Origin of the sequence: Mycolicibacter nonchromogenicus (assembly GCF_002101775.1) — a bacterium.
GTDB lineage: Bacteria > Actinomycetota > Actinomycetes > Mycobacteriales > Mycobacteriaceae > Mycobacterium > Mycobacterium nonchromogenicum.
The window spans coordinates 1-184,905 of record NZ_LQPI01000072.1 but is presented as its reverse complement, the minus strand read 5'-3'; the positions used below and the strand labels follow the sequence as shown (position 1 = coordinate 184,905).

General features: G+C 68.0%; 156 protein-coding genes, 3 tRNA genes and 1 pseudogene. 46 read left to right on the top strand and 114 right to left on the bottom strand.

Annotated features, from left to right (window positions below; genetic code table 11):
* The coding region (locus AWC18_RS18560) for a hypothetical protein (protein ID WP_208858397.1) at window positions 1–727 on the top strand (727 nt) is incomplete at its 5' end.
* Window positions 728–747: 20 nt separating this feature from the next.
* Here the strand turns inward: AWC18_RS18560 and AWC18_RS18555 are convergent.
* Complete coding sequence (locus tag AWC18_RS18555; protein ID WP_064997488.1) at window positions 748–2,130, bottom strand: glycine--tRNA ligase; 1,383 nt, start codon at window positions 2,128–2,130, stop codon at window positions 748–750.
* A gap of 132 nt (window positions 2,131–2,262) precedes the next feature.
* On the opposite strand from AWC18_RS18555, the gene AWC18_RS18550 reads away from it, so the two are divergent.
* Window positions 2,263–2,646, top strand: coding sequence for an ArsR/SmtB family transcription factor (locus AWC18_RS18550; RefSeq protein WP_234784423.1), 384 nt, complete (start codon window positions 2,263–2,265; stop codon window positions 2,644–2,646).
* Entirely contained in the window at window positions 2,643–3,035 is a 393-nt protein-coding gene (locus tag AWC18_RS18545; RefSeq protein WP_064997486.1) for a Fur family transcriptional regulator, read from the top strand. Before AWC18_RS18550 ends, AWC18_RS18545 begins: the two co-directional genes overlap by 4 nt.
* A 13-nt stretch (window positions 3,036–3,048) precedes the next feature.
* Here the strand turns inward: AWC18_RS18545 and AWC18_RS18540 are convergent, their stop codons facing one another.
* The 5 genes from AWC18_RS18540 to recO form a co-directional block, all read right to left on the bottom strand.
* On the bottom strand, window positions 3,049–3,438 hold the full coding sequence (locus tag AWC18_RS18540; RefSeq protein WP_076047510.1) for a hypothetical protein: 390 nt from the start codon (window positions 3,436–3,438) through the stop codon (window positions 3,049–3,051).
* Entirely contained in the window at window positions 3,438–4,325 is an 888-nt protein-coding gene (locus AWC18_RS18535) for a decaprenyl diphosphate synthase (RefSeq protein WP_076047509.1), read from the bottom strand. Before AWC18_RS18535 ends, AWC18_RS18540 begins: the two co-directional genes overlap by 1 nt.
* Before the next feature lie 82 nt (window positions 4,326–4,407).
* Window positions 4,408–5,628, bottom strand: a complete 1,221-nt coding sequence (locus tag AWC18_RS18530; protein WP_064997483.1) for a class I SAM-dependent methyltransferase — start codon at window positions 5,626–5,628, stop codon at window positions 4,408–4,410.
* 138 nt (window positions 5,629–5,766) lie between these two features.
* Complete coding sequence (locus AWC18_RS18525; protein ID WP_208858396.1) at window positions 5,767–6,126, bottom strand: hypothetical protein; 360 nt, start codon at window positions 6,124–6,126, stop codon at window positions 5,767–5,769.
* Between the two features lie 283 nt (window positions 6,127–6,409).
* Window positions 6,410–7,213 carry a DNA repair protein RecO gene (gene recO, locus AWC18_RS18520; protein WP_064997503.1) on the bottom strand — a complete coding sequence of 268 codons (804 nt, stop codon included), beginning with the start codon at window positions 7,211–7,213 and terminating at the stop codon, window positions 6,410–6,412.
* A 73-nt stretch (window positions 7,214–7,286) separates the two neighbouring features.
* Here recO and AWC18_RS18515 point away from each other — a divergent pair, with 73 nt between their 5' ends.
* The 3 genes from AWC18_RS18515 to AWC18_RS18505 all read left to right on the top strand — a co-directional run bounded on the left by AWC18_RS18515 (window position 7,287) and on the right by AWC18_RS18505 (window position 10,076).
* On the top strand, window positions 7,287–8,735 hold the full coding sequence (locus AWC18_RS18515) for an amidase (protein WP_109560136.1): 1,449 nt from the start codon (window positions 7,287–7,289) through the stop codon (window positions 8,733–8,735).
* A 122-nt stretch (window positions 8,736–8,857) separates the two neighbouring features.
* Window positions 8,858–9,196, top strand: coding sequence for a hemophore-related protein (locus tag AWC18_RS18510; protein ID WP_064997482.1), 339 nt, complete (start codon window positions 8,858–8,860; stop codon window positions 9,194–9,196).
* Window positions 9,197–9,209: 13 nt separating this feature from the next.
* Complete coding sequence (locus tag AWC18_RS18505; protein WP_085139669.1) at window positions 9,210–10,076, top strand: sulfurtransferase; 867 nt, start codon at window positions 9,210–9,212, stop codon at window positions 10,074–10,076.
* Window positions 10,077–10,103: 27 nt separating this feature from the next.
* Here AWC18_RS18505 and AWC18_RS18500 read toward each other — a convergent pair whose 3' ends face one another.
* From AWC18_RS18500 to AWC18_RS18475, 6 genes are all read right to left on the bottom strand, one after another.
* Window positions 10,104–11,561: a flavin-containing monooxygenase gene (locus AWC18_RS18500; RefSeq protein ID WP_085139668.1), complete on the bottom strand. Its 1,458-nt coding sequence runs from the start codon at window positions 11,559–11,561 to the stop codon at window positions 10,104–10,106.
* A 69-nt stretch (window positions 11,562–11,630) separates the two neighbouring features.
* Window positions 11,631–12,305 carry a DUF5642 family protein gene (locus AWC18_RS18495; RefSeq protein WP_064997479.1) on the bottom strand — a complete coding sequence of 225 codons (675 nt, stop codon included), beginning with the start codon at window positions 12,303–12,305 and terminating at the stop codon, window positions 11,631–11,633.
* 86 nt (window positions 12,306–12,391) lie between these two features.
* Window positions 12,392–13,288 (bottom strand): GTPase Era, encoded by an 897-nt coding sequence (era, locus tag AWC18_RS18490; protein WP_064997478.1) that lies wholly within the window; start codon window positions 13,286–13,288, stop codon window positions 12,392–12,394.
* A 90-nt stretch (window positions 13,289–13,378) separates the two neighbouring features.
* Entirely contained in the window at window positions 13,379–14,677 is a 1,299-nt protein-coding gene (locus tag AWC18_RS18485) for a hemolysin family protein (protein WP_085139667.1), read from the bottom strand.
* On the bottom strand, window positions 14,674–15,210 hold the full coding sequence (gene ybeY, locus AWC18_RS18480) for an rRNA maturation RNase YbeY (RefSeq protein ID WP_064997476.1): 537 nt from the start codon (window positions 15,208–15,210) through the stop codon (window positions 14,674–14,676). Before ybeY ends, AWC18_RS18485 begins: the two co-directional genes overlap by 4 nt.
* Complete coding sequence (locus tag AWC18_RS18475) at window positions 15,207–16,259, bottom strand: PhoH family protein (RefSeq protein WP_085139666.1); 1,053 nt, start codon at window positions 16,257–16,259, stop codon at window positions 15,207–15,209. Before AWC18_RS18475 ends, ybeY begins: the two co-directional genes overlap by 4 nt.
* A gap of 138 nt (window positions 16,260–16,397) precedes the next feature.
* Between AWC18_RS18475 and AWC18_RS18470 the strand changes: the two genes are divergently transcribed.
* A complete protein-coding gene (locus AWC18_RS18470; RefSeq protein WP_085139681.1) occupies window positions 16,398–17,072 on the top strand; it encodes a class I SAM-dependent methyltransferase in 675 nt (224 codons plus the stop codon).
* Here the strand turns inward: AWC18_RS18470 and AWC18_RS18465 are convergent.
* Genes AWC18_RS18465 through hrcA form a run of 4 tightly spaced genes read right to left on the bottom strand, consistent with a single transcriptional unit; the run spans window position 17,051 to window position 20,732 of the window.
* The gene (locus AWC18_RS18465) at window positions 17,051–17,752 is read right to left on the bottom strand and encodes a helix-turn-helix domain-containing protein (RefSeq protein WP_085139665.1); all 702 of its coding nucleotides are present in this window, start codon (window positions 17,750–17,752) and stop codon (window positions 17,051–17,053) included. The genes AWC18_RS18470 and AWC18_RS18465 overlap by 22 nt on opposite strands.
* Window positions 17,745–18,494 (bottom strand): 16S rRNA (uracil(1498)-N(3))-methyltransferase, encoded by a 750-nt coding sequence (locus AWC18_RS18460; protein WP_085139664.1) that lies wholly within the window; start codon window positions 18,492–18,494, stop codon window positions 17,745–17,747. The genes AWC18_RS18465 and AWC18_RS18460 overlap by 8 nt, the downstream gene beginning before the upstream one ends.
* Before the next feature lie 7 nt (window positions 18,495–18,501).
* Entirely contained in the window at window positions 18,502–19,656 is a 1,155-nt protein-coding gene (gene dnaJ, locus AWC18_RS18455; protein WP_085139663.1) for a molecular chaperone DnaJ, read from the bottom strand.
* Between the two features lie 32 nt (window positions 19,657–19,688).
* Window positions 19,689–20,732, bottom strand: a complete 1,044-nt coding sequence (gene hrcA / locus AWC18_RS18450; protein ID WP_085139680.1) for a heat-inducible transcriptional repressor HrcA — start codon at window positions 20,730–20,732, stop codon at window positions 19,689–19,691.
* A gap of 357 nt (window positions 20,733–21,089) precedes the next feature.
* Between hrcA and AWC18_RS18445 the strand changes: the two genes are divergently transcribed.
* Window positions 21,090–22,484 (top strand): pyridoxal phosphate-dependent decarboxylase family protein, encoded by a 1,395-nt coding sequence (locus AWC18_RS18445; RefSeq protein ID WP_085139662.1) that lies wholly within the window; start codon window positions 21,090–21,092, stop codon window positions 22,482–22,484.
* The gene (locus AWC18_RS18440) at window positions 22,481–24,025 is read left to right on the top strand and encodes a xylulokinase (protein WP_085139661.1); all 1,545 of its coding nucleotides are present in this window, start codon (window positions 22,481–22,483) and stop codon (window positions 24,023–24,025) included. The genes AWC18_RS18445 and AWC18_RS18440 overlap by 4 nt, the downstream gene beginning before the upstream one ends.
* Window positions 24,026–24,056: 31 nt before the next feature.
* Here AWC18_RS18440 and AWC18_RS18435 read toward each other — a convergent pair whose 3' ends face one another.
* The 10 genes from AWC18_RS18435 to AWC18_RS18390 all read right to left on the bottom strand — a co-directional run bounded on the left by AWC18_RS18435 (window position 24,057) and on the right by AWC18_RS18390 (window position 48,463).
* Window positions 24,057–24,287 (bottom strand): MbtH family protein, encoded by a 231-nt coding sequence (locus tag AWC18_RS18435; protein ID WP_064997470.1) that lies wholly within the window; start codon window positions 24,285–24,287, stop codon window positions 24,057–24,059.
* Window positions 24,268–25,548, bottom strand: a complete 1,281-nt coding sequence (gene mbtG, locus AWC18_RS18430) for an NADPH-dependent L-lysine N(6)-monooxygenase MbtG (RefSeq protein ID WP_085139660.1) — start codon at window positions 25,546–25,548, stop codon at window positions 24,268–24,270. The genes AWC18_RS18435 and mbtG overlap by 20 nt, the downstream gene beginning before the upstream one ends.
* Entirely contained in the window at window positions 25,545–29,993 is a 4,449-nt protein-coding gene (locus AWC18_RS18425; RefSeq protein ID WP_085139659.1) for a non-ribosomal peptide synthetase, read from the bottom strand. Before AWC18_RS18425 ends, mbtG begins: the two co-directional genes overlap by 4 nt.
* On the bottom strand, window positions 29,975–36,592 hold the full coding sequence (locus AWC18_RS18420; RefSeq protein WP_085139658.1) for a non-ribosomal peptide synthetase: 6,618 nt from the start codon (window positions 36,590–36,592) through the stop codon (window positions 29,975–29,977). The genes AWC18_RS18425 and AWC18_RS18420 overlap by 19 nt, the downstream gene beginning before the upstream one ends.
* Window positions 36,585–39,524 carry an SDR family NAD(P)-dependent oxidoreductase gene (locus AWC18_RS18415; RefSeq protein WP_085139657.1) on the bottom strand — a complete coding sequence of 980 codons (2,940 nt, stop codon included), beginning with the start codon at window positions 39,522–39,524 and terminating at the stop codon, window positions 36,585–36,587. The genes AWC18_RS18420 and AWC18_RS18415 overlap by 8 nt, the downstream gene beginning before the upstream one ends.
* Complete coding sequence (locus tag AWC18_RS18410) at window positions 39,518–40,843, bottom strand: beta-ketoacyl [acyl carrier protein] synthase domain-containing protein (protein WP_064998422.1); 1,326 nt, start codon at window positions 40,841–40,843, stop codon at window positions 39,518–39,520. The genes AWC18_RS18415 and AWC18_RS18410 overlap by 7 nt, the downstream gene beginning before the upstream one ends.
* On the bottom strand, window positions 40,836–41,582 hold the full coding sequence (locus AWC18_RS18405; protein ID WP_085139656.1) for a thioesterase II family protein: 747 nt from the start codon (window positions 41,580–41,582) through the stop codon (window positions 40,836–40,838). The genes AWC18_RS18410 and AWC18_RS18405 overlap by 8 nt, the downstream gene beginning before the upstream one ends.
* Window positions 41,583–41,779: 197 nt before the next feature.
* Window positions 41,780–42,469: a cutinase family protein gene (locus AWC18_RS18400; RefSeq protein WP_085139655.1), complete on the bottom strand. Its 690-nt coding sequence runs from the start codon at window positions 42,467–42,469 to the stop codon at window positions 41,780–41,782.
* Between the two features lie 80 nt (window positions 42,470–42,549).
* Entirely contained in the window at window positions 42,550–44,760 is a 2,211-nt protein-coding gene (locus AWC18_RS18395) for a copper-transporting P-type ATPase (protein ID WP_085139654.1), read from the bottom strand.
* Window positions 44,761–45,031: 271 nt separating this feature from the next.
* Window positions 45,032–48,463, bottom strand: coding sequence for a non-ribosomal peptide synthetase (locus tag AWC18_RS18390; RefSeq protein WP_085139653.1), 3,432 nt, complete (start codon window positions 48,461–48,463; stop codon window positions 45,032–45,034).
* Between the two features lie 86 nt (window positions 48,464–48,549).
* Here AWC18_RS18390 and AWC18_RS18385 point away from each other — a divergent pair, with 86 nt between their 5' ends.
* On the top strand, window positions 48,550–50,088 hold the full coding sequence (locus tag AWC18_RS18385; RefSeq protein WP_085129725.1) for a (2,3-dihydroxybenzoyl)adenylate synthase: 1,539 nt from the start codon (window positions 48,550–48,552) through the stop codon (window positions 50,086–50,088).
* A gap of 11 nt (window positions 50,089–50,099) precedes the next feature.
* On the opposite strand, the gene AWC18_RS18380 is transcribed toward AWC18_RS18385, so the two are convergent.
* From AWC18_RS18380 to AWC18_RS18370, 3 genes are read right to left on the bottom strand one after another with little or no spacing between them, the layout of a single operon-like run.
* Window positions 50,100–50,714 carry a DUF3060 domain-containing protein gene (locus AWC18_RS18380; RefSeq protein ID WP_064998417.1) on the bottom strand — a complete coding sequence of 205 codons (615 nt, stop codon included), beginning with the start codon at window positions 50,712–50,714 and terminating at the stop codon, window positions 50,100–50,102.
* A 59-nt stretch (window positions 50,715–50,773) separates the two neighbouring features.
* On the bottom strand, window positions 50,774–52,513 hold the full coding sequence (locus AWC18_RS18375; protein ID WP_085139652.1) for an ABC transporter ATP-binding protein: 1,740 nt from the start codon (window positions 52,511–52,513) through the stop codon (window positions 50,774–50,776).
* Window positions 52,510–55,107 (bottom strand): ABC transporter ATP-binding protein/permease, encoded by a 2,598-nt coding sequence (locus tag AWC18_RS18370; RefSeq protein WP_085139651.1) that lies wholly within the window; start codon window positions 55,105–55,107, stop codon window positions 52,510–52,512. The genes AWC18_RS18375 and AWC18_RS18370 overlap by 4 nt, the downstream gene beginning before the upstream one ends.
* Window positions 55,108–55,234: 127 nt before the next feature.
* Here AWC18_RS18370 and AWC18_RS18365 point away from each other — a divergent pair, with 127 nt between their 5' ends.
* Entirely contained in the window at window positions 55,235–55,864 is a 630-nt protein-coding gene (locus AWC18_RS18365; RefSeq protein WP_076047486.1) for a GNAT family N-acetyltransferase, read from the top strand.
* On the opposite strand, the gene mbtN is transcribed toward AWC18_RS18365, so the two are convergent.
* From mbtN to AWC18_RS18350, 3 genes and pseudogenes are all read right to left on the bottom strand, one after another.
* Window positions 55,825–57,000, bottom strand: a complete 1,176-nt coding sequence (gene mbtN / locus AWC18_RS18360) for a mycobactin biosynthesis acyl-ACP dehydrogenase MbtN (protein ID WP_076047485.1) — start codon at window positions 56,998–57,000, stop codon at window positions 55,825–55,827. The genes AWC18_RS18365 and mbtN overlap by 40 nt on opposite strands.
* The gene (gene mbtM, locus AWC18_RS18355; protein ID WP_085139650.1) at window positions 56,997–58,583 is read right to left on the bottom strand and encodes a long-chain-fatty acid--ACP ligase MbtM; all 1,587 of its coding nucleotides are present in this window, start codon (window positions 58,581–58,583) and stop codon (window positions 56,997–56,999) included. The genes mbtN and mbtM overlap by 4 nt, the downstream gene beginning before the upstream one ends.
* Window positions 58,580–58,843 (bottom strand): annotated as a pseudogene (locus AWC18_RS18350) (acyl carrier protein); the annotation flags it as partial. The pseudogene AWC18_RS18350 and the gene mbtM, both read right to left, overlap by 4 nt.
* 168 nt (window positions 58,844–59,011) lie before the next feature.
* On the opposite strand from AWC18_RS18350, the gene AWC18_RS18345 reads away from it, so the two are divergent.
* The 5 genes from AWC18_RS18345 (at window position 59,012) to AWC18_RS18325 (ending at window position 64,185) form a co-directional block, all read left to right on the top strand.
* Entirely contained in the window at window positions 59,012–59,926 is a 915-nt protein-coding gene (locus AWC18_RS18345; RefSeq protein WP_076047482.1) for a hypothetical protein, read from the top strand.
* Window positions 59,927–60,034: 108 nt separating this feature from the next.
* Entirely contained in the window at window positions 60,035–60,889 is an 855-nt protein-coding gene (locus tag AWC18_RS18340; protein ID WP_076050434.1) for an SDR family NAD(P)-dependent oxidoreductase, read from the top strand.
* An 11-nt stretch (window positions 60,890–60,900) separates the two neighbouring features.
* On the top strand, window positions 60,901–61,821 hold the full coding sequence (locus AWC18_RS18335; protein ID WP_076050433.1) for a reductase: 921 nt from the start codon (window positions 60,901–60,903) through the stop codon (window positions 61,819–61,821).
* A gap of 1 nt (window position 61,822) precedes the next feature.
* Window positions 61,823–63,292, top strand: coding sequence for a flavin-containing monooxygenase (locus AWC18_RS18330; RefSeq protein ID WP_085139649.1), 1,470 nt, complete (start codon window positions 61,823–61,825; stop codon window positions 63,290–63,292).
* Window positions 63,289–64,185, top strand: a complete 897-nt coding sequence (locus AWC18_RS18325) for a MerR family transcriptional regulator (protein ID WP_064998407.1) — start codon at window positions 63,289–63,291, stop codon at window positions 64,183–64,185. Before AWC18_RS18330 ends, AWC18_RS18325 begins: the two co-directional genes overlap by 4 nt.
* A gap of 24 nt (window positions 64,186–64,209) precedes the next feature.
* On the opposite strand, the gene AWC18_RS18320 is transcribed toward AWC18_RS18325, so the two are convergent.
* The 5 genes from AWC18_RS18320 to AWC18_RS18300 form a co-directional block, all read right to left on the bottom strand.
* Complete coding sequence (locus AWC18_RS18320; RefSeq protein ID WP_076050431.1) at window positions 64,210–64,479, bottom strand: metal-sensitive transcriptional regulator; 270 nt, start codon at window positions 64,477–64,479, stop codon at window positions 64,210–64,212.
* 69 nt (window positions 64,480–64,548) lie between these two features.
* Entirely contained in the window at window positions 64,549–65,895 is a 1,347-nt protein-coding gene (locus tag AWC18_RS18315) for a salicylate synthase (protein WP_076050430.1), read from the bottom strand.
* A gap of 93 nt (window positions 65,896–65,988) precedes the next feature.
* Window positions 65,989–67,170: a radical SAM family heme chaperone HemW gene (gene hemW, locus AWC18_RS18310; RefSeq protein WP_085139648.1), complete on the bottom strand. Its 1,182-nt coding sequence runs from the start codon at window positions 67,168–67,170 to the stop codon at window positions 65,989–65,991.
* Window positions 67,171–67,211: 41 nt separating this feature from the next.
* Window positions 67,212–67,601, bottom strand: coding sequence for a transglycosylase family protein (locus AWC18_RS18305; RefSeq protein ID WP_085129721.1), 390 nt, complete (start codon window positions 67,599–67,601; stop codon window positions 67,212–67,214).
* Complete coding sequence (locus tag AWC18_RS18300) at window positions 67,598–68,137, bottom strand: Rv1363c family protein (protein WP_234806581.1); 540 nt, start codon at window positions 68,135–68,137, stop codon at window positions 67,598–67,600. The genes AWC18_RS18305 and AWC18_RS18300 overlap by 4 nt, the downstream gene beginning before the upstream one ends.
* A gap of 402 nt (window positions 68,138–68,539) precedes the next feature.
* Between AWC18_RS18300 and AWC18_RS18295 the strand changes: the two genes are divergently transcribed.
* Genes AWC18_RS18295 through AWC18_RS18285 form a run of 3 tightly spaced genes read left to right on the top strand, consistent with a single transcriptional unit; the run spans window position 68,540 to window position 71,681 of the window.
* Window positions 68,540–70,219 carry a nitrite/sulfite reductase gene (locus tag AWC18_RS18295; RefSeq protein WP_085139647.1) on the top strand — a complete coding sequence of 560 codons (1,680 nt, stop codon included), beginning with the start codon at window positions 68,540–68,542 and terminating at the stop codon, window positions 70,217–70,219.
* A complete protein-coding gene (locus AWC18_RS18290) occupies window positions 70,216–70,959 on the top strand; it encodes a phosphoadenylyl-sulfate reductase (RefSeq protein WP_085139646.1) in 744 nt (247 codons plus the stop codon). The genes AWC18_RS18295 and AWC18_RS18290 overlap by 4 nt, the downstream gene beginning before the upstream one ends.
* Window positions 70,938–71,681: a sirohydrochlorin chelatase gene (locus AWC18_RS18285; RefSeq protein WP_085139645.1), complete on the top strand. Its 744-nt coding sequence runs from the start codon at window positions 70,938–70,940 to the stop codon at window positions 71,679–71,681. The genes AWC18_RS18290 and AWC18_RS18285 overlap by 22 nt, the downstream gene beginning before the upstream one ends.
* Window positions 71,682–71,722: 41 nt before the next feature.
* Here the strand turns inward: AWC18_RS18285 and AWC18_RS18280 are convergent, their stop codons facing one another.
* The 5 genes from AWC18_RS18280 to AWC18_RS18260 form a co-directional block, all read right to left on the bottom strand.
* A complete protein-coding gene (locus tag AWC18_RS18280; RefSeq protein WP_085139644.1) occupies window positions 71,723–72,763 on the bottom strand; it encodes a sulfate/molybdate ABC transporter ATP-binding protein in 1,041 nt (346 codons plus the stop codon).
* On the bottom strand, window positions 72,760–73,572 hold the full coding sequence (cysW, locus tag AWC18_RS18275; RefSeq protein WP_085139643.1) for a sulfate ABC transporter permease subunit CysW: 813 nt from the start codon (window positions 73,570–73,572) through the stop codon (window positions 72,760–72,762). The genes AWC18_RS18280 and cysW overlap by 4 nt, the downstream gene beginning before the upstream one ends.
* Before the next feature lies 1 nt (window position 73,573).
* Window positions 73,574–74,425 carry a sulfate ABC transporter permease subunit CysT gene (gene cysT / locus AWC18_RS18270; protein WP_085139642.1) on the bottom strand — a complete coding sequence of 284 codons (852 nt, stop codon included), beginning with the start codon at window positions 74,423–74,425 and terminating at the stop codon, window positions 73,574–73,576.
* The gene (locus AWC18_RS18265; RefSeq protein WP_085139641.1) at window positions 74,422–75,453 is read right to left on the bottom strand and encodes an extracellular solute-binding protein; all 1,032 of its coding nucleotides are present in this window, start codon (window positions 75,451–75,453) and stop codon (window positions 74,422–74,424) included. The genes cysT and AWC18_RS18265 overlap by 4 nt, the downstream gene beginning before the upstream one ends.
* Before the next feature lie 380 nt (window positions 75,454–75,833).
* Window positions 75,834–76,031: a hypothetical protein gene (locus AWC18_RS18260; protein WP_064998395.1), complete on the bottom strand. Its 198-nt coding sequence runs from the start codon at window positions 76,029–76,031 to the stop codon at window positions 75,834–75,836.
* 144 nt (window positions 76,032–76,175) lie between these two features.
* On the opposite strand from AWC18_RS18260, the gene AWC18_RS18255 reads away from it, so the two are divergent.
* A complete protein-coding gene (locus AWC18_RS18255) occupies window positions 76,176–78,227 on the top strand; it encodes a glycoside hydrolase family 15 protein (RefSeq protein ID WP_085139640.1) in 2,052 nt (683 codons plus the stop codon).
* Between the two features lie 83 nt (window positions 78,228–78,310).
* Here AWC18_RS18255 and AWC18_RS18250 read toward each other — a convergent pair whose 3' ends face one another.
* From AWC18_RS18250 to AWC18_RS18240, 3 genes are all read right to left on the bottom strand, one after another.
* Window positions 78,311–79,075 (bottom strand): sensor domain-containing protein, encoded by a 765-nt coding sequence (locus AWC18_RS18250; RefSeq protein ID WP_085139639.1) that lies wholly within the window; start codon window positions 79,073–79,075, stop codon window positions 78,311–78,313.
* Window positions 79,075–80,967, bottom strand: coding sequence for a translation elongation factor 4 (lepA, locus tag AWC18_RS18245; protein WP_085139638.1), 1,893 nt, complete (start codon window positions 80,965–80,967; stop codon window positions 79,075–79,077). Before lepA ends, AWC18_RS18250 begins: the two co-directional genes overlap by 1 nt.
* 115 nt (window positions 80,968–81,082) lie before the next feature.
* Window positions 81,083–81,631, bottom strand: a complete 549-nt coding sequence (locus tag AWC18_RS18240) for a hypothetical protein (protein WP_234806580.1) — start codon at window positions 81,629–81,631, stop codon at window positions 81,083–81,085.
* A 651-nt stretch (window positions 81,632–82,282) separates the two neighbouring features.
* Between AWC18_RS18240 and AWC18_RS18235 the strand changes: the two genes are divergently transcribed.
* A complete protein-coding gene (locus AWC18_RS18235; protein WP_085139637.1) occupies window positions 82,283–82,894 on the top strand; it encodes a type II toxin-antitoxin system PemK/MazF family toxin in 612 nt (203 codons plus the stop codon).
* Between the two features lie 30 nt (window positions 82,895–82,924).
* Here AWC18_RS18235 and AWC18_RS18230 read toward each other — a convergent pair whose 3' ends face one another.
* Complete coding sequence (locus AWC18_RS18230) at window positions 82,925–83,353, bottom strand: CBS domain-containing protein (protein ID WP_064998388.1); 429 nt, start codon at window positions 83,351–83,353, stop codon at window positions 82,925–82,927.
* A 126-nt stretch (window positions 83,354–83,479) separates the two neighbouring features.
* Between AWC18_RS18230 and AWC18_RS18225 the strand changes: the two genes are divergently transcribed.
* Window positions 83,480–84,337 carry a ribonuclease Z gene (locus AWC18_RS18225; RefSeq protein ID WP_064998387.1) on the top strand — a complete coding sequence of 286 codons (858 nt, stop codon included), beginning with the start codon at window positions 83,480–83,482 and terminating at the stop codon, window positions 84,335–84,337.
* A 100-nt stretch (window positions 84,338–84,437) separates the two neighbouring features.
* Window positions 84,438–84,698 carry a 30S ribosomal protein S20 gene (gene rpsT / locus AWC18_RS18220; protein WP_064998386.1) on the top strand — a complete coding sequence of 87 codons (261 nt, stop codon included), beginning with the start codon at window positions 84,438–84,440 and terminating at the stop codon, window positions 84,696–84,698.
* A 68-nt stretch (window positions 84,699–84,766) separates the two neighbouring features.
* On the opposite strand, the gene holA is transcribed toward rpsT, so the two are convergent.
* The 4 genes from holA to AWC18_RS18200 all read right to left on the bottom strand — a co-directional run bounded on the left by holA (window position 84,767) and on the right by AWC18_RS18200 (window position 88,796).
* On the bottom strand, window positions 84,767–85,729 hold the full coding sequence (gene holA / locus AWC18_RS18215) for a DNA polymerase III subunit delta (protein ID WP_064998385.1): 963 nt from the start codon (window positions 85,727–85,729) through the stop codon (window positions 84,767–84,769).
* Between the two features lie 12 nt (window positions 85,730–85,741).
* Window positions 85,742–87,259 (bottom strand): ComEC/Rec2 family competence protein, encoded by a 1,518-nt coding sequence (locus AWC18_RS18210; RefSeq protein WP_085139678.1) that lies wholly within the window; start codon window positions 87,257–87,259, stop codon window positions 85,742–85,744.
* Window positions 87,260–87,306: 47 nt separating this feature from the next.
* Window positions 87,307–88,146: a ComEA family DNA-binding protein gene (locus AWC18_RS18205; RefSeq protein ID WP_085139677.1), complete on the bottom strand. Its 840-nt coding sequence runs from the start codon at window positions 88,144–88,146 to the stop codon at window positions 87,307–87,309.
* Between the two features lie 113 nt (window positions 88,147–88,259).
* Window positions 88,260–88,796: a DUF4352 domain-containing protein gene (locus AWC18_RS18200; protein ID WP_064998383.1), complete on the bottom strand. Its 537-nt coding sequence runs from the start codon at window positions 88,794–88,796 to the stop codon at window positions 88,260–88,262.
* Between the two features lie 108 nt (window positions 88,797–88,904).
* On the opposite strand from AWC18_RS18200, the gene AWC18_RS18195 reads away from it, so the two are divergent.
* Window positions 88,905–90,065: an acyl-CoA dehydrogenase family protein gene (locus AWC18_RS18195; RefSeq protein ID WP_085139636.1), complete on the top strand. Its 1,161-nt coding sequence runs from the start codon at window positions 88,905–88,907 to the stop codon at window positions 90,063–90,065.
* A gap of 14 nt (window positions 90,066–90,079) precedes the next feature.
* The gene (locus AWC18_RS18190; protein ID WP_085139635.1) at window positions 90,080–91,189 is read left to right on the top strand and encodes an acyl-CoA dehydrogenase family protein; all 1,110 of its coding nucleotides are present in this window, start codon (window positions 90,080–90,082) and stop codon (window positions 91,187–91,189) included.
* Between the two features lie 2 nt (window positions 91,190–91,191).
* Here the strand turns inward: AWC18_RS18190 and AWC18_RS18185 are convergent, their stop codons facing one another.
* On the bottom strand, window positions 91,192–92,409 hold the full coding sequence (locus tag AWC18_RS18185; protein ID WP_109560135.1) for an enhanced intracellular survival protein Eis: 1,218 nt from the start codon (window positions 92,407–92,409) through the stop codon (window positions 91,192–91,194).
* A gap of 75 nt (window positions 92,410–92,484) precedes the next feature.
* Here AWC18_RS18185 and AWC18_RS18180 point away from each other — a divergent pair, with 75 nt between their 5' ends.
* A complete protein-coding gene (locus AWC18_RS18180; RefSeq protein ID WP_207504808.1) occupies window positions 92,485–93,537 on the top strand; it encodes an NAD(P)H-dependent amine dehydrogenase family protein in 1,053 nt (350 codons plus the stop codon).
* A gap of 9 nt (window positions 93,538–93,546) precedes the next feature.
* On the opposite strand, the gene AWC18_RS18175 is transcribed toward AWC18_RS18180, so the two are convergent.
* Window positions 93,547–94,134 carry a PepSY domain-containing protein gene (locus tag AWC18_RS18175; protein WP_165607230.1) on the bottom strand — a complete coding sequence of 196 codons (588 nt, stop codon included), beginning with the start codon at window positions 94,132–94,134 and terminating at the stop codon, window positions 93,547–93,549.
* Window positions 94,135–94,358: 224 nt separating this feature from the next.
* Here AWC18_RS18175 and AWC18_RS18170 point away from each other — a divergent pair, with 224 nt between their 5' ends.
* Entirely contained in the window at window positions 94,359–94,802 is a 444-nt protein-coding gene (locus AWC18_RS18170) for an MmpS family transport accessory protein (RefSeq protein WP_085139634.1), read from the top strand.
* The gene (locus AWC18_RS18165) at window positions 94,799–97,717 is read left to right on the top strand and encodes an MMPL/RND family transporter (RefSeq protein WP_085139633.1); all 2,919 of its coding nucleotides are present in this window, start codon (window positions 94,799–94,801) and stop codon (window positions 97,715–97,717) included. Before AWC18_RS18170 ends, AWC18_RS18165 begins: the two co-directional genes overlap by 4 nt.
* 18 nt (window positions 97,718–97,735) lie before the next feature.
* On the opposite strand, the gene AWC18_RS18160 is transcribed toward AWC18_RS18165, so the two are convergent.
* Genes AWC18_RS18160 through nadD form a run of 5 tightly spaced genes read right to left on the bottom strand, consistent with a single transcriptional unit; the run spans window position 97,736 to window position 100,993 of the window.
* On the bottom strand, window positions 97,736–98,578 hold the full coding sequence (locus AWC18_RS18160; RefSeq protein ID WP_064998376.1) for a DegV family protein: 843 nt from the start codon (window positions 98,576–98,578) through the stop codon (window positions 97,736–97,738).
* Between the two features lie 7 nt (window positions 98,579–98,585).
* Window positions 98,586–99,335: a diglucosylglycerate octanoyltransferase gene (gene octT, locus AWC18_RS18155; RefSeq protein WP_085139632.1), complete on the bottom strand. Its 750-nt coding sequence runs from the start codon at window positions 99,333–99,335 to the stop codon at window positions 98,586–98,588.
* Window positions 99,325–100,005: a glucosyl-3-phosphoglycerate phosphatase gene (gene gpgP, locus AWC18_RS18150; RefSeq protein WP_064998374.1), complete on the bottom strand. Its 681-nt coding sequence runs from the start codon at window positions 100,003–100,005 to the stop codon at window positions 99,325–99,327. Before gpgP ends, octT begins: the two co-directional genes overlap by 11 nt.
* Window positions 100,002–100,397, bottom strand: a complete 396-nt coding sequence (gene rsfS, locus AWC18_RS18145; protein ID WP_085139631.1) for a ribosome silencing factor — start codon at window positions 100,395–100,397, stop codon at window positions 100,002–100,004. Before rsfS ends, gpgP begins: the two co-directional genes overlap by 4 nt.
* A complete protein-coding gene (gene nadD, locus AWC18_RS18140) occupies window positions 100,394–100,993 on the bottom strand; it encodes a nicotinate-nucleotide adenylyltransferase (protein ID WP_064998372.1) in 600 nt (199 codons plus the stop codon). Before nadD ends, rsfS begins: the two co-directional genes overlap by 4 nt.
* Window positions 100,994–101,185: 192 nt before the next feature.
* Here nadD and AWC18_RS18135 point away from each other — a divergent pair, with 192 nt between their 5' ends.
* Window positions 101,186–102,238, top strand: a complete 1,053-nt coding sequence (locus AWC18_RS18135) for a class I SAM-dependent methyltransferase (protein ID WP_420093359.1) — start codon at window positions 101,186–101,188, stop codon at window positions 102,236–102,238.
* Between the two features lie 15 nt (window positions 102,239–102,253).
* On the opposite strand, the gene AWC18_RS18130 is transcribed toward AWC18_RS18135, so the two are convergent.
* From AWC18_RS18130 to AWC18_RS22360, 5 genes are all read right to left on the bottom strand, one after another.
* Window positions 102,254–103,306 carry an NAD-dependent epimerase/dehydratase family protein gene (locus tag AWC18_RS18130; protein ID WP_085139630.1) on the bottom strand — a complete coding sequence of 351 codons (1,053 nt, stop codon included), beginning with the start codon at window positions 103,304–103,306 and terminating at the stop codon, window positions 102,254–102,256.
* 59 nt (window positions 103,307–103,365) lie between these two features.
* Window positions 103,366–104,808, bottom strand: coding sequence for a vWA domain-containing protein (locus tag AWC18_RS18125; protein WP_420093363.1), 1,443 nt, complete (start codon window positions 104,806–104,808; stop codon window positions 103,366–103,368).
* 7 nt (window positions 104,809–104,815) lie between these two features.
* Window positions 104,816–105,724 (bottom strand): AAA family ATPase, encoded by a 909-nt coding sequence (locus AWC18_RS18120; protein ID WP_064998369.1) that lies wholly within the window; start codon window positions 105,722–105,724, stop codon window positions 104,816–104,818.
* A 15-nt stretch (window positions 105,725–105,739) separates the two neighbouring features.
* Window positions 105,740–106,993 carry a glutamate-5-semialdehyde dehydrogenase gene (locus AWC18_RS18115; RefSeq protein ID WP_064998368.1) on the bottom strand — a complete coding sequence of 418 codons (1,254 nt, stop codon included), beginning with the start codon at window positions 106,991–106,993 and terminating at the stop codon, window positions 105,740–105,742.
* 102 nt (window positions 106,994–107,095) lie between these two features.
* A complete protein-coding gene (locus tag AWC18_RS22360; RefSeq protein ID WP_420093358.1) occupies window positions 107,096–107,428 on the bottom strand; it encodes a cyclic nucleotide-binding domain-containing protein in 333 nt (110 codons plus the stop codon).
* A gap of 87 nt (window positions 107,429–107,515) precedes the next feature.
* Between AWC18_RS22360 and AWC18_RS18105 the strand changes: the two genes are divergently transcribed.
* Window positions 107,516–108,367 carry a ribokinase gene (locus AWC18_RS18105; RefSeq protein WP_085139629.1) on the top strand — a complete coding sequence of 284 codons (852 nt, stop codon included), beginning with the start codon at window positions 107,516–107,518 and terminating at the stop codon, window positions 108,365–108,367.
* On the opposite strand, the gene AWC18_RS18100 is transcribed toward AWC18_RS18105, so the two are convergent.
* Both AWC18_RS18100 and AWC18_RS18095 read right to left on the bottom strand, forming a co-directional pair.
* Window positions 108,351–108,746 (bottom strand): tautomerase family protein, encoded by a 396-nt coding sequence (locus AWC18_RS18100; protein WP_085139628.1) that lies wholly within the window; start codon window positions 108,744–108,746, stop codon window positions 108,351–108,353. The two genes, AWC18_RS18105 and AWC18_RS18100, sit on opposite strands and share 17 nt — an antisense overlap.
* A gap of 46 nt (window positions 108,747–108,792) precedes the next feature.
* The gene (locus AWC18_RS18095; protein ID WP_085139627.1) at window positions 108,793–110,847 is read right to left on the bottom strand and encodes an NAD(+) synthase; all 2,055 of its coding nucleotides are present in this window, start codon (window positions 110,845–110,847) and stop codon (window positions 108,793–108,795) included.
* Window positions 110,848–110,904: 57 nt separating this feature from the next.
* Between AWC18_RS18095 and AWC18_RS18090 the strand changes: the two genes are divergently transcribed.
* From AWC18_RS18090 to AWC18_RS18080, 3 genes are read left to right on the top strand one after another with little or no spacing between them, the layout of a single operon-like run.
* Complete coding sequence (locus AWC18_RS18090; protein WP_085139626.1) at window positions 110,905–111,444, top strand: cysteine hydrolase family protein; 540 nt, start codon at window positions 110,905–110,907, stop codon at window positions 111,442–111,444.
* A gap of 4 nt (window positions 111,445–111,448) precedes the next feature.
* Window positions 111,449–112,300, top strand: coding sequence for an NAD-dependent protein deacetylase (locus tag AWC18_RS18085; RefSeq protein ID WP_085139625.1), 852 nt, complete (start codon window positions 111,449–111,451; stop codon window positions 112,298–112,300).
* Between the two features lie 49 nt (window positions 112,301–112,349).
* Window positions 112,350–113,636: an MFS transporter gene (locus AWC18_RS18080; protein ID WP_109470395.1), complete on the top strand. Its 1,287-nt coding sequence runs from the start codon at window positions 112,350–112,352 to the stop codon at window positions 113,634–113,636.
* Between the two features lie 24 nt (window positions 113,637–113,660).
* Here the strand turns inward: AWC18_RS18080 and AWC18_RS18075 are convergent, their stop codons facing one another.
* From AWC18_RS18075 to clpX, 17 genes are all read right to left on the bottom strand, one after another.
* The gene (locus AWC18_RS18075; RefSeq protein ID WP_085139624.1) at window positions 113,661–114,419 is read right to left on the bottom strand and encodes a PE-PPE domain-containing protein; all 759 of its coding nucleotides are present in this window, start codon (window positions 114,417–114,419) and stop codon (window positions 113,661–113,663) included.
* A gap of 103 nt (window positions 114,420–114,522) precedes the next feature.
* Window positions 114,523–115,632: a glutamate 5-kinase gene (gene proB, locus AWC18_RS18070; protein WP_085139623.1), complete on the bottom strand. Its 1,110-nt coding sequence runs from the start codon at window positions 115,630–115,632 to the stop codon at window positions 114,523–114,525.
* Window positions 115,629–117,074, bottom strand: coding sequence for a GTPase ObgE (gene obgE / locus AWC18_RS18065; RefSeq protein WP_085139622.1), 1,446 nt, complete (start codon window positions 117,072–117,074; stop codon window positions 115,629–115,631). Before obgE ends, proB begins: the two co-directional genes overlap by 4 nt.
* Before the next feature lie 48 nt (window positions 117,075–117,122).
* The gene (rpmA, locus tag AWC18_RS18060) at window positions 117,123–117,383 is read right to left on the bottom strand and encodes a 50S ribosomal protein L27 (RefSeq protein WP_064998357.1); all 261 of its coding nucleotides are present in this window, start codon (window positions 117,381–117,383) and stop codon (window positions 117,123–117,125) included.
* A gap of 15 nt (window positions 117,384–117,398) precedes the next feature.
* On the bottom strand, window positions 117,399–117,710 hold the full coding sequence (rplU, locus tag AWC18_RS18055) for a 50S ribosomal protein L21 (protein ID WP_064998356.1): 312 nt from the start codon (window positions 117,708–117,710) through the stop codon (window positions 117,399–117,401).
* 151 nt (window positions 117,711–117,861) lie between these two features.
* Window positions 117,862–120,810 (bottom strand): ribonuclease E, encoded by a 2,949-nt coding sequence (gene rne / locus AWC18_RS18050; RefSeq protein ID WP_085139621.1) that lies wholly within the window; start codon window positions 120,808–120,810, stop codon window positions 117,862–117,864.
* 295 nt (window positions 120,811–121,105) lie between these two features.
* Entirely contained in the window at window positions 121,106–121,552 is a 447-nt protein-coding gene (ndk, locus tag AWC18_RS18045; RefSeq protein WP_064998354.1) for a nucleoside-diphosphate kinase, read from the bottom strand.
* 84 nt (window positions 121,553–121,636) lie between these two features.
* A complete protein-coding gene (locus AWC18_RS18040; RefSeq protein WP_064998353.1) occupies window positions 121,637–121,987 on the bottom strand; it encodes a DUF4233 domain-containing protein in 351 nt (116 codons plus the stop codon).
* Window positions 121,984–123,399, bottom strand: a complete 1,416-nt coding sequence (gene folC, locus AWC18_RS18035) for a bifunctional tetrahydrofolate synthase/dihydrofolate synthase (RefSeq protein ID WP_085139620.1) — start codon at window positions 123,397–123,399, stop codon at window positions 121,984–121,986. Before folC ends, AWC18_RS18040 begins: the two co-directional genes overlap by 4 nt.
* Window positions 123,396–126,047, bottom strand: coding sequence for a valine--tRNA ligase (locus AWC18_RS18030; RefSeq protein ID WP_064998351.1), 2,652 nt, complete (start codon window positions 126,045–126,047; stop codon window positions 123,396–123,398). The genes folC and AWC18_RS18030 overlap by 4 nt, the downstream gene beginning before the upstream one ends.
* A gap of 111 nt (window positions 126,048–126,158) precedes the next feature.
* Window positions 126,159–126,749 carry a DUF937 domain-containing protein gene (locus tag AWC18_RS18025; protein ID WP_085139619.1) on the bottom strand — a complete coding sequence of 197 codons (591 nt, stop codon included), beginning with the start codon at window positions 126,747–126,749 and terminating at the stop codon, window positions 126,159–126,161.
* Window positions 126,750–126,847: 98 nt separating this feature from the next.
* On the bottom strand, window positions 126,848–128,104 hold the full coding sequence (locus AWC18_RS18020; protein WP_085139618.1) for a saccharopine dehydrogenase family protein: 1,257 nt from the start codon (window positions 128,102–128,104) through the stop codon (window positions 126,848–126,850).
* 91 nt (window positions 128,105–128,195) lie between these two features.
* Entirely contained in the window at window positions 128,196–128,519 is a 324-nt protein-coding gene (locus AWC18_RS18015) for a transglycosylase family protein (RefSeq protein WP_207504810.1), read from the bottom strand.
* Between the two features lie 833 nt (window positions 128,520–129,352).
* Window positions 129,353–129,925 (bottom strand): molybdenum cofactor guanylyltransferase, encoded by a 573-nt coding sequence (gene mobA, locus AWC18_RS18005; protein ID WP_085139616.1) that lies wholly within the window; start codon window positions 129,923–129,925, stop codon window positions 129,353–129,355.
* Window positions 129,926–129,929: 4 nt separating this feature from the next.
* Window positions 129,930–131,015: a 2-oxoacid:ferredoxin oxidoreductase subunit beta gene (locus AWC18_RS18000; RefSeq protein WP_064998345.1), complete on the bottom strand. Its 1,086-nt coding sequence runs from the start codon at window positions 131,013–131,015 to the stop codon at window positions 129,930–129,932.
* On the bottom strand, window positions 131,012–132,967 hold the full coding sequence (locus AWC18_RS17995; RefSeq protein ID WP_234806578.1) for a 2-oxoacid:acceptor oxidoreductase subunit alpha: 1,956 nt from the start codon (window positions 132,965–132,967) through the stop codon (window positions 131,012–131,014). The genes AWC18_RS18000 and AWC18_RS17995 overlap by 4 nt, the downstream gene beginning before the upstream one ends.
* A gap of 271 nt (window positions 132,968–133,238) precedes the next feature.
* Window positions 133,239–134,522: an ATP-dependent Clp protease ATP-binding subunit ClpX gene (gene clpX, locus AWC18_RS17990; protein ID WP_064998344.1), complete on the bottom strand. Its 1,284-nt coding sequence runs from the start codon at window positions 134,520–134,522 to the stop codon at window positions 133,239–133,241.
* A 264-nt stretch (window positions 134,523–134,786) separates the two neighbouring features.
* On the opposite strand from clpX, the gene mmuM reads away from it, so the two are divergent.
* Entirely contained in the window at window positions 134,787–135,671 is an 885-nt protein-coding gene (mmuM, locus tag AWC18_RS17985; RefSeq protein WP_085139615.1) for a homocysteine S-methyltransferase, read from the top strand.
* Between the two features lie 77 nt (window positions 135,672–135,748).
* On the opposite strand, the gene clpP2 is transcribed toward mmuM, so the two are convergent.
* The 4 genes from clpP2 to AWC18_RS17965 all read right to left on the bottom strand — a co-directional run bounded on the left by clpP2 (window position 135,749) and on the right by AWC18_RS17965 (window position 138,628).
* Complete coding sequence (gene clpP2 / locus AWC18_RS17980) at window positions 135,749–136,396, bottom strand: ATP-dependent CLP protease proteolytic subunit ClpP2 (RefSeq protein ID WP_064998342.1); 648 nt, start codon at window positions 136,394–136,396, stop codon at window positions 135,749–135,751.
* A complete protein-coding gene (locus tag AWC18_RS17975) occupies window positions 136,393–136,971 on the bottom strand; it encodes an ATP-dependent Clp protease proteolytic subunit (protein WP_064998341.1) in 579 nt (192 codons plus the stop codon). The genes clpP2 and AWC18_RS17975 overlap by 4 nt, the downstream gene beginning before the upstream one ends.
* A gap of 106 nt (window positions 136,972–137,077) precedes the next feature.
* Window positions 137,078–138,499, bottom strand: coding sequence for a trigger factor (gene tig / locus AWC18_RS17970; RefSeq protein ID WP_064998340.1), 1,422 nt, complete (start codon window positions 138,497–138,499; stop codon window positions 137,078–137,080).
* 52 nt (window positions 138,500–138,551) lie between these two features.
* Window positions 138,552–138,628: transfer RNA gene (locus AWC18_RS17965), tRNA-Pro, on the bottom strand.
* A gap of 138 nt (window positions 138,629–138,766) precedes the next feature.
* On the opposite strand from AWC18_RS17965, the gene AWC18_RS17960 reads away from it, so the two are divergent.
* A tRNA-Gly gene (locus AWC18_RS17960) sits at window positions 138,767–138,840 on the top strand.
* 215 nt (window positions 138,841–139,055) lie between these two features.
* Window positions 139,056–140,279, top strand: coding sequence for a serine hydrolase domain-containing protein (locus AWC18_RS17955; protein ID WP_085139614.1), 1,224 nt, complete (start codon window positions 139,056–139,058; stop codon window positions 140,277–140,279).
* Window positions 140,280–140,282: 3 nt separating this feature from the next.
* On the opposite strand, the gene AWC18_RS17950 is transcribed toward AWC18_RS17955, so the two are convergent.
* The 4 genes from AWC18_RS17950 to AWC18_RS17935 all read right to left on the bottom strand — a co-directional run bounded on the left by AWC18_RS17950 (window position 140,283) and on the right by AWC18_RS17935 (window position 142,702).
* Entirely contained in the window at window positions 140,283–141,086 is an 804-nt protein-coding gene (locus AWC18_RS17950; RefSeq protein ID WP_085139613.1) for an Fpg/Nei family DNA glycosylase, read from the bottom strand.
* 21 nt (window positions 141,087–141,107) lie between these two features.
* Window positions 141,108–141,587 carry a ribose-5-phosphate isomerase gene (locus tag AWC18_RS17945; RefSeq protein WP_064998227.1) on the bottom strand — a complete coding sequence of 160 codons (480 nt, stop codon included), beginning with the start codon at window positions 141,585–141,587 and terminating at the stop codon, window positions 141,108–141,110.
* Window positions 141,588–141,629: 42 nt separating this feature from the next.
* The gene (locus AWC18_RS17940; RefSeq protein ID WP_064998226.1) at window positions 141,630–142,238 is read right to left on the bottom strand and encodes a DsbA family oxidoreductase; all 609 of its coding nucleotides are present in this window, start codon (window positions 142,236–142,238) and stop codon (window positions 141,630–141,632) included.
* 83 nt (window positions 142,239–142,321) lie between these two features.
* Window positions 142,322–142,702, bottom strand: a complete 381-nt coding sequence (locus AWC18_RS17935; RefSeq protein ID WP_064998225.1) for a DUF1304 domain-containing protein — start codon at window positions 142,700–142,702, stop codon at window positions 142,322–142,324.
* A gap of 60 nt (window positions 142,703–142,762) precedes the next feature.
* On the opposite strand from AWC18_RS17935, the gene pepN reads away from it, so the two are divergent.
* A complete protein-coding gene (pepN, locus tag AWC18_RS17930) occupies window positions 142,763–145,327 on the top strand; it encodes an aminopeptidase N (protein WP_085139612.1) in 2,565 nt (854 codons plus the stop codon).
* On the opposite strand, the gene AWC18_RS17925 is transcribed toward pepN, so the two are convergent.
* From AWC18_RS17925 to ctaJ, 3 genes are read right to left on the bottom strand one after another with little or no spacing between them, the layout of a single operon-like run.
* Window positions 145,328–146,101 carry a hypothetical protein gene (locus tag AWC18_RS17925; RefSeq protein WP_234806577.1) on the bottom strand — a complete coding sequence of 258 codons (774 nt, stop codon included), beginning with the start codon at window positions 146,099–146,101 and terminating at the stop codon, window positions 145,328–145,330.
* A gap of 59 nt (window positions 146,102–146,160) precedes the next feature.
* Entirely contained in the window at window positions 146,161–146,628 is a 468-nt protein-coding gene (locus AWC18_RS17920) for a DUF5130 domain-containing protein (protein WP_085139611.1), read from the bottom strand.
* Window positions 146,615–146,836 (bottom strand): aa3-type cytochrome oxidase subunit CtaJ, encoded by a 222-nt coding sequence (ctaJ, locus tag AWC18_RS17915; protein WP_420093362.1) that lies wholly within the window; start codon window positions 146,834–146,836, stop codon window positions 146,615–146,617. Before ctaJ ends, AWC18_RS17920 begins: the two co-directional genes overlap by 14 nt.
* A 244-nt stretch (window positions 146,837–147,080) precedes the next feature.
* Between ctaJ and AWC18_RS17910 the strand changes: the two genes are divergently transcribed.
* Window positions 147,081–147,521, top strand: coding sequence for a hypothetical protein (locus tag AWC18_RS17910; RefSeq protein WP_064998221.1), 441 nt, complete (start codon window positions 147,081–147,083; stop codon window positions 147,519–147,521).
* A 9-nt stretch (window positions 147,522–147,530) separates the two neighbouring features.
* On the opposite strand, the gene AWC18_RS17905 is transcribed toward AWC18_RS17910, so the two are convergent.
* On the bottom strand, window positions 147,531–148,166 hold the full coding sequence (locus tag AWC18_RS17905) for an HNH endonuclease (protein WP_064998220.1): 636 nt from the start codon (window positions 148,164–148,166) through the stop codon (window positions 147,531–147,533).
* 135 nt (window positions 148,167–148,301) lie between these two features.
* Here AWC18_RS17905 and AWC18_RS17900 point away from each other — a divergent pair, with 135 nt between their 5' ends.
* Window positions 148,302–148,700: a globin gene (locus AWC18_RS17900; protein WP_064998219.1), complete on the top strand. Its 399-nt coding sequence runs from the start codon at window positions 148,302–148,304 to the stop codon at window positions 148,698–148,700.
* A complete protein-coding gene (locus tag AWC18_RS17895) occupies window positions 148,700–150,277 on the top strand; it encodes a glycoside hydrolase family 13 protein (RefSeq protein ID WP_064998218.1) in 1,578 nt (525 codons plus the stop codon). The genes AWC18_RS17900 and AWC18_RS17895 overlap by 1 nt, the downstream gene beginning before the upstream one ends.
* Window positions 150,278–150,289: 12 nt before the next feature.
* Here AWC18_RS17895 and AWC18_RS17890 read toward each other — a convergent pair whose 3' ends face one another.
* Window positions 150,290–151,147, bottom strand: a complete 858-nt coding sequence (locus AWC18_RS17890; RefSeq protein WP_064998217.1) for an alpha/beta fold hydrolase — start codon at window positions 151,145–151,147, stop codon at window positions 150,290–150,292.
* 112 nt (window positions 151,148–151,259) lie between these two features.
* Between AWC18_RS17890 and AWC18_RS17885 the strand changes: the two genes are divergently transcribed.
* Window positions 151,260–151,811: a TetR/AcrR family transcriptional regulator gene (locus AWC18_RS17885; protein ID WP_064998216.1), complete on the top strand. Its 552-nt coding sequence runs from the start codon at window positions 151,260–151,262 to the stop codon at window positions 151,809–151,811.
* A 17-nt stretch (window positions 151,812–151,828) separates the two neighbouring features.
* Here AWC18_RS17885 and AWC18_RS17880 read toward each other — a convergent pair whose 3' ends face one another.
* The 4 genes from AWC18_RS17880 to AWC18_RS17865 all read right to left on the bottom strand — a co-directional run bounded on the left by AWC18_RS17880 (window position 151,829) and on the right by AWC18_RS17865 (window position 159,406).
* On the bottom strand, window positions 151,829–152,239 hold the full coding sequence (locus tag AWC18_RS17880; RefSeq protein ID WP_272937700.1) for an acyl-CoA thioesterase: 411 nt from the start codon (window positions 152,237–152,239) through the stop codon (window positions 151,829–151,831).
* Window positions 152,240–152,268: 29 nt separating this feature from the next.
* Window positions 152,269–157,125 carry an NAD-glutamate dehydrogenase gene (locus AWC18_RS17875; RefSeq protein ID WP_085139610.1) on the bottom strand — a complete coding sequence of 1,619 codons (4,857 nt, stop codon included), beginning with the start codon at window positions 157,123–157,125 and terminating at the stop codon, window positions 152,269–152,271.
* A gap of 53 nt (window positions 157,126–157,178) precedes the next feature.
* Window positions 157,179–158,852, bottom strand: coding sequence for an energy-dependent translational throttle protein EttA (gene ettA / locus AWC18_RS17870; RefSeq protein ID WP_064998214.1), 1,674 nt, complete (start codon window positions 158,850–158,852; stop codon window positions 157,179–157,181).
* 80 nt (window positions 158,853–158,932) lie between these two features.
* Window positions 158,933–159,406, bottom strand: coding sequence for a single-stranded DNA-binding protein (locus AWC18_RS17865; RefSeq protein WP_064998213.1), 474 nt, complete (start codon window positions 159,404–159,406; stop codon window positions 158,933–158,935).
* 310 nt (window positions 159,407–159,716) lie between these two features.
* On the opposite strand from AWC18_RS17865, the gene AWC18_RS17860 reads away from it, so the two are divergent.
* Window positions 159,717–161,060, top strand: a complete 1,344-nt coding sequence (locus AWC18_RS17860; protein ID WP_064998230.1) for an MFS transporter — start codon at window positions 159,717–159,719, stop codon at window positions 161,058–161,060.
* 132 nt (window positions 161,061–161,192) lie between these two features.
* Window positions 161,193–161,924: a nitroreductase family protein gene (locus tag AWC18_RS17855; RefSeq protein ID WP_064998212.1), complete on the top strand. Its 732-nt coding sequence runs from the start codon at window positions 161,193–161,195 to the stop codon at window positions 161,922–161,924.
* Here AWC18_RS17855 and AWC18_RS17850 read toward each other — a convergent pair.
* Window positions 161,886–162,716: an SDR family NAD(P)-dependent oxidoreductase gene (locus AWC18_RS17850; protein WP_064998211.1), complete on the bottom strand. Its 831-nt coding sequence runs from the start codon at window positions 162,714–162,716 to the stop codon at window positions 161,886–161,888. The two genes, AWC18_RS17855 and AWC18_RS17850, sit on opposite strands and share 39 nt — an antisense overlap.
* A 115-nt stretch (window positions 162,717–162,831) precedes the next feature.
* On the opposite strand from AWC18_RS17850, the gene AWC18_RS17845 reads away from it, so the two are divergent.
* Window positions 162,832–163,410 carry a TetR/AcrR family transcriptional regulator gene (locus AWC18_RS17845; protein WP_064998210.1) on the top strand — a complete coding sequence of 193 codons (579 nt, stop codon included), beginning with the start codon at window positions 162,832–162,834 and terminating at the stop codon, window positions 163,408–163,410.
* Here the strand turns inward: AWC18_RS17845 and AWC18_RS17840 are convergent.
* From AWC18_RS17840 to AWC18_RS17825, 4 genes are all read right to left on the bottom strand, one after another.
* Window positions 163,407–165,404, bottom strand: coding sequence for a bifunctional copper resistance protein CopD/cytochrome c oxidase assembly protein (locus AWC18_RS17840; protein ID WP_064998209.1), 1,998 nt, complete (start codon window positions 165,402–165,404; stop codon window positions 163,407–163,409). The two genes, AWC18_RS17845 and AWC18_RS17840, sit on opposite strands and share 4 nt — an antisense overlap.
* 67 nt (window positions 165,405–165,471) lie before the next feature.
* Window positions 165,472–167,826 (bottom strand): glycerol-3-phosphate 1-O-acyltransferase, encoded by a 2,355-nt coding sequence (locus AWC18_RS17835; RefSeq protein WP_064998208.1) that lies wholly within the window; start codon window positions 167,824–167,826, stop codon window positions 165,472–165,474.
* The gene (locus AWC18_RS17830) at window positions 167,823–169,499 is read right to left on the bottom strand and encodes an HAD-IB family hydrolase/lysophospholipid acyltransferase family protein (protein WP_085139609.1); all 1,677 of its coding nucleotides are present in this window, start codon (window positions 169,497–169,499) and stop codon (window positions 167,823–167,825) included. The genes AWC18_RS17835 and AWC18_RS17830 overlap by 4 nt, the downstream gene beginning before the upstream one ends.
* Window positions 169,496–170,917 (bottom strand): wax ester/triacylglycerol synthase family O-acyltransferase, encoded by a 1,422-nt coding sequence (locus tag AWC18_RS17825; RefSeq protein ID WP_085139671.1) that lies wholly within the window; start codon window positions 170,915–170,917, stop codon window positions 169,496–169,498. Before AWC18_RS17825 ends, AWC18_RS17830 begins: the two co-directional genes overlap by 4 nt.
* A gap of 408 nt (window positions 170,918–171,325) precedes the next feature.
* Between AWC18_RS17825 and AWC18_RS17820 the strand changes: the two genes are divergently transcribed.
* Window positions 171,326–171,399: transfer RNA gene (locus AWC18_RS17820), tRNA-Arg, on the top strand.
* Between the two features lie 211 nt (window positions 171,400–171,610).
* Window positions 171,611–172,369 carry an enoyl-CoA hydratase gene (locus AWC18_RS17815; protein WP_064996108.1) on the top strand — a complete coding sequence of 253 codons (759 nt, stop codon included), beginning with the start codon at window positions 171,611–171,613 and terminating at the stop codon, window positions 172,367–172,369.
* A 10-nt stretch (window positions 172,370–172,379) separates the two neighbouring features.
* Here the strand turns inward: AWC18_RS17815 and AWC18_RS17810 are convergent, their stop codons facing one another.
* From AWC18_RS17810 to AWC18_RS17760, 11 genes are all read right to left on the bottom strand, one after another.
* On the bottom strand, window positions 172,380–173,567 hold the full coding sequence (locus tag AWC18_RS17810) for a dihydrolipoamide acetyltransferase family protein (protein ID WP_085139608.1): 1,188 nt from the start codon (window positions 173,565–173,567) through the stop codon (window positions 172,380–172,382).
* A 10-nt stretch (window positions 173,568–173,577) separates the two neighbouring features.
* On the bottom strand, window positions 173,578–174,627 hold the full coding sequence (locus tag AWC18_RS17805; RefSeq protein ID WP_085139607.1) for an alpha-ketoacid dehydrogenase subunit beta: 1,050 nt from the start codon (window positions 174,625–174,627) through the stop codon (window positions 173,578–173,580).
* Window positions 174,627–175,721, bottom strand: a complete 1,095-nt coding sequence (pdhA, locus tag AWC18_RS17800; protein ID WP_085139606.1) for a pyruvate dehydrogenase (acetyl-transferring) E1 component subunit alpha — start codon at window positions 175,719–175,721, stop codon at window positions 174,627–174,629. Before pdhA ends, AWC18_RS17805 begins: the two co-directional genes overlap by 1 nt.
* A gap of 89 nt (window positions 175,722–175,810) precedes the next feature.
* Window positions 175,811–178,381, bottom strand: coding sequence for a multicopper oxidase domain-containing protein (locus AWC18_RS17795; protein WP_085139605.1), 2,571 nt, complete (start codon window positions 178,379–178,381; stop codon window positions 175,811–175,813).
* Window positions 178,382–178,424: 43 nt separating this feature from the next.
* Window positions 178,425–179,675, bottom strand: a complete 1,251-nt coding sequence (locus AWC18_RS17790; protein WP_085139604.1) for a sulfotransferase family protein — start codon at window positions 179,673–179,675, stop codon at window positions 178,425–178,427.
* Window positions 179,672–180,736 carry a DUF1214 domain-containing protein gene (locus AWC18_RS17785; RefSeq protein ID WP_064998493.1) on the bottom strand — a complete coding sequence of 355 codons (1,065 nt, stop codon included), beginning with the start codon at window positions 180,734–180,736 and terminating at the stop codon, window positions 179,672–179,674. The genes AWC18_RS17790 and AWC18_RS17785 overlap by 4 nt, the downstream gene beginning before the upstream one ends.
* The gene (locus AWC18_RS17780; protein ID WP_234806576.1) at window positions 180,729–181,334 is read right to left on the bottom strand and encodes a TetR/AcrR family transcriptional regulator; all 606 of its coding nucleotides are present in this window, start codon (window positions 181,332–181,334) and stop codon (window positions 180,729–180,731) included. The genes AWC18_RS17785 and AWC18_RS17780 overlap by 8 nt, the downstream gene beginning before the upstream one ends.
* Before the next feature lie 84 nt (window positions 181,335–181,418).
* Window positions 181,419–182,342 (bottom strand): ketopantoate reductase family protein, encoded by a 924-nt coding sequence (locus AWC18_RS17775; protein WP_085139602.1) that lies wholly within the window; start codon window positions 182,340–182,342, stop codon window positions 181,419–181,421.
* A 4-nt stretch (window positions 182,343–182,346) separates the two neighbouring features.
* Entirely contained in the window at window positions 182,347–183,522 is a 1,176-nt protein-coding gene (locus AWC18_RS17770; protein WP_085139601.1) for an enolase C-terminal domain-like protein, read from the bottom strand.
* A gap of 23 nt (window positions 183,523–183,545) precedes the next feature.
* The gene (locus tag AWC18_RS17765; protein ID WP_085139600.1) at window positions 183,546–184,346 is read right to left on the bottom strand and encodes an HpcH/HpaI aldolase/citrate lyase family protein; all 801 of its coding nucleotides are present in this window, start codon (window positions 184,344–184,346) and stop codon (window positions 183,546–183,548) included.
* On the bottom strand, window positions 184,343–184,831 hold the full coding sequence (locus tag AWC18_RS17760; RefSeq protein WP_064998488.1) for a MaoC family dehydratase: 489 nt from the start codon (window positions 184,829–184,831) through the stop codon (window positions 184,343–184,345). Before AWC18_RS17760 ends, AWC18_RS17765 begins: the two co-directional genes overlap by 4 nt.
* Window positions 184,832–184,905: the final 74 nt, after the last annotated feature.

Here is a 184,905-nt window from a genome sequence, read left to right as displayed (position 1 = left end):
CGAAGCCGCCTTGGCCGCGGTGCTGGTGACTTGTGTGTATGCGTTATGGATCCGCCGCCATGCCTGGGGTTCGCGCTGGGATACCAATCCCTCGCGGGTCCTGGTACTTCTCGGGTGCTCGGGCCTGCTAATGTCCCCCGCGGGGCCGGTGCTGCTCGACCCGCCAGTGCACCGCTTGGTGGGGTTGTGGAATGTCGCCGGGCTGCTCTCGGTGCTGTGCATCTTCGGCGCAGTGGTGGCGATGTCTGAGCACCTGTTGACGCGGCTGGCTGACCAAGACCATGCACGGCTGCTCTGGCGGCGTCACATCGTGGCGCCGCTGAATCTCGGCCTGCCACTGGTGGTGATCGTGTTCTGCATCGCCGATCGGGGACAGCCGCAGTATCTGGACCTGTACGCACCACGAGGCCCGTGGTTTGCGGCGTACTGGGCGCTGGTCGGCGCCTCGGCGCTGTATGCGTTCGGATTCACCGGCCGGTTGCTGCTGGCCCTGCGCACCGACCCCCGCTCGAAAGCTTCGACCGAGCGGTACCTGGTATGGGTCGGTTTCAACGTCGCCGCCATCCTCGCGCAACTGACCGCCGTGTTCACCGGAACCCCGGTCACGCTGCCGACCTGGATCTTCGCGGGGGCAAGCGCGATCACCTTCGCCTACGCATCCGTCCTGTCCTGGCGTGACCGGACCACCTGGTTCGACCCGACCGCCCCGAGGACCGCCGCGGACTGAACGCGATCAGCGCGGCGCGGTCAGCAGCCCTTCAGACGGACGGCCAGATAGTCGGCGACCGCGTCGATGGCCACCCGCTCCTGAGCCATCGAGTCGCGCTCGCGCACCGTGACGGCGTGGTCTTCGAGCGAGTCGAAGTCGACCGTGATGCAGAACGGGGTACCGATCTCGTCCTGGCGCCGGTAGCGCCGGCCGACGGCGCCGGCGTCGTCGAACTCCACGTTCCAGGACTGGCGCAGCTCGGCGGCCAGATCCCGGGCCTTGGGCGACAGGTCGGCGTTGCGGCTCAGCGGCAGCACGGCGGCCTTTACCGGCGCCAGTCGCGGGTCCAGTCGCAGCACCGTGCGCTTGTCCACCCCGCCCTTGGCGTTGGGGGCCTCGTCCTCGTGGTAGGAGTCGACCAGGAAGGCCATCAGGGAGCGGGTCAGGCCGGCTGCCGGCTCAATCACGTACGGCACGTAGCGGGTGTCGGAGGCCTGGTCGTAGAACGACAGGTCCACGCCGGAATGCTCGGAGTGGGTGGACAGATCGAAGTTGGTGCGGTTGGCGATGCCCTCCAGTTCCCCCCACGGGTTCCCGGCGAAGCCGAACTTGTACTCGATGTCGGTGGTGCCGTCGGAGTAGTGCGACAGCTTCTCGCGCGGGTGCTCGTAGAGGCGCAGGTTCTCACGCTTGATGCCCAGGTCGACGTACCACTGCAGGCGGGTGTCGATCCAGTACTTGTGCCACTCGGCCGCCGTCGACGGCTCGACGAAGAATTCCATCTCCATCTGCTCGAACTCACGGGTCCGGAAGATGAAGTTGCCGGGGGTGATCTCGTTGCGGAAGCTCTTGCCGATCTGGCCGATTCCGAACGGAGGCTTGCGACGCGCCGTGGTCACCACGTTGGCGAAGTTGACGAAGATGCCCTGCGCCGTTTCGGGCCGCAGGTAGTGCAGGCCCTCTTCGGACTCGATCGGGCCCAGGTAGGTCTTGAGCATCATGTTGAAGTCACGAGGCTCGGTCCACTCGCCCTTGGTGCCGCAGTCCGGGCAGGCGATCTCGCTCATCGGCACGTCGTCGGGGTTGCCCCCCTTCTTCAGTGCCACCGCTTCCTGCATGTGGTCCTGGCGGTGGCGCTTGTGACAGTTGAGGCACTCCACCAGCGGGTCGTTGAACACCGCGACGTGACCGGAGGCCACCCAGACCTGACGCGGCAGGATGATCGCACTGTCCAAGCCGACGACGTCGTCGCGGGACGTCACGACAGAGCGCCACCACTGCCGCTTGATGTTCTCCTTGAGTTCCACCCCGAGTGGCCCGTAGTCCCACGCCGACTTTGTGCCGCCGTAGATTTCGCCCGACTGGAAGACCAGGCCACGTCGCTTGGCCAGATTGGCAACGGTGTCGATGATGGACGCCACGAGGGGGTGTTCTCCTGTCTTGACGGGACCGCGCCGACAACGCCGACACGCAAAACATCAGTCATCGTATCGACTCCGCCCACGTTCTTTGACATGCGTCATCACGCATGGAACAGTGGATGCCAGCTGAAAATGATTTCCAAAGTGTGCGGAGGTGGTGCTGTGCCCTCCTCAGCGTCTGGCCTGGCTGAGGGCCACCAACACACCGGCCCTGCCTTCCCCGCGACACCGCCGCGGGAGATCCTCGACGCCGCTGGGGAATTGCTGCGCGCGCTGGCCGCCCCGGTGCGGATCGCGATCGTCCTGCAACTGCAGGAGTCGCACCGCTGCGTGCACGAACTCGTCGACGCGCTGGGGGTTCCCCAACCACTGGTCAGTCAGCACCTCAAGATCCTCAAGGCAGCCGGAGTGGTGGCCGGCGAACGCTCCGGCCGCGAAGTGCTCTACCGGCTGGCCGATCATCACTTGGCGCACATCGCCATCGACGCCGTCGCACATGCCGGTGAGGACCGTTGACCGCCCCCGGCGTGCGCTCCACGCGACAGCGGGCGGCGATCTCGGCATTGCTGGAGACCGTCGACGACTTCCGGTCGGCCCAGGAGCTGCACGACGTCCTGCGGGAACGCGGTGAGAACATCGGGCTGACCACCGTCTATCGCACGTTGCAGGCGATGGCTACGGCCGGGCAGGTCGACACCCTGCGGTCCGACACCGGCGAAGCGGTGTACCGGCGCTGCTCGGAGCATCATCACCACCACCTGGTGTGTCGTGCCTGCGGGGCCACCGTCGAGGTGGGCGACCGTGAAGTCGAGGAGTGGGCGGCCCGCATCGCCGCCGAGCACGACTTCTCCGACGTCGGCCACACCATCGAGATCTTCGGAACCTGCGCCGACTGCCGAAAATGAACCTCCGCATGCCTCAGGCGTGCAGTACATCCCGGATGTCGACGCCCTTGGTCAGCACCAGCAGGACCAGCGTGCGCAGTGCGTCGTCGGTCAAGCCTGATCCGGGAAAGTTGTAGCGCAGCATCACATCTGCGGACTCGTCATCCTTCTCGACCAGCGTGACGGTCCCGAGCTGACTCCGGGCCGCCTGTTCGGCGGCACTGGTGCGCAGCTGGTTCGTCAGCGGCAAATCCCATCCCAGGATCTGGGTGAGCGACACCAGCTCAAGGTCCGCGGCGATCGGCACCACCCGCAACGAGGCCAAGGTGCCGCCATGGTGGACGGTCAGCGCACCGTCGGGCTCGGCATCAACGGCCAGCACCTCGGCGAGCACCGCGGCGAGGCGGTCCGGCAGGGCGGTCATCACGCCGTTCCGAACCTGCGCTGCCGCGAGGCGTACTGCTCGCAGGCCTCCCACAGATCGCGGCGGTCGTAGTCCGGCCACAGCTTCTCTTGGAAGATGTACTCGGCGTAGGCCGCCTGCCACAGCATGAAGTTCGACGATCGCTGCTCCCCCGACGTGCGGATCAACAGGTCGACATCGGGCATGTCGGGCCGGTGCAGATGCCGCGCGATGGTGGCCTCGTTGATCCGGCTCGGGTTCAGTTTGCCCGCCACCGCCTCTTCGGCGATAGCCCTGGCGGCCTCGGCGATTTCAGTGCGCCCACCGTAGTTGACGCAGTAATTGATGGTGATGACGTCGTTGTCGACCGTCATGGCTTCGGCGATCTCGAATTCTTTGATCACGCTGCGCCACATCTTCGGCCGCGAACCCACCCAACGCATCCGCACGCCCATCGCGTTGAGGTTCTCCCGGCGCCGGCGCACCACCTCACGGTTGAAGCCCATCAGAAAGCGGACTTCTTCTGCCGAGCGCTTCCAGTTCTCGGTGGAGAACGCGTACACGGTCAGCCATTTGATGCCGAGCTCGATGGCGCCGCAGGTGATGTCGATGAGCACCGCCTCGCCCATCTTGTGTCCCTCGGTGCGGCCCAACCCGCGCTGGGTCGCCCAACGGCCGTTGCCGTCCATGACCACCGCGACGTGGTTCGGCAGCGCCTCGGCTGGGATCTGCGGGGCGACTGCCTTGGAGGTGTGTTGCGGCGGCCGGCACGGCCCTCCGCCCGGCGGGGACGGCAACTGCGGGAAGATCACCGGCCAGGTGGACTTGTCCGGGAACACCGGATAGTCGTCGGGCGCCGCGGGCAGTTGTGGGAAGACGGCCTTCCGATTGGCCCGGTTCAACACCATGCGCGCTATCCTGCCCGATCGGGCCGGCGCCGCCCGCGGCGACCATGTGGTCGCCGCGGCGGCCTACCAGCCATACCGACGATCAGGAACGGGCACTCAGATCGAACGCGACGAAGTCCAGACGCCACAGCGACTGGAACAGCTTGCGCCCGAACTTCTCCAGGTCCGCTGCGCTGCCACGTGACGGGCCGGCGGCCTGCGCAAGATCTGCGGCGATCTGACGAATGGTGCGACGACCGTCGATGCTCTGAACGAACGGCAGCTGCGCCGGGTTCAACGGCATACGCCAGCCCGAACGGAAGATCTCGTCGTTGTTCAGGCCACACTTCCAGCGGAACAGCGGCACGTAGTCGAGGCTCTCCGGGGTGGAGAAGTCGATCTTGTAGCTGCTCTTGGGTCGGTCGGGCCGAGTGGCGATGAAGAAGTGCCGCGCGTTGAGGGTGTGGATGCGCTCCATCACCGACCAGATCTTCTCCTCCGGCAGGGCATTGATCTTGTCGTAGAAGCCGGCCGACGGCACCACAATGTCGTGCGCGTAGTACGGCGCCTTGAGCAGCCAGTCCTGGAAGTCCAGGCCGGCCGCCTTGACCAGATCGAGGCAGCCGTCGACGTCGTAGCTCTTCGCCCGACCGTGCAAGAACGTGTCAACCAGGCCCGAATCCGCGAACAGGTCGCCGGCGATCTTGATGTACGGCTGGACCGGGTGGTCCGGCGACAGCACGCGGATGGCCTGGCGGACGGTCTGAATCGACTCGTCGTTCTGCTCCAACCCGAGGTCGCGGAAGACCGACTCCAGGATTTCGATGCCGATCCGGCCGTAGCGGGCGTAGAGCATGATGGCGGCGACACCGTCGGGCCGCAGCTGGTCGGCGATCGCCTTCATGCCCACGTCGGGGTCGGCCATGTGGTGCAGCACGCCCGTCGAGACCGCAAGGTCGAAGTCCCGGCCGAGCGAGGAGAGCTCCTCGATGGGCAGCTGGTGCAGCTCCAGGTTCCACAGACCGTGCTTGTCCTTGAGGTACTGCTGGTGCGCCAACGACGACGAGCTGATGTCGACCGCCACGACGCTGGCCTGCGGGTTGTTGTAGGCGAATACCGCCGCCTGGTTGGTACCGCAACCCGCGATCAGGATGTCGAGGTCGGGACGGTATTCACGATCCGGCCACAGGACCCGGTGCGCGTGGCTCGGGTCGTACCATTCCCAGTTCGTGGTCGTCCATGCCTGCAGGTCGTGGATGGGCGGCGGGTAGGTCCACCGCTCGTACTGCCGGGAGACGACGTCTGCACGTGGATTCTCGGTCACTTCTTTCCTGGCTCCTTGTCGAATTGCCCCCCGCCGGATCGGATCAGACTTTAGCGGGGTCCTTTTGTGCTGGCGCGCCGGGAGGCGACTCCGTGTGGAGCCGCCCTACGCACCGGAATTACGTCGGTTGCGGCTGACTCAGCCGGCGCGTCCTGGCTGGCCTGGCTCACCGGGCTGGCCGGGGGTTCCGCCCGGTCCGGGCTCTCCGCCCAGACCGCCGGCACCACCCTCGCCGGGCTGGCCACCGGGGCCTGACGCGCCACCGGCACCGCCGGCACCACCGTTGCCACCGTGGCCGCCGTCGCCGCCCCGGCCGCCGGCGCCACCTGCACCGCCTGCGCCGCCCTTACCGCCTTGGCCACCCTTACCGCCTTGGCCACCCTTACCGCCCTGGCCGCCCAGGCCACCGGCGCCGGGAGCACCGTCCGCACCGGGGGCACCATCAGCGCCGGGCGCACCGTCGGCGCCATCGGCACCGTCAGCGCCGGGGCCGTTCACCGGGAGCGGTGCCGTGATTCCGGTAGCCGGGGCGGGTTCCTCTGCCCGCGCGCAGGAAGCCACGGCCGGGACCATTCCCACGACGAGGAGCGCTCCGGCCGCCGCACCGATACCGGCTCCAAAACCCGGTGTCGTCCTCTGCGCCCAGCGCCCCCACCCTGTGTCGTGAAACATTCGGCCTGCCTTCCTGATGAACCTAGGGATCTTGAAGTCGCATCAGCCTACAGCCGACGCCCGATCAGTCCACCGAAACGGACGGAATTCTCAGGTCGGCCCCGGCGGATCAGCCGTCGCCGCCGGCGGCCCGGCGTTGAATCTCAGACTCAGCCTCGGCATCGTGCCCGGCCGGCCGCTGCTGAACCCGCTCCACCAACGGCAATGTCCGCAACCGTCGCTCCAGGTGCCACTGCAGATGCGCGGCCACCAATCCGCTGGCATGACTGCGATGCGCCGGCGTGGAAAGCTCGGCGGCCTCCCAGTCGCCGTCATGCAATGCCGCCATCAGATCCAGCACACCCATCGGCGGGGTGGTCGACCCAGCCGGGCGGCAGTGCCCGCAGACGCTTCCACCGGCCGCGACATGAAATGCCCGATGCGGACCGGGGGTGGCGCAACGGGCGCACTCGGTCAGCGCCGGCGCCCACCCGGCCACCGACATGGCACGCAACAGATAGGCGTCCAGCACCAGCTCACGGGGGCGCCGACCGTCGGCCACCGCGCGCAGCGCACCGACGGTGAGGCGGTGCAACGCCGTCGCCGGAGCCCGCTCGGCACCCGCCAGGCGTTCCGCGGTCTCCAAAATCACGCAGGCGCAGGTGTAGCGGCCATAGTCGCTGACGATGTCGGAGGCGAACGCATCCACAGACACCACCTGAGTGACGATGTCGAGATTGCGGCCGGGGTGCAGCTGAACGTCGATGTGGGCGAACGGCTCCAGCCGGGCACCGAACTTGCTCCGGGTACGACGCACCCCTTTGGCCACCGCGCGGACCAATCCGTGGTCGCGGGTGAGCAAAGTGACGATCCGGTCGGCTTCGCCGAGCTTGTGCTGGCGCAGCACCACCGCCCGGTCCCGGTACAGCCGCATCCGACCAGTTTCGCATCGCGAGGGGGCGTTTCCAGGACACCACCGGTGCGGCACGCCGATACTCTCATCACCGATGACCCACCCGCCCGCAGCTTCCGGCACCCGCTTCCCCACCCTCACCGAGCAGCTCTACCAGCTGGCCAGCGGCGAGGCGACCTCTGTCGACCTGGTGCGTCGGGCACTGCACGCCATCGACGCCAGCCAGTCCACCCTCAACGCCTTCCGGGTGGTGTTCACCGAGTCGGCGCTGGTCAGCGCCGCCGAAGCCGACCGGCGTCGGGCCGCCGGCCACCGGGCCCCGCTGCTGGGCATCCCGATCGCGGTCAAAGACGACACCGATGTCGCCGGGGTGGCCACCTCGTTCGGCACCTCGGGCTACGTCGAGCCCGCCGGCCATGACGCGGAGGTGGTGCGCCGCCTGCGGGCCGCCGGCGCGGTGATCGTCGGCAAGACCAACACCTGCGAGTTGGGTCAGTGGCCGTTCACCAGTGGTCCCGGCTTCGGCCACACCCGCAATCCCTGGTCCCGTCGGCACACCCCCGGCGGATCGTCGGGGGGCAGCGCCGCCGCGGTGGCCGCGGGTCTGGTCGCCGCCGCCATCGGATCCGACGGCGCCGGCAGTGTGCGGATCCCCGCCGCGTGGACGCATCTGGTCGGCATCAAACCGCAGCGCGGCCGCATCTCCACCTGGCCGCTGCCGGAGGCGTTCAACGGGCTGACCGTCAACGGGGTGCTGGCCCGCACCGTGGCGGACGCTGCGCTGGTGTTGGACGCAGTTTCCGGCAATGCCGACGGCGACCTGCATAAACCGCCGCCGATAACGGCCTCCGACTACGTGCGGACCGCACCGGGCCAACTGCGTATCGCGCTGTCGACCCAGTTCCCCTACACCGGCTTCCCGGCCAGGCTGGATCCGGAGATCAACGCCGCGCTGGAACGCACCGCCGAGCAGTTGCGGCTGCTCGGCCACATCGTGGTCCCGGGCAACCCCGACTACGGGCTGCGGCTGTCGTGGCATTTTCTGTCCCGCTCCACCGCGGGCGTGTGGGCTGCCGCCAACGCCCTGGGTGATGGCGTCAACCTCGACCCGCGGACCTTGGCCAATATGCGCACCGGCCGGCTGCTGTCGCAGGCCGTGCTGCGCAAGGCCCGCGCCCACGAGGCCCAGGACCAGCGTCGGGTGGGCTCGATCTTCCGCATCGTCGACGTGGTGCTGGCGCCCACCACCGCGCAGCCGCCGCCCCTGGTGAACACGTTCGACGATCTGGGCAGCTGGGAGACCGACCGCACCATGATCGCGGCCTGCCCGGTCACCTGGCCGTGGAACCTGCTGGGCTGGCCGTCGATCAACGTGCCCGCCGGGTTCACCTCCGAGGGGCTGCCGATCGGAGTTCAGTTGATGGGGCCGGCCAACAGCGACGGCTTGTTGATCTCGCTGGCCGCGGAGTTGGAGGGCATCAACGGCTGGGCGGCCCGCCAACCCACACCGTGGTGGCGCACCGAGCCCGGTCACGCCTCGTAAGCATCCGAGAACGCCGCTAGCTGCGACTTCAGCGGGGTGCGCGATGGTCGGCTAAGCTTGGCCAGTCTTGACTTAGGTCTTCATAACCCCGTAAAGGTGCACTGGTGAAAGGCGTCCGCAATATGGCCTCTCTGTCGTTGACCAGGTTGGCTGTCGCAGCCGGCAGTCTGGCTCTGTCGCTCTCCGCCGGAGCCGGGTTCGCATCCGCGAGCCCTGACCTCGGCCCGATCATCAACACCACCTGCAGCTACTCGCAGGTGCATGCGGCGCTGGTCGCGGAGAACCCCGCCGCCGCCGCCGAGTTCGACGCCAGCCCCAACGGGCCGGGCATGCTGCAGATGTTCCTGAACTCGCCGCCGACCAAGCGCCAGCAGCTGGCCGGCTTCGTCCAGAACTCGCCGGAGGCCCAGCAGTACGTCGGCACCATCGTCCAGGTCGCCAACACCTGCAACAACTACTGAGCTGATCCGTGCGGTGAATCCGCGCAGCAAGATCCTAATCACCGCCGCTGAGCTCGCCGAGCTGCTGCGTGCCGGCGATCCGGTAACCCTCCTCGACGTCCGCTGGAGTCTGGAGGCACCCGACGGGCGCCAGGCATATCTCGACGGTCATCTTCCCGGTGCGGTCTACGTGTCGCTCGAAGACGAGTTGTCCGACCACGCCGCGTCCGGTCTGGGCCGCCATCCCCTGCCGACCGGCCGCAGCCTGGAAGCCGCGGTGCGCCGGTGGGGGGTGCGGCGCAACCGGCCGGTGGTGGTCTATGACGACTGGAATCGGGCCGCGTCTGCGCGGCTGTGGTGGTTGCTGACCACCTCCGGGCTGTCACACGTCCGGATTCTCGACGGTGGACTGTCGGCGTGGACCCGGGCCGGCGGCGAGTTGGAGACCGGAGACGTCTGCCCCGAACCGGGCAACGCCACCCTGCTGCCCGAGGATCTCTACGACGGTCTGCAGCCCACCCTGACCGCCGACGAGGCCGGCGACGGCGCCCGCACCGGCTCGCTGGCGCTGCTCGACGCCCGCGCGCCCGAACGGTTCCGTGCCGAGGTGGAGCCGATCGATGCGGCCGCCGGTCACATCCCAGGCGCGAAGAATCTGCCGTTCACCGCCCTGCTGGCCGCCGATGGAACATTTCTGCCCGACGATGCGATCACCGGACTGCTGCTCGAGCGCGGTATCGGCGCCGACGATCCCGTGGGCGCCTATTGCGGTTCGGGAATCAGCGCCACGGTGATCGTCGCAGCACTGGCCGCGGTCGGCCGCTCCGCGGCCATGTTCCCGGGATCATGGTCGCAGTGGAGTGCCGATCCGTCGCGGCCGGTGGCACGCGGCGAGGAGTGAGGGGCCGCGTCAGCTGAGGTGGCTGGGTCAGCTGAGGTGGAAGGCCGCCGGGTCGGGACTGCCCAGCATCGCCTTCATCGTGGCGCGGTCGAATGGCCACAGATCGACAGTGCCGCTCTCGGTCAGGTACCAGGAATTGCAGCCGGTGTTCCACACCGTCGGGCCCATCGCCGTCACGACGTCGTCGTTGAACCGGCTCGTGGCCTCTTCGGTGACCTCGACGGTGGTCAGCTCGCCGGCGCGGTACTTCGCCAGCCACTGCGCGATATAGCGTGCGGTGAGCTCCGAGGTGTACTGCAGTGAGATCGACGCGGTGGGCGAATTGGGACCCAACACGGTGAACAGGTTCGGGAAACCCGGTATCGCGGTCATCCGGTACGCGCGCGGGCCCTTCGCCCACGCGTCGTCGATGCTGATTCCGTCACGGCCCCGCAACCGCATGGGCCGCATGTAGTTGTGGGCGTGAAAGCCGGTCGCCAGCACGATGATGTCGGTGTCGCGATGGGTGCCGTCAATGGTGCGAATGCCGTTCGGGGTGACTTCGGCGATGCCGTCGGTGACCACGTCGGCGTTGTCGGCGCCGATGGCCCGGTAATAGCTTCCCGACACCACCTGACGTTTGCACAGCGGCTGGTAATCCGGCTGGAGCTTGGCCCGAAGCGTCTTGTCGCGCACCTGGATCCGCAGGCACGCCCGGGCGTAGGCCTGCACTGCCCGGCGCCGCCAGGTGGGACGGGTGGTCACGTCGGTCAGCACACTCGACCCGCCGAATGCCATCAGCCGGTAGAGCGTGCGGTGCAGTTTCGGCAACCGTGCCAGCACCGCGGCAGCACCGGGGACCTGCCGAAGCGACGTGGGCGCCCACAGGATCCACTGCGCCGAACGCACATAGTGGTCGATCGATGCGGCATCGGGCTGTAAGGCGGCGACCACCTGCACACCGGTGGAGCCGGTGCCGATCACCGCGATTCGCTTGTCGCCGGTTTCGAGCTCGTCATCCCAACGCGCGGTGTGCACCACCGGGCCGGCGAAGTCGGCCAGCCCGCGGATCTCGGGGATGAACGGGTGATGCAGCACGCCGGTCGCGCAGATCAAGAAGTCGGCGACAAGCTCTTCCCCTGCGGCGGTGGTGACAATCCAGTGCCGTCGCTCATCCCACTGCGCGCCGGTCACCTCGGTGTCGAGCCGGATCAGCTCCGCCAGCCCGAGCTGATCGACGACGTCACGGTGGTAGCGCTGAATCGCCGCGCCGGTAGCCCAGGCGTGTTGCCAATCGGGCTTCGGTGCGAACCCGAATTGGTAGATCTGCGAGGGCACGTCGCACCGCAGTCCCGGGTAGTGGTTCCAGTACCAGACGCCGCCGACGTCGGAGCCCTTCTCCAATACGGTGATATCGGAAAAGCCCTGCTCACGCAGAATGTAGGCGGTGGTGATACCTGCGACGCCCGCACCGATGATGATGACGCGTGGCTCGCGCCCGGTCACGAGGCCGGTCTCTCGGGGCCGGTGATCAGCACTCGGACGTCTCCGACCGACTGCTTGACCCCCATGGCGCTAGTCGCGCAGTGCCGACACCGCATCGACCAGCAACTCACGCGCCCGGTCGGCGTCGACCATGGCCGGCGGCTGGCCGCGTACCGGCTGCGGGTTCGCGGTGACCTGCACCAGCGCGCTGCCCAGGTAGGCGGTGAAGGTGTAGGACTCGCGAGACTGCTGCTGGCCGTCCTTGCCGACGATCTCGATCTCCGAATGCGTACCGGTCGTCTTCGCGTGGTCGATCTCCGGCGCCTCAACGTCGTCGAGGTAGCCGGTGAGCTTCCCGGCGCTGAACGTGACGTGGCTGCACTTCTCGGCGTCGGTGTCGTCGTAGTGCAGGTCCTGGTCAGTCTGCATGGCGATCGCGACCAACTGGTTGCCGTTGCCCGCGATCGAGACCATCGACATCTTGCCCCGGATGCCCTTCGGCGGGCGGCCGGTGTTCGCCGCGTATTCCTCGCAGTCGGCGGGATCGAACGTCACGCCGGGCGGCATCTTCTGCGGCCCCAGGATCTTCGGGTCGATGTCGTTGGGACCCTTGGTCTGGGTCTTGAAGTCCGAGCCGAAGGTCGACTGGACGTTGAACAGCTTGGTGGTGTCGAGCGGCTTTTGGCCTCCGCCGCAGCCGGCCAGTGCCTGCGCACACACCACGAGGGCAACTGAAGAGACAAGCAACGACTTGCGTACGAGCATCCAAGGAATCTACCAATGCCGATTCCCCGGCGGCGGGCGGTGGGCATCGCCGCTTCGGCGCGATACGCGCCCGGTTCGCACCCGCCCTAGAAGCCCAGCCGCCCGAGCTGCTTGGGGTCGCGCTGCCAGTTCTTCGCCACCTTGACCCGCAGGTCCAGATACACCTTGGTCCCCAGCAATTTCTCGATCTGAGTACGCGCAGCCGTACCCACCTCGCGCAGCCGGGCGCCGCCGCGGCCGATCACGATCCCCTTCTGGCTGTCGCGCTCCACGTACAGCACCGCGTATACCTCGATCAGGTCATCGCGATCTTCGCGCTGGCGCACCTCCTCGATCACCACCGCCAGTGAATGCGGCAGTTCATCACGCACGCCCTCCAGTGCGGCTTCCCGGATGAACTCGGCCATCAGGGTCTCTTCGGGCTCGTCGGTCAGCTCACCGTCCGGATAGAACGCAGGCCCGACGGGCAGCGCGGCGGCCAGCACGTTGATCAACACATCGACCTGCTCGCCGCTGATCGCCGACACCGGCACGATCTCGGCCTCCGGGACCAGCTCGCCGACCGCGACCAGTTGCGCGGCCACCTTGTCGCGGGTGGTCTTGTCGATCTTGGTGACGACGACGACCAGCTTGGTGCGAGGTGCCACGGCGCGGATCTGCTCGATGATCCAGCGGTCCCCCGGCCCGATGGCCTCGTCGGCGGGAATGCACAGGCCGATCACGTCGACCTCGGAATACGTCTCTTTGACCAACTCGTTGAGCCGCTTGCCCAGCAGCGTCCGGGGGCGGTGCAGGCCGGGGGTGTCGACCAGAATGATCTGGAAGTCGTCGCGGTGCACGATCCCGCGGATGGTGTGCCGGGTGGTCTGCGGGCGGTTCGAGGTGATCGCCACCTTGGCACCCACCAGGGCGTTGGTGAGAGTCGATTTGCCGGTGTTAGGCCGGCCGACGAAACATACGAAGCCGGAATGGAACTCGGTCACGAGCTGCCTTTCGCCAAACGGGGTCTCGGAGCGAGATTTCGGGTGAATGATCGCCGGCCCGCCACGAGCCAGACGTGTCCGGCGAGTGCGTCACTGCTCAACTGCGGTCTCCTCACCGGCGGGTTCGACGGGGCTGACCAACACGGTGCTGATCCGCACTCGCCCGCGGCTGTCGCGGCTGCCCTCGGCCCTCAGCCGCAGGCCGTGTGAGATTACCTCGGCGCCGGGCAGCGGAACACGGCCCAGCTCCAGCGCGAGCAGTCCGCCGACCGTGTCGACGTCGAGGTCGGAGTCGAACTCCACCCCGTAGAGTTCCCCGACGTCTTCGATCGGCAGCCGCGCCGAGACCCGAAATCTGTTGCCGTCCAGCTCTTCCACCGGAGCGACTTCGCCCTGGTCGTACTCGTCGGCGATCTCACCGACTATCTCCTCCAGGACGTCCTCGATGGTGACCAGCCCGGCGATCGCGCCGTATTCGTCGACCAGCAGGGCCATGTGATAGCGGCCGCGCTGCATGTCTTGCAGCAGCGCGTTGAGCGCCTTGGAGTCGGGCATGAAGACCGCCGGGCGCATCACCTGCGCCACGGTGGTGTCCCGCCCTCCGTTGGTCGAGTAATAGGTTTGTTGGACAAGGTCTTTGAGGTAGACGACGCCGCGGATGTCGTCGACGTTCTCGCCGATCACCGGGATGCGGGAATGCCCACTGCGCACCGCCAGCGCCGTGGCCTGGCCTGCCGATTTGTCATGCTCGATCCACACCATCTCGGTGCGCGGCACCATCACCTCGCGGGCCGGGGTGTCGGCGAGTTCGAAGACCGACTGGATCATCCGGCGTTCGTCGGCCGCCACCACCCCGCGCTGCTGCGCCATGTCAACGACCTCGCGCAACTCGATCTCGGAGGCAAACGGTCCGTTGCGGAAGCCGCGCCCCGGGGTGAGCGCGTTGCCCAACACCACCAGCACGCGGCTGATCGGGGCCAGCAGCACCGAAAGTACTTGCAGGGGAAGCGCGGCGGCCAGCGCGATCGAATAGGCGTTCTGCCGGCCGAGGGTGCGTGGCCCCACCCCGATCACCACGAAACTGACCACCACCATGGCGGCCGCGGCAGCGACCAACCCCCAGTGCAGGCCGAGCACGACGCTGAGCAGATGCACCAGCAGCGCGGTCGCGGTGACCTCGCAGGTGATGCGCAACAACACCACCAGGTTGATGTAGCGAGGACGTTCGGCCATCAGCTTGGCCAGCCAGACCGCACCGGGCCGCTTCGCCCGCACCAACTCCTCGACCCGCGCCGGCGAGACGGTGCTGACCGCGGCATCGATTGCCGCCAACAACCCGCCCAGACCGATCAGCGCAATCACGCCGAGGAGCAGCGGTGTTCCGGTCACGATTCGTCGAAGTACCTGGACTTGTCCAGCAGCCGGCGATCTTTCTCGCTCTGGGTCTGGGCCCGGTAGGTCTCCACCTGGTCGGCAACCCACTCCTCGAGCAGACGGCGCTGCAGGGCGAACATCTCTTTTTCCTCTTCCGGCTCGGCGTGGTCATAGCCGAGCAGGTGCAGCACGCCGTGCACCGTGAGCAGTGCCAGTTCCTGGCCCAGCGAATGCCCGGCCGCCGCAGCCTGTTCGGCGGCGAACTCCGGGCACAGCGCAATGTCGCCGAGCATCGAGGGACCGGGTTCAGGGGCATCCGGCCGGCCGCCGGGCTCCAATTCGTCCATCGGAAAACTCATGACGTCGGTCGGACCGGGCAGGTCCATCCAGCGCATATGCAGGTCGGCCATCGCGGCGGTGTCCAGCAGCACCATCGACAGCTCGGCACCGGGGTTGACGTCCATCTTGGCCAGCACGAACTTGGCGACGCTGATCAGTTCCACCTCGGAGACGTCGAGGCCGGATTCGTTGGAGACCTCGATGCTCATCGGCGTGACCTGCCCTGCGAGGCGCGCCGCGACGCCCGGTTCACGGCCAGCCCGGGGCGGTCCTGTTCGGCTTCGTGACGTGAGTAGGCGTCGACGATCTCGGACACCAGCCGGTGCCGGACGACGTCGACGCTGGTGAGCTCGGCCACGTAGATGTCGTCGATGTCGTCGAGGATGTCCACGGCGGCCCGCAACCCGGACCTCGCCCCGCCGGGCAGGTCGATCTGGGTGACGTCACCGGTGACCACGATCTTGGCGCCGAAGCCCAGCCGGGTGAGGAACATCTTCATCTGTTCGGCCGTGGTGTTCTGCGCCTCGTCGAGAATGATGAACGCGTCATTGAGTGTCCGCCCGCGCATGTAGGCCAATGGCGCCACCTCGATGACACCGGAACTCATCAGCTTGGGAATCAGCTCCGGGTCCATCATGTCGTGCAACGCGTCATAGAGCGGGCGCAGGTACGGGTCGATCTTCTCGCTCAGGGTGCCGGGCAGAAACCCCAGCCGCTCACCGGCTTCCACCGCCGGGCGGGTGAGGATGATGCGGGTCACCTGCTTGGTCTGCAGCGCTTTGACCGCCTTGGCCATCGCCAGATACGTCTTGCCGGTACCGGCCGGGCCGATACCGAACACGATGGTGTGAGCGTCGATGGCATCGACGTAGCGCTTCTGGTTGAGCGTTTTGGGCCGGATGGTCTTGCCGCGCCGCGACAGGATGTCAAGGCTGAGGACCTCGGCGGGTGACTCGTTGCCGGTGCCCACCAGTATCCCGACGCTGTGCCGCACCGTTTCCGGCGTCAGAGACTGCCCGCCTGCCACGATCGCCACCAGCTCGGAGAGCACCCGCTCGGCAAGCGCGACATCGGCCGGCGCTCCGGAAATGGTGACGGCATTACCGCGTACATGCAGGTCGGCGGTGAGCAGGCGTTCGATGGCGCGCAGGTTCTCATCCGCAGAACCCAGCAGACCCATGACCAGGTCGGGTGGAATATCGACGCTGCTGCGAACCTGCGAGGCCGGCCCTGCAGCGGGGGTATCGCGGGGCGTCACGGGGCTTCCGATGCCTGCTTCCTGGGAGTTTGTGCCGTGGGTACGGCGATGGGTCGGACGCTTGAGTCTACCGCCTGCCGTGACCGATGAGCGGTTCGTTCAAGACGGGAGGGTGGCCCGCGGGTGAAACTGCCGGGTATGAACGAGGAAGCCTTCACCCCGGCCCTGGGCCGCTTTGCCCCGGCCCGGTTCGTCGACGCCCGCCTGTTCGACACCGTGGTGGTGTTAACACGCGAGCGGCTGTGGCGAGGCCTGACCGTCATGCACCTGGCGCCGCGCGCCGACGAGCAGATCCTGGACGTGGGCTGCGGCACCGGATCGTTGGCGCTGCTGGCCGCGCGGGTCCAGCCGCAGGCGAAGATCGTCGGCCTGGACCCCGACCCCAAGATCTTGGCGGTGGCGCAGCGCAAGGCCGCGGCGTCCGGTTCGGCCGGTGGCGTCCGTTGGCTGACGGGGATGGGCGACACCCTGGTGGAGTCGGTGGGCGCGGAGTCGACGGACGCGGTGATGTCCAGCCTGGTGTTGCATCAGTGCCCACTGGCGGTCAAACGCGCCATCCTGGCGTCGATGTTCGCGGTGCTGCGACCGGGCGGTCGACTGGTGATCGCCGACTACGGACTGCAGCGGACCGCGCTGATGCGCCTGGCTTTTCGGTTCGTCCAGTTCGCCGACGGCAAGACCGACACCCAGCCCAACGCCGATGGTGTTCTCCCGGAGCTGATTTCGGCGGCGGGTTTCGTCGATGTGCGCGAGGCGGAAGTGATTCCCACCATCACCGGGTCGATGTCGATCTATGTCGGCCGCAAGCGCTGATCGCCCAGCGCGTAGCGCACCACCGACGGCGTCAGGCCCATCATTTCGCGCATCTGCCGGGTGAAGTGGGCCTGGTCGGCGAAACCGGCGGTGATCGCGGCCTGCGTCAGCGGCGTACCCGACTGCAGGGCTTCGACGGCCCTGCGCAACCGTGACCAGACGCGCCAGCGGGCAAGCGGCATCCCCAGCTCCCGGCGCGCCAGCGCGCGCAGGCGCTGCGGCGAGAGGCCGACCTCGGCGGCCAGGCTCGGCATCGTGATGTTGGTGTCGGCCAGCATGGCCAGCGCCGCCACCAGGCGCGGATCCAGCTCTTCGGACTGTCCGCGGCAGGCCGCTGCGACCTGGGGCTCGCACAGGCCCGCCAGCTCGGGGGCGGCGGCGATGCCTGCGCCATAGCGCTGCCGCAGGTCATCGGCGTACAGGCAGTGCGGCTCGATGAAGTAGGTGACCAGGTCGCGAATGGCCAGGATGCGATGCGGCGCCATCGGTGCCACGACCAGCGCGGTGGCCTGATGGCGGGTGCCGGCGAGGTCCACCATTGCCACTTCGTGGTGCCCGGCGACGACGATCTGGAAGGCGCCGTGGCGGTGAATCGGGCCGCCCCCGCCCACCGGCCCGCGATACACCGCGTAACCGTCGCTGATGCTCAGCGACGGCGCCGAACCCGCCCGGCTATTCACGCTCCCAGCGTGGGGTCAGCACCCCGAGCGCGCCCAGCGCGACGGCCGCCGCGGTCGAGGTGCGCAGCACGGTCGGCCCGAGCCGCGTGGCCACCGCGCCGGCGCCGGTCAACGCCGCCAGCTCAGCCTCGGTGATTCCGCCCTCGGGCCCCACGATCAGGGCCAGGGCCGACGCCGAAGGCCCGACCGCGTCGGCCAACCCAGCTCCCGCCGCGTCGTGCAGGACCAGCACCGTCACCCCGGCGGCCGCCTGTTCGCGGACCCACGAGACCAGCTCAGCGCCGGTGCGCACCCCGGCCACCGGTGGAATGTGGGCCCGGCGCGACTGCCCGGCGGCCGCCCTGGCGACCGCCTGCCAGCGCCGCACGCCCTTGTCTGCGCGCTGGCCTTCCCAGCGGGCCACGCACCGGTCGGCCTGCCAGGGCACGAGGGCGTCGGCGCCGGCCTCGGTGGCCAGCTCGATCGCCAGCTCGGATCGTTCGGATTTGGGCAGCGCCTGCACCACGGTGACCGACGGACTGGGGGGTTCGACGTGAGAACGCTCCAATACCCGGGCTCGCAGCCCGCCGCGGTCGGCGTCCTCGACCTGGCATTGCGCGACCACCCCCGCACCGTCACCGAGGGTCAGCTGCTCTCCGGGCCGGATCCGGCGCACCGTCGCGGCATGAAACCCGGCGTCGCCGTCGAGCATCGCCAGCGCACCCACTTCGGGCAGCATGTCGACGTAGAACAGCCCTGCCACTGCGGGCTCAGCGCCCGCTGAAGGTTTCGCGCAGTCGGCTGAACAGGCCGCCGCCGCTGTGTGGCGTGTTCGCCGAGCGAACCTCGGCGGTCTCGCGGTCACGGTGCTCTTTGAACTTGCGCAGCAGCTCGGTGTCGTGGTTGTCGAGGCGTTCGGGGACCACCACCTCGATATGAGCGTGCAGGTCACCGCGGACACCGGTGCGGACCTGCGGCATACCGTGGCCGCGCAGCACGATGGTCGCACCGGGCTGGGTGCCGGCCGGGATGGTGATGTCGGTGGCGCCGTCGAGGATCGCGTCCACGGTCACGGTGGTGCCCAGTGCTGCGTCGACCATCGGCACCGAGATGTGGCAGTGCAGGTCGTCGCCGTCGCGGGCGAAGATCTCGTGGGGCTGTTCGTGTACCTCGACGTAGAGGTCACCGGCCGGTCCGCCGCCCGGGCCGACCTCGCCCTGCGCGGCCAACCGGACGCGCATACCGTCACCGACTCCGGCCGGGATCTTGACGCTGATCTCACGGCGCGCGCGCACCCGGCCGTCGCCGCCGCACTGGTGACACGGGTCCGGGATCACTTCGCCCACGCCGCGGCAGGTGGGACACGGCCGCGAGGTCATGACCTGGCCCAGCAACGAACGCTGCACGCTCTGCACCTCGCCGCGTCCGTGGCAGGTGTCACAGGTCGCTGGGGCCGAGTCGCCGTGGGTACCGCGGCCCTGGCAACGATCGCAGAGCACTGCGGTGTCGACTGTGACGCGCTTGGTCACACCGGTGGCGCACTCGGTGAGGTCCAAGCGCATGCGCAGCAGGGAGTCCGACCCCGGCCGCACCCGGCCGGTCGGGCCCCGGGAGGCCGCACCGCCGCCGAAGAATGCCTCGAACACATCCCCCAGGCCCCCGAATCCCGAGGCGCCTCCGAATCCGCCGAACCCGTTGCCGCCGCCGCTCTCCAGCGGGTCGCCACCGAGGTCGACGATCCGGCGCTTCTCCGGGTCGGACAGCACCTCGTAGGCGGCGGTGATCTCCTTGAACTTGGCCTGCGCCGCCTCGTCGGGGTTGACGTCGGGGTGGTAGGTGCGCGCCAGCTTGCGATAGGCGCGCTTGAGCTCGGTGTCGGTGGCGCCCTTATCGACGCCCAACAAGCCGTAATAGTCGCGTGCCACGCCTGACCTTCCCAAACTTCTGTCGCCGGGGATCAGCGAGCCCCGAGCACTTCACCGATGTACATAGCAACTGCTGCAACACTGGCGATGGTTCCCGGATAGTCCATCCGGGTGGGACCAAGCACCCCCATACCCCCGTACACGGTGCCCTGTGACCCGTAGGCGGTGGACACCACCGAGGCGCCGGCCATCTCCTCCGCCTCGGTCTCGTGACCGATGCGCACCGTGACTTTACCGGCTTCCTGCTGCACGGCGAGCAGCCGCAGCACCACAACCTGCTCTTCGAGCACTTCCAGGACCGATCGCAGCGAATTGCCGAAGTCGGCGGCATTGCGGGTCAGGTTGGCGGTACCGCCCAGCAGCAGGCGTTCCTCGCGGTGCTCGACCAACGACTCCAGCAGCACCGTGGCCGAGCGCCCCACCGCGTTGGCCAGGCCGGGAGCCAGCCCACTGCGGCCGTCGAGATGCCCGGCGAGTTCGGCGACGGCGGTGGAGGCCGCCGAGATCCGCTTGCCGTCCAGCGCGGCGCCGAGCATCTCCCGCAGCTGGCTGAGCTGGTGGTCGTCGATGGGCTCGCCCAACTCGACGATGCGCTGATCGACCCGACCGGAATCTGTGATGACCACCAGCAGCAGCCGCGCCGGGTTCAGCGCGATCACTTCGAGGCGCCGCACCGTCGACACCGACAGCGTCGGGTACTGCACAACGGCCACCTGGCGGGTCAGTTGCGCCAGGGTGCGCACCGCCCGGCGAAGCACATCGTCGAGGTCGACACCGGAGTCCAGGAACGACAGGATTGCCCGTCGCTCCGCGGCTGACAGCGGCTTGACCTCGTCGATTCGGTCGACGAACTCCCGGTACCCCTTCTCGGTGGGCACCCGGCCGGAACTGGTGTGCGGTTGGGCGATGTACCCCTCGGCCTCCAGTACCGCCATGTCATTGCGCACGGTGGCCGGTGAGACTCCCAGGTTGTGCCGTTCGACGAGGGCCTTGGAGCCGATGGGCTCCTTGGTGGCGACGAAGTCGGCGACGATGGCACGCAATACCTCGAAGCGTCGATCATCTGCCACGCCCATGGAGCTCACCTCCTGATTCGCACAGCTACGGCCGTCCTCGATTTTACGGTGAAGCCGCAAACAGCCGGTGTTCGATGCTGTGCACGATGCCAGGCGCGCGATCTCGCCCCCACCAGGCAACCTCGACGAAACAAGCGGCGGGCGGCGACGGCTCGTCTCGCCTTCGCTGAATTCAGGTATTTCACCTCCGGCCACGGTAGGTCAGCAGGGGTGATACCCACGGTGGGGCGCGATGCGCTGTGACGCCGCGTCGGTCGCTCATGGTTAGCTCAGGTATTGCGCGTGCGAACAACGACATGACGATTCCTCAGGTCTGTGACCATCAGGGATCTTCAAGATGGAGGATCTGCTCTCACCATGTCCGACTTCCCCTACACGGACCGCTTCACCGTCAACCGCACGCTGCCCGAGCAGGGCAGACCGCGTGAGGAAGTGCTGGCGGAGCTGCGTGAGATGGCGCAGGCCGAGGATCCCACCTGGGAGACCGGCAAGGTGTCCGGAACCATGTACTGCGGCGACCACGAGCACTACCGCTTCCTCGATGAGGCGTTCGGACTGTTCGCCCATGTCAACGTGCTGCAGCGCGACATCTGCCCGTCGGCGACCAAGTTCGAGGGCGAAGTCATCGCCATGGCACTGGATCTGATGCACGCCGAGGCCGTCACCGACGGGGAGCCGGTCGGCATGGTCACCACCGGCGGCACCGGCAGCATCATCCACGCGCTGCTGGCCTACCGGGAGCACGCCGCCAAGCACCGGGGCATCACCCGGCCGAACTTCATCAAACCCGAAACCGGTCACCCGGCGTTCGACAAGGGCTGCCACCTGTTCGGCATCGAACTGCGCAAGGCTCCCATCGATCCGAAGACCGCCCAGGCCGATGTCGACTGGGTGGCCGACAACATCGACGAGAACACCATCGCGATCATGGGCTCGGCGTGCAATTACGGCTACGGCACCGTCGACCCGATCCCGGAGTTGGGACAGGTGGCCTCAGAGCGTGGGGTGGGGCTGCACGTCGACGCCTGCCTGGGCGGTTTCGTCCTGCCCTTCGCGAACGAGTTGGGATACGACGTTCCCACTTTCGACTTCCGGGTCCCCGGCGTCACCAGCATCTCCGCCGACAACCACAAGTACGGCTACGCTCTCAAGGGCGCCTCCACGCTGCTGTTCCGCGACAAGGCGTACCGCAACGCCCAGTACTTCTACCTGCCGGACTGGACCGGCGGCAAGTACATGTCCCCCGGCATCGAAGGCTCGCGCTCGGGCGGACTGATCGCTGCCGCGTGGGCGTCGATGGTGCAGTTGGGCCGCGAGGGATACCTGCGCTACGCCAAGGCGATCCTGGAGACCGCCTCGGCGATGCAGGACGCGGTTCGCAGCCACCCCGAGCTGGCGATCATCGGTTCGCCCACATTCTGCTTCAGCTTCCGCTCCGACGAATTCGACATCTACCACGTCGCCGATGCCATGAAGCCCAAAGGCTGGCGGTTCAACGGCCAGCAGTACCCCAACGCCATCCACATGGCAGTGACCCGGCCGCAGACCCAACCCGGTGTGGTCGAAGCCTTCGCCGCCGACCTCGACGAGGCGATCGAGTACGCCAAGAAGAAGACCGCCGCCGGTGAGTCACCGATCAGCGCCGCGGTCTACGGCGGTGTCCCCGGCGGGATGACCGATGAGGCGGCTCAGTTCATCGAACGGTTCATGGAGCAGATCCTCGACACCCAGCAGTCCCTGCCGCCCCTATGAGCGGAGCGGAGCGTGTAGAGCGCGTCGTTCTGGCCGTCGACCTCGGCACTGGGGGGCCCAAGGTCGGTTTCGTGTCGTTGGACGGCACCGTGCTGTGGTCGGACCTCATCTCGGTCTCGACCGAGTATGGGCCGAACGGAGCCGCCGTTCAGGACGCCGGCCTGTGGTGGGAGATCGTCCGCGAAGCCACCAGACGCGGCCTGGCTGAGAGCGGAATACGCGGCGACCAGGTGGTCGGCGTGTCGATCACCGGACAGTGGGCCAGCACCGTTCCCGTCGACGCCGACGGACATCCGGTGGGCCCGTGCGTCATGTGGATGGACACTCGGGGTGCGCCCTACAGCCGCAAGGCATTCGGGGGCCGGCTGGCCGGCTACCGGCCACGGGCCCTGGCCAGCTGGCTTCGTCGCAATGGCGGCGTGCCCTCGCCCTCCGGCGACGATCCGGTCGGGCACATGTTGTACCTGCAGCACGGCGACCCACAGACCTTCGCGGCGACCCGCTGGCTGCTGGAGCCGGTCGACTACCTCAGCATGCGTTTCACCGGACGCGCGGCCGCCTCGCGGGCCTCGATGATGGGCACCTGGCTCACCAACAACCGCAACCTGGACGTACTCGACTACGACGACGTGCTGGTGCGACTGGCCGGTCTGGACCCGACGAAACTTCCCCCGCTGGTGCCGATCGGCTCCATCATCGGTCCGGTGGCCCCGGCAGTCGCCGCCGACCTCGGCATTTCGCCTGCGGCCCAGGTGGTCACCGGTATCCCGGACCTGCACAGCGCGGCGGTGGGTTCTGGTGCGGTGCGCCAAGGTGAGCTGCACATAACCATCTCCACCACATCGTGGATCAGCTGCCCGGTGGCGTTCAAGAAGACCGATGCGTTGCACCAACTGGCCACCGTCGCGGGCCTCGACCCGACCTCCTATCTACTGGTCAACAACCAAGACACCGCCGGCCGGGCGCTGCAGTGGTTGCGCGACACCGTGTTCGACGACCTGGACTACGACACGCTGACCGCGGTGGCGGCGGGCGCACCGGCCGGCTCGAACGGGGTGATCTTCACGCCCTGGCTCAAAGGCGAGCACTCCCCCGTCGATGACCGCCGCGCCCGCGGCGGATTCCATAACCTGTCGCTGGCCACCACCCGGGCCGACCTGGTGCGCGCAGTGCTCGAAGGGGTCGCCTACAACAGCCGCTGGCTGCTCGACTGCGTGAACCGGTTCACCCCCAACGCCGGACCGATCCGGATCGTCGGCGGCGGGGCACGTTCAGATCTGTGGTGCCAGATCATGGCCGACGTCACCGGTCGGACCTGCGAGCGGGTGGCCGATCCGCTGAACGCACAGTTGCGCGGCGCGGCGCTGTTCGCCGGGATCGGGATGGGCGAGTTGGATCGCGACGCGTTGCGCGACCTGATCCCGCTCGACGGCGTATTCGAGCCGGTGGCGGCCAATCAGGCGGTCTACGACCGGCTCTTTGCCGAGTTTCCCAGGCTCTACAAGTCGCAGAAGGGCATGTTCGGCCGGCTCAACCGCTGACCCGCCGACTCCTTCGAACGACGCAGCCCGGCTACCCGCGCTCGGCCGCCATGGCCTCACGAAGACTCTTGGGCCGCAGGTCGTTCCAGTGCTGCTCGACATACTCCAAACAGGCCGCTCGATCGGCGCCGTGTTCAGCTCCGTAGACCACTCGCCACCCGGCGGGAACATCGGCGAACGTCGGCCAGAGACTGTACTGCTCCTCGTCGTTGACCAGCACGTAGAAGCTGCCGTTCTCGTCGTCAAAGGGATTGGTGCTCATCGGATCTCCTCGGTATCGGTGGCGCAGCAGAAAGGTGGGCGCCCAGCACCCGGTCGGACAGCAGGCCCAAGCAGCTCAGGTTGGGAAAACCGGGTCCCTGGGTGAGCCCGGCCAGGTTCGGCAGGAAGAGTTTCGGCGCGACGTCGGCGACGGCCAGGTCATGTCCGATCGCCTCGGCCAGCCGGTCACCGGACAGCGGGCCGCCCAGGCCCAACTCGAGCAGGTCCAGGGTGTCCTGGCCGAACAGCGATACGAACCACAGAGGGTCGGCACCGGAGCCGTCGATGACCAGGTCGAAGCCGTGCACGGTTTCGAAGTTCTCCCCGGCGCGGTTGGTGCTCAATGTCAAGCGGATTCGGCCGTCGCGAGCCACGGCGTGCGCCACCCGGCCCCGCAGGTGGCGGATCCGGTCGTCGGCCAGCAGCGCATCCTGTACCCGGGCCGAGAACACCCCACGATCGGTGCGGGCCAGCGCATCTCGACGCTCAGCCAGGGTCAGAGCAGCCCAGTCCACGGGATCGGAGAACAGCGTGTTCTCGAAGAAGCTCTCCCCCCGGGTGAACAGGGTCACCTGTGGGGAGATCACCGTGATCGTCGAAACGCGGTGCCGAAACAGCTCATTGAGCATCGACGCGGCGGTCTCGCCGCCCCCGATCACGGCGACACGCTCGGCGCTGATCCGGTCGGCTGCGGCCCGGTGCCAGAACTGCGCAATGGAGAGCACCAGCGGGTTGCCCGGCAGAATCGACTTCTCGGCCTGGCCCGGACCGGTGATCATCACCGCGTCCGCGGCGACCGTGGTCTCCCGGGTGTGCAGCACCCAACCGTCGCCGTTCACCCCCAGCCGCTCCACCTCACCGGGGATCACGTTGAGTGCCACCGCGTCGGCCACCCAGCGCAGGTACTGGCTCCACCGCAGGTGCGTGGGCGCCGGCCGGCCGCGGTCGACCCACTCGGCGAACTGACCGGTGGCGATCAGATAGGACTGCCAGCCATACCGAGTCATGCGCTCGTCGAGTTCGGCGTTGCGGCCGGCCACCAGGGCGGAGCGGTACGGGAAGCCGACGTCCTTCTCCGGACTGGTGCCCAGCCGGTGCGCGCCGTCGGTCCAGCCCCCGGAGGCGCGCCAGTTCGCGGCGACCTCGGTGCGTTCGACGGCGACCACGTCCGGTGCGGCAACGCCCATCTCGCGCAGCACGGCGGCCTTCGCGGCCACCGCGACGGCCTTGGCCCCGGCCCCCACCACCGCAAGTGTGCTCATCGCAGTTCCTCCACCAGGTCGCCCAGGCTGTTGGTGAACAGCTCTTGCAACTGCGCGATCTCGGTGTCGCCGAGGATATCGGGCAGCGTGCGCCACTGGGTCATCAGCGCCTGCCCCGCGCCGAGGTCGGCCACGGCGGCGAAAATGCTCAGCTCGTGCCGTACGGCCTGGCCGGGTTCGGGCACCGACGGCAGTCCGGCGATCAGGTCCGGTGCCACGGTCGGCCCGCCGCCGGCCCGATCGACCCGGCCGAGGTAGTTCAGCAGCAGCTGCGGCCCCGGTACAGACCCCAGCCGGTCGGCCGTATCGGTCCGCAGGTAGGCCAGCAGCCCGTAGTCGATTCCGCCACCCGGAATGTCAGCCAGCGCACGCGCCACCCCGCCCGGATCGGCCTGGGCCACCCGAAGCGGATAGATCGCCGACAGCAGGCCGGCGATGTCGGCGGTGTCGACACCGGTCACGAGCTCTTCGGCGCGCCCATGGGTCTCCAACGCCAGCAGCGGTATTGCGCCGGGCTGCCCGCGCAGCGCCCGCCAGGCAGTGAGCATCCGCGCGGTCGCCGCGACAAGCAGGTCATGCATCGGAACCGGTAACCCGGACAGCGCCGCGGTGAGCTCCGGGTCGGCGACGCTCACCGAGACGGTGAGATCACCGGCGCGATCGCGTTCCGGGGCAACCCGCCGCGCACCCAGATCCGGGTCGTCGCCGGCCAGCTGGCCGGCCCAGAAGTCCACCGTGTCGAGGTGGTGCGCACGCTCGTGCAACGCGGTCGCCCAGCGCCGGTAGCCGCTGCGCTCGGGCAGCGGATCCGCCCCGGCCAGCGCGGCGTGCAGCTCGCCGAGGATCACCTGCCATGACACCGGATCCAGGGCCAGCACGTGCCCGCACAACAGCAGCACCCCCGCCCCGTCGGGCACTTTCAGCCACACCGCGCGCAGCATGACGCCGTTGCACGGATCCAGGCTGTCCAGCAGTCGGCTGCCGTGCTCGGTGACCACCGCAAGATCGGCTGCCTCGACCGTGACCTCGGTCAGGACGTCGACCGGCGCAATCGGGTGCAGCGTCAACTCGACCGGGTCGAGTCGGGCATGCAACACCGGGTGAGCGGCGACGATGGCAGCCAAGGCAGCCCGCAGTCGGTCCGGTTCGGTGCCCTGCGGCAGCCGGATCGCTTCGACCTGCCCGAGCCGGCGTGGGTTGCCGTATTGGTAGAGCCAGCGACCGGCCGGTAACAGCGGAATCGGCCCGTCGGCTGCCGGCGATCCGTCGCACCGCTCGGCGGCGGCTTCAGCCACTTCGCGATCCAAGGCTGCCGCCACGTCCCGAATCGTGTTGGCACTCAATATGGTCCGTGGACGCAACGGCAGGCCGCGGCGGCGGGCCGCCCGCACCAGCGACAGCGCGACGATGCTGTCCAAGCCCAGCTCGCGCAGATCGGTCTCGACTCCCGGGGCCGCACCCACCGCCTGCGCGCCGTCCGGCCCGGCGAACACTTCGGCGAGCAACTCCACCAGGACTCGTTCGGTCTCGGTGGCCGGCTCGACTCCGCCGCCGAGCGGCTCGGAGTCCGCCAGTTGCGCCGCCAGCTTCTCGGTGTCCAGCTTTCCGTTGGCGGTCAACGGCATCGATTCCACCGCGGTGATCCGGGCAGGTATCAGGTAGGGCGGCAGCCGGGTGCCGATCTCGGCACGCACTCGGCCGGTGTCTACGTCCGCGCCGGTCACGAAGCCGGCCAGTTGGGTTCCGGCCGGCCCCTGCATGGGGAGCACCGCGGCCGCCGTGACCCCGGTCGCGGCGGCCAGTGCAGCCTCGACCTCAGCGATCTCGACGCGGTAGCCGCGTACTTTGACCTGGTCGTCGGCGCGGCCGAGGTAGACCAGGCGGCCATCGGGCCGGCGCCGGACCAGATCCCCGGTGCGATACATCCGGCCGCCGGCGTGAAACGGGTCCGCGACGTAGCGGGCCGCGGTGGCCGCGGCGCGGCGCACGTAGCCGCGGGTGACCTGTGCTCCGGCCAAGTACAGCTCGCCGGGCACCCCGTCGGGCACTTCACGCAGCGCGGAGTCCAGGACGTGGGCGATCATGCCCCGCACCGCTTCTCCGATCACCGGCACATCGGTGTCGGCGACGTCGGCGACGACGGCCTCCACCGTGGTCTCGGTGGGGCCGTAGCAGTTGTGGACCGCCGTCGAGGGCGCCGCACGCAGTCGCGCCCAGGTGTGCGGGGCGATCGCCTCGCCGCCGAGCGCCAGCACAGTGAGGCGATGGTCGGATCCGGCGTCGAGCAGCCCGGCGTCGAACAGCTGAGTGAACATCGACGGCGAGGTGTCGATCATGTCCAGGCGGTGCCGGCGGATGCCGTCGATGATCGCCTCGGCATCACGCATCTCCTCGGCGGAGAACAGGTGCACACTCTGGCCGGCCAACAGGCCGACCAGCGGCTGCCAACTCGCATCGAAACTCAGCGACCAGGCGTGCGCGACGCGCAGCGCCCGGCCCAGCCGCGCGATTGCAGGTGCGTACATGCGCTGCTGGTGATCGGCGAAGTACGACGCCAGCGCACGGTGCGTGCCGATGACACCCTTGGGTTCGCCGGTGGAACCGGAGGTGAAGATCACGTAGGCAGCCGAGTCCGGGTGGATCGCGTCCGGAGTGGGGAGCTGCGCCGCCTCGCCGGAGCGCAATTCGGCCAGTAGTTCGCCGGTCAGCGTCAGCTTCGGCTCGGCTTGGCGCAGAATCGATTCGATGCGCGCGCTGGGCAGATCGATATCGATGGGCACGTAGGCAGCCCCGGCCTGCAGCACCGCCAAGATCGCGATCACCGAGTCCAGCGAGCGCGGCAGCGCTATCGCGACCCGGTCTTCGGGACCGATCCCCCGCCCGGCGAGCGCCCGCGCCAATCCGGTGGATTCGACCGCCAATTCGGCGTAGGTCAGGCTGCGGTCCTCGCCGGTGAGCGCCGGCGCGTGCGGGTGTGCCGCGGCGGCCGCGGCGAACAGCGCGGGCACCGACAAGGCCGGGTCGTCCCCGCTCTGATTCGCCGAACCTGCCTGGGGCGCCGGATTGTTGCGGGCCCGCTCGCCGGGCAGCAGCACGTCCAGATCGGCGACCCGGGACCGTGCCGGATCGGGAAGCTGGCGCAGCACCTGCAACAGTCGCTGGCCGAGATCGGGAACCGACAATTCTCCCAGCGCATCTGGGATGGCTTCGAGCAGGACGGTGAGCCGGCCGTCGCGGGGCGGGTAGCTGACCAGGGTCAGCGGGTAGTGCGTGAGGCTTTCGACCGTCACCGGGATGAAACGCACCCCGTCATCGGTGGTGACCCCGGCGGTGGCCGAGCCGATGGGCGCATTCTCGAATACCAGCAGGGTGTCGAACACCGCGTTGCCGCTGGCCCGCTGCACCGCCGACAGGCTCAGGTATCCCAGGTCGCGCATCGCAGCGGTATCGCGTTGCAGCGCTTGGCAGGTGGCGACCACCTCGGCGCGCGGCGGTGCCGACGCGGCCACCGGGACGGTGTTGATGAACAGCCCGACCATGGTTTCGACGCCGGTGAGTTGTTGCGGGCGGCCCGACACCACCGCACCGAACACCGTGTCGGTCCGGTCGGTGAGCCGGCCGAGCAGCACCGCCCAGGCGAACTGCAGCACGGTGTTGAGCGTCAGACCGTGCCGGCGGGCCCAGGTGGTCAGACGCGCGGTGGCATCGCCGTCCAGCGCAATCTCGTAGGTCTGCGGGATGGCACTGCCCACGGCGGCTCGGTTGCCGCCGGCCAGCATGGTCGGGGCGCTCACCTGATCCAGGTACTCACGCCACCGCTGTGTGGCTGCGGCGCTGTCTTGTTGGGTCAGCCAGCCGATGTAGTCGCGGTAGGGCCGCGGGGCGGGCAGCGGGTCCACACCGCCGGCGCGGTAGATCGCCACCAATTCGTCGAAGAACACCGCCATCGACCACCCGTCGATCAGCAGGTGGTGCACGGTGAGAATCAGGCGGTACTGCTCGGGGGCCGACTGGACCAGTACGAATCGCAGCAGCGGTCCGCGGCCCAAGTCAAAGTTCGTGGTGCGTTCGAGGCGGGCGATCGCGTCGAATTCACTTGGGGAGGCTTCGATCTCGCGCCAGGGAAGGACCGCCTTCGCCGGTATGATCTGCACCGGGTGCGGCAGGTCGACGTCCCAGAACGACGCTCGCAGGTTCGCATGGCGGGCCAGCATCGCCTCGGCGCTGCGGCGCAACAGCCCGGGATCGACGGCACCGACGATGTCGATGACGAACTGCACGGTGTAGACGTCGACGCCGTCGCGCTCCCCACCGTCATCGGTGACCAGCTTCGCCAGCGAGAACAGCCCCTGCTGCAGCGGGGAGAGTGCCAGCACGTCCTCGATCGCCGCAGCGGGAGCAGCGCTGCGCGCTGGTGCGGTCTCGGTCACGGCGAATCGCCCCATGCCGCGGTCAGATTGGCCAGCGCGTCGTTGCTCAGCCCTGAGACGCTCATCGGCTCGAATGCCGTGTCGGCGGATTCGACGGTGCCGCCGGCCGCGGCCTGATTATCGACGGCGGCGGCCAGTTCGGCGAACGTCGGGTGCTCGAAGATCATCCGCGGGTCGACGTCCAGGCCCGCCGCGCGCGCCCGCGCGGCAAGCTGCACCGACAGGATGCTGTCACCGCCGAGTTCGAAGAAGCCGTCGCTACGCCCGATCGCCGCGACTCCCAGCAGCTCGGCGCAGATTCCGACCAGGGTCTGTTCGGTGGCGGTGACCGGGGGGTCCGATTCCCCGCGGGTGGCCACCGCGGGCTGCGGCAGTGCGGGCCGGTTCAGTTTCCCGGAGTCCGTCAGCGGCATGGCGTCGAGCACCGTCAACGATGAGGGGACCATGTAGCCGGGCAGGGTCGCGGCCACGGCTGCGCGCACCGAGGCGATGAATTCTGCCGCGTCGGAGACGGGGCCGGCAGGCACCAGGTAGCCGGCCAGGGTGGTGACACCGCGCTGTTCCCAGGTGCGGGCGGCGGCCGTCGCCACGCCGGGCGCACCGCGCAGCGCGGCCTCCACCTCGGCCAGCTCCACCCGGAAGCCGCGCACCTTGACCTGGTGGTCGGTGCGACCGACGAATTCCAACACCCCGTCCACCGTCCAACGGGCTCGGTCGCCGCTGCGGTAGAGCCGGTCGCCGGGCGTGTCGGAGAAGGGGTTGGCGACGAACCGGGTCGAGGTCAGGCCCGGCCGCTTCCAGTACCCGCGGACGACCTGTGGGCCCGCGTAGTAGACCTCGCCCACCACCCCGGGCGGAACCGGTTGCAGCGCGTCGTCGAGCAGGTAAGCCTGCGCCCCGGGCGTGGGCCGGCCCAGTTTGGGTGTGGGTGGCTCCAGTTCGCCGCGCACCACCGCACCCGAGGTCTCCGTGGCGCCGAAGTTGTTGAGCAGTTGAGCATTCGGGTCGAGCGCGTCACCGAGGCGGGCCAGCAGGTCCGCCGAGACGGGTTCACCGCTGCACACCAGTCGGCGGAGGCCGCGCAACGTAATGTCGGGTTCATGCGGCGGTCCCAGCTTCGGCTCTCCTCCGTCGAGCCTCGCTGAACCGCCGGACTCTGCCAGCACCGAGATCAGGCTGGCCACCGCGGTCACCTGCGCCACCCGTTCGTCCACGATCAGCCGAGCCAGCGCTTCGGGGTTACGGAACTCGTTGTCGTCGGCCAGAATCAGTGTCGCCCCGGCGGCCAGCCCGGCCAGCATCTCCATGCCGCCTTCCAGGAACGTCATCGACGACTGGGCCAGCCGGATGTCCGCACCGGTGACCGGGTAGTGAGCGATCTGCCAGTTCAGGCGTGCGCTCATCGAGCGGTGGGTGCCCACCACGCCCTTGGGCACACCGGTGGACCCGGAGGTGAACACCAGGAACATCGGGTCATCGGGGTGCGGCACCGGAAGGTTCAGCCCGGCGACGTCGTTGGTCAGCTCAGCCTGGACATCGGCGTCATCCAGGCACAGCAGCGTGACACCGTCCGGTGCCGGAATCGCTTCCCGGGTGGCAGTGCTGACCAGAATCACCCTGGCCGCCCCGGGCGCGAACGCGGTGTCGGACAAGACGTCATCGATCATGAACTCGAGGCGCTGACGCGGATAGCTCGGGTCCAGCGGAAAGTAGCCGGCGCCGGCCTTCATGATGCCGACCAGCGCCACCGGCAGATCCAGGTCGCGGCGCACCGACAGACCCACCAGGGTTCCGGGTTGCACGCCGGCGTCGATCAACAGCTCGGCAAGCCGGTCGGACCGGCTGTGCAGCTGTGGGTAGGTGAGCTCGGCTCCGGCGCATCGCACGGCGACGCCCTCAAAGCTGCGGCTGGGTGCCAGCACGTCGGCGATGCTCTTCGGATCGCCGGCGGGAATCTGGGCACCGCAGCTCCACTGCTGCAGGATGCGCCTCCGTTGGTCATCATCGACCAGGCTGATGTCGCGCAGCGTCTGTCCCGGATCACCCGCCATGGCTGCCAGCACCCGCCCCAGCCAATCGGCCAGCCGCTGCACGGTGGCACGCTCGTAGAGGTCGGTGCGGTAGATCAGGTGTCCGTCATAGCCCGCTCCGTCGGCGTCCGCTGTGGCGAACAGATTCACCGACAGGTCGGCGTGCGCGATGTCGAATGTCGGCATCACGGTGCGGAAGACCAGGTCGCCGTCGGGGCCACTGTCGATCACGTGGGTGACATCGGCCGCCTCGCGTACGTGGACCACCACCTGGAACAACGGGTTGCGCGACAGCGTCCGGACCGGGTTGAGTGCTTCGACCAGCCGGTCGAACGGAAGGTCGGCATGGGCGTAGGCACCCAGCGCGACTTCCCGCGCCCGAGATACCACCTCACGCAGTGTCGGGTTGCCCGCCAAACGGTTTCGCAGAACCACGATGTTGACGAAGAATCCGACCAGGTTGTCCAGTGCGCTGTCGGTGCGTCCGGCGATCGGCACGCCGAGCGGGATGTCGTCGCCGCTGCCGGCCAGATGCAGCAGCACCGCGACCGCGGACTGCACCACCATGAACTCGGTGGCACCGGTCTCGCGGGCCAGTGCCGCCAGTCCTGCCCGCACCTGCGGGGGGACGGTGAATGCGACCGAGTCGCCGGAGCCGTTGGCGGTGGCGGGACGGGGAAAGTCCGGCCGCGGCCCGGTGTCGTCGGCCAGGCCGGTCAGTTGCTCGACCCAGTAGCGGCGCTGCGCCTCGATCAGACCGGACTCATCACGCAGCAGTTCGCCCTGCCAGTGCGCGAAGTCCGCGTACTGCAACGCCGGCGGCTCCCATGCCGGAGCCGAGCCGGTGGCGCGGGACCGGTAGGCGATCAGCAGGTCGGTGAAGAGCACCTCGACCGACCAGTGGTCCGCGGCGATGTGGTGCACCACCAGGGACAGCACCCGTTCGTCGCCGGGCAGGTGCAGCAGCGCCGCCCGGATCGGCCAATCCCGTTCCAGGTCGAATGCGACGCCGCGCTGCTCGCCGAGCCGGGCTTGAGTCCACGCCGCAACGACATCCGGATCGGTTTCGGGGCACTGCAGTTCGGCCACCGGCACCGCCGCGGGTGCGTTGATGACTTGGTGGGGCACGCCGTCGATCTCGCGGAACGTGGTGCGCAGACTGTCGTGGCGGGCCACCACGTCGCCGATCGCGGCGGTCAGGGCGGCCGTGTCGCACGGGCCGGTGAGCCGGGCCGTCAGCGGAATGTTGTCGCCGGTGGCGTTCGGGTCCAGTCGGTAGGCGAACCAGGTTCGCAGCTGCGACGCCGAGACCGGAAGATCACCAGAGCGCGGTACGGCGACCAGCTCCGGTCGCCCGGCCCCGGTCTCGCCGGGCTGCGCCGCCGGCACCCGGTCGATCGCGGCCGCCAGTCGGGAAACCGTGCCGGCTTCGAAGATCTCCCGGATACCGATCTCCACCTCGCAGCGGGCGCGGATCGCCGCGACCAGTTTGGTGGCCAGCAACGAGTGACCGCCGAGGTCGAAGAACGAGTCGTCGGCACCCACTTTGTCGCGGGAGAGCAGTTGGGCGAACAGCTGCGCCACCACGTGTTCGGTGTCGGTCTCGGGCTCCCGGTAGGGCGTGCTCTCGATCGGCTGCGGGTCGGGCAGCGCAGCGCGGTCGATCTTGCCGTGCGCGGTGATCGGGATGTCGTCGACCACCACGTACGCTGCCGGCGCCATGTATTCCGGCAATGCCGCGGCCACCCGGGCCCGGATCCGAGCTACCTCCACCGTGTCTTCAGCTGCGCCGGCGCCGGGGGTCAGGTAGGCGACCAGGCTGCGGCCCAACCCGGGAAGGTCCGACACCACCACCACGCACTGGCCGACGCTGGGGTCCACCGAGATGGCAGAGGCCACCTCCCCGAGTTCGATCCGGAAACCGCGGACCTTGACCTGGTCGTCGGCGCGGCCGATGAACTCCAGATCGCCGGCGGCATTGCGCCGGGCCAGATCACCGGTGCGGTACAGCCGCTGGCCGGGGGTCCACGGGTCGGCGACGAAGCGCTCGGCGGTCAGACCGGGGCGGTCGAAGTAGCCGCGGGCCATGTGTGATCCGCCGATGTAGATCTCGCCGATCACCCCGACCGGCACCGGCTGCAGGGCGTCGTCGAGCAGCCAGATGGTGGTGTTGATGTTCGGGCTGCCGATCGGCACGATCCGGTTGCCCTGCGGGCCTTCCACCTTGTGCCGGGAAGAGTTCACCACGGTCTCGGTGGGGCCGTAGAAATTGTGCAGCATCGCATCGAAAGTGGCGTGGAACTTGTCGGCGAGTTCGCCCGGCAACGGTTCGCCGCCGATCGGAATGCGCCGCAGGGTGCGCCATTGGTTCACGCCGGGCAGCGAGAGGAACAGTCCCAGCAGCGACGGCACGAAGTGCATGGCGGTGACGCCTTCGCGCTGCAGCAGATCGGTCAAATATCCGATGTCGCGCAGTCCGTCCGGGCGCGGGATCACCAGCCGGGCACCGCTTCCCAGGGTTCCGAACAGTTCCCCGATCGACACGTCGAAGCTCGGCGATGCGACCTGCAGCAGCACGTCGGTGTCGTCGACACCGTATTCGGCGCCGAACCAGAGCAGATATTCGGTGATCGGGGCGTGCGATACCTCGACGCCCTTGGGCAACCCGGTCGAACCCGAGGTGTAGATGAGGTAGGCCAGATTCTCCGGGCGCAGGGGGCGCACCCGGTCGGCGTCGGTCGGGTCGGTGTCGGGCCGCCCGGCCAGCTCGTCGGCGGTCAAGGGTTCACGCAGCACGATCGACGGCCGGGCGTCACCGAGGATGAATTCGATACGGTCCGGCGGATATTCGGGGTCGATGGGAACGTAGGCGGCGCCCGCTTTGGCGATGCCCAGGGCGGTGACCACCAATTCCGTGCAGCGGCCGAACAGCACCGCGACCTTGTCCTCGGTGCCGATTCCCGCGGCGATCAGGTGGTGCGCGACTCGGTTGGCGCGCGCGTTGATCTCGGCGTAGCTGTACCTGCCGTGGTCGTCGACGACGGCGATGGCGTTCGGGGTGGCCGCTGCCCGGGCGGCCACCAGCGCACCGAGGGTGGCCGGCGCCTCGGGAGGCGGGATGAAGTCCGGTCCGCGGGATATCGCGTCCAGCCAGGCCCGGTCGTCATCGCCGAGCATGTCCAGCTCGCCGACGGTCGTCTCCGGCTGTGCCACCGCGGCGGACAGCAGCTGAACCAGGTGCCGCAGCAACTGCTCGACCAATGGCCCGTCGAGCACGTCGTGCAGATATTCGGCCTCGATCAGTGCACCGTCGGCGTCGGCCTCCACCATGATTCCCAGCGGAAGCTGGGCCACCTTGCCGCGGTAATCGGCACGGGTGCAGGCGATCCCGTCCGGCTGGAAGCCGCCGCCCTGGGTGGATCGGAAGCCGAAGCTGAGTCGGGTGAGTCGTTCCACTCCCCCGTGCCGACGGTCCGGGTTGAGTTCACGCACCACCCGGTCGAGGTTGATGCCCTGGTGGCCGAATGCCCCCAGTGCGGCGTCGCGGGTACGCGCCAGCAGATCGCTGAACCGGGTGGCAGCGTCAACTTTCGCGCGCAGCACCACGGTGTTGCCGAAGTAGCCGATGGCCCCTTCGGTGCCGGCGGTGCGGTTGAGCACCGGTGAGGCGATGAGGAAGTCATCGGTGGCGGTGTAGCGGTGGATCAGGGCGGACAACGCCGCGGCGATCACCATGTAGGGCGTGGCGCCGTTGCTGCGGGCCAGCTCGGCGATGTCGGACATCAACTCGGCGGGCAGGGCGCGGGTGCACAATCCGGCGCGCAGCGTGCTGGGTATCGCCGAGCCGTGCGGGCCGGGCAGCTCCAACGGGTCCGGCGGGTCGGCCAGCAGGGTCCGCCAGTAGTCCAGCTCCGCTTCGTGGCCCAAACCCGTCGCCGGGACGGGGTGCGGCACCGGCGCACGGGTGGCGAACTGCTCCGGGTCGGCATAGGCGGCGGTGAGGTCTGCGAAGAAGACCGCCCAGGAGTCGTCGTCCCAGGCGATGTGGTGGGCCACCAGCAGCAGAATGTATTCGTCCGGCGCGATCCGGACCAGGGTGAGCCGCAGCGGGGCATCGGATTCCAGCCGGAACGGGGTGGCGAATTCTCGCTGGGCAAGCACTTCCAGGCGCAGCGCCCGGGCCTGCTCGGCGAGGTCGGACAGGTCGTGTGTGGCAAAGCCGGGTGTGACCTCGGCGATCACCGGGTTCGGCTCGCCCGCCTCATCGACGGGATAGACGGTGCGCAGCACCGGATGGCGGGCGGCCACAGCGGCCAGCGCGGCCTGCAGCCGGGTGCCGTCCAGCGGCCCGGTGAGGCGGTAGGAGACCGAGATGTTGGCCAGGGCGCCGTCCGGGTCGAGCGCCTGCACGAACCACATGCGGCGCTGCCCGTCGCTCATGGTCAGCGGCTGCGATTCATGGTCCGGCCCGGACTGCGGCTGCGCCGGTGTCGATGCGGCCAGCCCGCGTTCGGCGAGGCGGCGGCGCAGCAGTTCCAGCCGCAGCTCGTCTGCGTCGGTCGCCTGGTCGACGGCATCAGTCATGGGTGAACACAGTCCTTTCCGTAGCCGCGGCCGGCGCTGCGTCATCGGTCAGCGTCGCCGTCAGCTGGGCTCCGGTCATTCCGGCCAGCAGCGGACCGAGCGCCACGCGCAGGCCGGTGGCCCGCCCCAGGCGCTTGCGCAGGTCCAGTGCGAGAAGTGAATCCAGGCCGAGGTCGACCAGGGCCCGGTGCATGTCGATGTCGTCCGGGCCTTCCAGACCCAACACGGTCACCAGTTCGTCGGCGACCACCTCCCCGATCGGGCGGTCGGCCTGCCCATCAGACCTTGCGGCGGTCAGTGATTCGTCGAACGGCGAGGGCACGCCCTGACTGTCGAAGAACACCGCCAGTCGGTCGAAATCGGCGGCCAGGATCGCCGGGTCGTCCGGGGTGGCACGAAGTCCTGCGGTGATCGCGGCTTCCGGGGCCATCGGCGTGAGGCCGGTCCGCGCGATCCGGTCCTTCTCCTCGCCGCTGACCACCGCCACGCTGCGCCACAGTCCCCAGCGGATGGAGTTGGCGTTGCGCCCCTGTGCCCGCAGCTGACCCACCAGCGTGTCAGCCATCCGGTTGGCCGCCGCGTAGAGTCCGTGCCCCGACCCGCCCCACAGCGCCAGCACCGAGGAGCAGACCAGCACGCGTGCGTCGGCGGTCAGCGGCCACTGGCGTGCCAGGTTGTCCAGTCCGATCACTTTGGCCCCGAACGCGGCCCGGACCGCATCGTCGGTGACCTTGGATGTGGCCACGGCCTCTGCCGACGCCGTGTGGACCAGCAGCCCTGCCGGCGCGGGTCGATACTGCTCGATGACCGCTGCGACTGCGGCCTCATCGGCGATGTCACAGCACACCGCACGGATGCGCGCCCCGGTGCGCGCGCGCAGCGCATCCAACTGCGGCGTCGTCGCATCGCCGGCCCCGCTGCGGCTGAGCAGGACGATGTCGCGCGCACCGTGTTCGGCGCAGAACGCCGCGTAGGCCAACCCGATGGCACCGGTTCCGCCGCTGATCACCACGGTCTGCGGGACCGTAGGCGGCGTTGCCGCGGTGGTGGATTCGACGAATCGTCGCGTTGTCAGGCGCCCCGCCCGCACCGCCACCTCGGTCTCAGCCAGTGACAGTGCGGCGCCGGCGGCGCGCAGATCTGCGGCGGTGGGGTGCACCGGTAGATCCAGATGCGCGAAGGTGTGATCGGGGTAGTCGAACCCGGCGCTGCGATGCAGCGCGGCCAGTGCGGCGCCACCCGGGTTCGGCGGTGGGTCACCGTCGAGCTGCTCGGCACCACGGGTCAGCAGCCATACCCGCCGGCATGCGGGTCCTGGCGCAATGGCGGTCTGGGCGGCCGCGTGCGCGGCGAACTCGGCTGTCGCCGAGGCGATATCGGTCTCGTCGGCGAGCGGGGCCACCAGAACCAGGAATTCGGCGTCGGCCGGGTCCACCGCTTCGACGTCCAGCGCCGCCCGCAGTTGCGCGGTCAGCTCGCCCGATTGCCCGGCATAGTCGACCACAGCCACCGGCGCGGACCGCTGCTCGGGTTCGGTGACCGGCAGCCATTTCTCAGTCATGACGACCGGGATGTGCGGGCGCGGCGGAGATGATTCCGTGCCGGCCCACAGCCGGTTGGTGTGCATCGGTGCGTGCGGAAAGTGCCGCAGCAGCGCGGGAGCGTCCGGCGGGGCGAAATCACGCCAGCGGTAACCGGGATCGGCGATGGCCGCGGCGGCGATGTTGGCTGCCAGTGCCTCACCGGCCGGCTGGTCACGGTCGGTGCTGCCCAGCACCTGGGCCGCACCGACGGAGTCGCCGAGTGCCACCAGCAGGGTCGGGTGCGCCGACATCTCGATGAATGTAGTGACGCCGCGCCCGACCGCGGCAGCCGCGGCCATATCGAATCGGACTTGGCGGCGCAGATTGTCGAACCAGTACTTTCGGAACGTGGTGGCGGGCGGAATCGGGCCACCGTACACCGATCCGATGAATTCCACCGGGGCACTGTGGAATTGCGCTTCGGGAAGTTGCCCGGTCAGCTGGTCTCGCAGCGGCTCCAGGGCGCTGGTGTGCGCCGGGTAGCGCACCGGCAGTTCGCGAGCGAAGACTCCACGCCGGCCGGCGGACTCCAGAATCTGTTGTATTGCCGGCAATTCTCCCGAGACGACCACCGATTCCGGCCCGTTGACCACCGACAGTTCCAGCCAGCCGGGGGTTGCGGCGATCAGCTCGGTGGCGGCGTCGGCGTTCACCGCGATCATGGCCATGCCGAATCGAGTCGGGGCGCCGGCGGCCAGCTGGTCGGTCAGCTGCGCCCGCGCGGCCACCACTGCCACGGCGGCATCCAAGTCCACCACGCCGGCGGTGTAGGCGGCGGCCAGCTCCCCCAGGCTGTGGCCGACGGTGATGTCGGGCAGCACACCGAAATGCCGCCAGGTGGCTGCCAGGGCCGCGGCGTGGGTGAACTGGGCGGCCTGGACCACCATGGGATTGGTGTCTTCAGCACCCCGCAGGTAGCCCAGCGGCGACGGGTGACCGGCGCGCCGGAAGGCGTCATCGCAGCGGTCCGCCTCGGCGCGGTACGCGGCTATGCCGAGCAGCTCGGATCCCATTCCGGGCCATTGATTGCCCTGGCCGGGGAACACGAAGGCGGTGCGAGCGGCCTCAGGTTGATGCGACTGAGCCACCAACGGGTGTTCGACGCCCCGGTAGACGGCGTCGAGGCCCGCGGCGAGCTCGGCGGTGTCGCGGGCCCGGATCACCGCACGGTAGCGGCGCACCGGGCGGGTGGATCGCAGAGTCTGGGCGACCGCCTCGACCGAGACGGGATGGGACTGCAGGTAGCGCGCCAGGCCACCGGCCTCGGCTGCCACCAGGTCGCGGGCGTGCGCCGAGATCAGCACGGGGATCCGGCCGTCGGGCAGGGCAGTCGGGTGGCTGCTCAGCATGGGGCCGCCTCGACAACGTCGTCCACCCCGACGATCAGATGTGCGTTGGTGCCGCTCATTCCGAACGCCGACACCGAGCCGATCCGTCGCCCGTCGCTTGCCGGCCAGGGGGTGATGGTCTCGGCCAGCGTGATTGCGTGACCGTCCCAGTCGATGCCGTCGTGCCAGCCCTCGCGGACATGCAGGGTGGGTGGGATCGCCTGATGCTCGGCGGCCAGCAGCACCTTGGTCAGCCCGAGTGCCCCGGCCGCAGCCTGGCTATGCCCGATATTGGATTTGACCGAGCCCAGCCGCGGGCCGGCGCCCCCGGTGGTGTCGGTGCCGTAGACGCTGATCAGCGAGCGCAACTCCACGGGATCTCCGACCCGGGTCCCGGTTCCGTGGCCCTCGATCATCCCGACCTGGCCGGGATATACGCCGGCGTCGGCCAGGGCGTGCCGGTAAAGCCGCTGCTGGGCCTGCTCGCTGGGGGTGAGCAGGCCGGCGGTGTGACCGTCTTGGTTGAGCCGACTGGCCAGGATCTCGCCGTAGATGTGCCGGCGATCGCGTAGGGCAGCTGATTTTCGTTGCAGCACAAAGATTCCAGCGCCTTCAGCCCACACCGTTCCGGTGGCGGCGGCACTGTAGGGCCGGCAGTGGCCGTCGTCGGAGAGCGCGTGCTGCTTGGAGAACTCAACGAAGAATCCGGGCGACCCCATCACGCACACCCCACCGGCGAGCGCCATGTCGGTGTCGCCGGTCGAAATCGCCTGCACCGCCAGGTGCAATGCGGACAGCGCCGACGAGCACGAGGTGTCGACGGTGATCGCCGGGCCGGCCAGGCCCAGGGTGTAGGCGATCCGGCCGGAGATCACCGACAGTGCGGTGCCGGGCAGCAGGTGGCCGCTGTGTGTGCTGAACTGCGCCATGTCCGGGCCGTAGCCGGTGACCGACGCGCCGAGGTATACGCCGACGTCGTGCCCGTTGAGCTCGTCGGGATTGACGCCGGCGTCTTCCAGTGCGCGCCAGGCCACCCGCAGTGCGACCCGCTGCTGCGGGTCCATCGCGACCGCCTCGCGGGGTGCGATACCGAAGAAGCCTGGGTCGAATTCGGCGGCACCGGAGAGAAATCCGCCCGCGTTGCAGATCGGCTTGAAACCGTCGCGGCGAGAACCCTCGAGGAGTTCGCGCACCGCCCAGTCACGGTCCTCAGGGATGGCGCTCAGCGCCTCGCGACCGTCGGCAAGAAGTGACCAGTACTGCTCGGCGGTGTCGATCCCACCGGGCGCCTCGACGGCGAGGCCGGTGATGACGACCGGGTCCTCGCGCCGATCATTCATCGGCGATGATCCGCTTCGCCAGGGTCTCGATGTGCTCGTAGTGATAGAAGTGCCCGCCGTCATACAGCGACATCGACCAGGCGCCGGTGGTGTGGTCGGCCCAGCGTTCCAGCAGGTCGGTGCCGATCCGGTCGTCGGAGCGGCCACCCAGCACCGTGATGTCGGCACCGATGGTGGCCTCGGGTGCACACGAGTAACGGTTGAACGCCAGGTAATCCGAGCGCACCGGGGTCAGCAGCAGGGTCAGAAACTCCTCGTCGGCCAGAATTCGCGGGTCGGTGCCGCCCAGCTGGGCGAGTTCGGCGCGGAGGTCGGCATCGCCGGTGGGCACCTTGCGCAGCCCGGCCACCAGGCCGGGTGCGGGCGCGGCCGAGGCCCATAGCCGCGGGATCTCGATCCCCCGCTCCTCGGCGAGCCGGGCGAACTCGAACGCGACCAGCGCGCCCATGCTGTGGCCGAACAGGCGCAGCGGCCCGAGCTGGTGCCAGGGCGCTGCATCGAAAAGGCTGCGCGCCAATTCCGGCAGGGTCTCGACGGCCGGCTCGCGGAAACGGTCGGCACGCTGGGGATACTGCATCACGTAGGTGTCGACACCGGCGGCCAGGGCCAGCGCCAGCGGGCGGTAGTTGACCGCGGTCCCGCCGGCGTGTGGGAAGACCAGGACGGGGGCGCCGGGCCCCGGAAAGCGGCCCATCCAGGAGGGGAACTCCGCGACGGCCGAGGTGTCGTCGACGGCCATTCGATCCCCTCGCAAGTATTAGTAAAGGCTGCCCTAATTTCCTCGCGTTAGGTTACCCCTACCGGGGGCGGGCCGGAAACTGGGGCGTCCGTGGGCCCCATCGAGGCCCTCCCCCGCGCCGAGCGTGATTTGAGACCGGGTTTCTGCTCCTCGGTTTATCGCGCTGAATACACGTTCGGCGAAAGGCGGGCGTCGGATCAGAGCAGACCGGCGACGAAGGCCGCGGCCTGAGCGGGCATCGGCGACTGCGCGTAGGACAGGTGGGGCGCGGAGAACATCTCGTCGTGCGAAGGCAGCGCCAGGGCTCCCGGAGTGCAGATCGGATCGCCGTCGGCACACAGATCAATGGCTTTGGCTCCGTACCAGGGGCTGATCTCACTGATCGGTCCGCCCAGGTACCGGTCGGTGGGATTCCCGAAAACCGCCACCGCAGCGACGTGCTCGGCATCCTCGGCAGACAGGGTCGCGGCGTTGAAGCCCGCCACCGATGCCCGCGCGATGGTGACCAGGTCGATGACCATGGCGCCTTGGGAGTAGCCGCCGAGCACCAGCTTGGTATCGGGGCAGGTCGCCGTCATGGACTGCACGTGCGCGCTGGCGTCGCGGGCGCCGTCGGACGCCGAGGGCGGCCAGTCCTCGCCGGCCGGGTAATTGACCGCATACACCCCGACGGTGCGCCCTTTGACCTGCGAATCCAACGCGTCGATGAACTTCTGGCCGACTTCGCCGACACCGGGCGGTTCGGCGGTCCCGCGGGCAAAGGTCACCTCGATGTCGGGACAGTCGGCTGCGGACGCGGCCGGAACCACGACCGGGGCACCGGGCACGGCCACCAGGGCTGATGCCCCCACAGCAGCAAACAGCGCGACCACCCGGGGCGCTTTCATGTCATCGATGCTGGCACACCGAGACAGCCGGACACCAGCCCCTCAACCCGACATTTGTCTGTCGGTCTGAGACCACCGGGTCACGTATCGGACTCGGGCTCGGTGAGCCGCTGGGTGCGCAACCGCAGTGCATTGCCGATCACGCTGATCGAGGACAGTGACATGGCGGCCGCGGCGATCAGCGGAGACAGCAGCAGGCCGAATGCCGGGTAGAGGATCCCGGCGGCAATCGGGATGCCCACCGCGTTGTAGCCGAAGGCAAAGAACAGGTTCTGCCGGATGTTGGCCACGGTCATCTTGGAGAGTTCGCGGGCGCGCAGGATGCCGGTGAGGTCACCGTTGAGCAGGGTGACGCCGGCACTTTCCATCGCCACATCGGTTCCGCCGCCCATGGCCAGGCCGACGTCCGCGGCCGCCAGCGCGGGAGCATCGTTGACGCCGTCACCGGCCATCGCCACCACCCGGCCCTCGTCACGCAGCCTGGTGACCACGTCACTCTTCTGATCGGGGAGCACATCGGCTTCGATGCGGTCGATGCCCAGACGGCGCCCGACCGCCTGCGCGGTCACGCGGTTGTCGCCGGTCAGCATGACGATGTCGATGCCTTCGCGGCGCAATGCGGCCAGTGCTGCCGGCGTGGTCGGCTTGACCGGATCGGCGATGGCGAAGATGCCGGCTGCCCGTCCGTCGACGCCGAGGTAGATGGCGGTGGCTCCATCCGAGCGGAGCCGGTCGGCCTCGGACTCCAGCGCACTGACGTCGATCCGCTGCGAGGTCAGGAATTCCGCGTTGCCGGCAACCACGTGACGTCCATCGACAACTCCGACAACACCCCGGCCGGCGGGCGCCTCGAAGCTGTCGACGTCGGGAATGCCGACGCCGCGTTCGGTCGCCGCCGCCACGATGGCCTGCGCCAGCGGGTGCTCAGAGGCCCGCTCGACACCGGCGGCCCATCGCAGGATCTCGTCGGGGTCGAAGCCCGATGCCGCAAGGGTGTCGGTCACCGCGGGACGGCCCTGGGTCAAGGTGCCGGTCTTGTCGACCACCAGGGTGTCGACCTTCTCCATGAGTTCCAGCGCCTCGGCGTTCTTGATCAAGACACCCAGTCTGGCGCCGCGGCCCACTCCGACCATGATCGACATGGGCGTGGCCAGTCCCAGCGCACAGGGGCAGGCGATGATCAACACGGTGACCGCGACGATCAGGGCGTGCGCGAGTTTGGGGTCGGGGCCCACCAGGGCCCAGACGATGAACGCGATCACCGCGACGGCGATCACCGCGGGGACGAACACCCCGGCGACACGGTCGGCGATCCGCTGGATCGGTGCGCGAGAGCGTTGCGCCTCGGCCACCATGGCGACGATCCGCGCCAGCATCGTGTCGCGGCCGATCTTTTCCGCACGCATGACCAGCCCGCCGGACTGGTTGATGGTGCCGCCGATGACGGTGTCACCGGCGGTCTTGGCGACCGGCATCGACTCTCCGGTCACGACCGACTCGTCGACGGTGGAGCTGCCCTCCTCAACGGCGCCGTCGACCGGCACCCGCTCGCCGGGCCGTACGCGTAGCCGATCCGCGATCTGTACGTCCTCGAGGGTGATCTCCTCGTCGGCGCCGTCGGGACGGATACGCCGGGCAGTCTTGGGAGTCAGATTGAGCAGGGCCTTGATGGCACCCGATGTCTGTTCGCGCGCCCGCAGTTCCAGCACTTGGCCGAGCAACACCAAGACGGTGATGACCGCTGCTGCCTCGAAATAGACGTCGACGACGCCCATCTCGCGAAACGAGTCGGGGAAGACATCGGGCGCGACGGTGGCGACGACACTGTAGCCCCAGGCCACCCCGGTACCCATCGCGATGAGAGTGAACATGTTCAAGTTCCCGGTGCGTACCGAGTCCCAGCCGCGGACGAAGAACGGCCACCCCGCCCACAACACGACCGGCGTGGCCAACACCAGCTGAATCCAGGCCGACACCGGTGCCGAGATGACACCCGGCACCAATCCGATCAGGTGACCGCCCATCGACAGCACGAACACCGGCAGCGCCAGGGCGAGGCCCACCCAGAATCGGCGGGTCATATCGGCCAGCTCGTGGCTGGGGCCGGTGTCGGCGGTGACAAATACCGGTTCCAGCGCCATGCCACAGATCGGACAGGAACCCGGGCCCGGCCGACGAATCTCGGGGTGCATCGGGCAGGTGTATTCCGCGATCTCCGCCGCGCCCGAGTGCTCGACACCCACGCTGGGGCGGCCGTGGTCGTGCCCTTCGTGGCCGATGTGGGCCGTCATGGTCGGCAATCCCCCATTGCCGGGCGCCCCATCCGAGCCGGGGCGGGCGGGCCGTCGATCGTGGTCAGCACGGTGAGCTCACCTCCGCACAAGCGAATGACTGTTCGTCGCAGCCCATCTTGCCCGCCATGCGCTGGTCCCTCGGCGAATTCGGCAAGATCGTGCGACCCGCCTATCGGTGCCACCACATACAAGGGATCGCCGATCATCGGGAGATGTTGGGTGACAAAGAATTAGAGGCACATGGCGATCAGGCACGGTTGCCCGGAACTCATTCCTCTCCGATTGCCGCCAGCACGTCGGCGGCATCGAGCTGCGCCACTTCCAGATACACCTCGGCGACCGCGTCCAACCGTCCCGGTGCGTCCTCCGCAGCAGCCAGCCGGGCGGCCAGCCCTGCGACGGTTCGGGTGGCGAAGATATCGGCCACCACGGCGCCCGGGGCGTCCAGCCAGGTGCGAATACGGGACACAGCGGCCGTGGCCAGTACCGAATCCCCTCCCAGCGCGAAGAAGTCGTCGTCGGCCCCCACCCGGGCGACGCCGAGCACCTCGGCGATGATCGCGGCCAGGGCGCGCTGCAGCGGGCCGGCCGGCTCGCGGTAGCCATCGCCTGCCGCCATGTCCGCGGCCAGCTCCGCCGTCACCGCCCGCCGGTCGATCTTGCCGGAAACCGTGTAGGGAATCGCCGCAACCAGGCGCAGCTGTCGGGGAATCATGTGCTCAGGCAACGACTCGCCCAACCCGGCCTGCAATTCGGCGACGCTCACCGCTGGATCACCGGTGCGCACCGCGGCTGCCAGCACCTCACGCCCGCCGGCGTCGGTCAGCGCCACCACCACCGCCTCGGCAACCCCGGGCAGCCGGCGCAGCGCGGATTCGACCTCGCCGAGCTCGATGCGATAGCCGCTGACCTTGACACGGTGATCGGCCCGGCCGACGAACTCCAAGGTGCCGTCGGGAAGGTAGCGGGCCAGATCGCCGGTGCGATACCAGGTTCGGCCGGCGTGCTCGACGAACTTCTCGGCGGTCAGATCGGGCCGGCCGCGGTAACCCGAGGCGATGCCGCGCCCGGCGACCCACAGCTCGCCGGCCACCCAGTCCGGGCGGTCGGCTCCGTCGGCGCCGACGACCCGGCAGGCGATGTTGGGCAGCGGGGTGCCGTAGGGGACCGCGGCCCAGTGCGCCGGTGGTTCACCCTCGACCTCGCACAGCGTGGCGTGGATAGCGGTTTCGGTGGCCCCGCCGAGTCCGGCGAACCGCACGCCGGGGGCCACCTCGGCGAACCGTCGAGCCAGTTGCGGGCGCACCCAGTCGCCACCGGTCAATACCGCCCGCACCGAAGACAGTTCACCGCCGGTGGCGGCCAACATCTCCAACGCCCCCGGCATCAGATTGAGCACGCTGACCCGGTGCCGCGCCACCAGTTGCGCCCACACGTCGGGGCTGCGCCGGTCAGCCTCGTCGACCATCACGATCGCCGCGCCGGCACGAAGCATCGCGAACACGTCGAGCACCGACATGTCGGCGTCCAGGGTCAGCAGCGCCAGGCTGCGGTCGCTCGGAGCGAATCCGAAGCGAGCGCTGAGGGTTTCGACGGTGTTCATCGCGGCGTCATGGGTGACCTCGACGCCCTTGGGCTCGCCGGTGGAGCCGGAGGTGAACACCACATAGGCCAATTCGGCCGGATCGGTGCGAACCGGTTCCACCGCACCGGAGTGCTGCAGCGCTTCGGAGACCGCCAGCGCCGGAATCTCCAGGGCGGGCACCGCATCCCCGGTCACCAGGGCCAGCGCAGCACCGCCCAGCGCCAGAATTCGTTGTCTGCGCTCGGGCGGCTGATCGGCGGCGATCGGCAGATAGACCGCACCGGCGGCCAGGATTCCCAACAGGGCCGGGATCTGCTCGGCACCCTTGGGGCCCAGCAGAGCCACTGTGTCACCGGGTCGCACGCCCCGCTCTCGCAGCGCGGCGGCCACCGCCAATGCCTGATCGCGCAGCTGTCCGTAGCTCGACTCCCCCGAGGCGTGCAGCAGCGCGACGGCATCGGGATCGCGGTCGGCCTGGCGAAAGAAGCCGTCCTGCAGTGCTTCTCCGCTGGGCTCAGCGGTACCCGAGTTCACCGAGTTGCGCACCTGGGCCTGGTCGGCCGGCAGCGCTGCCGGCGCCGGCTCCGCCCAACCCTCGCCGCCGGCCAGCCGGGTCAGGTCGGCGATGTGGTGAGCGAACATGGCGTCGATCACGCCCGGCGCGAACATGTCTTCGCGCACATCCCAATTGACCAGGACTCCACCGTCGAACTCGGTGACCTGCGCGTCGAGCAGCACTTGCGGGCCCTGGGAGATGATCCAGACCGGGGCGCCGAACGCCCCGGTGACCTCATCTGCGAACAGCTCCCCGAGACCCAGCGCACTGGTGAACACCACCGGCGCCAGCACCTGCGTGCCGCGGTGGCGGCTCAGGTCACGCAGCACCGCCAGGCCGGGGTAGTCGGCGTGGGCGGCGGCGGTGCGCATGGCGTCCTGCAGGGCGTGCGCGCGCTGAGCGCCGGTGCCGGCCTGACTCAGGTCCACATCCAGCAGCAGTGATGAGGTGAAATCCCCGACCAGTCTGTCGACGTCGTCGTGCAGCGGTTCCCGGCCGAACAACGGCACATTGAGCAGGAACCGGGGTGCGTCCGACCAATTGGCCAGGGTGTGGGAGAACGAGGCGGCCAAGGTCATGGCCGGTGTGACGCCGTGGGCGCGGGCCTGACCGTACAGCGCGTCGCGGGTGTCCTGGTCGAGCCAATGCCACCGCCGAGTACTGCGCCGCGGGTCGGCGGGGGCGCCTGCGGGCGGTGGCAGCTTGGGCGGGTCGGGCAGGTCGGGGATGCGCTGCGCCCACCACTGAGCATGGCTCTCGTCGGGCTGGCGTTCGGCGGTGGCCTGGCGGTACTGCCGGTAGGTATAGCCCAGCTCGGGCAACGTCTCCCCCCGGTAGGCCGCGGCCAGATCCGCCATCAGGGTTCGGTAGCTCATGGCGTCGGCGGCCTGCATGTCCAGGTCGACGTGGAGGCGCGTGGTTCCGTCCGGCAGCAACGACACCGTGAGCTCGAAGACCGCGTCGTCGAGCTGCTGGTGCGATTTCGCCACGCGGGTGGCATCCAGCCGCTGGGCCACCGCGGTGGCATCGAGTTCCCGCAGGTCCTGCACGGCGACCGGCAGTTCGGCATCGGGCCGGATGTGCTGGGTGCCATCAGGTGAGAACTGCACCCGCAGCATCGGGTGGCGCGCGGCCAGTGCACTCGCTGCGGCGGCCAGCCGGCCCGGATCGATTCCCGGGTCCCCGGGGCGGGTGTGGAACTCCACATACAGGTGCCCGGCCACCCCGCCGAGCGCGACGTCGTCGTCGCGGCCCACCCACATGGCGTGCTGCATGGGAGCCAGCGGAAAGGGTGCGCAGGCATCAGCGGGATCGACCATCGGGGCGGTCTCCGGCGCCGGTTCGCCCCGGCCCAACAGGTCCTGCCACGCGGTGATGCGGGGATCGGCGGCCAGCGTGGCGAAGTCGACGTCGATGCCCTGCTTGCGCCAGCGACCGGCCAGGCTCATCATCCGGATCGAGTCCAGACCCTGTCCCACCAGATCTGCCTCGGGATCGACGGCGCTGGCGTCCGCGCCGAGCAGGTCAGCGACCTGTGCGCGTATCTCGTCCGGCCCCACGACGCGACTCCACCCTTCGTTAGGCTGCCCTAATTTCTCGAAGCTACTCTATCCAGGTTCGGTCGTCGGCACGCCAGGGAGTACACATGCACGGGTTCGTACCGTTTCCCGACGAGCGGGCCGCCGCCTATCGTGCGGCCGGCTACTGGAACGGGCGGCCCTTGACGTCGCTGCTCGACGACGCCGCGACGCGTTGGCCCGAGCGGCGCGCGGTGATCGATGACGGCACGACGCTGTCGTATGCGCAGTTGGATGCGGCCGCCGATCGTGCGGCGGGCAGTCTGCACCGGCTGGGTGTCGGCGCCGGCGACCGGGTGTTGCTGCAGTTGCCCAACAGTTGCGCGTTCGCGGTCACCCTGTTCGGGCTGCTGCGGCTGGGCGCTGTTCCGGTGCTGTGCCTACCCGGACACCGTGCTGCCGAGATCGGGCATCTGGCCGAGGTCAGCGATGCTGTCGGGATCGTGATCCCCGACGCCACTGCGGGATTCGACTACCCGGCGATGGCCGCCGAGCTGGGGCTCAGACGACTCATCCTCGACCAGGCGGGCGAGAGCGCCCCCGCGCCGCGGGTCGCCCCCGACCCCGCCGCGCCGGCGCTGCTGCTGGTCTCCGGTGGGACCACCGGGATGCCCAAGCTGATCCCCCGCACCCACGACGACTACGTCTACAACGCCACCGCCAGTGCGCAGCTGTGCCAGCTGACCGCCGATGACGTCTACCTCGCGGCACTGCCGGCCGCCCACAATTTTCCGCTGGCCTGCCCGGGGTTGCTGGGAGCCATGTCGGTGGGCGCGGCCACCGTCTTCGGCGCCGACCCCAGCCCGGAGGCGGCATTCGCCACCATCGCCCGGCACCGGGTGACGGTCACCGCGCTGGTGCCGGCGTTGGCCACGCTGTGGGCGCAGGCCTGCGACTGGGAGCCTCAGAGGCCGACGACCCTGCGACTGCTGCAGGTCGGCGGCGCCAAGCTGGCCCCGGGCGACGCCCGCCGGATTCGGGAGGTTCTGACGCCGGGCCTGCAGCAGGTGTTCGGCATGGCCGAGGGGTTGCTCTGCTACACCCGGCCCGGCGACTCAGCGGAGTTGCTCGACACCACGCAGGGCCGGCCACTGTGCCCCGCCGACGAGGTGCGGGTGGTCGACGAGACCGGCGCCGAGGCATCCGAGGGCGAGCTGATGGTGCGCGGGCCCTACACGATCAACGGCTATTTCAACGCGGCCGAGGCGAATGAGCGATCCTTCAGCCCGGACGGCTTCTACCGCAGCGGTGACCGGGTCCGCCGGTTGGCGAATGGCTACCTGGAGGTGACCGGCCGGATCAAGGACGTGATCGTCCGCGGCGGCGAGAACATCGCTGCCGACGAGCTGGAGTCGCACCTGCTGCAGCATCCGGCGGTTCGCTCGGCCGCAGCGGTCGGCTTGCCGGATCAATATCTGGGCGAAAAGATCTGCGCCGCAGTGGTCTTCAACGGCTCACCGCTGACCTTGGCAGAGCTCAACCGCCACCTCGACGAGTCCGGGGTCGCAACCCACATCCGGATCGATCAGCTGGCGGCGCTACCGGCACTGCCCACCACGGCGGTCGGCAAGATCGACAAGAAGGCGTTGATCAACCAGCTCGGGTGACGCGAGGTGACCTAGCCCGCCTCAACCACGTTGTCGAGTCCCGAGGTGCTGACTTCCGGGTTCCCCGAGTGGTAGGTGACCCGGTTGTTGAGACCAGATGCCGTGACCGTGGGCGTCGATTCGACGGTGATGATGTTGCCGATGCCCGACACGGTCAGACCGGCGCACTGACCGGTGAGCTCCACCGTGTTGCTGACCCCGCTGATCGAAACGTAGCGGCCGGCGCAGTCCAGCGTCTTGTTCTCCCCGGCCCCGGTGATGCTCAGCGTGACGTTGCCGTCCGGCGCCGGTTCGGCCGACACCACCGGGTTCGGGATCGGCGGCAGGGTTGGGGCGACGACCGGCGGTACCGCGGACGGTATCGGGATGAAACCGCTGGGCACAGTGGGGTGCCCAGCGGAGGTGGTGAAGCCGCGAGCGGCCACGAAAACAGCGATCGAGCCTGCTATCACCAAGGCCGCTGCGATCACACTGACGACGACGGCGAGAATCCTGCCGTTGCCCGACCCCGGCGGCCTCCCGTCGATGGAGCCCGATGAGACGGTCAGTTCCACCGGACGGGCGGAGACCGACACCGGGCGCTCCAACTCCCGTATGCGGGCCTCCGGGTCATCGTCGGCGTTCACGACTGAATGATCGCACAGCTGACGCGACGACGAGCCCTGTTGCGTCCGGTTGGGTTCGGCTACCCGGCGTGGATCTGCCATCCGGCGGCATCGTGTTGCTGCCGCCAGAACTCGGCGAAACGTCCACCGGCCGCGCGCAATTCATCGATGGTCCCGTCCTCGATGACCCGACCGTCGTCAATGAACAGCACGCGGTCGGCCTGGGAGATGCTGGCCAACCGGTGCGCAACGATCACCCGGGTGCGCGGTCGCGGTTCGGAGCTCAGGGCGGCGACGATCGCTGCCTCGTTCTCGGTGTCCAGGGCGCTGGTCGCCTCATCGACGAGCAGCACCGGGGCGGGTTTGAGCAGCGCCCGAGCAATGCTGACCCGTTGGCGCTCACCGCCGGACAGCGCCGCGCCGGCTTCCCCCACTCTGGTGTCAGGGCCGTCGGGCAACCGGGCGACCAGCTCGTCGACACGGGCCAGTTCGGTGGCCCGCTCGACTGATGCCTGATCGGCGTCGGGGTCTCCGACCAGGATGTTGTCGCGGATCGTGCCGTCGAGCAGGTAGGGATGCTGGAACACCACACTGGTGACGGCCCGCCGCGACGGAGCGTCCAGCTCGGCCGCGTTCCCACCGTCGAGCATCACCCGGCCGCCGGTGGGCTCGTGCAGTCCGGCGATCAGCGACAAGATGGTGCTCTTGCCCGAGCCGGACGGCCCGACGATAGCCGTGGTGGTGCCGGGCTGCAGGGCGAAGCTGACCCGGTCGAGCACCGGGGGGCCGGCCGGGTCGTAGCCGAACGTGACGTCGTCGAACTCGATACGCACCGCGCCGCTGTCCTCCGATGCCCGGCGGGGGCCGACCGTGACCTCCGGTGCGGTGAGCACGGCGCGGATCCGCGCAAGAGAAGCCCGTGTCGACTCCAGGGCCGGCGCCAGCTCGCTGATGGCGGTGAACGGTTCCAGGTAGCGAGCCGCCACCACGATCAAGGCGATGGCCTCGGGCACGCTCAGTGTGCCGGTCACGGTCAACGCGGTGGTGCTGCCGGCGAGCAGGATCAGGGCACCCTGGCTGGCCAGGCTGAACAGCAGTTGCCCGGGAATCTGCATGAGCAGCAGCCGCATCGCCGCGCCGTGCTGGGCGCTCAGCGCCTGCCCGACGGTGCTGCGCTCGGGCTCGACGCGCCGTGCCGCGCGCAGCGCCTGCTGGGTGCGGGCGAACTCGATGATCCGTTCGGTCAGGGCGGTGTTGGCCTCGCCGGCCGCGGCGTCCGCGCGGGCGCTGAGCCGGTTGGACGCCCACAGCGCCCCCAGCAGCAGCGGGACACCGCCCAGCGCCGCCAGACCGAGCTGCCAGGACACCCCGAGCAGGGCCAGTGCGATCGCCGGCGGCAGCAGGATGGCACTGATCAGGGGGGTCAGCAGATTGACCACCAGGCTGACCAGTTCGGGGCCGGTGGCGGCGATCGCCTGTCGCGCGTCGGCGGTGTTGGCGGGCGTGAACCAGCCCAGCCGGACGCCCGGCAGCCGGTCGGCCACGTCATGTTGAGTGCGATCGAGGACGGCGAAACCCAGGTCGAATCCGATTCGGGCGCAAGCGAAGTCGATCAGCCAACCCGCGGCGGTGGCGACGGTCAGCCACCCCAGCCATACCACCGCCGAACTCGGGGTGTCGGAGAAGAGTGCGCTCACCAGCGGGACCAGCAGCACAGTCCCGGCTGCCCGCACCGCCACCGACGCCAACGTCAGTGCGACGTAGCGGGACATCTGGCCGCGGCGCTCGCGCGGGATCAGCTGGATCAGGGTGCGAATCATCGGCCTGCCTCCGCGCCGACGGTGGCTGCGGCACGGCCGGTCTGCCACAACTGCAGGTAGCGACCGCCTGCTGCCAGCAACTGGTCGTGGTTGCCCTGTTCGACGATCCGACCGTCGTCGAGCACGACGATCTGATCGGCTCCGGTGATGGTGTGCAACCGGTGGGCGATCACGAGCACGGTGCGGTCCCGGGTCAATCTGTTCAGCGCTTGCTGCACCAGGTATTCCGATTCCGGATCGGCGAACGCGGTGGCCTCGTCCAGGATGAGCACGGGTGTGTCGGCGAGGATGGCGCGAGCGATGGTGAGCCGCTGACGCTCCCCACCGGAAAGCGCCGCCGCGGCGCCGAGCACGGTGTCGTAGCCGTCGGGCAGCCGCAGAATCCGGTCGTGGATCTGGGCTTCGCGGGCGGCGGCGTGTACCTGCTCGTCGGTGGCGTCGGGGACGGCCAGCGCGATGTTGTCCCGCACGCTGCCGTGCACCAGCTGGGTTTCCTGCAGGACGAATCCCACCCGCTGGTAGAGCTCCTCGGCTGTCAGCGACCGGATGTCTTGTCCATCAACCGATATCGAGCCGGCCTCGACGTCGTGAAACCGGGCCAGCAGCGCGGCCAGGGTCGACTTTCCCGAGCCGGAGGGGCCGACCAGTGCGGTCACCGTGCCCGGCTGCAACGTCAGGGACACATCGCGGATCACCGGGACGCCGGGGCGATAGCCGAAGGAGACCGCTTCAAAGCGCACCGTTCCGACCTCTGCCGTCGGCACCGCAGTGGCGTGCTGCTCGACCGCGAGTTCGGGTTCGTCGAGGGCGATCTGTAGCCGCCGCGCGGCGAGCATGCCGCCGCGGATGCCGCCGACGCCCAGGCCGATACCCAGGAGTCGCGCTCCGAAGGTGGTGCCCAGCAGCAGGAACGGCAACAGGTTCACCGGGTTCATTCGGCCGGCGATGATCAGCGGGGCGCCGGCCAGCATGATCAGCCACAGGAAGGTCGACGGGCGGGTCACCAGGTCCATCAGGGTCTTCTTGCCGACGAAGGGCCGCTGCCAGTCCACGAGAAAGTTGATGTAGCCGTCGAGGCGGCGGAAGGTGGAGGCGGCGGCGCCGCCGAACACCCGGATCACCGGCTGACCCTCGAGGTAGGTGCCGGCCTCGCCGTTCATCCGCTCGGCCCAGCGTTGCGCCTGACTGATCTTGGGGCCGGACTGGGTCATCATCATCGACGTCAGCACCAGGTAGACCAGCACCGGCAGGAAGAGCACCAGGGCCACCCGCCAGTCCACCACGAACAGGTAGACCAGCACCGCGACCGGTGCCACCACGGCGGCGACGGCGTCGGGGATGGCGTGGGTGACCAGATAGTGCAGGGACAAGGTGTCGTCGGCGACCAGTTGCTTGATAGAGCCGGATCCGCGAGCGGTGAACCAGCCCAGCGGCAGCCGCGAGAGCTTGCTCAGCAGTCGTGTCCGCAGCTCGCTGGCGAAGCGGGCGTCGACGACGTGCAGCCACAACGTCAACCCGGCGCCCAGCAGGGTGCCCAGCCCCAGCAGGGAGAGCGCGGCGACTCCGACCGTCCACAGCCGTGACTCGTCGGCGCCGGCGACCAGTAGCCGGGCCAGCTCAACCAGCAGCACAAACGGCGCCAACTGCAGCAGCGTGATCAGGGCCTGCAGGACACCGGAGACGATCAGCGGTACCCGCAGCCGACCGAGCAGCCGACCCGCCGCCTGGGCCCGCCACGCCCCCTTGGCGTTGACTCTGCGTTCACCGGGCGCCTCACTCGCATGTGTGTCAGGTGCCGGCAGAGTCAACGGCGTCTGCGGGGTGGCCTCGGCTTTCTCGGGTCCGCGCTGGGTGCCCATGGCGCGTCCGGCGGTCCAGTAGGCCTGCGCGTGGATCTCGGATTTGGGGAATCCGAACTCGTCGCGCAGCCGCGTCCGCAGCGCCTTGAGCGTCGCGGCCTCCGGGGTGGCCCAGGCATACCAGTCCGACCAGTCCCGGGCCTCGATCGCCGCGGCCAGCGAATTCGCGTCGCGGCGGGGTACCCAGTGCACCCGCAGCCGGGGGTGCTCGCGCAGCGGGATCAACAGATCATCGTCGGTGTGCTGCTCGAGGTAGAGCTCGATCGGTACGTCGGGCGCGATGGTGTCGATGATTCCGTTGATGCCCGGAATCGATGCCGAGTCCCCCATCAGTAGGTAGCCGGCGGGCTGCGCGTCGGCGTCGGGCACCTCGAAGCGCGACGAGCCCATCAGCGACACCGCCGCGATAGTGGCTCCGGGTTCGACGGTGCGGGCCCAGCGGGTGGCCGGCCCGGCGGGTTCGTGCAGCATCATGTCGACCGCGAAGCGCCCGCTCTCGGCGTCGCCCTCGGCGATGGTGTAGGCACGCTGGAATTCGGTGTCCGATCCGTCCGGGTCCGGGAACCAGAATCGCAGCCAGGCACTGGGTTCGACGGCCGCGTCGGTGAACAGGGTGGGTGAATGCATCCAGACCCGGATGCAGTGTGGAGCGATCCAGCTGGTCTCGAGCACCGTGACGATGTGGTCGCGAGCGCCGAACCCCCGCAGAATCGCACCCTGCAAGCCGCGCGCCATCCCGGTCCTTTCGCCAACGGTGGCCCACCCCGCGGAGTCGGGCTCGACGTCCCGCCCCCGAGCCGAACCTAGGTTACCCTACCCTCACTTACTGGGAGCCGGGCTCGCGGTAGGCTGACCGTTCGTTATGACTGACGCCGCCAACATTGTGCACCGTGAGCTGACGGACATACCCGACGATGTTCGCCGCGTTCCCGCACCGCCCATCCCGGTTCTCGCCGATCCCTACTCGATCCGGGTCGCCGACCCCGACGCCGACGCCGAGATGATCTCTGAGTGGATGAACCGGCCACATCTGGCCGCCACCTGGGAGTCCGCCTGGCCGCCTGAGCGCTGGCACGCCTACCTGAGCGCCTTGGTCGCCGGCACCTTCACCCGCCCCTTGATCGTCAGCCGGAACGAGCAGGACGCCGGTTACATCGAATTGTACCGAGCGTCAAAGGATTCCATCGCCAAGTACTACGCCGCCCACCCCTACGATCTGGGTATGCACGGGGCGGTCGCTGATGTTGCGGCGGTCAATCGGGGGTTCGCGGCGATCCTGCTCCCCCGCGTCATGAGAAGCGTCTTCGAACTCGAACCCCAGTGCCGGCGAATGATGTTCGAGCCGGAGTACCGCAACACGGCTATGCGCAGGCTGGCCGAGTATGTGGGCGGCACCTTTCTCGGGGAACACGACATGGGTTATCGCCGCATGGCGCTCTACGGCGTCCTGCGCTATCCCGAGGACGACCCGCTCTCGAACAACTCGGCATAGCCGTCATAGTCCGGTCGCATCCCTGCCGCGACCAACTCCCACAGCACTTCATCGGTGCCGCCACCGATACGAGCCAGCTTCATGTCCCGCCACCAGCGCCCGATCGGTGTCTCATCGACCAGGTAGCCGGAGCCGCCGAAGATGTGCATGCACTCGGAGAACACCTCTTCGCCGAGCCGGGCCGCGGTGACCTTCATGGCCGCGGCCGTTCGCAGGTCGAGTCGTCCGTCGGCGGCAATGCCGTTGAGAGCATGGCGAAGCATGTCGACTCGGGCCTGCAGGTCGGCCATGCGCATCCGCAGTGCCTGATGTTCGAACAGGGTGGCACCGAATTGCCGGCGGCGCATCATCCGGGCATGGGTGAGCCCCAGCACGAGCTGGCAAGATGCCGCGACCTGCCCGGCTATCGACATGCGCTCGTGCGCCAGCCCCCAGGAGATGGCGGCCAGACCGGTGCCCGGGCGAGCGATCAGCGCATCTGCGGGCACCCAGGTGTCGATATCGACCGCAGCGGTGTCCAGAGGTCCGGCCCCCACCTTGCGATAGGGCTCGTTGACGTGCACTTGGGACATCGGGACCGCGATCACCAGGACGTTGCCGTGCCGGCTGTTCTCGTCGTGGTCCACCCCGCGCGCCACCACGATGATGTGGTCAGCGATCGGCGACAGCGACACAAATTTCTTGCGGCCACGCACTTCGAAACCATCTCGCGCAGAACGAACTTCGGTCTCGACGATCTGCAGGTCCGAACCGCCGGACTCTTCCGAGGCGCCGATGCAGAGCACCGCCTGGCCGGCGATGGCCTGCGCGCAGATTGTCTGCAGATGTTCCGATCGCCCGAATCGGCGCAAGATCGCGATGGCGGAGTCGTGCAGACTCACACCGACACCGATGCCGGCCGACCGCAGCCGGCCCAGTTTGAATGCCAGGGCCACCAGCTTGGCAACGTCGGGATGCGGGCCGTTGCTCCACTTTTCCGCGAACACCCCGCTGCTTCCCAGGCGCTCTATCAGCGCGCGCGGAAAACGCTCGGTGGCTTCGGCTTCCGCGGTCCAGTCCACTACCTGCTGGTCGAAGACCTGATCCAGCAATGCGCGGTAGCCGGCGATATCGGACCCGGCGGTCTCCTCGGTCACTTCAGGCCCTCCAGGTTGCGTTTGACGTCCAGCCGCCGCAGCTTCCCCGACGACGTCCGGGGCAGCGATCCGGGCGCCAGGAACACCACATCTGCGGGCACCACGCCGCACTGTGACGCCACCCGGGAGATCAGGTCGGCGCGTGCGCCGGCCTCGTCGCGGCCGCGGAACTCCGCGGCGATCACCAGTCCCGGGCGGAGGCCGTCCGTGCCGACTGCCACCACTGCACCCTCGCGAACCCCACGCACCTCGGCGGCGACGCGTTCGATCTCGGTGGGAAACACATTGCGTCCGGCGATCGAGATGATCTCTTTGGCCCGGCCACAGACCACCAGCCCGGTGTCGGTGAAGTAGCCGAGGTCGCCGGTGGCAAACCAGGCATCCGGGTCCAGCGCCGGCTGGCCGAGGTATCCCGACATCATCGAGGTGCCGCGGATTTCGATCTCGCCGACCTCGCGCCCGGCCAGTTCCTCGTGGTCGTCGGTCACCGGCCGGATCCGGACCTGCATCCCGGGGATCGGTTGACCGAGTACCGCGTGCCTGCGCACGACGGCGGTGTCATCGCTTGGCGCGCCGGCGATTTCGTCAAACTGAAGACCGACGCCAGGCCGCGGCGCGGTCACCGCGCAGGTGGCTTCGGCCAGGCCGTAGGACGGCATCAGGGCACCGGGGTCCAGACCGAATTTGGCGAGCTCGGTGACGAATCGCTCCAGCCCCGCGCAGTCGACGGGTTCGCCGCCGTTGATGGCGACCCGCAGCCGGCCCAGGTCCACGTCGGGGACGCGCCGGGCGTATTTGCCGATCACGGCGTAGGCGAAGTTGGGTGCGGCCGTCATGGTGGCGCGGCTGTCGTGCAGCCAGCTCAGCCATCGAAACGGCGAGGCGGCGAATGCCGCAGTGGGGGCCAACCACTGTTCCGAGCCGGTCAGCGCCGCGCTGAGCAGGAAAGTCAGCCCCATGTCGTGGTAGAGCGGCAGCCAACTGCAACCGACATCGTCGGCGGGGTCGACGCCGACGTGCGTGCTCAAGCCGGAGACGTTGGCCAGTACCGCGGCCGGTGACAGCTGGGCGGTGCGCGGGGTGCCGGTGGACCCGGCCGTGCCCTGCAATACCGCGGGCACCTCGGTGTTGCCGGTGACCGGATCGACCGAGCGACCGGTGCCGGCAGCTGCGGCGACGTCATCCACCGCCAGGCCGCGACCGCTCTCCTCGGCACGTAGCAGGTCCAACACGGGTCCGTGGCTCAACACGGTGCCGACCCCGATGCCCTGGAAGCGATCCAGCGTTGCCTGCGCCCATTGCCGGGGGTCGGCGCCGCGCACCGGTCCGGGCAGGATCGACAGGCTGCGGCCGGCCAACCACGTCCCCTGGATCGCGGCGACCAGATCTGCGTCCGGCTCTCCGACCAGCCCGACCGCCCCAGCGTCATCGCCGTCCAGGATTCGGGCGGCCACGCTTTCGGCCCGGGCGTGCACCTGCTGCCACGGATGCCGGCTCCATTCGCCCGCGTCGGGGTCGAAGACCACCAGGTCGTGTTCGGACCCGGTCATCGCGCGGGTCAGGGCGTTGGCCAGCACGCTCACGCGTCGGCGGGGGCTTTCGCCCGGATGGCGGCCTCCAGGTCCCCGACCGTGTCGCAGGTCAACAGGTCCTCCTCAGACAGCGCGACACCCAGCCGATCCTCAATGGCGACCATGCCGATGGCGAAGGCCACCGAGTCGAGTCCGACGTCGTCCACCAGCCGCGATTCCGGCGTCACGCGGGTGAGGTCGACCTGCAGGTCGTCTCGCAAGATCTCACGCAGCGCAGCGTTGATGGCATCGGGAGATGAGGCGCTCATGGTGAGGGACGCTACACCAAACCGTTAAGTAAGGTTAGGCTTGCCCTACCTGTGAGCCTGGCCACATATTTAGGCTAGGCTTGCCTATGCATTGCCGTCTGGCTAACGTCAAGCCGCGTTCCACCTAACAGGAACCTCATAAACGATGAGATTCATCATTAAGGAGACGCGATGCAGCTCGCCCTGGCCGGAGGATCAACCGATCCCGGCACCGTATCCACCACCCGGGCCACCGGCCTGCTGGCCGCCGGGATCGCCCTGGCCGGCGCCGGCGTGATTGCCGTCAACCCGGTCGCGCCGCTGGTGTCGCTCGACCACCACCAGCCCGCGATCGAGCTCACCGCAACCACCGCGGAGAACCTCGACTACCTCGCGGACCTGCTCTCCGGCCCGAGCCCGATCTTCTCGGCCATCGGTGAGCTGTCCGGCTACTACGGGCAGGTCGCCAGCAACAGCCTGCAGGGGTCGTGGGACGGTATCGAGGGCATGTGGTCGGGCATCGGCCCGATCCGTGGCCTGGAGAACACCCTGCCGGAGATCATCGACTTCCTCAAAGAAGGTGACGTCACCCACGCCTGGAACCTGATCAACTGGGACATGGTGTTCGGCGCGCAGTACATCTTCCAGCCGCTGTTCAACCACGTGGTCGCCGGCGAAGAGGTCACCGGCATCTTGGGCATCGGCACCGACCTGAGCCAGGTCTGGACCAACGTCATGGACATCTTCGACGACTTCGACTTCTGGAAGGGTGCCGCAAAGTCCATCTGGGAGCCGTTCCTTGGCTTCCAGTTCGCGTTGGCGGAGAACTTCACCTTCAACTCCGACCATGAAGCCCAGAACCCGATCGACGCCTTGCTCAACGGCTACATCGTGTGGGACGAGGACGGCGGCGTTCCCCGGGCGCCGTGGACCGGCCTGCTCACCGAGAACGGCACCTTCGCCTTCCTGTTCGACAAGCTGCCCGAACTGATCGGCAACGCGTTGACCTCCACCATCCCGGTGGCTGACGTCGACGTGGACCTCGGTGACGCAGTGTCGGCCGCCAGCCTGCTCGACTTCAGCTGGCTCACCGACCTGTTCGCCTAGCGGATCGCCCGTCTCGCGCGGGCTGGAGTCATTTCAGCCCGCGCGAGACGCCCCGCGCAGAAAAACCTGCCATTGACTAATGGCACCATTGATTGTTGACTCGGTCACATGATCCTTGGCCGATCGCCCAAACGCAGCCATGGGGCCTCCGCCGTCGTCACCGGCGCCGGAAGCGGTATCGGAGCGGCCTTCGCCGTCGAGCTCGCGCGCCGCGGCAGCGCCGTGGTCTGCAGCGACATCGACGACGAGGCCGCTGCACGCACCGTCGAGGCCATCGCCGGCGCAGGCGGTCGCGCCACCGCCGTGCACTGTGACGTCTCGGCCATCGATGAGGTCGCCGCGCTGGCCGAGGCCGCGCAGTCCTGGTTCGGCCACTCGCCCACCCTGGTGATCAACAACGCCGGTGTCGGCGCCGGCGGGCTGCCGATCGGCGAGATGGCGCTGGACGACTGGAACTGGACGCTGGGCATCAACCTCTGGGGCCCGATCCACGGCTGCCATGTCTTCACGCCGCTGCTGCGCGAGGCCGGCTCCGACCGACCCCGCGGCATCATCAACGTCGCCTCCGCCGCATCGTTCGGCGCCGCCCCGGAGATGGCGGCCTATAACGTCAGCAAGGCCGGCGTGCTGTCGCTGTCGGAGACGCTGGCGGCCGAATTGTCCGGTACCGGAATCGGCGTCACCGTGCTGTGCCCGACGTTCGTCAAGACCAACATCGTCGAATCGGGCCGGGTCACCGCCCAGTCCGGCGAGGCCGCCAACCGGCTGATGCGCTTCGGCTTCTCCGCGGAACGCGTTGCCCGCGACTGCCTGGACACCTACGACCGCGGCGGTCTGTACTGCATGCCGCAGCTGGACGCCAAGATCGGTTGGAGTGTCAAGCGTTTCGCGCCGGAGACATTCACCCGAACCATCGGGCTGGCATTCCGGGCCAGTGCGGCATTGCCAGGTCGGTCCGACTGAAGGAGATCACAATGGCTCTCGACATGGACGTCATGCTCACCAAGATCAAGGACCGGCAGTGGGCACTGGCCGATATCGACTGGGACGCACCGGGAGCCGAGCTGATCCGCCCTGAGATGGTGCCCAAGCTCAAGAAGTTCATGGCCGACCTGTGCTGGATCGAGAACATCGGCGCCCGCGGCTTCGCGGCCATGGCACGCAAGGCCCCAACCGCGACGCTGGCCGAGATCTACCGGTACTTCCACGCTGAGGAGCAGCGCCACGCCAACGCCGAGCTGGCGCTGATGAAGCGTTGGGGCATGCTCGAAGACGGCGAGATGCCCGAACCCAATGTGAATATCCGGCTGGCGATGCAATGGCTCGACGACTACTCCGACGACATGCCGCTGTCGGTACTGGGCACCGTGATCCCGATGCTGGAAGTCGCCCTCGACGGGGCGCTGCTGAAGTTCCTGCTCGACGAGGTCGACGACCCGGTCTGCCACCAGGTGTTCGAGAAGATCAACAACGACGAATCTCGGCACATCGCCGTTGATTTCGAGGTCCTGGAGATGATCGGCCACGCCGACGCCCGCAGGCTGGCCATCGAGTTCGTCGGCACCGTCGCCTCCCCGTCGCTGATCGTCGGTGCGCTGATCTCGATCCCGTTGCTCAATCGGATCCGCAACGAGGTGATCGGCATGGGCTTGGATCCCCAGCGCCTCTACGCCGCCCTGTCTCGCTTTACGCAGTTCGGTGAGCGCGGCGAACATACCCGGCGGGTGCCGGCCTACCAGGTGGTCAAGCGCTACTCCGGCTGGATGGCCAACCCGAACAGCCCATATCACCTCGTGGCCAATCCCGCGGTCTGGCTGTCCGGCTTCTACCCCAGACGGCTGCTCAAACCGATCCCGAGCTGGTTCAAAGAGCTCACCCACGAGCCGGCCGCCTGATATGGCACGCGCACACGTCTACCAGACCCTGATCGTGGGCGCCGGCTTCAGCGGGATCGGTGCGGCGATCAAACTGGCGGAGGCCGGCCTGGCAGACACGGGCGAGATCATCATCCTGGAGCGCAGCGATCGGGTCGGGGGAACCTGGCGCGACACCCGCTATCCGGGTGCCACATGCGACATTCCGTCGCTGCTGTATTCGTTCTCGTTCGTCGCCAACCCGGACTGGTCGCGGGCCTATCCGTCGGCCGGCGAGATCTGTGCGCACATCGAGGAAATGGTGGATCGCTTCGACCTGCGCCGCCACATTCGATTCCGCACCGAGGTCACCAGGCTGACGTTCGATGACGACGAAGGCGTGTGGACGGTGTCCGCCGGGCGCACGAAATTTCGGGCCCGCACCGTGGTGCTCGCCTCGGGCCCTTTGCCGGACTCCAGCTTTCCTGCAATCCGCGGCCTGGACTCCTACACCGGACGCAAGATCCACAGCGCCCGGTGGGACCCCGACTACGACTTCACCGGTAAGAAGGTCGCGGTCGTCGGCACCGGAGCCAGCGCGGTACAGATCATCCCGGAGCTGGTCGACCGAGCCGGTTTCGTCAAAGTCTTTCAACGCACTCCGGGCTGGGTGATCCCCCGTCTGGACGTGGCGATGCCCGCCGCAGTGCAGGGCCTGTTCGCCAAAGTGCCGGCGGCCCAACAGCTTGCTCGCCAAGCACTGTTCTGGGGACATGAGGCCAGCGCCACCGCGCTGGTGTGGAACACCCCGCTCAGCGGCCTGGTGGCCCAGCTGGGCAAGGCGCACCTGCGGGCAACGGTCAAAGACCCGTGGCTGCGCCGTCAGCTCACCCCGGACTTCACCCCCGGCTGCAAGCGCATGCTGGTCTCCAGCGACTACTACCCCGCCCTGCAGCGCGACAACTGCAAGCTGATCTCCTGGCCGATCGCCACGCTCAGCCCGTCAGGCATCCGCACCAGCGACGGCGTGGAACACCAGCTGGACGCCATCGTGTTCGCGACCGGCTACGACGTGCACCTGACCGGCCCGCCGTTCCCGGTCACCGGGCTGGGCGGCCGGTCGCTGGCCACGGACTGGAGCGGTGGCGCCCAGGCCTTCAAGAGCATTCAGACCCACGGCTACCCGAACCTGTTCTTCATGACCGGCCCCAACTCCGGTCCCGGCCACAACTCATTGCTGGTGTACGTCGAAGGACAGATCGACTACGTGGTGCGTGCCGTCAACGCGATCCGCACCAGGAGTCTGCGCTACCTCGACGTACGTGCGGACGTGCAGCGTCGTCACAACGAGCAGATCCAACAGCGACTGCGCAAGACAACCTGGATGTCGGGCTGTCGCAGCTGGTATCTGACCGAGGACGGCTTCAACGCGTCTATGTACCCGGGGTTCGCGACCCAGTACCTTCGGCAGATGCGTAGTTTCCGTCTCGCCGACTACCACGCAGTGGCATGACCGCCGCGGATCGCCCCGCCAAGCCGGACTCCATCGCCGGGGTGCTGGCCAACCTTCGGCGGGTTCCCCGCCGGGTGCGGCGCGAGTCCCGCGAGGTGATCGAGGCCGCGGTCACCCAGCTCTTCGAGATCGTGGTCCGTCATCCGGGCGGCAGCACGGCATCTCGGGAGTACCGGATCGACGAGCTGGCCCGATTGGGCGGCACTACCTCCCGCAACGTGCGGGTATACCGGGACCGGGATCTGCTGCCGCCGCCGCGGCGGGTCGGTCGGATCGCGTTGTACAACGACACCCACCTGACCCGGCTCCGGCTGATCACCTCGATGCTCGACCGCGGCTACACCCTCGCGCACGTCAAGGAGATGATCGGCGCCTGGGAGCAGGGCAAGGATCTCGGCGACATCCTGGGATTGGAAAGCGCGCTCGCCGGCAGCTGGACCACCGAACGGCCCGAGACCATGCCACGGGCGGAGGCCGAGCGCCGGATCGGCGACCCGCCGGCGATGCGGCGACTGGTGGCGCTCGGGGTGATCCGACTCAACGAGGCCGGCTCCGTTGCCACCATCACCCGGCCCAAACTCATCGATGCGTTCAATGAGGTCCGCGGCTACGGGATCGCCATCGACAAGCTCATCGACCTCTACGAGCAGTCCCTGCCGCACATCGATGCGATCAGCCAGATGCTGGTGCGCGCCGGAGCCGAGCATGTCCTGACCCGGATCCAGCCCGGCGCGCCCCTGCCGGCCGACACCGAGATCGCTGAGCTGATCGGCATGCTGGTGCGGCTGCGCACCCAGGCCGTGGCATCGGTCACCGCCACCCTGGCCTCATCGATCGAATCGACCATCGAGTCGATGGTCAGCGGCCTGCTCGCCGACTCCCTACTGCACTGACCGCTCGGCGCGCGCCGGCTCGCCCTAGGCCAGGGCGAGGAACAGCTTCTCGAGCTCCTCTTCGGAGATCGGCGGTCTGCCGCTGGCGGATTCACCGGCCAGGCATTCGCGAAGCCCGCTCGCGACGATTTTGAAGCCCGCCCGGTCCAGCGCCCGCGAGACCGCGGCAAGCTGGGTCACCACGTCCTTGCAGTCGCGGCCGGCTTCGATCATCGCGATCACTCCGGCGAGCTGGCCGTGGGCCCGGCGCAGCCGGTTCAACACCGACTTGACGCTGTCTTCGTCATCGAGCACGTGAGGTCCTTCCCCGAGCCGCCTTCTATACCCTCTAGGGTATAGCACTCCGCGTGTGATGCGGCGGTCTCAGCGGTCGGCGATCAGATACGGCGCCAGGGTGGCCAGCTTCTCGCAGGTCTCCTCGAATTCCCGCTCCGGCCGCGACTCGGCAATGACACCCGCTCCGGCCCGCAACCAGCAGCGCGTACCGTCGTCGTAGGCGGCCCGCAGGGTCAGCGCGGCATCGAGGCCGCCGTCGGCCGAGAACGTCACCACCGCACCGGAGTACAGACCGCGTGGGCACTCGTCGAGCCGCAGGATGGCGTCGATTCCCGCCGATTTGGGAATCCCCGACGCGGTCACCGCCGGGAACAGCGCTTCGAGAGCATCCATCCGATCGCGGGCAGGATCCAGGCGACCCCGCACCGTCGACCCCAGATGCTGAACGCTCCCCCGCTCCCGAACGGTCATGAAGTCGGCGACGACGGTTGTGGCGGGCTCGGCGATCTCAGTGACCTCGTCCACCGAGGTGCGGACCGAGATCGCGTGCTCCACGATCTCTTTGGCGTCGGATTCCAGCTCGGCTCGCACCGCTGCGTCGATCGCGGGATTCCCGGTACGTGCCCGTGTCCCGGCCAGGGGCTCGGTGACCACCACACCATCGCCGCGCACCTGAGCCACCAGCTCCGGGCTGTACCCGAGCGCCCGGATCCCGCCCAGCCGCAACAAGAATGAGCGCGCCGGAGTGTTGTGCCGCCGGCCCAATCGGTAGGTCGAGGGGAAGTCGAGTGCGAACGGCACGTCGACGCAGCGGGACAGGATCACCTTGCGGTAGCCGCCGGCGCGAATCTCCTCGACCGCGTTCGCCACCCGGCCGCGGTAGTCGGCACCGTCGGCGTCGACCACTATCGGTGACGGCTCGGCCAGCGCGGGAATCCCGTCGGCCAACAGCCGCTCCACCACCTCGACCGCGTGGTCGGTGGGGCCGAACATCTCGACCTGCTCAGCGGTGATCACGATGCGGGTCTGCGGCCAGAACACTCGCGCCAGCGCGGTCCCCGGCGCCAGCCGATCCTGCAGCCCGAAGCGGTAGGTGCCGAATTCGAAAGCCACCCAGCCGAATACCTCAGCCGCCTCGAGCAGCAACCGGTCCACTGCCTCGCCGAGAACCGCGGCGGGCCGACCCCGCCAGTGTTCGCGACGTACCACCCCGTCGCGCACCGTGCGCAGCTCGTCGCTGTCCAGTTCGACGGCCGCACGCACCCCGGCGGCCAGGGTCCAGCTTCCGGCCCGCTCATAGAGCAGGTAGTCCTGACCGTCGCGTTCCGGCAGTTCCGCGGCCAGCGCGGCCGCCAGCTCGGCCGGCTCGATGCCCGGCGGCAACGGCACCGACGACGCAGCTTTGACGACTGTTTCGACACCGACCTCGGACACGTTAGTAAATGTAGCCTTACCTACCACGAGATGCGCACCCCACCCCACCGATCCGTCGGTGAGCAGGGCTTTCGCCGCTGGTCGAGGCCCCCGCTAGCCCAGCAGGGAACGCACCACCGCATCGGCCAGGAGCCGACCGCGGTCGGTCAGCACCAGCCGCTGACCGTCGTCGTTCAGCAGTCCGTCGCGGACCGCGGTTGCGGCGCGCTCGCGCTCGCTCTCATCCAGAACCGCCAGCGCCAGCCCCTCACGCATCCGCAGTCGCAGCATCACATCCTCGGTGTGCCGGTCGGTGTCGGAGAGCTCCTCGAAGCCGGCCACCGGCAGCGTGTTGCGCTCCAGCAGTTGCGCGTAGGTGTTGGGGTGTTTGACGTTCCACCAGCGCAGCGCGCCGTCGTAACTGTGCGCGCCCGGGCCCGCGCCCCACCATCGGCCGCCGTTCCAGTAACCCAGGTTGTGCCGGCAGGCCGCGCCGGGCCGGCTCCAGTTGGACACCTCGTACCAGTCCATGCCGGCCGCCCGCAGCTGCCGGTCGACCAGCTCGTAGCGGTGCGCCGCCACGTCGCCCTCGGGGGCGGGCAGCTCTCCACTTCGCACCCGACGTGCCAGCGCGGTGCCGTCTTCCACAATCAGGCTGTAGGCCGACACGTGATCAACGCCGGCCTCGAGCGCGGCGTCCACCGAACGCAGCAGGTCGTCATCGGTCTCGCCGGGGGTGCCGTAGATCAGGTCCATGTTGAGGTGCTCGAACCCCGCGGCGCGGGCCTCCCGTGCGGCCGCCACCGGCCGACCCGGCGAATGAATACGGTCCAGGGTGGCCAACACAAACGGCGACACCGATTGCATGCCCAACGACACCCGGGTGTAGCCGGCGGCCAGAATCGTCTCGAAGAACTCCGGCGACGTCGACTCCGGATTCGCCTCGGTGGTGACCTCGGCGCCGTCGGCCAGCCTGAAGTGTGCGCGGACGCGATCGAGCACGCGCGCCAACCGGACCCCGCCCAGCAGCGACGGCGTTCCGCCTCCGACGAACACCGTGTCGACAGCCGGCGTGCCCAGCCGGGCAGCGGCCAGTTCCAGCTCCTTGTCCAACGCCGTCACCCAGGCATCCGGGTTCGCGCCGCCGAGCTCCGCCGGGGTGTAGGTGTTGAAGTCGCAGTAGCCGCACCGCGAGAAACAGAACGGCACGTGCACATACACCCCGAACGGGCCATCGTCGCCGCGTCGGGCCGTCGCCACCTCGGGCAGCTCTACGGCAGTCGGGGTCGGTGTCATGGGGCCCGATCATCCCATGGAGTGCGGGACGGTGCCGTCAGTCAGTCGGTCGGCGCGCCGGTCCCAGGGGTGTCTGCGTAGAGCGTCGTCACATAGTGGGTCAGCGAGCCGACCGGCGCGCCCGCCGCAGTACTTCCGCGCGACACACATCCCGCCCATGCCCCGGGACCCCGGGCGGCCATGATGCGCTTGGCGACGACGATCTGCTGTTGCCGGGTGGCCTGCGAGGGCAGTCCCACACCGTTGGCGTCCCAATCCGCCGCACTGATCTGCAGCCCGCCGTAACCGGCGCCGGTGGCGGCCGACCAGTTCCCGCCGGACTCGCACAGCGCGATGGCCTCCCAGTCAATGGGGTCGGCGCTGGCCGCACCGGACAATTCGGCCGCGCCTGCCACCAGCACACCGGCCGCAAGCGCTGTGAACTTCCTCATACCAACTCCACCCTGCTGGCCAGCCAGCGACCGTCGACCTTGTCCAGGGTCATCCGGATCCGGGTGTGGTCGAGCACGGGTTCGGGGTTGTCGGCGTTGCGCACGGCCTGGTCGACCAACAACACCACGACGGCGTGGGTGCGGTCGGCGGACTTCAGCACTGCCTCGGCGACGTGGCCGCGCGCCGTCGCCTGATTGTCGATCAGTTGCTGGCGCAACCGCACGCTGGAGCGGGTGTGCATGGTCTGGAACTGACCGGTCGAGCCATCGGTGATGTCGGCGAAGTTGCGATCGATGTTGTCGGCGTCGAAACTGCTGAGCCGCAACACATATGCTTCGGCTGCCGCCAATGCCTGTTCACCGGCGAGGTGAGTTTGGTAATGCTGGACGGCCAGCCATCCGCCGCACCCGACGGTGGCCGCCAATGTCGCCACGGCCAGCCAGCGGCGCAGCTGAGCCCGGCCGCTCGTACGCGACGGCGGGTCGGCGGCCGGCGGTGGATCCCACGCCGGTTCCCATCCGAAGTCGACACTCACCTGTCCCACCCGCCTTCCGATCGGCTGTCCCGCTGCGGTGGCCCGGCCCCGGAGTTTCCTCACCCCCGAACCGTTCCGACCCGCTCCCCGCCCCACCGCCTCAGCATCGGGCCCCAAATGAGTTTTGCTCACGACGATCACAACTTTGCGCCGGTAAGGAAGATTTTTGGCATCCATGGCATAATCGCCCGTGTGACCGCCGCCTACTGCACCTCGTCCGGGGTTGCCTTGGTGGCTCGGCGGCATATCGATCTCAAGCGTGTATGCAGCTGTCGCTGTCTGCCTTGATGTCGTAGAACCGCCCCACCTGTTTTTGCCAGCTGGCCGTCGGATCTGCGCCGCCGGAGACAGTTGCCGGCAGACCGCGCTCGATCCCGCCGGCTCCCCTTTTAAGGAGAATCGATGACCGCCACTCCGACTGCTCCACCGAGCCGGCCCAAGCGCAGTGAGGCCCAGTGGGCGCTCGGCGAGACCGAACCGGTCAACCACAACGAGCAGTTCAAGCAGGAAGACCCGGCGCTGAACGTACAGGCCCGGATCATCGATGTGTACTCCAAGCAGGGGTTCGACTCCATCACCAAGGACGACCTGCGGGGGCGCTTCCGCTGGATGGGCCTCTACACCCAGCGTGAGCAGGGCTATGACGGCACCTTCACCGGCGACGAGAACGCCGACCTGCTCGAGGCCAAGTACTTCATGCTTCGGGTGCGTTGCGACGGCAAGGCGCTGTCGGCCGCCGCGATGCGGACGCTGGGCCAGATCTCGGTCGACTACGCCCGCAACACCGCGGACATCTCCGACCGCAACAACCTGCAGTACCACTGGATCGAGATCGAGAAGGTCCCGGAGATCTGGGACCGGCTGGACGCGGTCGGACTGCAGACCATCGAGGCCTGCGGCGACTGTCCGCGTGGCCTGCTCGGGTCGCCGCTGGCCGGTGAATCGCTCGACGAGGTGCTCGACGCCACGCCCGCGCTCGACGAGATCGTCCGCCGTTACATCGGCAACCCGGAGTTCGCCAACCTGCCGCGCAAGTTCAAGACCGCGGTCTCGGGCCTGCCGGATGTCGCCCACGAGATCAACGACATCTCGTTCATCGGCGTCAACCACCCCGAGCATGGGCCCGGTTTCGACCTGTGGGTCGGCGGCGGCCTGTCCACCAACCCGATGCTGGCTCAGCGCCTGGGCGCGTGGGTGCCGCTGGACGAGGTGCCCGATGTCTGGGAGGGCGTCACCAGCCTGTTCCGTGACTACGGCTACCGCCGGCTGCGTTCCAAGGCGCGGCTGAAGTTCCTGGTCAAGGACTGGGGAGTCGAGAAGTTCCGCGAAGTCCTCGAGACCGACTACCTCAAGCGCCCGCTGATCGACGGGCCGCCCACGCCGCAGCACACCGCGACCGTCGACCACGTCGGGGTGCAGAAGACGCGCAATGGCCTCAACGCGATCGGGGTGGCCCCGATCTCCGGCCGGGTGAACGGCGCCACGCTGCTCAAGGTTGCGGAATTGATGGAGCAGGTCGGTTCCGACCGGGCCCGGTTCACGCCGTACCAGAAGCTGGTCATCCTCGACGTTCCCGACGAGAAGGTCGACGACCTGGTCGCGGAGCTGGATGCCCTGGGACTGCCGGCCAACCCGTCGCCGTGGCGGCGCAACCTGATGGCCTGCACCGGCCTGGAGTTCTGCAAGCTCTCGTTCGTTGAGACCCGGGTGCGGGCCCAGAGCCTGGTCCCCGAACTCGAACAGCGACTCGACGACCTCAACGCCGTGCTGGACGTGCCGATCACGGTCAACATCAACGGATGCCCGAACTCGTGTGCCCGCATCCAGGTGGCCGACATCGGCTTCAAGGGCCAGATGATCGACGACGGCAACGGCAATTCGGTCCCCGGCTTCCAGGTGCACCTCGGCGGCAGCCTGGGCGCCGACAGCGGATTCGGGCGCAAGCTGCGCCAGCACAAGGTTTACAGCGACGACCTGGGCGACTACATCGAGCGGGTGGTGCGCAACTTCATCAAGCAGCGCAACCCTGGCGAACGGTTCGCGCAGTGGGCGGTGCGTGCGGAAGAAGATGATCTGCGGTGAGGCCCCATAGCGAAGCGGAGCTGCGCGAGCTGGCCGCCAAGGGTGCGGCCGAACTCGACGGCGCCAGCGCCACCGAGCTGCTGGAGTGGACGGATGCGAACTTCGGTGGGGTGAACGGGCTCGGAGAGTCAGGTAGCTCTGCCACCAGCTGCAACTACGTGGTGGCCTCCAACATGGCCGACGCGGTGCTCGTCGATCTGGCGGCCAAGGTCCGCGCGGGAGTTCCGGTGCTGTTTCTGGACACCGGCTACCACTTCGCCGAGACCATCGGCACCCGCGACGCGGTGGAAGCGATGTACGACATCACGTTGGTCAACGTCACCCCGGAGCAGACCGTGGTAGAGCAGGACGCCGCCCACGGCAAGGACCTGTTCGGGTCCAATCCGGCGCTGTGCTGCCGGCTGCGCAAGGTCGAGCCGCTGGCCCGCACCCTGAGCGGTTACTCGGCGTGGGTCACCGGGTTGCGCCGGGTGGAAGCGCCGACGCGTGCCAACGCACCGCTGATCAGCTTCGACGAGCAGTTCGGTCTGGTGAAGGTCAACGCGATCGCGGCGTGGTCCGACGAGGAGTTCCACGCCTACATCGCCGCAAACAATGTGCTGGTCAACCCGCTGATCGATGAGGGCTATCCCTCGATCGGCTGCGCTCCCTGCACGATCAAGCCGGCGGCCGGTGCGGATCCGCGCAGCGGTCGCTGGGCAGGGCTGGCCAAAACCGAATGCGGGCTGCACGCCTCGTGAGCACCACCCTGGTACTGACCGCGCACGGCAGCCGGGATCCGCGCGCGGCGGCCAACACCCGTGCGATCGCCGGGCATCTTCGCCGGGTGGCACCCGAGTACGCCGTGCGGGTGGCGTTCTGCGAGCACACCACCCCGAACCTGCGCGAGGTGCTGAGCGAGACCAGCGCCAGACCCGCCCGGGACACCGTGGTGGTGCCCCTGCTACTGGCCAGCGCCTACCACGCCCGAGTCGACATTCCGTCGATGATCGCCGAGTCCGGCGCCGGCGTACGCGTTGCTTCAACGCTGGGCGAGGACAGCCGCCTGGTGCAGGTGCTCGGTGAGCGCCTGTCGCGCGCCGGAGCCTCGCGATTCGACCCGGAGCTGGGCGTGGTGGTGGTGGCGGTGGGCTCGTCGCACGCGGCGACCAATGCGCAGACCGCCACGATCGCCACCCCGCTGTCTCGCGGAACTCGCTGGGCCGGAGTGGAAGTCGCCTTCGCCACCGAAGGTCCCCGGCCATCGATACCCGAGGCGGTCGAGCGCCTGCGGGCACGCGGCGCCACCAAGCTGATGATCGCTCCGTGGTTCTTGGCCCATGGCCGGATCACCGACCGGGTCGCCGCCTACGCAGCGCAGGCGGGGATCCCGATGGCCGAGCCGCTTGGCGCACACCGCCTGGTGGCCGCGACGGTGTTGGACCGCATCGAAGACGTGCTGGCTACCCCGGCAGCCGCCTGACGGGCGCCTGCCGGCCCGGGCCGGCAATCCCGCGCTGGGGCCTACCCTGACACCGGTACCGCCGCGTCCGCCGGCACCGCATCATTCAGCTGCGGCACCCGGGTGGCCCGCACGTAGACGGTGTCCCCTTCGGCCAGAGCGAGGGCTTCGGCGTCTCCGCGGGTGATCTGGGCGGTGAACGGCACGTGGGTGGCGGCATTGGTGAGCTCGACTCGCACTTCGAAGCCCAGGGTCACCACCCGGTCGACGATGGCACGAAGCACCCCGACCTCTTTGGCGGCGTCCGTCGTCGCCGCGGGCACCGCCATGTCAGGGGTGCGGCCGACCCGGATGTCGTGCGGGCGGACCAAGGCGCCGTTGAGCGAGGACACCGCACCCAAGAACGACATGACGAACGCGTTCGCCGGAGCGTCGTAGACCTGGGTCGGGGTACCGAGCTGCTCGATGCGGCCCCGATTCAGCACTGCTATCCGGTCTGCGACGTCCAGCGCCTCCGCCTGGTCGTGGGTGACCAGCACCGTGGTGACGTGCACTTCGTCGTGCAGGCGGCGCAGCCAAGCCCGCAGGTCTTCACGGACCTTGGCGTCCAGCGCACCGAAGGGCTCGTCGAGCAACAGCACCTGCGGGTCCACCGCCAGGGCCCGGGCCAGGGCCATGCGCTGGCGTTGACCACCGGAGAGCTGGCTGGGATAGCGGGACTGGAAGCCGCTGAGCCCGACCACTTCCAGCAGGTTGTCGACCTTGTCCTTGATTTCCGCCTTGGGCCGCTTGCGGATCTTGAGTCCAAACGCCACGTTGTCGCGCACGGTCATGTGCTTGAACGCCGCGTAGTGCTGGAAGACGAAGCCGATTCCGCGACGCTGCGGCGGCACTCCGGTGACGTCGACTCCGTTGATGGTGACTGTTCCGCTGTCCGGGTGGTCCAGGCCGGCGATGGCGCGCAGCAGCGTCGACTTGCCCGAGCCGCTGGGGCCCAGCAGTGCCGTCAGCGAACCGGACGGGACCGCGAAGTCGACGTTGTCCAACGCGACGAAGTCGCCGTAGCGTTTGTTCGCTCCGCGCACCAAAATTGCGTTGCTCATCTGTCTCCCTTTCCGGCCCGCGCGTCGAGCACCACCTGAACAATCAGGACCAACACCGACACCGCCATCAGCAGCGTCGACAAGGCGTAGGCACCGTATTCGGCGCCGCGGTTGTAGCGGTCAGACACCAGCAGTGTCAGGGTCTGAGATTTTCCGGGCAGGTTCGATGACACGATCAGCACCGCGCCGTACTCGCCGAGGGTGCGCGCCACCGTCAGCACGATCCCGTAGGTCAGCCCCCACCGGATAGACGGCAGGGTGATCCGCCAGAACGTCTGCCACCAGCTCGCACCCAGCGTGGCCGACGCCTCTTCCATGTCCGTGCCCAGTTCGTGCAACACCGGTTCCACTTCCCGGATCACGAACGGCAGCGTGACGAAGATGCTGGCCAGCACGATGCCTGGCAGGCCGAAGATGATCTTGAAGCCCCAGTCGTTCTCGACGAAGCCGAGCAGCCCTCCGGATCCCCACAGCACGACCAGCGCCACACCGACGATCACCGGAGAGACCGCGAACGGAAGGTCAATGATCGCCTGGAGCACGCCCTTGCCGCGGAATTTGTTGCGCGCCAACACCAATGCCGTCGGGATACCGAAGATGACGTTCAACGGCACCACGATCGCCACCACCAGCAGCGACAGCTGCAGCGCCGAGATGGCGGCCGGTGTGGAGATGTAGTCGAAAAACTGCCCGAGCCCGGGCGCGAAGCTGCGCCACAGGATCAACGACACCGGGACGATCAGCAGCAGGCCGACGTAGGCCACCGCCAGAGAGCGGAACAGGTAGCGGAATTTCGGGGACGACGTCATGTCAGGACCTCTCCTGCCGCTTGCTCACTCGCGCCCCCACCACCCGCAATGCCAGCAGCACCAGGAACGAAACCACGAGGAGCACCAACGAGATCGCCGCCGCACCGGTGCGGTCGTCGTTCTCGATCAGGGTGCGGATCCACTGCGAGGAAACCTCGGTCTTGCCGGGCACCGCGCCACCGATCAACACCACCGAGCCGAACTCGCCGATCGCCCGGGAGAACGCCAGCCCCGCCCCCGTCAGCAGCGCCGGGGTCAGGGCCGGCAGCACCACGGTGCGGAAGATGGTCAGCCCGGAGGCACCCAGCGACGCAGCGGCTTCCTCGACCTCCCGGTCGATTTCCAGCAGCACCGGTTGGACGGATCGCACCACGAAGGGCAGCGTGACGAACGCCAGCGCCAGGCCGACGCCGGCAGCAGTGTGCTGCACGTGCACGTGCACCGGGCTGGCGGGGCCGTAGAGCGCGAGCATGACCAGGCTGGCCACGATGGTGGGCAAGGCGAACGGCAGATCGATGATCACATCGATGAAACGCTTACCGAAGAAGTCATCGCGAACCAGCACCCACGCGATCAACAGGCCGAACACCAGGTTGATCACCGTGACTCCGACCGCGATCGTCAGCGTCACCCGGAACGACTGCAATGCGGCATGGGAGGTGACCGCCAACTGGAATGCACGCCACCCGCCGCCGCCCGCCTGCCAGGCGATGGCGGCCAGCGGCGCCAACACGATCAGCGACAGCCACACCGTGGCAGCACCGACACGCAGTGATACGCCTTCGCGTCGGAACCGTGAGGGGGCCCCGCCGTCGCCTCCCCGAGTCGCCTCGGTGACCACTGTCGCGCTCATCCGGTGACCCGGGTGTAGATCTTGGTGATAGCGCCGTTCGACTTGTCGAAGAGAGAGTCGTCGACGACGTCCCACCCGCCGAGATCGGCGATCGTCCACAGCTTGTCGGGATCCGGGAACGCGTGGCGGAACTCGTCGGCGATGCTCGGGTCGACCGGCCGGAACCCGGCTTCGGCCCACAGGCGTTGCGCCGCCGGCGTGTACTGGAAATTCTTGAACGCGGTGACGGTGTCCAGGTGCCGGCTGGAAGTCACCACGGCCAGCGGGTTTTCGATCTTGAAGGTCTGCGACGGGTTGATGTGCTCCACCGGCTTGCCCTTGCGCTCGACCGCGATCGCCTCGTTCTCGTAGCTGATCAGCACGTCGCCACTGCCCTGCAGGAACACATCAGTGGCCTCGCGCCCAGAACCCGGGCGCAGCTTGAAGTGATCACTGACCAGCTGGTCGATAAAGTCCAGGCCCGCCTGCGGGTTCTTGCCGCCCTCGCTCTTGACGGCATAAGGGGCCAGCAGATTCCATTTGGCCGATCCAGAACTCAGCGGGCTGGGGCTGATGACCTCGACATCGGACCGCAACAGGTCGTCCCAGCCGTTGATGTGTTTGGGATTGCCCTGCCGGACCACCAACGTCACCACCGAACCGAACGGGATACCCCTGGTGACGCCGGCGTTCCAGTCCTCGGCGACCTTGCCGGCCTTGACCAGGCGCGTGACATCGGGTTCCACCGAGAAGTTCACGATGTCGGCGGGCTTGCCGCTGACCACCCCGCGGGACTGGTCGCCCGATGCACCATAGGAGGTGATGACCTGCACATCGGCGCCCTCCTCGGTGTTGTAGAAGGCCGGGATCACCTTGCTCCAACCGGGCTCGGGAACCGCGTAGGCCACCAGCGTCAGGGTGGTGTGCGCCTCGGAGCGCTCGCCACCTCCCACGACATCGCTGGGTCCGCCGCCACACCCGGCGAGCGTGGTGACTGCCATGGCGGCGGCCAGTGCCAGCGCGATACTGCGCGCGATGGTGTTGGGCATTGATGACCTTTCCGGGCGAATCCGTGTAGACGTCGGCAAGAATGCTTGTCCGTCGGATCGCGAAAGGCGTTCGATTTAAAGAACGTGCGTCACAAGGACGAGACCGATACGCCGACGGGGTGCGGTATCAGCGACAACAGTGAAGGTCGGCCACAGCGGAGGTGATCACGGCGAGTTGCGGGAACGCCATGAACTGGCGCCGCCGGTCACCGGTCGCTGCAAACATGCGGGGAAGCATAACAGAGGCCGGTGGGGGCAGACTCGGCCCGGTTCAGGTGTTTTAGGAGGTCAGCGCGGCCCGGATCAGCGCGTCAACAGCCAGGTGACGATCACCAGCGCAATCAGCCCGACCAGCACCAACGTCACATGCGATCGAGGCATCAACGGGCCCCATCGTCACGACCGTGGCGCAACCGCTCTTGCATCCGGATTCCCTCCCCCAGCGCGGCGTCCAGAACCGAGGCCAGGCCGTAGGCCAGCAACAACACCACCGGCATCACCACTGCGGTCTGTACCACGAAGCCCAGGCCGGACAGCCACAGCTCGACGCCGTCCCACCAGTTGAGGAAGCCCACCACCCCACAACCTTAGCGGCGACCGCAAGCGCGGCGAAGCCGGGCGAGGCGGGTCGCCGCCCTCTGCAAGCGTTGCAAGCCGGCAGTCGAAGTTACGATCGGGTGATCCGGCTAGACGTGCGGGATGCCGCCAGAGATGATGTCGCCATGGACCTGCACACCCCGCCGGGCGATGCACCCGTCAAGACAGTCCCGGACGTCACCGTGCCCGCTGAAAGCACGAGCACCCCGATTCCGCCCCCACCGCCGCTGTCGGCAACAGCGCCGGTGCCCTATTCGGCGACCCCGAATCAGGTCCGCAATCCGTTTCCACCGATAGCCGACTACGCATTCTTGTCGGACTGCGAGAACACTTGCCTAATCTCGGCGGCGGGCTCGGTGGAGTGGATGTGCCTGCCACGCCCGGACTCTCCCAGCGTCTTCGGCGCCCTCCTGGACCGCAGTGCCGGGCACTTCCGGATCGGACCCTACGGGGTGTCGGTGCCCGCTGCGCGGCGCTACATTCCCGGCAGCCCGATCATGGAAACCACCTGGCAGACCCACACCGGATGGCTGATCGTGCGTGACGCGCTGGTGATGGGGAAATGGCACGACATCGAGGCACGATCGCAGACCCACCGCCGCACCCCCACCGACTGGGATGCCGAGCACATCCTGCTGCGCACGGTGCGTTGCGTCAGCGGCACCGTCGAGCTGACCATGAGCTGCGAGCCGGCGTTCGACTATCACCGCACCAGCGCCACCTGGGAATACTCGTCCAACGCCTACGGCGAGGCGATAGCGCGGGCGCGGCAGAATCCGGACGCCCACCCGACATTGCGGCTGACGACGAATCTGCGGTTGGGGCTGGAGGGTCGTGAGGCCCGGGCTCGCACTCGCCTGACCGAGGGCGACGACGTGTTCGTGGCCTTGAGCTGGTCGAAACACCCTGCGCCGCAGAGCTATGCCGAAGCCGCCGAAAAGATGTGGAACACCACGGAATGCTGGCGGCAATGGATCAACGTCGGAAACTTCCCCGACCATCCGTGGCGGGCGTATCTGCAGCGCAGCGCGTTGACGCTCAAGGGCCTCACCTATTCACCGACGGGCGCCCTGCTGGCGGCGCCCACCACGTCGCTGCCGGAAACCCCTCAGGGCGAACGGAATTGGGATTACCGGTACAGCTGGGTGCGAGACTCGGCGTTCACCCTGTGGGGGCTGTACACGCTGGGACTGGATCGCGAGGCCGATGATTTCTTCTCATTCATCGCCGACGTCTCCGGCGTCAACAACGGTCAGCAACGCCCGCTGCAGGTGATGTACGGCGTCGGCGGGGAGCACGAATTGGTCGAGGAAGAACTCGACCACCTCTCCGGTTATGACAACGCCCGTCCGGTGCGGATCGGCAATGGGGCCTACAACCAGCAACAGCACGACATCTGGGGCACCATGCTGGACTCGGTGTATCTGCACACCAGGTCTCGCGAGCAGATTCCGGAGACCCTGTGGCCGGTGCTGAAACGCCAGGTGGAAGAGGCGATCAAACATTGGCGCGAACCCGACCGGGGAATCTGGGAGGTGCGTGGCGAACCGCAGCACTTCACGTCGTCGAAGGTGATGTGCTGGGTGGCGCTGGACCGCGGGTCCAAACTGGCCGAACTGCAGGGCGAGATCTCCTACGCCAAGCAGTGGCGCGCGATCGCCGAAGAGATCAAAGCCGATGTGCTGGCCAACGGCGTGGACTCCCGCGGTGTGCTGACCCAGACCTACGGCAGCACGGCGCTGGACGCATCGCTACTGCTGGTGGTGCTCACCCGCTTCCTGCCCGCCGACGACCCGCGGGTGCGCGCCACCGTGATGGCGATCGCCGATGAACTCACCGAAGACGGCCTGGTCCTGCGTTATCGCACCGAGGAGACCGACGACGGGCTGTCCGGCGAGGAGGGCACCTTCACCATCTGCTCGTTCTGGCTGGTCTCGGCATTGGTGGAGATCGGCGAGGTCAGCCGGGCCAAGCACCTGTGCGAGCGGCTGCTGTCGTTCGCCAGCCCGTTGCATCTCTACGCCGAGGAGATCGAGCCCCGCACCGGCCGGCACTTGGGCAACTTCCCGCAGGCTTTCACTCACCTGGCCCTGATCAACGCGGTCGTCCACGTGATTCGCGCTGAGGAGGAGGCCGACTCCACCGGAGGTTTCCAGCCCGCGAACGCGCCTATGTAGGTTGCGCGGCTATCCCGCGAACAGACGCGAAGGCGCCCAAAATCCTCGCTCTCAGGGCGCCTTCGCGTCTGCTCGCACGTGGGTCAGCCGCTGATGGTGCGGACTTTGTCCAGCATCGCCCGAACCAGATCGGCGGCGCTGACGTCGCCGGCGGGTGATACGGCGAAGTCTTCATCGTCCTCGTCGAACCAGAACACGTCGACGTCGACGACACAGTTCACCCGCACCGCGAGCGCCCGCGAAACCGTCAGTCCCGGCTCGCCGTCCACGCTGGTGTGCACCGTGGCCACCAGCACCGCGTCCTGGTCTGAGACTTCGGTGATCACACCACTGGCCTCGCTGTCAGCGCCGGCGTCGCGCGTCACCAGCACTCCGTCGCAGCTGCCCCACTGCTCGGCGAACTTCTCGAAGAGTGCGTCGGCGTCTGCGGCACTGTCCAGCGCGATCACCGCCTCGGCCACCCCGGTCAGCGATGAGTCCCCGTCGCTGGCGGCGTCCCAGAACTCATGGGCGGCGTCGCGCACCCCGGCGTCGCTGTAGACGCTGCGCTGGCCACCCACCGCTGCGCCGACACAGTCTTGCGGCTCGGCCAACTCCCACGCGTCGGGCAGCTCGTCGAGACCGCCGAACCGCGGCGGCATGGAGGGATCGCTGCGGAAGGGCTGACCGGTCAGCTTCGACAACTCGGAGTCGTCGAGCAACACCTGCCGGACCGCCATCCCGGTCACCGGCGTCGGCGCCAATCCCGGTGCGGGCCGGACGGTCCCGGACACCACCGTGGTGCACCCGCTGGCCAGCAGCACGGCGGCCACCGCGCCGACCCCGACTGTGCCCGACCGGCAGGCCATTACTTCTTGGCCTTGTCTCCGGAGGAACCCCCGCTGTCGGTGGACAGCGCTGCGACGAACGCCTCCTGCGGCACATCGACCCGACCGATGGTCTTCATCCGCTTCTTGCCCTCTTTCTGCTTTTCCAGCAGCTTGCGCTTACGGGTGATGTCACCGCCGTAGCACTTGGACAGCACGTCCTTGCGGATGGCCCGGATGTTTTCGCGGGCAATGATTCTCGATCCGATCGCGGCCTGTACAGGAACTTCGAACTGCTGACGCGGAATCAGCTCCTTGAGCTTGGTGGTCATCTTGTTGCCGTAGGCCGAGGCGGCGTCTTTGTGCACGATCGCGCTGAACGCATCCACCGCCTCGCCCTGCAAGAGGATGTCGACCTTGACCAGATCGGCCTCCTGCTCGCCGGCCTCCTCGTAGTCCAGGCTGGCGTAGCCACGGGTACGCGACTTCAGCGAGTCGAAGAAATCGAAGATGATCTCGCCCAACGGCATCGTGTAGCGCAGTTCGACACGTTCCGGCGAAAGGTAGTCCATGCCACCGAGTTCCCCACGCCGCGACTGGCACAGCTCCATGATGGTGCCGACGAATTCGCTGGGAGCGATCACGGTGGTCTTGACCACCGGCTCGTAGACGGTGCGGATCTTGCCTTCGGGCCAGTCCGACGGGTTGGTGACGATGATCTCGCTGTTGTCTTCGGCGATGACCCGATAGACGACGTTGGGCGAGGTGGAGATCAGGTCCAGATCGAATTCACGCTCGAGGCGCTCGCGGGTGATCTCCATGTGCAGCAGGCCCAGGAAGCCACAGCGGAAGCCGAAGCCCAGCGCCACCGAGGTCTCCGGCTCATAGGTCAGCGCGGCGTCGTTGAGTTGCAGCTTGTCCAGGGCGTCCCGCAGGTTCGGATAGTCCGATCCGTCGACCGGGTACAGCCCGGAGTAGACCATCGGCTTGGGTTCGCGGTAGCCCGTGAGCGCCTCGGTGGCCCCGCCCCGGGCAGTGGTGACGGTGTCGCCGACCTTCGACTGACGCACGTCCTTCACACCGGTGATCAGGTATCCCACCTCGCCGACGCCCAGGCCCTTGGCCGCTTTGGGTTCCGGCGAGACGATGCCGACTTCGAGCAGCTCGTGAGTGGCGCCGGTGGACATCATCGCGATCTTCTCGCGGGGGGTGATCTTGCCGTCGACAACACGGACGTAGGTGACCACGCCGCGGTAGATGTCATAGACGGAGTCGAAGATCATCGCCCGCGTGGGCGCGTCGGCGTCGCCGGTGGGCGGCGGCACCTGCTTGACGACTTCGTCGAGCAGCTCGGCTACGCCTTCGCCGGTCTTGCCGGAGACTTTCAGCACGTCTTCGGGCTCGCACCCGATGATGTGGGCCAGTTCCGCTGCGTAACGCTCCGGGTCGGCCGCCGGCAGGTCGATCTTGTTGAGTACCGGAATGATCGTCAGGTCGCGGTCCAGCGCCAGGTACAGGTTGGCCAGGGTCTGCGCCTCGATGCCCTGGGCGGCGTCGACCAGCAGGATTGCGCCCTCGCAGGCCTCCAGCGCACGCGACACCTCGTAGGTGAAGTCGACGTGACCGGGCGTGTCGATCAGATGCAGCACGTAGTCGCCGGGCTCGGGTCCATCACCCGAGCCCCCCTCCGGGTCGCCTTTGACCGTCCAGGGCAGCCGAACGTTCTGCGCCTTGATGGTGATGCCGCGTTCCCGCTCGATGTCCATCCGGTCCAGGTATTGGGCCCGCATCGATCGGTCGTCGACGACGCCGGTGAGCTGCAGCATCCGGTCGGCCAGGGTCGATTTGCCATGGTCGATGTGGGCGATGATGCAGAAGTTCCGTATCTGCGCCGGCGCGGTGAAGGTCTGGTCGGCGAAACTGCTGATGGGAATCTCCTGGGTGAACGGCGGGCGGTGGTGCGTACTGCCTAGTCAGGGTAGCGAGGCGGAGGCCGCAAAACGAAACCCCCGGAGACCGATCTCCGGGGGCTGCGTTTCCGAACGACAATTACAGGTCGATCGCGAACAGGTCGATCGCGAAGTAGCCGCCGAGGTCGGCGACGCCTGCCATGAAGAAGTTTGCGGCGTCTTCCCAGGCGGTTTCGCCGGCCAGGCTGGCGGCGATCGCTGCGTCGGACCCGAACAGGTAGTCGGCGGCGTCTTCGAACTCGATCTGCTCGCCGCCGTTGAGGATCGCGAACAACAGCACGTTGTTGGCGTCGTAGAACTGCGTCAACGCGCCGTTGAACAGGCTGTAGGCCCCTGGGTCGGAAGAGATTTCATCTTCCCAGTTGAACCCGTAGAGCATCGTCCCCAGGGCGGCGTTCACGTCGGCCTGGTCGATGGTCAGAAACGGGTTCTCCTCACTGACGTCGATGACCTTGTCGCTGACACCGGCCAGGATTGCCTGTGATGCGAAGAGGAAGTTCATCGACTCAATCTGGGTGGACAGCACCCCGCTGAAGTCGAAGTCGGTCGAATCGTCGGCAGCCGCCAACGGCGCCAACGCGAGTGCCATACCAGCGGCAAAGCTGCCGAGCACACCCAATTTCCGCATATCGATCCCCCCCAAACGCCCTTCACACTGACTGCCCGGCGATGGTTCCCCAACCCCGCCGGACGCTCCCCCCAGCGTCATTGCTGTAACAGCCTCAAATCTAACAAAGGCCTGTGATCAACACAAGTGAATGTTCACTTGGATCTTGGCTTTCTTGGGCTCCAGCCCTGCTTCCCTCAGTCGAACCGGGAATCTGAGCACGTCAGCCCACATATCCGACCACCGATTCTGCCGGAAAGGACTGAAGTGGACCTCAGGAGGCCAATCAAGTTAACGACCAGACCGACAAGCTCAGCTGGCCGCAACGCTCGAGGGCATCGTCGAGGGTTGCGGCTGCGGCTAGGCGGCGACGATGCCGAAGATGCGCCGTCCCCGTCGAGCACAGCGCCGTTGCTCATGAAAGCAGCCGAGGCTCTGTCAATTTCGCTGATCCCACCGCATGAATAGCCGCGCCTCACCGTCGACAAGAAGGCCCCGGTTGATCAACATTCCTGTACCGCACGCTGACGTATCTCCGCGGACAACGCAACTGGCCCATCAGTTTTCGTACAGATACCGCTCACGCTCGCCGCCAGGGCGTCAGGCCGGTGAGATGACTGCTCCAGAAATCAGAATCCGGTGCGGCAAACGAGTTTCGCCTATGCTGCGAGCATGGCTTCCCCGCGGAAGACCCCATGGCAGTCGGTGCAGCGGTTCGCGGAGAACCTGGTCTTCACCGAAGCCCCCCGGTTCATCCGCCAACTCGAGCAGGCACCGCAGGTACAGCAGCGCATCCAGCGCGGCATCGAGCAGGGCATCAAGATCGGTCTGCAGATGCTCAGCGGTGCGGCGACCGAACCGACGGACATCGCCGCTGGGCGCCCGGTGACCGACAGCAGTGTTCCCACCGCGCACCGGGCGCGCCGACTGGTCTACGCACCCGATCTCAACGGTCGCGCCGACCCGGGCGAGATCGTCTGGACCTGGGTGGCCTACGAGGACGAGCCGGACCGCGGCAAGGACCGGCCGGTGCTGGTCGTCGGCCGCGACCGCACCACGCTGCTCGGTCTCATGCTGTCCAGCAGGCAACGACATGCCGAGGACCCGAATTGGGTCAGCATCGGTGCGGGCAGTTGGGATGACGAGCGCCGGGTCAGTTGGGTACGACTCGACCGGGTGCTCGACGTGCCCGAGGAATCGATCCGACGCGAGGGCGCCATCCTGGAGCATGCGATGTTCGAGGTGGTGGCGGCCCGACTGCGCAGCGACTACGCGTGGAGTTGACGGGACCGCACCCTCGACCGGCCGTCGCAGCTAGCCCTGCGCGATGTAGGTGCGCAGTTGTTCGCGTTCGGCCTGCAGCTCTTCCATCCGAGACTTGACGATGTCGCCGATGCTGACGATCCCCGCCAATCGGCCGTTTTCGAGCACCGGTATGTGACGCGCACGCTGTTCGGTCATGAGCATGCTGACCTCGTCGGCGGAGTCGGCCTTGGCACAGGTCGTCACCAGGCGGGTCATGATGGTCGACACGGGGCGGGCCAGCAGACTGGCGCCGTGGACGTGCAATTGACGGACCACGTCGCGTTCGGAGGCCAACCCCTCCAGGCCGTCGGATCCGATCACCACCATGGCGCCGATGTTGTGCTCGGCCAAGCCGGCCAGCAACTCCATGACGGTGGCATCCGGATGGATGGTCACCACCGCCGCGCCCTTGTTCCGCAATACATCCGCGATCCGCATTGAAGCCTCCCGCCGCAGTGATCTGCTTCACACCAGGCTAGGCCATTTGGGACGGAAGGGGGTGGCGATAACGAAACTCTGCCGATCACGCAGCGCGCGGCCGCGATCTGTGGCATATGTGTCGTCATGACGATTGAGATCACCCTGCTGGGCACCGGAAGCCCAATCCCCGACCCGAACCGCGCCGGCCCGTCGACCCTGATTCGAGCCGGCGGCCAGCAACTGCTGGTCGACTGCGGACGGGGGGTGCAGCAGCGTTTGGCCGCGGTGGGTGGCTCAGCCAATGCCTTGTCGGCGCTGTTGCTCACCCACCTGCACAGTGACCACATCGCCGACCTGGGTGATCTGCTGATCACCCGGTGGGTCACCACCTTCACCCCCGACGCCCCGCCGCTGCCGATCATCGGACCACCGGGCACCGCGGAAGTGGTGGAGGCGACCCTGCGTGCCTTCGGCCACGACATCGGCTACCGCATCGCCCACCACGACGATCTGACGGCCCCTCCCCCGGTCGACGTGCAGGAATACACCACCGGCCAGGTCTGGGACCGCGACGGAGTGCGGATCACCGTGGCGCCCACCGACCACCGGCCAGTGACGCCCACCATCGGATTCCGGATCGAGCACTCCGACGACGACGGGACCGCTTCGGTGGTGATGGCCGGCGACACCGTGCCCTGCGACAGCCTCGACGAGCTGGCAACCGGAGCGGACGCTCTGGTGCACACCGTCATCCGGCACGACCTGATCGAGCTGATGCCCCAGCAGCGCATCCGCGACATCTGTGACTACCACTCGTCGGTGGCCCAGGCCGCCGCGACCGCCAAGCGGGCCGGGGTGGGCACTCTGGTGCTGACCCACTATGTGCCCGCCATCGCACCCGGGCAGGAAGAGCAGTGGCGCGCGCTGGCCGCCGCGGAGTTCGACGGGCCGATCGAACTCGGCGACGACCTGCATCGAGTCGAGGTGAGCGCCCGCAGCTGACGCGAGTTGGGGAGTTACCCAACCAGCTGGTACCCTGAACAGCTGTTGCTCCCACCTCGGGAGGCGAACCCAACTCAAGCTTTTGCGAAGGAATTACTCCGTGGCCAACATCAAGTCGCAGGTGAAGCGCAACCGGACCAACGAGCAAGCCCGGCTGCGCAACCAGTCGGTGAAGTCGGCGGTGCGCACCGCGATTCGCGCCTTCCGCGAGGCCGCCGCTTCCGGCGACAAGGAGAAGGCCGGCGAGTTGCTGGTCTCGACCAGCCGCAAGCTGGACAAGGCCGCCACCAAGGGCGTCATCCACAAGAACCAGGCCGCCAACAAGAAGTCGGCGCTGGCGAAGGCGCTCAACCAGCTCTGATTTAGCGGATTGCCCGCGGGCGTAGGCCCCTGTTCCACTTGCGAACAGGGGCCTTCGTGTTGCCCGGATCAGCGGTCGGCCAGCTCGGCGACCCCGCGGACCGCGGCCTCCAATGCGTAGTCGGCGTCGGCGGCGGCACCCTTGACGTCGGCGTTGAGAGCGGCCACCAGCCGCACCGCAGCCGCCATCGTCCCCGGCGACCAAAATCGGGCCTGCTTCTGCGCCTTCTGCACCCGCCAGGGCGGCATGCCCAATTCCCCGGCCAACCGGTAGGGATCCCCGGACTTGGACTTCACTCGGGCAATGGTGTGAACCGCCTCGGCCAGGGCGTCGGCCAGGACCACGTGCGGCTCGCCACGAATCATCGCCCAGCGCAGCGCCTCCGTGGCACCGGCGACGTCGCCGACCACGGCCCGATCGGCGACGTCGAACCCCTTCACCTCGGCTTTGCCGCTGTGATAGCGGCGCACCGCGACGGCGTCGACGTGCCCACCGGTGTCCGCCACCAGTTGCGAACAGGCCGAGGCCAATTCGCGGATGTCAGAACCCACCGCATCGAGCAGCGCTGTCACACATGCGTCGTCGACCCGGACCTTGAGTGCGCGGAACTCGGCCCGGACGAAATCCGCGCGTTCGGAGGCCTTGGTGATGCGGGCACAGGGGTGCACCTCGGCACCGAGTTCGCGCAACTGGCCTGCGAGCGCCTTGGCCCGCCCCGCACCCGTATGCACCACCACCAGGACGGTGCCCAGCGGGACGTCCTGCGCCGTGGCGGCGATCAGCGCCGCCGCCTCCTTGCCGGCTTCGGCAGCGGCCTCCAGCACCACCACCCGTTCGTCTGCGAACAGCGACGGGCTCAGCAGCTCCGCGAGTTCGCCCGCCTCGACCTCACCGGCACGCAACCGGTCAACCGGGATGTCGGTGCTGCCAGCCTGGGCCCGCACCGCGGCGAGCACCCGACCGACGGCCCGCTCGACCAGCAGTTCCTCGTCCCCGAGGATCAGATGCAGTGGCGAAACCGATTGGCTCACCCGCCAATCGTGTCACGCTGCGCCGACACCCGCCCAGCCGGTCAACACCTGCGCGGCCGACCACGCCACCAGGCACAGCGCCGTCGCAGCCAGCATCCGGCGGCCCCACCGCCATCGCCAACACGCGACCACCAAGACCGCGGCGGCGGCTACTCCGACGACCCCGGCCGGTCCCGCCGGCACCGGCACGGTGGCGGCGGGGATCGCGCCGGACCAGCGCGCGACGTGGCACACCCACCACAACTCCGGGCCGGTGAATCGGATCAGCACACAGGCGCCCGCCGGCCAGCACGCACACAACACCGCAGCCGCGCTGCCCAGGACGGTGATCGGCGCGACCAGCGCCGCCACCGCCAGGTTGGCCACCGTACTGACCAGGCTGAGCCGCCCGGAGATACCCGCGATCAACGGCGCGGTGACGATATTGGCCGCCCACGCCACGCAGACCGCGGCGGCCAGCGGCCGGGGCCATCCCCGCGCCACCAGCCGAGCCGTCCACACCGGTGCGATGAGCACCAGCGCCGCGGTGGCCACCACCGACAGCGCGAAACCGACGTCGACAGCCAGGTGCGGGGCCAGCGCCAGCAACACCAGCACGCTGGCCGCCAGACTCGGCACGGCCTGACGGCTGCGCGCCGAGAGCACACCCAACAGCGCGATGGCCCCCATCACCGCGGCCCGCAGCACACTGGCCGTGGGCTGCACGACGATCACGAACGCGATCAGTGCAATCCCGGCCAGCACCGCGGCGGCACGCGGCCCGACGAGGCGCGCCGAGAACAACACCGCACCGCAGACGATCGTCACGTTGGCCCCGGAGACCGCCATCAGATGCGTCAGCCCCGCAGCCCGAAAATCTCGGCCGGTGGCGGCCGTGATCGCCGAGGTGTCACCGAGTACCAGAGCGGGCAGCATCCGGGCCTGCTCGTCGGGCAGGACTCGCGCGGCCGCGGCGGCGAACCGGCCCCGAACCTGATGCGCCGCCCGCGCGACCCGGCCGGGCCGGCCACGCACCGGAGCGCCGCTGGCGGTGAGCGCCGCCACCGACAGATCCCGTCGGGCGGAGCGACCGACCTTGGCAGGAAACGCCATCGACTGGCCGACCATCACCTCGCCGAAGTCGGCGCCGGAGGCGAATACCACCACCCGTCCCGAGGCGGCGGCGCCGTCAAGGCGCTGCAGGGTGGCCCGGAACATCACCCGCCGGGAGCCGACCGACAACGGGCTCTCGCTGGGGGTCACCGTCACCGCCGCCGTCGCGCCGTAGCGGGCGGTGATCGGGTGGTGCTCGACGGAGGCGGTACGCACCGCGACAGCCCACCCGAAACCCGCCCCGGCCATCGATGCGGCGGCGACCGCCGCACCCACCAGCCGCCAGCCGTGGCACTGTCGCCGCCCGGCGTACCACCGCAGCATGCCGGCGGCCGCCCCCAGCAGGGCGCACAGCACCGCCAGCACGCCGCCGATCTGCCACTGGATGCCGGCCGCGGTGACAATCCAGCCCAGCACCGCCGCCGGCACCAGCCGCACGTCGAGGCGGGCCGCCGGCACCGGTCCGGCCGCTGGCGAGGTCACGCTCAAACACGAACCAGGGCACGGAGCTTTTCCAGGCGCGCGGGACCGATGCCGTCGACGTCGCCGAGCTGGTCGACACGGGTGAACTTTCCGTGACTGTCGCGCCAGGCCACGATGGCTGCCGCGGTCACCGGCCCCACCCCGGGCAGGGAGTCGAGCTCCTCGACCGTCGCGGTGTTGAGGTTGAGCGGCTCGCCCGGCTGTTTGGCCGCAGGCCCGCTCGGGACGGTGCTGGTTCGGGGAGCTTCCGGTGCGGCGGGACCGACCGAACTGCCCAGCACCGGCAGCCCCGTCGGCGGTGCCAGACCGACCACGATCTGTTCGCCGTCGACCAGGAGCCGGGCCAGATTCAGCCCGACCGTGTCCGCACCGTCGAGGGCCCCGCCGGCCGCACTCAGTGCATCGGCGATGCGGGATCCGGGTGACAGCGTCGCCAGCCCCGGCTTGTGCACCAGGCCGACCACGCTGACCACGACCTGCTCGGCGGACGGCGCCGCAGCCGTGGCAGCCGATTCCTCGGTGCGCGGGCCGGCAGCCGAAACCATCTCCACCGGTGGCAGTTTGGCGCTGACCACCGGCGCTGGCTGATCACGCAACACGGTGAACACCGTGATCAGTACCGCCACCGCGGCGATCACCGCCAAGGCGATCGCACCGGCGCGGCCCGGGTCGGCCCGCACTGTGGCGAGCCATCCCGATTCGGCTGCGCCCTCGGGCAGCCAGCGTGGCAGCAGCGCGTTCTGGTCGGCTTCGTCATCGGTGTCGCGCTGTTCGCCACCGTCGGGTTCGGGTAGTAGACCGAGTCGGCGCTGCAGCCGCTCTCCGGGCAGTTCTGGTGCCATGCGCCGACGGTAGGTCTCGACACCGTCGAAACCGTGCACTCAGCACTCCCCCCGGGCCGGTCTGGGGATCAACCCCGGACTGTGCGCAGCCGGCGGACCCGCGGTCCAGCGCGTCAGGGGTTCAGCCACTCCCCGATGTCATCAGAGATGCCTGACGACGGCGAGTAGCGAACTTTGGCCGCCGTGACCCCGGTGGGCAGCGCGAAGACCACGCAACCGGTGTTCGACGACCCGGCCGGGATCAGGAACCAGCCGTAGCCGAAGTCCTGGCACTCGGTCACGGTGGCGAAGTCGGCGGCGTAATTCTGGTCGTCGGAACCCACCACCGAGACGTCACTATTGCTGTTGCCGACGATGGTCGTGGTTCCGGCATTCTCGATCCGCAGCTTGGTCGCCAGGTAGGTCTTTCCTGCCGCGCCCCAGCCGTTCGGGACGGTCGCCGGTGCGATGACCTCCATCAACGTCACGGCGATCTGCTGTCCGCCGATGCGCATGAGATCCAGCGTCTGACCGATATGGGCGGCCGGCCGCGAGGCCGGTGTTTGCCGGGGCGCCGGCGACGAGTCCGCGGCGGTGTTTTCCGTTGGCTCCGCCGAGCACGACACGAGAGACACCGCCAGGACACCGAGCGCGACGACCCACCGTCTCATGTGGTCCAGCGTACAAAGCGCGCGGTACGCCCTCCCCCGAACGGCCGCGGGAGTGGCGATTAGGGTGCATACCAACCGTGAGTTCACCCAACCAACCGGGAGGTCGACGTGAGACTGGCATTGACCGCGGAGGAGGCAGCATTCCGCGATGAAATGCGGACCTTCTTCACCACTGAGATCCCCGCCGAGATCCGCGAACGCAGTCGGCTGGGCCGCTCGATCCTTCCCGACGACACCATCGCCACGCAGCGGATCCTCAACGCCCATGGCCTGGCGGTGCCCAACTGGCCGGTGGAATGGGGCGGCAAGGACTGGACCCCGACCCAGCACCAGATCTGGCACGACGAGATGAACCTGGCCTCGGTGCCCGAACCGCTGACCTTCAACGCCAAGATGGTCGGCCCGGTGATCGCGGAGTTCGGCTCCCAGGCGCTCAAGGAACGCTTCCTGCCCGCCACGGCCAACCTGGACATCTGGTGGTGCCAGGGCTTCTCCGAGCCGGAAGCCGGCTCCGACCTGGCGAGCCTGCGCACCACGGCGGTGCGCGACGGCGACAGCTACATCGTCAACGGGCAGAAGACCTGGACCACGCTGGGCCAGTACGCGGACTGGATCTTCTGCCTGGTGCGCACCGACCCGCAGGCCCCCAAGAAGCAGGCCGGAATCTCCTTCCTGCTGTTCGAAGTGTCGACACCCGGTGTGACCATGCGGCCGATCAAGATGATCGACGGCGGCTACGAGGTCAACGAGGTGTTCTTCTCCGACGTGCGGGTGCCCGCTGACCAGCTGGTCGGCGAGGAAAACCACGGCTGGACCTACGCGAAGTTCCTGTTGGGCAACGAGCGGACGGGCATCGCCGGGGTGACCCACACCAAAGTGCGTGTCGCCGAGCTCAAGAAGCGCGCCAAGGAACTGGGCGCCCTCGACGACCCGTTGTTCGCCGCCCGGGTCGCCGAACTCGAGAACGATCTGCTCGCACTCGAGCTCACCCAGATGCGGGTCTCCAGCGACTCCGCCGACGGAAAGCCCAACCCGGCGTCGTCGGTTCTCAAGCTGCGCGGTAGCCAGCTGCAGCAGGCCGCCACCGAGTTGTTCGTGGCACTGGCCGGGCCCGATGCGCTGCCCTTCGAGGCGGGCGACGGCATCGTTTCGCCCGACTGGGCACAGGTTGCGGCGCCGCGGTACCTCAACTACCGCAAGACCTCGATCTACGGCGGCAGCAACGAGGTGCAGCGCACCATCATCGCGTCGACCATTCTCGGCCTTTAGGAGGCATGACAGCCATGGACTTCCAACTCAGCGACGAGCAGGTTCTGCTGCGCGACACCACCCGTTCGATGTTGTCGGGCTATGACACCGAAACCCGCAACAAGATCATCGAAGCCGACCCTGGGTTCAACACCGAGGTGTGGCAACAACTGGCGGACATCGGGATTCTCGGTCTGGGCTTCGACCCGGACGAGTCCGGCCCGCTGGAGATCATGGTGGTGCTCACCGAGATCGGCAGGCGACTGGCACCGGAGCCCGTCGTACACGGAGCCCTCGGGCCGGGGGCACTGATCGCCGAGCGCGGCGATGCGCAGCAGCGTGCGCTGCTCGACGCCGTCGCCGGGGGCGAGCAGATCCTGGCGTTCGCCCACACTGAGCCGGGCATGCGCGGCGCGGTGGCCAAAGTGGCCACCACGGCTGTGCAGCAAGGTGATTCGTGGCGCCTGAGCGGGCGTAAGAACCCCGTGCTGACCGGTGATCGCGCTGACACGCTGGTGGTCAGTGCCGCGTTGCCGGACGGCGGGACGGGGCTGTTTCTGGTCGAGGGCGACGCCGACGGCCTGACCCGTCAGCCCTACCGGACCTTCGACGGCCAGCGCGGCGCCCAGATCGACTTCGCCGAAACGGTGGCCACCGCGCTCGGTGAGCCGACCGACGCCACGGACGCCATCGAGCGCGCGCTCATCCGCATCTCCTCGGCGCTGTGCGCCGAGGCTCTCGGCGCGATGGAAGAGGCTTTGCGGCTGACAACCGACTACCTCAAGACGCGCAAGCAGTTCGGGGTCACGCTCAACACCTTCCAGACCCTGACCCAGCGTGCCGCCGACATGTACGTGTCGCTGGAACTGGCCCGCAGCATGAGCATGTACGCCGCGATGTCACTCGCCGACGGGAACATCGACCCGTTGATCGCGGCTCGCGCCAAGCTGCAGGTGGGCCGGTCCGGGCGCCACATCGCCCAGGAGGCCATCCAACTGCACGGCGGCATCGGGGTCACCTGGGAGTACCCGGTGAGCCACTACGCGGCCAGGCTCACCGCCATCGAACACACCCTGGGCTCGTCGCAGGATCAGTTGCACGTCCTGATCGACAACCTCGGCAGCTACGACCTGGCCAAGGTCTAGCCTCAGAAGCCGTAGCCGATCTGGGCGGCGACGTCGTGGGCGAACGCCGCATCCAGACGGCGCACCAGGGCGTCGTCGCGACACCGGAGCCTGCCGGCTCTGGCAAGCGACGACGCCCGATGCGTGCCGAAGTACAGGCTGCCCAGCACATCCAGGTCCAGCTCCACCTCGGGCTCCCCCTCGGTGGGGGCGCACTCAGCGCGACCGTCGCGAATGGTGAGAGCGAATCGCCCTCCGTCGCTGCGGAATCCGTCACGCACCGACACGACGACGGACAGCTCGGGCGCCTCGGCGGCGTAATGGCGAGCCGTCAGCACCGGCGGAATATCCATGATCCGCAACCACAGACCGTCGGAGCGCCCGGTGGTGGTGGCCAGCCGGGTATCGGTCAGCAGGTAGGGCATCGAATCGTCCGGATGGGTCTCGATGACGATCTTTCCGATCAGGTCCAGCCCGAGCAGCGCCCGCCACAACGCGGCGTGGGCGTCAGCGGTCACCGCCCGGAACTCCTCGATGCGCGCCGTCTTCGGCTCGCCGGGGTGCACCCGGTAGAGCACGTAGCCGTCGGGATGCAGCATCGCCTGCCACTCGGTGCCACCCTCACGAGTCTTCTCCCGGTCGGCGAGCAGGTCATCCCAGAGCACCAGCGGGCGCGCCAGGGCGCCCGGGACGCGCCGGCGCCACCGCTGGTAGATCGCGGCGAACTCGTCGCGGCTGTCGGCGGCTCTGACCAGTCGCACCCCGCCGGGGTCGGGCGCGTCGGAATGCAGTTGGGCGAACCGGCGATCGATGGTCAGTTCATGGTCCACTGTCGCCGGCCCGTAGCCGAACCTGCCGTAGATGCCGCCCTCGCTGGCGGTCAGCGCTGCGATCGGATATCCGGAATCGGCGATGCGCCGGTGCAATTCGGTGTACATCAACCGCAGCACTCCGCGCCGGCGGTGGGTGGGCGCGACCACCACGAAGCTGATCCCGGCTGTCGGCAGCACCGCACCGCCGGGCACTGTCATCTCTAGGTCGAAGTAGCCGGACATTCCGACGACGGCATCGCCGTCGCACACTACGATGGCGCTGTCGGGAGTGGTCAGGGTTCGCCAGGCGGCCATCGATTCGGCGTCCCAGTCCTCGCCGAATCCGGTGGCGCCCAGCACCGCCATCGCGGCCCAATCGTCGTCGGTGGCAGTCCGCAGAATCAGTGTTTGGGTTAGGGTGCCGGTCACGCAGATCGACGCTGCCACAGACCCTCTGCGACCGCACCCCAATTAAGGTGGAGACACCCATCACCGAGGAGCATGATGCCCGCTTCCCCCCGCCCGCTTCGCGTCATCCAATGGACCACCGGGAACATCGGGCAGCGCTCGCTGCACGCCATCATCGGCAGGCCCGACATGGAGCTCGTCGGGGTCTACGCCCATGGCAGGGACAAGGTCGGGGTGGATGCCGCCGAGTTGGCCGGGTGGCCGGAGCCGACCGGGATCACCGCCACCAATGACATCGACGCGCTGCTCGCGCTGAAGCCGGACGCGTGCTGCTACAACCCGCTGTGGCCCAGCATCGATGAGTTGGTCCGGCTGCTGGAGGCCGGGGTGAACGTGTGCTCGACCGCGGCTTGGATCACCGGCGGAAAGCAGAGCGCCGAGGACCGCAAGCGCATCGAGGACGCCTGCCGGGCCGGGAACTCGACCATGTTCGGCAGCGGAGCACACCCCGGCCTGACGAACATGATCGGCATGGTGCTGTCCGGGGCGTGCGAACGAGTGGACGAGATCCGGATCACCGAGTCGGTGGACTGCTCGACGTATGAGTCTGCGGCCACCATGGCGGCGATGGGCTTCGGCCAGGATCCCGAAACCCCCGGGCTGGCCGAGAGCGTCCGCCGGGAAAGCGAGGTCTTCGCCGAGTCCGCGGCCATGATGGCCGATGCGATCGGCGCACACCTCGACCGCATCACCTTCGACGTGCAGTTCACCGCCGCCACCGGCGACAGCGACCTGGGCTTCATGAAAATCCCGGCCGGCACGGTGGGCAGCGTGTTCGGCTATCACCGCGGCTGGGTGGGGACGCGCAACGTGGTCAGCGTCGGCTTCAACTGGATCATGGGCGACCAGGTCACCCCGCCCAAGCCGGTGGCACACGGCCACGTCATCCAGGTGTTCGGTGTGCCCAACATGCGCACCGTGATCAACTGCCTGCCGCCGAAGGACTGGAGCGAACCGAACTTGAACGGGCTGGGCTCGATCTACACCGCGATGCCGGTGACCAACGCGGTTCCCGCCGTGGTCGCCGCCCAGCCGGGCATCATCACGCTCGCCGACCTGCCGCCGGTCACCGGCCGCGCGGCGCCCTGACCGGCCGAATCAGACCTGCCGGTTGAGGGTGACCGCCCCCGTCGCGGCGTCGATCGTGACGTCACGTTCGGCCAGATTGTCATCCCACACATCGGCTTCCCAGACGACCGTGCCGTTCATATCGACCAGGCTGAGCTCGGTGATCGAACTGTTGGGCACTGCCCGCAGTACGCGTTCCGCGGCGCCGCGGTAGTCCAGATGGGTGCCCTTCACATTGGCGCGCCGCTTGGCCTTGTCGGCGTCGCTGTCCTCGGTGGTGGTGGGGCCGACCAGGACGGACACCCCGTCGGAGTCGACTTTGACCTGATGTTCGGTGCCGTCGGGTGTGACCACCCTGGCCTTCCAGGTACCGGAGTCACTGGTCTGACTCTCGATGAAGATCAGCACACTGTCGCGTACCTGCGCGGTCGCGAGGGCGCCGGCGCGGAGCAGGGTGAGCGGGTCAGGTGGCGCGTCGGGGCGAGTCCAGGTCGCCTCAGGAGCCGGCGACTCCTGCGAGGACGCGCCCGACGTGCCCTTGCCGCTGCACCCGGCCAGCGCCAGCGCTGCCACGACGACGACCGCACCAAATCGAAGGATTCTTCCCAGAGCGTGCATCAGCGGCCATGGTACTGAAGTCCGGCCGCCGCCGCTGAAGTCGCGTCGCCGCGGGCGGCGGCCCATAGGTCAGGGCCGCGCCACAGCAGCACCACTTGGGTGCTTAGCCAGGCGAAGGTTATGCTGCCGAAAGGCGCCACTCGCGGAAACATCGTTGCTTTCGCCCGGGAGGCCAGACCGGCCAGCGCCGACGTTCAACCGCACGGCAGGCGGAAGGCGGTCCGATGGGGAGAATCTCGGCCGCAGGTCTGCTCAAACGGTATTGGATTCCGCTGGTTTTCATCGTCGTCATCGCGATCTCGAGCGTGATCGTCAGCCGACTACACCGGGTGTTCGCCTCCGAAGACCTCAACCCGCACGCCGGGGCTGGCATCGAGATCGTCCAGTTCAACCCGAAATACGTGGCCTACGAGGCTTTCGGGCCGCCCGGTACCACCGCCGACATCAACTACTGGGACGCCGAGGCCAACGTCCACCAGCTCACCGGCGTGCCGCTGCCGTGGAGCTACACCGTGGTCACGGTCCTGCCCGCTGTCATGGCCAACATGATCGTGCAGGGCAACACCGGTGAGATCGGCTGCCGGATCAAGATCGACGACCGGCTGCTCGACGAGCGCCGCGCCACCGGCCTGAATGCCCAGACCTTCTGCCTGGTGAAATCCGGATGATCAAACGCATCGCAGGACAGCTGGAAAGCCAACGGGATCCGCACGTCAAGCGGCCATTCTTCGCGCACATGCTGCGGATATTCGCGGTGCCGATCATCATCGCCTGGATCGTGCTGACGGTGCTGGTGAATGTCCTTGTGCCCCAGCTGGAAGTCATCTCCGAAGAGCATTCGGCACCGCTGGCGCCCGTGGACGCGCCGTCCATGATCGCAAGCAAGCTGGTGGGCGAGAACTTTCAGGAATACAAGTCCAACAGCACCGTGATGATGGTGGTGGTCGGCGAAGAGGAACTCGGGGATGCCGCCCACCAGTACTACGACGAGATCGTTGCGAAGCTCGTCGCCGACAAACAACACGTTGAGCACGCCCAGGATTTCTGGCGTGACCGACTGACTGCGGCAGGGGTGCAGAGCGCCGACGCCAAGGCCGCCTACATCATGCTCAACCTGGTCGGCAACCAGGGTATGACCGAGGCCAATGATTCGGTGGTCGCGGTCCGTCAGGCCATCGACGACACCCCCGCTCCGCCCGGAGTCCAGGCCTACGTCGCCGGGCCGGCTGCACTGACTGCTGATCTGCGGCAGATCGGCGACGCCAGTCTGGTCAAGATCACCCTGTTCACCATCGCCGCGATCGCGATCATGCTCCTGATCGTCTTCAGGTCCGTATCGGCGATGCTGACGCAGCTGTTCCTGACCCTGCTCGAGCTGATCTGTGCCCGCGGTGTCGTCGCAGTCCTGGGCTTCAACAACGTCATGGGCCTGACCACCTTCGCGGTCAACATCATGGTGATGCTCGCGATCGCCGCAGGCACCGACTACGGCATCTTTCTCATCGGCCGCTACCGGGAAGCCCGACTGGCCGGCGAGGACCGGGTCGAGGCCTACTACACCACCGTGCGCAGCGTCACCCCGGTGGTGCTGGGCTCGGGCCTGACCATCGCCGGCGCGTCAGCGATGCTGTATTTCACCCGACTGCCCTACTTCCACACCATGGGTATCCCGGTCTCGGTGGGCATGCTTGTGGTGGTCGCCGCCGCGCTCACGCTGGGGCCGGCCACGTTGGTGGTGGCCACCAGCTTCGGCCTGCTGGACGCCAAGCCGGCCAGGCGGGGCGGGTTCTGGCGCCGGGCCGGTGTCTCAGTGGTGCGCTGGCCCGGACCTATCGCGGTGGCCAGCCTGGCCGTCATCATGATCGGCCTGGTCGCCCTACCGGGGTTCAGACCGGGTTACGACGACCGGAAGTACCTGCCGCAGGACACCCCGGTCAACGTGGCCTACGCGGCCGCGGAGAAGCATTTCTCGTCTGCCCGGATGGCGCCGGACATCACGATGGTCCAGTCCGACCACGACATGCGTAATCCCGCCGACATGCTGGTGCTGGACCGAGTCGCCAAGAACATCATGCGCGTGGTCGGGATCGGGATGATCCAGGACATCACCCGCCCGTTGGGAATTCCCCTGCAGCACAGCTCGATACCGTTTCAACTCAGCGTCTCCAACCAGCTGATCATCCAGAACGTGAAGACGCTCAAAGACCGGATCAAAGACATCGACACCATCTCCCAGCAACTCGACAAGGACATCGAGTTGCTGATCCAGATGTACGGCTACCTCCAGGAGGTCGACCGGACGTTCGACGACACGGCCGAGGTCACCCGAGACACCGTGGACGTCTCCGATCGGATCCGCGACCACATCGCCGAATTCGACGATCAGTTCCGTCCACTGCGCAGTTACTTCTACTGGGAGCCGCACTGCTTCGACATCCCGATGTGCAACGCACTGCGCAACACCTTCGACGCCACCGACGGCCTCGACCAACTCGCCGAGCAACTGCACCACCTGTCCGACGACATCACCAAGACGGCGCACCTGCTGCCGCAGGCGGTCGAACTGCTGCCGGCCGTGGTCGACACCATGCGAATCATGCGAGGCCTGGTGATGACGGTGCACTCAACGTTCTCGGCGTTCGTCGATCAGATGGAGGATCTGAGCAACACCCAGATCATGATGGGTCAAAGCTTCGACGACTCCAAGAACGACGACTTCTTCTACCTACCCGCAGAAGCGTTCGACAATAAGGACTTCCAAACCGGTCTTCGGCTGTTCATGTCGCCTGACGGCAAGTCGGCGCGGTTCTTCGTCACGCACCAGACCTATCCGGCCACCGCAGAGGGCATCAAACGGGTCGAGCCGGAGCGGATCGCTGCGCAGGAAGCCCTGAAGCAGTCGTCGTTGGCCGACGCCAAGGTCTATATCGGCGGCATGGCTGCGCTCTACGAAGACATGCAGAACGGCGCCGAATACGACCTGATGATCGCGATCGTGGCATCGCTGACCTTGATCTTCCTGATCATGATGATGATCACCCGAAGCCTGGTGGCCGCGGTGGTCATCCTGGGCACCGCATCCAGTTCTATCGCCGCGTCATTCGGCATCTCGGTGTTGATCTGGCAACACATCTTCGGCCAGCAGATCTATTGGGTGACGCTGGTGCTGGCCGTGATCGTCCTGCTGGCCGTCGGCTCGGACTACAACCTGTTGCTGGTCTCCCGTTTCGAGGAGGAGATACACGCCGGGCTCAAGACCGGCTATATCCGGGCGATGGCCGGCAGCGGCGGCGTGGTGACCTCGGCCGGCATGGTGTTCGCCGCCACCATGGGCATCATGTTCTTCAGTGATCTCAAGGCCATCGGTATGTATGGCACCACCGTGGCAATCGGGTTGCTGCTGGACACCTTTGTGGTCCGGGCGTTCTTCATGCCGTCGATCGCGACGTTGCTGGGCAAGTGGTTCTGGTGGCCGCAGGTGGTCCGCCCGTGGGGCCCCAACACCAACATTCGCGGGATCGCCGCGCACGCGCCCCGCGCAGACTCCACCGACACCGACAGGTTCGCAGCACCCGCGCAGTAGGCAATGCCGACGTCGCGCTCAGACGCCACCCGGGTCGACATCGACACACACCGCGACCGCGCCGGCCCCCACATGCAGTGCCAATGTCGGACACAGGCCGGTGATCACCGCCGGCTCACAGTCCGGCAACCGCTCCGCCAGAGCGTCGGCCACCTCGTGGGCGCCCTGCGGATTGGCGACGTGATGCACCGCCAGCGCTGCTGAGCGATCTCCGACCACATCACAGACCCGGTCGATCATCGACGCAACGGCCTTACTGACGGTGCGGATCCGTTGCGCCAGGACGAGCTTGCCGTCCTCGACCGCCAACAGCGGTTTCAGGGACAGTGCGGTACCCAGCCAGGCTGCTGCGCTGCCGATCCTTCCGCTGCGCCGCAGGTTGTCCAACCGCTGCACCACCATGAAGGCGTGACTGCGTTGCACGGCGGCGTCGGCCGCTGCCGCAACGCCGTGCAGGTCGGCGCCGCCTGCGGCCGCTCGGGCCGCCGCCAGGGCCGCGAAACCGGTTCCCATCGCCGCCGACTTCGAGTCGATCACCCGCACACCGGAGCCGATCTGACCGGCCACCTGTTCGGCGGTGCCGAAAGTCCCGGACAGCGCCGAGGAGATGTGCACCGCCACCACCCCCGAGCCCGCGCTGTAGGCGAGCGCATTCCGGTAGACCTCCGCCAGTTCCTCCGGGCCCGCCCCGGAGGTGGTGACGCGTTCGCGCGCATAGATGTCGTCGGGCACGTCGTCGACTCCGTCGCGCAGATCCGCTCCATCCAGCAGGATGTGCAGCGGCACCGTGCGAATCCCCCAGCGGTCACGCGTCTCGAGCGGCAGGCAGGCCGACGAGTCGGTGACCACGACGACGCTCATGCGGCGATCACCCCAGCGGGCCGGGGACTCCGGCCTCACTCAACGCTTTGAGCATCAGCTCGGCAACCGCCCGGTGCGCTTCGAAGTTCCAGTGGATGCCGTCGGGATTGGCGCGCCCGCTCATGACCTCGTCGGCCACTGCGGCCTTCAGATCCACCAGGGGCACATTGTGTTTCTGCGCCCAGGCCGTGATGGCGCGCACCGTGGGCTCTCGACCCTGGTGGGCACGGCCGTAGGTGTCAGCGATGTGCACCGACGGCAGCGACGCCACGATGGGAATGCCGGGGCGATTGAAATCGATCGCTCCCCTGGTCATCTCGAGGTATTCCACGGTGAGATGCGGCGGCAGGGCCGAGCGCGCCACCGGCGAGAGCCGGGGTTGCAGCCAGCCGTATCCGTCTCGGACCCAACGGCGCAACCAGGCCGGGCGCACGTAGCGGATCAATTCACGCAGGGCCGTCGGCCACACCGAGGGCAGCGAATCCATCCCACTGGTGGCGAAGACGACCGCCCCGGCTCGGGGCAGTGCCGCCCACGCCCGCGGGTCCTGGGTGGACGCCCACCAGACGTCTCGGCTGGTCCAGCCGATCCGGCCGATCAACTCGACATCCCAGTCCAGCTGGGCGGCAACGATGTTCGGCCAGATCCGCGGATCGTCGGCGGGCAGGCCGCCGGTGGGCCCGTAGTACGACAGCGAGTCGGCGAAGACCAGCAGCGTGGGACGGCCCTGCGCGGGCTTCCGTGCGTCAGAGGACATCGCCGGCCACCTGTGCTGAGGCGTTCCAGACGTCAAGACGCCACCGCACATCGGCGAAGTCGTCCTGCTCGGAATCCGGGCGCGAGTAGCCGCTGAGCTGGGTCCAGCTGGCGTTGGCCATCCCACCCAGTGCCGGCCAGTTCTCCACCGGCAGCCGCAGCAGGGCCGCGGTCAGAGCGGCGATCAGCCCGCCGTGGGCGACCAGCACGACTGGTTGATCGGCGTGATCGGCTGTGCCCCAGTCCGGCTCCCCGGCCACCAGTTCGCGCACGAGCGGAACGCTGCGCTCGGCCACGTCGATGCGACTCTCCCCGCCGTGGGGTGCCCACCGGGCGTCGTCACGCCACGCCAACCGAGCTCCCGGCGCGGCGGCGTCCACCTCTTCGTGGGTGAGCCCCTGCCAGTCCCCCAGGTGGGTTTCCCGCAGCCGGGTGTCCACCCTGACCTGCAACCCGTTGTGCTCGGCCAGCACCGTGGCCGTGTCGTAGGCCCGCCACAGATCCGAGGACACGATCAGCAGCGGGTGCCGTTTGCGCAGCACTTCCGCGGCCGCCTCCGCCTGCGCCCGGCCCAGGTCGCTCAGAACGGTGTCCAGCTGCCCCTGCATCCGGCTGCCCGCATTGAACTCGGTCTGGCCGTGTCGCAGCAGGATCAGCCTGCGGACCCTCACGACGCATCCTCGGGCGCCGACTCACCGGTCGAGTCCGCTAAGTCCACCGGCACCAGCGGGCAGTCCTTCCACAGCCGGTCCAGCGCGTAGAAGTCCCGCTCGTCCTGGTGCTGGATATGCACCACGATGTCGACGTAGTCCAGCAGCGTCCAGCGTCCTTCCCGGGTGCCCTCGCGGCGCGCCGGCTTGTAGCCGGCCAGGCGCATCTTGTCCTCCACCTCGTCGACGATCGCGTTGACCTGGCGCTCGTTGGAGGCCGAGGCGATGACGAAGCAGTCGGTGATGACCAACTGCGCGGAGACATCGATGACGACGACGTCGTCGGCCAGCTTGTTCGAGGCGGCGCGGGCCGCCACGGTGGCCATCCGCACGGCCTCGGGTGTCGCGGTCATTGTTGGTCTCCGGGGGTCGGTTGGTAGAGGCGGCGCTTGGACACGTACTGGACCACTCCGTCTGGTACCAGGTACCAGATCGGGCGGGATTCTGCCGCGCGGCGGCGGCACTCGGTGGACGAGATCGCCAGGGCCGGCACTTCGACCAGCGACAGGGCGCGCGGCGGCAGGGAGCCGAGCGCGTCAGCGAGATGGTCGCCGTTGAGCTCGTAGCCGGGCCGACTCACCCCCACGAACCGCGCCATCTCGAACATCTCTGGCCAATCCTGCCAGGACAGGATGGTGGCCAGCGCATCCGCACCGGTGATGAAGTAGAGCTCGGCGTCGGGGTTCTGTTCGCGCAGGTCGCGCAGGGTGTCTTTGGTGTAGGTGGGACCGCCGCGCTCGATGTCGGCGCGGCTCACCGAGAAACGCGGATTGGACGCGGTGGCGATCACCGTCATCAGGTACCGATCTTCTGCAGGGGTGACGCGGCGTTCCTTGAGCCACGGCTGGCCCGTCGGCACGAAGACCACCTCGTCGAGCTCGAACAGGTCGGCCACCTCGCTGGCGGCGACCAGGTGGCCATGATGGATGGGATCGAACGTCCCACCCATGACTCCCAGCCGCCGTTTTCGCACGATAGGCCAGCTTACTTGGGGTCCACCGCGACTTGAGCGCACTGGTGGCACGGCTCACTCGACGGCATAGTCGGCCAACACGCCGAGTAGCTTTTCCCTGCGGCGTACGCTCATCGCAGGACGCAACCCGCCGTTGTTGCCCGGAACCGAATGCCAATCGTGTAGAAGATGTCTGTGGAAGATTTTCCTGTGAGCTCTCTAGATCGCGCCCAGGCGGCCAAGGACGCCATGATCAGGCGTTTTTACACCCGCGCCCAGATTAACGGCGACATCAGGTTGCCGGCCGTGCCGAGCATGATCGACGAATACGTCAAGATGTGCTCGACCGTGTTCGCAGGCCTGGGCAAGCCGTTCAGCGACGCCGAACTCGAACACCTGCGAGAAGTGCTGGAAAGCCAGCTGGCTGAGGCCTACTCGCATTCGCTGCGCTCGCACATCGTGATCTCCTACAACGCCCCGATCGGCCCCACCCTGGACTACACCGTCCGCCCCCAGTGGAGCAGCGTCGCAGACGCCTACGCCGCCTGGCTGGACACCCGCAAACCCCCGCTGTTCGGCACCGAACCCGACGCTCGGGTGTGGAATCTGGCGCTCGAAGCCGCCGACCCTGCCTCACATCGGGTGCTCGAGATCGGTGGGGGCACCGGTCGTAACGCCTTGGCGCTGGCACGTCGCGGACATCCGGTCGACGTCGTCGAGATGACCCCGAAGTTCGCCGAGATGCTCGTGAATGACGCCGCGGCGGAGTCGTTGGACGTGCGCGTGATCGTGCGCGACGTATTCGAAGACGCCGACGACCTGCGCAATGACTACCAGATGATGGTGCTTTCTGAGGTGTTGACCGACTTCCGGTCCACCACGGAGCTGCGCAGGCTGTTCGAGCTCGCCGCTCGATGCCTGGCGCCCGGCGGACAGCTGGTGTTCAACAGTTTCCTGGCGCACGACGGCTACGAACCGGACAGCGCCGCCCGGGAGTTCTGCCAGCAGGTGTACTCGGGCCTGTACACGCGCCGCGAGATGGCGGAGGCGGCGTCGGGTCTGCCCCTGCAGCTGCTCTCCGACGAGTCTGTCCACGACTACGAGAAGGCGCACCTGCCTGAGGGTGCCTGGCCGCAGACCAGCTGGTACATCGAATGGGTCAGCGGGCAAGACGCGTTCCGCACCACGCGCGAGGAAAGCCCGATGGAGTTGCGCTGGTTGATCTACCGCCGGACGCCCTGAGTCGTCCGCGGGTGACTAGCGGCGCGCCACGCCGTCGTCGATCATCTGCTGGAAATGCTCAACGACGGAGTTGGCGACCGACCGGAACTCGATGGCGAGCTCGGTACGTGTGCGCGAGTTGTCCAGGCACAGCGGCCAGCCGACGTTGCGCTCGACGAACGGGCGCGTCAGTCCGGCCACCGGCGCCACCAGCTTGATCATGAACTTGGGCAGCTCGCGAGTCGGGAAGGACAGCCGGGCACCGAAGTGCCGCCGCAACATTCGGCTCAAGTCGAGCATGCTGACGACTTCGGAGTTCACCACGTAGCGGCCATGCGCAGCGGGTGTGTAACCGGCGGTGATGTGTGCCCGGGCCACGTCGCGCACATCGACGCAGCCCATCTGCAGCGCGGGCGCGCCCAACGCCATCGACATGTCGATGAAGTGCCGCATGGTGTCCATGCTTCCCGACGCGCTGGCGGTGGTCAGCGACGGTCCCAGCACCAGGGAGGGGTGAATGGTGACCAGGTCCCAGCGCTGTTGGGCCTGTTGGATCTGCCACGCCGCTCGCTCGGCGACCGTCTTGGAATAGGGATAGGGCTGGTGCTCGGGTGTGCTGGTGGTGTTCCAGTCCGCCTCGGTGAAGCACGTCTTGCCCGCCATGTCCGCGTTGTCGCCGTAGATGGCCGCCACGCTGCTGGTCAGCACCACCCGGGCCACCGAGGGAGTCTGGTCCACGGTGCCCAGTACGTTGCGGGTGCCTTCGAGCGCAGGCCGGATCAGCTGCCGGTCGGCGTCGCGGATGGTGCCGAGCAGAAACGGTGAGGCGGTGTGCATGACCAGTTGGCAGCCCTGCATCGCCTCAGTGAAGCTGCCCGGATCCAGCAGATCGGCCCGGTGCAGGCTCAGTTGCCCCGGGTGCCGTGCGGCAAGCGCGTGCAGGTGCTCCAGGCCCTGGGGCTTGTCGGGGTCGCGGACCGTGGCCCGCACCACGTGACCGTCCTCGAGGAGGTAGCGCACGATCCAGCTGGCGATGTAGCCGCTGCCGCCGGTCACCAATACGGGTGCGCCGGGATCGATGGTGGTCATGTACCACCCCTTTCTGAGCGTTGTCGCGGCGTGCTGGCGGCGCGCGAACGCGACGCGGGCTAGACCGGCAGCAGGGCGTCGATGACTCCGGCCAGTTGTTTGGCCGAGCGGCATTCGTGCATCGGGATCACGTCGGCGTACCGCGGGACCGCGGAATCGCCACTGCCCCACAGGTGCTGCGGCTCGGGGTTGAGCCAATGCGCGTGCCGGCTGGCGGTCACCAGGTGCGACAGCACTTCCACCCCCGGGTTGCGGTAATTGGTGCGACCGTCACCGAGCACCAACAGTGCGGTGCGCGGCGTCACCACGCTCGGGTAGTTCTCCGCGAACGAGACGAAGGCGTTGCCGTAGTCGGAGTGGCCGTCGCGGGTGTAGACCCCGGACTCGCGGGTGATCCGCTGGATCGCCACCGCCAGGTCGGCCTCCGGCCCGAACAGATGCGTCACCTCATCGGTGGTGTCGATGAACGCAAACACCCGGACTCTCGAAAACTGTTGCCGCAGCGCGTGAACCAGAAGCAACGTGAAATGACTGAACCCGGCGACCGAGCCGGACACATCGCACAACACCACCAGTTCGGGCCGGGCGGGACGCGGCTTGCGCAGCACCACATCGATCGGAACCCCGCCGGTGGACATGGACTTGCGCAACGTCTTGCGCAGGTCGATGGTGCCGGCCCGGGAACGTCGTCGGCGCGCGGCCAGCCGGGTCGCCAGGGTGCGGGCCAGCGGCGCCACCACCCGGCGCATCTGGCGCAGCTGTTCGCCGGACGCCCGCAGGAATTCGACGTTCTCGCTCAGCTGCGGAATGCCGTACATCTGGACGTGGTCGCGGCCCAGCTGTTCGGCGGTGCGCCGCTTGGTCTCGGCGTCGACGAGCTTGCGCAGCGCGGCAATCCGCTGCGCTGCCATCGCCTTGGCGATCTGCTCCTGGGTGGGACTGGGTTCGTCCCCGTAGGGTGCGAGCAGCCCGGCGAGCAGCTTGCCCTCCAACTCGTCGAGCGCCAGCGCTTTGAGCGCCTGGTAGGCCGAGTAGGACGGCCCCCGGCTGGAGCGGTATTGGCCGTAGGCTCCGACGATCGCGGCGATCATCGCCGACAACCGGGGATCGGTGTCGGCGAGATCGGGATTGGCGGTCAGCAGATCGACCAGCATCGCCCGCATGTCCTCGACGTCCTCCGGCAGGGGCACATCGTCGGCCGACTGCGCCTCATCGGAGGTCACCACCGTGCGCCCGCCCAGTGCGGCGGGGAACCACAGATCGAACATGGCGTCGTAGGTGTCGCGGTGGTCGGGCCGGCGCAGCACTGCGCAGGCCAGCCCTTCTCGCAGCACCTCCCGGTCGTCGAGCCCGATCGCGGTCAGCACCCGCCCGGCGTCGACGGTTTCGGAGGGTCCGACGGAAATTCCGTGCCCGCGCAGCGCTTCCACGAACCCCACTAGATGCCCCGGAATTCCGTGCGGGGCAAGGGGTTGCGGAGGGCGGGTGCGGCGGACCATCAGGCGACCATCAGTTCAGTCGCAGCTCTCCGGATGCCCGCACCTGATCGGATTGGTGCTTGAGCACCACCCCCAGGGTGGCGGCGACGGTGGCGTCGTCGATGGTGTCCATGCCCAGGGCCAGGATGGTGCGTCCCCAGTCGATGGTTTCGGCCACCGACGGCAGCTTCTTGAGCTGCATGCCACGCAGGACCGCGATGATGCGCACCAACTCGGCGGCCAGATGCTCAGGCAACTCGGGCACCCGCGACAGCAGAATCTGGCGTTCCAGGTCCGGATCGGGGAAGTCGATGTGCAAGAACAGGCAGCGGCGCTTGAGCGCTTCGGACAGTTCGCGGGTGGCGTTGGAGGTCAACACCGTGAACGGGGTGCGCGTGGCGGTGATGGTGCCCAGTTCCGGGACGGTGACGGCGAAATCGGAGAGCACCTCCAGCAGCAGACCCTCGATCTCGATGTCGGCCTTGTCGGTCTCGTCGATCAGCAGCACCGTCGGATCGGTACGCCGGATCGCGGTCAGCAGCGGACGCGACAGCAGGAACTCCTCGGAGAACACGTCCAACTTGGTGGCGTCCCAGTCCTCGCCCGGACCGGCTGTGTTACCGGACTGAATACGCAGGATCTGCTTGGCGTGATTCCACTCGTAGAGCGCCCGGGCCTCGTCGACGCCCTCGTAGCACTGCAGTCGCACCAGTCCGGAACCGGTGGCCGCGGCCACCGCGCGGGCCAGTTCGGTCTTGCCGACCCCGGCCGGCCCCTCCACCAGCAGCGGTTTGCCCAGTCGGTCGGCCAGAAACACCGCGGTGGTGGTGGCGGTGTCGGCCAGGTATCCGGTCTCGGCCAGCCTGCGGGCTACGTCGTCGATATCGGAGAACAGCGGCGCTTGGCGGGCCGGGGTGGCCGGGATGGCGGGATTTTCCATGCGGGATACGGCTCCTTAGGCGGGACGGGTGTGGCCGTCACCCCACACGATCCATTTGGTGGACGTCAGCTCCGGCAGGCCCATCGGGCCCCGGGCGTGCAGTTTCTGGGTGGAGATGCCGATCTCGGCGCCGAAGCCGAACTGCTCCCCATCGGTGAAGGCGGTGGAGGCGTTGACCATGACCGCGGCGGCGTCGACCTGCTCGCTGAATCGCTGGGCGGCCGCCATGTTGGTGGTGACGATGGCCTCGGTGTGGCCGGTGCCGTATTCGTTGATGTGGTCGATCGCGTCCTCGAGCCCATCGACCACCGAGAGTGCGATGTCCATCCCCAGGTATTCGCGACGCAGGTGGTCCTCGTCAGCGGGCCCGTCGGCGTCGCCGTGCACCGCGACTCCCGCGGCGGTCAGCGCGTCCACCAGCCGCGGCACCGCGGATCCTGCGATGGCACGGTCGACCAGCAGCGTCTCGGCAGCATTGCAGACGCTGGGCCGACGGGTCTTGGAGTTCAACAGCACCTGTTCGGCGATGTCGAGATCTGCGGCCTCATGGACGTAGACGTGGCAGTTGCCGACGCCGGTCTCGATGGTGGGCACCAACGCATCGCGCACCACGGCTTCGATCAGCCCGGCCCCGCCGCGCGGGATCACCACGTCGACCAGTCCGCGGGCCTGGATCAGATGGGTGACGGTGGCGCGGTCGGCTGAGGACAGCAGCTGCACCGCGTCGGCGGGCAGGTCCTCGGACTCGAGGGCGCCGCGCAGCACGTCGACCAGGGCCTGGTTGGAATGGGCCGCCGACGAACTGCCGCGCAGCAGCGCGGCGTTGCCGGACTTCAGCGCCAGCCCGAATGCGTCAACAGTGACGTTGGGCCGGCCCTCGTAGACCATGCCCACCACGCCCAGCGGGACGCGCTGCTGACGCAGCAGCAGTCCGTTGGGCAGGGTGTAGCCGCGCAGCACCTCACCGACCGGATCCGGCAGACCGGCGACCTGACGCAGTCCTGCCGCGATCCCGTCCACCCGGGACTTGTTCAGCGCCAGCCGGTCGAGGATGGCCTCGGGCGTGCCGGCGTCGCGGGCGGCGGTGACGTCACGGTCGTTGGCGGCGAGGATGTCGTCGGCATGGGCCAGCAGCGCATCAGCTGCGGTGTTCAGCGCACTGTTCTTGGCCGCGGTGGACAACGCCGTGAGGGAACGCGAGGCGACCCTGGCGCGGCGGGCCGCGTCGTGGACCTCTTGGCGCAGGTCGGGAAGCACGGGGACGCTCATCGTGCCAGGGTATCGATGAACGCACGATCAGGTAAAACGGCCCCACTGTGTTCCCGCGCGGCGGCCCGCTGCGACCGGCGATTGCCGCTCCGGCGACCGGCGCTAGGAAGTCACCGGGTGCGGCCGCTGATCGATGATGCGGCCCAGTTCCTGCAGCAACAGCGGCTTGGTCATCACCAGGTCCTCGATGTGCTCGCGGTCGATGACGACCGCGGTCACCTCCTCCAGTGCGTACGCGTCGAACTGGCTTGCTTGGCGGGTCAGGGTCGTGATGCCCAGCAGCGCACCTTGGCCCAGCGTGGCGCCGTGCTGAGCTGGGTCCGCTCCGCTGATCCGGACGCGTTCGAGGTGGGCAGAAACGCCGCGAGGTCCGCCTTCTCGCCGGTAGAGGCGGTCGTCGCTCGCCGTGGTCACTGTCGGCGGTGCCGGGTCCACGCGGCGGCTCCTTCCCCGGTTGTCGGACGGATTCGCACACTAGGGGATCCACGACACTGCCCGGTCGCAAATGCGAAGCTGAAGCACATGGCGACGCGGGTGTGCGTGGTGGGCAGCGCGAACGTCGACACTGTTTTCGCCGTCGCCGCGCTTCCGGTCCCGGGCGAGACCGTGATGGCCACGGCACGAAGCACCCATCCCGGCGGGAAGGGCGCCAACCAGGCGGTGGCCGCGGCACGGGCGGGAGCACAGGTGCAGTTCGTGGGCGCTGTCGGTGACGACGACGGCGCGACCCTGCTGCGACGGCACCTGCAGGACAACGGTGTCGGCACCGACGGCCTGGTGACGCTACCCGGACCCAGCGGATCGGCGCTGATCACGGTGGACCCGTCCGGGGAGAACACCATCGTGGTCGACCCCGGCGCCAACGGCGCCCTCACACTCGATTCCGGGCAACGCGACCTGATCGCCGACTGCGACGTACTGCTGATGCAGTTGGAGATTCCGGTCTCGGTGGCCACCCTGGCGGCCGAGCTGGCCCACGCGAACGGAACGACGGTGATCCTCAACGTGTCGCCGCCCGCTGCCGACCTGGCGGGGCTGATCGGCCTGACAGACGTCGCGGTGGTCAACGAGTCCGAGTCCGCGCGGCTGCACCACGAGGTGCCGCACCGCGTGGTCACCCTCGGCCCACGCGGTGCCCGCTACCTCGGGACAGCCGGAACGTATGCGGTGCCGGCGCCGGTGGTGCGGGCCGTCGACAGCACGGGCGCGGGCGATGTGTTCGCCGGTGTGCTGGCGGCCGAATGGGCCGGCGGCGTCGAACATGCACTGCAACGCGCCTGTGTGGCAGGGGCATTGGCCACGCTGGTGCGCGGCGCTGGGGACTGCGCCCCGAGCGCCGAGGCGATCAGTGATGCGTTCAGACCCGGACGTTGAAACCCAGATCGACGTCTGATGCGGCCTGCCCGCCCCGGATACCCCAGTTTTCCCGATCCACTTCGTGCAGGGTGACCATCACATGGTCACGGGGAATACCCAGCGCAGCAAGGTTTTCGACGATCCCGGCATAAAGCCGCCGCTTGGCCTCGAGCGACCGGCCCGAGAAGCAGTCAATGGAGACCAGGGTGAGGTACTCGGGCTGGGTGAGCTGCGCCGGAACCGCAAACCGGTGCGGCTCGTGCACCACCAGCCGCACGTTCTTATCGGCGGCCGGGATCTGGAAGGCCGTCACGAGCGCGCCGTGGACGGCGTCGATGATCGCAACCTCTTCGGACGGCTCGTAGCGGCGGCGGACCTCGATCAAGACGGTGGGCACGGCTCACACCCTGCCAGACGATCAGTCCCAGCTGGTGCGCACCTCCCTACTCCTGCGGAATCTCCCGTTCGATCTCGTCGAGCCAGACCCGCGCCGACATGTCCGAGGGAGCTCGCCATTCTCCACGCGGGGACAACGAGCCGCCGTGGGACACCTTCGGACCGTTGGGCAACGCCGAGCGCTTGAATTGGCTGAACGAATAGAACCGCTGGGCAAAGACTTTCAGCCAGTGCCGAATATCGGCCAGCGAATAGGCCTGCCGTTTGTCGGCCGGATATCCGGGTGGCCAGGATCCCGAGTTGACGTCATGCCAGGCATGCCAGGCCAAGAAGGCGGTCTTGGCGGGGGTGAATCCGTAGCGCAGCGCCTGGAACAGCGCGAAGTCCTGCAGCGAGTACGGGCCCACCTTGTCCTCGCTGCGCTGCAGCTCTTCGCCGTCGGTGGCCGGCACCAGTTCCGGGCTGATCTCGGTGTTGAGCACTGAGGCCAGCACCGCGCACACGTCGGTGTCGAACTCCCCGGAGTTGATCACCCACCGGATCAGGTGCTGGATGAGCGTTTTGGGCACGCCACCGTTGACGTTGTAGTGCGACATCTGATCGCCCACCCCGTAGGTGGACCAGCCCAGCGCCAGCTCGGACAGGTCGCCGGTGCCCAACACGATGCCACCGTTCTGGTTGGCGATCCGGAACAGATAGTCGGTGCGCAGACCTGCTTGGACGTTCTCGAAGGTGACGTCGTAGACCGCTTCACCGCGGGCGAACGGGTGCCCGAGCTCGGACAGCATCAGTTTCGCGGTCTCGCGGATGTCGATTTCGGCGAATGTCACCCCCAGCGCTTTGCTGAGCGCAGCTGCATTGGCCTTGGTGCGCTCGCCGGTGGCAAAGCCGGGCATGGTGAACGCGAGAATATCGCTGCGCGGCCGCTTTTCCCGGTCCATCGCCCGAGCGGCGACGATCAGCGCATGGGTCGAATCCAGCCCGCCGGAGACCCCGATGACGACCTTGGGACGGTTCAGCGCGCGCAGCCGCTGCTCCAGACCGGAAACCTGGATGTTGTAGGCCTCGTAGCAGTCCTGTTGCAGTCGCTGCGGATTCGACGGCACGAACGGGAATCGTTCGACCACCCGCCGCAGTCCGATGTCTCCGGCCGGCGGATCCAGAACGAACTCCACCCGCCGGAACGCCTGGACCGCATCCCGGTGGTGGCGACGGTTGTCGTCGAATGTGCCCATTCGCAGCCGCTCCGAGCGCAGCAGACCGAGGTCGACATCGGCGACCGATCGACGCGGGCCGTTGGGAAAGCGTTCGCTTTCGTCGAGCAGCCTGCCGTTCTCCCAGATCATGGTCTGGCCGTCCCAGGCGAGGTCGGTGGTCGACTCCCCCTCCCCCGCGGCGGCATAGACATAGGCGGCCAGGCAGCGCGCCGAGGCCGAGCGGGCCAACAGGCAGCGGTCGTCGGCCCGGCCGACGGTGATCGGACTGCCGGACAGGTTGGCCAGCACCGTCGCGCCGGCCAGCGCGGCCTGGGCGCTGGGGGGCACCGGCACGAACATGTCCTCGCACACCTCGGCGTGCAGCACGAATCCGGGGAGATCGGTCGCCTCGAACAGCAGATCCGGTCCGAACGGGATCTCTACGCCGCCCAGCCGGATGAGTCCGCGTTCGCCGGCGCCGGAGGCCAGTTGGCGGCCTTCGTAGAACTCCCGATAGGTGGGCAGGTAGGACTTCGGTGCGACCCCGAGGATGCGCCCGCGGTGGATGACGACCGCGGTGTTGTAGACGCGATGGGCATAGCGCAGTGGCGCACCCACCACGAGAACCGGCAGAAGCCCGGCCGACGCCGCGACCACGTCGAGCAGGGCCGCCTCCACGGCACTGAGCAGGCTGTCCTGCTGCACGATGTCCTCGATGGAGTATCCCGAGAGGGTCAGTTCGGGAAAGACGGCCAGCGCGACTCCGTCGTCGTGGCATTCGCGCGCCACCCGGAGCACCGACTCGGCGTTGGCGGCCGGGTCGGCGAGCGTGGTGCGGTGCGTGCAGGCGGCCACCCGCACGAACCCATGCCGGTAGGCGTTGTAGAAGTCCCCAGAGTGCTTCATTGCGCCCATTGTCGCGCGGACGGTGTCAACGCGCAGCTTTCGGGTATCACCAGGGTCATGACCGATACCGCGGTAGTCGTCGTGGACATGCTCAATGCCTACCGGCACGACGACGCAGAACTATTGGCAGACAACGTCGCGCAGATCGTCGAACCACTGGCCGACCTGCTGGAACGCAGCCGGGCCGCCGATGACGTCGACCTGATCTACGTCAACGACAACTACGGCGACTTCACCGCTGGATTCGCCCAGATCACCGCGGCAGCGCTGGACGGTGCCAGACCCGAGCTGGTTCGGCCGATCGTCCCGGTGGCCGGTGACCAACTGATGACCAAGGTGCGTCACAGCGCGTTTTACGCCTCCCCGCTGGAGTACCTGCTCGGCCGGCTCGGCACCCGGCGGGTGATTCTGACCGGCCAGGTCACCGAGCAGTGCATCCTCTACACCGCCCTGGACGCCTATGTGCGTCACCTTCCGGTGGTGATACCGGTCGACGCCGTCGCCCACATCGACGCCGAACTGGGTGCCGCCGCACTGGAGATGATGTGCCGCAACATGGCTGCCGAGCAGTCCACCGCCGCGGAGTGCCTACGCTAGCCGGATGGGCAGCACCGAGCCGACGGTCTGCGACCTGCTGACACTGCTGGCGGAGCGGCGGGTCGTGGTACTCACCGGTGCCGGCATCTCCACCGATTCAGGCATTCCGGACTATCGCGGCCCGGACTCCCCGCCGAGCAACCCGATGACCATCGCCCAGTTCGCCGGCGACCCGGTGTTTCGTCAGCGGTACTGGGCTCGCAACCACATCGGCTGGCGTCACATGGCCGACACCGCACCCAACACCGGACACCTGGCGGTGGCCGCGCTGGAGGAAGCCGGCGTGGTGAGCGGGGTGATCACTCAAAACGTGGATCTGCTGCACACCAAAGCAGGCAGCCGGCGCGTGGTGGATCTGCACGGCAGCTACGCGAAAGTGATCTGCCTCACCTGCGGGCAGTCAATGAGCAGAGCGTCGCTGGACGAGCAGTTGACGCAGCTCAACCCGGATTTCAGCGAGCGAGCGGGCACGCTCGGCGGCATCGCCGTGGCGCCCGATGCGGATGCCGTCGTCACCGACACCGCGTCATTCCGCTTTGTCGACTGCCGGCACTGCGGCGGGATACTCAAGCCCGACATCGTCTACTTCGGTGAAAGCGTCCCCAAAGAGCGTGTTGCCCAGGCCTATTCGATGGTCGACGATGCAGAGGCACTGCTGGTGGCGGGATCGTCGCTGACGGTGTTCTCCGGCTACCGGTTTGTTCGCCACGCCGCCGCACGCGGGATCCCGATCGCGATCGTCAACCGCGGTCCCACCCGCGGAGACGAGTTGGCCGACGTCACATTCGACGGCGGTTGTTCGCCGACGCTGGCGTTACTGGCCTCGGAGCTGGCCTGCAAAACTCCGTCGCGGTAATCCGTCGTTAGAGACACACAATCGCACCGAAATCCGGCACGATGCTCGGGTGACAAAGCAGCGGCTCACCCCCGACCAGCGCAACTCCTTCCTGGCCGCCGTCTTGGGCTGGTCGATGGATGCCTTCGACTACTTCATCGTGGTGTTCGTCTACGCCGACATCGCCAAAACCTTCGGCCACACCAAGACCGAGGTGGCGTTTCTGACCACCGCCACCCTGGCGATGCGCCCGCTCGGGGCGCTGATCTTCGGCCTGTGGGCCGACCGGGTCGGCCGGCGAATCCCACTGATGGTGAACGTGATCTTCTACTCCACGGTCGGGTTCCTGTGTGCGTTCGCCCCCAGCTTCACCGTGCTGGTGATCCTGCGTCTGCTCTACGGGATCGGGATGGGCGGCGAATGGGGATTGGGCGCGGCGCTGGCCATGGAGAAGATTCCGCCCGAGCGCCGCGGTTTCTTCTCCGGGCTGCTGCAGGAGGGCTACCTGTTCGGTTACCTGGCCGCCACCGTGGCCTCGCTGCTGGTGAACGACGTGATGGGGCTGTCCTGGCGCTGGCTGTTCGGGCTGTCCATCCTGCCGGCCATGGTCAGCCTGCTGATCCGCTACCGGGTGACGGAGTCCGAGGTATGGCAGGCCACCCAGGACCGGATGCGGCTGACCCGCACCAGGATTCGAGACGTCTTCACCGACGCCAAGGTGATTCGCCGGTTCTGCTATCTGGTGTTGCTGATGACGGCGTTCAACTGGATGAGCCACGGCACCCACGACATCTATCCGACATTTCTGACCTCGCCCGAGGGGGCGGGTCTGTCCCACGTCACAGCCAAGTGGATCGCGGTGATCTACAACATCGGCGGGATCATCGGCGGGCTGTTCTTCGGCTCGCTGTCACAGCGGTTGGGCCGGCGCTACGCGATCATCTGGGCCGCGGTGATGGGTTTGCCGATCGTGCCGCTGTTTGCGTTGTCGCAGACCGCGGGCATGCTGTGCCTCGGCTCATTTCTGATCCAGATCTGCGTGCAGGGTGCTTGGGGTGTGATTCCGGCCCACCTGACCGAGATGTCGCCGGACGCGATCCGCGGCTTCTATCCGGGCGTGACCTATCAGCTGGGCAATCTCTTCGCGGCGTTCAATCTGCCGATCCAGGAGCACCTGGCGGCGGCCCACGGCTACTCCTACGCCCTGGTCGTCACGCTGGTTCCGACACTGCTCGCCGTCATCGTGTTGACCGCTATCGGCAAGGAGGCCACCGGCCGACACTTCGGAGTGCCCGAGCCGGGATCCGCGGAGTCAGAAAGTCATGGCACAGATCCCGTGAATGAAGCTGCCCGCTAGATACTCCGGGATGCGGGCGGCCACCTACCGGTGCATGCCGGTCCAGGCCGAGCGATCGTAGGAGCCCTCGATCCTGCGACGCTGTCGTGCCAACCGGTCGGGCGACAGCGCGGACAGGCGGGCGGCCGGCGGCACTCGAGTCGGCGACATGACATAGGTGATGTTGCCGCGGCTGACGCGGAGATTCTCGGCGCTGTCGAGGTCGAGCCGAAAGTAGTTGTTGTGCACCAGCACCAGGCCCAGCAGCGCGTTTCTGCGGGCCAGCGGGTCGACCTGCGCGGCGGACAGGTTGGGGAAATCGGCCATCCCGTCGTATTGGCGGCACACGTCTGTCACCGTGAACCGAGTGCTCGCCGGCACGCCGACGCCACCGTAGTCAGGCAGCTTCATGAACGTGACCAGCTTCGGGTCCGCCCGATAGATACCGTGAAATGGCTGCTCGGGGTTGGCCAGCAGCAGAAACGACACACGCTCGGCCGGGATGCGGGAGGTCGGCCCCTTCTCGCGTAGCCACTTGCAGGCGACCTGCGCCCCCATGCTCACCCCGTAGACCAGGACGTCGTCGGCGTCGGGTGTGGCGTTGAAGTGGGCGGTCAACATGTCATCGAGAGTCTGGGCGCCGCGTTGCACCGCGGCCACCGCCGGGACATAGCGCAGGCCGTCGACGTAGGTGTTGGGGTAGTTGACGCGTCTGATGGTCTTGCCCTTGGTGACCGCACCGCGGCACATGAACCGCAGGAATCCGCTCCAGCCCGCCCCGTCGATGGTGAACACCGTGGTCATCTCTGCACCCCCATCCCTGGCGTCGACATCCGAACGTGCGTAGTTGTACGCGCCCAACCGGCGTGTCGCGGGGCAAACACGCACACTCGCCGGAAGGAAGGGGCTACACCGCGACCAGGTCGTCGGCGTGCACCACCGGCCGCCGCGCATCCGGCGCCAACTCGGCGGTGGAATGGCCGATCATCGCGTCCAGCTCCGCCGCGTCGTAGCCGACCACGCCGCGCGCCACCACCGTGCCGTCCGGGCCGCACAGTTCCACCACGTCACCGCCGTAGAACCTGCCCGACACCGCGGTGATACCAGCCGGCAGCAGGGAGCGTCGGCGGGCCACCACCGCCTCGACGGCCCCGGCATCCAGCGTCAGTACGCCGGCCGCGTCGGCGGCGTGGCGCACCCAGAACTTGCGTGCCGACAACCGTTGCGGCCGGGGCGCGAAGACGGTGCCCACCGAGGCGTCCGACAGGGCGGCCGCGGCTTCGCCGGCCGCGGCCAGCAGCACCGGCACTCCCGCGTCGGCCGCCAACAGTGCCGACGACAACTTCGACACCATGCCGCCGGTGCCCAGGTGACTGCCCTCGCTGGCCACCACGTCGGCCAGATCATCGGGCCCCGCGACCTCGGGCACCAGCCGGGCCGGGCCCTTGCGGGGATCGGAGTCATAGAGGCCGTCGATGTCGGAGAGCAGCACCAGCGCGTCGGCGCCCACCAGATGCGCCACCAGCGCCGAGAGACGGTCATTGTCGCCGAATCGGATCTCGCTGGTGGCCACCGTGTCGTTCTCGTTGACGATCGCCACGGCATGCAAGGAGCGCAGCCGGTCCAGGGTGCGGGCGGCGTTGGTGTGTGACACCCGCATCGACACGTCCTGGGCGGTCAGCAACACCTGCCCGACGGTGCGGCCGAACCGGCCGAAGGCGGCACTCCACGCATTGACCAGCGCAACCTGGCCCACACTGGCAGCGGCCTGTTTGGTGGCCAGGTCAGTGGGCCGCTTGGTCAGGCCGAGCGGCTCCAGGCCGGCGGCGATAGCTCCCGAGGACACGATCGTCACGTCCGAGCCGGCCCTCATCCGGCCCTCGATCGCCTCGGCGAGCCCGGCCAGGCGGGCCGCGTCGAACATGCCGGACTCGGTGGTCAGCGCGGTCGTGCCGATCTTGACCACGACACTGCGCGCGGTCCGAATCGCTTCGCGCGCACCACCGGTGGCGCTCACGCGTCCTCCGAGTGCTCACGGCGCTGCTTGCGGGCGACCTTTCGCTCGGCGGCACCGACTCGGTCGGTGCGCTCCAGTCTGCTGTCGGTGCCCCGGCCAGACAACGTCACGTCCACCCCGGCCGGAGTGGTCGGCTCCCAGTCGAAGGTCATCTCCCCGATGGTCACCGCGCAGCCCGGTTTCGCGCCCTGCCGCAGCAGCTCATCTTCGACACCGAGCCGCGCCAGCCGGTCACCCAGGTAGCCGACCGCCTCGTCGTTGTCGAAGTTGGTCTGGTGCACCCAGCGCTCGGGCTGACTACCGCGCACCAGGAAGCCACCGTAGCCGTCGGATTCCACGGTGAACCCGGTCTCCCCCGCCCGAACAGGCCGGATCACCGGGCGACGCGCCACCGGTTCGGGTTGCGCGGCGCGATACGCCGACACCATCTCGGCCAGCGCAAAGGTCAACGGCCGCAAGCCGGCCCGGCTCACCGTCGAGACCATGAACACCGGCCAGCCGCGCTGGGCCACGATGTCGTCGCGGACGAACTCCGCCATCTCCAGGGCCTCGGGCACGTCGATCTTGTTGAGCACCACCGCGCGCGGCCGGTCGACCAGGTCACCCAGCGTTGAATCCCCTTGCATGGTCGGGGTATAGGCGGCCAGTTCGGCTTCGATCGCTTCGATGTCCGAGAGCGGGTCGCGGCCCGGCTCGGCGGTCGCGCAGTCCACGACGTGTACCAGCACCGCGCAGCGTTCGATGTGCCGCAGAAAGTCCAAGCCCAGCCCGCGCCCGGACGAGGCACCGGGGATGAGGCCAGGCACATCGGCGGCGGTGAAGGTGTTCTCGCCCGCCGAGACCACGCCCAGGTTGGGCGCCAACGTGGTGAAGGGATAGTCGGCGATCTTCGGCTTGGCCGCCGAGATCACCGACACCAGTGCGGATTTGCCCGCGGACGGAAAACCGATGAGCCCGACGTCGGCGACGGTCTTGAGTTCCAGCGTGAGGTCGCGGGACTCGCCCTTCTCCCCCAGCAATGCGAAGCCGGGCGCTTTGCGGGCGCGCGACACCAACGCCGCGTTGCCCAGCCCGCCTCGTCCGCCGACTGCCGCCTCGAATCGAGCACCCACGCCGACCAGGTCGGCCAGCAGCCGCCCGTTCTCGTCAAGCACGACGGTGCCGTCGGGGACCTTGATGTGCAGGTCTGCGCCGGTGGCCCCGTCTTTGTTGCTGCCTTGGCCCTGCTTACCGGACGGCGCAGTGATGTGCGGCCGGAAGTGGAAGTCCAGCAGAGTGTGCACCTGGGGATCGACGACCAGCACGACGCTGCCGCCGCGGCCGCCGTTGCCACCGTCGGGACCACCGAGCGGTTTGAACTTCTCCCGGTGAATTGAGGCGCAGCCGTTGCCCCCGTCGCCGGCGCGCACATGGATGACAACGCGGTCGACGAACCGGGACATGGCGTTACTACCTATCCGGCGCCAAACGGCGCCCAGTTACGCCAGCGACTAGTCGCGGGCGACAGGCACGATGTTGACCAGTTTGCGGCCGCGCTTCACACCGAATTCGACCGCACCGGGGGCCGTGGCGAACAGGGTGTCGTCGCCGCCGCGCCCGACGTTCACGCCGGGGTGGAAGTGGGTTCCGCGCTGGCGGACCAGAATCTCGCCGGCCTTGACGACCTGGCCGCCGAATCGCTTGACGCCGAGCCGCTGGGCGTTTGAGTCGCGCCCGTTACGTGAGCTGGAAGCGCCCTTCTTGTGTGCCATGTTGGTTGCCTCCTACTACTTGATTCCGGTGACCTTGAGCACGGTCAGCTGCTGACGGTGACCCTGCCGCTTGTGGTAGCCGGTCTTGTTCTTGAACTTGTGGATGCGGATCTTCGGACCCTTGGTGTGCTCCAAGACCTCTCCGGTGACCGCGACCTTCGCCAGCTTGGCGGCGTCGGTGGTGACGGTGGCGCCGTCCACGACCAGCGCGACCGGCAGCGAGACCGACGATCCCGGCTCGGACTCGAGCTTCTCAACCTTGAGCACGTCACCAACGGCAACCTTGTACTGCTTGCCGCCGGTTTTGACGATTGCGTACGTCGCCATCGTTGGTTTCTACCTCTGCTTCTCGGGCGCGCACGCCATCGGGACTTGCGCAGGTGTCTGGGGTTCTGTCCGCCGAGCTGTGGTTATTCCCGCCTGGCGACAACTGGTCAAGGGTACGTGACCAGCGGCTAAGGGGTCAAACCGGCACGGCCTAGATCGGTGGCCCCGCAGGCCGGGCCGCTGCACGCCGACGTCGCGGCCGTTCAACCACCGCAATGGTCACCTCGGGCTCGTCAAAGTCCTCGGAGTCCTCGGCATCGTCGGAGTCGTCATCGTCTGACTCATCGGAATCATCCGACTCGTCTGACTCATCGATGACATCCAGGTCGTCGTCGAAGTCTTCGTCGTCATCGTCATCGAGATCGACTTCGACCTCGGCGTCCTCGTCCTCGTCGTCGGCGTCTTCGTCGGCGTCGTCAACGTCTTCGTCCTCGGCGTCGTCAACGTCTTCGTCGTCCTCGTCGTCGGAGTCGTCAACGTCAACGTCTTCGTCGTCGGAGAGGTCTGACACGTCGGGTTCGAGGGCCTCCTGGACCGCCTCGTCGGCGCCGTCGGCCGCCACGGCGCCTTCGGTGCTCTGCTCGGCACCGTTCGCCAACAGCTCATCGCCGTCGGGCGCGGCCGAGTGATCGTCGTCGGACTCGTCGTGCCGGTCGCTGGCGGCCGCCATCGCCTTGAACATCGGGTGGTCACCCGGAGTGTGCACCGGAACCTTGGCGACGGGCGTCTCGTCGACCTTCGCCTTCTTCGAGCGCTTGCTGCGGCGGCTGCTGGTGCCGCCCGATTCCGCCTTGCGTCCCGGCGCGGCCGAGTCCACCGGGTCGGCGTGCAACACGATGCCACGCCCCGCGCAGTGCTGACACGACGTCGAGAATGCCTCGATCAGCCCGGTACCAAGGCGTTTGCGGGTCAGTTGCACCAGACCCAGTGACGTGACCTCCGAAACCTGATGGCGGGTTCGGTCGCGCCCGAGCGCCTCGGTCAGCCGTCGCAGCACCAGGTCCCGATTGGACTCCAGCACCATGTCGATGAAGTCGATGACGATGATGCCGCCGATGTCGCGGAGACGAAGCTGCCGCACGATCTCCTCGGCGGCCTCCAGGTTGTTCTTGGTCACCGTCTCCTCGAGGTTGCCCCCGGACCCGGTGAACTTGCCGGTGTTGACGTCGACCACCGTCATGGCCTCGGTCCGGTCGATCACCAGGGTGCCGCCCGAGGGCAGCCACACCTTGCGATCCATCGCCTTGGCCAGTTGTTCGTCGATACGGTGCACGGCGAATACGTCCGGGCCGGATTGACCGTCGGGGCCCTCGGGCGCCTGGTAGCGGGTCAGCTTCGGCAGCAGTTCCGGTGCCACCGACCCCACGTACTCGTTGATCGTCGCCCAGGCGTGCTCACCGGAGACCACCAGCTCGGAAAAGTCCTCGTTGAACAGGTCACGGATCACCTTGACCAGGACATCGGGCTCTTCGTAGAGCGCCACCGCAGCGCCGGCAGCCTTCGCCTTGGTCTCGGCCGCCGTGGCCTCGATCTGGTTCCAGCGCTCCTGGAGGCGCTCCACGTCAGCGCGGATGTCCTCTTCTTTGACGCCCTCCGACGCGGTGCGGATGATCACACCGGCGTCGGCGGGCACCACCTCGCGCAGGATCTCCTTGAGCCGCTGGCGTTCCGTGTCGGGCAGCTTGCGGCTGATACCGGTCGACGAGGCGCCCGGCACATAGACCAGGTAGCGACCGGCCAGCGACACCTGAGTGGTCAGCCGGGCGCCCTTGTGTCCGATGGGGTCCTTGCTGACCTGCACCACGACATAGTCGCCGGGTTTGAGCGCCTGTTCGATCTTGCGGTTGGCGCCACCGAGCCCGGCGGCCTCCCAGTTCACCTCACCGGCGTAGAGCACGCCGTTGCGGCCCCGGCCGATGTCGACGAAGGCGGCCTCCATCGACGGCAGTACGTTCTGCACCACGCCCAGATAGACGTTGCCCACCAGGGAAGTCGAAGCCGCAGATGTCACGAAGTGCTCGACCATGACGCCGTCTTCCAGCACGGCGATCTGGGTGTAGCGGGCGCCGGTGTGCGGCGGCTCGGTCCGTACCCGGTCACGGACCACCATCCGGCGGTCGACGGCCTCCCGACGCGCCAGGAATTCGGCCTCGCTCAGGATCGGCGGGCGACGGCGTCCGGCGTCGCGCCCATCGCGGCGGCGCTGCCGCTTGGCCTCCAGGCGTGTCGATCCGGTGATGCCCTGGATCTCGTCGTCGCCGGTGCCGCGCTCGGTCTTGGCGGCCCGGCCGGCCTTGGCGCGTGGGGCCCGTTCGTGCACGACGGTGTTGGGCGGGTCGTCCGACGACGCGGCGTCCTCTTCCTCCCCGGTCCCGGCCTTGCGCCGACGGCGACGGCGGCGACGGCGCGTTCCCGCGTCCTCGGCCGAACCGCCATCGTCGTCGGCGGCGTCTTCGGCGTCGCCGGCCTCGTCGGATTCCGCAGCGGACTCGTCGTCCTCGGTCTCGTCGTCGGCGTCCTCGGGTGCCGCACCCTCAGACCCGCGGCCCCGGCCGCGGCCGCGGCGTCCGCGGCGACGGCGCCGGTTGGCGGGCCGGTCGCCGCCCTCGTCATCGGTATCGGCATCGGCGTCGGCGTCGGAGCCGCCGAGGTCGTCGTCTTCGTCATCGTCGGTGTCGACGTCGCGGGGCACGGCTCGCTCAAAGGCGACCGGCTGCGGCGCGACGAACAACGGCATGTAGTCCGCCCGCGCTGCGGCGGGCTCCGAGGCGGTCTCCAGCAGCAACCGGGACTCCGGTTCGTCGGGGACTTCCTCGATCACCTCCGGGGTCGGGGGCTCCTGGAACAATCCGGCCACAGCGGGTTCGGCGGCCGAGTCCAGCAGGTCGCGGACCCGCACCGCCTCGACACGATCAACGCTGGAGTGGGCGCTGCGCGCCCGGCCGTCCAGTTCGGTCAGCGCATCCAGAACCCGCCGACTGGTGGTGCCCAGAACCCGCGCCAGCGAGTGCACCCGCAGTCGATCGGGCAACTCCTCATGCTGGCTCGGAGCCGCCGATTCGTCTGAACCAGGGCCTTTGAAAAGAGAGGGGTCTGCCACGTGCGTCTCCTCAAGCCCCCGGGCGCGTCGTTGCGACGCGGCCACGCGAGGACTTCTCGTTATGGGCCCGGCTCACTGCCCGGGCTTGTGGTGGTCTCGCTCCGAGGGGCTCGGGTTGAACCGACTCGGTGCCTGGCTGAATGAAGACCGGCGATCGGCGCCGCATCACATATCGCGACCGTCGCACTCGCCGAAGGCTTCATTCGGGTGTCAGACACCGGTCCGGCGACGTTCACCCGTTAGCCAGTATCCCACACAATCCACAGGAGCCGGACGAAAGGCACTAACTCCGACGTCAGGCCAGTGTCATCGGTTCGGTCGACGCCGACGGCTTCAGGTCGGGGAACCACAGCGCGATCTCACGTTCGGCCGACTCCGGCGAGTCCGATCCGTGCACCAGGTTGAACTGGGTTTCCAGACCGAAGTCGCCGCGGATGGTGCCCGGAGTGGCCTTGGCCACCGGGTCGGTGCCACCGGCGAGCTGCCGGAACGCCTCGATCGCGCGCGGTCCTTCCACCACAGCGGCAACCACCGGGCCGGAGGTGATGAACTCCAGCAGCGAAGCGAAGAATGCCTTGCCGTCGTGCTCGGCGTAGTGCTGCCGGGCCACCGCCTGCTGCACCGGCCGCAGTTCCAGGGCCGCCAACGTCAGCCCCTTCTTCTCGATCCGGCTGATGATCTCGCCCACCAGCCGACGGTTCACACCGTCCGGCTTGATCAGCACCAAAGTCCGCTCAGTCATGGCAGCGCCGCTCCTGTTCCATCGCTCCGCTGCGTCATCGCCAGCGGCACGGCGACAGCGTACCGGCCGCGCTCACCGGCTCCGTCACGACCGTCGCAAGACCACGGCACGGAAATAGGCGATCAGCCCCCACACCGCGGTGAACACCAGGCCCATGATGCCGACACCGGGGTAGATCACGAACCCGGCCACCAGCACCAGTTGCAGCGCCAAGTTGGCCCAGATCGCCCAGCTGCGGCCCTGGATGCCGGCGAACAGCAGCAGCACCAGTGCCAGTCCGAGCAGATAGGTCAGCGAGAACGGTGTCAGACCACCCCCGACCACGCTGACCACCGGCAGGGCCAGCAACACCGTGATGGCTTCGAGGATCAGCGTCGCGGCCATCACGCCACGAAAACCGCGCCACGGGTCGGGTGCGCCCGGTTGTTCGGTCATTGGGGGTCCTTCCCAAACAGGGAGCGAGCCGCGCCGGCCATGACCACAGATCCCGTGATCACGATTCCCGCACCCGACAACTCCCCCTCGGAATCGAATTCGTCGACCAGCGCCGTTGCGGTGTCGATCGCATCCTCAAGAGTCTCGGTGGTGACCACCCGGTCGTCACCGAACCACCGCGCTGCCGCCGAAGTAAGCGTCTCGACGTCCAACGCTCGCGGAGAACCGTTATGGGTCAACACAATTCGATCGAACGCCGGCTCCAGTGCCGCCAAGATCCCGTCGACGTCCTTGTCGCCAAGCACGCTGATGACACCGACCAGATACCTGAAGTCGAAGTCCTCGGCCAGGGCCTGCGCCAACACGGCGGCGCCGGCCGGGTTGTGCGCGGCGTCGATGAACACCGTGGGCGAGCTGCGCATCCGCTCCAGTCGGCCGGGGCTGCGCACCGCGGCGAATCCAGCCCGAACCGTCTCGACGTCGAGCTGACGTTCGGCGCCGGCCCCGAAGAACGCCTCGACCGCAGCCAGCGCCAGCACCGCGTTGTGGGCCTGATGCTCGCCGTGCAGCGGCAGAAAGATGTCGGAGTACACCCCGCCCAGGCCCTGCAGCTCCAGCACCTGGCCGCCGACCGCGAGTTGACGGCTGACCACCGCGAATTCCGAGGTCTCCCGCGCCACCGCGGCGTCGGCACGCACAGACTGCGCCAACAACACCTGCATCACCTCGGGCTCCTGACGGGCGATCACCGCCACGGTGTCGACCTGGTCGTCCGGTGAGCGGTGAATGATGCCGGCCTTCTCCTCGGCGATTCCGGCGATGTCCGCACCGAGATAGTCGACGTGATCGATGCTGATCGGAGTGATGACCGCGACCGGAGCGGCCACCACGTTGGTGGCGTCCCAGCGACCGCCCATGCCGACTTCCACGATGGCGACGTCGACGGGGGCGTCGGCGAACGCCGCGAACGCCATCCCGGTGAGCACCTCGAACTTGCTCATCGCCGGCCCGCCGTCGGCCTGCGAGGACGCATCGACCATCTGCACGAAGGGCTCGATCTCGGTATAGGTCTCCACATAGCGCGCCGGACTGATCGGCTGGCCGTCGATCGCGATGCGTTCGACCGCCGACTGCAGATGCGGGCTGGTGGTGCGCCCGGTACGGCGGCTGAATGCGGTCAGCAGCGCGTCGATCATCCGCACCACCGAGGTCTTCCCGTTGGTGCCGGCGACGTGGATGGACGGGTAACCGCGCTGCGGCGAGCCGAGCAGTTCCAGCAGGGCGTTGATGCGGGTCAGGCTCGGTTCGATCTGCGTCTCACCCCACCGCTGATCGAGCAGGTGCTCGACCTGCAGCAGTGCGGCGATCTCGTCCGGGGTGGGCTCAGAGGTGCCGACCGGATGATCGGTCACCTCAGGCCTGCCAGACGCGCGGTGATCCGCTCCACTTCGTCGTTGGCCAGCTGCGCACGGGCGCGGATCTTGTCGACCACCGCCTCGGGCGCCTTGGCCAGGAAGGCCTCGTTGCCCAGCTTCGCCGACGTGGCCTCGAGCTCCTTACGTGCGGTCGCGAGGTCTTTCTCCAACCGCCGGCGCTCGGCTTCGACATCGACGGTGCCGGAGGTGTCCAGTTCGACGACCACCGTGCTTCCACCGCCCGTGGGACCCAGGCGCACCTCGACGGTGGCCGACGGGGTGAAGTCCTCCCCCGGCTCGGTCAGCCAGGCCTGGGAGGTCACCGCCGACACCTGGGTGGCCAGGTCTGCCTCGTCGATACCGGTGAGCCGGGCCGGGACCTTCTGCCGGTCACGCAGACCCTGGTCGCTGCGGAACCGGCGCACCTCGGTCACCAGCTTCTGCATATCGGTGATCCGTTGCGCAGCAACCTGGTCCACGGCGATGCCCGACGACGTCGGCCAGTCCGCGATCACAAGCGACTCCGCGCCGGTGAGTTCCTGCCACAGGGTTTCGGTGACGAACGGGATCACCGGGTGCAGCAGGCGCAGCAGCGTGTCGAGCACCTCGGCGAGCACCGCCGTGGTGTGAGTCAGTCCCTGCCCCAGCTGAGTTTTGGCCAACTCGACATACCAGTCACAGAACTCGTCCCAGGCGAAGTGATACAGCGCCTCGCAGGCGCGGCCGAATTCGTAGCCCTCGAACGCCGAATCCACTTCGGCGCGAACCTCTTCCAGACGTCCCAGTATCCACCGGTCAGCATCGGTCAGCTCATCGACGGACGGCAGCGGCGCGAGCGAGGCACCGTTCATCAGCGCGAATCGCGTGGCGTTGAACAGCTTGGTGATGAAGTTCCGCGACGCGCGGGCGTGGTCCTCGCCGATCGACAGGTCACTGCCCGGGCTGGCGCCGCGGGCCAGGGTGAACCGCAGGGCGTCTGCTCCGAACTTCTCCACCCAGTCCAGTGGGTCGATCCCGTTGCCGCGGGACTTACTCATCTTCCGGCCGTGTTCGTCGCGGATCAGACCGTGCAAGAACACATTCCGGAACGGCACCTTGCCCTCGGGAAGCGCCTCGTCACCGCCGACAAAGGTGCCGAACATCATCATTCGGGCCACCCAGAAGAACAGGATGTCGTAGCCCGTCACCAACACGCTGGTCGGATAGAACTTCTTGAGTTCCGGTGTGGCGTCGGGCCAGCCCATCGTGGAGAACGGCCACAACGCCGAGGAGAACCAGGTGTCGAGCACATCGGGGTCCTGCTCCCAACCCTCCGGCGGCGTCTCGTCCGGCCCGACACAGACTTTCTCGCCATTGGGGCCGTGCCAGATCGGAATGCGGTGCCCCCACCACAGCTGCCGCGAGATGCACCAGTCGTGCATGTCGTCGACCCAGGCGAACCAGCGCGGCTCCAGGCTCTTGGGATGGATGACGGTGTCCCCGTTGCGGACCGCATCACCGGCAGCCTTGGCCAGCGAGGAGACGTCGACCCACCACTGCATGGACAGCCGCGGTTCGATGACCTCGCCGCTGCGCTCGGAATGGCCGACGCTGTGCAGGTAGGGACGCTTTTCGGCGACGATACGTCCCTGCGCGGCCAGCGCCTCGCGCACCGCGACACGCGCCTCGAAGCGGTCCATGCCGTCGAACTGTGTTCCGGTCCCGACGATCCGCGCCCGCTCGTCGAGGATGGTCGGCATGTCCAGCTGGTGGCGAAGACCGATCTCGAAGTCGTTGGGGTCGTGGGCGGGGGTGACTTTGACCGCACCGGTACCGAACTCGGGGTCGACGTGGGCGTCGGCGACCACGGCGATCTGACGATCCAAGAACGGGTGCGGCAGTGCACTGCCCACCAGGTGGCGATACCGATCGTCGTCGGGATGCACCGCGATCGCAGTGTCACCGAGCATGGTCTCCAGCCGGGTGGTGGCCACCACGATGTGGGGCTCGCCGTCATCGAGCGAGCCGTAACGGAACGACACCAGCTCGCCCTCGATGTCTTCGTACTTGACCTCGAGGTCGCTGATCGCGGTCTGAAGCACCGGAGACCAGTTGACCAGTCGTTCGGCCTGATAGATCAGCCCCGCGTCGTAGAGCCGTTTGAAGATGGTGCGGACGGCGCGCGACAGACCTTCGTCCATGGTGAACCGCTCGCGGCTCCAGTCCACGCCGTCGCCGAGCCGGCGCATCTGGCCGCCGATGGTGCCGCCGGACTCGCGCTTCCAGTCCCACACCTTCTCGACGAACAGTTCGCGGCCGAAATCTTCTTTGGTCTTGCCGTCGACGGCCAGCTGACGTTCCACCACGCTCTGGGTGGCGATGCCGGCGTGGTCCATGCCCGGCAGCCACAACACCTCGTAGCCCTGCATCCGCTTACGGCGGGTCAGCACATCCATCAGGGTGTGGTCGAGTGCATGGCCCATGTGCAGGCTGCCGGTGACGTTCGGCGGGGGCAGCACTATCGAGTACCCGGGCTTATCGCTGGCGGGGTCGGCGCTGAAGTAACCGGCATCCACCCAACGCTGATAGATCGCGTCCTCTACCGCACCCGGCTCCCATGACTTGGGCAGGTGATCGGCGTTCGCGGCGTTGGGGGTGTCAGTCACCGGTCAATTCTAGGAACGCCGACCAGGCCACCCCCGACGAGGGAGGTGACACCGGAAAAAAGCTCCCGGATCAGGCCTGATCCCGGGGGCGGTGTCGGTGACTGGCGCGGGCTACTTCTTGCCGCCGAGCAGACCGCCGAGGATGTCGCCGATGGCGCCGCCGGTCTTGCCGCCGATCATGTTGCCCAGAATGCTGCCCATCGACTGGTTCTTGGCGCCCCCGCCACCGGTCATCCCGCCCAGGATGCTGCCCAGCACGTCACCGAGGCCGCCACCGGAGGCCTGTTCGGCGGCCGGCTCGGCTTTCTGGCCGCTGAGCTGCTTGCCGATGTAGGCCAGCACGATCGGCGCGATGATCGGCAGCAGCTTCTGCAGCAGATCGTTGTTGCCCGCGCCGGCACCCGAGAGCGCCGAGGCGACCTGACTGGTGTCGTTGCCGCCGAAGATGGTGGAGATCACCTGCTGGCCGTCGGACTGGCTGGCGCCCAAAGCGTTGTCCAGCAGTCCTTGGGCCGCGAAGGTATTGGCGGTGTTGGCGATGCTGTCGGCCTGGCCCGGGTCTTGGGCGTTCTGGCTCAAGCCGCCGACCAGCACCGGCACCAGGGTGCGGATGGTGCTGTCGACTTCACCGGTGTCAGCGCCGAGCTGGTTGGCGATGTCCTGGATGGGAATCTGAGCGAAGAGATCGTCGAGGCCGGCCATGAGATTCCACCTTCGTTGCTGGATGCCGTTAACGCGGACCGTTCGAGATCGACACTAGCCGAAGCGGGCGTGGGCGCACCGCACAATTGAGCGCCCGATCAGCGCAAACGGGAAACCTCTAGCGTCACTCCCGCCGCAGGCAATCTGCTCAGTAGCACGTCTCCCATCGCGGCCGCCGGGGTGAGCACACCGTAGTGGTCGGACAGTTTGTCGCGATCCAGCGCCAGCCCCAGTGCGCTCTCGCCCAGCAACACCGAGGTGGCCTGGTAGCCGGGGTCGCCCTGCTGCGCCATGTCCGCCCGGTAGCGCGCTCCGGTGCTGGTGGTGGTGTAGGTCTCGAGGCGGTAGTAACCGTTCTCGCGGCGGCTGCGGCTCGGTCCGGTGCCCGGCTTGGGCAACACGCTCTCCAATATTCCGGCCGGAACGAGCTTCAAGAGCTGGCCGCCGAACCCGACGGTCATCTTGCCCATCCCGGTCGCCAGGCCCGACAGCACCGGTGCCGCGGCCGACGAGCCGACGCTCATGTGCTCGGCGTAGCGGAAGCGGCGCCCGTAGGCCCAGTCCTGCAGTCCGTTGCTGCGCCGCACGACCCGCGTGTTGACGGGCGCCATGGCGAAGCCGGCGGTCCAGATGCCGTTCAACTCCGGGGCGATGTCTCGGCCCCGGTGCCAGGACAGGTCCGGCTCGGGGCCCAGCTGCGGCTCGGCGGCCCGATCAGAGCTGAGCGTGTGGGGATCCAACAGCTGGCGCCGGGCCTCCGGGTCGTCGGCCGCGGTCTGGAGAACTTCGATCATCGAGGCGAGGGTGCCGCCGGATGCCCCGCCGGAGAAACCGCGCACAACCAAGTGGGTGTCCAGCAGCTCCCCGGTGCCGTCGTCGCGGGCCGCCCGGTAGAGCGCGTACACGCTGATATCTGAGGGAATGGAGTCGAAGCCGCAGGCGTGCACGATGCGGGCTCCGTTGTCGGCGGCCTGCTTGTGGTACAGGTCGATGCTTTGTCGCATGAACATCGCCTCGCCGGTGAGGTCGACGTAGTCGGTGCCCGCTTCCGCGCAGGCCGCAACCATCGGCAATCCGTAGCGGGTGTAGGGGCCCACGGTGGTGATCACCACCCGGGTGCGTTGGGCCATCGCCGCCAGGGTTTCGGGCTGGTCGGCGTCGGCCACCACCAGCGGCCAGTCGTGGGCGACTGACCCCAGTTCGGCGCGGACCCTGCGCAACCGTTCCTCGGAGCGGCCCGCCAACCCGATCCGGGCGTCGCCGCCGGCGCGGGCCAGATATTGGGCGGTCAGCTTTCCGGCGAAACCGGTCGCTCCGTACAGGATGATGTCGAGCTCACGTGGCGTGTCTGGCACCCGCCCGACGTTACTCGCCGCCTGAGCGGCCGCGTTACGACGGCGACGGCGCCGGGCTGCTCGCCCGGCGCCGCCCTCGATCGGAGGATGTTCAGCCGCGGCGGCCGCACACCGGCCAGGCGCCGATGCCCTGGCTGCGCAGAACGTTCTCGGCAACCCGGATCTGCTCGGCACGGCTGGCGTTGTGCGGCATTCCGCTGCCACCGTTGGCACGCCAGGTGCCGGGAGAGAACTGCAGTCCGCCGTAGTAACCGTTTCCGGTGTTGATCGACCAGTTGCCGCCCGACTCGCAGGCCGCGATGGCGTCCCAGTTGACGCCGTCCGCCTTGGCGGTGGCCTCAGAGAGGGCGAGCGCGCCGGTGATCAGGGCGCCGGCGATCGCAGCCAGGGTGAAGGGCTTGCGGACGTTCTTCAACATCGTTCCTTTCGCAGTGCGCGCGCCGAAGTGCAGTCGAGCTGGCATGCCTGGGCTTCAGGCGGGAGTGGTCTTCGAGGCGTGCCGTCTAGGTCAGGCACGGCAGCGGGGGCGGCTACGCCCACCGGGATGACACCCGGCACCGCGGAGGCGTTCGAGGGGCCGCCCGCGGCCCCGCTCACACGCGGTTCCGTCGATTCAATTTGTTTGCCTGCATTAGGCCGATGGGAAACGTACGAAACCCTTATGCGCGAAGTCCAACCGGGTATCGCGGCTATTTCGGACAGATCACGAAACCATCACGACGTCAGCGCGAATGGTTATAGCAGGTCAGCCGTTGCTTTAGACGCGGCGCCGACGCGGTGGCGCGGACTGTCGAGCGTGAGTCAGATCACGAGCTTTTTGTGGGCTGGACCACTGGAAATGGCGGGTTATGCGAGTATTTCGCCGCTCGCCGCAGGCAATAGCGCGCGCTGCAGGGGCCTCAGCAGCATCATGTGCCCCACTAGTAGCAGGTCATCGAACCGGAGCCGGCCGAGGCGCCTCCAACAGCGCGAGAGCCACACTCTCCAGGCCGGCCCGTGAAACGACGTCGCGGCATCATCAAGACAAATCCGGATCGCCTCGATATCCAGCCTCCGGCAAAACCTCGGCGAATCTCCTTGCCCTACAAGCGATTCCGATTTTGAGCTGACGTCGGCCACACCTGCAGATCGGGGGCTGCGCCAATATCATTCACATCTGGCCGAGATAATATTACAATTTAATTCATTATCGAAGCACCCCGAAATCCCCTTTTATTTGCAAGGCATTATCGAGTTTGCTCTTGTGAATTAAGACAGGCCGGCCACGTCGTCGGGAGAGTTGAGGTTGGCCAGCGGTGACGCGTCGGCCAGCACTATCCGCCGGACGTCGACCACCTCCATCAGAGCGCCCACTCGGCGTTCCCCGGAGGCAACCAAGGCATCGACGGTGTCGGCCAGTGCGGTCCGATACACCCCCGCCAGATAGTGGTCGCGGTCGGTGCGGCCCAGCACGACCTCGGCCTCAGGAGATCTCAGCGCGTCGATCACATCCGTTGTCAGGAAGGGCATGTCGACCGCACAGACGAAGGCGCGTGGGGCACCGGCCTGCCCCGCCGCACGCAACCCCAGCCCGACAGCCGGCAACGGACCCAGCCCGGGCACTTCGTCGCGCAGCACCTGCGCAGGAAGATCGGGAAGCACCTGCCCCTGGGCAGCCACCACGAAGACGGGATCACAGCGCCGCGCCAGCACCGACACCAGATGTTCCACCAGGGTCAGGCCGGCGAAGTGGCCCGGAACGGTCAGGGTGGCCTTGTCGCGGCCCATCCGGCGCGATGCGCCGCCGGCCAACACGACACCGGCCAACCGACCGGCGGTCATGGCGTCAGGCGACGGTCCAGGTGTCGCGGCCACGCAACAGCGCCTGAAGTGCGGCGGTGTCGTGAGCCGTCGACTGCCGCGCCTCGGCGACCTGCGCACGCGCCAGGTCGTCGTAGGTGGGCTTGCTGACCTTGCGGAAAATGCCCATCGGGAAGTGCGACAGATCCTGCTCGGACAGCCGCGACAGCGCGAAGGCATACGAGGAGTCAGCCTGGGTGGCGTCGTGGACCACGATCTGCTCGGCCGAGACATCGGCGGTCTTGGCGACCTCGAGCCCGAATCCGGACTTGATGACGCAGTACTCCCCCTCGGCGCCGAACACGATGCGCTCACCGTGCCGGAGGTTGATGATGCGGTTCTCCGCACCGTCCTTGCGCAGCAGGTCGAAGGAGCCGTCGTTGAACACCGGGCAGTCCTGCAGGATCTCCACCAGTGCCGCGCCGCGGTGCTCCATCGCGCCCTGCAGGACCTCGGTGAGGCCCTTGCGGTCGGAGTCCAGGGCACGACCGACGAATGTCGCCTCGGCGCCGATCGCCAGCGAGATCGGGTTGAAGGGGTTGTCCAGCGAGCCGTACGGCGTCGACTTGGTGATCTTGCCGGTCTCCGACGTGGGCGAGTACTGGCCCTTGGTCAGACCGTAGATCCGGTTGTTGAACAACAGGATGGTGATGTTGACGTTGCGGCGCAGCGTGTGGATCAGGTGGTTGCCACCGATCGACAGGGCGTCGCCGTCACCGGTGACCAGGAACACCTTGAGGTCTTCGCGGGCGGTCGCCAGCCCGGTGGCGAACGTCGGGCCACGGCCGTGGATCGAGTGCACGCCGTAGGTGTTCATGTAGTACGGGAACCGGCTCGAGCAGCCGATGCCGCTGACGAACACCACGTTCTCCCGGCGCAGTCCCAGCTCCGGAAGGAAACCGCGGATCGTGTTGAGGATGACGTAGTCACCGCAGCCCGGGCACCAGCGCACCTCCTGGTCGGAGGTGTAGTCCTTGGCCTTCTGCGGCTCGTCGGTGGTGGGGACCCCGCTCAACGCGGTCAGTCCCAGGTCGGTACCGACAAGCGAGCCGACAGCTTCGGTGGTGGTCATGAATTCGCTCCTGCTGTGCCCGCAATCGTGACCGCCGCGGCCTTGGCCAGCGACGCCTTCTCATTCTCCCGGTCGGCCAGTGTGCCGGCCAACGCGTCGTCGATGATCCCCTCGATCTCGTCGGCCAGGAACGCCTGGCCGGTCACCTTGGTCACCGACTGGATGTCGACCAGGTAGCGGCCGCGCAGCAGCAGCGCCAATTGGCCCAGGTTCATCTCCGGCAGCACCACCTTGGGGTAGCGCCGCAGCACCTCACCCAGGTTGGCCGGCAGCGGGTTGAGGTTGCGAAGGTGCGCCTGCGCAACCTTGACGCCGCCACGCCGCACCCGGCGGCAGGCCTCGGCGATCGGCCCGTAGGAACTGCCCCAGCCCAGCATCAGCAGCTCGGCGTCCCCGGACGGGTCGTCGACGACCAGGTCGGGAACCTCGATGCCGTCGATCTTGGCCTGGCGCAGCCGAACCATCAGGTCGTGGTTGGCCGGCTCGTAGGAGATCGCCCCGGAGCCGTTGGCCTTCTCCAGGCCGCCGATCCGGTGCTCCAGGCCCGGGGTGCCCGGGATGGCGAACTGCCGGGCCAGGGTCTGCGGGTCACGCGCGTAGGGCGCGAAGTCCTCGCCGGCCTTGGCCAGGTTCTGCTCGATGGGAGCCATCGAGGCAACATCGGGGATCCGCCACGGCTCCGAACCGTTGGCGATCGCCCCGTCGGAGAGCAGCACCACCGGGGTGCGGTAGGTGACCGCGATCCGGACGGCCTCGATGGCCGCGTCGAAGCAGTCCGACGGCGTGCACGGCGCCACCACCGCCACCGGCGATTCGCCGTTGCGCCCGAAGAGCGCCTGCAGCAGGTCGGCCTGCTCGGTCTTGGTGGGCAGGCCGGTGGAGGGGCCGCCGCGCTGCACGTTGATCAGCAGCAGCGGCAGCTCAGTCATGACGGCCAAGCCCAGCGCCTCGCCCTTGAGCGCCAAGCCGGGGCCCGAGGTGCTGGTGACACCCAGCGCACCGCCGTAGGAGGCGCCGATCGCCGCGCCGATGCCGGCGATCTCGTCTTCGGCCTGGAAGGTCAGCACGTTGAAGTTCTTGTACTTCGACAGCTCGTGCAGGATGTCCGAGGCCGGGGTGATCGGGTAGGTTCCCAGCACCACCTGGGTGTTGGCCAGCTGGCCGGCGACGATCACGCCATAGGCCATCGCGGTGTTGCCCGAGATCTGGCGGTACTCGCCCGCCGGCAGCTTGGCGGGTGCGATCTCGTAGGTGGTGCCGAACGCCTCGGTGGTCTCGCCGTAGTTCCAGCCCGCCTTCAGCGCCAGGACGTTGGCCTCGGCCACGTCGGGCTTCTTGGCGAACTTCTCCCGGATGAAGCGCTCGCTGCTCTCCAGCTCACGGCCGTACATCCAGGACAGCAGGCCGAGCGCGAACATGTTCTTGGCGCGGGCACCGTCCTTCTTGGTCGCGCCGATAGCTTCGACCGCACCCAGGGTCAGGGAGGTCATCGCCACCGGAACCACGACGTAGTCGGAGAGTTCCTCGGTCTCCAACGGGTTGGCCTCGTAGCCGATCTTGGCCAGGTTGCGCTTGGTGAACTCGTCGGAGTTGACGATCACCATGCCGCCGCGCGGCAGGTCGCCGATGTTGGCCTTCAGCGCCGCCGGGTTCATCGCCACCAACACGTCGGGCCGGTCGCCCGCGGTCAGGATGTCGAAGTCGGCGATCTGGATCTGGAACGACGAGACGCCGGGCAGCGTGCCCTGAGGTGCGCGGATCTCGGCCGGGTAGTTCGGCTGGGTGGCGAGGTCGTTGCCGAAAAGCGCCGCCTCAGAGGTGAAGCGATCGCCGGTGAGCTGCATGCCGTCGCCGGAGTCACCGGCGAAACGGATGACGACTTTCTCGAGTTTTTGGCGACCGGATGCCGACCCGACTCCGTTACCACTCGGCCCCACGGCCCCGCCTTCCATCACTGTCCACCCGGGCCCGCGCAACAGGGCCGGGGGCATCTACAAGTTTTTCTGTCACTGGCAGTACCGATTATTGCACCGCTCTTATAGACCATACGACGCCACACCGTCTCGAAATTCGGCTTACTCAGTGTTAAATGTCGATGTCACACTGGGGTTCGCGGCCCAGCGGGGCCGGAAATGTGGTTTTCATCACGTTCAACCGAGGCCAAATCTAAGAGGTTCGGTATCCGCGCGTAACCGGGCCGTGACGGCGGGCGCCGTCCCCGGCTCAGGCGCTCTTGTCGCGTCGCTCGCCGCGCGCCGGCTTGCGCGGCACGATGGTCGGCAGCACGTTGTCCTGCACCGTTTCCTTGGTCACGACGACCTTGGCGACATCGTTGCGGCTCGGGATGTCGTACATGACGGGCAGCAGGACTTCTTCCATGATGGCCCGCAGACCGCGCGCGCCGGTGCCACGGTGGATGGCCTGATCCGCGATGGCCTCCAGCGCGTCCTGGGTGAACTCCAACTCCACCCCGTCCATCTCGAACAGGCGGGTGTACTGCTTGACGAGCGCGTTCTTGGGCTCGGAGAGGATCTTGACCAACGACTCCATGTCCAGGTTGGTCACCGAGGCCACCACCGGCAGCCGGCCGATGAACTCGGGGATCAGACCGAACTTGATCAGGTCCTCGGGCATGACCTCGGCGAAGTGGTCGGTGGTGTCGATCTCGGCCTTGGACCGCACTTCGGCACCGAAACCCAAGCCCCGCTTGCCAACCCGGTCCGAGACGATCTTCTCGAGGCCCGCGAACGCGCCGGCGACGATGAACAACACGTTGGTGGTGTCGATCTGGATGAATTCCTGGTGCGGGTGCTTGCGGCCGCCCTGCGGTGGAACCGACGCCTGCGTGCCTTCCAGGATCTTCAGCAGCGCCTGCTGCACACCCTCGCCGGAGACGTCGCGGGTGATCGACGGGTTTTCGCTCTTGCGGGCGATCTTGTCGACCTCGTCGATGTAGACGATGCCGGTCTCGGCGCGCTTGACGTCATAGTCGGCCGCCTGAATCAGCTTGAGCAGAATGTTCTCGACGTCTTCACCCACGTAGCCGGCTTCGGTCAGCGCGGTGGCGTCGGCGATCGCGAACGGCACGTTGAGCATCTTGGCCAGGGTCTGGGCCAGGTAGGTCTTGCCACAGCCGGTGGGCCCGAGCATCAAGATGTTGGATTTGGTCAGCTCAACGGGCTCACCGGAGCGCGAATCGCGGCTCTTCTCTCCGGCCTGGATGCGCTTGTAGTGGTTGTAGACCGCCACTGCCAGCGTGCGCTTGGCCGTGTCCTGCCCGATCACGTAGCCCTCGAGGAACTCCCGGATCTCGGCCGGCTTGGGCAGCTCATCGAGCTTCACGTCGTCGGCGTCGGCCAATTCCTCTTCGATGATCTCGTTGCACAGGTCGATGCACTCATCGCAGATGTAGACACCCGGACCTGCGATGAGCTTCTTGACCTGCTTCTGGCTCTTACCGCAGAACGAACACTTCAGCAGGTCCCCGCCGTCTCCAATGCGCGCCATAGTGCGTTAGGACCTACTTCCTGTTCGCCGTCTGTCGTCGGGGTGCCGGTGTCTGCCCCGACGCTACCCGTTCATTCCGGTGCGAGGCGACCTATAAGGCCGAATCGCGTTATTGGTATTCGTCACTTGCTCCGTCTGTCTGCTCCACGAAGATATAGCCCAAGTCGCCGCCGCCGCGGTGTGACGCGCTGGCGTGGCGCGAGCGTTTCGGGGGCGTTACCCGGCTGTGAGACCGGCGGAGCCTTCAGCTCTAGAGTGGCAAACGTGGGGTTCGCCGTGCCCGACGATACCGTGCTCGTCGCCGATGGGGGGCTGGCGACGGAACTCGAGGCCCGCGGGGCCGATCTGGACGACCCGCTGTGGTCTGCCCGGTTGCTCACGGAGGCACCCCACGACATTGCGGCCGTTCACGCGGCGTACTTCGCTGCCGGCGCCCAGATCGCAGTCACCGCCAGCTATCAGGCGAGCCTCGACGGGTTCGCCGCCCGCGGTATCGACCACCGGGCGTCCGCCGGGCTGTTGCGCCTCAGCGTGGACCTGGCACGCCAAGCCGGCGACGGCGCGCACCAGCGCTGGGTTGCGGCCTCGGTGGGCCCGTACGGCGCCGCATGCGCCGACGGCGCGGAATACCGCGGCCGGTACGGACTTTCGGTGGCGCAGTTGTCGGCGTGGCATCGGCCCCGGCTGGAGATCCTGGCCGACGCCGGTGCTGATCTGCTCGCGTTGGAGACCGTGCCGGACCTCGACGAGGCGCAGGCACTGGTGGATCTGGTGCAGGAGGCGAACGTGCCCGCCTGGCTGAGTTACACCGTCGAGGGCACGAAAACCCGTGCCGGGCAGCCCCTCTCGGAGGCGTTCGCGGTGGCCGCCGGGGTGCCACAGATCCTCGCGGTGGGGGTGAACTGCTGCTCCCCCGACGACGTCCTGCCGGCGATCGAGATCGCCCGCGAAGCCACCGGCAAGCCCGTGGTCGTCTACCCCAACAGCGGTGAGCGCTGGGTTGCCGGCGGGTGGGTGGGGCCCAAGACGTTCACCGCGGCGTTGGCTGCGCGGTGGGTGGCCGCCGGCGCCCGCATCGTGGGCGGCTGCTGCCGGGTGGGGCCCGCCGACATCGCGGCGGTGGCCACCACCTTGCGCGAGCAGACGTGAAGTCTGCGCGAGCAGACGCGAAGGCCCCCTAGAGCGGTGCTACTAGGGGGCCTTCACGTCTGCTCGGCGGGGAAAACCTAGGCCGTCTGGGCCGACAGCTTGCGGTACTCCAGCACGGTGTCGATGATCCCGTACTCCTTGGCATCGGCCGCGGTGAGGATCTTGTCGCGGTCGGTGTCCTTGCGGATCACGTCGGCGTCCTTGCCGGTGTGGCGGGCCAGGGTGGCCTCCATCAGGGTCCGCATCCGCTCGATCTCGGCGGCCTGGATCTCCAGGTCGGAGAACTGGCCCTGGATGACACCGGACAGCGACGGCTGGTGGATCAGAACCCGGGCGTTGGGCAGCGCCATGCGCTTGCCCGGCGTGCCCGCGGCCAGCAGGACCGCCGCAGCCGAGGCGGCCTGACCCAGACACACGGTCTGGATGTCAGCGCGGACGTACTGCATGGTGTCGTAGATCGCCATCAACGAGGTGAAGGAACCACCCGGGGAGTTGATGTACATGGTGATGTCGCGGTCGGGGTCCAGCGACTCCAGGACCAGCAACTGGGCCATGATGTCGTTGGCCGAGGCGTCGTCGACCTGGACACCCAGGAAGATGATCCGCTCTTCGAACAGCTTGTTGTACGGGTTGGACTCCTTGACACCCCAGCTGGAGTGCTCCACGAACGACGGCAGGATGTAGCGCGCCTGCGGTGCGATCGCTCGCAAGGTTTCGGGGTTCATGAGGCGGCTCCGTTGACGTGGGCGCTGGTGATGATGTGATCGACGAAGCCGTATTCCAGGGCTTCCTGGGCAGTGAACCAGCGGTCGCGGTCGGAGTCGGCCTCGATGCGCTCGATGGGCTGCCCGGTGAACTCGGCGTTGAGCCGGAACATCTCCTTCTTGATGACCGCGAACTGCTCGGCCTGAATGGCGATGTCGGCGGCGCTGCCGGTCACCCCACCCAACGGCTGGTGCATCAGGATCCGGGCGTGCGGCAGGGCGTAGCGCTTGCCCTTGGTGCCCGCCGCGAGCAGGAACTCGCCCATCGAGGCGGCCATCCCCATCGCGTAGGTGGCGACGTCACACGGTGCCAGCACCATCGTGTCGTAGATCGCCATCCCCGCGCTGATCGAACCGCCCGGGGAGTTGATGTAGAGCGAGATGTCCTTGGTCGGGTCCTCGGCGGCCAAGAGCAGGATCTGAGCGCACAGCCGATTGGCGATGTCGTCGTCCACCTGCGACCCCAGGAAGATGATGCGTTCTCGCAGTAGGCGCTCGTATACCGAGTCGACGAGATTCAGTCCGGGCTGGCTCACAGTGGGATACCTGCTTTCTCGAGATTCGTATGCCGAGACATGTTTAAGACCCTAGCCAACAAGGCCGGGCCAGGGCGCTCCGAACCGGCTTCGTTCGCTTACAGCGTCACTCGTCGTCGGAGTCAGCTTCGGCCTCAGCCGCTTCGTCGGCTTCCTCGGCAGCGGCCAATGCCTCGGCGACCTCGTCGGCGTCGCCTTCGTCATCGGCGTCCGTTCCGAAGAACTCGGCGGTGTCGATCGCGTTGCCGGCGGTGTCGCTGACCTCAGCCGCACGCACCGCCGCAGCCAGCGCCATGCCGCGGCGCACGTCGGCGAAGACCGCAGGCAGCTGCTTGTTCTCCTGCAGGAACTGCACCAGCTGCTGCGGCGGGATGCCGTACTGACGCGACATCAACACCAGGTGCTGCGTCAGGTCGTTCTGCCCGACCTTGATCTCGAGCTTGTCGCCGAGCGCGTCAAGCAGCAGCTGGGTCTTCACCGACTTCTCGGCCTCGCTGCGGGTATCGGCGTCGAACTCCGCGCGCGAGGAACCCTTCTCGGCCAGCGACTCGGCGAACTTGTTCTCGTCGTGGTCGAAGGCGTGCAGGGCGTTGTGCAGGGCGTTGTCGATGTGCGCCTGGACCACGGCGTCGGGCAGCGGCATCTCGACCTGCTCGACCAGCTTCTCCAGCGTCACCTCGCGGACCTTCTCGGCCTGCTGGATGCGCTTGGTCCGGCTCACCTGTTCGGTGAGGTTCTCCCGCAGTTCGCCGATGGTGTCGTACTCGCTGGCCAGCTGAGCGAACTCGTCGTCGGCCTCCGGCAGCTCGCGCTCTTTGACCGACTGGACCGTGACGGTGACTTCCGCTTCCTTACCGGCCTGCGGGCCGGCCGCCAGCTTGGTGGTGAACGTCTTGCTCTCACCGGCCGACAGCCCCACGATGGCGTCGTCGAGGCCTTCGATGAGCTGACCCGAGCCGACCTCGTGCGACAGCCCCTCGGTGGCTGCGCCTTCAACGGGCTCGCCGTCGATGGTGGCGTCCAGGTCGATCGAGACGAAGTCACCCTTCGCGGCCGGCCGGTCGACCCCGGTCAGGGTGCCGAACCGAGCACGCAGGGCGTCGAGTTCGGCGTCGACCTCGTCGTCGCCGACCTCGATAGGGTCCACGGTGATCTTGAGCTGCTCCAGGTCGGGCAGGGTGATCTCGGGTCGCACGTCGACCTCGGCGGTGAAGGCGATGTTCTCACCGTCGTCGAGCTTGGTGACCTCGATCTTGGGCTGACCGAGAGGCTTGAGGTCCGAGCTCGTCACCGCCTCGGTGTAACGACTCGGCAGCGCCTCGTTGACCACCTGCTGCAGCACGGCGGCACGGCCGAAGCGGGCCTCGATGAGCTTGGCCGGAGCCTTGCCGGGCCGGAAGCCCGGCACCCGCACCTGCTTCGCCAGCTGCTTGTAGGTCCGCTCGAAGTCCGGCTGAAGCTCGGTGAACGGCACCTCAACGTTGATGCGAACCCGGGTCGGGGTCAGCTGCTCGACGGTGCTCTTCACGGGTGTACTCCTCGATATCGTTGACGTGGTCGGTCGTGCCGGTGCGGCGCGCTGGTCGGGGTGACAGGATTTGAACCTGCGGCCTTCCGCTCCCAAAGCGGATGCGCTACCAAGCTGCGCTACACCCCGCACTGACCAGGCGATCCTACGGCCCGGGATATCGGTGATCACAATGACCTGCTGCCAACGCCCCCACGCAGCCATCACGACGGGGGTAATTGGATTTCGGGTCCGCCACGCCGGTACAGTCTCGCTCTAGCTGTTCATGCGGGCGTAGCTCAATGGTAGAGCCCTAGTCTTCCAAACTAGCTACGCGGGTTCGATTCCCGTCGCCCGCTCCAGAGGGCCCGGCGTGGTGGCCGTCGACCTATGGTTCGGCGGACACCAGCGACCGGTTCCACATGTGACCATCGCCAGGTCAGCCGCGTATGCCGACCGGGGCCGGGGGCTGCTGTACTCACCGGTCGCCGTGGACTTATCCTTCCAAGCGAACTACGCGGGTCCGATCGCCCCGTCGCCCCGCGAAAGGGGATTCTCCCTAGCAGGAAGGCACGCCATGGGCGGCACACGGCACGTCCAGATTCATGGGACGTGCTCCCCGCGCTTTGAAAAGGTGCGAACCGAGTTCGAGCGCAACTTCACCGAGCGCGACGAGCTCGGCGCCGCCGTGGCGGCCTATGTCGACGGCGAGCTGGTGGTCAATCTGTGGGCCGGCTCCGCCGACGCCGACGGCCGGCGGCCCTGGCAGGAAGACACCCTGAGCACCGTGCTGTCGGGCAGCAAGGGGTTGACCAGCACCTGCGTGCACCGGCTCGCCGATGCCGGGGAACTGGACCTGCGGGCCCCGGTGGCCCACTACTGGCCGGCGTTCGGTCAGGCCGGCAAGGGCGACATCTCCCTGGCGATGGTGCTGGCCCACCGATCCGGGGTCATCGGGCCGCGGGAGCCGATGCACTGGCGCGACGTCACCGACTGGGACCTGGTCTGCGAGCGCCTTGCCTCCGCCGAGCCGTGGTGGCGGCCCGGCACCGCTCAGGGCTACCACATGACCACCTACGGCTTCATCATCGGCGAGGTCGTGCGGCGGGTGACCGGGTTGACGGTGAGCCAGTACCTGCGCACCGAGGTCGCCGGTCCGCTGGGCGCCGAGGTGCACATCGGCGTGCCGGCCGAGCAGCAGGGCTACCGCTGCGCCGATCCGGTGGGCAAGCCCACGATCCGGGAGATGCTGTCTTCGGCCGGGGCGCCGAAACGCCCGACCTCGTTGGACGATCACCCCAAGGCGGGATTGGCGGTCGCCATGGGGTTCGCCCCCGACGACGAGATCGCCACCAACGACCTGACGCTGTGGCGCGAACTGGAGTTCCCCGGCACCAACGCCCAGGTCTCCGCCCTGGGCATGGCCACGTTCTACGACGCACTGGTGCAGGAGAAGCTGCTCAGCCGGGCCGCCATGGACCGCCTGCGGGTTCTGCAGGGCGGCACCGAGACCGACCTGGTGCTGGGCCCCCGAGTCGCCGAACACGGCTGGGGCATGGGCTACATGCTCAACGCTCAGGGGGTCAACGGGCCCAACCGGCGGATCTTCGGTCACGGCGGCCTGGGCGGATCGTTCGCCTTCGCCGATCTGGAGCACCGGATCGGCTATGGCTACGTGATGAACCGGTTCGACCACACCCAGGCCAATGCCGACCCGCGCAGCGTGGTGTTGTCCAACGAGATCTACCGCGCACTCGGGGTGGCGATCCGGCCCCGGCGCGAGACGGTCTACGACGACTGAACTTCAGGTCTGGCACGACGGGCACCAGAACACATTGCGCCCCTCCAGCTCAGCGGTCTGCACGGCAGTCCCGCACACCCGGCACGGGTCGCCGGCGCGGCGGTAGACGTAGGTGCGCGGCTTGCCGGCCGCGTACGCCGGAGCGCCGTGGTCATCCTCGGGCCGGACCACGACGATGCTGCCGCGGCGCAACCCCACCTTCATCAGCGCCACCAAGTCGGCCCAGATCTCGGCGAAGTCCGCTTCGCCGATCTGCACGCCGGGCCGGTAGGGGTCGATCCGGTGCCGGAACAGCACCTCGCTGCGGTAGACATTGCCGACTCCGGCCAGCACCGACTGGTCCATCAGCAGCGCAGCAATAGATTTGCGGGACTTGGCGATTCGCTTGAACGCCAGCGACGGATCGGCGTCCCCGCGCAGTGGATCAGGCCCCAGCCGCGCGATGACGCCGGCGACTTGGGCCTCATCGATCACCTCGCAGGCTGCCGGGCCGCGCAGGTCGGTGCCATAGCCGGTGCCCACCATCCGCATCCGCACCTGACCGACCGGCTCGGGCAGGTGACCGTCAACCAGGTCGAACTCGGTGAAGTGGCCGTAGATGCCCAGGTGCACGTGCACGATCGGCCCGTGCGCGTAGTGGTGGAACAGGTGCTTGCCCCACGCCTCGGCGCACAGCAGCGGCCGCCCGTCGACCAGGGCGGCACCGGATTCGAAGCGGCCCTGCGGGCTGGACACCCCAACAGGAGCCCCCGCGAAACGGCGCTGATGGAGCCGGGCCAGCCGGTGCAGGATGTGCCCCTCCGGCATGTCAGGCCGCTCTGTGCCGTGTCAGGCGGGCGCGCCCGGCACCGGAGGTGCCTCGTGGTTGCGCTCGTAGGCAGCCAGGATGTCGATGCGTCGCTGGTGACGTTCGGCCTGCGACCACGGAGTGCTCAAGAACGCGTCGACGATCGCGAGCGCTTCGGCGGTGGTGTGCATGCGGCCGCCGATGCCGATCAGCTGGGCGTTGTTGTGTTCCCGGGCCAGCTGCGCGGTCTCGGTGCTCCAGGCCAGCGCACAACGCGCCCCGGGCACCTTGTTGGCCGCGATCTGCTCGCCGTTGCCGGACCCGCCGATCACGATCCCCAGGCTGTCGGGGTCGGCCACCGTGCGAGCCGCCGCCGCGATGCAGAACGCCGGGTAGTCGTCCTCGGCGTCGTAGCTGAAGGCCCCGCAGTCGACCGGCTCATGGCCGGCCTTCTTCAGGTGCTCGACGATCGTTTCTTTGAGTTCGTAGCCGGCGTGGTCGCAGCCGAGGTAGACGCGCATGGCGTCATTCTCTCAGACTCGGTCTGCTCCCCCGCCCGGCCGTCAGTCGAACTCCGGCGACTCGCCACGGGTGCGCTTGAGCTCCCAGAAGTGCGGGTAGGACGCGAAGGTCACCGACGCGTCCCACAGCTCCCCCGCCTGCTCGCCGCGGGGAATGCGGGACAGCACGGGCCCGAAGAACGCCACCCCGTTGACGTGGATGGTCGGCGTCCCGACGTCCTTGCCGACGGCGTCCATCCCGGCGTGGTGGCTCGCACGCAGCGCTTCGTCGTAGGCGTCGCTGGTGGCGGCGTCGGCCAATTCGGCCGGCAGGCCCACCTCGGCCAGCGCACCGGCGATGACGTCGGGGAAGTCCTTGTTGTTCTGGTTGTGGATCCGGGTTCCCATCGCGGTGTAGAGCGGACGCAGGATCTCGTTGCCGCGCAACTGCTCCGCGGCGATCGCCACCCGCACCGGACCCCACGCGTGCTTGAGGCCTTCGCGATACTGCTCGGGAAGGTCGTCACGGCCCTCGTTGAGGACGGCCAAACTCATCACGTGGAAGGTGACATCGATGTCACGGACCTTCTCGACCTCCAGGATCCACCGGGAGGTGATCCAGCACCACGGGCACAGCGGATCGAACCAGAATTCGGCTTGCGATTTGGGCATGGGCGGGCGATCCTCTCAGCCGACGACGGGACACAGATAGCAGTGGTAACGCGGCCGCGAGCACATCTATGCCCGCCGCCGGGTCACAGGCTCAGGGCCAGCAGCGCGACCGCGACCGCCGGAAAAGCACCCTGGAAGGCGGCGGCGCGGGCCTTGTCCGGCGACGACGACACCAGAACCAGTGCCGCGGCAAGCATGGACCCCACACCGGCGAAGATCAGCGCGAGACCAACCGTGTCGTGGTCCAACGAAAACGCGGCGATGCCGACCACTGTGACGATGGCCAGGAACAGGTTGTAGAAGCCCTGGTTGAAGGCCAGCGTCTTGGTGATCTCGGCCTCCTGCGCAGTGGTGCCGAAGACGGCACGCGTGCGCGGTGAGGTCCAACTCAGCGACTCGAGCGCGAATATGTACACGTGCACCATCGCGGCCAGCACCGCAAAGGTCAGACCGGCGATCAGCATGGCCTCATTAAACTCGGTCCGGCGCCCGACCGCACTGTCCGGCCACTACTGTAGGCGGGCGTGGCACTTCCTAACCTCACCCGCGACCAGGCCGCCGAACGGGCCGCCTCGATCACCGTCGACAACTACCGGATCACCCTGGACCTCACCGACGGCAACGGCAAACCGGGCGAGCGCACCTTCCGCTCCACCACCACCGTCACCTTCGACGCCCTGGCCGGCGGCGACACCGTCATCGACATCGCCGCCGAGAAGATCCACAGTGCCACCCTCAACGGCCGTCCCCTCGACGTCTCGGCCTACGACGAGTCGGTCGGCGTGGCATTGACCGGGTTGGCCAAGCACAACACCGTGGAGATCGACGCGCAGTGCTACTACTCCAACACCGGTGAGGGCCTGCACCGCTTCGTCGACCCGGTCGACGACGAGGTGTATCTGTACTCGCAGTTCGAAACCGCTGACGCCAAGCGGATGTTCGCCTGCTTCGACCAGCCGGACCTCAAGGCCACCTTTGACATCACCGTCACCGCGCCGTCGCACTGGCAGGTGATCTCCAACGGCGCCACGGCCTCCGTGCGTGACGGAGTACACACCTTCGAGACCACGCCGAAGATGAGCACGTATCTGGTGGCGCTGATCGCCGGACCGTATGCCCGTTGGGACGACGTCTACCGCGACGAGCACGGCGAGATCCCGCTGGGGCTGTTCTGCCGGGCATCGCTGGCCGAGCACATGGACGCCGAGCGGCTGTTCACCGAGACCAAGCAGGGTTTCGGCTTCTACCACAGCAACTTCGGCGTGCCGTATGCGTTCGGCAAGTACGACCAGCTGTTCGTGCCGGAGTTCAACGCCGGTGCGATGGAGAACGCCGGAGCGGTGACGTTCCTGGAGGACTACGTCTTTCGCAGCAAGGTGACCCGGGCGTCGTATGAGCGACGCGCCGAGACCGTGCTGCACGAGATGGCGCACATGTGGTTCGGCGACCTGGTCACCATGCGGTGGTGGGATGACCTGTGGCTCAACGAGTCGTTCGCGACGTTCGCCTCGGTGCTGTGCCAAAGCGAGGCAACCGAGTACACCAGCGCCTGGACCACGTTCGCGAACGCGGAGAAGTCCTGGGCCTACCGCCAAGACCAGCTGCCCTCGACGCACCCGATCGCTGCCGACATCCCGGATCTGGCCGCCGTAGAGGTCAACTTCGACGGCATCACCTACGCCAAGGGCGCTTCGGTGCTCAAGCAGTTGGTTGCCTATGTCGGTCTGGACCACTTCCTTGCCGGTCTGCGCGACTATTTCGCCGCACACGCCTTTGACAACGCCACCTTCGACGACCTGCTGGCGGCGCTGGAAAAGGCTTCCGGCCGGGATCTGTCCGACTGGGGCCGCCAGTGGCTGAAGACCACCGGACTGAACACGCTGCGCGCGGACTTCGACGTCGACGGCGACGGTCGGTTCACCCGGTTCGCGGTGACTCAGGGTGGCGCCACCCCGGGCGCCGGCGAAACCCGGGTGCACCGGTTGGCAATCGGCATCTACGACGACGACCCCTCCGGATCCGGCCGGCTGGTGCGGGTACACCGCGAGGAGCTCGATATCGAAGGACCCAGCACCCAAGTGCCCGGCCTGGTCGGGGTTTCGCGCGGCAAGCTGATCCTGGTCAACGACGACGACCTGACCTACTGCGCGCTGCGCCTGGACCCTGAGTCACTGGCCACCGCAACCGAGCGCATCGCCGACATCGCCGAACCGTTGCCGCGCACCCTGGTGTGGTCGGCGGCCTGGGAGATGACCCGCGAAGCCGAACTGCGCGCCCGGGACTTCCTGGCATTGGTGCAGCGCGGCATCGGCGCCGAGAGCGAGGTCGGCGTAGCCTCCCGGCTGCTGTTGCAGGCGCAGACCGCGCTGGGGTTCTACGCCGATCCGGCCTGGGCCGCAGAGCAAGGTTGGCCGGCGTTCGCCGACCGATTGCTGGAGCTGGCCCGCGACGCCGAACCCGGTTCGGATCACCAGCTGGCCTATGTCAACGCGCTGTGCACCTCGGTGCTCGCCGAGCGGCACACCGCGGTGCTGGCCGCGCTGCTGGACGCGGACCCGGCCACCCAGGGCCTGGCCGGGTTGGCCGTCGACACCGACCTGCGCTGGCGGATCGTGGTGGCGCTGGCCCGCAGCGGTGCGCTGGACTCTGCGGCCATCGACGCCGAGATCCAGCGTGACCCCACCGCCGCCGGCCGGCGCCAGGGCGCCCAGGCTTCGGCGGCCCGGCCGCAGCCCGCGGTCAAGGAAGCGGCCTGGCAGCAGGTGATCGAGGACGACACATTGGCCAACATCACCGGTCGCGCGATCATCGCGGGGATCGTGCAGCCCGGCCAGGGCGAGCTGCTGGCGCCATTCACCGCGCGCTATTTCGAGGCGATTTCGGGCGTGTGGGAGCGGCGATCCAGCGAGGTGGCGCAGACCGTGGTGGTGGGCCTGTACCCGGGTTGGGATGTCAGCCAGGCCGGGTTGGACGCCGCTGACGCCTTCCTGGCCGATCCTTCGGTGCCGTCGGCGCTGCGGAGGCTGGTCCTCGAGGGCAGGGCCGGGGTCGAGCGATCGCTGCGGGCGCGCGCCTTTGACACCGCCTGATCAGCGGTATCCCCCGTCGCTGAGTCCGGCGGCCTCCTCGAAACTGTTGACACCGCCGAAGATCCGCACCCTTGCCTCTTCGGCGAGGTAGCGCGCGGGCATCTGCACCGCGCCCAGGGCAGCCCATTGCTGGGCGTGGATCTCCTCGTGGTGCAACAGCGTGTCCAGATCCGGTCCGCCCGGGCCGAGTCGGCCTGATTCGATGATCTCGCGCATCCGCTCGGCGGGATCGGACACCCGCACGGTGGAGTTGACCAGGAACAGGTCGCCCCACATGGTGCCGCCGCGGTGGCTGAACGTCCCGTGAATTCGATTGCCGCCCACCACCATCAGCACGCCGTTCGGGGTGGTCGCCACACACCCGCCGGTGTTGCAGATGCCGCGCACCACCGCATAGCTCCAGCGGTTCGCACGCTGACGGTCGACGATCCGTCGCATTTCCGCAGGGCCGTACGGGGTCTCGGGAAAGTCGCTGCCCGAGCCCGGCCTGCCGTAGCCGGTGCCCGCGTTGAGCAGGTAGGTCAGCAGCACCGCTCGCCGCACCGCGTCGCCGCCGGCTGTTCGGGGGATGACGAAGTAGCTCTTGCGGTCCGGGTCGGTGAGCTGCTCCATGACGTCCAGTGCCCGGAAGCTGTCTCGAGTGATGCCGTATTCGCGAACGATTTCGGTCACCGCTCGTGGTCCGACCGCACGCCGGTCGAGGTTGGCCAACCAGGCCCGGTGTGCCGGGGAGGCGGCGGCGAAAGCATGCGCCGAGTCGACCGCTGATCCCACGGGTGGACCTGGGAGGTTCACGCTGGTGACCAAGGGATCGTCCGGCAGTTCAGCCGGTGCTAGGCCGGGGTTACGCCGGCGCTGATCACCTGCACCGCGCTGACCAGACCATCGATCAGGTGGCCGTCGCGGAACGCCGCGGCCGCCGCTGCCACTCCCTGCGGGGCGGCAGCCGGGGCAATGCGGCCGGCCACACCGGCGCCGTAGACCACCTCGATGGCCTTCTGGTCCGGCGAGACCGCAATGAGCACGGCGTCATTCGGGGTCGGCACCTTCGCCAGGATCTCGCGGGCCCGCGCAGCGGTGTCCTCCCCCAGATCGCCGATGTAGGTGGCGAAACGGGCCTGGGTGGCGCGCGACGCGTAGGTCAGTGCCTCATCGAGGGCCACCAGTTCCTTCACCGGGAACGGGTAGTGCAGCGAGGCCTCGCCGGGCTCGGTGACCCCGGACACCCGACCGCTGTTGGTGACCACGAAGCCGTGCGGCAGGTCGGCCGGATCGATCGTTACGACTTCACCAGTTGCCACTGGTTCCACCCCCCACGCTGAACTCGGAATGGCCGTGGCCGTGTCCGCCGATGGCCTCGTCGGTCGCTGCCCACAGGATCGGCGGGTGCGTCCACCGATCCGACATCTGATAGACGGCCGCGCGCGGCCCCTTCTGCGACAGGGTCCGGGCAGCCAGCAAGGCGAAGATCGCCGCCGGGATGCCGATGAAGATGCCGAGAGTTTCCAACACGCTCACGCCGTAGACGGTATCCCACCGCTGATCGACCGGTGCGAGAACCCGGCCTCATAGCGCGCCGAGGGGCCTGTCGGCCGGGCCGGCACGTGGTTATGCACCATGGGTAAAAGACCGACCGGCTCGTCTGTCGAAGTCGCACGAGGGCCCCGGCCAGCAGCCGGCGCGTGGCAGCGTTGGTACCGGGGCAACGTCGCACCGAACGTCTGTCGCACCGAACGTCTGAGGAGGCACCAACGTGGACTGGACCGGCGAAGCCCTGGGCACCGACACGCTGATCACCCTGCTGGCGGCAGGGCTGATCTTCCTGCTCGCGCTGGGCCTGGGCATCTGGAAATACCGGCAGATGGTCACCCGGCCGGAGCACCTCGCCCATCCCTACGTCGACATCGCACACCGGGCCGCCCTGCTGTATGCCTTCGCGACGCTGCTGCTGGCGGTCTTCGTGGAGCTCAGCGCCTGGCCGACCGGGGTGAATCTGACGGCAGCCATGGTGGTCGTCTTCTACTTCGTGGCGGCCATCATCAGCTACATCGTGCACGGCGCCCGGCAGGACACCACCAACCAGTTCGAGCACCCCACTGCCGCACTGCGCGGGTCGATGGTGCTGCTCATCCTCGGTGAGATGGGTGGATTCGGCGTGCTGCTCGCCGGGTTCGTCGCCGGCTGGCTCGGCTGAGGCCGGCGCTCAGGCAGCGCCTTCGCCGAGGTAGCGCATCCAGACCGGATCGAGATCGTTGATCACCGCCAGCAGCCGCCAATGCTGGCCCTTGGGCGAGGTGGGCACCAACCGCAGCGTCCAGCCGAGCTCCGCCAGCAGTCGGTCCGCCTTGCGGTGATTACAGGTAGAGCAGGCGGCCACGCAGTTCTCCCAGGAGTGGTCCCCGCCGCGACTGCGCGGCACCACGTGGTCGACGGTGTCGGCCTTGCCGCCGCAGTAGGCACAGCTGTGCTGGTCGCGGTGCATCAGTGCGGCGCGCGTCAAGGGGATCCGGGCCCGGTACGGCACCCGGACATAGTTCCGCAGGCGGATCACCGACGGCACCGGCACCGAACGGGTCGCCGAATGGATGACCGGGCCGGACGGGTCGTCGTGCACCATGTCGGCCTTGCCGCAGATCAGCATGACCACGGCACGCCGCAGCGACAGCGCCGTCAAGGGCTCGAAGGTGGAGTTCAGCAGCAGCACCCGCCGGCGGGTCCAGATCGATGCGGCATCAGTGCCGCTCGCGGACGTGGCGACCGAATGCAGGCATGGGGCGGCGGCAAGCCCGCTCAGGCTCGCCGGTGGGGCACCGGGGGTGCGGTGGCCCCGACGCTTCATATCCGGTCTTGCAGCCGGTTCATGTGTCGCACCATTGACCTCCGCCGAACAGTTCACCACGATTCGACGCTGGTCGCACGCCTATTAACTGTGTGTTCACCGGCAGCAGCCGGCGATGCCCCACAATGGTGGGCGATGCAGCCGATAGAAGAACCCTCGTTTTATGACGCCGTCGGCGGTGCGGAGACCTTTCACGCCATCGTCGCGCGGTTTTATCAACTGGTCGCCCAGGATCCGATCCTGCGCCCGATGTACCCCGCCGACGACATGGACGGCGCCGAGGAACGGCTGCGCATGTTCCTTGAGCAGTACTGGGGCGGACCCCGCACCTACACCGAGCGCCGTGGGCACCCGCGGTTGCGGATGCGTCACAACCCGTACCGGATCGGTCCGATGCAGCGTGATGCCTGGCTGCGCTGCATGGTGACGGCCATCAGCGAGATCGACAGCGACACCCTCGACGATGCACACCGTGCCGAGCTGCTGCAGTACCTGCATTCGGCAGCCGACTTCCTGGTCAACGCGCCGATCTGATGACCGCCCACGACCGCCCCGGCCGCCCCCCGTGGTGGGCCGACAGTGCCCTCTACCAGGTGTATCCCCGCTCGTTCGCCGACAGCAACGGCGATGGTGTCGGTGACCTGGACGGGGTCACAGCACATCTGGACTACCTGCACTGGCTGGGGGTCGAGGCGCTGTGGCTCAACCCGGTGATGGTGTCGCCGATGGCCGACCACGGCTATGACGTGGCGGATCCGCGTGACATCGATCCGCTCTTCGGCGACCTCGCGGCACTGGATCGGCTGGTGGCGGCCGCCCATGAGCGCGGGATCAAGGTGACGATGGACCTGGTGCCCAACCACACCAGCTCAGCGCACCCCTGGTTCGCCGAGGCGCTGGCCGCCAAGCCCGGCAGTCCCGAGCGCGACCGCTACTTCTTCCGTGACGGGCGCGGACCCGACGGCGAACTGCCGCCCAACAACTGGGTGTCGGTCTTCGGCGGCCCGGCCTGGACGCGGGTCAGCGTGCCCGACGGCCCTGGCCAGTGGTATCTACATCTGTTCGATGTGTCACAGCCGGATCTGAACTGGGACAACCCGGAGGTGTTCGCCGATTTCGAGCGGACCCTGCGGTTCTGGCTGGACCGGGGCGTGGACGGCTTCCGCATCGATGTCTCGCACGGCATGGCCAAGCCTGCCGGTCTGCCGGACATGCCGGTCACCGACGTGAAGCTGCTGGCCCACCAGGACGACGACCCGCGCTTCAACCGACCCGGCGTGCACGCGATCCACCGGGCTATCCGCAGCGTCATGGACGACTATCCGGACGCCGTGAGCATCGGTGAGGTCTGGGTACACGACAACGCACAGTTCGCCGAGTACCTACGGCCCGACGAACTGCACCTGGCCTTCAACTTCCGGTTGCTTCAGTCCGACTTCGATGCCACCGAGATACGCACGGCGATCGACAATTCGCTGGCCGCGGTGGCGTTGGTGGACGCCACCGCCACGTGGGCGCTGGAGAACCATGACGTCGAGCGGGCGGTCACCCGCTACGGCGGCGGTGCCCTCGGGCTCGACCGGGCGCGTGCCATGGCCCTGGTGTTGCTGGCCCTGCCCGGAGCGGTGTTCGTCTACAACGGCCAGGAGCTGGGCCTGCCCAACGTCGAGCTCCCGGACTGGGCGCTGCAGGATCCGGTGTGGGAGCGCTCCGGGCACACCGAACGCGGACGCGACGGCTGCCGGGTGCCCATGCCCTGGTCCGGCGATGCGCCGGCGTTCGGGTTCTCCGACACCCCCAACACGTGGCTGCCGATACCGCCGCAGTGGGCAGGTCTGACTGTCGAGCAACAACGCAGCGAGCACACCTCGACGCTGTCGCTTTACCGGCAGGCCCTGGCAATACGCAGGAGCAGAACCGAACTCAGCGGCTCGCAGATCGATTGGCTCGACGCCCTGCCCGGAATGCTGGTCTTCCGGCGCGGCGGGCTGATATGCGCGCTCAATGCCGGCGACCGCCCGGTGGATCTTCCCGAAGGACAGCTGGTGCTGACCAGCGCGCCGGCAACAGAGGGTGTCTTGCCACCCAACACCGCGGCCTGGCTGGTCTGAACCTCCGGCGCCTCAGCGTCTGGCGCGCACTTCCGGACCGCTTGCGGTGCTGGCGAATTCGGCGACCACGTCGGCCAGGCGGTCCGGCTGATCGATCATCGAGTAGGTGCGCGCGCCGCCGATCAGTTCGAAGCGGGAGTTGGGCAGCGCGCCGGCGAGGCGCCTGCCGTCATCGACGGGAAAGAACAGATCGTCGGCAGACCAGGCGATCAGGGCCGGCTTGGTGAACTCGTGCAGGCGCGCCGCGGCATCCAGGGCGGTCTGCTGGTGCAGCGACTTGGTCAGGTGCCGGAGGTCTTCGGCGATCGCGGCGTCGCCCAGCGCGGGTTTGACCCACTCCTTCACCAGCCGGTCGATATCGCCGTGCGACAGGGCACCGTATCCACGATGACGAACCATCCGCAGCCGCATCGGCTGGAGCACTCCGCGGAACGTGATGGCTGTCTTCGCCGCCAGCATGAACGGTTTCAGAATGGGCGGCGGGAAATGCTCGAAGGCGTCGCAGCTGGTCAGCACCAGCGCCCCGAGCCGGTCCGGGTGGTTGACCGCGACCAGTTGGGCGATCAGGCCGCCGGTGTCGTTGCCGACCAGCACCACGTCGGAGAGGTCGAGCGCTGCCATGAACGCGTCCACCATGGCGGCGATCCCGGGCAGCGTCCGATCGGCGCCGACCCGTAACGGTGTCGGATGCGCGCCCAGCGGCCAATTCGGGGCGATGCAGCGGAGATTTCGCCCTGCCAGGCGGGCGCTCAGTGGACCCCACAGCGAGGCCCCCATGGCGTAGCCGTGGATGAACAGCACCGGGCGGCCATCCCGCGGACCCGCGGTGTCGTAGTGGATTGTTCCGGCGTCAATGTCAACGGTCGGCATGGGGAGCTCCTAACATAGTTACGTGCAACCTGCCGATAACTTACCGACAGCCTGTACGGAAATCAAGCGTCGGACGCAAGCCGAGCGTTCCGCCGCCACCCGTGCTGCCCTGATGAGCGCGGCCCGCCGACTGTGGGGTGCGCGTGGTTATGCCGCCGTGGGGACCCCCGAGATCGCCGAGGCCGCCGGCGTGACCCGTGGCGCGATGTATCACCAATTCCCGGACAAGGCAGCGCTTTTCCTGGCCGTCGTGGAGTCCGTGGAAGCCGACGTGATGGTGCGGCTCGCCGAGGCGGTGGCCGCCTCCGCAGCCTCCACCCCCGCCGCCGCGCTACGGGCGGCCGCCGAAAACTGGCTGGTGGTGGCCGAGGATCCGGAAGTGCGCCAGATCGTCCTGCTCGATGCCCCCAACGTGCTGGGGTGGGACGGCTTTCGCGACGTGGCTCAGCGCTACAGCCTGGGCATGACCGAGGCGCTGCTCAGCGAAGCCATGCAGGCCGGACAACTCCCCCACCAGCCGGTCCGTGCACTCGCGCACGTTCTGATCGGTGCGCTCGACGAGGCGGCGATGGTGATCGCGACGGCCGATGATCCCGAGCAGGCGCGCGCCGACGTGAGCACCGTCATTCAACGACTGCTCGACGCCATGCTCACCGAGGGCTGATCTGGGCGCGCCGGCGCTCAGCGGCGGATGAACTTCTCCAGATAAGCGCGATGGTCCGCCGAGAGCCGCACCAGCTTCTGCTCATCGATGCTGAACGTGGCCAACTGCGTCTCGGCGATCACGGCCGGCCGCGAATCCCGGGCCGCGTGCACCGAGCGCACCTCGTAGCCGATGGTGAAGTCCACCGTGCGCAACCGCGGCACCCACATCGTCACCTGCAGTGGTGAGTCGGTCAGTCGCAGTTGCCCCTTGTAGGCGACTTTGACCTCGGCGATCAGCAGTCCCACGCTGGTGATGTCGACCGCGAACGCCGGCGACAGGAAGGGCACCCGCGCCTCTTCGAGCAGCGTCACCATCGTTGCGTGGTTCACGTGCTGGTACATGTCGATGTCTGACCAGCGCACCGGAACCGACGCCACAAAGCCCACCGGCTCCTCGGCGGACTCGCCGGCCGGACTCACGAGGCGGCCCCGCGCCCGCTGGCGCGCGTCATGCTGCGGATCTGCCGCGCCGCCACCGACAGGGTCGCCAGATCCCGCTGGTCGGATTCGTAGATCTGCGTCAGCGTGCGCCGGGCCCGCTGCACGGGTGAGGCGTTGGTCGCTTCCCATTCGATGATTTTCTGCATCCCGTCCTCGTCCGGTTCCCCGACCGCCAGCACATCCAGGCATAGCGACCGCACCGAATTGTAGATGTCGTCCCGGATCGCCAACCGCGCCAAGGCGTGCCAGCGGTCGTCGCGCGGCAGCTGAGCGACCGCGGTCAGCAGCCCGTCGATACCCAGCCGATCCATCAGCGCGAAATAGGTGTCCGCGACCTCGTCGGCGTCACGCTCGGTGATGTCGGCGACATCGATGATGTCGAGCAGGCTGTAGCGGTACAGGCCCAGCGCGACGTCGGATGCCAGGCCACGAGGCACGCCCTGCGCCTCGAACTCGCCGATGTGCTTGGCGACGATGGCGGCGTCGTCGCCGCGCAACCATTCCGACATCCGCGGCGACAGCGCGGAAACCTGCTCGGCGAACCGATTGATCTCGGCGCCCACCGCCAGCGGCTGCGGGCGGTAGTTGAGCAGCCAACGGCCGGCGCGGTCGATGAGCCGGCGCAGGTCCAGTGTCATCCGGTCGGTCACCGCAACCGGCAGACCGTCTTGCTCACCGGCGGCCCGAATCCGGCGCCACAGGTCGCCCACCCCGAAGATGGCGTCGGTCGCGACATAGGCGCGCACCGCGTCGACCAGCTCGACACCGGCGTCCTCGGTGATCCGGAATGCGTAGGTGATGCCCGCGGTGTCCACCACGTCGTTGATCAGCATCGTGGTGACTATTTCGCGGCGCAGTTGGTGCTGGCGGATCTCGGCGCCGAAGCGCTGCTGCAGCACCTGCGGGAAGTACTGCGGCAGCCGGGCGGCGAACACATCCTGGTCCGGGAGGTCGGTGGCCAGCACCGCCGCTTTCAGCGTCAGCTTGACGTGCGCCATCAACGTGGCCAACTCCGGTGAGGCCAGGCCCAGCCCGGCCTCGGCGCGTCGGGCGATCTCCTTCTCCGAGGGCAACGCCTCCAGCTCACGGTTGAGCCCGCGGTCGGCCACCAAGTGGCGGATCTGATCGGCGTGCACCGGCAACAGGCTGGCGGCGTTGGCACGGCTGGTGCCCATCAGGTCGTTCTGGGCGGTGTTGTCGGCCAGCACCAGTGCGCTGACCTCGTCGGTCATCGACGCCAGCAACGCCGGCCGGTCGGCTGCGTCCACCTTGCCGACGGTCACCAGGGCATCGATCAGAATCTTGATGTTGACCTCATGGTCGGAGCAGTCGACGCCGGCGGAGTTGTCCAGGGCGTCGGTGTTGATCCGCCCGCCGGCCAGATCGAACTCGACCCGGCCCAGCGGCGTCACGCCGAGGTTTCCGCCTTCGCCGATCACCTTGGCGCGCACCTGGTTTCCGTTGACCCGCACCTGGTCGTTGGCGCGGTCGCCCACATCGGCGTCGGATTCGGACTCGGCTTTGACGTAGGTGCCGATGCCGCCGTTGAACAGCAGGTCCACCGGCGCCCGCAGGATCGCCCGGATCAGCGCCGGCGGGGTGAGCTCAGTGACGTTCTCGTCGAGACCCAGCACCGCGGCGACCTGGGGGCTGACCGGCACCGACTTCAGGTCCCGCGCGTATACGCCTCCTCCGGCGCTGATCAGCGACTTGTCGTAGTCGTCCCAGCTGGATCGGGGCAGTTCGAACATCCGCTGTCGCTCGGCGAAGGACCGAGCGGGATCGGGGTCGGGGTCGAGGAAGATGTGCCGATGGTCGAAGGCGGCCACCAGCCGGATGTGTTCGCTGCGCAGCATGCCGTTGCCGAAGACGTCACCGCTCATGTCTCCGATTCCGACGACGGTGAAATCCTGGGTCTGGGTGTCGATTCCCATTTCCCGGAAGTGCCGCTTGACCGACTCCCAGGCGCCCTTGGCGGTGATGCCCATCTCCTTGTGGTCGTAGCCGACCGACCCGCCGGAGGCGAACGCGTCGCCCAGCCAGTAGCCGTAGGACTCCGCCACGCCGTTGGCGATGTCGGAGAAGCTGGCGGTGCCCTTGTCGGCGGCCACCACCAGGTAGGCGTCGTCGCCGTCGCGGCGCACGACCTGCGGCGGCGCGCTGACTTCGCCGGTGGCGTGATCGACGTTGTCGGTGACGTCGAGCAGCCCGGAGATGAACAGCGTGTAGCAGGCGATGCCCTCCTCGCGGGTTGCCTCGCGGTCGGCTATCGGATTACCGGTGGGCGTGGGTGGGTGCTTGACCACGAACCCGCCTTTGGCTCCGGTCGGCACGATCACGGCGTTCTTGACCTCTTGAGCCTTGACCAGTCCGAGGATTTCGGTGCGGTAGTCCTCGCGGCGATCCGACCAGCGCAGGCCGCCGCGCGATACGAAGCCGAACCGCAGATGCACCCCCTCGACGCGCGGCGAGTAGACGAAGATCTCGAACTTTGGCCGGGGCAGCGGCAATTCGTCGATCAGGCCGGCATCCAGCTTGAGCGCCAGCACGTTACGAGCGCGAGCCGACTCAGGCCGGGTGACAAAGTAGTTGGTGCGCAGGGTGGCTTGAATGAGGGAGGCCAATGCGCGCAGCACGCGGTCGGTGTCCAGGCTCACCACCGCATCGATACCCGCCGCGACCTCAGCGGCTGCGGCCTGTGCGTCGCGGTTGCGATGCGTGCGCGACGGATCGAACAATGCCTCGAACAGCGCCACCAGCGCCCGCGCGATCCTCGGATAGTTGTTGAGCACCGAAGCGATGTGGTTCTCGCTGTAGGGGAAACGGGCCTGGCGGAGATATTTGGCGTAGCAGCGCAGCACCGCCACCTGTTGCCAGTTCAGTCCCGCGCGCAGCACCAGCTCGTTGAATCGGTCGGGCTCGACACGGCCCTCCCAGATCGCGGTGACGGCGTCGGCGAATCGCTGTTCGGCGTCCTCACGCTCGGATCCGCTCGCCGGGACCTCGATGGTGGGGTGCGCGGACACCTTGAACTTGTAGATCCACACCTGCAGGCCGTCTGCGCGGGTGACGGTGAACGGCCGCTCTTCGAGAACCGCCACCCCCATGCACTGCAGCATCGGCAGCAACTTGCTCAGCGACGCGCCGTGCCCGCCGAGGAACCAGGCCAATTGACTTCCCTCGGACTGGCCGTAGTCGGAGAGCTCCAGCGTGACCGAGTCGTCGGTCAGCCGCTCGATGATCTCGATGTCGCCGACCGCCTCGACCGGGGTGACGGCCTGTTTGTAGATCTCACCGAAGGCGACGGCATAGTGTTCGGCCACCTCGGCATCGAGGGAGTCCTGCGCCGCGGTCTCAAGCAGACGGTCCCCCCAGGTGCGGGTGGCCTCGGCCAGCAGCGCCTGAATCCGGGACCGATTGGCCTCGCCGGTGTCCGCCGGACGGGCATCGGGCTCGTCGGACATCCGGACCATGAAATGCAGCAGGGCCCACGGCGCTTCGCTGACACGGGCGCTGTATTCCAGCCCTACGCCACCCAACTCGTGGATCAGGATGTCCTCCATGTGCAACCGGACCGGGGTGGTGTAGCGGTCGCGTGGCAGGTACACCAGGCACGACACGAAGCGCCCGGTTCGGTCGCCTCGCAGGAACAGCAGGGTTCCGCGCCGCGAACCCAGGTCGGACACCGCCATCGCCATGTTGAGCAACTGCTCGGCATCGATCGCGAAAAGCTCTGACCGCGGCACGGTTTGGATGATGTCAAGCAGCAGCTGACCGGGATGGCCGGGTTCCTTCTCGGCCAGGGCGAGGGCGTGGCGGACGGTGTGTGAGATGACCGGGATCTCGAAGACGTCGGCGTTCATGGCCCCGGCGGTGAACAGTCCCACGAAGCGGTGCGCGATGATGCTGTCGCCGGTGTCCTCGCGGATCACCACCACGTAGGTGCGGGAACTGAACCGCATGTAGCTGGGTACGGTGGCCTGCGCCAAGGTCAGCAGATTGTTGCCGGTGAGCCTGGGCCGCAAGGACTTACGCAGGCGCAGCACTCCCAGCCGGGCGGCGTCCTCAACCAGCACCTGCCCGTCGCGCACCACGCCGCTCTGGTAGCCCAGCAACACGAAATGCCCGTCGGCCAGCCACTGCAACAGAGCGGCGACATCCTGGCGGTCCGGCGCGGTGTAATGGCCGTGTGCATTGGCCTCAACGTCGGCGGCAAGCGCGTTGAGCGCGTTGCGCATTGCCGTGGAATCCACGGCGACCTGGCGGACGTCGGCCATGACGTCGGGTAGCAGGCGTTCGGTCTCGGCGAGGGTGTTGCGGCTGACCGTCGGTGAGAGCTGGACGTGGATCCAGGCCTCGGCTCCGGCCGAGCCGTCGGCAGATCTCGGTTCCACCGAGCGCAGCTCCCCGGCCGCATCGCGCCGCACGGTGAACACCGGTGACATGATCCCGACATAGGCCACCCCGAGCCGATGCAGCAGCACCGCCACCGAGTCCATCAACATGCCGGCGTGGTCGGTGACCACCTGCAGCGCGGGTCCGAACCCGGCCGGATCGTCGGCGGCATACACCGCGACGCGGGTCTCGCCGGCGCGCCGGTGTTGCGCCAGGCGTGCGTGGGCGGCCAGCAGTGCCGGGGTCACCACCGCGGTGGCGGCGGCTCGGCTGGCCGGATCCGTGCCACCCGGCGGCTCGTCACTGACCAGAGAGTCGGTGTGCGATCCGCGGTAGGTCTCGACGTAGACGGACGAGACCCAGTCAGGAATGCCTTGCGGCTCAGAGGGATCGGGAAATGTTGTCCACGCGGTCGATTCCTTGGTGGACTTTGTCATCCCACCCCTCCTGACTATGTGTCAGCTCCGGCAGCACGGCTACCGGACCAACCTTAGTCGCGGGTGAGCTTGCGGTGGGTCACTCGATGCGGACGCGCCGCTTCGGCGCCAAGGCGCTCCACCTTGTTCTCCTCGTAGGCGCCGAAGTTGCCTTCGAACCAGAACCACTTGGCCTCGTTGTCGTCGTCGCCCTCCCACGCCAGGATGTGGGTGCAGGTGCGGTCGAGGAACCAGCGGTCGTGGCTGATGACCACGGCGCAGCCGGGGAACTTCTCGAGGGCGTTCTCCAGCGAACCGAGGGTTTCGACATCGAGGTCGTTGGTCGGCTCGTCCAGCAGGATCAGGTTTCCGCCCTGCTTGAGGGTCAACGCCAGGTTCAGGCGGTTGCGCTCACCACCGGAGAGCACGCCGGCAGGCTTCTGCTGATCGGGGCCTTTGAAACCGAACGCCGAGACATAGGCCCGCGACGGAATCTCGGTCTGACCGACCTCGATGTAGTCCAAGCCGTCGGAGACCACTTCCCAGACGGTCTTCTTCGGGTCGATCCCGGCGCGGTTCTGGTCGACGTAGCTCAACTTGACCGTTTCGCCGACCTTCACCGTGCCACTGTCGGGCTCCTCCAGGCCGACGATCGTCTTGAACAGGGTCGTCTTGCCGACGCCGTTGGGGCCGATCACACCGACGATGCCGTTGCGCGGCAGCGTGAACGACAGGTCCTTGATGAGCTGGCGCGATCCAAAGCCCTTGTCCAGGTGCTCCACCTCGACCACGGTGTTTCCCAGGCGCGGGCCGACGGGGATCTGGATCTCCTCGAAGTCGAGCTTGCGGGTCTTCTCCGCCTCGACGACCATCTCCTCGTAACGCTGCAGGCGGGCCTTGTTCTTGGCTTGGCGAGCCTTGGCACCCGAGCGCACCCAGGCAAGTTCGTCCTTGAGTCGCTTCTGCAGCTTCTGGTCCTTCTTGCCCTGTACCTCCAGACGCTCGGCCTTCTTCTCCAGATAGGTCGAGTAGTTGCCTTCGTAGGGGTAGGCCCGGCCGCGGTCGAGCTCCAGGATCCACTCGGCCACGTTGTCCAGGAAGTAGCGGTCGTGGGTGACCGCGAGGATTGCGCCCGGGTAGGAGGCCAGGTGCTGCTCGAGCCACAGCACGCTCTCGGCGTCCAGGTGGTTGGTCGGCTCGTCGAGGAGCAGCAGGTCGGGCTTGCTCAACAGCAGCTTGCACAACGCCACCCGCCGGCGCTCGCCACCGGAGAGGTGGGTGACCGGCTCGTCGGGCGGCGGGCAGCGCAGTGCGTCCATCGCTTGTTCGAGCTGCGAGTCGATGTCCCAGGCGTCGGCGGCGTCCAGCTCCTCCTGGAGCTTGCCCATCTCTTCCATCAGCTCGTCGGTGTAGTCGGTGGCCATCAGCTCGGCGACCTCGTTGTACCGATTGAGCTTGGCCTTGATCGGCACACCCTCTTCGACGTTCTCCCGAACCGTCTTGGTGTCGTCCAGCGGCGGCTCCTGCAACAGGATGCCGACGGTGGCACCGGGCGCCAGGAAAGCGTCACCGTTGTTCGGTTTGTCCAGCCCAGCCATGATCCGCAGGACGCTGGACTTACCCGCACCGTTAGGGCCGACGACACCGATTTTGGCGCCGGGCAGGAAGTTCAGCGTGACGTCATCGAGGATGACTTTGTCGCCGTGTGCCTTGCGCACCTTCTTCATCGTGTAGATGAACTCAGCCATGCCGGGGTGTCGCCTCCTGGTCTCGCGAAATTGCTCGCCAACCATCCTAGGGGGTCGTCCCGCAGCACCGTCGGCTGCTGTCAGGGCGTCAAGGCCATCGCGGACAGCTCGTCGCCGCTGTCGGATCCGCCGTCCGCGCAGTCCGGACCATCGGCGTCGTCACTGCGGGCAACGACCGGCGGACTGTCCGGCCCGGCGGCGATGATCTTCTCCACCCGGGCCGCGCAGCGCGCCAGGTCGGGCCCGACCGCTGTCGCCCGCAACTCCACCGACGAGCGGCGAACCCCGTCCTTGTCCTCATACTCACTGGTGAAGACGTGGCCCACCACGATCACCGGCAGGCCTTTGCTCAGCGACGCTCCCACTCCGGTGACCAACCTGTCCCAGCAGTTGACGGTCACGAACAGGGAGTTGCCGGTCTCCCAGCTGCCATCGGCAGCGCGCTTGCGCGAATTGCTGGCAAGCCGGAACTTGATGAGCTCATGATCGCCCACCCGCCGCCGAATCGGGTCGTTGACGATGTTGCCGATCACGGTCAGTGTTGTCTCGAACATCGGGGTGTTTCCTTCCTGGTTGCGGCGGGCCGGACAAGCCCGCCGGTGCTGCGCCCATTGGGCCCGGCGGGCCCGACAAGGACGCCGGGCCGGCCCTCGCGCGCAGCGGGACCTGGGGAAGAACAGCGCATTGGGGATAACCCCGCGGCGCCCCGACCCGCCGGGCAGCTCGTGCCGCGGCAACCAGAAGTGGGTGGTCGGTTGGTATACGTTGCTTGCGGTGAGTACCAAAGGCCGGTCCGGCAGCGGTGATCACACGAGCCGCAGCACGTGGGCACGCGACGACATCCGGGTCTCCGACCGTGCGGCCATGCAGCGTTCGATCGCCGGGACCGCGATCGGCAATTTCATGGAGTGGTACGACTTCGGCATCTATGGCTTCCTGGCCACCACGATCGCGCAGGTCTTCTACCCCGGCGACAGCTCCAGCGCCGTCGGCCTGATCGCCACCTTCGGGACGTTGGCGGCGGCCTTCGCGGTGCGGCCGTTCGGCGGCATCGTCTTCGGAGCCCTCGGTGACCGGATCGGCCGCAGACGGGTCCTGATCATGACCATCACCCTGATGGCCGTCGGCACCACCGCTACCGGCCTGCTGCCGCTCTACGAAGACATCGGAATCTGGGCGCCGATCCTGCTCCTGGTCACCCGGATGATGCAGGGGTTCTCCACCGGCGGCGAGTACGTGGGTGCGATGACCCATATCAGCGAACATGCCCCCGACCGCAATCGAGGAGCATTGGCCGGCTTTCTGCCGCTGGGCACGCTCGGCGGCTACATCACGGGTGCGGCGCTGGTGGCTGTGCTGAAGTCCCAACTCCCGGCCGACGAGATGCTGCGGTGGGGCTGGCGCGTGCCGTTCCTGCTGGGAGTCCCGCTGGCAATCGTCACGTTGTATATGCGGTTGCGCATCGACGAGTCGCCGGTCTTCGAAGAGCTGAAGAACAAGGAGAACCACGACCCCGCCCGCGGCCACGGCTGGGGCCAGTTTCAGCGCACCGTGACACGGCAGCGCAGGGCACTACTGATCTGCGTAGGTCTGGTGCTGGCCGAGAACGTCACCAACTACATGCTCACCGGCTACCTGCCGACGTATTTCAAGCAGGTCGGTGGCATCAGCGATGGCGGCGGACTGGAGATGATCGTGGTGGCGCTGCTGGCGATGCTGGTCGCCGTGGTGCCGCTGGCGCGACTGTCGGACCGCATCGGCCGCAAACCGCTGCTGTGGACCGGCAGCGGTCTGCTGATCGTGGGATCCGTGCCCGCGTTTATGTTGATCGGCCAGGGCGGCAGCTATGCGCTGCGCCTGCTCGGTGTGTTGATGATCGCGCTGGCGCTGCTGTGCTTCTACAGCACCACACCGTCGACTCTGCCCGCCCTGTTCCCCTCGGCCGTGCGTTACTTCGCGGTGGCTATCGGCTTCAACATTTCCGTCTCGCTGTTCGGCGGCACCACGCCCCTGGTCTCCGAGGCGCTGGTCTCGGGAACCGGCAACGTCTTGACACCGGCGTACCTGCTGATGGGCGCGGGCGTCGTGGGGGCCGTCACGGTGTGGTTCACCCCGGAGATGGCCGGCAGACGACTGCCGGGATCGGGGCCGTCGGTGGCCACCGAGCAGGAGGCGCAGGCGATCGTCGAAGCGGGCCGGCGGGAGTAGCCCCAACACGGGGTTGACGGCGTCGCCGTCTATGCTGACGTAAGCACTGTTAACATTGCTCGCCCGTCGCCCGGTGGGCGCGCAATTCCTGCGCCGATTCAGTATCGAATCTCGTGTCGTCGAGGAGAAGCGATGAGCACAACCCCCGCCCCCTTCGTGCCCCCTGACACCGTCGAGGCGCTCGCGGGATTGAGCATGCCGCTCGCCGAGGCCATGCGCTCCCAGCGGGCGATCCGCCGGCTGCACTTCGCCCCCGTCGACGAAGAAGTGCTGCGCGAGGTGCTGGCGCTCGCACTGAAGGCTCCGACCAGCTCGAACAGCCAGGACTGGGCCTTTGTCGTGGTCAACGACCCGCAGCAGAAGCGACGCCTGGTGCGCAGCTACCAACGCATGTTCAAGCTGTTCGGGTGGGTCGCCCGGCGCGCTGCCCCCGACGAGCCGACGCGACGCCAGCTGCAGGTGTCCGAGTGGCAACGTGAGCACTACCACGAGCTGCCGACCCTCGTGGTGGTCTGCTACCGGCGCAGCCTGCTCCACCGGCCGGTGGGCTGGCCGCAGATCTCCGTCTCGGCGTTCCACGGTTCGGTCTATCCCGCGGTGCAGAACCTTCTCCTGGCGTGCCGCGCCGTTGGCCTGGGCGCCTCACTGCAGACGCTGCCCGTGGCGTTGGTCCGCCGCACCCGCCGCGTTCTGGAGCTGCCGCCCGAGCTGGTGCCGGTGTGCATCATCCCGATCGGCTGGGCTCGCGGGCGATACGGCCCGACTCAGCGTCCACCGATCGAAGACGTGGTGCACGTCGACCGCTTCGGCCACCAGCCGTGGCGATCAGTCCAGCCCGACCAGCTCGGCGGAGACGGTCCATAGCCCGTCGATGAGCTTGGGGTCGCCGGCTTGTCGGTTCTCCCGGCCGTTGGCCCGGTGGCGATCGAAGTAGACGCCGTTGATCTCCGGGTCGGCGCCGCGGTTGGCCAGTTCGATCAACGGCGTGGCCCCCTTGGCCGGGGTGATGGTCGCGAGGTGACGCAGCGGAGTGCGGTAGAGCAGCCCGACGAACCAGGAGTCGCGACCGAAACTTGAGGCGACCGGACCGGGATGCACTGCGGCAGAGACGATCTTGTCGTCGGCCCAGCGCGCCGCGATTCCCCGGGTGAACAGGATGTTCATCAGCTTGCTCGTCCCGTAGGCCCGCCCCTCAAAGGCGCGCCGGCGCCGATAGTCCAGGTCATCGAGGTCGACGTGCCCCAGGCGGTTGCCGATGCTGGAGGTGTTGACCACCAGAGCGCCACCGGCTGCGGCCAGCCGATCGCGCAGCAGGTTGGTCAGCAGGAACGGGGCGAGATGGTTGATCCCGAAGTTGGGTTCATGATCCTGGGCGGTACGCAGACTCGGCGCGAAGGTGCCACCCGCATTGTTCAGCAGGACGTCGATGTGGCCCACCTGTTCGCGGATCTGCTCGGCCAGGGCGCGAACCTGGTTCAGATCGGCGAAATCGGCGGTGAGCGCGGTGGCACCGGTGTCGGCGGCGACCGGCGCCAATTTCTGGGCCGATCGGCCGGTGACGACGAGGTTGACCTCCGGTCCGGCCAGGGCGCGCGTGGCGACGGCACCGATGCCGTCGCTGGCGCCGGTGATCACGATCGTTCGCGGTGAGCTCACTGCACGGTCTCCTTCGGTGGACGCCGGGCGAGCGCCTCATGTTAGCGACGCTTACACGCGGACGCTGCTAACGTTAAGAGCTCATGTAAGCGCCGTCAACACGGGGTAGTCACAGATGTCAACGTCGGCCAAGGCCTACCACCACGGTGACCTGCCCGGAACCCTGTTGCGCGCCGCTATGGATCTCCTTGAGGAAAACGGCGCCGCGGAACTGTCGCTGCGTGCCACTGCCCGCCGCGCCGGCGTATCGACCGCCGCGCCCTACCGGCACTTCGCCGACCGCAACGCGCTGCTGTCGGCGATCGCCGCCGTGGGCTATCACGAGTTGGCGACCGAGTTGGTCTCGGCACATCCCGCGCCGAAGACCGCCGACGATCTCGCCACCATCGCAGTCGCCTACGTCCAGTTCGCGGTGAACCGCCCAGGCCTGTTCCGGGTGATGTTCGCCGAGCAGTGCGATCCGACCAACCCGGAGCGGGCGGCGGCGGTGACGGCGATCCAGGACTGCCTGCACTCGATGGTCCAGGAGGTTTTTCCCGCGGCCGACCCGGAGGCAACGGCCATCGCCGTGTGGGGCCTGGTGCACGGCCTGGCCTTCCTGCACCTGGACGGCAAACTCGACACCTCCTCGGCACGGTCCGTCGCCGACCAGGTGCGCGCGGCGGTGCTTGCCGCAGCCGGCCAGATGACCTAGGCGCCGTCGCGGCGGGACATCTGGGCCAGCATCGCGTTGTAGGCGGCCAGTTCGGCGTCTTCATCGCGATCAGCGGCGCGGTCGAGTCGCTTGGCGGTACGCCGGTCGCTGCGATGCCATTGCACCAGCAGCGCAATCATCACCATGAGCAGCGGCAACTCGCCTGCCGACCAGGTGATGCCGCCGCCCAGGTGCTGGTCGCCGGCCAGGTCGGTGTGCCAGGGCAGGTTCAGCGCACCGTAGAACCACTCCCCGAGCACCTTGTGCATCCCCATCAGGAAGACCCCGAAGAAGCCGTGCAGCGGTAGCGAGGCGAACACCACCGCCAGCTTGGCCAGCGGCGAGATGGGCCGGGGGGTGGGGTCCACGCCGATCACAACCCAATAGAAGAGGTAGCCGCTGAGGATGAAGTGGATGTTCATCGCGAGGTGGCCGGCGTGACTGCCGACGATCGAGTCGAACAGGCTGCTGAAATACAGCCCGTAAAACCCGACGACGAAGATGATCGCCGCGATGATCGGATTGGTGAAGAACCGCGAGACCCGGCTGTGCAGCGCGGCCAGCAGCCATTCCCGCATCCCCGGCGGTTCGCCGCGACCGGCGACCGGCAGCGCCCGCAGGGCCAGCGTGGTCGGCCCGCCCAGGACCAGCAGGATCGGCACCAGCATCGACAGCAGCATGTGCACGGCCATGTGCATGCTGAACATCGCCGGCATGTAGCGACCGGTTCCCGACGAGGTGGCGAACAGCAGGGTCAGGCAGCCCAGCATCCAGGCGGTCGTGCGCCCAGCGGGCCACGCGTCACCGCGGCGGCGCAGCCGCAGCACCCCAGCCAGATACACACCGGCCAGGACTATCGCAGCGGTCCCGAACACCACGTCGAATCGCCAGTCGAACAGGATGCGCGCCACCGTCGGCGGCCCGGCGAAGTCGTAGCCGATCTTGACCATCGGGACCGACGGGTTGAGGTCCGCAGGCGGGGGCGGCGGGGTCCGGCCCAACCCCACCGCGACGCCGAAGGTGAGCGCGAAGACGACGGCCTCGGTCAGCGCCAGCCGAATCAGCGGAGCTCGCCTGTCCGGGTCGTCCTGCAGCAGGGCCACCCCGCGGCGACGCTGGCCGGCACCCAGGGCGCCGAGCGCGCACAACGCGACGAACTTGGCCACCACCAGCTGGCCATACGCGGTGGTCAGCAGCTCGGCAGGGGTCAACCGAACCAGCGCGTTGAGCACTCCCGACAGGCCCATCGCCACGAAGCACCACAGCGCCACGGTGGAGAAGCGCCGTGCTGCCAGGTCGGCGTGCTCCCCGCCGCGAATCGCGTGGACCAGCAGTGCCAGCAGTCCGCCCGCCCACAGGCCGGCGGCGACCAGGTGGATGAGCAGGCTGTTGGTGGCCAGGTCGTGTGACCCGCCCGCGGCCGAATGCCCGGACAGTCCCAATGGGATCAGGGTCAGCAGCGAACCCGCCAGCAGCGCAGGTGTCCAGGCCCAGCGCAGCACGGGCAGACTCGCCAGAGTCACCAGCGCGGCCAGCAGTGCGGTCCACCGCCAGGCCGACGCGGTGTCAACCAGTCCGGCAAACGACCAGGCCGTCGCCGGGTCCAAGAACTCCGACAACGGGTGACCCGAGACATCGGAGATCGTCAGCGGAACCAGCAGTGCGGCACACACCGCCCACGTTCCCGAGGCCACCGTGCCCAACCGCAGCGCACGGTAGCCGGCGGCGTCGAGTACGCCGCTGGACTGCGGCGGGACCAGAAACGCCGCGAGCAGAAAAGATCCCACCGCCAGCACTGCGGCCATTTCGCCGGCCGCCCGCACAAACGGCAGACCCAGCGTGGTCACGGGCCCGGGGTCGGGCAGGCCGGTCGCGGTGAGGGCATCGGCCAACGACAGCGCCCCGATTCCGGCGGCGACGCACCCCGCCAAAACCGCCAATCCGGCCAACATCGGAACCAGGATCGCCGTGCGGCTGCGGGTCGCCGAAGTCATGGCTCCAAGCGTATGGTGCGCGCCCGCCGCGGCGCATACCAGGCGGGTGACGGCGCGGCCTGCCCCGCTACCTGGTCAATCCCCGCCAATGCCGTCGCACCTCCATGTCCCGGGCGGCAAACGCCTCGCGGGCGATGCGGGCGATGTGATCGGAGTCCTGCAGGATCCTTCGCAGTTCCGCCCGGAATGCCTTGCGGCGTTCCGTGAGATCCGGCGCGGGTTCCAGCAGGCCCTGGTCGGCGACCACCTGGCATGCGGTCGCGAACAGCAGGGTGGACACCGACTCACTGCTGCGAACGCGTCCCTGTGCCACGTACTGGCGCCCGACGCCCAGCGCCAACTGCGTCAGCTCGTGCTCACCGATGTCGGCCGGTGCGTCGCACAGCACGTCGGCGATGATCGCGTAGGACTCGAAGAACACCCGCAGCATGACATCGGAGGTCACCGGCGTTTTTTCGGAGAGAATGCCGTCGATCTCAGCGCCACCCGCGGCGACCCGGGCCTGCCAGTCACCGAACCAGGACATCTCCTCGGCAAGGTTGTCGCGGAATGACGCGGAGTCGGCGAAGTAGAAGTCGAACTTGAGCAGGTCGCGCAGTCGCATCGCCTGCATCCAGAACGCGTCCAGCCGATCCCCTTCGCCGCGGCGGGCGTGGGCCAGCGCCAGTTCGACGATCGAGGTCTCCAGGAAGGCGTGGATCACCGAGTTGCGGTAGAACGACGCGGCGTGCTCGTCTTCGGGGGCGATCCGCCACACCGCCTCTCGCCCGCCGTCGACGCGGGTGACCGGATGCCCGTTGGACATCGCATCCACCGCGGCGCGTACCCCGTCACGGGTGCGCAGCCGCAACGCGCTGGTGGAGATCGGGGTCTGCTTGCGTTCCAGGTAGTCCAGACCGGCCTGCAGCGAATGGTGGATCTGGTCGAGGGTCAACGCCAGCCCGTGCGTGGTCAGCAGCAACGCCGACACCAGACCGGTCGCGCTGATCGGGGTGACCCGCTGGATTCGCCAGGCCACCTCGATGGCCATCTTCTGCATGGCCAGCCGCTTGGCGTCCGGGTCGGTCGCCGCCGGACTGTCGGGGGGACCGAGGTACTGGCGCATGGATACGGCTTCGGGGAAACGCACGTGGATCTTGCCGTAGTTGCGTTCGCCCTGGGCTTTGATGAAGCGGTAGAGCCAGCGGATGCCCTCCGGCGTCTTCTCCCCGCCTCGGGCGTATGCGGCATACTCGTCGGTCTCGTGCAGCTGGTCGAAGCTGATCGAAACACCCTGCAGGAGAACATCTTCGGTGCGTCCGTCCAGGTAGGCGTCCGCGACGTAGGTCATCAGCCCGAGCTTGGGGGGCAGCATTTTGCCGGTGCGTGACCGGGTGCCCTCGATGGACCAGCTCAAGTTGAACCGTTTCTCCATCACATAGCCGACGTACTCCTTGAGCACGTACTTGTAGAGCGGGTTGTTGCCGATGCTGCGGCGGATGAAGATGACCCCGGCGCGGCGCAGCAACGGCCCCATCAATCCGAACGACAGATTGATACCGGCGAAAACATGGACCGGCGGCAGCCGATTCTCCTGCATCGCCACCGGCATGACCGCGCCGTCGATGTAGGACCGGTGGGAGAACAACAGCACCGCGGGATGGTTCTCCAGTGCGGTGCGCAACGCGGCGACCTGATACTCGTCGTAGTCGATCTCGGGGTCGAAGCCGCGGCTGAGCAGCCGGGTCAAGACGGCGACCAAGTCGACCGAGACGCGACTCCAGCCGGTGGACAGCTCGTCGAGCATCTTGCCGGCCTCGTCGACCGTGGCGCCCGGAATGGCTTCCAGGCCCTCGCGGAATCGGGCGGACGCCAAGATCTCCGGTTTCACCAGCCGCGGTGACTTGTACTGCGGGCCCAGGATCCGGTTCTCGGCGCGCTCCAGCGCCAGCACGGCACGGCGCGTGACGAAATGCGCAAAGTCCCGGGGGTTTTCACCGGCGGTGCGCTCACTCCACTGGCTGCGCAGGTCGGCCACACTGGCCGGCTCGCCGGCCACCACCCGGGCCAGCGACGGCTCGGTACGCAGGATCTGACGCTGTTGGCGTTCGCTGGGCCGATAGGGATTGCGGCCGGGCAGCAGGGCCGCCACCCGCTTCACGGCGGAGGCTTCGGCCCGGGGCATCCAAAAGACCCGGACCGGCAGGATCGACCGCTGCTCGTCGCGTTCGAGGTGCCCGACCAACCGGGCCATCACCCCGGGTGAGCGCTGCGACGGGTCGATCTCCAGCAGTTCGACGGCTTCGCCGCGCCGACCCTCCCGGAACCGTTCCAGCCACTCGTGAATGAGGTCGGCCTCCAGCGGCGACGACACATAGGCCAAGACCAGCGTTCCGGCAGTTGCCGTCGACCCCGAGGGGCCGGTGGCCGGTGATGTCGTCACTGCTCTCCCTTCAGGTCCGTCGGCTGCGCGGCGGGAGCCTTCTTGGCCGGGGCTTTCTTGGCGACCGCCTTCTTGGCCGCAGCTTTTTTAGCCGGAGTCTTCTTGGCCGCCGCTTTCTTCGCGGGCGCCTTCTTGGCCGGTGACTTCTTTGCCTGAGTCTTCTTTGCCGGAGTCTTCTTGGCCGGAGCGGCCGGCTTGGGCGACCAGGCAGGCAGCTCGTCGACGGGCCAGTCGGCCAGGGTGTCCAGGTACAGCTGGCGGACCTCCTCGATCCGCTCCGGCAGCGTGTCTACCGTCCAGTCCTCGACCGAGATCGGCGGGAAGACCGCGACGTCCACGGTGCCGGGGTGGGCACTCATGGAGTCGCGGGCCGCGACCACCTCAGCGTTGCGGATGATGACCGGCACGATCGGAATCCCGGCCGCCATTGCCAGCCGGAACGGGCCCTTCTTGAACGGGCCCACCCCGGTGGTGTCCACCCGCGTTCCCTCGGGCGCGATCACCACCGACAAACCCCGCTTGACGCGATCTTCGACCTGCTTGAGGGACTCCACAGCCGCTGCCGCGTCGTCCCGGTCGATGAACACCATCTCGGTCAGCTTTCCCAGCGGGCCGGCGATCGGATCTCGCTCCAGTTCACGCTTGCCGACGCTGACCCAGTTGTCCCGCACCAGCGACGCGGTGATCACCGGATCGACCTGGTTGCGGTGATTGAAGATGAACACCGCCGGCCGGGCGGCGGTGAGATTCTCTTTGCCGATCACGTTGAGCTGCACGCCGTTGAGGCCCAACAGCACCTGTGGGAACAGCGCGGTGAAGAAGTTGACGCCCCGGCGGCGGCTGCCGCTGAGCAGGCCCAGCCCGATGGCGCCGGCGCCCACCGGCACGATCGAGCTGAGGCCGGCCAGGTTCCGCAGCTGGCCGACGACGCCGCTGCCACGGCTGCTGAATCGCAGGATCGGCCAGCCGCGCTTGCGGGCGACCGAGGCCATCTTGCCCTCGGGGTTGGTCGGTCGCGGATTGCCGACCAGATGCATCAGCGCGACGTCTTCATCGCCGTCGGCGTAGAAGTAGCTGTCCTGGAGGTCGATGTCGTGTTCGGCGGCGAACTTCTGCACCGCGGCCGCCTTGCCCGGCCCCCACAGGATCGGTTCGACCACCTCTCCGGTGAGCACACCGTTCTCGTCGGTGACGAAGGCATTGGTGAGCGTGTTGGTGATGCCCAGGTAGCGGGCCACCGGTTCGACCTGAATGGTCAGCGCGGAAGAACTCAGCACCACGGTGTGGCCGCGCGCCTGGTGGGCCCGCACCACTGCACGCATCTCGGGGTAGATGCGCTTGGCGATCTTCTGGACGAACAGCCGCTCGCCGATCTCGTCGAGGTCACTGAGCGAACGGCCCCGCAGCGCCGACGACGCCGTCTTGATCAGCTCCTCGAATTCGATACGGCCGAGCTGATGGTTGAGCCCGGCCAGGATCATGCCGAACAACTCCCCCATCCCCATGTCCCGGCTGCGGAAACGCTCCCGGGTGAGGATGACGGCGGTGAAGCCGGCCACCAGGGTGCCGTCGAGATCGAAGAATGCGCCGATCTTGGGTCCGGGCGGGCTGGCGGCGATCTCGGCCACCGTTCCGGGCAGCCGCATGTCGCGTGACTTCGCGTCGTCGGTCATGACTTGCCCCCGGAGCCGAAGGAGGCCGGCACGCAGCGCGGCGCGGGATCACCGGCGAGCGCCAGCACTTCGTCGAAGCCCTCTACCAGGCAGGTGGTGAACAGTTTCTCGTCGCGCAGCGCCGCGCGGTCGTAGCGGACTGTGATGGTGCACTCGCCGCCCCGGGAGATCAGCACCACCATCATCGCGACTCCCGGCAACGGGCCGATCCCGTAGTGCCGCAGCACCTTCGCGCCCGCGATGTAGGTTTCGCCGGGATAGAACGCCACGTTGCTGGCCTGCACGTCGGCGCTGACCACCGACTCGGTCATCTTCTCCAGAATCGGGGACGGAAAGACGCTCACCAGCGGCGCGACGGAGCCCAGGACGTCCATCGCCGGCTCTTCACGACGTTGGGTCATCTGCGCCCGAATCCGTTTCATCCGCTCCACCGGGTCGGCGACTCCGACCGGGGCGGCCAGGTTCACCCCGGTGAAGCGATTGCCGCCGGCGGGATCGGCATCGGCGCGCAGGTTCACCGGGATCGCCATCGGCAGGGTGGCGATCGGCACCCCCAGCGCCCGGTGATAGCGCCCCAGTGCACCGGACAGGGCAGCCAGGTAGGCGTCGTTGATGGATCCACCGCCGGCCTTGGCGGCCCGGTGCAGGTCCGACAGCCGAACGTCGATCGCCTCGGTGCGGCTGGCCAGGCTGCGCCGACGCAGCAGCGGCGAGGGCTCGGCGGCCTGGCTCATGACGCGCGCACCGGATCGGGCGTAGGTGATGGCGCCGGTGACCGCCGACAACGGATCCCGCACGGTGCGGGTCGCCACCGACAGCGCCCCCATCAAGGCATCGCGGGCGCCTCCGAGCATCGCGATCGGCAGGTGGTTGATGCCTTCACGCATCAGGTCGTTGGCCGACAGGTCCTGCGGTACCGGTTGCGGCGGCATCGACCGCGCCGGGGGGTTGCGTTCCAGGTCATAGATCCGGCCGAACATCGCGGCGCCTCCGACACCGTCGGTGACGGCATGGCTCAGATGCATCAGGGTGGCGGCGCGCCCGTCGGCCAGCCCTTCGACCAGCGTCGCCGACCACAGCGGGCGCTGGATGTCCATCGGGGACTGCAGGGCCACCTCGGCCAGATCGAGCACCTCGCGCAGCCCCCCGGGCTCGGGCACCCGGATCCGCCGGACGTGAAAATCGAGATTGAAGTCGGGGTCTACCACCCAGCGTGGCGCAGCCGTCGGCAGCGTGGGCACCACGACCTTCTGGCGCAGCCGCAGGACTTTGCGTGAGACGTTCTCGAACAGGCCCCGGAAGCGGTCCCAGTCTGGGGTGGTGTCGAGCAATTCCAGGCCCATGATTCCTGAGCGGGTACGCGGATTGGCCTCGCCGCGGTGCAACAGGTAGTCGAGAGGACCGAGCTCGGTGGGCATTCCGTCGGCGTCCACCAGGTCACCCACGCCGAGCTCCCGACTCTGCAGCCCTGCCTCGCCCTGCTCGGCGCACCGAGGCGCTCACCACACACCACTCCTGATTCACAGACGTCACGAGCACCATTCAACGCTAGTTGTTGACCCCTGGCGACGGGTGTCGATTGGCGCAGATCCGGAGGCCCGCCGGCATATCGAAATACTGTGTTGGCCGGTTGAATTGGAAACCGGCGTTTCAGCGAGGCTCGACGAAGGAGAGCCGAAGCTGGGAACGCCGCCTGGGTACCGCGTTTCAGCGAGGCTCGACGAAGAAGAGCCGAAGCTGGGAACGCCGCCTGGGTCCCGCGGTCGGGCGGCTTTGCTCGGTCGGCGCGGATCGACCTCTACCAGCGGATAAACTGGACCCGCATTGCCTCCGTAGCTCAGGTGGATAGAGCACATGACTTCTAATCTTGTGGTCGCAGGTTCGAGTCCTGCCGGGGGCGCGTCAGCCGGGGCGAAGCGCTAGAAATCGACCCCGAAGTCGACTTTGTGTCGTCGAACGGCGAAGATACCGGGGAACTCAGGAAAGGTAGCCAATGAGCCACGAACGTACGATCATGCTTTTCACCTTCTTCATGATCGGACTGGTGGCGGCAACCGCAGTTGCCGTCGCCTTCATCGCCTGACCGGTAGCGCGCCCCAGCACCGTCTCCAATGACACGCCCCGACCTCGTCTTATACGACGTCACCGACCGCGTAGCGCTGGTCACTGTCAATGACCCAGACCGGCGTAACGCCGTCACGGGCGCCATGTCCGAGCAGCTGCGGGCCGCCGTCGAGCGGGCCGAGGCCGACCCCGGCGTGCACGCGCTGGTGGTCACCGGTGCGGGCCGGGCGTTCTGCGCCGGAGCTGACCTGTCGGCTCTCGGTGTGGCGACCGAGGACGGGCTGTTGGCGCTCTACGACGGTTTCATGGCGATCGCCCAGTGCACGTTGCCCACCATCGCGGCGGTCAACGGTGCGGCGGTGGGCGCGGGCCTGAACTTGGCGCTGGCCGCCGACGTGCGGATCGCCGGTCCGGCGGCGCTCTTCGACGCCCGGTTCCAGCAGCTGGGTCTGCATCCCGGCGGCGGCGCCACCTGGATGCTGCACCGGGCGGTGGGGCCTCAGGTGGCTCGGGCCGCGCTGTTGTTCGGTATGCGTTTTGACGCCGAGGCCGCGGTCCGGCACGGCTTGGCCCTGCAGACCGCCGACGACCCGGTGGCCGCAGCGTTGGCGCTGGCTGCCGGGCCGGCATCGGCCCCCCGGCAGGTGGTCTTGGCGACCAAGGCGACGATGCGCGCCACCGCCAGTCCCGGTGCGGCCGAGGGTGACCAACACGAGTTCGCCAAGCAGACCGAGCTGGGTCCCCAGGCAGCCAGCGTCGAGTCGCCGGAGTTCGCTGCCCGGCTGGCCGCGGCACAGCGCAGATAGCAGCGCCCGACTAGAGATCCAACAGCGCGGTCTCCGGTTGTTCGATCAGATCGCGCAGCGTGCACAGGAATTCAGCGGCCTGCGCGCCGTCGGCTACGCGATGGTCGAACGCGCACGTCAGCGTCACCTGCGGACGCACCACCACGGCCTCGCCCACCGCCACCGGCCGTGGTTTCAGCGATCCGATGCCCAAGATGGCGGCCTCGGGGTAGTTGATCACCGGCACCCCGTCGTCGAGGCCCAGCGCCCCGAAGTTGGAGACGGTGAACGTCGACCCCTGCAGCTCGGCCGGTGTGAGTGTGCCGGCCCGGGCCCCGGCGATCAGCCGGGCGACGGTGTCGGCGAGTTCGCGCGTGGTCTTGCGGTGCGCATCGAAGACCACCGGCACCAGCAGGCCGCGGGGCGCGGCCACCCCGAAGCCCAGATGCACGCCGTGATGGGTGCGGATCAGCGGGCCCTCCGGTGCTTCGACCCAAGTGGCGTTCAGCACCGGGTGGCGGGTCAGGGCGATGACCACCAGACGCAGGATCAGCACGAACGGGGTGATCGTCGCACCACCCGCCTCGACCAGCCGGTCCCGCAGCTGCAGCAGGTTGGCGCCGTCGACGACCACACTGCCGTGCGCGTCGGGAATCTTGCTGCGCGACAGTGCCATCCGCTCGGCCATGGCCGCCTGTACCGGGCTGGGCCGACGGAGTTCCTCCTCGGGAGCCGGCTGGCCGGCAGCGGCTCGCACGCCGTCGGGGGTGATCACACCGCGCGGTCCGGGCGGCACGCGGCTCAAGTCCACACCCAACTCAGCGGCGAGTTTGCGGGCGGCCGGCTTGGCTTTGGGCCGCCCGGTGGTGGACGTGCAGGTGCGGCGGCTGGTGTCGAAGGTGTCGTCGGCGCCGTAGCCGACCAATACCGGCGCGCGCCCGGTGGGCGCCTCCGGCTGCTCGGCCGGTGTGCCGGTGTCGATGCGCACCAACGGTGCCCCGACCGCGAGGACGTCTCCCACCGCGCCGCCCAGTTCGACCACCCGGCCGGCATAGGGGCTGGGGATCTCCACCTCGGCTTTGGCGGTCTCCACCGAGCACAGCGGCGCGTTGAGGTCGATCAGGTCGCCGACGGCGACGTTCCAGCTGGTCACCGTCACCTCTTCGAGCCCCTCCCCGAGATCGGGGACGGTGAAGGTCTGGACCGTCTCGGTGCTCATGGTGCGTCCCTCACGGCGCCTCCATGACGCGCTGCACGCAGTCCAGCAACCGGTCGGGGCCGGGCAGCCACAGTCGTTCCAGCCGGGCCGGTGGATACGGGGTGTCGAATCCGCTGGCGCGCAACACCGGTGCCTCCAGCTCGTAGAACAGTTCCTCGGAGATGCGGGCCGCCAGTTCGGCGCCGTAGCCCAGGTTGCGGGGGCCCTCATGCAGTACCACGCATCGCCCGGTGCGCCGGACCGAGGCTGCCACGGTGTCGAAGTCCAGCGGGACCAGCGAGCGCAGGTCGACCACCTCCAGGCTCCACCCGTGGTGTTGCGCGGCGATGTCGGCCGCCGACATCGCGGTGGCCACGCCACCGCCGTAGGTGAGCACCGTGACGTCGGTACCGGCCCGGCGTACGGCAGCACACCCGATGCCCGGCGCGGGGTGTTCGGTGTCGACCGGTCCGCGGGCCCAGTATCGCCGCTTGGGTTCCAGGAACACCACCGGGTCGGGGGCGGCGATCGCGTGGCGCAGCAGCCAGTAGGCGTCCGACGGGTCTGCGGGCACCACCACCTTCAGCCCGGCGGTGTGCGCCCAATAGGTTTCGGTGGATTCCGAATGATGCTCGGCCGCACCGATTCCACCGAAGGAGGGAATGCGCACCGTGACCGGCATCGACACCGCGCCGCGGGTCCGGGTCCGGTACTTGGCCAGGTGGCTGACCATCTGGTCCAGTGCCGGGTAGCTGAAGCCGTCGAATTGGATCTCCGGTACCGGCACGAAGCCCCGAATCGCCAATCCGACGGCGATGCCGATCACCGCCGATTCAGCCAGTGGTGTGTCGAAACACCGTTGATCGCCGAAGGATTCGGCCAGGCCCTCGGTCACCCGGAATACCCCGCCCTGCACGCCGACGTCGGTGCCGAACACCAGCACCTTCGGATCGGCATCCATCGCGTCACGCAGCGCCCGGTTGAGCGCCGCCACCATGGTCAGCTCTTCGGTTCCGGTGGTGGATCCGGTCGCCGCGGCGGGGGTGGCCGAGCGGGTGGGCGGTTCCAGGATCTGGGTCATCAGCGCCCCCTGCCCAATTCGGCGCGCAGCGCGGCGCGCTGCTGCTGCAGTTCCGGGGTGATGTCGGCAAAGACCGTGGTGAACACCTCGTCGATGTCGGCATCGGCGGCCCCGACGGTGGCTTCTCTCAGCTCGGTGCGCATGCGCTGGGCCCGAGAGTCGGCCCGGTCCTCCAAGCGCTGCGACCAGATGCCGATAGTGCGCAGGTAGGTGCGGTAGCGCGGGATCGGGTCGAGTGCGGCCCACTGGTCGACTTCGGCGCTGCTGCGGTAGCGGGTCGGATCATCAGAGGTGGTGTGGGGGCCGAGCCGGTAGGTGACGGCCTCGATCAGGGTGGGGCCGTCACCGTGTCGTGCCCGCTCGGCGGCTTCAGCCATCACCGCATAACAGGCCAGCGGATCATTGCCGTCCACCCGGATTCCCGGCATGCCGTAGCCGATCGCCTTGTGCGCCAGCGAGACAGCGGCCGTCTGCCTGCTCAGTGGCACGGAGATGGCCCATTGATTGTTCTGCACGTAGAACACGCAGGGGGCGTTGAACACGGCGGCGAAGTTGAGGGCTTCGTGTACGTCGCCCTCGCTGGTGGCGCCGTCGCCGGTGAACGCGACCGTGACGGAATCCTCGGACAGTCGTTGGGCGGCCATCGCCGCTCCCACGGCGTGCAGCGTCTGGGTGCCGATCGGAACCGAGATCGGCGCACAGTTCTTCTCGGTGAATTCCAGTCCGCCGTTCCATGTTCCACGCCAGGCGGCCGCGACATGGGCCGGCGGGATTCCCCGGGTGACGAACACTCCCAGCTCGCGGTACTGCGGGAACAGCCAGTCGGTCTTGCGCAGGCACGCGGCGGCGCCGACTTGGGCGGCCTCCTGGCCGCGACACGACGCGTAGAGCGCAAGCTCGCCCTGGCGTTGCAGGTTGACCAGTTCGGTGTCGAGTTCGCGGGTGAGCACCATCTGCTCATAGAGCCAACAGAGGGTTTCCTCGGGCAGGTCCCTGCTGTAGCGACTCTCGGCGGTGGGCGCCCCGTCCGGCCCGATCAGCTGCACAGGCTCCAGGGCGACCTGTGGACCGGTAATGCCTGGTAGCTGGCCCATGCGAGCCTCCTTGTGACGCTGATCCCATTATGCCAGCGAACATCGATCGCCCAGGTCATCCGCACCGCGGGACGCACCGTGTCGGGCCGTCAGCCGGTGACCTCGAAGATGCCGTGCGCCCCGTTCTCGGCGTGCCGCATGTCGTGATCCATGAACGGGTAGTGACCCGGTTCGGGGAACGTGAGCTCAACGAAGCCGCCCTGAGCGGGCGCCAGGTCGAGGGCTTGCGATCCCCCGGGCTCACTGGGCCGCAGCAGCCAGGCGCCCTCTTTGTAGACGGTGTCGAACTGCGACCCGACGACATGGAACGCGATCGAATCGCCCGGGCCGGCGTTGACCACCCAGATGCGCACCCGTTCGCCGGTGCGCGCCGGCAGTGGGAAGTGCATGTACTGAGCCGCAGTCCCATTGAACATCCACCCGTCGGGCGCGCCGGCGCGGATGGCCGTGGTTTGGGCCTCGGAATCCGGCGCGTTGGCGTAGAGCTGAGCACCGACCAAGGCATATTCCCGGTCCACTGCGGGCAACCCGGGCGGATCGACGATCACCGCCCCGTACATGCCGTTGGCGATGTGCAACGCCATGGGCGGGGTGCTGCAGTGATAGAGCCAGGCGCCGGCCCGTTGCGCCGTGAACCGGTAGACCAGCCGCTCCCCCGGCGCCAAGGTGCGCATCGGCTGGTCCGGGGCGAGTGCTCCGGCGTGAAAGTCGATGCCATGCCCCATGGTCGCGTCGTTGATGAGCGTGATCTCGAAGGTGTCCCCGACCCGGCCGTGCAGGGTCGGCGCCGGCTCGACGCCGCCGAAGGTCCAGCGGACCTCGCGGCGGCCGGGCGCGATCTCCAGTTCCCGGTCGACGGCGCGTAGTTCCACCCGATGCATGCCCGGGGTCGCCGGTGCCAGCACCGCATCGCGCGGCGCCCAGCCCGGGGACGGATCGGCGGCCAGGTCCAAAACAGTCGGCGCGGGCAGGCCACCGCGTCCCCCACCGGTGTGCGCATGCCGCGGGACGCCACCGAGGGCGCGGATCGCCATAGTCATTCCGGCCGCCCGGTGACCGGGGACGTCACACCACGCTTCCCGGTCCTGGTGCACCACACCGAGATCCAGCACGGCGCTCTGGCCGCGGCTCAACCGCGGGGTGCGCTCGCCGGTGTCGACGTGCAAGTCGTGCGGCAACCCGTCGATGTTGGTGACGCGCAGGACAAGTCGCGTTCCAGCCGGCACGGTGATCACATCCGGACTGAACCGCATGTCTTTCAGCGTGACGTCTACGGTGTGGGCCTCGGCCGAGGTAACGGCACCAGACGGCGCGGGGTCGCCGATCCCGAGCCCCAGCGCCGCCGAAACCGCGGCCACCGCAGCGACGGCCACCGCCCCGGTGACCGCCCGGGAATGCGGCACGATCTTGTCGACATCGAGCGGTCCGCGCAGTGCCACGGGCAACGCGAGCCTCAGGGCCAGCAGGACGAAGCCGGCGACCGCCACCGCGGCCAGCACCCAGCCGATCAATGGCAGCGGTGCTCGCCACGGTCCGGCGACCAGCGGTACGGCGATGTTGATCGCGCACACCCGCGCCTGCCAGCCCTGGTCCAGATAGCCGATGACGGCTTTGCGCACGGGCGGACCGTTGGCCACCAGGATCGGCAGCAGCTGACTCAAGGCGCCCAGCAGGATCTGGGCGACGAAACCGACTGCCAGCAGCGGCAGCAGGGTGTTCTCGACGAATGCCGGAAGCACGTCGGTGGAGCGGGCTGCGATCAGCCGGATCGTCTCGATCATCACGGCGACACCCAGCCAGGCCGTCGCCCCGACCAGCATCCAGGCCGCGGGACCGGTGAAGCTGCGTCCTGGCCACAGCCCCGCGATGGACAGCCCGACGCCGGCCGCATACCCCAGCAGTCCCGCCGCGGTCAGCCACCAGCTGTCGGTGAGTTGACCGGCCACCGCGACCGACAGGCCCACCGCCAGCGTCGGCAGCGCGCGTTTGGCCATCGCGAAGCTGCGTTCACTGATCTTCTCCCGGATTGTGGTGGGCCACAGGGTGAATAAGGTTCCCACCACGGTCAGCCCGATCCACCCGTAGAGCATCACGTGCACGTGGGTGGTCCACAGGCGCGCATACCACCGGGCCTCCCCGAACGCCATGGCAGCACCCGCCGCCGATCCGGCCAGCAGCGCCGCCACAGCGGCCAGGTAGAAGCCGACCAGGTAGTCGAAGCGCGCCGATAAGGCCGACTTCTTCATCGCGATCAAATCGGCACCGTGGGCGACGGCCACCGCGGCCACAGCGGTGCCGCCCAGTCCGGTCAGCGCCGCGGCGTCGAAGGCCACTCCGGCCAGGGTCGCGATCACGGCGAGGTTGAGCAGGGACAGCTTGGCCACCAGATGCCACTGCGGCGGGTCGGGTACCCGGCACAGCGTGGTGGTGAAGTGTCCCGACCAGATCACGATCGCGTTGGTGGCCGCCCCGAGCAGCAGCGCGTGAACCGGCAGCCAGACCGGGTGGGCCAGGACGTTGTGGGCGACCAGCAGCGCGACCGCGACGGCCAGCCAGCCCAGCACCACGATGTTGGCGCCGAGGAACACCGGCCCGCGCGGTCCGCCCCGACGGCGACGTTTGGCGACCGGCGACTGGGGCGGCGGCCCCAACGGAATCATGTTCGCCAGGCTACGGCGAGGGCGTCACCCGAGGTAAGAGACTTTAGGCATCGTCGACGAATCGCCTTCGGTAGTCGCCCAGGCGAGTAGCGATCTCGTCGGCATCCAGCCCCAGATCGGCCGGCTGGTAGTCGACCGCGCCGTAGCGCCCGCGGGGGTGATCGACGCAGAACTGCGCCATCGCTTCGGTGGCCCGGGCATCCAGGGGCTGACCCGCGAGCTCGTAGATGGCGGCCACGGTGGCGTCCTCGTCGGCCATGAAGTCCTCGAACCGCACGTCGACGGACTGGGCTGCCGGTAGCACGTCGCGGTCACGCAGGCAGCCGGTGAGCAGGTCGTCGGCCCGGTCCAGCCAGTACTTCGAGATCTTCACCGGATCGGGACGATCGCATGCCATGCGTGCGGCGTAGCTGATCATGGTCGCCATCGAGCGCGTCACCTCGACCGGGTCGCGGTGGGTGACAACGAAGGTGGCGTCGGGGAAGGTGGCATACAGCGCGGGGAACTGCTCCAGATGCTGGGGCGACTTGAGCACCCATCGGGTTCCGCCGCGCAGCCATTGCAGCGCCTGCAGGGTGCGCTTCATATACGCGTACGACGGGCTCTGATCGTGTGTCTTGTAGTGCTGCGCGAATGTGGGTACGTAGTAACTACATTCGAAAAGCATTCCGGAGATGTCATTGCCCAGCAGCTGGATCTCTTCGTGCGCATGGTCGACGGTCATGTCGTGCATGCGTTTGAACTCGGGCATCGAGGTGTTGATCAGATCCAGGCCCACGGCGCAGCGCTCTCGCCTGGCCTGCGGGTCGGGTTCTCCCGGAGTGGCAATCGGCTCCATGCTCTCCCAGTAGGGCAGGTAGCGCAGTGCCGGGTCTGCGGCGATCAGGTTGTGCAGGTGGGTGGTGCCGGTGCGCGGCAGCCCGCAGATGATGATCGGGCGTTCGATCTCGACGCTCTCGATCTCGGGGTTCGCCGCGATCAGATCTTCCAGCCGAAGTCGATTCACCAGGTGGCCTACCAGTTGTTCGAAGACCATCGCCCGGCCGACGCCGGACAGGTCGGCTTCGGCGACCAGCGACTCGCACAGCACGTCGAGACGGTCGCGGAATCCGCTGTCTCCCCAGTTGTCCAGGCCGGTCCGTTCGGTCGCGGCCTGCAGCAGGACCGCCGGTGAGAGTTGCAGTCCGGCGCCGTAGCCGGCCAGGCCGGCGCGCATCGGGCCGGCGGCCTCGGGAAAGACCGGGTCGGCAAGGTCGTCGAGTCGGATCGGACCCGGGCGCGTGGCGGCGCTCATGAGGCGATCTCGGCGACGTCGGTGACCCGACAGCTCAGGGGGGCTGGGGTGGCCTCGGGCAGGAACCAGCGCAGCCAGATCAGACCTTTCGACCGGCCCGCCGTGGACACCCAGTTCGGGTGTCCGGGATCGGTTTCGCTGATCACGATCTGCCAGGACCCGTCGGGTGCGTAGGCGACGTGGGCGCCGTTGATCGTGACGCGCTCGCGGGTGTAGTCGTAGGTGTGCAGGAACGGATTCCACAGGCACAGATTCCAGAACACACACGGCGGTGAGGTCCCTTCGATGACCAGCGCCTGTCCGGGTTGCAGGTCGTAGGCGCCCATCGCGTAGGCGGCATCGCCGGCAGCCCATCCCACGGTGCGACTCGGCACGGGATACGGCTCCTGCAGGACGTTCGCCGGCAACCGCACCGGCGCCATGGCGGCCTGCTCTCGAATCCAGGTACGCGCCGCGCGCATCCGTCGGCTCAGGTCAGCCCGGCTGTCGGGCCGCCGCGGAGTGTCGTCGAGTGCCTCGATGTTCCACCGCACGCGCCGATCGGTGTCGGGGTCGGTGAAGTAGTCGCGGGTCAGGATGAATACGGCGTCGGGCTCCAGTTTGAGCCAGTTGCCCTGCTGCTCTTGCGCACTGATGATGAACTCGAAGTTGCCGTCGTCGTCCGGAGCCAGGTCGCGATCGTTGATGGTGTCGATGATGCGGTCGCTGTAGCGCCCGTCATCGGGGCCACCGTAGACGGTCATGGACAGATAGACCGCACCGCCGCGGTTGCCGGTGACCCGGTAGCTGCGACTCGGGTCGATCGGCGCCAGTTGGTAGAAGGCATCGGAGTTGTCCCCGCCCCATTTCAGGTACGGGCCGATCACGTCGACCAGGATCGGCTTGTCCGCATCGCCCCAGATGTAGGCCTCCGAGGCGACGCGCAGCAGGCTCAACGCCCATCGGTAGCCGTCGAGGATGTCGGCCTCCTCCAGCGGCGGATCGGCGCTAAGCAGACGCTGCTCGACGGCACGGACCTCGTCGAGCAGGTCGCCGAACGCATCCGACAACTCGTCACTCATCGCGGTTCTCCCTCTTTCTCATCCCCTGCAGCAGCAGGGAGCACAGCCTGTCGGCGGCGGCCTCGACGGTGTCGGTGGCCAGCACTTGGGTGACGTAGAAGCTGGTGCCGACCAGGGCGTCATAGGCGATCTCGATATCGATGTCGGCATCGAGCACGCCTTGGTCGATGCCGGCGCGGACCAGCTCACCGAACGCGGTGCGGGTCGTTTCGTCGAGCAGCTGTTGGGTGCGGATGAACAGCTCAGGATCCCGGTGGCGATCGGCCAGGATGCCCAATGCTGCGGCAGCCACGTCCGGTGCGCGCCAGAACTCGAACACGCCGGCCACGAAGTGGCGCAGGTCTGCTTCGAAGTCTCCGGAGCTGCCCAGCACGTCACCGGCCTCGGCGGCACCGAAGACCGCGTCGAACACCAGATGGGTCTTCGACGGCCAGCGTCGGTAGACGGTGGGGCGGCTGACGTCTGCTTCGCGGGCGATCGCCTCGATGGACACCTGGTCGTAGCCGTCGCGGGCCAGCAGCCGGCGGGCGGCTTCGGTGATGGCCTGTTCGGTGCGCGGATCGCGTGGGCGTCCGCGACCGGCCGGGGTCTGACTCACTGTGGCGTTCGCTGTCGGCAGCTCACCCTCTAAACAGTTACATTACGTAACGTAATTAGTCAACGGTGTCTTGTGAGAACAGCCCTACGAGGTTTTCCACTGGCGTTCAACCGCTTTGACCAGTGCTGTCAGCGTGGCGTTCACGGGGGCCTGCTCGCCCACCTGCGCGGCCGTGCGCACCACGGCACCGTTGATGACGTCGATCTCGCTGACTCGACGGGCCAGATGATCCAACAGCGCAGACGGTTTGGCGTTGGGCATCTGCGCACCGAAAGCCCGGACATGTTCCACCGGGTCTGCGACGTCGATACCGATTCCGGCGGCGCGGGCCACCATCCAGGCCTCGGTTGCGGTGGCTCGGCTGACCGGTCCCATATCCGCGTCGTCCATGACCTGGCCCACCGTCATACCGGTCAGCGCACACGGCGCACTGTAGGCCGCGTTGCAGATCAACTTCTCCCACTGCATCGCTGCGATGTCGGCAACCGCGGCGGCGTCGAATCCCGCCGCCGACCACACTTGAGCGATCTGCTCGACGGTCGAAAACGGCAGCGCCGCATAGGCGCCGAACCGGACTGCACGCATCGCGTTGTGGTGCACATGCCCCGGGGCGGGACGCGAGGCTCCGAATCCACTGGCGATACCCACCGCCACCCGCGCCCCGCCGACGATGTCGGCAACGACGTCGGCCGACCCGAGTCCGTTCTGAATGGTCAACACCGGCGTGTCCTCGCCGAGCAGCGGCAGTGCCTGCTCGGCCCCGGTGGCCACGTCGGCGGCCTTGACCGCCAGCACCACCAGATCCATCGGCTCGGCCGGCGCCGTGGTGGCCGCGCGCATGGGAACCACCTGGTCTGGCTGCGGTCCGCTGATCCGCAGGCCGTTGGCGGCGATGGCGTCGATGTGCGCACTCGACCGGTCGATGGCCAGCACGTCGTTTCCGGCCGCAGCCAATCGGGCGGCATAGATGGAACCCATAGCGCCGCAGCCGATGATCGCGATCTTCATCTGTTCATCCCACCAGGTCGGCGATCACCGCGGCCAGGTCGGGCTTGCACTCCAGCCCGAATCCCGCTGCGTCGGTGGGCGCGATGGTTCCCTCGGCCAGCACACAACCGGGTGCGTAACCACCGAACGGAGCGAACACTCCGGGATAGGACTCGCAGCCGCCCAGGCCCAGCGCGACCACGATGTGCAGATTGATCAGATGCCCGCCGTGCGGGAAGGCGAAGCGCCGGTCAAACCCGTGCCGCTCCAGCATCTCGATCATCCGGGCGTATTCGGTCAGCCCGTAGCTGAGCCCGGCATCCATCTGGAAGATGTCGCTGCCCGGCCGCATGCCGGCGTAGCGAACCAGGTTGGTGGCATCGCGCACCGAGAACAGGTTCTCGCCGGTGGCGATGGCGCCGTCGTAGGCCGCGATCACCGCGGCATTGAGGGCGAAGTCGAGTGGGTCGCCCGGCTCTTCGTACCAGCGCAGTCCATAGGGGCTCAGCACCTGCGCCCACTGCACCGCGGCAGCCTCGTCGAACCTGCCATTGGCGTCGACGGCGACGCGGGCCCCGCTGCCGACGATGTCGATCACGGTCTCGATGCGGGCCAGGTCCTCGCTCGTCGAGGCGCCGCCGATCTTCATCTTGACCGCGTCGTAGCCCAGATCGAGATAGCCGCGGATCTCGCTGCGCAGCCGGTCCAGGGCGGCTTTCGTGTCGTCGCCCGGGTAGTAGTAACCGCCGGCGGCATACACCGGGACGGCGGTCCTGACGGCGTCGCGGTGAAAGTAGTCAGCGATGGTGCGGTAGGCGGGCTCGTCGGCGAGTTTGGCGTTGAGGTCCCAGCACGCCAGCTCCAGTGCGGCCGCGGCGCCGGCCCGGTCGCCATGCCCGCCGGGCTTCTCGTCGGCCAGCGCAGCGCCCAGCACCCGCGCGGGATCGATCCGGCCGGCGTCGTCGAGCAGTGAGTCGGGCTGCGCGCGCAGCACTCGCGGGATCATCCGGTCGGCCAGGATGCCGCTCTGGGCGAATCGGCCGATCGAGTTGAACGCGACGCCGGTCACCGGCTTCCCGTCGCGGATCTGGTCGCTGACCACCGCAACCAATGAGACCGTGTGCCGGGAGAAATCCACTAAGGCGTTGGCGACCTCGCCACGCAGGCGCACCGGTGTCTCGATGATCTGGGTGATGCGCATGCGCTGTCAGTCCTCCTGGTGCGTCAATCCGCTCGCCGCAGAATGGCTTCGGCGTGCCGTAGCACTGGGGAGTCGACCATCTGTCCTTCGAACGCGAACACCCCACGTTCGGTCTGCGCCGCGGCGAGCACCCTGCGCGCCCAGTCCACCCGTTCCGGGGCGGGCCGATAGGCGTCGCGGACCACCGCGATCTGGCTCGGGTGGATGCACACCGTAGCAGCGAATCCGACCGCGGCGCCATCGAGCGCTTCGGCTCGGAGGCCGTCGAGGTCGCCGATGTTGAGATAGACCGCGTCCAAAGCGGCCCGGCCGAAAGTCGACGCCGCCAACAGGACACTCGAGCGCACGTGGCGGGCCACGTCGCGATACCGGCCGTCGGCGTGGCGGCTGGAACCGCCACCCATGGCGGCGACCAGATCCTCGGCGCCCCACATCATCGCGACGCACTGCTCCGCGGCGGCGATCTCGGCGCAGAACACCGCGCCGCGTGGGGTCTCGATCAGCGCCACCACCTCCCGGGGCGCCAGCGCGGCGACCTGTGCGGCGGATTCGGTCTTGGCCAGCATCACCGTGGTGTAGGCGGTGTCGGCCAGGGCCTCCAAGTCACGGGCCTGATCCTCGGTTCCGGCGGGGTTCACCCGCACCACGGTCCGCTCCGGATCCAGCGGCGTGCTGCGCAGCGCCTCGCGTGCGGCGGGCCGATCCGCTGCGGCCACACCGTCTTCCAGGTCCAGGATCACCACGTCGGCGACCGCGGCCGCTTTGCCGTAGCGCTCCGGGCGATCCGCGGGGCAGAACAACCAGGCCGGTCCGACGCTGTTCATCGCGCGTCCTCCGCGGGCCGCTTGCGCACCAGCGTGGTACGGACCGCGCGGGCGACGATGTCGCCGTGCTGGTTACGCCCGATGTGCTCCAGCGTCACGATGCCCTCGCCGGGGCGACTCTTGGACTCCCGCTTGTCGGTGCAGACGGTCTCGGCGTACAGCGTGTCGCCGTGAAAGACCGGCTTGGGGAACGACACCTCCGAGAAGCCCAGGTTGGCCACGATGGTGCCCAGCGTCAGCTGCGCCACCGACAGGCCCACCAGCGTGGAGAGGGTGAACATCGAATTCACCAGGCGCTCACCGCGGAAGCCCGGTTGCTGGGCGGCCCACGCCGCATCCAGATGCAGCGATTGAGTGTTCATGGTCAGCGTGGTGAACAGCACGTTGTCCGCTTCGGTGATGGTGCGCCCGGGACGGTGGGCGTAGATGGTGCCGATCTCGTATTCCTCGAACCACAGTCCACGCTGCTCGACCGTCTTGCTCACGCCGCTTCCCTTTCGCTGTATCCGCTGCTATGTCCCCCGCTATGTCCCCCACCGAGCCTTCCCCCGCCATGACC

Excerpts from the sequence above, each read along its gene's own strand:
- AWC18_RS18130 (WP_085139630.1), bottom strand. The coding sequence starts at position 103,306 with ATGACCACCATCGATCCCGGCGCACCCGTATTGGTGACCGGCGGCAGC.
- AWC18_RS18225 (WP_064998387.1), top strand. The coding sequence starts at position 83,480 with ATGACGATTGAGATCACCCTGCTGGGCACCGGAAGCCCAATCCCCGAC.
- AWC18_RS18040 (WP_064998353.1), bottom strand. The coding sequence starts at position 121,987 with ATGACCGAACAACCGGGCGCACCCGACCCGTGGCGCGGTTTTCGTGGC.
- AWC18_RS18135 (WP_420093359.1), top strand. The coding sequence starts at position 101,186 with ATGTCTGTGGAAGATTTTCCTGTGAGCTCTCTAGATCGCGCCCAGGCG.
- AWC18_RS18115 (WP_064998368.1), bottom strand. The coding sequence starts at position 106,993 with ATGAGCGTCCCCGTGCTTCCCGACCTGCGCCAAGAGGTCCACGACGCG.
- AWC18_RS17890 (WP_064998217.1), bottom strand. The coding sequence starts at position 151,147 with ATGCCGACCGTTGACATTGACGCCGGAACAATCCACTACGACACCGCG.
- AWC18_RS18330 (WP_085139649.1), top strand. The coding sequence starts at position 61,823 with ATGGCACGCGCACACGTCTACCAGACCCTGATCGTGGGCGCCGGCTTC.
- rplU (WP_064998356.1), bottom strand. The coding sequence starts at position 117,710 with ATGGCGACGTACGCAATCGTCAAAACCGGCGGCAAGCAGTACAAGGTT.
- AWC18_RS18515 (WP_109560136.1), top strand. The coding sequence starts at position 7,287 with ATGACCCACCCGCCCGCAGCTTCCGGCACCCGCTTCCCCACCCTCACC.
- AWC18_RS17805 (WP_085139607.1), bottom strand. The coding sequence starts at position 174,627 with ATGACCCAGATCCTGGAACCGCCCACCCGCTCGGCCACCCCCGCCGCG.
- AWC18_RS18400 (WP_085139655.1), bottom strand. The coding sequence starts at position 42,469 with ATGAAAGCGCCCCGGGTGGTCGCGCTGTTTGCTGCTGTGGGGGCATCA.
- AWC18_RS18000 (WP_064998345.1), bottom strand. The coding sequence starts at position 131,015 with ATGACCACCACCGAAGCTGTCGGCTCGCTTGTCGGTACCGACCTGGGA.
- AWC18_RS17855 (WP_064998212.1), top strand. The coding sequence starts at position 161,193 with ATGAGCACAACCCCCGCCCCCTTCGTGCCCCCTGACACCGTCGAGGCG.
- AWC18_RS17770 (WP_085139601.1), bottom strand. The coding sequence starts at position 183,522 with ATGCGCATCACCCAGATCATCGAGACACCGGTGCGCCTGCGTGGCGAG.
- AWC18_RS17845 (WP_064998210.1), top strand. The coding sequence starts at position 162,832 with ATGTCAACGTCGGCCAAGGCCTACCACCACGGTGACCTGCCCGGAACC.
- AWC18_RS18095 (WP_085139627.1), bottom strand. The coding sequence starts at position 110,847 with ATGAAGCACTCTGGGGACTTCTACAACGCCTACCGGCATGGGTTCGTG.
- mbtG (WP_085139660.1), bottom strand. The coding sequence starts at position 25,548 with ATGAGCACACTTGCGGTGGTGGGGGCCGGGGCCAAGGCCGTCGCGGTG.
- rpmA (WP_064998357.1), bottom strand. The coding sequence starts at position 117,383 with ATGGCACACAAGAAGGGCGCTTCCAGCTCACGTAACGGGCGCGACTCA.
- ndk (WP_064998354.1), bottom strand. The coding sequence starts at position 121,552 with ATGACTGAGCGGACTTTGGTGCTGATCAAGCCGGACGGTGTGAACCGT.
- AWC18_RS18365 (WP_076047486.1), top strand. The coding sequence starts at position 55,235 with ATGACTGACGCCGCCAACATTGTGCACCGTGAGCTGACGGACATACCC.
- AWC18_RS17935 (WP_064998225.1), bottom strand. The coding sequence starts at position 142,702 with ATGCTGATCGCCGGTCTGACCTTTGCGGTGCTGGCCGCGATGGTGCAC.
- AWC18_RS18090 (WP_085139626.1), top strand. The coding sequence starts at position 110,905 with ATGACCGATACCGCGGTAGTCGTCGTGGACATGCTCAATGCCTACCGG.
- recO (WP_064997503.1), bottom strand. The coding sequence starts at position 7,213 with ATGCGGCTGTACCGGGACCGGGCGGTGGTGCTGCGCCAGCACAAGCTC.
- AWC18_RS17995 (WP_234806578.1), bottom strand. The coding sequence starts at position 132,967 with ATGGAAGGCGGGGCCGTGGGGCCGAGTGGTAACGGAGTCGGGTCGGCA.
- AWC18_RS18085 (WP_085139625.1), top strand. The coding sequence starts at position 111,449 with ATGGGCAGCACCGAGCCGACGGTCTGCGACCTGCTGACACTGCTGGCG.
- AWC18_RS18200 (WP_064998383.1), bottom strand. The coding sequence starts at position 88,796 with ATGAGACGGTGGGTCGTCGCGCTCGGTGTCCTGGCGGTGTCTCTCGTG.
- AWC18_RS18165 (WP_085139633.1), top strand. The coding sequence starts at position 94,799 with ATGATCAAACGCATCGCAGGACAGCTGGAAAGCCAACGGGATCCGCAC.
- AWC18_RS17810 (WP_085139608.1), bottom strand. The coding sequence starts at position 173,567 with ATGAGCACCGAGACGGTCCAGACCTTCACCGTCCCCGATCTCGGGGAG.
- AWC18_RS18325 (WP_064998407.1), top strand. The coding sequence starts at position 63,289 with ATGACCGCCGCGGATCGCCCCGCCAAGCCGGACTCCATCGCCGGGGTG.
- AWC18_RS17955 (WP_085139614.1), top strand. The coding sequence starts at position 139,056 with ATGGGCGGCACACGGCACGTCCAGATTCATGGGACGTGCTCCCCGCGC.
- obgE (WP_085139622.1), bottom strand. The coding sequence starts at position 117,074 with ATGTCCCGGTTCGTCGACCGCGTTGTCATCCATGTGCGCGCCGGCGAC.
- AWC18_RS18175 (WP_165607230.1), bottom strand. The coding sequence starts at position 94,134 with ATGCACGCTCTGGGAAGAATCCTTCGATTTGGTGCGGTCGTCGTCGTG.
- AWC18_RS17865 (WP_064998213.1), bottom strand. The coding sequence starts at position 159,406 with ATGTTCGAGACAACACTGACCGTGATCGGCAACATCGTCAACGACCCG.
- AWC18_RS17790 (WP_085139604.1), bottom strand. The coding sequence starts at position 179,675 with ATGAGCGCCGCCACGCGCCCGGGTCCGATCCGACTCGACGACCTTGCC.
- AWC18_RS18240 (WP_234806580.1), bottom strand. The coding sequence starts at position 81,631 with ATGCGGAAATTGGGTGTGCTCGGCAGCTTTGCCGCTGGTATGGCACTC.
- AWC18_RS17875 (WP_085139610.1), bottom strand. The coding sequence starts at position 157,125 with ATGACAAAGTCCACCAAGGAATCGACCGCGTGGACAACATTTCCCGAT.
- AWC18_RS18230 (WP_064998388.1), bottom strand. The coding sequence starts at position 83,353 with ATGCGGATCGCGGATGTATTGCGGAACAAGGGCGCGGCGGTGGTGACC.
- hrcA (WP_085139680.1), bottom strand. The coding sequence starts at position 20,732 with ATGGGCGTGGCAGATGATCGACGCTTCGAGGTATTGCGTGCCATCGTC.
- AWC18_RS17785 (WP_064998493.1), bottom strand. The coding sequence starts at position 180,736 with ATGAGTGACGAGTTGTCGGATGCGTTCGGCGACCTGCTCGACGAGGTC.
- rsfS (WP_085139631.1), bottom strand. The coding sequence starts at position 100,397 with ATGACCGCGACACCCGAGGCCGTGCGGATGGCCACCGTGGCGGCCCGC.
- AWC18_RS17830 (WP_085139609.1), bottom strand. The coding sequence starts at position 169,499 with ATGACCGACGACGCGAAGTCACGCGACATGCGGCTGCCCGGAACGGTG.
- AWC18_RS18335 (WP_076050433.1), top strand. The coding sequence starts at position 60,901 with ATGGCTCTCGACATGGACGTCATGCTCACCAAGATCAAGGACCGGCAG.
- AWC18_RS18340 (WP_076050434.1), top strand. The coding sequence starts at position 60,035 with ATGATCCTTGGCCGATCGCCCAAACGCAGCCATGGGGCCTCCGCCGTC.
- AWC18_RS18305 (WP_085129721.1), bottom strand. The coding sequence starts at position 67,601 with ATGAGGAAGTTCACAGCGCTTGCGGCCGGTGTGCTGGTGGCAGGCGCG.
- AWC18_RS18265 (WP_085139641.1), bottom strand. The coding sequence starts at position 75,453 with ATGCCCAACACCATCGCGCGCAGTATCGCGCTGGCACTGGCCGCCGCC.
- AWC18_RS18405 (WP_085139656.1), bottom strand. The coding sequence starts at position 41,582 with ATGGCCGTCGACGACACCTCGGCCGTCGCGGAGTTCCCCTCCTGGATG.
- AWC18_RS18370 (WP_085139651.1), bottom strand. The coding sequence starts at position 55,107 with ATGGCGCGCGGCTTGCAGGGTGCGATTCTGCGGGGGTTCGGCGCTCGC.
- ybeY (WP_064997476.1), bottom strand. The coding sequence starts at position 15,210 with ATGAGCATCGAGGTCTCCAACGAATCCGGCCTCGACGTCTCCGAGGTG.
- octT (WP_085139632.1), bottom strand. The coding sequence starts at position 99,335 with ATGTCCTCTGACGCACGGAAGCCCGCGCAGGGCCGTCCCACGCTGCTG.
- nadD (WP_064998372.1), bottom strand. The coding sequence starts at position 100,993 with ATGGGTGGGACGTTCGATCCCATCCATCATGGCCACCTGGTCGCCGCC.
- AWC18_RS18160 (WP_064998376.1), bottom strand. The coding sequence starts at position 98,578 with ATGAGCGTCGTCGTGGTCACCGACTCGTCGGCCTGCCTGCCGCTCGAG.
- AWC18_RS17825 (WP_085139671.1), bottom strand. The coding sequence starts at position 170,917 with ATGCCCACCGAGCTCGGTCCTCTCGACTACCTGTTGCACCGCGGCGAG.
- AWC18_RS18190 (WP_085139635.1), top strand. The coding sequence starts at position 90,080 with ATGGACTTCCAACTCAGCGACGAGCAGGTTCTGCTGCGCGACACCACC.
- AWC18_RS17940 (WP_064998226.1), bottom strand. The coding sequence starts at position 142,238 with ATGCCCAAATCGCAAGCCGAATTCTGGTTCGATCCGCTGTGCCCGTGG.
- AWC18_RS17795 (WP_085139605.1), bottom strand. The coding sequence starts at position 178,381 with ATGATTCCGTTGGGGCCGCCGCCCCAGTCGCCGGTCGCCAAACGTCGC.
- AWC18_RS17815 (WP_064996108.1), top strand. The coding sequence starts at position 171,611 with ATGACACGCCCCGACCTCGTCTTATACGACGTCACCGACCGCGTAGCG.
- AWC18_RS18535 (WP_076047509.1), bottom strand. The coding sequence starts at position 4,325 with ATGGTGTTGAACCGGGCCAATCGGAAGGCCGTCTTCCCACAACTGCCC.
- AWC18_RS18495 (WP_064997479.1), bottom strand. The coding sequence starts at position 12,305 with ATGCTCGTACGCAAGTCGTTGCTTGTCTCTTCAGTTGCCCTCGTGGTG.
- AWC18_RS17900 (WP_064998219.1), top strand. The coding sequence starts at position 148,302 with ATGCAGCCGATAGAAGAACCCTCGTTTTATGACGCCGTCGGCGGTGCG.
- AWC18_RS18285 (WP_085139645.1), top strand. The coding sequence starts at position 70,938 with ATGCGGGCTGCACGCCTCGTGAGCACCACCCTGGTACTGACCGCGCAC.
- AWC18_RS18550 (WP_234784423.1), top strand. The coding sequence starts at position 2,263 with ATGATTTCCAAAGTGTGCGGAGGTGGTGCTGTGCCCTCCTCAGCGTCT.
- AWC18_RS17895 (WP_064998218.1), top strand. The coding sequence starts at position 148,700 with ATGACCGCCCACGACCGCCCCGGCCGCCCCCCGTGGTGGGCCGACAGT.
- AWC18_RS17885 (WP_064998216.1), top strand. The coding sequence starts at position 151,260 with ATGAGCGCGGCCCGCCGACTGTGGGGTGCGCGTGGTTATGCCGCCGTG.
- ettA (WP_064998214.1), bottom strand. The coding sequence starts at position 158,852 with ATGGCTGAGTTCATCTACACGATGAAGAAGGTGCGCAAGGCACACGGC.
- AWC18_RS18440 (WP_085139661.1), top strand. The coding sequence starts at position 22,481 with ATGAGCGGAGCGGAGCGTGTAGAGCGCGTCGTTCTGGCCGTCGACCTC.
- AWC18_RS18170 (WP_085139634.1), top strand. The coding sequence starts at position 94,359 with ATGGGGAGAATCTCGGCCGCAGGTCTGCTCAAACGGTATTGGATTCCG.
- AWC18_RS18415 (WP_085139657.1), bottom strand. The coding sequence starts at position 39,524 with ATGCTGAGCAGCCACCCGACTGCCCTGCCCGACGGCCGGATCCCCGTG.
- AWC18_RS17905 (WP_064998220.1), bottom strand. The coding sequence starts at position 148,166 with ATGAAGCGTCGGGGCCACCGCACCCCCGGTGCCCCACCGGCGAGCCTG.
- AWC18_RS18295 (WP_085139647.1), top strand. The coding sequence starts at position 68,540 with ATGACCGCCACTCCGACTGCTCCACCGAGCCGGCCCAAGCGCAGTGAG.
- AWC18_RS17860 (WP_064998230.1), top strand. The coding sequence starts at position 159,717 with ATGCAGCGTTCGATCGCCGGGACCGCGATCGGCAATTTCATGGAGTGG.
- cysW (WP_085139643.1), bottom strand. The coding sequence starts at position 73,572 with ATGACGTCGTCCCCGAAATTCCGCTACCTGTTCCGCTCTCTGGCGGTG.
- AWC18_RS18410 (WP_064998422.1), bottom strand. The coding sequence starts at position 40,843 with ATGAATGATCGGCGCGAGGACCCGGTCGTCATCACCGGCCTCGCCGTC.
- AWC18_RS18540 (WP_076047510.1), bottom strand. The coding sequence starts at position 3,438 with ATGACCGCCCTGCCGGACCGCCTCGCCGCGGTGCTCGCCGAGGTGCTG.
- clpX (WP_064998344.1), bottom strand. The coding sequence starts at position 134,522 with ATGGCGCGCATTGGAGACGGCGGGGACCTGCTGAAGTGTTCGTTCTGC.
- AWC18_RS18280 (WP_085139644.1), bottom strand. The coding sequence starts at position 72,763 with ATGAGCAACGCAATTTTGGTGCGCGGAGCGAACAAACGCTACGGCGAC.
- AWC18_RS18470 (WP_085139681.1), top strand. The coding sequence starts at position 16,398 with ATGAACGAGGAAGCCTTCACCCCGGCCCTGGGCCGCTTTGCCCCGGCC.
- AWC18_RS18345 (WP_076047482.1), top strand. The coding sequence starts at position 59,012 with ATGCAGCTCGCCCTGGCCGGAGGATCAACCGATCCCGGCACCGTATCC.
- AWC18_RS18205 (WP_085139677.1), bottom strand. The coding sequence starts at position 88,146 with ATGGCACCAGAACTGCCCGGAGAGCGGCTGCAGCGCCGACTCGGTCTA.
- AWC18_RS18375 (WP_085139652.1), bottom strand. The coding sequence starts at position 52,513 with ATGATTCGCACCCTGATCCAGCTGATCCCGCGCGAGCGCCGCGGCCAG.
- AWC18_RS18395 (WP_085139654.1), bottom strand. The coding sequence starts at position 44,760 with ATGACGGCCCACATCGGCCACGAAGGGCACGACCACGGCCGCCCCAGC.
- AWC18_RS18105 (WP_085139629.1), top strand. The coding sequence starts at position 107,516 with ATGGCGACGCGGGTGTGCGTGGTGGGCAGCGCGAACGTCGACACTGTT.
- AWC18_RS18385 (WP_085129725.1), top strand. The coding sequence starts at position 48,550 with ATGCACGGGTTCGTACCGTTTCCCGACGAGCGGGCCGCCGCCTATCGT.
- pdhA (WP_085139606.1), bottom strand. The coding sequence starts at position 175,721 with ATGGGCCAGCTACCAGGCATTACCGGTCCACAGGTCGCCCTGGAGCCT.
- AWC18_RS18435 (WP_064997470.1), bottom strand. The coding sequence starts at position 24,287 with ATGAGCACCAATCCCTTTGACGACGAGAACGGCAGCTTCTACGTGCTG.
- AWC18_RS18510 (WP_064997482.1), top strand. The coding sequence starts at position 8,858 with ATGGCCTCTCTGTCGTTGACCAGGTTGGCTGTCGCAGCCGGCAGTCTG.
- AWC18_RS18235 (WP_085139637.1), top strand. The coding sequence starts at position 82,283 with ATGGCTTCCCCGCGGAAGACCCCATGGCAGTCGGTGCAGCGGTTCGCG.
- AWC18_RS18120 (WP_064998369.1), bottom strand. The coding sequence starts at position 105,724 with ATGGAAAATCCCGCCATCCCGGCCACCCCGGCCCGCCAAGCGCCGCTG.
- AWC18_RS18250 (WP_085139639.1), bottom strand. The coding sequence starts at position 79,075 with ATGGCCTGCCGGTCGGGCACAGTCGGGGTCGGCGCGGTGGCCGCCGTG.
- cysT (WP_085139642.1), bottom strand. The coding sequence starts at position 74,425 with ATGAGCGCGACAGTGGTCACCGAGGCGACTCGGGGAGGCGACGGCGGG.
- AWC18_RS18425 (WP_085139659.1), bottom strand. The coding sequence starts at position 29,993 with ATGGGGCGATTCGCCGTGACCGAGACCGCACCAGCGCGCAGCGCTGCT.
- AWC18_RS17950 (WP_085139613.1), bottom strand. The coding sequence starts at position 141,086 with ATGCCGGAGGGGCACATCCTGCACCGGCTGGCCCGGCTCCATCAGCGC.
- AWC18_RS17945 (WP_064998227.1), bottom strand. The coding sequence starts at position 141,587 with ATGCGCGTCTACCTCGGCTGCGACCACGCCGGCTACGAACTCAAAGAA.
- AWC18_RS17765 (WP_085139600.1), bottom strand. The coding sequence starts at position 184,346 with ATGAACAGCGTCGGACCGGCCTGGTTGTTCTGCCCCGCGGATCGCCCG.
- AWC18_RS18025 (WP_085139619.1), bottom strand. The coding sequence starts at position 126,749 with ATGGCCGGCCTCGACGATCTCTTCGCTCAGATTCCCATCCAGGACATC.
- AWC18_RS18420 (WP_085139658.1), bottom strand. The coding sequence starts at position 36,592 with ATGACTGATGCCGTCGACCAGGCGACCGACGCAGACGAGCTGCGGCTG.
- AWC18_RS18075 (WP_085139624.1), bottom strand. The coding sequence starts at position 114,419 with ATGACCACGGTGTTCACCATCGACGGGGCGGGCTGGAGCGGATTCCTG.
- AWC18_RS17840 (WP_064998209.1), bottom strand. The coding sequence starts at position 165,404 with ATGACTTCGGCGACCCGCAGCCGCACGGCGATCCTGGTTCCGATGTTG.
- AWC18_RS17775 (WP_085139602.1), bottom strand. The coding sequence starts at position 182,342 with ATGAAGATCGCGATCATCGGCTGCGGCGCTATGGGTTCCATCTATGCC.
- AWC18_RS18445 (WP_085139662.1), top strand. The coding sequence starts at position 21,090 with ATGTCCGACTTCCCCTACACGGACCGCTTCACCGTCAACCGCACGCTG.
- clpP2 (WP_064998342.1), bottom strand. The coding sequence starts at position 136,396 with ATGAACCCCGAAACCTTGCGAGCGATCGCACCGCAGGCGCGCTACATC.
- mobA (WP_085139616.1), bottom strand. The coding sequence starts at position 129,925 with ATGACCGCCGGTCGGTTGGCCGGTGTCGTGTTGGCCGGCGGCGCATCG.
- AWC18_RS18180 (WP_207504808.1), top strand. The coding sequence starts at position 92,485 with ATGCCCGCTTCCCCCCGCCCGCTTCGCGTCATCCAATGGACCACCGGG.
- AWC18_RS18255 (WP_085139640.1), top strand. The coding sequence starts at position 76,176 with ATGGACCTGCACACCCCGCCGGGCGATGCACCCGTCAAGACAGTCCCG.
- hemW (WP_085139648.1), bottom strand. The coding sequence starts at position 67,170 with ATGACACCGACCCCGACTGCCGTAGAGCTGCCCGAGGTGGCGACGGCC.